The sequence below is a fragment of the Nonomuraea sp. NPDC050022 genome (assembly GCF_044460705.1).
In the GTDB taxonomy this organism is placed as follows: Bacteria; Actinomycetota; Actinomycetes; order Streptosporangiales; family Streptosporangiaceae; genus Nonomuraea.
The window spans coordinates 559357-780194 of sequence record NZ_JBITKE010000004.1 but is presented as its reverse complement, the minus strand read 5'-3'; the positions used below and the strand labels follow the sequence as shown (position 1 = coordinate 780194).

At 68.6% G+C, this 220838-nt stretch carries 234 protein-coding genes, 3 tRNA genes and 1 other RNA gene (2 of these 238 only partly in view); 130 read left to right on the top strand and 108 right to left on the bottom strand.

Annotated elements, in window-relative coordinates:
- Positions 1-504, top strand: the 3' portion of a protein-coding gene (locus ACIBO2_RS20400) for a hypothetical protein (protein ID WP_358534723.1). The gene continues 45 nt to the left of window position 1, outside the view; only the last 504 of its 549 coding nucleotides appear in the window; its start codon lies off the left edge, out of view; the stop codon is at positions 502-504.
- Positions 505-511: 7 nt separating this feature from the next.
- The gene (locus tag ACIBO2_RS20395; protein WP_397298375.1) at positions 512-2332 is read left to right on the top strand and encodes a glycoside hydrolase family 15 protein; all 1821 of its coding nucleotides are present in this window, start codon (positions 512-514) and stop codon (positions 2330-2332) included.
- Between the two features lie 334 nt (positions 2333-2666).
- On the opposite strand, the gene ACIBO2_RS20390 is transcribed toward ACIBO2_RS20395, so the two are convergent.
- The gene (locus ACIBO2_RS20390) at positions 2667-4157 is read right to left on the bottom strand and encodes an aromatic amino acid ammonia-lyase (RefSeq protein WP_358534719.1); all 1491 of its coding nucleotides are present in this window, start codon (positions 4155-4157) and stop codon (positions 2667-2669) included.
- Positions 4158-4219: 62 nt separating this feature from the next.
- Between ACIBO2_RS20390 and ACIBO2_RS20385 the strand changes: the two genes are divergently transcribed.
- Both ACIBO2_RS20385 and ACIBO2_RS20380 read left to right on the top strand, forming a co-directional pair.
- Positions 4220-5773: an NAD(P)-binding domain-containing protein gene (locus ACIBO2_RS20385; protein ID WP_358534717.1), complete on the top strand. Its 1554-nt coding sequence runs from the start codon at positions 4220-4222 to the stop codon at positions 5771-5773.
- Positions 5757-7256: a class I adenylate-forming enzyme family protein gene (locus ACIBO2_RS20380; protein WP_397298373.1), complete on the top strand. Its 1500-nt coding sequence runs from the start codon at positions 5757-5759 to the stop codon at positions 7254-7256. Before ACIBO2_RS20385 ends, ACIBO2_RS20380 begins: the two co-directional genes overlap by 17 nt.
- A 334-nt stretch (positions 7257-7590) precedes the next feature.
- Here ACIBO2_RS20380 and ACIBO2_RS20375 read toward each other — a convergent pair whose 3' ends face one another.
- The 4 genes from ACIBO2_RS20375 to ACIBO2_RS20360 all read right to left on the bottom strand — a co-directional run bounded on the left by ACIBO2_RS20375 (position 7591) and on the right by ACIBO2_RS20360 (position 10783).
- The gene (locus tag ACIBO2_RS20375) at positions 7591-8343 is read right to left on the bottom strand and encodes an AraC family transcriptional regulator (protein ID WP_397298371.1); all 753 of its coding nucleotides are present in this window, start codon (positions 8341-8343) and stop codon (positions 7591-7593) included.
- Positions 8344-8379: 36 nt separating this feature from the next.
- Positions 8380-8682 (bottom strand): putative quinol monooxygenase, encoded by a 303-nt coding sequence (locus ACIBO2_RS20370; protein ID WP_397298369.1) that lies wholly within the window; start codon positions 8680-8682, stop codon positions 8380-8382.
- Between the two features lie 143 nt (positions 8683-8825).
- Positions 8826-9419: a TetR family transcriptional regulator gene (locus ACIBO2_RS20365; protein WP_358534709.1), complete on the bottom strand. Its 594-nt coding sequence runs from the start codon at positions 9417-9419 to the stop codon at positions 8826-8828.
- A complete protein-coding gene (locus tag ACIBO2_RS20360; protein WP_358534707.1) occupies positions 9416-10783 on the bottom strand; it encodes a hypothetical protein in 1368 nt (455 codons plus the stop codon). Before ACIBO2_RS20360 ends, ACIBO2_RS20365 begins: the two co-directional genes overlap by 4 nt.
- Before the next feature lie 289 nt (positions 10784-11072).
- Between ACIBO2_RS20360 and ACIBO2_RS20355 the strand changes: the two genes are divergently transcribed.
- Positions 11073-11546: a hypothetical protein gene (locus ACIBO2_RS20355; RefSeq protein ID WP_358534705.1), complete on the top strand. Its 474-nt coding sequence runs from the start codon at positions 11073-11075 to the stop codon at positions 11544-11546.
- Between the two features lie 262 nt (positions 11547-11808).
- Here the strand turns inward: ACIBO2_RS20355 and ACIBO2_RS20350 are convergent, their stop codons facing one another.
- Positions 11809-12063, bottom strand: coding sequence for a hypothetical protein (locus ACIBO2_RS20350; RefSeq protein ID WP_397298366.1), 255 nt, complete (start codon positions 12061-12063; stop codon positions 11809-11811).
- A gap of 170 nt (positions 12064-12233) precedes the next feature.
- Here ACIBO2_RS20350 and ACIBO2_RS20345 point away from each other — a divergent pair, with 170 nt between their 5' ends.
- On the top strand, positions 12234-12578 hold the full coding sequence (locus ACIBO2_RS20345) for a hypothetical protein (RefSeq protein WP_397298364.1): 345 nt from the start codon (positions 12234-12236) through the stop codon (positions 12576-12578).
- Between the two features lie 91 nt (positions 12579-12669).
- Here the strand turns inward: ACIBO2_RS20345 and ACIBO2_RS20340 are convergent, their stop codons facing one another.
- Both ACIBO2_RS20340 and ACIBO2_RS20335 read right to left on the bottom strand, forming a co-directional pair.
- Entirely contained in the window at positions 12670-13152 is a 483-nt protein-coding gene (locus ACIBO2_RS20340) for a Pycsar system effector family protein (protein WP_358534699.1), read from the bottom strand.
- A 110-nt stretch (positions 13153-13262) separates the two neighbouring features.
- The gene (locus tag ACIBO2_RS20335) at positions 13263-13847 is read right to left on the bottom strand and encodes a hypothetical protein (protein WP_358534697.1); all 585 of its coding nucleotides are present in this window, start codon (positions 13845-13847) and stop codon (positions 13263-13265) included.
- Between the two features lie 386 nt (positions 13848-14233).
- On the opposite strand from ACIBO2_RS20335, the gene ACIBO2_RS20330 reads away from it, so the two are divergent.
- From ACIBO2_RS20330 to ACIBO2_RS20315, 4 genes are read left to right on the top strand one after another with little or no spacing between them, the layout of a single operon-like run.
- Entirely contained in the window at positions 14234-16624 is a 2391-nt protein-coding gene (locus ACIBO2_RS20330) for a nitrate- and nitrite sensing domain-containing protein (protein WP_397298362.1), read from the top strand.
- On the top strand, positions 16621-17052 hold the full coding sequence (locus ACIBO2_RS20325; protein WP_357962292.1) for a roadblock/LC7 domain-containing protein: 432 nt from the start codon (positions 16621-16623) through the stop codon (positions 17050-17052). Before ACIBO2_RS20330 ends, ACIBO2_RS20325 begins: the two co-directional genes overlap by 4 nt.
- A complete protein-coding gene (locus ACIBO2_RS20320) occupies positions 17049-17450 on the top strand; it encodes a DUF742 domain-containing protein (RefSeq protein WP_358534693.1) in 402 nt (133 codons plus the stop codon). The genes ACIBO2_RS20325 and ACIBO2_RS20320 overlap by 4 nt, the downstream gene beginning before the upstream one ends.
- Positions 17431-18030, top strand: coding sequence for an ATP/GTP-binding protein (locus tag ACIBO2_RS20315; protein WP_358534691.1), 600 nt, complete (start codon positions 17431-17433; stop codon positions 18028-18030). The genes ACIBO2_RS20320 and ACIBO2_RS20315 overlap by 20 nt, the downstream gene beginning before the upstream one ends.
- Here ACIBO2_RS20315 and ACIBO2_RS20310 read toward each other — a convergent pair.
- The 5 genes from ACIBO2_RS20310 to ACIBO2_RS20290 form a co-directional block, all read right to left on the bottom strand.
- Positions 18015-19055 (bottom strand): hypothetical protein, encoded by a 1041-nt coding sequence (locus ACIBO2_RS20310; protein WP_358534689.1) that lies wholly within the window; start codon positions 19053-19055, stop codon positions 18015-18017. The genes ACIBO2_RS20315 and ACIBO2_RS20310 overlap by 16 nt on opposite strands.
- Entirely contained in the window at positions 19052-20695 is a 1644-nt protein-coding gene (locus ACIBO2_RS20305) for a hypothetical protein (protein ID WP_358534687.1), read from the bottom strand. Before ACIBO2_RS20305 ends, ACIBO2_RS20310 begins: the two co-directional genes overlap by 4 nt.
- A 186-nt stretch (positions 20696-20881) precedes the next feature.
- Positions 20882-21835, bottom strand: a complete 954-nt coding sequence (locus ACIBO2_RS20300) for a DUF3800 domain-containing protein (RefSeq protein WP_358534685.1) — start codon at positions 21833-21835, stop codon at positions 20882-20884.
- 53 nt (positions 21836-21888) lie between these two features.
- The gene (locus tag ACIBO2_RS20295) at positions 21889-22674 is read right to left on the bottom strand and encodes an SDR family oxidoreductase (RefSeq protein WP_397298358.1); all 786 of its coding nucleotides are present in this window, start codon (positions 22672-22674) and stop codon (positions 21889-21891) included.
- 44 nt (positions 22675-22718) lie between these two features.
- Positions 22719-23291, bottom strand: a complete 573-nt coding sequence (locus ACIBO2_RS20290; protein ID WP_358534681.1) for a TetR family transcriptional regulator — start codon at positions 23289-23291, stop codon at positions 22719-22721.
- Between the two features lie 164 nt (positions 23292-23455).
- Between ACIBO2_RS20290 and ACIBO2_RS20285 the strand changes: the two genes are divergently transcribed.
- Genes ACIBO2_RS20285 through ACIBO2_RS20260 form a run of 6 tightly spaced genes read left to right on the top strand, consistent with a single transcriptional unit; the run spans position 23456 to position 28026 of the window.
- On the top strand, positions 23456-25192 hold the full coding sequence (locus tag ACIBO2_RS20285; protein ID WP_397298355.1) for an MDR family MFS transporter: 1737 nt from the start codon (positions 23456-23458) through the stop codon (positions 25190-25192).
- On the top strand, positions 25189-25614 hold the full coding sequence (locus ACIBO2_RS20280; protein WP_357962320.1) for a hypothetical protein: 426 nt from the start codon (positions 25189-25191) through the stop codon (positions 25612-25614). Before ACIBO2_RS20285 ends, ACIBO2_RS20280 begins: the two co-directional genes overlap by 4 nt.
- Positions 25611-25850, top strand: coding sequence for a hypothetical protein (locus ACIBO2_RS20275; protein WP_358534675.1), 240 nt, complete (start codon positions 25611-25613; stop codon positions 25848-25850). The genes ACIBO2_RS20280 and ACIBO2_RS20275 overlap by 4 nt, the downstream gene beginning before the upstream one ends.
- Before the next feature lie 15 nt (positions 25851-25865).
- Complete coding sequence (locus ACIBO2_RS20270) at positions 25866-26351, top strand: universal stress protein (protein WP_358534673.1); 486 nt, start codon at positions 25866-25868, stop codon at positions 26349-26351.
- A 44-nt stretch (positions 26352-26395) separates the two neighbouring features.
- On the top strand, positions 26396-27154 hold the full coding sequence (locus ACIBO2_RS20265; RefSeq protein WP_358534671.1) for a M15 family metallopeptidase: 759 nt from the start codon (positions 26396-26398) through the stop codon (positions 27152-27154).
- A gap of 26 nt (positions 27155-27180) precedes the next feature.
- Entirely contained in the window at positions 27181-28026 is an 846-nt protein-coding gene (locus tag ACIBO2_RS20260; protein ID WP_358534669.1) for an NUDIX domain-containing protein, read from the top strand.
- On the opposite strand, the gene ACIBO2_RS20255 is transcribed toward ACIBO2_RS20260, so the two are convergent.
- Complete coding sequence (locus ACIBO2_RS20255; RefSeq protein ID WP_358534667.1) at positions 28023-28352, bottom strand: STAS domain-containing protein; 330 nt, start codon at positions 28350-28352, stop codon at positions 28023-28025. The genes ACIBO2_RS20260 and ACIBO2_RS20255 overlap by 4 nt on opposite strands.
- A gap of 51 nt (positions 28353-28403) precedes the next feature.
- Between ACIBO2_RS20255 and ACIBO2_RS20250 the strand changes: the two genes are divergently transcribed.
- Positions 28404-28493, top strand: a tRNA-Ser gene (locus tag ACIBO2_RS20250).
- Positions 28494-28592: 99 nt separating this feature from the next.
- Here ACIBO2_RS20250 and ACIBO2_RS20245 read toward each other — a convergent pair.
- Complete coding sequence (locus ACIBO2_RS20245) at positions 28593-28736, bottom strand: hypothetical protein (protein WP_397298351.1); 144 nt, start codon at positions 28734-28736, stop codon at positions 28593-28595.
- Positions 28737-28838: 102 nt separating this feature from the next.
- Here ACIBO2_RS20245 and ACIBO2_RS20240 point away from each other — a divergent pair, with 102 nt between their 5' ends.
- Positions 28839-29030, top strand: coding sequence for a hypothetical protein (locus ACIBO2_RS20240; RefSeq protein ID WP_358534663.1), 192 nt, complete (start codon positions 28839-28841; stop codon positions 29028-29030).
- Between the two features lie 111 nt (positions 29031-29141).
- Here the strand turns inward: ACIBO2_RS20240 and ACIBO2_RS20235 are convergent, their stop codons facing one another.
- On the bottom strand, positions 29142-29960 hold the full coding sequence (locus tag ACIBO2_RS20235; protein WP_358534661.1) for a hypothetical protein: 819 nt from the start codon (positions 29958-29960) through the stop codon (positions 29142-29144).
- Positions 29961-30222: 262 nt separating this feature from the next.
- Between ACIBO2_RS20235 and ACIBO2_RS20230 the strand changes: the two genes are divergently transcribed.
- Complete coding sequence (locus ACIBO2_RS20230) at positions 30223-30423, top strand: hypothetical protein (protein ID WP_358534659.1); 201 nt, start codon at positions 30223-30225, stop codon at positions 30421-30423.
- A 215-nt stretch (positions 30424-30638) separates the two neighbouring features.
- Here the strand turns inward: ACIBO2_RS20230 and ACIBO2_RS20225 are convergent, their stop codons facing one another.
- Positions 30639-32873: an AAA family ATPase gene (locus ACIBO2_RS20225; RefSeq protein WP_397298348.1), complete on the bottom strand. Its 2235-nt coding sequence runs from the start codon at positions 32871-32873 to the stop codon at positions 30639-30641.
- A 114-nt stretch (positions 32874-32987) separates the two neighbouring features.
- Between ACIBO2_RS20225 and ACIBO2_RS20220 the strand changes: the two genes are divergently transcribed.
- Together ACIBO2_RS20220 and ACIBO2_RS20215 are read left to right on the top strand one after the other, a co-directional pair.
- Positions 32988-33944: an NAD(P)H-quinone oxidoreductase gene (locus tag ACIBO2_RS20220; protein WP_358534655.1), complete on the top strand. Its 957-nt coding sequence runs from the start codon at positions 32988-32990 to the stop codon at positions 33942-33944.
- Between the two features lie 5 nt (positions 33945-33949).
- Positions 33950-34465 carry a bacterial proteasome activator family protein gene (locus ACIBO2_RS20215; RefSeq protein ID WP_225301362.1) on the top strand — a complete coding sequence of 172 codons (516 nt, stop codon included), beginning with the start codon at positions 33950-33952 and terminating at the stop codon, positions 34463-34465.
- Between the two features lie 3 nt (positions 34466-34468).
- On the opposite strand, the gene ACIBO2_RS20210 is transcribed toward ACIBO2_RS20215, so the two are convergent.
- Positions 34469-35275: an HAD family hydrolase gene (locus tag ACIBO2_RS20210; protein ID WP_358534653.1), complete on the bottom strand. Its 807-nt coding sequence runs from the start codon at positions 35273-35275 to the stop codon at positions 34469-34471.
- A gap of 223 nt (positions 35276-35498) precedes the next feature.
- On the opposite strand from ACIBO2_RS20210, the gene ACIBO2_RS20205 reads away from it, so the two are divergent.
- Together ACIBO2_RS20205 and ACIBO2_RS20200 are read left to right on the top strand one after the other, a co-directional pair.
- On the top strand, positions 35499-35702 hold the full coding sequence (locus ACIBO2_RS20205; RefSeq protein WP_043619750.1) for a cold-shock protein: 204 nt from the start codon (positions 35499-35501) through the stop codon (positions 35700-35702).
- 345 nt (positions 35703-36047) lie between these two features.
- Positions 36048-37079, top strand: coding sequence for a hypothetical protein (locus tag ACIBO2_RS20200; protein ID WP_358534651.1), 1032 nt, complete (start codon positions 36048-36050; stop codon positions 37077-37079).
- A gap of 79 nt (positions 37080-37158) precedes the next feature.
- Here the strand turns inward: ACIBO2_RS20200 and serS are convergent, their stop codons facing one another.
- From serS to ACIBO2_RS20180, 4 genes are all read right to left on the bottom strand, one after another.
- Positions 37159-38421 (bottom strand): serine--tRNA ligase, encoded by a 1263-nt coding sequence (gene serS / locus ACIBO2_RS20195; protein ID WP_358534649.1) that lies wholly within the window; start codon positions 38419-38421, stop codon positions 37159-37161.
- A 41-nt stretch (positions 38422-38462) separates the two neighbouring features.
- Positions 38463-39383, bottom strand: a complete 921-nt coding sequence (pheA, locus tag ACIBO2_RS20190; RefSeq protein WP_358437242.1) for a prephenate dehydratase — start codon at positions 39381-39383, stop codon at positions 38463-38465.
- Between the two features lie 77 nt (positions 39384-39460).
- On the bottom strand, positions 39461-39877 hold the full coding sequence (locus ACIBO2_RS20185) for a DUF4446 family protein (protein WP_358534647.1): 417 nt from the start codon (positions 39875-39877) through the stop codon (positions 39461-39463).
- A gap of 21 nt (positions 39878-39898) precedes the next feature.
- On the bottom strand, positions 39899-41119 hold the full coding sequence (locus ACIBO2_RS20180) for a glycosyltransferase 87 family protein (RefSeq protein WP_397298343.1): 1221 nt from the start codon (positions 41117-41119) through the stop codon (positions 39899-39901).
- A 60-nt stretch (positions 41120-41179) separates the two neighbouring features.
- Here ACIBO2_RS20180 and ACIBO2_RS20175 point away from each other — a divergent pair, with 60 nt between their 5' ends.
- The gene (locus tag ACIBO2_RS20175) at positions 41180-43792 is read left to right on the top strand and encodes a hypothetical protein (protein ID WP_397298341.1); all 2613 of its coding nucleotides are present in this window, start codon (positions 41180-41182) and stop codon (positions 43790-43792) included.
- On the opposite strand, the gene mptB is transcribed toward ACIBO2_RS20175, so the two are convergent.
- Together mptB and ACIBO2_RS20165 are read right to left on the bottom strand one after the other, a co-directional pair.
- Positions 43710-45332: a polyprenol phosphomannose-dependent alpha 1,6 mannosyltransferase MptB gene (gene mptB, locus ACIBO2_RS20170; protein ID WP_397298339.1), complete on the bottom strand. Its 1623-nt coding sequence runs from the start codon at positions 45330-45332 to the stop codon at positions 43710-43712. The genes ACIBO2_RS20175 and mptB overlap by 83 nt on opposite strands.
- 75 nt (positions 45333-45407) lie before the next feature.
- A complete protein-coding gene (locus ACIBO2_RS20165) occupies positions 45408-46289 on the bottom strand; it encodes an NmrA/HSCARG family protein (RefSeq protein WP_397298337.1) in 882 nt (293 codons plus the stop codon).
- 114 nt (positions 46290-46403) lie between these two features.
- On the opposite strand from ACIBO2_RS20165, the gene ACIBO2_RS20160 reads away from it, so the two are divergent.
- The gene (locus ACIBO2_RS20160; RefSeq protein WP_397298335.1) at positions 46404-47117 is read left to right on the top strand and encodes a TetR/AcrR family transcriptional regulator; all 714 of its coding nucleotides are present in this window, start codon (positions 46404-46406) and stop codon (positions 47115-47117) included.
- A 13-nt stretch (positions 47118-47130) separates the two neighbouring features.
- On the opposite strand, the gene ACIBO2_RS20155 is transcribed toward ACIBO2_RS20160, so the two are convergent.
- From ACIBO2_RS20155 to ACIBO2_RS20140, 4 genes are all read right to left on the bottom strand, one after another.
- The gene (locus ACIBO2_RS20155) at positions 47131-47577 is read right to left on the bottom strand and encodes an STAS domain-containing protein (protein WP_397298333.1); all 447 of its coding nucleotides are present in this window, start codon (positions 47575-47577) and stop codon (positions 47131-47133) included.
- Between the two features lie 140 nt (positions 47578-47717).
- Positions 47718-49223: a PH domain-containing protein gene (locus ACIBO2_RS20150; protein WP_397298331.1), complete on the bottom strand. Its 1506-nt coding sequence runs from the start codon at positions 49221-49223 to the stop codon at positions 47718-47720.
- Positions 49220-49723: a PH domain-containing protein gene (locus tag ACIBO2_RS20145; RefSeq protein ID WP_358534631.1), complete on the bottom strand. Its 504-nt coding sequence runs from the start codon at positions 49721-49723 to the stop codon at positions 49220-49222. Before ACIBO2_RS20145 ends, ACIBO2_RS20150 begins: the two co-directional genes overlap by 4 nt.
- 61 nt (positions 49724-49784) lie before the next feature.
- On the bottom strand, positions 49785-50381 hold the full coding sequence (locus ACIBO2_RS20140) for a TetR/AcrR family transcriptional regulator (RefSeq protein ID WP_357960995.1): 597 nt from the start codon (positions 50379-50381) through the stop codon (positions 49785-49787).
- Between the two features lie 131 nt (positions 50382-50512).
- Between ACIBO2_RS20140 and ACIBO2_RS20135 the strand changes: the two genes are divergently transcribed.
- The 4 genes from ACIBO2_RS20135 (at position 50513) to ACIBO2_RS20120 (ending at position 53627) form a co-directional block, all read left to right on the top strand.
- Positions 50513-51112 (top strand): sulfite oxidase-like oxidoreductase, encoded by a 600-nt coding sequence (locus ACIBO2_RS20135; protein ID WP_358534629.1) that lies wholly within the window; start codon positions 50513-50515, stop codon positions 51110-51112.
- Positions 51113-51838, top strand: a complete 726-nt coding sequence (locus ACIBO2_RS20130) for a ferredoxin reductase (protein ID WP_397298328.1) — start codon at positions 51113-51115, stop codon at positions 51836-51838.
- 1 nt (position 51839) lies between these two features.
- Positions 51840-52106 carry a DUF6510 family protein gene (locus ACIBO2_RS20125; RefSeq protein ID WP_357653336.1) on the top strand — a complete coding sequence of 89 codons (267 nt, stop codon included), beginning with the start codon at positions 51840-51842 and terminating at the stop codon, positions 52104-52106.
- Between the two features lie 114 nt (positions 52107-52220).
- Positions 52221-53627, top strand: coding sequence for an LCP family protein (locus tag ACIBO2_RS20120; protein ID WP_397298326.1), 1407 nt, complete (start codon positions 52221-52223; stop codon positions 53625-53627).
- A 60-nt stretch (positions 53628-53687) separates the two neighbouring features.
- Here ACIBO2_RS20120 and ACIBO2_RS20115 read toward each other — a convergent pair whose 3' ends face one another.
- Positions 53688-54284: a TetR family transcriptional regulator gene (locus tag ACIBO2_RS20115; RefSeq protein WP_358534625.1), complete on the bottom strand. Its 597-nt coding sequence runs from the start codon at positions 54282-54284 to the stop codon at positions 53688-53690.
- A gap of 68 nt (positions 54285-54352) precedes the next feature.
- On the opposite strand from ACIBO2_RS20115, the gene ACIBO2_RS20110 reads away from it, so the two are divergent.
- Positions 54353-55639 (top strand): cytochrome P450, encoded by a 1287-nt coding sequence (locus ACIBO2_RS20110; RefSeq protein ID WP_358534623.1) that lies wholly within the window; start codon positions 54353-54355, stop codon positions 55637-55639.
- On the opposite strand, the gene ACIBO2_RS20105 is transcribed toward ACIBO2_RS20110, so the two are convergent.
- Positions 55602-55772 (bottom strand): DUF3073 domain-containing protein, encoded by a 171-nt coding sequence (locus ACIBO2_RS20105; RefSeq protein ID WP_358437197.1) that lies wholly within the window; start codon positions 55770-55772, stop codon positions 55602-55604. The two genes, ACIBO2_RS20110 and ACIBO2_RS20105, sit on opposite strands and share 38 nt — an antisense overlap.
- An 86-nt stretch (positions 55773-55858) precedes the next feature.
- Between ACIBO2_RS20105 and ACIBO2_RS20100 the strand changes: the two genes are divergently transcribed.
- Positions 55859-56191: a metalloregulator ArsR/SmtB family transcription factor gene (locus ACIBO2_RS20100; RefSeq protein ID WP_358437194.1), complete on the top strand. Its 333-nt coding sequence runs from the start codon at positions 55859-55861 to the stop codon at positions 56189-56191.
- A gap of 115 nt (positions 56192-56306) precedes the next feature.
- Positions 56307-57509, top strand: coding sequence for an alpha/beta hydrolase (locus tag ACIBO2_RS20095; protein ID WP_358534621.1), 1203 nt, complete (start codon positions 56307-56309; stop codon positions 57507-57509).
- Between the two features lie 30 nt (positions 57510-57539).
- Here ACIBO2_RS20095 and ACIBO2_RS20090 read toward each other — a convergent pair whose 3' ends face one another.
- Positions 57540-58124 (bottom strand): hypothetical protein, encoded by a 585-nt coding sequence (locus tag ACIBO2_RS20090; RefSeq protein ID WP_358534619.1) that lies wholly within the window; start codon positions 58122-58124, stop codon positions 57540-57542.
- Between the two features lie 76 nt (positions 58125-58200).
- On the opposite strand from ACIBO2_RS20090, the gene ACIBO2_RS20085 reads away from it, so the two are divergent.
- The 6 genes from ACIBO2_RS20085 to ACIBO2_RS20060 all read left to right on the top strand — a co-directional run bounded on the left by ACIBO2_RS20085 (position 58201) and on the right by ACIBO2_RS20060 (position 62896).
- Positions 58201-58713, top strand: coding sequence for a PadR family transcriptional regulator (locus ACIBO2_RS20085; RefSeq protein WP_358534617.1), 513 nt, complete (start codon positions 58201-58203; stop codon positions 58711-58713).
- 9 nt (positions 58714-58722) lie between these two features.
- Positions 58723-59601 (top strand): 1,4-dihydroxy-2-naphthoyl-CoA synthase, encoded by an 879-nt coding sequence (locus ACIBO2_RS20080; protein WP_225301384.1) that lies wholly within the window; start codon positions 58723-58725, stop codon positions 59599-59601.
- 85 nt (positions 59602-59686) lie between these two features.
- Positions 59687-60949, top strand: a complete 1263-nt coding sequence (locus tag ACIBO2_RS20075) for a hypothetical protein (RefSeq protein WP_397298322.1) — start codon at positions 59687-59689, stop codon at positions 60947-60949.
- Between the two features lie 123 nt (positions 60950-61072).
- Positions 61073-61339, top strand: a complete 267-nt coding sequence (locus tag ACIBO2_RS20070; protein WP_358534613.1) for a hypothetical protein — start codon at positions 61073-61075, stop codon at positions 61337-61339.
- On the top strand, positions 61336-61590 hold the full coding sequence (locus ACIBO2_RS20065) for a hypothetical protein (protein ID WP_358534611.1): 255 nt from the start codon (positions 61336-61338) through the stop codon (positions 61588-61590). Before ACIBO2_RS20070 ends, ACIBO2_RS20065 begins: the two co-directional genes overlap by 4 nt.
- A gap of 280 nt (positions 61591-61870) precedes the next feature.
- Complete coding sequence (locus tag ACIBO2_RS20060) at positions 61871-62896, top strand: MBL fold metallo-hydrolase (protein WP_358534609.1); 1026 nt, start codon at positions 61871-61873, stop codon at positions 62894-62896.
- 64 nt (positions 62897-62960) lie between these two features.
- Here the strand turns inward: ACIBO2_RS20060 and ACIBO2_RS20055 are convergent, their stop codons facing one another.
- Together ACIBO2_RS20055 and ACIBO2_RS20050 are read right to left on the bottom strand one after the other, a co-directional pair.
- Positions 62961-63383 carry a hypothetical protein gene (locus tag ACIBO2_RS20055; RefSeq protein WP_358437180.1) on the bottom strand — a complete coding sequence of 141 codons (423 nt, stop codon included), beginning with the start codon at positions 63381-63383 and terminating at the stop codon, positions 62961-62963.
- Between the two features lie 2 nt (positions 63384-63385).
- The gene (locus ACIBO2_RS20050) at positions 63386-63637 is read right to left on the bottom strand and encodes a hypothetical protein (protein WP_358534607.1); all 252 of its coding nucleotides are present in this window, start codon (positions 63635-63637) and stop codon (positions 63386-63388) included.
- A gap of 35 nt (positions 63638-63672) precedes the next feature.
- Here ACIBO2_RS20050 and ACIBO2_RS20045 point away from each other — a divergent pair, with 35 nt between their 5' ends.
- Entirely contained in the window at positions 63673-64620 is a 948-nt protein-coding gene (locus tag ACIBO2_RS20045; protein ID WP_397298318.1) for an aminoglycoside phosphotransferase family protein, read from the top strand.
- 14 nt (positions 64621-64634) lie between these two features.
- Here ACIBO2_RS20045 and ACIBO2_RS20040 read toward each other — a convergent pair whose 3' ends face one another.
- Positions 64635-65495: an alpha/beta fold hydrolase gene (locus ACIBO2_RS20040; RefSeq protein ID WP_397298316.1), complete on the bottom strand. Its 861-nt coding sequence runs from the start codon at positions 65493-65495 to the stop codon at positions 64635-64637.
- Positions 65496-65619: 124 nt separating this feature from the next.
- Between ACIBO2_RS20040 and ACIBO2_RS20035 the strand changes: the two genes are divergently transcribed.
- On the top strand, positions 65620-66120 hold the full coding sequence (locus ACIBO2_RS20035; RefSeq protein WP_397298314.1) for a CGNR zinc finger domain-containing protein: 501 nt from the start codon (positions 65620-65622) through the stop codon (positions 66118-66120).
- A 57-nt stretch (positions 66121-66177) separates the two neighbouring features.
- Here ACIBO2_RS20035 and ACIBO2_RS20030 read toward each other — a convergent pair whose 3' ends face one another.
- Positions 66178-67146, bottom strand: a complete 969-nt coding sequence (locus ACIBO2_RS20030; RefSeq protein WP_358534598.1) for an NADP-dependent oxidoreductase — start codon at positions 67144-67146, stop codon at positions 66178-66180.
- Between the two features lie 132 nt (positions 67147-67278).
- Between ACIBO2_RS20030 and ACIBO2_RS20025 the strand changes: the two genes are divergently transcribed.
- The 3 genes from ACIBO2_RS20025 to ACIBO2_RS20015 are packed head-to-tail and all read left to right on the top strand — an operon-like array spanning position 67279 to position 74837.
- Positions 67279-67833: a hypothetical protein gene (locus ACIBO2_RS20025; protein ID WP_358534596.1), complete on the top strand. Its 555-nt coding sequence runs from the start codon at positions 67279-67281 to the stop codon at positions 67831-67833.
- Entirely contained in the window at positions 67833-69929 is a 2097-nt protein-coding gene (locus tag ACIBO2_RS20020; protein ID WP_358534594.1) for a flotillin family protein, read from the top strand. The genes ACIBO2_RS20025 and ACIBO2_RS20020 overlap by 1 nt, the downstream gene beginning before the upstream one ends.
- A 6-nt stretch (positions 69930-69935) precedes the next feature.
- Positions 69936-74837, top strand: coding sequence for a DNA repair ATPase (locus ACIBO2_RS20015; protein WP_397298311.1), 4902 nt, complete (start codon positions 69936-69938; stop codon positions 74835-74837).
- A gap of 72 nt (positions 74838-74909) precedes the next feature.
- On the opposite strand, the gene ACIBO2_RS20010 is transcribed toward ACIBO2_RS20015, so the two are convergent.
- Complete coding sequence (locus ACIBO2_RS20010) at positions 74910-75386, bottom strand: MarR family winged helix-turn-helix transcriptional regulator (RefSeq protein ID WP_397298309.1); 477 nt, start codon at positions 75384-75386, stop codon at positions 74910-74912.
- Positions 75387-75437: 51 nt separating this feature from the next.
- Here ACIBO2_RS20010 and ACIBO2_RS20005 point away from each other — a divergent pair, with 51 nt between their 5' ends.
- Positions 75438-76583, top strand: a complete 1146-nt coding sequence (locus ACIBO2_RS20005; protein ID WP_397298307.1) for an FAD-dependent oxidoreductase — start codon at positions 75438-75440, stop codon at positions 76581-76583.
- Positions 76584-76597: 14 nt separating this feature from the next.
- On the opposite strand, the gene dapA is transcribed toward ACIBO2_RS20005, so the two are convergent.
- Positions 76598-77473, bottom strand: a complete 876-nt coding sequence (gene dapA / locus ACIBO2_RS20000; protein ID WP_358534588.1) for a 4-hydroxy-tetrahydrodipicolinate synthase — start codon at positions 77471-77473, stop codon at positions 76598-76600.
- Between the two features lie 71 nt (positions 77474-77544).
- Between dapA and ACIBO2_RS19995 the strand changes: the two genes are divergently transcribed.
- From ACIBO2_RS19995 to ACIBO2_RS19985, 3 genes are all read left to right on the top strand, one after another.
- Positions 77545-78414, top strand: coding sequence for a LysR substrate-binding domain-containing protein (locus ACIBO2_RS19995; protein ID WP_358534586.1), 870 nt, complete (start codon positions 77545-77547; stop codon positions 78412-78414).
- 203 nt (positions 78415-78617) lie between these two features.
- A complete protein-coding gene (locus ACIBO2_RS19990) occupies positions 78618-79205 on the top strand; it encodes an RNA polymerase sigma factor (protein ID WP_358534583.1) in 588 nt (195 codons plus the stop codon).
- Positions 79205-80311, top strand: a complete 1107-nt coding sequence (locus ACIBO2_RS19985) for a CU044_5270 family protein (RefSeq protein ID WP_358534581.1) — start codon at positions 79205-79207, stop codon at positions 80309-80311. The genes ACIBO2_RS19990 and ACIBO2_RS19985 overlap by 1 nt, the downstream gene beginning before the upstream one ends.
- A gap of 441 nt (positions 80312-80752) precedes the next feature.
- On the opposite strand, the gene ACIBO2_RS19980 is transcribed toward ACIBO2_RS19985, so the two are convergent.
- Positions 80753-82066 (bottom strand): cytochrome P450, encoded by a 1314-nt coding sequence (locus tag ACIBO2_RS19980; RefSeq protein ID WP_397298303.1) that lies wholly within the window; start codon positions 82064-82066, stop codon positions 80753-80755.
- Positions 82067-82256: 190 nt separating this feature from the next.
- On the opposite strand from ACIBO2_RS19980, the gene ACIBO2_RS19975 reads away from it, so the two are divergent.
- Complete coding sequence (locus ACIBO2_RS19975; RefSeq protein WP_397298301.1) at positions 82257-82475, top strand: hypothetical protein; 219 nt, start codon at positions 82257-82259, stop codon at positions 82473-82475.
- 109 nt (positions 82476-82584) lie between these two features.
- Here ACIBO2_RS19975 and ACIBO2_RS19970 read toward each other — a convergent pair whose 3' ends face one another.
- Positions 82585-83199: a helix-turn-helix domain-containing protein gene (locus tag ACIBO2_RS19970; RefSeq protein WP_358534577.1), complete on the bottom strand. Its 615-nt coding sequence runs from the start codon at positions 83197-83199 to the stop codon at positions 82585-82587.
- An 84-nt stretch (positions 83200-83283) separates the two neighbouring features.
- On the opposite strand from ACIBO2_RS19970, the gene ACIBO2_RS19965 reads away from it, so the two are divergent.
- Entirely contained in the window at positions 83284-84243 is a 960-nt protein-coding gene (locus ACIBO2_RS19965) for a zinc-binding alcohol dehydrogenase family protein (protein ID WP_397298299.1), read from the top strand.
- 69 nt (positions 84244-84312) lie between these two features.
- Here the strand turns inward: ACIBO2_RS19965 and ACIBO2_RS19960 are convergent, their stop codons facing one another.
- Positions 84313-85266 carry a serine hydrolase domain-containing protein gene (locus ACIBO2_RS19960; RefSeq protein ID WP_397298297.1) on the bottom strand — a complete coding sequence of 318 codons (954 nt, stop codon included), beginning with the start codon at positions 85264-85266 and terminating at the stop codon, positions 84313-84315.
- 368 nt (positions 85267-85634) lie between these two features.
- Positions 85635-86267: a hypothetical protein gene (locus tag ACIBO2_RS19955; protein WP_397298295.1), complete on the bottom strand. Its 633-nt coding sequence runs from the start codon at positions 86265-86267 to the stop codon at positions 85635-85637.
- Between ACIBO2_RS19955 and ACIBO2_RS19950 the strand changes: the two genes are divergently transcribed.
- From ACIBO2_RS19950 to ACIBO2_RS19930, 5 genes are all read left to right on the top strand, one after another.
- Positions 86260-86640 (top strand): hypothetical protein, encoded by a 381-nt coding sequence (locus ACIBO2_RS19950; protein WP_358534569.1) that lies wholly within the window; start codon positions 86260-86262, stop codon positions 86638-86640. The genes ACIBO2_RS19955 and ACIBO2_RS19950 overlap by 8 nt on opposite strands.
- Before the next feature lie 445 nt (positions 86641-87085).
- Complete coding sequence (locus ACIBO2_RS19945) at positions 87086-88066, top strand: polyprenyl synthetase family protein (protein ID WP_358534567.1); 981 nt, start codon at positions 87086-87088, stop codon at positions 88064-88066.
- A 138-nt stretch (positions 88067-88204) separates the two neighbouring features.
- Positions 88205-89161: a 3-oxoacyl-ACP synthase III family protein gene (locus ACIBO2_RS19940; RefSeq protein WP_397298292.1), complete on the top strand. Its 957-nt coding sequence runs from the start codon at positions 88205-88207 to the stop codon at positions 89159-89161.
- A complete protein-coding gene (locus ACIBO2_RS19935; protein ID WP_397298290.1) occupies positions 89158-90387 on the top strand; it encodes a cytochrome P450 in 1230 nt (409 codons plus the stop codon). The genes ACIBO2_RS19940 and ACIBO2_RS19935 overlap by 4 nt, the downstream gene beginning before the upstream one ends.
- A complete protein-coding gene (locus ACIBO2_RS19930) occupies positions 90384-91286 on the top strand; it encodes an NAD-dependent epimerase/dehydratase family protein (RefSeq protein ID WP_397298288.1) in 903 nt (300 codons plus the stop codon). Before ACIBO2_RS19935 ends, ACIBO2_RS19930 begins: the two co-directional genes overlap by 4 nt.
- On the opposite strand, the gene ACIBO2_RS19925 is transcribed toward ACIBO2_RS19930, so the two are convergent.
- A complete protein-coding gene (locus tag ACIBO2_RS19925; protein WP_358534559.1) occupies positions 91241-92098 on the bottom strand; it encodes a class I SAM-dependent methyltransferase in 858 nt (285 codons plus the stop codon). The two genes, ACIBO2_RS19930 and ACIBO2_RS19925, sit on opposite strands and share 46 nt — an antisense overlap.
- Positions 92099-92224: 126 nt before the next feature.
- Between ACIBO2_RS19925 and ACIBO2_RS19920 the strand changes: the two genes are divergently transcribed.
- Entirely contained in the window at positions 92225-93592 is a 1368-nt protein-coding gene (locus tag ACIBO2_RS19920) for an LCP family protein (protein WP_358534557.1), read from the top strand.
- A gap of 25 nt (positions 93593-93617) precedes the next feature.
- On the opposite strand, the gene ACIBO2_RS19915 is transcribed toward ACIBO2_RS19920, so the two are convergent.
- Positions 93618-94334 (bottom strand): class I SAM-dependent methyltransferase, encoded by a 717-nt coding sequence (locus ACIBO2_RS19915; RefSeq protein WP_358534555.1) that lies wholly within the window; start codon positions 94332-94334, stop codon positions 93618-93620.
- A gap of 117 nt (positions 94335-94451) precedes the next feature.
- Between ACIBO2_RS19915 and ACIBO2_RS19910 the strand changes: the two genes are divergently transcribed.
- Genes ACIBO2_RS19910 through ACIBO2_RS19895 form a run of 4 tightly spaced genes read left to right on the top strand, consistent with a single transcriptional unit; the run spans position 94452 to position 97604 of the window.
- Positions 94452-95483: an ABC transporter substrate-binding protein gene (locus tag ACIBO2_RS19910; protein ID WP_397298285.1), complete on the top strand. Its 1032-nt coding sequence runs from the start codon at positions 94452-94454 to the stop codon at positions 95481-95483.
- A 5-nt stretch (positions 95484-95488) separates the two neighbouring features.
- Positions 95489-96307: an ABC transporter ATP-binding protein gene (locus ACIBO2_RS19905; RefSeq protein ID WP_358534551.1), complete on the top strand. Its 819-nt coding sequence runs from the start codon at positions 95489-95491 to the stop codon at positions 96305-96307.
- 53 nt (positions 96308-96360) lie between these two features.
- On the top strand, positions 96361-97215 hold the full coding sequence (locus tag ACIBO2_RS19900; RefSeq protein WP_358534549.1) for an ABC transporter permease: 855 nt from the start codon (positions 96361-96363) through the stop codon (positions 97213-97215).
- Positions 97215-97604, top strand: a complete 390-nt coding sequence (locus ACIBO2_RS19895; RefSeq protein WP_358534547.1) for an Rrf2 family transcriptional regulator — start codon at positions 97215-97217, stop codon at positions 97602-97604. Before ACIBO2_RS19900 ends, ACIBO2_RS19895 begins: the two co-directional genes overlap by 1 nt.
- A 276-nt stretch (positions 97605-97880) precedes the next feature.
- Here ACIBO2_RS19895 and ACIBO2_RS19890 read toward each other — a convergent pair whose 3' ends face one another.
- Both ACIBO2_RS19890 and ACIBO2_RS19885 read right to left on the bottom strand, forming a co-directional pair.
- Positions 97881-98771 (bottom strand): lipase family protein, encoded by an 891-nt coding sequence (locus ACIBO2_RS19890; RefSeq protein ID WP_358534545.1) that lies wholly within the window; start codon positions 98769-98771, stop codon positions 97881-97883.
- 222 nt (positions 98772-98993) lie between these two features.
- Positions 98994-100199 carry an MFS transporter gene (locus ACIBO2_RS19885; protein ID WP_358534543.1) on the bottom strand — a complete coding sequence of 402 codons (1206 nt, stop codon included), beginning with the start codon at positions 100197-100199 and terminating at the stop codon, positions 98994-98996.
- Positions 100200-100275: 76 nt separating this feature from the next.
- On the opposite strand from ACIBO2_RS19885, the gene ACIBO2_RS19880 reads away from it, so the two are divergent.
- Entirely contained in the window at positions 100276-100839 is a 564-nt protein-coding gene (locus ACIBO2_RS19880; RefSeq protein ID WP_397298282.1) for a TetR/AcrR family transcriptional regulator, read from the top strand.
- A gap of 56 nt (positions 100840-100895) precedes the next feature.
- Here the strand turns inward: ACIBO2_RS19880 and ACIBO2_RS19875 are convergent, their stop codons facing one another.
- Together ACIBO2_RS19875 and ACIBO2_RS19870 are read right to left on the bottom strand one after the other, a co-directional pair.
- Entirely contained in the window at positions 100896-102104 is a 1209-nt protein-coding gene (locus tag ACIBO2_RS19875; RefSeq protein WP_358534537.1) for a serine hydrolase domain-containing protein, read from the bottom strand.
- 78 nt (positions 102105-102182) lie between these two features.
- Entirely contained in the window at positions 102183-102740 is a 558-nt protein-coding gene (locus ACIBO2_RS19870) for a tetratricopeptide repeat protein (protein ID WP_358534535.1), read from the bottom strand.
- Positions 102741-102811: 71 nt separating this feature from the next.
- On the opposite strand from ACIBO2_RS19870, the gene ACIBO2_RS19865 reads away from it, so the two are divergent.
- The 3 genes from ACIBO2_RS19865 to ACIBO2_RS19855 all read left to right on the top strand — a co-directional run bounded on the left by ACIBO2_RS19865 (position 102812) and on the right by ACIBO2_RS19855 (position 104734).
- Positions 102812-103753 (top strand): ArsA-related P-loop ATPase, encoded by a 942-nt coding sequence (locus ACIBO2_RS19865; protein ID WP_397298588.1) that lies wholly within the window; start codon positions 102812-102814, stop codon positions 103751-103753.
- Positions 103754-103830: 77 nt separating this feature from the next.
- Positions 103831-104217, top strand: a complete 387-nt coding sequence (locus ACIBO2_RS19860) for an SCO5389 family protein (RefSeq protein WP_397298279.1) — start codon at positions 103831-103833, stop codon at positions 104215-104217.
- Between the two features lie 286 nt (positions 104218-104503).
- Positions 104504-104734 carry a DUF397 domain-containing protein gene (locus tag ACIBO2_RS19855; RefSeq protein WP_397298277.1) on the top strand — a complete coding sequence of 77 codons (231 nt, stop codon included), beginning with the start codon at positions 104504-104506 and terminating at the stop codon, positions 104732-104734.
- Positions 104735-105139: 405 nt separating this feature from the next.
- On the opposite strand, the gene ACIBO2_RS19850 is transcribed toward ACIBO2_RS19855, so the two are convergent.
- Complete coding sequence (locus ACIBO2_RS19850) at positions 105140-105619, bottom strand: MarR family winged helix-turn-helix transcriptional regulator (RefSeq protein WP_397298275.1); 480 nt, start codon at positions 105617-105619, stop codon at positions 105140-105142.
- An 89-nt stretch (positions 105620-105708) separates the two neighbouring features.
- Here ACIBO2_RS19850 and ACIBO2_RS19845 point away from each other — a divergent pair, with 89 nt between their 5' ends.
- On the top strand, positions 105709-106818 hold the full coding sequence (locus ACIBO2_RS19845) for an epoxide hydrolase family protein (RefSeq protein WP_397298273.1): 1110 nt from the start codon (positions 105709-105711) through the stop codon (positions 106816-106818).
- Positions 106819-106921: 103 nt separating this feature from the next.
- On the opposite strand, the gene ACIBO2_RS19840 is transcribed toward ACIBO2_RS19845, so the two are convergent.
- Genes ACIBO2_RS19840 through ACIBO2_RS19825 form a run of 4 tightly spaced genes read right to left on the bottom strand, consistent with a single transcriptional unit; the run spans position 106922 to position 110559 of the window.
- Positions 106922-107884 carry a hypothetical protein gene (locus tag ACIBO2_RS19840; RefSeq protein WP_397298271.1) on the bottom strand — a complete coding sequence of 321 codons (963 nt, stop codon included), beginning with the start codon at positions 107882-107884 and terminating at the stop codon, positions 106922-106924.
- Positions 107885-107901: 17 nt separating this feature from the next.
- A complete protein-coding gene (locus ACIBO2_RS19835; protein ID WP_397298269.1) occupies positions 107902-108882 on the bottom strand; it encodes an LLM class flavin-dependent oxidoreductase in 981 nt (326 codons plus the stop codon).
- Positions 108883-108939: 57 nt separating this feature from the next.
- Positions 108940-109611, bottom strand: coding sequence for a ribonuclease HII (locus tag ACIBO2_RS19830; protein WP_358534517.1), 672 nt, complete (start codon positions 109609-109611; stop codon positions 108940-108942).
- A gap of 12 nt (positions 109612-109623) precedes the next feature.
- Positions 109624-110559: a LysR family transcriptional regulator gene (locus tag ACIBO2_RS19825; protein ID WP_358534515.1), complete on the bottom strand. Its 936-nt coding sequence runs from the start codon at positions 110557-110559 to the stop codon at positions 109624-109626.
- Positions 110560-110638: 79 nt separating this feature from the next.
- Between ACIBO2_RS19825 and ACIBO2_RS19820 the strand changes: the two genes are divergently transcribed.
- The 3 genes from ACIBO2_RS19820 to ACIBO2_RS19810 all read left to right on the top strand — a co-directional run bounded on the left by ACIBO2_RS19820 (position 110639) and on the right by ACIBO2_RS19810 (position 116062).
- The gene (locus ACIBO2_RS19820) at positions 110639-111925 is read left to right on the top strand and encodes a pyridoxal phosphate-dependent aminotransferase (protein WP_358534513.1); all 1287 of its coding nucleotides are present in this window, start codon (positions 110639-110641) and stop codon (positions 111923-111925) included.
- A gap of 141 nt (positions 111926-112066) precedes the next feature.
- Positions 112067-112714, top strand: a complete 648-nt coding sequence (locus ACIBO2_RS19815; RefSeq protein ID WP_358534511.1) for a GNAT family protein — start codon at positions 112067-112069, stop codon at positions 112712-112714.
- 252 nt (positions 112715-112966) lie between these two features.
- Positions 112967-116062 (top strand): BTAD domain-containing putative transcriptional regulator, encoded by a 3096-nt coding sequence (locus ACIBO2_RS19810; protein ID WP_397298266.1) that lies wholly within the window; start codon positions 112967-112969, stop codon positions 116060-116062.
- Positions 116063-116347: 285 nt separating this feature from the next.
- Here ACIBO2_RS19810 and ACIBO2_RS19805 read toward each other — a convergent pair whose 3' ends face one another.
- Positions 116348-117757: a methyltransferase gene (locus ACIBO2_RS19805; RefSeq protein WP_358534507.1), complete on the bottom strand. Its 1410-nt coding sequence runs from the start codon at positions 117755-117757 to the stop codon at positions 116348-116350.
- Positions 117758-117901: 144 nt separating this feature from the next.
- Between ACIBO2_RS19805 and ACIBO2_RS19800 the strand changes: the two genes are divergently transcribed.
- Positions 117902-118246 carry a hypothetical protein gene (locus ACIBO2_RS19800; protein ID WP_358534505.1) on the top strand — a complete coding sequence of 115 codons (345 nt, stop codon included), beginning with the start codon at positions 117902-117904 and terminating at the stop codon, positions 118244-118246.
- Here ACIBO2_RS19800 and ACIBO2_RS19795 read toward each other — a convergent pair.
- Positions 118200-118790 carry a TetR/AcrR family transcriptional regulator gene (locus tag ACIBO2_RS19795; RefSeq protein WP_225302223.1) on the bottom strand — a complete coding sequence of 197 codons (591 nt, stop codon included), beginning with the start codon at positions 118788-118790 and terminating at the stop codon, positions 118200-118202. The genes ACIBO2_RS19800 and ACIBO2_RS19795 overlap by 47 nt on opposite strands.
- 26 nt (positions 118791-118816) lie before the next feature.
- Positions 118817-119299 carry a GNAT family N-acetyltransferase gene (locus ACIBO2_RS19790; RefSeq protein WP_358534503.1) on the bottom strand — a complete coding sequence of 161 codons (483 nt, stop codon included), beginning with the start codon at positions 119297-119299 and terminating at the stop codon, positions 118817-118819.
- 60 nt (positions 119300-119359) lie between these two features.
- On the opposite strand from ACIBO2_RS19790, the gene ACIBO2_RS19785 reads away from it, so the two are divergent.
- Positions 119360-119827: a helix-turn-helix domain-containing protein gene (locus ACIBO2_RS19785; RefSeq protein WP_358534501.1), complete on the top strand. Its 468-nt coding sequence runs from the start codon at positions 119360-119362 to the stop codon at positions 119825-119827.
- On the opposite strand, the gene ACIBO2_RS19780 is transcribed toward ACIBO2_RS19785, so the two are convergent.
- The gene (locus tag ACIBO2_RS19780) at positions 119824-120483 is read right to left on the bottom strand and encodes a VC0807 family protein (RefSeq protein ID WP_358534499.1); all 660 of its coding nucleotides are present in this window, start codon (positions 120481-120483) and stop codon (positions 119824-119826) included. The two genes, ACIBO2_RS19785 and ACIBO2_RS19780, sit on opposite strands and share 4 nt — an antisense overlap.
- A 164-nt stretch (positions 120484-120647) precedes the next feature.
- Between ACIBO2_RS19780 and ACIBO2_RS19775 the strand changes: the two genes are divergently transcribed.
- The 3 genes from ACIBO2_RS19775 (at position 120648) to ACIBO2_RS19765 (ending at position 123552) form a co-directional block, all read left to right on the top strand.
- The gene (locus ACIBO2_RS19775; protein WP_397298262.1) at positions 120648-121433 is read left to right on the top strand and encodes an SURF1 family protein; all 786 of its coding nucleotides are present in this window, start codon (positions 120648-120650) and stop codon (positions 121431-121433) included.
- 10 nt (positions 121434-121443) lie between these two features.
- A complete protein-coding gene (locus ACIBO2_RS19770) occupies positions 121444-122193 on the top strand; it encodes a tyrosine-protein phosphatase (RefSeq protein ID WP_358534497.1) in 750 nt (249 codons plus the stop codon).
- A 162-nt stretch (positions 122194-122355) separates the two neighbouring features.
- Positions 122356-123552, top strand: coding sequence for an amidohydrolase family protein (locus ACIBO2_RS19765; RefSeq protein ID WP_357937844.1), 1197 nt, complete (start codon positions 122356-122358; stop codon positions 123550-123552).
- Here the strand turns inward: ACIBO2_RS19765 and ACIBO2_RS19760 are convergent.
- The 4 genes from ACIBO2_RS19760 to ACIBO2_RS19745 form a co-directional block, all read right to left on the bottom strand.
- A complete protein-coding gene (locus ACIBO2_RS19760) occupies positions 123549-123935 on the bottom strand; it encodes a YkvA family protein (RefSeq protein ID WP_358534496.1) in 387 nt (128 codons plus the stop codon). The two genes, ACIBO2_RS19765 and ACIBO2_RS19760, sit on opposite strands and share 4 nt — an antisense overlap.
- A 134-nt stretch (positions 123936-124069) precedes the next feature.
- Complete coding sequence (locus tag ACIBO2_RS19755; RefSeq protein ID WP_397298259.1) at positions 124070-125488, bottom strand: amidase; 1419 nt, start codon at positions 125486-125488, stop codon at positions 124070-124072.
- A 99-nt stretch (positions 125489-125587) separates the two neighbouring features.
- Positions 125588-126544, bottom strand: coding sequence for an LLM class F420-dependent oxidoreductase (locus ACIBO2_RS19750; RefSeq protein ID WP_358534493.1), 957 nt, complete (start codon positions 126542-126544; stop codon positions 125588-125590).
- A 181-nt stretch (positions 126545-126725) separates the two neighbouring features.
- Positions 126726-127394, bottom strand: coding sequence for a TetR family transcriptional regulator (locus ACIBO2_RS19745; RefSeq protein WP_357937857.1), 669 nt, complete (start codon positions 127392-127394; stop codon positions 126726-126728).
- Positions 127395-127741: 347 nt separating this feature from the next.
- Between ACIBO2_RS19745 and ACIBO2_RS19740 the strand changes: the two genes are divergently transcribed.
- Positions 127742-128836: a hypothetical protein gene (locus ACIBO2_RS19740; protein ID WP_397298257.1), complete on the top strand. Its 1095-nt coding sequence runs from the start codon at positions 127742-127744 to the stop codon at positions 128834-128836.
- Between the two features lie 159 nt (positions 128837-128995).
- Here ACIBO2_RS19740 and ACIBO2_RS19735 read toward each other — a convergent pair whose 3' ends face one another.
- The 5 genes from ACIBO2_RS19735 to ACIBO2_RS19715 form a co-directional block, all read right to left on the bottom strand.
- Positions 128996-130054, bottom strand: coding sequence for an aspartate-semialdehyde dehydrogenase (locus ACIBO2_RS19735; RefSeq protein ID WP_357937863.1), 1059 nt, complete (start codon positions 130052-130054; stop codon positions 128996-128998).
- Positions 130051-131325, bottom strand: coding sequence for an aspartate kinase (locus ACIBO2_RS19730; protein WP_357937866.1), 1275 nt, complete (start codon positions 131323-131325; stop codon positions 130051-130053). The genes ACIBO2_RS19735 and ACIBO2_RS19730 overlap by 4 nt, the downstream gene beginning before the upstream one ends.
- Positions 131326-131409: 84 nt before the next feature.
- Positions 131410-131940: a DUF5063 domain-containing protein gene (locus ACIBO2_RS19725; protein WP_397298254.1), complete on the bottom strand. Its 531-nt coding sequence runs from the start codon at positions 131938-131940 to the stop codon at positions 131410-131412.
- Entirely contained in the window at positions 131933-132532 is a 600-nt protein-coding gene (recR, locus tag ACIBO2_RS19720) for a recombination mediator RecR (protein ID WP_225302238.1), read from the bottom strand. The genes ACIBO2_RS19725 and recR overlap by 8 nt, the downstream gene beginning before the upstream one ends.
- A gap of 3 nt (positions 132533-132535) precedes the next feature.
- Positions 132536-132886, bottom strand: coding sequence for a YbaB/EbfC family nucleoid-associated protein (locus ACIBO2_RS19715; RefSeq protein WP_225302239.1), 351 nt, complete (start codon positions 132884-132886; stop codon positions 132536-132538).
- A gap of 398 nt (positions 132887-133284) precedes the next feature.
- Here ACIBO2_RS19715 and ACIBO2_RS19710 point away from each other — a divergent pair, with 398 nt between their 5' ends.
- A complete protein-coding gene (locus ACIBO2_RS19710) occupies positions 133285-134586 on the top strand; it encodes a helix-turn-helix domain-containing protein (protein WP_358534487.1) in 1302 nt (433 codons plus the stop codon).
- A gap of 104 nt (positions 134587-134690) precedes the next feature.
- Here the strand turns inward: ACIBO2_RS19710 and ACIBO2_RS19705 are convergent, their stop codons facing one another.
- A complete protein-coding gene (locus ACIBO2_RS19705; protein WP_397298251.1) occupies positions 134691-137288 on the bottom strand; it encodes a DNA polymerase III subunit gamma and tau in 2598 nt (865 codons plus the stop codon).
- 31 nt (positions 137289-137319) lie between these two features.
- Positions 137320-137415: signal recognition particle sRNA small type (gene ffs / locus ACIBO2_RS19700), an RNA gene on the bottom strand.
- A gap of 105 nt (positions 137416-137520) precedes the next feature.
- Between ffs and ACIBO2_RS19695 the strand changes: the two genes are divergently transcribed.
- A tRNA-Ser gene (locus ACIBO2_RS19695) sits at positions 137521-137605 on the top strand.
- A gap of 70 nt (positions 137606-137675) precedes the next feature.
- On the opposite strand, the gene ACIBO2_RS19690 is transcribed toward ACIBO2_RS19695, so the two are convergent.
- Positions 137676-137999, bottom strand: a complete 324-nt coding sequence (locus tag ACIBO2_RS19690; RefSeq protein WP_397298249.1) for a tyrosine-type recombinase/integrase — start codon at positions 137997-137999, stop codon at positions 137676-137678.
- Positions 138000-138016: 17 nt separating this feature from the next.
- Between ACIBO2_RS19690 and ACIBO2_RS19685 the strand changes: the two genes are divergently transcribed.
- Complete coding sequence (locus tag ACIBO2_RS19685) at positions 138017-138700, top strand: DUF6461 domain-containing protein (protein ID WP_397298247.1); 684 nt, start codon at positions 138017-138019, stop codon at positions 138698-138700.
- A gap of 13 nt (positions 138701-138713) precedes the next feature.
- Here the strand turns inward: ACIBO2_RS19685 and ACIBO2_RS19680 are convergent, their stop codons facing one another.
- Entirely contained in the window at positions 138714-138932 is a 219-nt protein-coding gene (locus tag ACIBO2_RS19680; protein ID WP_397298245.1) for a hypothetical protein, read from the bottom strand.
- Positions 138933-139299: 367 nt separating this feature from the next.
- Between ACIBO2_RS19680 and ACIBO2_RS19675 the strand changes: the two genes are divergently transcribed.
- A complete protein-coding gene (locus ACIBO2_RS19675; protein ID WP_397298243.1) occupies positions 139300-140091 on the top strand; it encodes a GNAT family N-acetyltransferase in 792 nt (263 codons plus the stop codon).
- A 122-nt stretch (positions 140092-140213) separates the two neighbouring features.
- Entirely contained in the window at positions 140214-140435 is a 222-nt protein-coding gene (gene infA, locus ACIBO2_RS19670; RefSeq protein WP_397298241.1) for a translation initiation factor IF-1, read from the top strand.
- Positions 140436-141022: 587 nt separating this feature from the next.
- Here the strand turns inward: infA and ACIBO2_RS19665 are convergent.
- Both ACIBO2_RS19665 and ACIBO2_RS19660 read right to left on the bottom strand, forming a co-directional pair.
- Positions 141023-141187, bottom strand: a complete 165-nt coding sequence (locus tag ACIBO2_RS19665; RefSeq protein WP_397298239.1) for a hypothetical protein — start codon at positions 141185-141187, stop codon at positions 141023-141025.
- 2293 nt (positions 141188-143480) lie between these two features.
- Complete coding sequence (locus tag ACIBO2_RS19660; protein WP_397298237.1) at positions 143481-143936, bottom strand: hypothetical protein; 456 nt, start codon at positions 143934-143936, stop codon at positions 143481-143483.
- 137 nt (positions 143937-144073) lie between these two features.
- Here ACIBO2_RS19660 and ACIBO2_RS19655 point away from each other — a divergent pair, with 137 nt between their 5' ends.
- The 3 genes from ACIBO2_RS19655 (at position 144074) to ACIBO2_RS19645 (ending at position 146076) form a co-directional block, all read left to right on the top strand.
- Positions 144074-145327 carry a helix-turn-helix domain-containing protein gene (locus ACIBO2_RS19655; protein ID WP_397298235.1) on the top strand — a complete coding sequence of 418 codons (1254 nt, stop codon included), beginning with the start codon at positions 144074-144076 and terminating at the stop codon, positions 145325-145327.
- A gap of 90 nt (positions 145328-145417) precedes the next feature.
- A complete protein-coding gene (locus ACIBO2_RS19650; protein ID WP_397298233.1) occupies positions 145418-145756 on the top strand; it encodes a hypothetical protein in 339 nt (112 codons plus the stop codon).
- Entirely contained in the window at positions 145753-146076 is a 324-nt protein-coding gene (locus ACIBO2_RS19645; RefSeq protein WP_397298231.1) for a hypothetical protein, read from the top strand. The genes ACIBO2_RS19650 and ACIBO2_RS19645 overlap by 4 nt, the downstream gene beginning before the upstream one ends.
- Positions 146077-146335: 259 nt before the next feature.
- Here the strand turns inward: ACIBO2_RS19645 and ACIBO2_RS19640 are convergent, their stop codons facing one another.
- From ACIBO2_RS19640 to ACIBO2_RS19630, 3 genes are read right to left on the bottom strand one after another with little or no spacing between them, the layout of a single operon-like run.
- Positions 146336-146764: an arsenate reductase ArsC gene (locus ACIBO2_RS19640; RefSeq protein WP_397298229.1), complete on the bottom strand. Its 429-nt coding sequence runs from the start codon at positions 146762-146764 to the stop codon at positions 146336-146338.
- A gap of 9 nt (positions 146765-146773) precedes the next feature.
- Positions 146774-147478 carry an aquaporin gene (locus tag ACIBO2_RS19635; protein ID WP_397298586.1) on the bottom strand — a complete coding sequence of 235 codons (705 nt, stop codon included), beginning with the start codon at positions 147476-147478 and terminating at the stop codon, positions 146774-146776.
- Between the two features lie 15 nt (positions 147479-147493).
- Complete coding sequence (locus ACIBO2_RS19630; RefSeq protein ID WP_358534477.1) at positions 147494-147877, bottom strand: metalloregulator ArsR/SmtB family transcription factor; 384 nt, start codon at positions 147875-147877, stop codon at positions 147494-147496.
- 83 nt (positions 147878-147960) lie between these two features.
- Here ACIBO2_RS19630 and ACIBO2_RS19625 point away from each other — a divergent pair, with 83 nt between their 5' ends.
- Entirely contained in the window at positions 147961-148419 is a 459-nt protein-coding gene (locus tag ACIBO2_RS19625; protein ID WP_358534475.1) for an ArsI/CadI family heavy metal resistance metalloenzyme, read from the top strand.
- Here the strand turns inward: ACIBO2_RS19625 and ACIBO2_RS19620 are convergent.
- A complete protein-coding gene (locus ACIBO2_RS19620; protein WP_358534473.1) occupies positions 148394-149278 on the bottom strand; it encodes a helix-turn-helix domain-containing protein in 885 nt (294 codons plus the stop codon). The two genes, ACIBO2_RS19625 and ACIBO2_RS19620, sit on opposite strands and share 26 nt — an antisense overlap.
- A 76-nt stretch (positions 149279-149354) precedes the next feature.
- Between ACIBO2_RS19620 and ACIBO2_RS19615 the strand changes: the two genes are divergently transcribed.
- Positions 149355-150176, top strand: coding sequence for an alpha/beta hydrolase (locus ACIBO2_RS19615; protein ID WP_358534471.1), 822 nt, complete (start codon positions 149355-149357; stop codon positions 150174-150176).
- Here the strand turns inward: ACIBO2_RS19615 and ACIBO2_RS19610 are convergent, their stop codons facing one another.
- The gene (locus ACIBO2_RS19610; protein ID WP_358534469.1) at positions 150177-151109 is read right to left on the bottom strand and encodes a LysR family transcriptional regulator; all 933 of its coding nucleotides are present in this window, start codon (positions 151107-151109) and stop codon (positions 150177-150179) included.
- A gap of 132 nt (positions 151110-151241) precedes the next feature.
- Here ACIBO2_RS19610 and ACIBO2_RS19605 point away from each other — a divergent pair, with 132 nt between their 5' ends.
- The 8 genes from ACIBO2_RS19605 to ACIBO2_RS19570 all read left to right on the top strand — a co-directional run bounded on the left by ACIBO2_RS19605 (position 151242) and on the right by ACIBO2_RS19570 (position 157567).
- Positions 151242-152495, top strand: a complete 1254-nt coding sequence (locus tag ACIBO2_RS19605) for an MFS transporter (RefSeq protein ID WP_358534467.1) — start codon at positions 151242-151244, stop codon at positions 152493-152495.
- Between the two features lie 378 nt (positions 152496-152873).
- A complete protein-coding gene (locus ACIBO2_RS19600; RefSeq protein ID WP_358534465.1) occupies positions 152874-153107 on the top strand; it encodes a DUF6289 family protein in 234 nt (77 codons plus the stop codon).
- Between the two features lie 235 nt (positions 153108-153342).
- A complete protein-coding gene (locus tag ACIBO2_RS19595) occupies positions 153343-153588 on the top strand; it encodes a DUF6289 family protein (protein ID WP_358534463.1) in 246 nt (81 codons plus the stop codon).
- A gap of 137 nt (positions 153589-153725) precedes the next feature.
- A complete protein-coding gene (locus tag ACIBO2_RS19590) occupies positions 153726-154469 on the top strand; it encodes an SDR family oxidoreductase (RefSeq protein ID WP_358534461.1) in 744 nt (247 codons plus the stop codon).
- Positions 154470-154552: 83 nt separating this feature from the next.
- The gene (gene sigJ / locus ACIBO2_RS19585) at positions 154553-155524 is read left to right on the top strand and encodes an RNA polymerase sigma factor SigJ (protein ID WP_358534459.1); all 972 of its coding nucleotides are present in this window, start codon (positions 154553-154555) and stop codon (positions 155522-155524) included.
- Between the two features lie 212 nt (positions 155525-155736).
- Positions 155737-156189 (top strand): hypothetical protein, encoded by a 453-nt coding sequence (locus tag ACIBO2_RS19580; RefSeq protein ID WP_358534457.1) that lies wholly within the window; start codon positions 155737-155739, stop codon positions 156187-156189.
- 10 nt (positions 156190-156199) lie between these two features.
- Positions 156200-156799 carry a cell wall protein gene (locus ACIBO2_RS19575; RefSeq protein WP_357655210.1) on the top strand — a complete coding sequence of 200 codons (600 nt, stop codon included), beginning with the start codon at positions 156200-156202 and terminating at the stop codon, positions 156797-156799.
- Between the two features lie 9 nt (positions 156800-156808).
- A complete protein-coding gene (locus ACIBO2_RS19570; protein ID WP_358534455.1) occupies positions 156809-157567 on the top strand; it encodes a MauE/DoxX family redox-associated membrane protein in 759 nt (252 codons plus the stop codon).
- On the opposite strand, the gene ACIBO2_RS19565 is transcribed toward ACIBO2_RS19570, so the two are convergent.
- From ACIBO2_RS19565 to ACIBO2_RS19555, 3 genes are all read right to left on the bottom strand, one after another.
- Positions 157568-158467, bottom strand: a complete 900-nt coding sequence (locus ACIBO2_RS19565) for a CU044_5270 family protein (RefSeq protein ID WP_358534453.1) — start codon at positions 158465-158467, stop codon at positions 157568-157570.
- Complete coding sequence (locus ACIBO2_RS19560) at positions 158464-159087, bottom strand: RNA polymerase sigma factor (RefSeq protein WP_358534451.1); 624 nt, start codon at positions 159085-159087, stop codon at positions 158464-158466. Before ACIBO2_RS19560 ends, ACIBO2_RS19565 begins: the two co-directional genes overlap by 4 nt.
- Before the next feature lie 124 nt (positions 159088-159211).
- Complete coding sequence (locus tag ACIBO2_RS19555) at positions 159212-159853, bottom strand: LysE family translocator (RefSeq protein ID WP_358449097.1); 642 nt, start codon at positions 159851-159853, stop codon at positions 159212-159214.
- Between the two features lie 142 nt (positions 159854-159995).
- Between ACIBO2_RS19555 and ACIBO2_RS19550 the strand changes: the two genes are divergently transcribed.
- From ACIBO2_RS19550 to ACIBO2_RS19530, 5 genes are all read left to right on the top strand, one after another.
- Positions 159996-160838, top strand: coding sequence for a neutral zinc metallopeptidase (locus ACIBO2_RS19550; protein ID WP_357937948.1), 843 nt, complete (start codon positions 159996-159998; stop codon positions 160836-160838).
- Between the two features lie 48 nt (positions 160839-160886).
- Positions 160887-161183 carry a type II toxin-antitoxin system VapB family antitoxin gene (locus tag ACIBO2_RS19545; protein ID WP_357937951.1) on the top strand — a complete coding sequence of 99 codons (297 nt, stop codon included), beginning with the start codon at positions 160887-160889 and terminating at the stop codon, positions 161181-161183.
- A 36-nt stretch (positions 161184-161219) separates the two neighbouring features.
- Entirely contained in the window at positions 161220-161669 is a 450-nt protein-coding gene (locus ACIBO2_RS19540) for a VOC family protein (RefSeq protein WP_358534445.1), read from the top strand.
- A gap of 64 nt (positions 161670-161733) precedes the next feature.
- The gene (locus ACIBO2_RS19535; protein WP_397298221.1) at positions 161734-162147 is read left to right on the top strand and encodes a TIGR03668 family PPOX class F420-dependent oxidoreductase; all 414 of its coding nucleotides are present in this window, start codon (positions 161734-161736) and stop codon (positions 162145-162147) included.
- A gap of 8 nt (positions 162148-162155) precedes the next feature.
- Positions 162156-163241: an ABC transporter substrate-binding protein gene (locus ACIBO2_RS19530; RefSeq protein WP_397298219.1), complete on the top strand. Its 1086-nt coding sequence runs from the start codon at positions 162156-162158 to the stop codon at positions 163239-163241.
- A gap of 90 nt (positions 163242-163331) precedes the next feature.
- Here ACIBO2_RS19530 and ACIBO2_RS19525 read toward each other — a convergent pair whose 3' ends face one another.
- Together ACIBO2_RS19525 and ACIBO2_RS19520 are read right to left on the bottom strand one after the other, a co-directional pair.
- Positions 163332-164417, bottom strand: coding sequence for a CU044_5270 family protein (locus ACIBO2_RS19525; protein ID WP_397298217.1), 1086 nt, complete (start codon positions 164415-164417; stop codon positions 163332-163334).
- Entirely contained in the window at positions 164414-164911 is a 498-nt protein-coding gene (locus ACIBO2_RS19520) for a SigE family RNA polymerase sigma factor (RefSeq protein WP_358534437.1), read from the bottom strand. The genes ACIBO2_RS19525 and ACIBO2_RS19520 overlap by 4 nt, the downstream gene beginning before the upstream one ends.
- A 164-nt stretch (positions 164912-165075) precedes the next feature.
- Here ACIBO2_RS19520 and ACIBO2_RS19515 point away from each other — a divergent pair, with 164 nt between their 5' ends.
- Complete coding sequence (locus tag ACIBO2_RS19515; protein ID WP_358534435.1) at positions 165076-165960, top strand: GNAT family N-acetyltransferase; 885 nt, start codon at positions 165076-165078, stop codon at positions 165958-165960.
- A 9-nt stretch (positions 165961-165969) separates the two neighbouring features.
- Here the strand turns inward: ACIBO2_RS19515 and ACIBO2_RS19510 are convergent, their stop codons facing one another.
- The 5 genes from ACIBO2_RS19510 to ACIBO2_RS19490 form a co-directional block, all read right to left on the bottom strand.
- The gene (locus tag ACIBO2_RS19510) at positions 165970-166632 is read right to left on the bottom strand and encodes a hypothetical protein (protein ID WP_397298214.1); all 663 of its coding nucleotides are present in this window, start codon (positions 166630-166632) and stop codon (positions 165970-165972) included.
- A tRNA-Ser gene (locus ACIBO2_RS19505) sits at positions 166605-166694 on the bottom strand. The genes ACIBO2_RS19510 and ACIBO2_RS19505 overlap by 28 nt, the downstream gene beginning before the upstream one ends.
- A gap of 10 nt (positions 166695-166704) precedes the next feature.
- Positions 166705-167160: a tRNA adenosine(34) deaminase TadA gene (tadA, locus tag ACIBO2_RS19500; protein ID WP_357938069.1), complete on the bottom strand. Its 456-nt coding sequence runs from the start codon at positions 167158-167160 to the stop codon at positions 166705-166707.
- Complete coding sequence (locus ACIBO2_RS19495) at positions 167157-167633, bottom strand: tRNA adenosine deaminase-associated protein (protein ID WP_358534431.1); 477 nt, start codon at positions 167631-167633, stop codon at positions 167157-167159. Before ACIBO2_RS19495 ends, tadA begins: the two co-directional genes overlap by 4 nt.
- Before the next feature lie 16 nt (positions 167634-167649).
- Positions 167650-168159, bottom strand: a complete 510-nt coding sequence (locus tag ACIBO2_RS19490; RefSeq protein ID WP_357655246.1) for a tRNA adenosine deaminase-associated protein — start codon at positions 168157-168159, stop codon at positions 167650-167652.
- A gap of 140 nt (positions 168160-168299) precedes the next feature.
- Between ACIBO2_RS19490 and upp the strand changes: the two genes are divergently transcribed.
- The 6 genes from upp to ACIBO2_RS19460 all read left to right on the top strand — a co-directional run bounded on the left by upp (position 168300) and on the right by ACIBO2_RS19460 (position 172292).
- Complete coding sequence (gene upp / locus ACIBO2_RS19485; RefSeq protein WP_358534429.1) at positions 168300-168938, top strand: uracil phosphoribosyltransferase; 639 nt, start codon at positions 168300-168302, stop codon at positions 168936-168938.
- A gap of 129 nt (positions 168939-169067) precedes the next feature.
- Entirely contained in the window at positions 169068-169292 is a 225-nt protein-coding gene (locus ACIBO2_RS19480) for a hypothetical protein (RefSeq protein WP_357655252.1), read from the top strand.
- Positions 169293-169389: 97 nt separating this feature from the next.
- The gene (locus ACIBO2_RS19475; RefSeq protein WP_225300975.1) at positions 169390-169548 is read left to right on the top strand and encodes a hypothetical protein; all 159 of its coding nucleotides are present in this window, start codon (positions 169390-169392) and stop codon (positions 169546-169548) included.
- On the top strand, positions 169545-170075 hold the full coding sequence (locus ACIBO2_RS19470) for a PH domain-containing protein (RefSeq protein WP_225300974.1): 531 nt from the start codon (positions 169545-169547) through the stop codon (positions 170073-170075). The genes ACIBO2_RS19475 and ACIBO2_RS19470 overlap by 4 nt, the downstream gene beginning before the upstream one ends.
- Positions 170076-170171: 96 nt before the next feature.
- Entirely contained in the window at positions 170172-171515 is a 1344-nt protein-coding gene (locus tag ACIBO2_RS19465) for a helix-turn-helix transcriptional regulator (protein WP_358534427.1), read from the top strand.
- A 99-nt stretch (positions 171516-171614) separates the two neighbouring features.
- Positions 171615-172292: a FadR/GntR family transcriptional regulator gene (locus tag ACIBO2_RS19460; RefSeq protein ID WP_357938079.1), complete on the top strand. Its 678-nt coding sequence runs from the start codon at positions 171615-171617 to the stop codon at positions 172290-172292.
- Positions 172293-172327: 35 nt separating this feature from the next.
- On the opposite strand, the gene dnaN is transcribed toward ACIBO2_RS19460, so the two are convergent.
- From dnaN to ACIBO2_RS19445, 3 genes are all read right to left on the bottom strand, one after another.
- Positions 172328-173425, bottom strand: a complete 1098-nt coding sequence (dnaN, locus tag ACIBO2_RS19455) for a DNA polymerase III subunit beta (protein ID WP_358534425.1) — start codon at positions 173423-173425, stop codon at positions 172328-172330.
- Positions 173426-173487: 62 nt separating this feature from the next.
- Positions 173488-174138 carry a response regulator transcription factor gene (locus ACIBO2_RS19450; protein WP_358534423.1) on the bottom strand — a complete coding sequence of 217 codons (651 nt, stop codon included), beginning with the start codon at positions 174136-174138 and terminating at the stop codon, positions 173488-173490.
- Positions 174135-175568: a histidine kinase gene (locus ACIBO2_RS19445; RefSeq protein ID WP_358534421.1), complete on the bottom strand. Its 1434-nt coding sequence runs from the start codon at positions 175566-175568 to the stop codon at positions 174135-174137. Before ACIBO2_RS19445 ends, ACIBO2_RS19450 begins: the two co-directional genes overlap by 4 nt.
- A 109-nt stretch (positions 175569-175677) precedes the next feature.
- Here ACIBO2_RS19445 and ACIBO2_RS19440 point away from each other — a divergent pair, with 109 nt between their 5' ends.
- Together ACIBO2_RS19440 and ACIBO2_RS19435 are read left to right on the top strand one after the other, a co-directional pair.
- The gene (locus tag ACIBO2_RS19440; protein ID WP_397298208.1) at positions 175678-176583 is read left to right on the top strand and encodes an ABC transporter ATP-binding protein; all 906 of its coding nucleotides are present in this window, start codon (positions 175678-175680) and stop codon (positions 176581-176583) included.
- Positions 176580-177314: an ABC transporter permease gene (locus ACIBO2_RS19435; RefSeq protein WP_358534417.1), complete on the top strand. Its 735-nt coding sequence runs from the start codon at positions 176580-176582 to the stop codon at positions 177312-177314. Before ACIBO2_RS19440 ends, ACIBO2_RS19435 begins: the two co-directional genes overlap by 4 nt.
- Positions 177315-177436: 122 nt before the next feature.
- Here ACIBO2_RS19435 and ACIBO2_RS19430 read toward each other — a convergent pair whose 3' ends face one another.
- Positions 177437-178366: an SMP-30/gluconolactonase/LRE family protein gene (locus tag ACIBO2_RS19430; protein ID WP_358534415.1), complete on the bottom strand. Its 930-nt coding sequence runs from the start codon at positions 178364-178366 to the stop codon at positions 177437-177439.
- A 19-nt stretch (positions 178367-178385) separates the two neighbouring features.
- Here ACIBO2_RS19430 and ACIBO2_RS19425 point away from each other — a divergent pair, with 19 nt between their 5' ends.
- The 3 genes from ACIBO2_RS19425 to soxR are packed head-to-tail and all read left to right on the top strand — an operon-like array spanning position 178386 to position 180063.
- Positions 178386-178823 (top strand): Lrp/AsnC family transcriptional regulator, encoded by a 438-nt coding sequence (locus ACIBO2_RS19425; protein WP_358176776.1) that lies wholly within the window; start codon positions 178386-178388, stop codon positions 178821-178823.
- A gap of 9 nt (positions 178824-178832) precedes the next feature.
- Positions 178833-179558, top strand: coding sequence for a metallophosphoesterase (locus tag ACIBO2_RS19420; RefSeq protein ID WP_397298205.1), 726 nt, complete (start codon positions 178833-178835; stop codon positions 179556-179558).
- A 4-nt stretch (positions 179559-179562) separates the two neighbouring features.
- Positions 179563-180063: a redox-sensitive transcriptional activator SoxR gene (gene soxR, locus ACIBO2_RS19415; RefSeq protein WP_358534411.1), complete on the top strand. Its 501-nt coding sequence runs from the start codon at positions 179563-179565 to the stop codon at positions 180061-180063.
- 276 nt (positions 180064-180339) lie between these two features.
- Here soxR and ACIBO2_RS19410 read toward each other — a convergent pair whose 3' ends face one another.
- Complete coding sequence (locus ACIBO2_RS19410; protein WP_357938097.1) at positions 180340-180786, bottom strand: universal stress protein; 447 nt, start codon at positions 180784-180786, stop codon at positions 180340-180342.
- A 136-nt stretch (positions 180787-180922) separates the two neighbouring features.
- On the opposite strand from ACIBO2_RS19410, the gene ACIBO2_RS19405 reads away from it, so the two are divergent.
- The 3 genes from ACIBO2_RS19405 (at position 180923) to ACIBO2_RS19395 (ending at position 183069) form a co-directional block, all read left to right on the top strand.
- Positions 180923-181726: a phosphotransferase gene (locus ACIBO2_RS19405; RefSeq protein ID WP_358534408.1), complete on the top strand. Its 804-nt coding sequence runs from the start codon at positions 180923-180925 to the stop codon at positions 181724-181726.
- Between the two features lie 132 nt (positions 181727-181858).
- Positions 181859-182404 (top strand): RNA polymerase sigma factor, encoded by a 546-nt coding sequence (locus ACIBO2_RS19400; RefSeq protein WP_358534406.1) that lies wholly within the window; start codon positions 181859-181861, stop codon positions 182402-182404.
- Positions 182401-183069: a hypothetical protein gene (locus ACIBO2_RS19395; protein ID WP_358534404.1), complete on the top strand. Its 669-nt coding sequence runs from the start codon at positions 182401-182403 to the stop codon at positions 183067-183069. The genes ACIBO2_RS19400 and ACIBO2_RS19395 overlap by 4 nt, the downstream gene beginning before the upstream one ends.
- A gap of 169 nt (positions 183070-183238) precedes the next feature.
- Here the strand turns inward: ACIBO2_RS19395 and ACIBO2_RS19390 are convergent, their stop codons facing one another.
- Positions 183239-183949, bottom strand: a complete 711-nt coding sequence (locus ACIBO2_RS19390) for a TetR/AcrR family transcriptional regulator (protein WP_358534402.1) — start codon at positions 183947-183949, stop codon at positions 183239-183241.
- A 115-nt stretch (positions 183950-184064) separates the two neighbouring features.
- On the opposite strand from ACIBO2_RS19390, the gene ACIBO2_RS19385 reads away from it, so the two are divergent.
- Together ACIBO2_RS19385 and ACIBO2_RS19380 are read left to right on the top strand one after the other, a co-directional pair.
- Complete coding sequence (locus ACIBO2_RS19385; RefSeq protein ID WP_397298201.1) at positions 184065-184766, top strand: NAD(P)-dependent oxidoreductase; 702 nt, start codon at positions 184065-184067, stop codon at positions 184764-184766.
- A gap of 284 nt (positions 184767-185050) precedes the next feature.
- A complete protein-coding gene (locus ACIBO2_RS19380; RefSeq protein WP_358534398.1) occupies positions 185051-185575 on the top strand; it encodes a GtrA family protein in 525 nt (174 codons plus the stop codon).
- Between the two features lie 19 nt (positions 185576-185594).
- Here ACIBO2_RS19380 and dnaB read toward each other — a convergent pair whose 3' ends face one another.
- The gene (dnaB, locus tag ACIBO2_RS19375) at positions 185595-188654 is read right to left on the bottom strand and encodes a replicative DNA helicase (protein ID WP_397298199.1); all 3060 of its coding nucleotides are present in this window, start codon (positions 188652-188654) and stop codon (positions 185595-185597) included.
- A 282-nt stretch (positions 188655-188936) separates the two neighbouring features.
- Here dnaB and ACIBO2_RS19370 point away from each other — a divergent pair, with 282 nt between their 5' ends.
- Entirely contained in the window at positions 188937-190238 is a 1302-nt protein-coding gene (locus ACIBO2_RS19370; RefSeq protein WP_358534396.1) for an MATE family efflux transporter, read from the top strand.
- Positions 190239-190300: 62 nt separating this feature from the next.
- Complete coding sequence (locus ACIBO2_RS19365; protein WP_358534832.1) at positions 190301-191782, top strand: amino acid permease; 1482 nt, start codon at positions 190301-190303, stop codon at positions 191780-191782.
- A 559-nt stretch (positions 191783-192341) separates the two neighbouring features.
- Here the strand turns inward: ACIBO2_RS19365 and ACIBO2_RS19360 are convergent.
- The 7 genes from ACIBO2_RS19360 to rpsF form a co-directional block, all read right to left on the bottom strand.
- Positions 192342-193085, bottom strand: a complete 744-nt coding sequence (locus ACIBO2_RS19360) for an amino acid ABC transporter ATP-binding protein (protein WP_358534394.1) — start codon at positions 193083-193085, stop codon at positions 192342-192344.
- Complete coding sequence (locus ACIBO2_RS19355; RefSeq protein ID WP_358534392.1) at positions 193082-193930, bottom strand: amino acid ABC transporter permease; 849 nt, start codon at positions 193928-193930, stop codon at positions 193082-193084. The genes ACIBO2_RS19360 and ACIBO2_RS19355 overlap by 4 nt, the downstream gene beginning before the upstream one ends.
- Before the next feature lie 41 nt (positions 193931-193971).
- Entirely contained in the window at positions 193972-194838 is an 867-nt protein-coding gene (locus ACIBO2_RS19350; RefSeq protein ID WP_358534390.1) for an ABC transporter substrate-binding protein, read from the bottom strand.
- Between the two features lie 154 nt (positions 194839-194992).
- Entirely contained in the window at positions 194993-195439 is a 447-nt protein-coding gene (gene rplI, locus ACIBO2_RS19345; RefSeq protein ID WP_225300946.1) for a 50S ribosomal protein L9, read from the bottom strand.
- Positions 195440-195453: 14 nt separating this feature from the next.
- Entirely contained in the window at positions 195454-195690 is a 237-nt protein-coding gene (rpsR, locus tag ACIBO2_RS19340; RefSeq protein ID WP_020543048.1) for a 30S ribosomal protein S18, read from the bottom strand.
- Positions 195691-195752: 62 nt separating this feature from the next.
- Positions 195753-196319, bottom strand: coding sequence for a single-stranded DNA-binding protein (locus tag ACIBO2_RS19335; protein ID WP_358534388.1), 567 nt, complete (start codon positions 196317-196319; stop codon positions 195753-195755).
- A gap of 88 nt (positions 196320-196407) precedes the next feature.
- On the bottom strand, positions 196408-196698 hold the full coding sequence (gene rpsF, locus ACIBO2_RS19330) for a 30S ribosomal protein S6 (RefSeq protein WP_026214314.1): 291 nt from the start codon (positions 196696-196698) through the stop codon (positions 196408-196410).
- A gap of 177 nt (positions 196699-196875) precedes the next feature.
- Between rpsF and ACIBO2_RS19325 the strand changes: the two genes are divergently transcribed.
- Complete coding sequence (locus ACIBO2_RS19325) at positions 196876-197202, top strand: hypothetical protein (RefSeq protein WP_357938121.1); 327 nt, start codon at positions 196876-196878, stop codon at positions 197200-197202.
- A gap of 44 nt (positions 197203-197246) precedes the next feature.
- Here the strand turns inward: ACIBO2_RS19325 and ACIBO2_RS19320 are convergent, their stop codons facing one another.
- The gene (locus ACIBO2_RS19320; protein ID WP_225300943.1) at positions 197247-197426 is read right to left on the bottom strand and encodes a hypothetical protein; all 180 of its coding nucleotides are present in this window, start codon (positions 197424-197426) and stop codon (positions 197247-197249) included.
- 72 nt (positions 197427-197498) lie between these two features.
- Between ACIBO2_RS19320 and ACIBO2_RS19315 the strand changes: the two genes are divergently transcribed.
- Complete coding sequence (locus tag ACIBO2_RS19315; protein ID WP_357938123.1) at positions 197499-198242, top strand: deoxyribonuclease IV; 744 nt, start codon at positions 197499-197501, stop codon at positions 198240-198242.
- A gap of 63 nt (positions 198243-198305) precedes the next feature.
- Here the strand turns inward: ACIBO2_RS19315 and ACIBO2_RS19310 are convergent, their stop codons facing one another.
- From ACIBO2_RS19310 to ACIBO2_RS19295, 4 genes are all read right to left on the bottom strand, one after another.
- A complete protein-coding gene (locus ACIBO2_RS19310; RefSeq protein ID WP_358534386.1) occupies positions 198306-199370 on the bottom strand; it encodes a mannosyltransferase family protein in 1065 nt (354 codons plus the stop codon).
- A 2-nt stretch (positions 199371-199372) separates the two neighbouring features.
- A complete protein-coding gene (locus tag ACIBO2_RS19305; RefSeq protein WP_358534384.1) occupies positions 199373-200692 on the bottom strand; it encodes a glycosyltransferase 87 family protein in 1320 nt (439 codons plus the stop codon).
- Positions 200689-203238 carry a transglycosylase domain-containing protein gene (locus ACIBO2_RS19300; RefSeq protein WP_358534382.1) on the bottom strand — a complete coding sequence of 850 codons (2550 nt, stop codon included), beginning with the start codon at positions 203236-203238 and terminating at the stop codon, positions 200689-200691. The genes ACIBO2_RS19305 and ACIBO2_RS19300 overlap by 4 nt, the downstream gene beginning before the upstream one ends.
- A 232-nt stretch (positions 203239-203470) precedes the next feature.
- On the bottom strand, positions 203471-203857 hold the full coding sequence (locus ACIBO2_RS19295; RefSeq protein WP_397298192.1) for a DUF5318 family protein: 387 nt from the start codon (positions 203855-203857) through the stop codon (positions 203471-203473).
- Positions 203858-203990: 133 nt separating this feature from the next.
- Here ACIBO2_RS19295 and ACIBO2_RS19290 point away from each other — a divergent pair, with 133 nt between their 5' ends.
- Both ACIBO2_RS19290 and ACIBO2_RS19285 read left to right on the top strand, forming a co-directional pair.
- A complete protein-coding gene (locus ACIBO2_RS19290) occupies positions 203991-204572 on the top strand; it encodes a PadR family transcriptional regulator (RefSeq protein WP_358534378.1) in 582 nt (193 codons plus the stop codon).
- Positions 204573-204585: 13 nt separating this feature from the next.
- Complete coding sequence (locus ACIBO2_RS19285) at positions 204586-205665, top strand: inositol-3-phosphate synthase (protein ID WP_358534376.1); 1080 nt, start codon at positions 204586-204588, stop codon at positions 205663-205665.
- Positions 205666-205720: 55 nt separating this feature from the next.
- Here ACIBO2_RS19285 and idi read toward each other — a convergent pair whose 3' ends face one another.
- Positions 205721-206323, bottom strand: coding sequence for an isopentenyl-diphosphate Delta-isomerase (gene idi, locus ACIBO2_RS19280; RefSeq protein WP_358534374.1), 603 nt, complete (start codon positions 206321-206323; stop codon positions 205721-205723).
- Between the two features lie 91 nt (positions 206324-206414).
- Here idi and ACIBO2_RS19275 point away from each other — a divergent pair, with 91 nt between their 5' ends.
- The gene (locus ACIBO2_RS19275; RefSeq protein ID WP_358534372.1) at positions 206415-207704 is read left to right on the top strand and encodes an MFS transporter; all 1290 of its coding nucleotides are present in this window, start codon (positions 206415-206417) and stop codon (positions 207702-207704) included.
- A gap of 69 nt (positions 207705-207773) precedes the next feature.
- On the opposite strand, the gene ACIBO2_RS19270 is transcribed toward ACIBO2_RS19275, so the two are convergent.
- Positions 207774-209195, bottom strand: coding sequence for a CCA tRNA nucleotidyltransferase (locus ACIBO2_RS19270; protein WP_358534830.1), 1422 nt, complete (start codon positions 209193-209195; stop codon positions 207774-207776).
- Positions 209196-209344: 149 nt separating this feature from the next.
- On the opposite strand from ACIBO2_RS19270, the gene ACIBO2_RS19265 reads away from it, so the two are divergent.
- From ACIBO2_RS19265 to trxA, 8 genes are all read left to right on the top strand, one after another.
- A complete protein-coding gene (locus tag ACIBO2_RS19265) occupies positions 209345-209869 on the top strand; it encodes a YbaK/EbsC family protein (RefSeq protein ID WP_358534370.1) in 525 nt (174 codons plus the stop codon).
- A 47-nt stretch (positions 209870-209916) separates the two neighbouring features.
- Positions 209917-212034, top strand: a complete 2118-nt coding sequence (locus ACIBO2_RS19260) for a DUF6049 family protein (RefSeq protein ID WP_397298188.1) — start codon at positions 209917-209919, stop codon at positions 212032-212034.
- Complete coding sequence (gene murJ, locus ACIBO2_RS19255; protein ID WP_358534366.1) at positions 212031-213644, top strand: murein biosynthesis integral membrane protein MurJ; 1614 nt, start codon at positions 212031-212033, stop codon at positions 213642-213644. The genes ACIBO2_RS19260 and murJ overlap by 4 nt, the downstream gene beginning before the upstream one ends.
- Before the next feature lie 166 nt (positions 213645-213810).
- Entirely contained in the window at positions 213811-215325 is a 1515-nt protein-coding gene (locus ACIBO2_RS19250; protein ID WP_358534364.1) for a protein kinase family protein, read from the top strand.
- Positions 215326-215341: 16 nt separating this feature from the next.
- On the top strand, positions 215342-215977 hold the full coding sequence (sigM, locus tag ACIBO2_RS19245; protein ID WP_358534362.1) for an RNA polymerase sigma factor SigM: 636 nt from the start codon (positions 215342-215344) through the stop codon (positions 215975-215977).
- Entirely contained in the window at positions 215967-216851 is an 885-nt protein-coding gene (locus tag ACIBO2_RS19240; RefSeq protein WP_397298185.1) for an anti-sigma factor family protein, read from the top strand. The genes sigM and ACIBO2_RS19240 overlap by 11 nt, the downstream gene beginning before the upstream one ends.
- A gap of 147 nt (positions 216852-216998) precedes the next feature.
- Entirely contained in the window at positions 216999-217931 is a 933-nt protein-coding gene (trxB, locus tag ACIBO2_RS19235; protein WP_358534828.1) for a thioredoxin-disulfide reductase, read from the top strand.
- Positions 217932-217941: 10 nt separating this feature from the next.
- On the top strand, positions 217942-218256 hold the full coding sequence (trxA, locus tag ACIBO2_RS19230; protein WP_225300927.1) for a thioredoxin: 315 nt from the start codon (positions 217942-217944) through the stop codon (positions 218254-218256).
- A gap of 91 nt (positions 218257-218347) precedes the next feature.
- Here trxA and ACIBO2_RS19225 read toward each other — a convergent pair whose 3' ends face one another.
- Positions 218348-218965 (bottom strand): GNAT family N-acetyltransferase, encoded by a 618-nt coding sequence (locus ACIBO2_RS19225; RefSeq protein WP_358534358.1) that lies wholly within the window; start codon positions 218963-218965, stop codon positions 218348-218350.
- 175 nt (positions 218966-219140) lie between these two features.
- Here ACIBO2_RS19225 and ACIBO2_RS19220 point away from each other — a divergent pair, with 175 nt between their 5' ends.
- On the top strand, positions 219141-220466 hold the full coding sequence (locus ACIBO2_RS19220; RefSeq protein ID WP_393474128.1) for a PLP-dependent aminotransferase family protein: 1326 nt from the start codon (positions 219141-219143) through the stop codon (positions 220464-220466).
- 216 nt (positions 220467-220682) lie between these two features.
- A protein-coding gene (locus ACIBO2_RS19215; RefSeq protein WP_358534356.1) for a D-alanine--D-alanine ligase crosses the window boundary here: on the top strand, positions 220683-220838 show its 5' end (the start). Its footprint extends 801 nt past the window's final position; only the first 156 of its 957 coding nucleotides appear in the window; the start codon lies at positions 220683-220685; the stop codon falls past the right edge of the window.

Genomic DNA, 220838 nt, shown 5'->3' with positions numbered 1-220838 from the left:
GACCCGTTGCACCTGCTGGCGCTGCTCGCCTGCTTCACCCTGGCCGGATACGCCGCGAGTCGCGTCGTCGCCGCGGGCATCTGGATCGGCTTCCTGGTGTGGTTCGTCGGCGCCGCGATCGTCCACGACCTCCTGCTGTACCCGCTGTACGCCCTCGCCGACGTCGCCGCGCAACGACGGCCGTGGCGTCGCCGCCGGCGACCGTCCGGCACCCCCACCTGGCCGTCATCGATCAATTACCTGCGCATACCGGTCGCGCTGTCCGGTCTGCTGTTCCTCATTTGGTTCCCTCTCATCCTCCGGTTGGCCGAGGGCGACTACCATCGGTCAACGGCGCTGGACACGAGCCCGTACCTCGGCCGCTGGCTGCTGGTCACCGGCGTGCTCTTCGCCGGATCCGCACTCGCCTACGCCGTCCGGCTGCGTCGGCACAAGGCCGCGGCTGAGCCGCGACGGCCCCGCCTTCGCGCACCGCAAGCCCCGCGATCCTCGCCGAGCGGATGAGGCGCCCTTGAGCACCAGGCCGATCAGCGACCACGCCCTGCTGGGGGACTGCCGATCCGCGGCCCTGGTCACCTCCGACGGCTCGGTGGACTGGCTCTGCATGCCGCGCTTCGACAGCCCATCGATCTTCGCCCGGCTGCTCGACGAGAACGCCGGACACTGGTCCATCCGGCCCACCCGGCCCACGGAGATCACCCGCAGGTATCTGGACGACACCCTGGTACTGGAGACCACCTTCCGCGGTCCGGACGGAACCGTGGTGCTCGTGGACGCCCTCGCACTGGGCCACGGAGAACGCGGCCACTCGATGGGCGCGTCCTCACCCGGCGTTCTCCTGCGCCAGGTGACCTGCGTCGAGGGACGCGTGCCGGTAGAGGTGGTGTACGCGCCGAGGCCCGAGTTCGGGCTGGTCAAGCCACTGATAGAGCCGCTCCGCGGCGGCCTGATCGCGCACGGCGGCGCCCACGTCCTCACCATGTCGACACCCATCGACCTGCGGGTGAGCGGCGCGGTCGCCGACACCACCCACACCCTGCGAGCGGGAGAACGCCTGGGGCTGGCCCTGCGGGCCGACTGGGCCTGGGGTCCCGAACAACCTCCTCTGAACCCCCGGCACATCCGCCGCCGCCTCAGGGACACCGTCACCGGCTGGCGCTCCTGGTCCCGGTTGCACGCGCGCTACCAAGGCCCCTGGCAAGACCAGGTCGGCCAGAGCGGCCGGGTGCTGCGAGCGCTGACGTTCGCCCCAACCGGGGCCATCGTCGCCGCGGCCACCACCTCCCTGCCCGAGAGCGTCGGCGGAGAGCGGAACTGGGACTACCGCTACACCTGGATCCGCGACACCAGCTTCACCCTGCAGGCACTGGCCACGGCGGCGTGCGAGATGGAGGAGACCGCCTTCTTCGCCTTCCTCGCCCGCGCCTCGGCCACCCAGCTCGACCACGACGCCGACCTGCAGATCATGTACGGCGTCGGCGGCGAGCGGGACCTGAGCGAGCGGCCCCTGACCCACCTGAGCGGCTGGCGGGGCAGCGCCCCGGTACGCGTCGGCAACGACGCCTGGCAGCAGCGCCAGATCGACATCTACGGGGAACTGCTCGACGCGGCCCACCAGATCTACCAGGAGGCGGGCCCGATCGACACACTCACCCGCTCCTTCCTGACCGGCGTGGCCGACGCGGCCGCCCACCACTGGCGCGAGCCGGACCAGGGCATCTGGAAGATACGAGCCCCCAGCCGGCACTTCCTGCACTCAAAGCTCATGTGCTGGGTGGGCCTGGACCGGGCGATCACCCTGGCACCCCTGCTGGACGCCACCAGCCGCGTCCCCGGCTGGACCCGCGACCGCGAGCAGATCCGCGACGCGATCCTGACCCACGGATGGAACCCGCAGGTGGGCGCCTTCACCCAGACGTTCGGCGCCGCCGATCTGGACGCGTCTGTGCTGATGATGCCCATGGTCGGATTCCTGCCCGGCGACGACCCACGCGTCCGGGCCACCGTAGACGCCGTGGCCACGCACCTGACCGACGCCCGCGGCCTGGTAAACCGATACCACGCCGCCGACGGACTCCCGGGAGAAGAGGGCACGTTTCTGCTGTGCACCTTCTGGCTCGCCCACGCCCTGGCGCTCGCAGGCAAGAGCAACCCGGCCAAGCAGGCGTTCCAGACCGCGACCTCATACGCCAACGACGTCGGCCTGCTGGCCGAGGAGGTCGACTCCGCCACAGGCGAACCCATCGGGAACTTCCCGCAAGCCTTCAGCCACATCGGCCTGATCAACGCCGCCCGCGCCATCCGCGACACAACCCAACCGCCGACGGGGTGACCACGCTCCACAGCAAGTTCCCGGTGAACTCGTCCAGCGCCACTGCGGCTTCCTGCGGTTATCCAGTGGCCCGGCACCATCCACCAGACGCCGCGTGTGATGGGCGCGCACCGATGGACTTGCAGCGGAGGCTTCTCCAAGGGAGAACCCCCAACGATCACCCCGATGGCGCAAGGGATTCGTTGAGCCGCTGCTGATTCTCACGCTGCTCAGCCTGGTCGGCTTGGCGGTGCTCGCGCCGGCGGCCGACCAGCTGGTTTCTCGGCTCGGGTCGGCTGGCCGAGCGGCTCGGGGTTCAGCCTGTCGTGGTGGGCGTGGTGGTGATGGCGGGACTTCAGGGGAGTATCGCGGTGAGCAACCCACCGGCCTTGCGGACATCGGCGTCCAGCGGGCGGTCGGGATCGACGGGAGGGATCGCCTCGACCAGGGCGTCGAGGAGTGCCGCGCAGCCTGGCGCCGTGGGGCGGCGGGCGCCAACGTACGCTGCCTGCCGCAGTCCTACCGCCAGCGAGCCGCAGAGCAGGTGCAGCAGGGCAGCCATGTCATAGGCGCGAAGGGCGGCCTGGGTACCGAACGGCACGACATCCTGGTTGTGCAGGTTGGTCGGCAGGCTCTGCATGCCGGCCGGAACAGCAGCGCGGCGGATCTCGGCGACGAACGCGGTCGTGGCGAGCTGTACGCCCTGCATCCCGTGTTGGCGGCCGGGTCCGGCGGCGAGCATCGGGGGTAGCCCGCCATTTCGGGCCGGATCGACGAGGAGGTCGAGCTGCCGCTCGGCGAGGTTGCCGAGCTGAGCGGTGACCATCGCCAGGACATCGGCGGCGAACGCGGCCGGCTGCCCGAAGAAGTTACCGCCGTGCACCACCAGGTCGTCGTCGGGGAAGAACAGCGGGTTGTCGCTGACGCTGGACAGGTCGGCCTCGACGACACCGTTGACGTACCGCAGGGCGTCCTCGGCGGCACCCAGCAGTTGTGGGGAGCAGCGGATGCTGTACGGCTCCTGCAGCGCACGTGTGTGGGTCGGGCTGATCCCGGAAAGGGTCTTGCGCATGCCGTCGGCGACGTCGACCGCGCCGGGATGGCCATAGGCGTCGAGCAGACGCGGGTTGAGGAAGCCCGGGTCGCAGCCGAGCAGATCGACCAGCAGACAGGTGAGCGCCTGTATCGCGCGATGGGAGGACCGGATGCTGTCCAGGGCCAGGGCGGTCGCGGCGGTGGTGAGGGAGGTGCCGTTGACGAGCGCGAGGGCATCTCGGCCGTCGAGCGTCAACGGGGTCAGCCCAGCATGGCGCAGCGCCTCGGCCGCGGGCATCCGCCGGCCGTTGACAGACGCCTGTCCCCGGCCACGTAATGCCTGGGCGGCATAGGCGAGCGGGATCAGGTCTCCGCTCGCGCCGACCGAACCGTAGCGTGGAATCACCGGAACGAACGTCGTGGCGAACATCGCGGCCAGCCCGTCGACCACGTGAGCCGACACCCCGGACAGTCCCTGGGCGAGAGACCACACACGCACGAGAATCGCGGCGCGGCTCACGTCATGGGCGAGATCCGGCCCCTGCCCGGCACCGAGGTGGGCCAGGGTGTTGTCGCACTGGTCCGTCTCCTCGTCCCGGCCGGCGAACCCGACCAGGGCGCCGAAGCCGGTGGTCGCGCCGTAGACCGGGCGCTCCTCCTCCCTCAGCACGCCGCGCAGGTGGTCACGGCCGCGCTCGACGCGGCCGCGGACGGCCTCGTCGACCACGACGGACACCGGTGTCGCGGCGCGGCGCAGGTCGGCGGAGCGCAGCGGGGCGCTGAGGTTGATGGAGCCTTCGACGGCGGGCATGCCTGGACCATAGGCGGTGAATTCTCAGAATCCTCTGAGAATCCGTCCGTAGCTTCCGGATCATGGTGCATGACTACCTGATCATCGGGGCTGGGCCGGCTGGGCTGCAGCTCGCCGCACTGCTGGAACTGGGCGGTCACGACTATGTCGTCCTGGAACGCGGAGCCGGGCCGGGTACCTTCTTCACCCGGTTCCCACGGCATCGCCAGCTGATCTCCATCAACAAGGTGCACACCGGGTACGAGGACCCGGAGTTGCGGCTGCGGATGGACTGGAACTCGTTGCTCAGCGACGATCCGGAGCTGCTGTTCACCCGGTACAGCGAGCTGTACTTCCCGCAGGCCGACGATCTCGTGCGCTACCTGTCCGACTTCGCGTCCGCGACCGGCGTCCGAGTACGCTACGACACCCACGTCTCCCGGATCAGCCGGGACGACGATGGGTTCACCGCCGTCGACCTCGGTGGACGTTCGTGGCGGGGCCGGCGGCTGGTCGTGGCCACCGGCGTCTCCCAGCCGTACATTCCGCCGATCCCCGGCATCGAGGCCACAGAACGCTACGACACGTTCGAGACCGATCCGGCGTCCTTCGTCGACCAGCGGGTCCTGGTGATCGGCAAGGGCAACTCGGCGTTCGAGACCGCCGAGGCACTCATGGACAAGGCCGCGGTCATCCACGTCGCCGGGCCGCACTCCATCAAGATGGCCTGGCAGTCGCACTTCGTCGGGCACCTACGCGCGGTCAACAACAACTTCCTCGACAGCTACCAGCTGAAGTCCCAGAACACGGTCCTCGACGGCACGGTGGAAAGTATCGAACGCCGTGATGACGGTCGCTATCGGGTGATGTTCCGCTACGCCCGTACCGTGGAAGCACTGCGCGAGCTGTTCTACGACCGGGTGATCGTGTGCACCGGTTTCCGGTTCGACGCCTCGGCGTTCGACGGCAGTTGCCGGCCGGCGCTGGTCATCAACGACCGTTTCCCCGAGCAGACGTCGGCGTACGAATCGACCACCGTGCCCGGTCTGTACTTCGCCGGCACGCTCACCCAGCAGCGCGATTTCAAGAAGTCCACGAGCGGGTTCATCCACGGCTTCCGCTATGGGGTGCGTGCGCTCCACCGGATCCTGGCCACCCGCTACCACGGTGAGACCTGGCCTGCCAGGAAGGGCGAGCCGGCCCCGGACGCGATCAGCGACGCGATCATCGCCCGGGTCAACCGCTCTTCCGCGCTGTGGCAGCAGTTCGGCGTGCTCGGCGACGTCGTCACCGTGGATGGCGACACCGCGCTGTACCAGGAGGAGGTCCCGGTGGCGTACGCCGCCGACGGCGGCCTCGGCCGTGCCCGGCACAGGTTCGTCGTCACCCTGGAGTACGGAAAGGATCACGACGCCGTCGACCCGTTCGACATCTCGATCCGGAGGGTCGTCGAGAACGACGTCGCCAACGCTCACGACGCGAACTACCTGCATCCGGTGGTGCGGCACTACCGAGAGGGGACGCCGACCGGCGTCCACCACCTCGCGGAGAACCTGGAAAACCAGTGGAACCTGCCAGCGGTGCACCAGCAGCCCCTGGCCGTCTTCGTCAAGGAGTGCCTTGCCGACGGCGGCTGAACCCTACCCGCGTTCCATTCTGGACCTCCTTGGCGCGGCTGGGGATCGATCCGTCTTCGAGCACGGTGCCCGTACCGTCACCGGCGCGCAGATGCTCGACCTCGTCCGGCGGATGGCCACCGGACTGCGCGCGGCGGGCATCGGGCCAGGGGATGGCCTCGCCATGCTGCTGGGCGTCACTTCCGAAGCGTTCGCCGCGATGATCGCCGGCTACGTCGTGGGGGCTCGGGTCGTCGGTGTGCGGCCCGGGCTGTCCGGCGGCCAACTGCGCCACGTGCTCCGCCAGGACGTCGCCGCGGTCGTGACCGACGCGACCATCGGGCCGGAGCACGCTCCGCGCACCCTGACCGTCTCCGAGCTGCTGGCCGTACCTGACGACGATGGTCCGCTGCACCTGTCCGGCCACCCGCACGACGTCGCCCGGCTCGTCTACACCAGCGGCAGCACCGGCACACCAAAGGCATGCGCACAGACCTACGCCGCGCTGAACGCGGCGTGGACGGCCCGCCCGGCGGCGTGGCCGCCGGCGATCCGGGAACTGGCGTCCCGCCTGCGGCGCTACCTCGTGTTCGGGTCGCTGAGCAGCCAAGTGATGATGGAGTATGGCGTCCTCACCCTTGCCGCGGGCGGGACGATGGTCGTCGCCGACCCGCCCACGTTTCCCGACGCGATCACCAGACATCGGGCGTCCGCCAGCGTCATCACCGTGCCCCGCCTGTACAAACTCGTCGCCGCGCAGCGTAGCGCCCCGGCCGACCTGAGCAGCCTGCGGGCGCTCATGGTGTCCGGGTCGCCGCTGGAGGCGTCCCGGCTCCGCGAAGCACTCGATGTGCTCGGCCCGATCGTGTTCCAAGGCTACGGGCAGAGCGAGACCGGCACGATCTCCATGGCCAGGCCGTCAGATGCCGCCCCGTCGGTCGGGTTCCCGCCCGACGTCATCGACGTCGTGATCCGGGACGCGGACGGCAGGCCCGTCCCGTCCGGTGTCGACGGCGAGCTGTACGTCCGCACACCCTCCCAGGCCATCGGGTACTGGGCCGAACCGACGCAGACCGCGGAGGTGTTCATCGACGGGTGGGTGCGCACCCGGGACCTGGGCCACTTCGACCAGGACGGGCGACTGTACCTGGTCGGGCGGACGCGGGACGTCATCATCGTCAACGCGAACCTCTACTACGCCGGTCCGATCGAGCGGGTCCTGGCCGCTTCCCCTGACATCGCGGAGGCGTACGTGATCGGCGCCCCGGACGAGGACACCGGCGAGGCGGTGCACGCATTCGTGGTGCCAGTGGCGGGTCGGGCCCTCGACCTCGCCTCGTTGCGGACGCTGGTCAGCGAGCGACTCGGTGACGCATGCGTACCGGCGACCATCACCGTCATCGACGAGGCGCCGACGGCGCCGAACGGCAAACCGGACAAGCGCCTCCTGACGACCGCGATCCCCCGGACCGAGCCCTGCCGGAAACCGCCCGAAGGGTACTGACCAAGCAGGGTCGCGATGAGGAGACCCAGACCGTCATGCGCAAATACGGCGCCACCATCGTCGAGACGCCGTCCGAGCTCGCCGTCGAGCAGAACCTGGGCGCGGCTCTCGGCTGGCGTTCCTCCAGCGGCTTGGCTTCTCCGAGGTGAACGCGAGCGAGATCCTCCGTAACGCCGCGATCAGCGTGGCCCTGGCCACCGGGCTGGGCGATCTTGTTCGCCGAGCACGAAGCGTTATCCCCCGCGCCGCAGCCTCAGACCGAACGGATCCGGCGCCGGCCAGAGCGGTGCAGATCCGGGGCGGTCCGGCTCGCTACGAGCGCGAGCCCGCCCGGTCAGGGCCGGAAGCTGGCTCGGTACTCCGTGGGTGTGCGGGCGGTCAGCTGTCGGAACGCGGCGTTGAACGCCGACAATGACGTGTAGCCGACCATGAACGCGATCTCGGTGATCGGAGTGTCCCCCGCAGCCAGCTCTTCGATCGCGCGCAGCACCCGCATCCGGCGCAGGACTGCCCGCCACGTCATGCCCGTCTCGTCCTCGAAGCGCCGGGCCAGCGATCGTGGTGCCAGGCCCACCTCGTCTGCCACGTCCTCGAAGCGGATCTCGCCGCCGAGCCGCTGCTCGGTCAGCCGCAGGGCTCGGCGTAGTTCCGGTGAGCGCCCCACCGGTACGACGACCGGACTCGGCTGCTCGGCGAGCCGCCAGGTCACTGCGGCGAGGGCGGTGAAAAGCGTCTCCGCGTACGCCGTGAGAGGTTCGTCGCTCTCACCCCAGGTGCCGCACTCGGTCACCAATGCGCGTGCCAGAGGGCTGAGGTCGAATACGGTCAACGGTGCCGGCGGGATCGCGGTGAATGTGGTGTCGAACAGTACCGACGCGGTCGTGACCGGCTGCGGGATGCTCACCTGTATCGCGTGACCCGCCTCGATCAGGGCGGCCCGGGCCGGCGGTAGGAGCCACGACTGGCCCTGCGCCTCGAGCCGGAGGGCACCGGTCGAGGCGCAGAGCAGGTAGTGGCGGTCCACCTTGAGCTCGCGGGCGGGCTCCCGTGGGAACGTACGGACGAAGCTGTACGCCTTCCGGGTCATCCACAGCCTCGCATGAACCAATCGTAGGGACGCCGGTCAGGCGACGGTCTCCACCGACTCCGCGTGGAAGCGCCGGCTCACCGGCGACCCGGTCATCATCGGGCGAATCATCTTGCCAGAGCGTGCGAAGGAGTCCGACTTCTGGTAGCCGGCGAAAGACTCCGCGTCCTCCCACTCGTGGATGATGGTCACCCGGGTCTCGTCCTCCCGGGAGGCGTACACCCGATAGGCAACGTTACCCGGCATCGCGCGTACCTCTTCGCGTTCGCTGTCGAGCTGGGCCAGGGCTGTCGCGCGGTCAGCGGCGGCGGTGTCGAAGTCGACAATGGCAATGATCACGAGGACCTCCTGATTGGGGGCGGCGACTGCCGCGAGCGGATGTCTCGATCCTCACATCGAGCCGGCCTGGTCGGCTTCCGCGAGTCGGACGCGTTCACGCTTCCAACGGACACGCCCTATCCAGGCCCTGATCTCACCGATTGTCAGGAGTCCGAGAGCTCTAGATGGGCGAGCGCGCTGTCCAACGCCGCCGGGGCGTCCAGCTCCGGGTTCTTGGCCCAGTCCAGCCAGACCGACAGCAGGATGCCGAACACCGCGCCTGCTACGGCCCGTACTCGGTCGTCGTGTTGCGGACGGTCGAGCCTGGTTGCGACCAGTTCGGTGAGCGTCTGCTTGGTGTTGGTGATGTTGGCGAGGCTGGCCGCCCACAGCGTGGGGACGCTGAGCACCAGCGCCTGGCGCTCCCGCTTCGCGGTCACGTCCGCGTCGGTCAGGTCGGTGAACACAGTACGGAAGGCGTTGCGCAGCGCCGGCACCGGGCCGAGTTCCGGCGGCTGGGCCGTGTACGCCTCGGCGATGAGGGTGTCGTAGTCATCGAGGGTGACCAGCGCTTCCTTGGTCGGGAAGTAGCGGAACACCGTCCGGTGCGAGACGTCGGCCGCCTGGGCGATCTGCTCGACGCTGGTGGCGTCGTAACCCTGCTCACGGAACAGGCGCAGCGCGTGCCGCTGAATGGCGGCGCGGGTGCCGGCCTTCTTGCGCTCCCGCAGTCCGGGCTGCTCGGAATCTGACATCATGCGAAATCCTTCAGCGGGATGACCGCCCGATACTTTCCGCCGGGGGATTGCTGCGGCGGCTCCTCAGCGCGTTCCAGGATGACATGGTCCAGCTTGTGGTCGGCGAGCAGACCGCCGATCCCGTCACGCACCGCCCGCCATACCGTTTCCGGGTCCGCACCAGGTGAGGGCCGCAGCCGTATGCGCAGGCTCGCCGGGCTGGTTTGGACGATCTGGTACAGCTGTACGCCAGGCGTACGATCCACGAGCGTGTTGAGCATCAGCGGCGCGATGACGACCTCGCCCCGCCCGGTGGCGAACGTGAGCACGTTGGCCACGCGTCCCTGCACCTGTATGGCCGGCAGGGGGTTGCCGCAGGGGCACGGGTCAGGCCGTTGCAGGACGCTGTCGCCGAGGTCGTAGCGCAGGATCGGTTGTACGCGGTTGGCCAGATTGGTCACCAGAACGGTGTGGGATCGCCTGCCCGGTGGGGTCGGAGAATGGTCGGCTTCTACCGGTTCGACCAGGGCCCAGTCGCTGTTGACGTGATACCAGCCGTACGCGCAGCCCTCGGTGAGGAAGGGACACTCGCTGGCGCCGTACGTGTCGCGCACCTTGGCTTTGAAGGCGCCGGCCATTCGCGCGTAGTCACCGCTGGTCAGCGTCTCGCCGGCGGGTTCGACCACCACCGGCGCGATGTGCAGCCGTCCAGACTCTTGCTCGGCGGCGAGCATGTTGAGGACGCTGCCGTACCCGAGCAGGAGGGCGGGGCGGAACTCGTTGAGCGCCTCGACCAGGGCATCGAGCGGGGTGTGCACGGAGAAGAGGCGGATGGTCTTGCGCTGTAGCCGGTGTGCGCGCATGCGGGCGGCGCCGGCCGAGACCAGGAAATGGCCGTTCGTCGCGGCCACGATGGCCATCCGTCCGCCGCCCGCCACGATCCGGGTGACGTCGGTGAGGTCCAGCCAGGAGCTCATCATCCGCATGCTGAGGGCGTAGTTGACGGCGATGTCCCGATCGTCCTTGACGAAGATCGCGGGGTTTCCTGTGGTGCCCGAGGTAGTGACCACCAGGTATCGGTCGAGGAACCGTCCGCCTACCAGTTGCGGGTCTGCGGCGAAGGCGCGTGCCCGCGCCAGCGTTACTTCGCGGTCGGTGGCCCAATGGTCGTAGTGCGCCATCAGCGCCTTCTTATCGGTGACCGGCAGCGATGCGGGGTCGTCGACGCGGGGAGGCAGGCCGCTGTAGAGATCCCGGTAGTAGGGCGAGTGGGTACGGGCGTGCTCGACGATCTCGGCGAGCCGCCGACGCTGGACTGTCGCCCACTCGTGGCGCCTTCTGGTGCGGCGTGCGTCTTGCAGCAGCCGTGGAACGCTCTCCTTCATGCCGAACATTCTGTCATATGACTGTCAAAAGTTAGTGGTGTGACATGTTTTACCGTCCAGATGGCCACAGCGAGGCAGGTCGGGCCGAGTTGCCCGGCGGGCGCAGTGCGGTCAGTCAGCCGTACGCGGGCGCGAGAACGATGGGCGTCAGGGCGATCACCACGGCGGTCGTACGCGACGAACGCCCAAGTGCCGCCGACCCTGCGTCGCCTGCCAACAGGGGCATCTCCACCCGGCGCCTCGTTAGAGTGTTAGCTCTGGATCGCTCTCCCCCGATGCGAGGACAAGCATGGCGGACGAACCTGCCAAGCCACGACGGCTCACTGTCTACGCTGAAGTCGCCGCCGTTCTGGCCCTTGTCGTGGCGATCGTCGGCGTGGTCATCGCCGTTTTCGCGTTCGAGCATGACAAGGAAGTCGCCGATGGCGGCCAAGGGGCCACTCCGGTGGTCACGGTCACGGAATACTCGCCAAAGGCCGTCAGCCAGGAATCCGCCGAGGCCGACTCTTCTTCTTCTGGCTTTTGGGGTGCGGCCGGAGTGGTGGCTCTGACCATAATCACTGGCCTGATCTCCAGCTTTCTGGTCTTCAAGTCCTGGGAAGAGCTGATAATCTCCGACTTTATCGTTGTCCTCATCAACGCAGCTGTCGCGGGAATGCATACCTACGTACTGTCCCTGATGGGCATCACCTTGATTTGGGCGATCGTCATCGCAGTGGTATTCGCGGTGATCGGGTTCTTCGCCAGCGTGTTCGCCACTTAGATCGGAGCGTCCGCGCAATACGGCGCGATGCCGGAGGCCGTCCCGACGAACGTACCGCCGCGGCTTTCCAGGACCGACTCCCCGCTTCGCGAGGCTGCCCAGCACGCCACGGTTCGAGTAGGCGTCTTCGGCGACCTACTCCGGCCGGGCCGTCCAGGCGCTGTCCGCCGACGCCCCTGGCCCCGTTGATCATTGGGAAATCGCCGGAGGCGGTGTCGACCATGCTCGCCGACAACCAAAGAGCAGCTCAAAACGGGTCTATTTAGATATTCGACCAGTTTTTCTCGGGCGTTTCTTTATGAATCAGATCGAAGGCTTGGGTATCGGGATGATGTATCTCCATCACGAACCTGGCGTGCTTATCCCGGCACTTGAAAGGACATCCCATGACCGCCATCGCAGAGGCCGAGCGTACCGAGACCTCCGAGCGCGAGGTGAAGGGCGTTCCCTGGAAGCGCTGCTGCTTGCCGCGCTTGCGGCTCGCCGCGGAGAAGAAGAGGAGAGCGGAATCGCACACCCGCTCCTACTCGCCGCGCTCGCCAACCGGTAGTGGTACGACTCCCGATCGCAGGCAGAAAAGGAGTTCCTCAGCCGGCGTGAATCGACAGCTAGGGACAGCACACATCGACCGCAGAGGAGCAACTCATGGCGTCAGAGGAAGCCGCCGAACCGACCGAGCATGACCCGGTGGATTCGCTGATCGACGACGTCATTCGCGACATCCTCAATGAGGCCAGCCAGTCCACCAAGGTTCTTGCCCGCGGCGGGGACTCGATGGCCGCCCTGATCGAAACAGCCCTCACATCGGGGACGCACGCGATGCCGAAGGCATCGACAATCGAACGGCTCCTGCTCACGCAGGTTCTGGCCTCCGCTCTGGCCGACTCTCTGGCGCCCGCGCTGGCCGACGCGCTGACTCCCGAGATCATGAAGGTCCTGGAGCAGTACACCGTCAACAGCAAGGCCGGTGACTCGAAGCCGGCAAGGGCCGCCACCACCACAGCCAGAGGAACCAGCAGAAAGAAGACGTGAGACATCGGAGGCGATGTCGGGTCATGGGCGCCGCCGGGCTGGAGGCTTCATGAACGCGTTGCAGCCGGCGTTCAACCGATCCCGGGCCGTGTCAGAGCAGGCGTTCCAGGAAGACCATGATCGTCATGACCATGATGCCGGTGACGATCAGGTTGACGGACCAGCGCAGATTGCGGTGTTTGGTGCGCGCGATCCGCGCGATCCGCAGGGCGTCGGTGGCCAGGAACAGCTCGTAGTCCCTGGTCTCGGTGTTCATCCGCTCGATCAGGGCTTCGGGCGTGGGCTCCTCGGCGTAGACAAGGATTCTCTGCCCGCCCTGTTGGGGCGACGGTGGGCGGATGGTGATCAGGATCAGCAGGACCGCCGCGGACAGCAGGATCAGCGCCAGGATGACGCCGAAGCGCCCGACTCCCGGGAATTGGGCCGGACCGGTGAGGATGAGGGTGACCATCACGCCGTACGCGACGCCCGCCCAGGACAGCAGGAGGCCGGCCCTCTTCTCACTGGCGCTGATCAGCTCGGCGCGGGCCGCGGTGGTGGCGGCGTCGAGCCGATCCCTGAGGAACGGGGACATGGACGCATGCTGCGCACCGCTGTCCTCTCCGGAGTGGCCGCCAGAGGTAGCTGATTCGTGGTTCATGGTGGGCGGTCCTTTCCGTCGGGATCGTGGGCCTATGGGGCCGACTAAGAGCGAATGCCGCGAATATGGATGACCCGGTCCGGTTCTCCGATTCCTCGAACCTCAACCCATCCCTTCGGTGAGACATACCCCCGTCGCGCAAGCCGCCACTTCAGACTCCAAGGAGCCAGCTCTTTGTTGAACATCTGGGAGAGTCCTTCGGTGGTGTCGGCGAAAACGTACGCGTAGGCGTAGACCTGCCCGCGATTAGTCCACTCCCAGCGGTCGACAGGACGTTGAAGGACTGATTCGAACCAGTCGGCGGCCCGGTTGGCCATGACCTTGATCGGCCCCGTCGTCGTCATGGCGAGGCTCGTTGGTATCTCAGGCAGGGTGCTGAGCTGATTGTGCAGCTCATCGGCCTGCAGTGTGTTGCCGAGCAGGTGGACGCCTACACAGAGCAGAGTCTGGTTCGCGCAGTCGTCGTCGATATGAAGCCCGGCAACCAGCCGATCGTCGCTATCCCATGGCGCAAGCCAGGTGTCATGACGCTCCGTCCAGCGCGCTGCTCGGGCGCGGAGCGTCTCGGCAAAGACCAAATGCTCGCCTTGCAGCGATCGGCCCGCCTCAAACCACCCAAAACCTGACATGATCGCACACGGTACGGGGAGCCCTGCCATTACAGCATCGGGTTTATTCCGGCCATCCGTAGACGATGTGATCTTCGCCGCTATTGCACTGGTCAGGATGCCAAGCAGGCTGGCAGCCCTGCGCAGAGCCCTCCACGGACGAACTGCGGACCCGGCGGCCCCAACCATGACAGCCGTCAGGAAGCGCCTGACGTACAGGTCGGCCGATGGCCTTCCACTGCGGCACAGCCTGCAAAGCGGGGGCTTTCGACGCCAACTGCCCTATCGCTACTATCAGGCCACTAATCGCCTACTTTGGCGATTTTTGCGATGGACGCGCTGATCGGCAAGGAGAGTGCCCGCACGTGGCTGGTTTGGGCAGAGTCGGGCGGCGACGTACGGGAACCGTGGACGAAGAGAACGGGGCACCGGAGTCGACCGGCGGCCGGCCGCGGCGACTGGCCGGTGCCCGCCGACTCCCCCTGCGTACCGTCCTGATCATTTTGGTCTTCGTACCGAGCATCACCTTTGCCCCGGTGCTGGCTTCGGGAATGTTCCAGCTGTTCACCCAGTGGCAGTCGGAGAAGGCCCAGATGGATCTGGCCACCACCACCGCCGGCAGACCCGCGGCCAACCTGTTCTTCAGCTTTGGGCAGGAGCGGCTGCTCACCGCGGAGGTGCAGGCCAACCCACGGGGCGGCGCCCGCGACAAGCTGGCCAAGCAGCGCGTGCTGACCGACCAGGCGGTGACCGCCTTCCGTCCGCTGGCGACCCTGGACACCAGCAAGGGACAGGAGGGGATCCCCGCGGCTGTCGCCCGCGTCGAACGGGGCCTCGACCTTCTCGACCAGCAGCGCCGGGCGGTGGACGCCGGGTGGTCCAGCGATCAGAAGGCGTTCGACTACTACACCGGCGTCCTTGAGTCAGACCTCAGGCTGCTGACCGTCCTCAGCCATACCGAGCACGGCGAGGTGAACACCAAGGCGCAGACGCTGGTCGACCTCTTCTGGGTGCTCGACATGCTCGGCCGCGAGGACGCCATTCTGGCCCGTGGCTGGGAGAAGGGGCGCCTGACGGCGGAGGAGCACGACCTGGTCGCCGACGCCATCGGCACCAAGGAGCACCTCCTGCAGGCCCGGGTGGCTCCCAACCTCCTGGAGAACGAGAGCCAGTACGAGAAGCTGACGGCCAGCAAGCCGTGGCAGACCATGATCGCCCTGGAGGAGCGGCTGGTCACCGCCGGGACCGGCGAGAGCGGCCAGGTGGCGCTCCGCGAGGTCAGCGCGTCGTGGCGCTCCTCGGTGGACACGATCACCCCGCAGCTGGTGGAACTCCTGCGCGTCCGGCTGGTGAACGTCGCCACGATCGGCTACACCCACGCCGGCACCCTCTTCATCATCTTCCTCAGCGTCAGCGGCGTGGGCGTGCTCGCCTTGGGCCTGGTCATCTTCACCAGCTGGCGCCTCACCAGCATCCTGCGCCGGCGCATCCTCCACCTGCGCGAGGAGGCCCAGGAGCTCCAGGAGCGGCTGCCCGACGTGGTCGCCCGGCTGGAGCGTGGCGAGGACGTCGACGTGGACGCCGAAGTACACATGGTCGAGCCCACCCCCGACGAGCTCGGCGAGCTCGGGCACGCCCTCAACCTGGCCAGCCGCAGCGCGGTCTACACCGCCGTACGGCAGGCCGAGCAGCACCGTGGCTTCCAGCGCATGCTCCAGCGCATCGCCCGCCGTACCCAGATCCTCATCGGACTTCAGCTGAAGAAGCTGGACGAGCTGGAACGCAAGCACGAGGACCCCGAGGTGCTGGAGGGCCTGTTCGACCTCGACCACCTCACCGCCCGGCTGCGCCGCTACGAGGAGAACCTGGTGATCCTCGGCGGCGGCCAGCCGCAGCGCCGCTGGCGCAAGCCGGTACGCCTGCTCGACGTCCTGCGCGCCGCCCAGGGTGAGGTCCAGGACTACCGGCGGATCTCGATCGAGGTCGAGGGCGACCCCTGGGTGGCCGAACGGGCGGTCGGACCGCTGGTCCACGTCCTGGCGGAGCTGATGGAGAACGCCACCGCCTTCTCCAAGCCGATGACCCCCGTCGAAGTACGGGCCGCGCTGGTCAGCCGGGGCCTCGCCGTGGAGATCGAGGATCGCGGCCTGGGCATGGAACCCGCGCAGTACGCCGCCGCCAACGCCCTGCTGAAGTCGCCGCCGCAGCTCGACGTGATGACCCACGCCGATGATGTGCGTCTCGGCCTGTACGTGGTCGCCCGGCTCGCCATGAGCCTCGGGCTCCAGGTGGAGCTGCGGCCGTCCGCCTTCGGCGGCACCCGGGTCATCGTGCTGCTCCCGGAACCGCTCGTGGTGGACCGCCCCCGCCCGGTACCCGGACCGACCGCGGTCCCCAAGGAGGCTCCCCCCGCGCCGCGACCCCGTCCCCAGGAAGTCCCGCCCCACGAGGACGACGCACCGTTGCCGACCCGCTCCAGGGGACGCGCGATGGCCTACGTAACAGCACCGGATACAGCACCGGATCGAGACGACGCGCCCCCGTCCGCCGAGCGTCCGCCGCTGCCCCAGCGGGTGCGCCAGGCCAATCTGGTCACCGAGTTGAAGGCCCCGGCCGACAGGGATGAAGATACCGACCAGGAAACCTGGGCAGTACGCGAGCAGCCCAGCCGATCCAGTGCCACGATCGGTGCGTTCCAGAGGCAGTCCCGCCGGCGCCGGACCGGTGACGACGCCTTCCAGCCCCGGCCGGACGGATCCCCCGAGCCCGGCTCCCCTACGACGGAAGACCGAAGATGACGCAGCGCACCACCGCCACCGACGCAGACCTGGACTGGCTCCTGGACGGCCTGGTCAATCAGGTCGCGGGCACGCGGCACGCCATCGTGCTGTCCGACGACGGCCTGGTGGTCAGCCGCTCCCGGACCATCGAGCGCTCGGACGCCGAACGCCTCGCCGCGATCGCCACCGGCCAGCAGAGCCTGGCTCGCGGTGTCGGACAGCTCTTCAGCGGCGGCCCGGTCCATCAGGTCATCATCGAGATGGCCGACCTGTGGCTGTTCGTCACAGCGGCGGGCCGTGGCACCCATCTGGCCGTGGTCGCCTCCCAGGAGGTCGACGCGGAGCTGATGGCCGTGGCGATGCACACCCTGGTCCAGCAGGTCGGCCAGAAGCTGGGGACCGACACGCGCGCCCCGGAACCCGATGACGCGGGGAGACACGGATGAGGCATTGGACGGAGAGCTTCGACGACGATGCCGCCGATGAGCCCCTTGTCCGTCCCTATACGATCACCGGCGGACGAACCACCCCCGAGCGGGACGACCTCACGCTGATCACCCTGGTGACGGCGCTGTCCGAGGCGGCCTCTTCGGAGTCCGGACACGGCATGCGGAGGATGCAGCCGGAGCACCGCACCATCCTCGCTCTGTGCACGCGGCCCTTGGCGGTGGCCGAGGTCGCCTCCGCGCTGAATCTCCCGGTGTCCGTGACCAAGATCCTCATCGGCGACCTGATCGAGGCCGGTCAGCTGCGGGCCCGGCCGCCGCTGGCCTTCGCGCAGGCGGGTGGCCTTCCCGGTATGACAATCCTTGAGGCGGTGCGGGATGGGCTACGCAATCTCTGATCAGAAGGACACCGCTCCCCTGGCAGTGAAGATCCTTATCGCCGGTGGTTTCGGCGTGGGCAAGACGACCCTGGTCGGCGCGGTGAGCGAGGTCGCTCCGCTGCGTACCGAGGAGTACCTGACCCATGCCAGCGTCGGCGTCGACGATCTGGAAGGGGTGGGCGGCAAGACCACCACCACCGTCGCCCTGGACTTCGGGCGCATCACCATCAATCGCGAAATCGTCCTCTACCTGTTCGGCACGCCGGGGCAGGAACGCTTCTGGTTCATGTGGAACGACCTCGTCAACGGCGCGATGGGCGCCGTCGTCCTGGTCGACACCCGCCGGCTGGACGTCAGCTTCGCCTCGATCGACTTCTTCGAGAGCCGCCGGATCCCCTTCATCGTCGGCGTCAACTGCTTCCACGGTGTCAAGGACCGGACGCAGGAGGAGATCCGCAAGGCCCTCGACCTCGATCCGCAGGTGCCGCTGGTGCTCTGTGACGCCCGCGACCGCACGGCGGGCCGCGATGTCCTGCTGGCGCTCATCGAGCACCTGATGGACACGCAGTCCCGCGCCGCGGCTCACCCCGTGGCCTGACCTCCCGGCCGCCATGTCGTGGACAGCAGGCTGGGCACGGCACCGTTCTGGGCGGTTACGACCACGAGGATCGGTGCGTTCGTGGGCGCCGGGAGCCGGAGCTCGGTGATGGCGCCGCTCGTGGACTGGGCCGGCGCCGGCAGGTCGCCGTCCTGAAAGCTCACGATCCGCTGTACGGTCGGCGCGGCCGCTTTGAGCGCCCAGCCGTTGCCCCCGGGCCGGGCCTTCCGGATCAGTGCGCGAAGTCGCCGACCGGCCGTGCCGCCCGCCCGGCCGCTGAGGCGAATGGTCAGCTCGCCTCCCGAGCCGAAGGCGCCCGGTGGTACGGGGTTGACGATGAACAGGCCGGAGCGGAGCGAACGGGTGCCCTGGCGGCCGGCGAAGCCGCCGCAGCTGATCAGGGACGAGGTCTCGCTGCGCACGCCGTCCCGCGTCTGCTCGGCGGCGGCCGTAGCCTGCTCCCCGGCCGGACTGACGATGAAGTCCACGCTGTCGATGCGCAGCCCGGCCACGCCGTCAGGCATGACGGATCCCGCCACGGTTTCGCGGAGTACGCCGGAAATGCCGCGCCCCTCCATGATGTCCAGCGCCTCGACGCAGATCAGGCCGTCGTCCGGCATCTCCTCGGGCAGCAGGTCGAAGACGGCCACGCTCTTCTTGAGGTGGCCGCCGCCCTTCAGCAGCACGCACTGGCGCAACCGTCCCTGGGAGCGGATCTGGATGAGCCGCGGCAGGCCCTTGACAGCCTCCGCCGGCGGCTCCGGCTCCCCCTCGTGCCAGCCGCGTACCGACCCGGCGTCCACCGACAGCGAGACCGTCACCCGCAGCCGGCGGCCCGCGGCGGCCACCTTGAATCCGGCCAGTCCCGAGCGCTCGAACCGGCCCACGATCTGTATGCCACGATGCACCTGGTCGGCCACCTGCAGTGCCGCGTCGTGGCCGCTGATGATCCCGATCGGCGCCTCGGCGGGGACGGCGAGCCGGTCGAAGTCGGTGCCCGTCCCGGCGGTCAGCAAGTCGCTCATGACGCGCTCCTCGAAGCGGTGAGAGCCGTACCCAGCGCGTGGGGATCCCGGAAGTCGAACCGGCACAGCAGCGGATCACGCCGCTCCCACATCCTGCGTACCGCGCAGTGGAGCGGGTCGCCGTCGCGCTCCACGTGCCGCAGGCCCGCGACGAGCGTGTGCAGGTACTCGTTGCCCTGCCCCACCTCCCAATGCGGCACCACCGGCGAGGGCACGTCGGCCCCGCTGCGGTAGAGCCACAGCCACAGCCGGGCCCGCTCCCGCTGCTCGGTCCCCAAGATGGACTCCCCCTTCGCGTGCTTGGCGACGGCCTCGCCGAGCAGCCGCCAATAGTCGTCCCGCGTGCGGGCGACGTGCGACATCCCGCATTCGCTCCACTCGGACCAACCGGCCTGGATGACGGGGATGCCGAAGGCGGGCAGCTCGTTGGAGACGCTCCCGCGCACGGTCGCCCCCACCTCGGTCATGCTCCACAGCGCGTTCTTCGACAGCGCCAGGCTGGGCATGAAGGCCATGTGCTCGTGCGCCGAATGGCGGGCCGCCACGGCCGCGAAATGGCCGGTGGTGTCATACCGGAACTGGCTCGGGTGATCCAGGAAGAGCCAGCTCACGCGGTCGTTCTTGGCGGCGAAATCCGCGGTCTCCTCGAACCAGCGCGCCAGATCGTCGAACAGCTCCCTGTTGGCGCCGACCGCGTCGGAGACGGCATGGTGGAAGACGGTGAAGACGGGCAGATCCGGGTCGATCCCGAGGCGTTCGCAGGCGTGCTGGCGGAGCTGGCGGCGTTCCGTCTCGGTACGTACTTCGAAATCGCTCACGTTTCCGGCCCGCCACCAGCTCGGCCGGCCCAGGTTGACCTTCGCCCGCCAGGCCACGAGCTCGGCGTTCGGCCTGATGAGGTCCCGGTGCGGCCAGACGTACTCCTCGAAGAACTCGCCGAGCTGGCCGGTCAGCTCCTCCCGGAAGGTGCCGAGCCCCCTGCGGCGCTCCGGGAAGAGCGCGTACGCCTTCAGGGCGCCGGTGCTCTGTACGTGCACGACCGGGACCTCCCGGCGCATGGCCGTGTCGACCGCCAGCCCCCACTGGTCGTAGTCGACATGGCTGGTGACCAGCGCGGCGAGCGACCGCTCCGCGAACAGCTGGTCGTAGACGGCGGAGAAGGCCCTGGTACGGGCGCGCCGCGACTGATGCCAGGGCTCTTCGCTGTCCGGCAGTCGCGGCACCCGGCCCAGCCGGATCAGCGTCGCCTTCTCCACGGCGGCCAGTGTCTCGGAGTCGCTTCCCTCCGCCGGGCTGTCGCCTCGGTCGGCCAGCCGGCGATCCACAAGGCCGTGCACGTCGAGCACCTCGGTGGCGCCGAACGCCTCGGCCAGCCGCCGGACCCGCTGGATGTCGTACTCCTGCCAAAGCGTCTCGCGCCAGTCCGGGTCCGTGCCGGTGAGCACGAGCAGCCGGGCCGACAACAGATCGCAGAGCGCGTTCGCCACCAGCAGGTTGCGCACGATGACCCTGATGTCCTCGTGGAAGGCCTCTGCCACGACCAGTGGCCCGCTGTCATCCCGAGGAGGGCGATGTCCCCAATACGCCCGCGCAGCGATGAGCAGCCGATCGAACTGCTCGCCATCCCCGACAAGGTTCATGCTCTCCCCGACCCCAGAACCCGACCCCGTACCCGAACGAGTGCCCGTACCTGTCGCCCGATCAGCACGGCCGCGTCGACCCTGCCAGACCTGACAACCGTGCGGGGCGACCTTTGCCCCTGGATCACGTGATCCTTGCCGCGAAATGGTTCCGCGCGGCGACGTCGTCGATCGCCGCGATCTCGGTCAGCCGAGCCTCAGGACCGGGTCGCTCGGCGCGAGCAGAGCCCGGCTTCGGTCGTCTCCCCAGATGGAGAACGCGTCCACGTACGGTCGCAGCAACGCCGTGACCTCCGCGTCGCCTTCGCCGGTGAGCTCGTCTTCCGCGATCTTCCGCGCGGCTCCGGCGAGGAGGTCGGCCACCTGGACCCGCGGGTCCGTGCGCGAGTCGACGAGCCGCAGGCCGGCCAGCCGGCCTTGCGCGGAATGCGCCTCCTCCAGCTCGTCGATGCGTGCCTGCGTGAGGAGGGTCTGCCGGTCGTGCACGACCGAGACGGGTCTTCCGGTTTCGCTCCAGTAGACGATGGCCTGGCTGATGGCCGGGAACAGCGGGTTCAGCGTGGGCGATCGCTCCCGGAAGGCGTCCACCTGGGATCGGGACTCCCAGAGCAGGTCCATTATTTCGCCGGCCCGGCTTCGTGGGGTGGCGCGGCGAAAGGTGTCGACCATGGCGAATACCGCTTCGACGGAGGCTCTCGGGCCCCGGCCGTTATTGGCGCGCATCAGGTCGTTGAAGGAGTACAGAAAGGCGTTCCACCTGTCAGGGCCGAACGTCTGCCCGCCCTCTCGGTAAAGGGTGTCGGCCATGGCTTCGCGATCCTGTACGGCGAGCAGGTCGACGAGCCTGCCAATCGCGAAGAAGGTCTTGTCGATCAGGTAGACGTGAGCGTTGCCGAGCAGCGGCGCTGATGGGCCGAGCAGCCACTTGAGGGCGTTCAGGTGTTTCTTACGGCGGATGATGCCCGACTTGTATTCCGTGGTCGGAGAGGGGGCTCTGCTTCGTACTTCATGGATGCAGTCCGCCGCCGATTCGACATCCAGTCGTACGCTCGCGTGGGCGAATACAGCGGTATTTCCCCCAATGAGCTTCTCCCCTTCTGAGCCGGACTCGTCACAGGCGATTTCGAAGGGTTGTGCCACGGTCAAGTCTCTCAAATCGCCCATTGCGCCTTCAACGGGATTTCGGACCAGCTTCAGAGGTCGGGTAGCCCGAGGTCGAGGTTGGGCTGGTCGATGCCTCCGTCGACCTCCAGCACCTTTCCGGTCAGGTAGCGCCCGGCCGGGGACACCAGGTAGAGCACCGTGGCCGCCACGTCCTCCGGTTCGCCGATCCGCTTCAACGGGGTGGCCCGCTCCATCTGGGTACGCAGGTTCTCGTCGGTCATGACGATGTCGAGGGCGGAGGTGGCGACCGCGCCGACAGCGACCGCGTTGACCCGCACCTTGGGCGCCAGGTCGCGCGCGGCCAGCCGCGTGTAGTGCGTGAGCGCCGCCTTGGCGCTGCCGTACGCCAGATAGCCCCGGCCCGCCGTCCGGCCGACGGCCGAGGAGATGTTCACCACCGAGCCGCCGTTCTTCAGCAGGTGCGGTACGGCCGCCCGCGTCAGCTCGTGCGCGAGCCCGACGTTGAACTGGAACGCGTTCTCAAGATGTTTCCGGGTGGTGTCGAGGAAGGCGCGGGGCATCGCCCCGCCCACGTTGTTGACGATCGCGTCCAGCCGACCGAAGGCGTCGGCGGCCTGCTCCGCGAGCCCCTCCATGGCGCCCGGCACGCTCAGGTCGGCGGGCACGATCAGTGCCCGTCTGCCCGCCTCCTCGATCTGAGCTGCGACGGCGCGCAGTTGCTCCTCCGTACGGGCGGAGATCGCGACATCCGCGCCCGCCTGGGCGAGTGCGATGGCGGTCGCCGCGCCGATGCCCCGGCCGGCGCCGGTGACGATCGCGGCGTGGCCGGTGACGCGGAAGCGGTCCAGGATCATGTCATGACCCTATGATCAAAGTGAAACCTGTTTCAATACCAGCGCTAGGGACGGGTCTCCAGGCCCAGGCAGAGTTCGAACACCGCTGTGAGCCGGTCGACGTCGGCGGGTGACGGCGTCTCGGGGCCGATGAGGCGGCGGACCGAGCCGATGCCCAGGAAAACCGCCGTCGCCATCCGGGCCCGCGCGTGCGCGTCCGGGCCGCCCAGGAGCGCCGCGATGGGCTCCAGAACGACGGTGTGCAGGCGCTCGCGCACGAGGGCCTGGATCTCGGGGTCGCCCGCCGATCGTTCGAGCGAGCGCAGGATCGGGGTCTCCGGGTCGTGGCTCATGCGTTGGGCGGCGTACTCGGCCAGTCGCCTGGGCAGGCCCGCCCGGTCGCCCTCGACCACGGCGCGGACCGTCGGCTCGCCCGCCAGCACCTCGCCGAACAGGCCCGACTTGGAGCCGAAATAGCGCCCCACCAGGGCGATGTTGGCGTCCGCCGCCGAGGCGATCATGCGGACCGTCACCTGCTCATAGCCGTATTCGCCGAACAGCATGCGCGCCGCCTCCAGCAGCCGCTGGCGGGTGGCCGCGCGATCTCGCGGCCGGACGTCAGTCACCTGCGCTTCCATGCCCGAACTCTACTCAGCGGACCCCACTTGCCGCGCGGCTAGTAAACGGGCGTATACTCGCCGAGGAGAAAACGGTAAGAAGGGGATGTGGTGTCTTGGTAGCCCAGACACAGGCCGCGGCCCCCGCGAGGCGGCATTACACCCACCGCGAAATTCTCGAGGTCATGTCCGGGCTCATGCTCGCCATGCTCACCTCGATGATCTCGACGTCGGTGGTTGGCACGGCACTGCCGACGATCGTGGGAGAACTCGGCGGCCAGGACCAGTATTCGTGGGTGGCGTCGGCGACCATGCTGACGATGACGGTCTCCACGCCGTTGTGGGGCAAGCTGTCCGACCTCTGGGGCCGGAAGCTGCTGTTCCAGAGCGCCTTGGGACTGTTCGTCGCGGCGTCGCTCGTGGCCGGTCTGTCGCAGAACATCGGGCAGCTCATCGCGGCGCGCGCCATACAAGGTCTGGGTGTGGGCGGTCTGTCGGCCCTCGCTCAGGTGATCCTCGGTGACATCGTGTCGCCGAGGGAGCGCGGCCGCTACTCGGGGTACATGGGGGCCGTCTTCGGCATCTCCACGGTCGCCGGGCCGCTGCTCGGCGGGTTCATCGTGGACACCGACTGGCTCGGCTGGCGGTGGTGCTTCTACGTGGTCGTCCCGTTCGCGGTGATCGCGTTCGCGGTGATCCAGCGGGTGCTGAAGCTGCCCAAGGTACGGCGCAACACCTCCATCGACATCTGGGGCGCCACCACCATCACGGCCAGCGCGAGCGGGTTGATGCTGCTGCTGACGCTGGGCGGCACGGAGTTCGAGTGGAACTCCTTCTGGACCTACGCCTTGGGGGCTTTCAGCCTGCTCATGCTGGCCCTGGCGGTGCTGTCCGAGCGCACGGCCCGCAACCCGATCCTGCCGCCCAGGCTGTTCAGGAACCCGACGTTCGTGCTCACCAGCATCGCCTCGCTGTTCGTCGGCATGGCGATGTTCGGCGCGATGATCTACCTGCCGCAGTATCTGCAGATCGTCAAGGGGCTGAGCCCCACCGAGTCGGGGCTGATGACGCTGCCCATGGTGGTGGCGTTGTTCCTGGCCGGTGTGATCTCCGGGAAGATCGTCACTCAGACCGGCCGGTGGAAGATCTTCCCGGTGGCGGGCCTGCTGATCGTGGCCGCGGGACTGTTCCTGCTGTCGCGGCTGCATGTGGAGTCGAGCCAGTGGCTCATCGGGTTCGACGTGGGCGTCCTGGGTATCGGGCTCGGCCTGTCGATGCAGATGCTCATCCTGGCCGCGCAGAACGGTTCCGAGCTGCGTGACATGGCCTCCACCACGGCGGGTGTCTCGTTCTTCCGCTCACTCGGCGGCGCCGTGGGCGTGGCCGCGTTCGGCGCGATCCTCACCAACCGCCTCAAGAACGAGATGGCCGACATGCTGCGGGCCGCGCACATCGCGCTGCCTGGCGGCTCCTCGCCCAAGCTGGGCAGCCCCAGCTCCATCCAGGCGCTGCCCGGACCGATCAAGCACATCGTGCTCGAGGCCTTCACCCGGGGCCTGGAGACCGTCTTCATCGTCGGCGTGCCGATCGCGCTGCTCGGCTTCGTGGCGACGCTCTTCCTCAAGGAGCTGCCGCTCAGAGGCGGCGCGGCCCCCGCGCCGGAGCCCAAGCCGCTCAGCAAGGACGACCTGGTCCTGGCCGGGCTGCTGCTGGAGCTCATCGCCCAGCGGATCGAGCGAGCCACCGACCAGCCGTCCGCCCTGCTGTCCGCGGTCGCCAGGATGGCGCCGCCCGATGACCGTACAGAACGGGAGCGCGCCAGATCGGTCGTGCAGAGCGTGCTGCGTCCCACCTCACGCGCTCTGATCGCGCAGGCCGCGCCGCCGCAGAAAGACCTCGTCACAGGAGGAGTTTCCGCATGATTCGCAAGTTCGTGGGCGCCGTCGCGGCCGCCCTGGCCCTCATGGCCGGGCTCTGGCTGATGATCGCCCCGTTCGCCCTCGGCACCCAGCCGGAGAACGCCGACTGGACCGACCCGACCACATCCGAGTTCTTCACCGGCCTGGGCGTCGCCGTCGTCGGGCTCATCGGCGTGGCCGCCTTCGCCGCGGCCATTCACGAGGAGCTCGTCGTGCGGGGCCTGGTGGCCGTACGGCAGAAGCAGGCCGAGCCGGAGCCCGAGCCGGTGGCGGCCGCGCCGCAGGCGTCGTCCGCGGAGCTGGCGAGCCTGCTCGCCCCACTCGTCGAGGCACTGCGTGAGGACCTGAACACCGCCGGACGCGGCGGCGGCGAACACCGCCAGAACGGCAAGGCCGCCCTGGTGGGAGTGGAGGACAACCGATGAAGGCGAAAATGGGCGTCTCCGCCCTCATCCTGCTGTTCCTGGCCGGCGTGTGGCTGATCGCGGCACCGTTCGCGGTGGGCTACCAGCCCAGGGGCGCGGCCTACGCCGACGCGACGGTCAACGACCTGTGGGTCGGCGGCGGGCTGGCCGGCCTCTCGTTCGTCGCCCTCGTGATCTACGCGGCCGACGCGCTGCGCGAGCTCGCCGGCCGCGGCAAGCACGTCGCCGACGGCTGACGTGCGAGGCATGCCGTGTTCGGCGAGAGCACAGACGACCGGTGGGAGCCCCTGGTAGGCAAGCTCCCCAGCGGGCAGTTCGAGATCGGCAAGGACGGCACCGGGCTGCTGGTGGTCGGCTTCGACGGATCGGGCCCGAGCCGCAACGCGCTCGCGTACGCGGCCGGGCTCGCCCGGCGGGACAACGCCGCGCTGCTCATCGCGTTCGTGGAGACCCTCACCAGCGCCACGCTGTGGTTCTTCGCGGGCGCGCCGATCATCCCCGACTCGGCCGGAGACCTGACCGAGGATCTGCGGACGGAGCTGAGCGGGGTCGGGGTTCCGTGGCGGTTCGTCTCGGTACGCGGTGACACCGCGCGGGAGCTGGAGACGCTCGCCGCCTCCTGCATGGCCGACGCCATCGTGGTGGGCCGGTCCCGATCCACGTGGCACACCTTCGGCGGCTCGGTGGCCGTGGGGCTGGCCAAGCGGGCTCGGCGTACCGTGCTGATCGTGCCCTGACCTCGTACGACGTCGCTTGTTAGGGCGTCGCGTAAGGTGGCCGCATGAAACGTACTGCCGCTGCCTTTGTGGTGTTCGCGTCAGTTTCGTGCGGTGGGCAGGCGCCGGTCGCCTCACAAGAGGGACCCCAGCAGCCGCCGGCCGACGCTCAGGCCGCCGGGGCTCAGACCCAGCCGCCCGTGCCCGCGACGCCCACCCCGACGGCGAAGACCGCCTCGCCCAAGCCCGCGGAGCCGCCCAGGTTCAGCGCCAAGGTCGCCAAGGTCTCCCGCGCCCGGCTCCCCTACTCGTGGAAACCCGGCTGCCCGGTCTCCTACCAGGACCTGCGCCTGATCACGATGACCTACTGGGGCTTCGACGACAAGGCGCACACCGGCGAGCTGGTCGTGCGCAAGACGGTCACCGGCGACGTCGTCAAGGTCTTCGGGAAGCTGTACGCCATGCGCTACCCGATCAAGCAGATGCGACTCGTCGACGTCTACAAGGGCGACGACTACGACTCCATCGACGCCGACAACACCTCGGCCTTCAACTGCCGCGCGGCCACCGGGTCCAGCAACTGGTCCAACCACGCCTTCGGCGAGGCGATCGACATCAACCCGCGCGAGAACCCGTACGTCACCGCGAGCGGCAGCACCGCCCACCCGAACGCCAAGAAGTTCGCCAAGCGCCCCGCGAAGGGCGAAGGTGTGATCAACTCGGGCGACCGGGTTGTCAAGGCTTTCGCCTCGGTGGGCTGGGGCTGGGGCGGCGAGTGGTCGGGCACCAGGGACTACCAGCACTTCAGCCGTAACGGCAGATGAGGGCATCGGCCTGACAGAATCAAGTCATGGCGGCTAAGGACGGCGACGGTTGGACCCAGTGCGCCCGCGGGCACCGGCACTGGGGGCTGCACGGGGCCTCGGGGCTCCTGGCCGTACACCATGACGAGCACGGCGTCCCGTACGTGCTCATGCAGGAGCGGGTCTGGTGGAGCCACCACGGCGGCACCTGGGGACTGCCGGGAGGCGCGCGGGACAGCCACGAGGACGCCGTGACGAGCGCGCTGCGCGAGGCGCACGAAGAGGCGTCCATACCCGGCGACGAGCTGCGCGTGCAGGGTGTCTACCTCGACGATCACGGCGGGTGGACGTTCGAGACCGTGATCGCCGAGTCGGCCGCGCTGCTGGCCGCGGCGCCCGCCAACAACGAGAGCACCGAGCTGCGCTGGGTACCGCTGCCCGAGATCAAGGCCAGGAAGCTGCACCCCGGCTTCGCCGAGACGTGGGACAAGATCCAGCCGGAGCTCACCCCCGAGACGCTGGTGCTCGACGTCGCGAACATCGTCGGCGCCCGAGCCGAGCACGGCTGGTGGAAGGACCGGCTCGGCGCGGCCACGCGACTGCTGGCCGAGGTGGCGACGCTGCGGCTGCGGCATCCGGTGCTCGCGCAGTGGTACCCACGGATCGTGGCGGTCGTGGAGGGCGCCGCGAAGACGGCGCCGGACGTGCCCGGCATCGAGGTGGTGGCGGCGACGGACAGCGGAGACGACGCGATCGTGGACGTCGTACGGCGGGCGCGGCCGTGGGAGAGGGTGGTCGTGGTGACGGCGGACAGGGGGCTCAAGGAGCGCGTCAGCGGGCTGGGAGCCAGGACGGTGGGGCCCAAATGGCTGCTGTCACAGCTGGACGACTAGGACGCCGCCGATGGGTGGACGCTGTCGAAGGCGGCTTTCAGACCGGTCACATCGAGCACCCGGCGCAGCACCCCCTGCACGCCCGTGAGCCCGAGCGAGCCCCCGCACTCGCCGACCTTGCGCTGGTGCTCGACCAGCACCCACAAGCCGCTGGAATCGCAGAACGCCAGCGCGCTCGTGTCGATGACGATCGAGACATGACCGGCCGCGATCAGCTCGGTGAGGACCTTCCTGAGCCGGGGGGCGGTGAGCTTGTCGAGATCACCGTCGAGGCGCACGCGCGCGCTGCCCTCGGCCCGGTCCACCTCAACGCTGAGATCCGCCACCTCCCGAACGTACACCGGTGTCACCGCAGCCGCTATGGTGGTGTGCGCACTGGAGGGTTCGCATAGTGGACGAGTGCAGCCGCCTTGAAAGCGGCCAGGTCAGCGATGGCCTCGTGGGTTCGAATCCCACACCCTCCGCCACGTTTCAGGACTTCTGCCCTTTGCGGGCAGCACCGAGTACGGCTGTGGCAGCCCAGACGTACAGGTGCACCAGGCAGGACCGTTCGCATGAGGTCTTGTTCAGCTCGGCACACGCAGCGCGGAGCCCGGATTGTCCAGCCAGAACCGCTGCCCCTCCGCCGTGACCGTCAGCCCGAACCGGTCGCGGCGCGGCTCTCCCCAGTCCACCCATCGGAAGTAGGCGGCGACCACCTCGTCCCACACTGGCCGGGTGCCGATATGGAAGACGGGAAACGTCTTAGGCCCCTGCTCTCACAGCGTCATCGCCCGTTCATCACCGCGCTCCGGGTTGACCACCCATACCCGGTGGGTCCCGCCCTCTTCCTCGGTCTCCAGGTGCAGCCCGGTGAGAGCGGCTATGGCGAGCGTGGCGCCAGGCGGGGCGTCGGCGATGACGCGGGGGTCAACCCTGGTGACGGAGCTGACGAGTCAGTCGCCGCCGCAGCCGACTGGCGTATCACCACGCTGACCGACCTGGTGGGCATCACCGCCGAATAGGTCATGGGAACGCTACAGTCCGAGACGAACACCCGGCTTCTGAAGTGCCACAACGGCCGGAGGTCTAACACGCTTCGCGACCTTTGGGGGAACACGGCGTTCAGAGCTCGCCTACCCGCCCAGCGACTCGAAAAAGTGATCGTCGAGGTCAGCGACGAAATCCTCGCGCCGCCATCGGCCCAGCTCGCGCCGCGCATGGCGCAGGCGGATCGCGGCGACTCGACCTCCCGTTTCGGAGGCGGCATCGATGCACTCATGCAGCAATGCGGCGGCCGAACGCGGATCGTCGAGGCGGATGCGGGCGAGGGCCTGATCGGTCGACACGATGGCCCGCTGCACCCGCTCGCGCGGGGCGACGAGCGACTCGGCCGAGCGAGCGAAGTAGTCGTGCGCCTCGGACGGGTCTCCGATGAACAGCGACGTGACGCCCTCGAACCCGCGTAGGTGGGCAGGCGAGAACGAGCTCGTCGACGGGTCTCCATGGCGGTCGCTGTCGATGTCATACCACGCGAGCGCTAGCGCTGTCTGCGCGTATTTCTGCTTGCCGGCTCGGGCTGCGATCTCTGCCTGGAGGGCGTGCGCGCGAGCTCGGACCGTCACACTCTCGCCGGCTCGGGCATGACGAACTGCCGCGTCGACGAGTGCCTTCACTAGCTCAAGGTCGGGCATCGAGTACAGCGTGACGAGCGCGTGACTCATGTGGACGATTGCGCGGCGCCACGGTGCGCCGAGACCACTGGCCGCGTCGGTCGCCGCGGCATACAACGCCCTTGAGGCCTCGTCGTCTCGGGTCTCAAAGGCGAACCGACCTGCGACTGCCAGGGTGGCGAGTTCCTGATCCTCCGGTACAACGCCACCGGCTACGAGGAGACGGGCCGCGGCCGGTACGCCAAAGCGCGCCAGGTGTGGGAGCGCCTCGTGCAGGCGCACAACGTACGCGTCACAAGACATGGGCGGACCCGACTCGACTGAGCCTCTGCCTTGTCCGCATCCGGACATGCGTGGTGGTCAACCGAGCGCATGCTCAAGGCGTCAAACACTGTTCCCGTCGTCTACCTGGAGTCGTGCCATGGGCTACCCCCCGCAGCCGCAAGGCCCGTACGGCGGTCAGCCGTATCAGGCTCAGCCACACAGCCAGCCTCAGTACGGGCCAGCGTCCGGCCCTCAGTACGGGCCGGTACAGACCAGAATCGTGAAGGAGCGCGGCTTCAACCCGGTCACGTTCGGCGTCCACCTGTGCCTGTGGATCTTCGTGCACTCCTGGTTGACGTTCTTCACGATCGGTTTCTGGCTGCTGGTCGCGATCCCCGTCACGTTCATCGGGTGGCGGGTGAAGCGCACTGTCCCGGTGCAGCATTATCAGCAGCAGGGCCCTTACCCGCCGCAGTATTAAGTCCCCTCGACGCCCATCGGGCCTTGAAGCGAGAGCCGACATGCGGTGGGCGATCTGGGCGGCTCTGGGACTTGCGTACTCCGATCCGCTGACCGCCGCGCCTCGACCGCTCACAGCGCTAGCCAATACGACAACGGCACCTTCCCGGGAGAAGGTGCCGTTTCTGCGGTGTCGGGAGTGCTGAAAGTAGCGATGCGCGGCAAGATCCCCCGCGTTTACTCCCCCTGTGCGGCGAATCCGTCGCCGACGGAGGCGGCCAGCTGTAGGTAGGCCTCCCTGGTCGGTTCCTGGAGGCGTTCGAGGTCGATCTCGGCGCCTTCCTCCAGATGTGGGTCGTACGGCACGCGGATCACCGCGCGGCACCGCGCGGCGAAGTGGGCCTCCAGCTTGGAGATGTCGACCGCCGACTTCGAGCGCGGCCGGACGCTGCAGAGCACCACGGTCGCTTCCCTGACCAGGTTGCCGTAGTGGTGCGCCTCCAGCCAGTCGAGCGTCGCCGACGCGGCCCTGGCACCATCCACGGACGGCGAGCTGACCAGCACGATCTGGTCGGCGAGGCCGAGCACGCCGCCCATGGCCGAGTGGAGCAGGCCGGTGCCGCAGTCGGTGATGCAGATCGAGTAAAAGTTCTCCAGCACCTGTGAGACGGCCTGGTAATCGGCGCCGCTGAACGCCTCGGACACCGACGGGTCACGGTCCGACGCGAGCACCTCCAGCCGCGAAGGCGCCTGCGAGGTGAACGCCCTGATGTCCACGTACCTCTTGACCTGGTCGCTCTCGTTGAGCAGGTCACGTACGGTCGCCGAGGTCTCCAACGTGAGCTTGTCGGACAGCGTCCCGCGGTCGGGGTTCGCGTCGACCGCGATCACCCGGTCGCCGCGCATCGCGGCGAGGGTGGCGCCCAGGCCGACCGTGGTCGTGGTCTTGCCCACACCGCCCTTGAGGCTCAGTACGGCCACGCGGTGGTGACCGGTGGCGACCGGGGTGCGGGCCCTGGTCAGCAGCTCACGGCGGCGGCGGACCTCTGGCGGCTCGCCCGGCTTGATCCAGCCGCCCGACGCCTTGTAGATCAGCCGGCGCCAGCCCTTGGAGGGGGCGTTGCGGCGACCGCGCAGCAGCGACTCGGGGTCGAGGCTGTCGGCCGTGGGCCTGCCGGTGATCGGGGGGCGGGGCGGGGCGTTGAAGACCGGAACGGGGGCGGGGCGGCGGCGCGGAGCGGGAGGCTCTGGCTCTTCGAAGGCGCGCGGCTGCGGCTCTTCGAAGGGGCGCGGCTGCTCGTAGGCGCGGTCCTGGTCGTAGGAGCGGTCCTGGTCGTAGGAGCGGTCCTGGTCGTAGGAGCGGTCCTGGTCGTAGGAGCGTGGCTGGTCCCATGAGCGGTCCTGCTCGTGGGAACGGTCCTGCTGGAAGGAACGCTCAGGCTCATGGGAGCGGTCCTGCTCGTAGGCGCGGTCCCGCTCGTACGGCTTCGGCTCGTCGAACAGCCTGGACGGTGGCTTCGGCTTGTCGAAGGCGCGGGCGGGCGGCGGCTCGTCGAGGGTCCGCGACTCCTCGAAAGCGCGGGGCTCATCGAAAGCGCGCGGCGGCGACGGCTGGTCGAGGGCCGACGGCTTGTCGAAGGCGGACGGCTGGTCGACGGCCGGGGGCTTCTCGGCGGCCGGTGGCTTGTCGAAGCTCAGCGGCAGATCGAAGCTCAGCGGCTTGTCCAAGCCTGGCTTGTTGAAGAGCGGCTTTTCGGCCGCGGGCTTGTCGAAGGCGGGCGGGTCGAACGCGGGCGGCGTGTCGAAGCTCATCGCCTTGTCGAAGCTCAGCGGCTTGTCGAAGGTCAGCGGGACCTCCAGCCGTGGCTCCGTGGCGTCCTCCGCGGGCGGCGGCTCGACGGTGCCCGAAGAGGGCTCCTCGACCTTGTCGGTCTTATCGGCCGGGCGCGGCTCGTCGAAGGTCTCCGTCGGGCGCGACCAGTCCGGCGGCACGGGCCAGGCGGACTTCGTCTCCTCCTCCGCCTCCTCGACCACCGGCTTCTTCGCCGGCTCCGGGAACGACAGCAGCGAGTAGGAGTCGGTGTCGTCGGGCCGGGGCAGCGGCTTGAGCGGCGCCAGGAACCCGTCGTCGGCCTTGCCCAGGCTCACCGGTGGCGAGACGGGCTGGACGTCGTCCTTCGGGCCGATGTCCTTTTTGCCAAGGTCCCTCGTGCCGGACGGCGAGCTCCCCCCGTCGGCGAGGTCCTCCGCGGGCGGCGTGCCGTACACGGAGTCGACCGCGGCCCTGAACAGCGGCGTCGGCGTCTCGTGTTGAGTCGGCACCGAGAGCCAAGGGTCCTGGGGGTACGGCGAAGCGACGGAGTCCTCCGAGGCAGAGGCGCTGACCGAGATCGGAGCCTCTTCCGTCTCCTTGATCGCGTCCAGCCAGGCCAGCTGTTCCTCGAGAGATTCCTCTCGATCGTGTCTTGCCACCGTGTTTCTCCCCCTGGTGGGTGTAAAGGGGCAGCAAATACATTGCAGGTTAACGCCATGACTCGCGGCAGTGGTCGCCAACCTATAACTTCCTTGCCCGGCTACGGTGATTGCATGCGAGCCATCGAGATCACCAGGCCCGGACCACCAGAGGTTCTGGAGTGGCGCGAGGTGCCGGATCCACGTCCTGACGAGGGCGAAGTCCTCATCGACGTGGTGGCCGCCGGGGTCAACCGGGCCGACCTCCTTCAACGCCAAGGATTTTACGATCCGCCGCCCGGCGCGCCTCCGTACCCGGGGCTGGAGGTCTCCGGCGTGGTGGCCGAGATCGGCGAGGACGTGGAACATGTCACACCGGGCGACGAGGTGTGCGCACTACTGGCCGGCGGTGGCTACGCCGAGCGGGTGGCCGTCCCGTGGCAGCAGGTGATGCCCGCGCCCGAGGGCGTACGGCTGGTCGAGGTGGCCGGGCTGCCCGAGGTGGCGTGCACGGTCTGGTCCAACGTGTTCATGACCGCTCGGCTGCGGCGCAGCGAGACGCTGCTGGTGCACGGCGGGGCGAGCGGGATCGGGACGTTCGCGATCCAGCTGGCCAAGGCGTTCGGGTCGCGGGTGGCCGCGACGGCCGGGTCGGCGGCGAAGCTGGAGCGCCTCAAGGAGCTGGGCGCCGACGAGACGGTCGACTACCACGAGGAGGACTTCGCCGAGCGGGTGGCGGCCGATGTGATCCTCGACATCATCGGCGCCAAATACCTGTCCAGAAATATCCGGGCACTCCGTACGGGCGGCCGGTTGGTGATCATCGGGCTGCAGGGCGGCGCCAAGGCCGAGATCGATCTGGGCGCCCTGATGGCCAAGCGGGCGACCATCCACGGGTCCACGCTGCGCGCCCGCCCGGCCGACGAGAAGGGCGTCGTCGTACGCGGCGTCGTCGACAACGTATGGCCGCTGATCAGCGCGGGAGCGGTACGCCCTGTGGTGTACGCGGAGGTGCCCATGGCGGAGGCGGCGGAGGCGCACCGAATGATGGAATCGGGAGAGCACATCGGCAAAATCCTGCTAGTACGGTGAGTGTTATGAATGCTGAGGACAACAACACCCCCCACATCGTGGTGGTGGGCCCGGACTTCCAGGGTCAGGGTGATAACGGCGAGGATGAGCGCTCGGTGACGAACCTCGTCGAGCAGCCCGCCAAGGTGATGCGCATCGGCAGCATGATCCGCCAGCTTCTCGAAGAGGTCCGGGCGGCTCCTCTCGACGAGGCCAGCCGTAAGCGGTTGAAGGAGATCCACGAGTCGTCCATCAAGGAGCTCGAGGACGGCCTGGCCCCCGAGCTGGTCGACGAGCTCGAACGGCTGTCGCTGCCTTTCACCGACGAGAACGGCACGCCGCCCAGCGAGGCCGAGCTGCGCATCGCGCACGCCCAGCTCGTGGGCTGGCTCGAAGGCTTGTTCCACGGCATCCAGACGACGCTGTTCGCGCAGCAGATGGCGGCGCGCGCCCAGTTGGAGCAGATGCGCAGGGCGCTGCCCGGCGTGCCCCACGGTGACGACTCGCAGCGACCGCACGGCGGCTCGGGCCCCTACCTGTAAGGCTCATCTGTAAAGCTCTTCGAGTACGAGCGCGACACCGTCGTCGTTGTTGGCCGCCGTCACATGGTCCACGGCGGCCAGTACGTCAGGGTGCGCGTTGGCGACCGCGTAGGACGTACCGGCCCAGCCCAGCATGGGCAGGTCGTTCGGCATGTCACCGAACGCCACCACCTGTGATGGTTTGATCGCGTGGCTTTCGGCGAGCGCGGCCAGGGCGGTGGCCTTTGTCACACCGTGGGCGCTCATCTCGATCAGCCCTCGGCCGCTGGAGTGCGTGGGGGTCACCAGGTGTCCCACGAGCTCGCACACGGCCTCGTGCAGCGGGTCGGGAGCCATGTCCGGGTGCAGGGCCAGCAGTTTGGCGCAGGGTCGTGCGGTCAGCGTCGCCGCGCCGACGCGCAGGCCGCCGATGGCCTTGCTGTCCCAACCACCGAGTGGGAAATCGGACTCATGCGCAAAACCACCTTCATACTCGACCGAAAATGCGAGTTCGGGCACGTTCGCTCTTAGCTGAGCGACGACTTGCTCCAGTACCTCGACCGTGATGAGGTGAGATTCCACTATCTGTTCGGTATGCAGATCGTAGATCAACGCACCGTTTGCACAGATTGCCAACCCTCGGTGACGCACCGCACCCGCCACGCTGCTCATCCATCTAGGCGGGCGACCCGTGACGAACACGAGGACGGCACCAGTTTCTTCGACTCTCGCGAACGCCGCTGCCGTACGGGGAGAGACGGTTCCGTCGGTCCGCAGAGCGGTTCCGTCGAGGTCGGTGGCCACAAGACGCGGCGTTGCAAGGCTTCGCATAACAGGTTCCAGTTTGCCCGGTCATGCCGCCGGCCAGAAATCTTCCTAGGGACGGGAACACCAACGCGCCAGAATGGTGTTAGATGTGATGGCGTTGTATTAGCTGATCCCGTTGTGAAAACCAGCATGACTTTGTCTGAGCCACCCCGGGTGCTTGCTGTACGACACACCGGGACTCGCGAGGTGCGGGTCCCATAGATTCACATCCTGAGGGAGAGCTTTTATGGCTCAGGGAACCGTCAAGTGGTTCAACGCCGAGAAGGGCTTCGGCTTCATCGCCCCGGACGGCGGTGCGCCGGACGTGTTCGTGCACTTCTCCGAGATCGTCGGCAACGGCTACCGCAGCCTTGAAGACGGCCAGCGGGTCGAGTTCGAGATCACGCAGGGACAGAAGGGGCCCCAGGCCTCGCAGGTCCGTGCCATCTGACCTGTAGCAGCGAGACAGACCGGGGTTCGCTTCCAGCGGGCCTCGGTCTTTCGCATTCCTGGGCCCTGCTGTGGTGACAGCCCGGTCACAGGTGTGACTCAACTCACACAGCGGTCGAACCACTGATGCTTCACCGCCATCGGCCCATATATGAGGTACGCGTGGCTATGTCACCCAGCGACCTTGGTCGCCGTGTTCGTGCTGCTACTCAACGACCATCTGTTAAAACGCCTCTGGCCGCCGCCGGCCTGGTGGCCTCTCCTCCCACATCGACCAGCAGGGCCCTCAGAGGGCCTGACAGCGCCGCTGGAGCGTCGGGCGGATCACTGGTGGCTTCTGGGGCTCTTGGAGCGTCTGGCTGGACTTCCGGAGCGTCTGAGGGGGTTCCCCGCACGGCTGAAGAGGCCCCCGGAGCGGTGGCGGGCGGCGGCGATCGTGCCGGTGGCCCTGTTCGCCATGGCGGCGGCCGCTGAGCCGCCTTCCGTGGTCGACTCCGTACAGGTGGACGGCGATCAGATCATCGTGCTGATCGCCGACCGCGATCAAGGCGCTGCCACCGGGATCTCCTCCGTGGACGGCGGGGTCACCTGGTCCGAGTACTACGGCAGGCAGGTACGGGTGCGGCCGCCGCAGACCGCCGCCTGCGTGCCCGGACAGGCGCAGCGGTGCTACCGGGTGCTTCCCGGACGGCCGGCGGTCGCCGAGTCCGACGACGGGGGCAAGACGTGGCGGCCCTCCTGGAGCCTGTCGGACGATCAGTACGACCGGTTGGCCAGGCGGTACTCCACGGGCGGGCCCAGATCCCTGGCATTGGCCGTACAGGCTCGGCCCGGAGGTCATGTCGTGGTCGTCGCCAACGGGCTCGACGGCGTGCTCGTACGGGACGTAGAAGGAACGTGGCGGCCGGTGGGATGGCCGGAGCCGCTCTCGTCCCCCGGGGACGAGACGGCGAACCTGGACCCCGAACAGCGCGTGGCGCTGGTCCTCGCCGCCCTGATGCTGCTCGGCGCCGTCGGGACGGGGATGCGGCGGCTCGGCGGCGTCTACGCCGGGTCCGCGTTGGTGGTGTGCGTGGGGCTGTACGCCATGCTCGGCGCGGACCGCGATCCGGCGGCCGGCGTGACGGTGCTCGGGGCCATGGTCTGCTTCCTCGTCGCCATCGCCGGGCAGGCCAGGGGTGTGGCGGTGGCCGTCGGGTTCGGCGCGGCGCCGCTGGTGTACGCGGCCGTGTACATGCCCTTTTACGGCTGGGCCCACGGGATGCCGGGCTCGTACGCCCTGGCGGTGGGGGCCGCTGCCGTCATGACGGCGGGAGTGGTGGCGGCGAGCGGCGCGCTCATCAGGCGCGACCTCCATCGCCGCACGGCCACCTACTGAGCGGCTCAAGCCGACTCAGGCCCCTTGAACTCAGGGGTGGACCGGCTCAGACGCGGACCGCCTGAGCCGGTACAGGCGTCTACTTGGGTGGCTCCAGGACGTCGAGGCCGACATACGGACGCAGTGCCTCGGGCACCACGACCGAGCCGTCCGCCTGCTGGTGGTTCTCCAGGATCGCGACCATCCAGCGGGTGGTCGCCAGCGTGCCGTTGAGCGTGGCCAGGTGCTGCGGCTTGCCGTCCTTGTCGCGGTAACGCACGCCCAGCCGACGGGCCTGGAACTCGGTGCAGTTGGACGTGGAGGTCAGCTCCCGGTAGCGCCCCTGAGTGGGGATCCACGCCTCGCAGTCGAACTTGCGCGCCGCCGACATCCCCAGGTCTCCGGCCGCCGTGTCGATGACGCGGTAAGGCACCTCGATCTTGGCGAGCATGTCCCGCTCCCAGGCGAGCAGCCGCTGGTGCTCCTCGCGCGCGTCCTCAGGACGTACGTAGGAGAACATCTCCACCTTGTCGAACTGGTGGACGCGGATGATCCCGCGGGTGTCCTTGCCATAGGAGCCGGCCTCCCGGCGGAAGCACGACGACCAGCCCGCGTAGCGGAGCGGCAGCTCGTCGCCGCCCAGGATCTCCTGGGCGTGGTAGCCCGCCAGCGCCACCTCCGAGGTGCCGACCAGGTAGAGGTCGTCCTCGGGGAGGCGGTAGATCTCCTTGTCGTGGGCCACGTGGAAGCCGGTGCCCTGCATGGTCTCCGGCTTGACCAGCACCGGAGTGATCATCGGGGTGAACCCGTTGGCGATCGCCTGCTGCATGGCCATGTTGAGCAGGCCGAGCTGCAGGCGCGCGCCGACGCCCTTGAGGAAGAAGAACCGCGAGCCGGACACCTTGGCGCCGCGCTCCATGTCGATGGCGCCGAGCAGCTCGCCCAGCTCCAGGTGGTCCTTCGGCTCGAAGTCGAACACGCGGGGCTCGCCATGGGTCTCGAGCACGACATAGTCGTCCTCGCCGCCGTGGGGCGCGTCCTCGTCGACGATGTTGGGCACCGACTGCACGAGCTCGTCGAGCTCGGCGCCCAGCGTCTCGGCCTCCGCCTCGGCGGCCTTGACCTGGCCGGCCAGCTCCTTGGCCCGCTGAAGCAGCGCGGCCTTGTCATCGCCCTGCGCCTTGGAGACCGACTTGCCCAGACTCTTCTGCTCGGCGCGCAGAGACTCGAACGAGGTCAGCGCGGCGCGGCGGCGCTCATCGAGGTCGAGCAGCGTGTCGACGATCGAGTCGTCCTCGCCGCGGGCACGCTGCGATGCCCGTAGCCGGTCGGGATGCTCACGAAGGGTACGCAGGTCAATCACGGATAAAGGCTACCGGCGCCCGGCTACCATCCGCCTCAGGATTAGACGCGTCCGGCGCGGATTCGCGCCAGCCACTCGCCCGCCTCGGCGAACTCCGGGTCGGCCGTGCCCTTCTTGATCTGCGGCGCGACGCCGTCGGCACGCGGGTAGCTGCCCAGGAAGCGCACGTCGCCGCAGATGCGGTGCAGGCCCGAGATCGCCTCGCCCACGCGCGCGTCGGCGACGTGTCCCTCGAAGTCGAAGTGGAAGAAGTAACGGCCGATGCCGCCGCCGGTGGGCCGCGACTCGATGCGGGTCAGGTTGACCCCGCGTACGGAGAACTCCGTCAGCATCTCCAGCAGCGCGCCCGGGTGGTCGTCGGCCAGGAACACCACAAGCGTGGTGCGGTCGTAACCGGTCGGCGCGGGCAGCTCTCCCCCACGGCTCACCCGTACGAACCTCGTCACGGTGTCGTTGCGGTCGCCGATGTCGTCGGCGAGCTCCACCAGCCCGTAGTGCTCGCCCGCGATGCGCGCGGCGATGGCCGCGTCGTACGGCGAGCCGGGCAGCGCGACCTCCTGAGCCGCGGCGGCCGTCGAAGGCGCCGCCACCACGACCGCGTCGGGCAACTCCCGGGCGCAGAACGCGCGGCACTGCGTGATGGCCGCGGGATGCGTGTAGACCCGCTTGATGTGCACGATCTCGGTGTCGGGCCGGGCCAGCAGCGAGAAGCGCACCGGCAGCAGCAGCTCCGCCGTGATCAGCAGCGGCTCGCCCCAGGCGAACTCGTCGAGCGTCGTGGTGATCGCGCCCTCGATCGAGTTCTCCAGCGGGACGACCGCGCCGTCGGCCTCCCCGTTACGGGCGGCGGCCAGGGCGGCGCTGACGTTGGCGCGGGGCAGACGCTCGGCTTCGGGCGCGAGGAGCCGCAGGGCCTCTTCGGTGAAGGTGCCTTCCGGTCCGAGATAGGCGAGTCTGGGCACGCTTACAGAGTATCCGCAGGTAGCGGGGTAGTGCGGACCTTTCCTCTCCTTAACGTCCTCTCCTTAACGTCCGCCGTTTACCATCGGCCCGCCTGCGCGTCGATCAGCGGCCCGTGACCCAGCCGGGCGGCTCGCACCGCCTGCTCCTCCTCCGGAGACAGCGGCTCCTCTCCCTTGCCGCTCACCACCGGGCGTACATAGGTGCGGGTCTCGGTTCGTCCGTTGATCGAGGTCAGTACGATGCCGTCACCCAGCCCGTTGATCATCGCGATCGAGAACGACAACCGCCCGGTCATCTCCTGCAGCGCGTCGTAACGGCACACGGCGACGTCCCGGATGGCCTTGAGATCGCCCTTGCCCTCGCTCGTCTGCGAGACCAGGGTCTCCCGGCATTCGTCGAGAGCGGCCCTGGCCTGCTTGAGCGCTCTGTAGCCAATGGCCACGCCGCTCACCCCGGCAACGAGCCCCACCATGACCCATACGGTAATCAGCACGTAACAGAGGGTAATCGCTTGTCACCCCACGTCGCGCCGTTTCGGCAACCAGGAGGCCAACAACCAGACCAGACCCAGCGCGCCCAGTCCGTAGCCGTCCTGCACGATCTTGTCGAGCACCGGCACCCCCGCCACCTTCAACGCCACGCCCCACCAAGGGATGGGCAGCACGTAGTACAGCCACACCCCCACGGCCACCCGCACCCTGACCGGATCGCGCCCGTCACCCACGATCGCCCCGAGCACCACGACCACCCAGGCGAGATGGTGGATCCAGGCGACCGGGGACAGCAGCACGGCCATGAGCCCGACCAGCGCGACGGCGGTGATCGGGTCCTTCGCCTGGTAGGCGGCCCGCGCCCCGCGGAAGCCGTACCAGCCCACGACCGCCACCAGGGCGATCCAGATCGCGGACGTCACCGCGTCGGGCAGGTACAGGCGGATCAGCATGCCGCGGATCGACTGGTTGGTGGTGGCGGCGTTCGCGCCGAGCCGGTTGGGGTCGAACAGCGCGGAGAACCAGAAATCGGCCGCGTCCTGCGGAATCACCACGAACGGCAGCAACGTGAGCAGCGCTGCGGCGAACGCCGCCATGAAGAACGTCCGCCACTGCCGCGTCACCAGCAGATAGATCAGGAAGACGCCCGGCGTGAGCTTCACCGCCGTGGCCAGCCCGATCAGGAACCCCCGAGGCCACCACGGCCTCCTGGCCACACAGTCGGCCAGGCACAACGCGACCAGCAGAATGTCCACCTGCCCGAACCGGACCTGGTCGCGGATCGGCATCAAGTACGTGCAGGCCACCATGAGGAAGGCGAAGAGCCACGGCGCGTACCGCGCCAACCCGTCCCGGTGTGCCGCCTGCCCCTCCTGGCGCGCCGCCAGCACCCCTCTGAAGGAGTACGCCACCACGACGGCCAGCGACACGAAGACCCCGGCGGTCCACACCCACTGGGCGGTCTCCCAGGGCATCTTGGCCAGCAGGACGGCCAGCATCGCCGCGACCGGCGGGTAGGTGAACGGGAGCAGCTGAGGCGCGGGCGTGGCGAACTCGTAGACGGCCCGGCCGTCGAGGATCATCTGCCCGCCGGTCCGGTACACGTCCAGATCGACCAGCCGCTGGTCGTCGGGATTGGTCAGCCACTGCTCTACCAGCGGTGCGACGGCCACCGCGATGACCAGGGCGGCAATCGCCCACGCCCACCACTGCCGCCGGATCGTCGTCGCCCTGCCACCTGTCACGGTGTGGCACGTTACCGTGGCTGTTGTTGATCGAGCGCTTCGATACTGGGGGTCCCGCACATGCCGCACGCCACCTTCAGCGCGGCCTCCCCCACCTCGGACCGCCCTCCCATGCCGCAAGACTCGCCCGGACGACTGCCTCAAGAAGCCCCCGCCCGGCTGCCTCAAGAAGCCCTCGGACGTCGCGGCCATCGTCCGGCCGTCCTGGTCCTTGTCGCGCTGCTCCTCGCCACCGTTCTGGCACCCCTCTTCGGCGCCGGCCCGGCCGCCGCAGCCTCCGCATCCGGTACGGGTCCCGTCTCCACTTCCGGTACGGGTCCCGTCTCGGCATCGTCCGCGCGCGGCCGTGTGGCGCTCATCGGGGTGCCGGGGCTGCAGTGGAGCGACCTGGACGAGACCCGTACCCCCAACCTGTGGAAGCTGGTGGCCCACGGCGGCTCCGCGTCGCTGTCCACGCGTGCCGTGCCACCGCCCGACCGCGGCATCACCTGCCCGATAGCCGGATGGCTGACCGTGTCGGCGGGCCAGCGGGCCGGGACGCCCGGGCGTGGGTGCCCCGCTGTCCCGACACCCCAGGTCAGCGGCGGGGGCGCCACGGTCCCGGGCTGGTCGGAGTTGGCCGCGTACCAGGCCGAGACCGGGTACGACGCGCGGCTCGGCACCCTGGGCCAGCTCGTGACGTCCTCGGGCGGCCATGTCGCCGCCATCGGGCCAGGCGCCGCGGTGGCCGCCGCCGACGCGACCGGAAAAGTCGCCACATATGTCGACACGCCGGAAGCTCTCGGCGACCCGACTCCCTACAACCTGATCGTCATGGAAGTCGCCGACCTGGCCGACGCCTGGGCCCGCCAGCCGCTCGACGAGTACGGCGTACCGACCCCTCTCCCCACCGCTACGCGGCAGGCCGCCGCCGCGCAGGCGGACTTTCGCGTCGGCGACCTGCTCGGCATACTGCCGGGCGACACGGCCGTCCTGGTGGCGGGCCTCTCCGACATCACCACGAACCCCCACCTCCACGTCGCCATCGCCATCGGCCCCTCCCCGAGCGGGCGGCCGTACCAGCACGGCTATCTGACGGCGACCTCCACCCGCCAGGACGCCCTGGTCACGATCACCGACCTGACGGCCACCGCGATCCAACTGCTGGGTCTGGAGGCGCCTCGCGAGGTGGTCGGGCGCGCCTGGCAGACCGACGGTACGGCGAGCGCGGCCACACCCGTCGACACGGTCAACGAGCTGTCGGACAGTGACCTGGCCAGCCAGGTGCTTCGGGAGGTCCGGGGGCCGTTCTTCGCGGTGTTCGTGACGCTACAGCTGCTCTTCTACGCCTTCGCCGCCTTGGCCCTGCGCCGCCGTCGCCGCTCCGCCGGGGAAACGACCACCGATGCCACGCCTGCGGGAGTCGCGTCCGGTGAGGCGACGCCCGCTGAGAGCGAGTCCGATGTGGCCAAGTCCGCTGAGGCCCGGCCCGCTGAGAGCGGGTCCGGTGTCGCCGCATCCGCTGATGCCGGGTCCGGTGTAGCCGCGTCCGCTGAGGCCGGGGGCGCGGACCCCACCTCCGTGGGGACTCACGGTGACACCGGAGGGCCGTCGGCGGGGTCGGCGGGGGCTCTGCCGGGGTACGAGGCGGCGAGTGCTTCTCGGCTGCTGGCCGTCGTCCAGGTAGTGGCCGTGGTGAGCGGGTCTATCGCCGTCTCGACGTTCCTCGCGCAGCTGGTGCCGTGGTGGGCCCTGCCCCTGCCGATGCTCGGCGTCATCGTGACCATCCTCGCCTTCGCCGCGCTGATCACCGGACTGGCCTTCGCCGGGCCGTGGCGGGCGCACGTGCTCGGGCCCCTGACCGTGGTCGCGGGCATCACCTCCGTCGCCCTGCTCATCGACGTGATGACCGGTTCGAAGCTGCAGGTCAACGCGGTGACCGGCTATGAGCCTGTCACCGGGGGGCGGTTCTACGGGTTCTCCAACATCGCCTTCGCCGTGTACGCGACGGGGACCGTGCTCGCGCTGGCCGGTGTCGCTCAGTGGCTGCTCAGGAGGGGGGTGTCGAGGTTCGTGACGGTGGTGGTGTGCGGGGCGTATGGGGCGTTGGCGGTGTTCGCCGATGGGTGGCCGTCGTGGGGGGCGGACTTCGGCGGGGTCCCGGCCTTCGTGATCGGGCTGGCCGTCTTCCTGATCCTGCTCGCCGGGCGGCGGGTCTCGATCGTGAAGCTGCTGCTCGTCGGGGTGGCCGGAGGGGTGCTCATCGGGGGCATCTCGCTGTTCGACTGGCTGCGGCCGGCGGCGCAGCGCACCCATTTGGGGAATTTCGTCCAGCAGATCATCGACGGTCAGGCGTGGACGGTGATCGGGCGCAAGTTCAGCGCGATGATCGGCGTCACCGTCGGGAACTGGTCCCTCACGCTGCTCACGCTGGTCGCGCTCGTGTTCCTCTTCCGGGTGCTCAACCGGCCGTCCCGCTGGGGTGCTCCGGCGCTCGGTCAGGCGTACGCGCTCGCGCCGACCCTCCGGGCGGGCCTGTTCGGGGCGCTGACGTGCGCGTTCATCGGATTTCTGATCAACGACTCGGGCATCGCCATCCCGGCCATGGCGCTCACGGTGGCGGTGCCGTTGACGCTCGCGGCGTCCGTACGCGCGCTGCGGCTCGCCACGACCACCACACCAGAGCCGCCGTAAGCGCGAACAGGGCCCACGGAGCGATCCGCGACCTGACCACCGTAAGGAGCCAGTCGAGGTCCTGCGGCATGACCTTGTCGAGGACGCGGGCGGGCAGGTAGGCCAGGGACAGCACGAGCAGGTGCGTGAACAGCAACCCGTCGAGCGCCGACGCTCCGATCAGGGCGAGCATCCCGAACGCCAGGCCGTCGTACCAGGGCAGGATGTACGGAGTCGCGAACAGATAGGCGATGACGATCACGGCGGAGACGACGGGGGCGCTCAGCCCCTCCGACCCGTGGGCGTTCGCATAGCCCTGGTAGCCGTCGGACCTGGACACCAGGCGGAACAGTGACCACGCCACCAGAGCGAGCACCAGCAGCGAACCGATCTGGATCTCGCCCCGGTAGGCGCTGCCCGCGCCGACGATCGACTGCAGCCAGCCCTGGACGAGTTTCCAGAACGAGGCCAGCGAGATCGACTTGCTGGTGCGGGTCATCGGGCCGATCGCCTCGGAACCGACGATCACGTAGCCGACCACCACCACGGCCAGCGCGGTGCCCGCCATCAGGGCCAGGCGGGCGGGGCGCCGGCGCAGCTCCCAGGCGGGGCCGAGCGCCACGAGGCCTGAGTTGATCTTCACCGCCACGCCGAGGCCGAGCAGGAACCCTGAGCCGACCGGGCGGCTCCGCGCCAGGAGGGCGGCGACCATGCAGGCGATGGCCAGGGTGTCGACGTGCATACCGGCGACCAACTGGTAGAGCAGCAGCGGGTTGGCGGTCCAGAGCAGGGCCGCCCGCAACCGTCGGGCGGGATCGTCCCGGGTGAAACGGTCGATCAGCAGGCCCGTCGCGATGAACGCCGCCGCGTTGGCCAGCGCCAGGACGAAGATGGTCAACCGGAGCGAGTCACCGCCGATCCAGCTCGCCAGGGTTTGCACGGCCGTCGCCACCGGGCCGTAGACGCTCGGTTCCTCACGCCAGGGGGCTTCCACCGCGCGGGCGATGGGGTCGGTGGGCAGGTCGACGGCTCCGTGGGTGTACGGATTGACGCTCAACGTCACCATGCGTCCGTAGGCGGCGTAGTTGAGGTGATCGCCGGAGCCGGACGGAGGCAGGAACGCCAGCAGCGCGGCGGCCAGACAGCCGAGGCGCACCAGCAGCCGAGGATCCGGCAACCACTGACCGCCGCCGAACGACCACTGACTACCGCCGAACGACGCGAATCTGCCGCTGGCGGATAGCGGGGCGGCGGGTGAGGAGGTGGCGGGCGAGGAGTCGGCGGGCAGCGCGGACGCGCGGGAGAGGGCGAGCAGCAGGCCCAGCGAGCCGAGCGCGCCGAGCACGATCGCCGCCGCGCCGAGCCCCACCACGAGGTGGGGGTCGGGACGCACGTTCAGGGAGTATGGCGGCTGCCAGGCGGGGCCGCTCAGGGCAGGGACCATGACGGACGGGCCGAGGAGGCTGATGGCGATCGTCAGCAGGACCGAGGCGCCGATCGCCGCCGTGGCCGACTGGGCGAGCCGGCCTGGCGCCTTTCCGCGCCGCGTCTCCGAAGTCACCCGCAAATTCCAGCACACTCGCCGGAACGCTCAGGCCCGAGCCCGCCAGGCCGCCTTCGTCGACGGATCCTCGGTTCACCTGGCGAGTTGCGCCAGGAGCCGAGCCTTGCCCGAGCGGTCCAGCCAGGTGCTGAAGTCCGTGAGGGCGGGGTTGGCCTTGTGCAGCGGCTCGAGGTCGGTGTCGTAGTAGGTCTCGTTCGCCCAGGTGAAGACCTTCGCGACCTCGGGGTCGTGCTCCCAGAGGACGTCCAGCGGAATCCGGGTGTGCGGAATCTGGCGCCCGGCCGCCTTGCCGAGCGCGGCGGCGATCTGCGGGGCGGTCAGCCGGTCGCCGGTGATCTCCATCGCCTGCCCCAGGTAGGCGTCCGGGTCCGCGAAGGCCAGCGCGGCGAAGGCGCCGGTGTCGTAGATGGCGATGAGCTGCATGACCAGGTCGTCGTGCCAGGGCACGTTGAGCGAGCCGTTCTGGAAGAACCGCGCCGGGCTGGTGAAGTCCTCCATGAACCCGGCGGGCCGCAGGATCGTCGCGGGCACGCCCAGCTCGCGGATGCGCTCCTCGATCTGCCACTTGTCGATGGCGCCCCAGCCGTGCTCCACGTAGAAGCTGTTCTGGCTCTCGACGCCGCCGACCGAGGAGTACACGAGATGCCGCACGTCCGCGGCCTTGGCGGCGTCCGCGACGTTCTTGCCCTGGGCGATCTCGTTGTCGTTGGCGGACTGGACGCTGTAAATGCCGTACACGCCGTGGGCCGCCGCGTCGATGGAGGCGCGGTCGTCCAGGTCGCCGCGGACGAGCTCGGCGCCGGCGGCGGCGAGCGCGACGGCCGCGGGGGCGCTCTCGTCCCGGACGAGGGCGCGGACCCGCCAGCCGTCGGCGAGCAGGTGGCGGGCGGTGGCGCCGCCCTGGTTCCCGGTGGCGCCGGTGACGAGGACGGTCTTGTCGAGGGTGCTGTTCATGGCTCGCTCCAGGTGTTGCCGCTGTGTCGAGGTGACTGTATGACGAGATTTGAAAGTTAGTCAATCGACAAATATGAGTTGACCAGATCTCGTATGGGGTCATACGGTTCCTACGTGAGCGCCAACGCCGAACGACTCCGAGACCCGCAGCAGCGCGCCGAACGGGCCACCCGCATCCTCGACGTGGCAGCCGACCTGCTGCTGCGCCACGGCTACCGGCGGGTGACCATCGACGACGTGGCCGAGGGAGCCGGCATCGGCAAGGGCACGGTCTATCTGCACTGGAAGACCCGCGAGCAGCTGTTCAGCGTGGTCTTCGCCCGCGAGGTGCTCTACGCCATGGACGAGCTACGGCAGGCGCTGCGGCAGGACGCGAAGGCATGCCTGCTGCACAACTTCGCGCGCGCCTACTTCCTGGCCATCACCAGCCGCCCGCTGCTGCGCGGGTTCCTCCTGGCCGATCCGCACCTGCTCGGCAAGCTGACCAGCTCGCCCGATACCGCCCGCGACGAGCGGCACGGCACCATGGCGAGTGACTACCTCAATCTGCTCACCGAGTACGGGCTGCTCCGCGATGACATGCGCACCGACGAGATCGGCTACGCCTACCAGGCCACGTTCGAGGGTTTCCTGCGCGCCGAAGGCGATGCCTCCGCCGATGGTCCGGAGCAACGGGCGGACCTGCTCGCGCGGACCGTCCAACGCGCCTTCGAGAGCGAGGCGGCCATCCCCGAGGCCAGGCTGCGCGACCTCGCCGCGGCCACCGTCACCCTGCTCAACGACCTGATCGACGCCGATCGCGCCGAGTCGGGCATCCCCGAGGGCTGACGTCCAAGGACACTTACCGCAGATAGGGCAGGGCGGTTCGGAAGTCCCGCGCACCGCGGCCCTCTTCGACGGACGCGCCGCCGGAGCCCGCCCTACGCTTCCGTCCCCGCTCCCGCTCGATCATGATCTCCGCCACCGTCTCCTGGAGGCCGCCGCGGATCTCGACGTACTCCAGCAGACCAGTACGTTCCAGAGCGGTGAGCAGCCGGTCGGGAGGGCTGGCCAGGATGATGCGGCCGCTGCGCGTGGCCCGTACACGCTGTAACGCCACCGCCAGCGCCCCGATCAGGGAGGAGTCGTAGAACACCACGTCAGTCAGGTCGAACACCAGGATGGGCCCGTCGGACCAGTCCCATACCTCCCGGATGCGGGCGCTCAGGCGCGCCCGGCCGGCGTGATCCAGCTCGCCGCTCGCTCGAAGAACTGTGCAATGAACGTGTCGGATAGTGTCGATTCGCACCGCACGCGCGCTCATGGTTCGCACTCACTTCCAGTAGCGTCACCCTTCTTTCTGCCCGGGAAAAGCCGCATTCAACGGCTGGTCAGCGTGAAGGCCATCACACGCCGCGAAACCCCTGGCGTCTGGATGCCCGTGGTGCCCTAAACCAGGAATTCGGGGAGGATGCCCGGCGCGGCCCTCTCCGCCAGCGCGGGAGCGTCGCCCGCGGCGAGGTCGGGGATGCGGTAGCCCTGTTCGCCCGCCGCCACCGCGGCCGTCAGCGTCACGACACCGGCCCGCCTGCCGAACGGCGAGGAGCTGAAGGTCCAGGCGACGATGCCGGTACGGCGCAGCGCGAGCGTGTCGCGGCTGAACGTGCCGGACCGCGCCAGCAGATAGTCGCCATCGACGGCGTGACCCAGGTTGCGGTAGGCGTCCCGGGCCAGCCACCAGACGATCGGCGTCGCCACGACCAGGAAGATGCCCGCGACGAGCGGCAGGCCGAGCGCGGCCACGGCGACGGCCACGGGAAGGACCACCAGCGTCAGACCGCGCATGACGCGGCGCCGCAGTGCGACGCGGGGATGGCGGAGCATGGGCCGGTCGGCCACCTTGCCGGTGAGCCGCTCGACCACGCGCAGGGCCTCGGCGCGGGGGGCGGGTGGCAGCAGCGAGCTGCGGCGCCGGTTCTCCTCGTCGTCGCCGAGCCCGCTGGCCACGGCGGTGACCTTGGCGCCGCCACCGGCCCGGAGCAGCAGCGGTTCGCGCAGGAGTACGCCACGCAGCCGCTCGCGGCCCATCGACACCGATCGGGTCGTGAACAGGCCGCGGCGCACCGCGAGTGTGCCGGAGTCCGCCCATTCCAGGCGGTAGTTCCACCAGTTCTCGGCGTACAGCGCGGTCGCCCCCACACTGCCGACGACCAAGAAGGCCAGGAACGTCAGCGGGATCGTCACCCAGACCGCGCCGGCCGCGAGGTCGCGCAGGAAGCCGAGGCGCCACGGCTCGATCCCGATGTCGTTGAGGATCCGATACGCGGTGCCGAGGACCACGAACACGCCGCCGATCGTCCAGAACGTCAGCGGCGCGTAGCGCACCCACCGCGGGTCGAACATGGCCAGCACCGGATCGGCGCTCTCCCGCGTATCGGCCCGCCGCAGCAGCTCACCCCGCAGCCGGGCCGCGTCCTGCCGGGACAGGGCCTCCAGCCGGAGCTCGTCGCGGTCGGCGGTGCCCGCGCGCAGGACGGCGAGGCCGAGGAGACGGTGTACGAGGTTCGCGGTCAGGTCGACGTTGCGGATCCGGCTCAGCGGCACCGAGCGGAGCCTGCGGACGAACAACCCCGAGCGCACCTCGAAGTGCTCGCCGGTCACCCGGTATCGGGTGCGCAGCCAGCGCGCCAGGCCGTTGGCGCTGAGGACGGCGAAGGTCAGGGCGATCGAGCCGAGCGTGATCCAGGCCCGCGGGTCGGACCGGCCGCCGGTGGCGAGCGCGGTCAGCCCGACCGACGCCAGCGGCGCGACCAGCCAGAAGCAGTGCGCCGCGATGACGCGCCCATCAAGCCGCCGCCACCGCCCGTCCGCCCGTACGTCCGACCCGTCCACTCGCGCGTTCGGCTCGTCCGCCCGCGCGTCCGGCTTGTTCACGTGCTCGGCCGGCCCGTTCACGCGGCATCACCCGGTACGGCCTGCGCCGCGGCGCCGATGCGGCGGGCGAGCTCCTCGGCGTCGGCGTCGGCCAGGCCGGCGATCTTCACGTTGCCGGCCGTCGAGGCGGTGGTCACGGTCACCGTGGCCAGCCCGAGCGACTGCTGGATGGGGCCGCGCATGGTGTCGACCGTCTGCACCCGGGACAGCGGCGCGATCCGCCGCTTCTGCCAGAACCACCCGCTGGCCGAGTAGACGGCGAGCTCCCCCAGCTCCCACGCGTGCACCCGGTAGCGCCAGCGCGGCATGACCGTCAGATAGACGACCGCGGGCAGCACCAGGACGACCAGCAGCAGCGGCCCCAGCCAGACCAGCGCCCCGGGAAAGAACAGCAGCGACAGCACGAACAAGCACAGCGCCGTCAGCAGCGCCGGCCCCGACAGGGCCACCAGCGCCTGGAGCGTCCACCATCGTCTGGCCCTGGGATCGACCCTGTGCAGCGGCGGGCGGAGGTTGTTCACGCGGCGCGTCCTTTCCAAGTCAGCTGTATTTTTTCGACCATAGCAAGACAGCTGACTTGGATCAACCGCCGAAGAGCCGGGCCAGCTGCCCGTCCATCAGCGCCACCGTCTCCTCGGCGGTGTGCACGCCCAGGTGGAAGTTGGCGCGCAGCCCGTCGGCCAGGCTGACCAGCAGCGCCGCCTCGGCCGCCGGATCGCGGGACCCGTCGATGTCGCCCGCCCGCATGGCCAGCGCGATCTGGCCCTCCAGCACGCCACGCAGCGCCAGCGCGCGCTTGCGGGCGTAGTCACGCAGCGGCTCACTGCGCGCGGCCTCCAGCAGGAAGCTGATGTTGATCAGGCTGCCCGCCTCCGCCGCCCGGTCGACGGGGAGCATCTCCAGCACGATGGCCCGGAGCCTGGCCCGTGGCGCCTGCGATCCGGCGGCCAGCATGCGCTCGGCCACGCGCTCGACGTTCTTCCTGTTCATGAACTCGACCGCGAAGACCATCATGTCCTCACGGTTGGTGAAATAGTGCTGGAGCTGGCCGAGCGACATGTCCGCCGCCGCGGCGACCTCTCTCAGGCTCACCCGGTCGAGCCCCCGGGCCTGCGCCACCCGCCACAGCGCCTTGGCGATCTGGGTACGCCGGGCCTCGTGGTCCACCTGCTTGGGCACCCGTACTCCTCTCTTTTTACGTCCCTTAACGGTACTCAATACGTATGACTTGGCATAACCAGAGCGAGGAGAAGTGCACCCCGTACCCGAACGTGCGAACGTGATCTGGTGCATCGCTGAAGGGAGTGCCGGTGGGCATCATTTCGCGCGGCTTCCAGGGCCGGCGCAGGGGCGACGACGACCGGTTGCCGCCCGGCCAATACCTGGTCGACGACTTCCCGGTGCTGTCGACCGGGCCGACGCCGCGGATCCCGTTGGAGCGGTGGGAGTTCGCCATCGACACCGAGGCCGAGCAGACCCACCGGTGGACCTGGCCGGAGCTGATGGCGCTGCCGCAGGAGACGCCGACGGTCGACATCCACTGCGTCACCAAATGGTCCAAGCTCGGCACCGGCTGGCAGGGCGTCTCGCTGGACACGCTGTTCGAGAATGTCGAGTCGGCCGCTGAATACGCGCTGGCCTACTCGTACGGCGGCTACACCACGAACCTCCCCCTGGAGGACCTGCTCGACGGCAAGGCGTGGATCGTCCACAAGTTCGACGGCGAGGAGCTCGCACCCCAGCACGGCGGCCCGGCCCGGCTGCTGGTGCCGCACCTGTACCTGTGGAAGTCGGCCAAGTGGATCCACGGCATCCGGCTGCTCGACGAGGACTGGCCGGGCTTCTGGGAGACCGCCGGCTACCACAACTACGGCGACCCGTGGCGCGAGCAGCGCTACGAGGGCGACTAGGTGCGCCGCCTGACCTGGCGGCCCGCCAGGCTGACCGCGCTGCGCGACGAGACCGCCAGCGCCCGCACGCTGGTCTTCCAGGTGCCGGGCTGGCCGGGGCACCTGGCCGGACAGCACGTGGACGTGCGGCTGACCGCCGAGGACGGCTACAGCGCCCAGCGCAGTTACTCGATATCCGCCCCGGCCGACGGCGACACGGTCGAGCTCACTGTCGAACGCGTACCAGACGGGGAGGTCTCGCCGTACCTCACGGAGGTCATAGCGCCCGGTGACCAGGTGGAGATCCGTGGGCCGGTCGGCGGCTGGTTCGTCTGGCGGCCCGAGAGCACCTCACCGGTGCTGCTGGTCGGCGGCGGCTCGGGCATCGTCCCGCTGATGGCCATGATCCGCGAGCGTCGCCGGGCAGGCAGCCGGGTGCCGTTCCGGCTGCTGTACTCACTGCGCGAGCCCGGCAGCCGCTACTACGCCGAGGAGCTGCGCCGTCCCGACGCCGGGCTCGACGTCGGCTACATCTACACGCGAGCCGTGCCGGACGGCTGGCCCCGCCCGGCCGGGCGCCTCCTGCTGGACGACCTGGCGGAAGGCGGCTGGCCCGCCGGCTTCGAGCCGGAGTGCTACGTCTGCGGGCCGACGGGGTTCGTCGAGGCGACCGCCGACCTGCTGCTCGCGCTCGGGCACGCGCCCGAGCGCATCAGAACCGAACGCTTCGGCCCGACCGGAGGCTGACATGACCGCTGAACACCTGGATGGCAACGCCCTCGCCGGCCCGCTGAGCGAGATCTTCGCCGTGGATGTCACCGCGGCCGTCGGCCGCTGCGCGAGCTGCGGGCTGACCGGCCCCGTAGCCGAACTCCGCGTGTATGGTCCCGAACCGGGGCTGGTCGCCCGCTGCCCCGGCTGCGACGAGGTCGTACTGCGTCTGGTACGCGGGCCGGGCGCGGCGTGGCTCGACCTGCGCGGCGCGGTGTCGTTGCGCGTGCGACTGCCCGAATAGCGGATCTCACTCGATCCGGCTTAGTACACTCGGCAGGTCCAACCGGCCGAGATCTGTACGGCGGAGGTCTTGGCCATGGGCGGCGGCCCGTTGGCCCTGTCCCATGGGAGTCACGTGAACCGCGGGCTGCTGGACGCGCCACCATCCCCACAAGCGCCGGCCCGCGGCCGCAAACGCTGGCTGAGGTGGACGGTCGCGATCGTGATGACGATCGTGCTGGTGATCGCGGGCGTCGCGGTCGGCGTCTACCTCAAGCTGTACGGCAACGTGAAGCACGACGCCGTCTCGGCCGAGGACCTCGGCGCGTCCCGTCCGCCCAAGGTGGCGGACACCGCGATGAACGTGCTGATCGTCGGCTCCGACCAGCGCGACGGCAAGAACGCCAAGTACGGCCGCCGCGTCGCAGGTGAGCGTACCGACACGATCATGCTGGCCCACGTCTCGTCGAAGCGGGACAACGCCATGGTCGTCAGCTTCCCGCGCGACTCGCTCGTGCAGCTGCCCGCCTGCCGCGCCAAGGCCGGACTGACCGGGCAGCAGCCGCACCTGGGCATGATCAACGAGTCGTTCAACTCCGGCGGCATCGCCTGCACCTGGAAGACGATCGAGTCGCTCACCGGCATCCACATCGACCACTTCGTCAAGGTCGACTTCACCGGCTTCAAGAGCATGGTCGACGCCGTGGGCGGCGTGGAGATCTGCCTGCCCGAGGCGGTCAACGACAAGAAGGCGCTGCTCCACCTGGCCGCCGGGCGGCAGACGGTCAACGGCGAGCAGGCGCTCGGCTACGTCCGTGCCCGCTACAGCATGGGCGACGGCTCCGACATCGGGCGGATCCAGCGCCAGCAGATGTTCATCGCGTCGATGGTGAAGAAGGTCATGAGCGGGCAGACGCTCACCGACCCGGCCAAACTCTTCAACTTCCTCGACGCCGGCACCAAGGCCGTCACCACCGACCCCGACCTCACCCCCGGTGTGATGAAGGACCTGGCGACCAGCTTGCAGGGCCTCAACGCGGGGCAGATCCGCTTCATCACCACGCCGTGGCACTACTCACTCACCCAGCCGGGCCGGGTGGAATGGGTCCAGCCGCAGGCCGGGAAGTTGTTCCAGATCGTGTCCAAGGACGAGAGCGTGCAGGGCGTCAAGGGCGGGCAGACCAAGGTGTCCAGGTCCAAGATGCAGATCGAGCTGCGCAACGGCACCTACCGCACCGGTCTCGGCACGCAGGTGGCCGCCTCGTTGGAGCAGCGGGGCTACCACATCACCAAGATCGGCGACACGGCCCGCAAGCCGAACGCCAAGACGACGATCTTCTACGGACCCAAGGGCGAGACGGGCGTCCCGACCCTGACCAAGGACCTGCTCACATCCACGACGCGGTTGGTGGCGGGGGCGCAGACGAGCCGGTTGGTGCTGGTGATCGGCGACGACTGGAAGGGCACCAAGCCCATCCGCACCGACGACACCGAGGCACTGAAGGGCTTCGACGCGACCCACGACACCTGCGCGGCATCCTGACCACGCGACTCGCGACCCACGACACCCGCACGTCCAGATCAGGGGTCAGGAGATCAGGGGTCAGGCGATGAAGGCCGACAGTGCCGCCAGCGCCTCCACCACCTGGTGGGCGTCCGGGGTGCTCTCCGGGTCCAGGAGCCATTGGATCATCAGGCCGTCCGAGATCGCGATCAGGACCGCGATCAGGGCGTCCGGCGCGAACCCCAGCTCCACCCCCAGCTCCCCCGCCGCCCTGTTGATCATGTCGACGCCCGCCTTCCTGGCCCTGGCGTAGACGGCGGCCAGCTTCTCCCTCAGCACGTCCTCACGCAGGGCGGCCGGGTATGCCTCCACGGCCAGGACCAACTGCGGCCGCATCTCCGCGAAGACGTCGACCAGGGCCACCATGGCGCGTTCGAGCATCTCCTTCGGGCCGGCCAGCGGGCCCCCGAAGACCGACTCCTCCACGTGCTCGATCCAGGCGTCATAGGCGGCCACGATCGCCTCGTTGAGCAGGGCGTCCTTGCCGCCGAAGTGGTAGCCGATGGAGGCCAGGTTGGTGCCCGACGCGGCGACCAGGTCGCGGGCAGTCGTACGGGCGTAGCCCTTCTCCTGCAGGCAGCTGACCGCCGCCGCCAGAAGTCTCTCCCGGTATCCACCGAGCTCTGTTCTCGACACGCGTTCTATGCTAGCGATATATACGATCGTCTATGACGTACGTATATATACGACAGAGAGGTCGAACGATGCTTCCCCCTGGACCGAGACTCCCCGCGCTGCTCCAGACCGCCTGGCTGCTGAGCGACCCGATAGGCGCGCTCGAGAAGTGCCGCCGCAAATACGGTCCGATCTTCACCGTCCGCCTCTTCGGCTTCCCGCCCGAGGTCTACGTCGCCACCCCCGAGCTGGCCGAGCAGGTCTACCGGCTCGACCAGGGCGGCGGACGGGCCGGTCGCGTCCGGCGCGACTTCCTTGAGCCGATGGTCGGCGCGCACTCCCTGCTCACCCTGGACGACGAGCCGTGGTGGCGGCACCGGCGGCTGCTCACCCCGCCGCTCCGTGCCAAGCAGATCGCCGGGTACGAGGGCGAGATCGCCGCCATCGCCGCCGAGAAGATCGCGACCTGGCCGCTCGGCACCCCGTTCGCGCTGCGCGACCGCATGCAGGAGATCACCCTGGAGGTCATACTCCGGCTGGTCTTCGGCATCCGCGACGGCCGGCGGCTCGACCGGCTACGCGGGCTGTTGCCGAAGCTGATCGAGGTCGGCGGCTCGCCGGCGATGATGGTGCTGCCGCCCCGGCTGCGCGAGGCCTCGCGGCGGCTGCCGTTCACGCCGTACGCGCGGTTCCTGCGGCTGCGCGCGGCCGTCGACGAGATCCTGTTCGACGAGATCGGCCGGCGGCGCGCCGAGCCGGGCGGCACCGACGTGCTGGGCAGGCTGCTCGAGACCGAGCTCGGGGACCAGGAAGTGCGCGACGAGCTGATCACCCTGCTCATCGCCGGTCACGAGACGACGGCCACGGGGCTGGCGTGGGCGTTCGAGCGGCTGCTGCGCACCCCTGACGTGCTCGACCGGCTGCCGCATGACGAGGAGTATCTCGATGCCGTGGTCAAGGAGGCACTGCGCGTCAGGCCGGTCGTCTTCGAGGCGCCCCGGCTGGTCGACGCCCCGCTGCGGCTGGGCGACTATGAGGTGCCCGCGGGATGGTACGCGGCACCGCTCATCGCACTCATCCACCAGGACCCGTCGATCTGGCCGTCACCTGAGGAATTCAGGCCCGAACGCTTCCTGGACGGCGCGGACGCCCACGGCAAGGCGTGGATGCCCTTCGGCGGCGGCCGGCGCTTCTGCGTCGGCGCCCAACTCGCCCTCCTGGAGATGCGCGTCATCCTCCGAGAGGTGCTGGGCCGCCTGGAGCTCTCCGCGCCGGATCCGGCGCCGGAGGCCAGGCGGCTCAAGCTCGTCACCCTTGCCCCTGCGAAGCTGACACGCGTCAGCGCGCGTGCTCGGACTCCTGCTCGGACGCCGTAGTCGGGTGCATCTCGTCATGCGGCGAGTCGGCGCCCAGCTCCTTGCGGAGCCGGTCGTAGTCGATGTTGTGATCAGTGTACTTAAGCTGGCGAGCGACCTTCGTCTGCTTCGCCTTGGCTCTTCCTCGGCCCATGGCTACTCCCTAGTCCCCGCTGTCATCTTAGCCAACAACGTTACGACTTGAAGAACTATGCAAGTGCGCTGGATTAGTCTGACACTATGCACGTGGAGGTCTACCAGGCCAAGGCCGATTTCTTCCGAACTCTCGGCCACCCCGCTCGCATCAAAGTGCTGGAGCTACTCCAGGAAGGCCCGCTCCCCGTCCGGGAACTCCTGGCCCAGATCGACATCGAGCCGTCGAGCCTCTCCCAGCAACTGGCCGTGCTGCGAAGAGCCGGGATCGTGAGCGCCATCCGCGAGGGCAGCACCGTCGTCTACACGCTGGCCACCCCTGAGCTGGCCGATCTGCTCGGGGCCGCCCGCCGCATCCTCACCGACATGCTCGCCGACCAGGGCGAGCTGCTCGCGGAGCTACGAGCCGAGGTTCCCTGACCGTGGAGCGTCACCGTCTATGACGTTGAGCACACTGTCAATTGGCCGAAAGTCGGGGTAGGAGCTGGTCTTTCCGCAGTGTCGGGCGCTTCGGGACCTTCCTACGCTGCTGCCCATGATCAGAACTCGCCGCGACGCCGCGGCCGTCCTCCTCAGTCTGACGCTGCCCCTGTCGGTCGCGACGGCCCCCTCGATGTCGGCCCCGGCCGCCGCGGCCTCATCCGCGGACCGTTCCGACACGCGCCTGGCGATCCCGCACCCCACCGGTCAGTACGACGTCGGGCGCGACACCCTGCATCTCGTCGACGGCAAGCGCCGCGACCCGTGGGTGCCAGGTGCGGGCGCGCGTGAGCTGATGGTGTCCATGTACTACCCGGCCGGCACCGGCGGGAGCGCCGCTCCGTACATGACCGTGGACGAGGCCCGGCTCCTTCTCAAGGGGCAGAAGCTCGACACCCTCTTCAAAGCCGAGCTGCTGGCCGGCACGCGCACGAACGCACGCGTCGGCGCCCGCCCGGTCGGCGGCAGGCACCCCTTGGTGGTGCTCTCCCCGGGCTTCACCCTCAACCGCGCCACCCTGACCACGCTCGCCGAGGAGCTCGCCTCCAAGGGCTACGTCGTCGCACTCGTCGATCACGCCTACGAGTCGTACGGCACCACTTTCCCAGGCGGCCGCACGCTGACCTGCGTCGCATGCGAGACGGTGGAGAAGGCTCCCTCCGATGAGGAGGAGAAGAAGCTGCTGGGCAAGGCCGCCGCCGGCCGGGCGGCCGATATCTCCTTCGTCATCGGCCAACTGACCCGCGCCGATGGACACGCGCCTGTCTGGAAGCGCTGGAAGTTGATCGATCCGCGGCGAATCGGCGCCGCCGGTCACTCGCTCGGCGGCAATGCCGCGGCGAGCGTCATGGCCGCGGACCGCCGTGTACGCGCCGGGGTGAACATGGACGGCACGTTCTTCGAGCCGGTTCCGATTGCCGGTCTCGGCAAACGGCCGTTCCTCATGCTCGGCACCAAGGCCCAGCACTCGCCCGACTCCACGGACACGAGCTGGGCGCGAGACTGGCGACGCCTGGACGGCTGGAAGCGTTGGCTGACAGTGGCCGACGCCGGCCACTTCACCTTCATCGACCTGCCCATCCTGGGCGGGCAGGCGGGGATCACCGACCCCAAGGCGCCGCTCTCCGGAACGCGGTCGGGCCAGATCACCACAGCGTACGTGGGCGCCTTCTTCGACCAGCACCTACGTGGCGAACACCAGGAGTTGCTGGACGGCCCGTCCACCGCCAACCCCGAGGTCTTTTTCCAGAACCCCTAGAGACCGCGTTGAGGACGCTCCTGCTTGTTCCTACTCGTCGGCAGGGGTGCCGGCGGCGGCCGCGCGGCGGGCACGGGCCTGGACGACCTTGGGGTAGCGGGCGGTGAAGACGGCCGGGGCGGCGAACGTGATCACCTTGATGGCGATGACCACGGCCGTCGCGTGCGGCGCGGCGGCCAGCACGAACGTCAGCGATACGGCGGCGATGGTGAACGCGCTCGCCCAGACCGTGGTGATGACCGCGTTGACCCGGTAGAAGGCCGGGGTGTTCCAGGCCTCCTTGGGCGCCATGGTGCGCGCGATGCCGAGCGTGAACGGTCTGCGGATGGCCAGCGAGCCCCAGGCGGTGCCCGCCAGCCAGACGTTGACCAGCGCCGGGCCGTACGGCGTGAGGAACGAATGCGGATCGATCAGCGAGAGGACGGTGAGGCAGGCGAAGAACACCGCGGCGCTCGACTCGATCACCATCTCGTCCCAGGCCCGCCCCGCTCGGCGGTCCACGACGACGAGGATCAGCGCGATGACGAGGCCGGTGATGGCGCCCCAGCGCCACTCGTCTCCGGTGGCGATGATCGCGTAGAGGATCCAGGGGGCGAATCCCAGCAGGCCGCGCATGTCAATCTCCCTACGACATTCCTATGTAGACATGTCGAAGGTAGAACCTGCGAGCTCGATATGTCAATATAGGAATATGAGTCTTCGACATGCCGCGCTCGGCCTGCTTTCCGAGGGACCGGCGAGCGGCTATGACCTGATGAAGATGTTCGACGTCTCCCTCGCGAACGTCTGGCCGGCCACGCAGAGCCAGCTCTACGCCGAGCTCGGCAAGCTGGCCGACGCCGGGTTGGTGAGCGTGGCGGCCGAGGGGCCGCGCGGCCGCAAGGAGTATGCCATCACCGAAGAGGGCCTGGCCGAGCTGCGCCACTGGCTCATCGAGGTGGAGCCGGTCCGGAACGTACGCAGCGACATGCTGTTGCGCGTGTTCTTCCTGGCCCAGGTGGATCCGTCACAGGCCAAGGACTACCTGCGGCGGCAGGCGGAGATGGCGGCCGAACGTCTGGCGCACATAGAGAGCATCAGGGACTTCGTGGAGTCCGGGCAGGACAATCTGTCGGTGTACGGGAGGCTCGTGCTGGAGTACGGCCACCACCTCAGCACCACGGCGCGGGACTGGGCCGAATGGGCCGAAGGGCAGATCCGTTAGGCTCGCCCCATGGTCTCCGAACTGTTCGATCCGAAGGCATGGCAGGTGGTCGAGGGATTCGACTTCACCGACATCACCTATCACCGGGCGGTCGACCAGGGCACCGTACGGATCGCCTTCAACCGCCCCGAGGTACGCAACGCGTTCCGGCCGCAGACGGTCGATGAGCTCTACCGAGCGCTCGACCACGCCCGGCAGACCACGGACGTGGGCTGCGTGCTGCTCACCGGCAACGGCCCCTCGCCCAAGGACGGCGGCTGGGCCTTCTGCTCGGGCGGCGACCAGCGGATCAGGGGCAAGGACGGCTACCAGTACGCCGACGGCTCGGCGTCCACCGGCCGGCTGCACATCCTGGAGGTGCAGCGGCTGATCCGCTTCATGCCCAAGATCGTCATCTGCGTGGTGCCCGGCTGGGCCGCTGGCGGCGGGCACAGCCTGCACGTCGTGTCGGACCTCACGCTGGCCAGCGAGGAGCACGCCCGCTTCAAGCAGACGGACGCCGACGTGGCCAGCTTCGACGGCGGCTTCGGGTCGGCGTACCTGGCCCGGCAGGTGGGGCAGAAGTTCGCCCGCGAGATCTTCTTCCTCGGCGACACCTACTCCGCCGCCGACGCGCACCGGATGGGGATGGTGAACGCCGTCGTCCCCCATGCCGAGCTGGAGGAGCGGGCGTTGGAGTGGGGCCGCAAGATCAATGGCAAGTCGCCCACGGCCCAGCGGATGTTGAAATATGCCTTCAACATGGTCGATGACGGGTTGGTCGGGCAGCAGGTGTTCGCCGGCGAGGCGACGCGGTTGGCGTACATGACGGACGAGGCCGCCGAGGGCCGCGACTCGTTCCTGGAGAAGCGCGCACCCGACTGGTCCCCCTTCCCCTGGCACTACTGATCCGCTCTCTCATTCCCCTTCTCTACCCAATCGTGACCAAGAGCTGGAATTCTGATACGTCCTTTGACTTAGTCGTGGGATGGGGATGAGACAGTTGCCGGCATCCGGGGTGTGGCGCCGCTTCGTCAGGCACGCGTCCGCTCTGTGGCTCGTCGGCGCGGTGATCGCGTTATGCCTGCCGTCTCCCGCGCAAGCGCGAGCCATGGCCGACAAGACCCTCACCCTGGCCTACACCTGTACAGGCGGCCCGTTCAGCGACACCTCGCTCAGCGTGCCGCTCACCATGCCCGACACGGCGACTGGCACATTTGACGTCAAGTGGCGCATTCCCGCCCTGACGCTGCGCACGGCACCGACCACCACCACGCAGGTCCACGTCGCCGGAAAGCTCATGGTGATCGGCGGAACGCACACGGATCTCAGCAAGACCGGCGCGAGCGTCACCTCCGGATCCACCTCCGTGCTGGCCGCACAGGTGGCGAGCACGGTGTCGGTGACCGCCACGACGGGTGGCGAGGTGACGGTCCAGGGCTCCACCGAGCAGGGCAGCCTGAAGCTCAGCCTGGCCAGCGCGCCGTCGGACGTGACCTCGTGCACGACCACCAGCACGACCAGCGTGGTGATCACAGTCGGCCAGGGCGGCACCGGCAACGGGACCGGCGACGTGGTGACCTACTCCTGCAAGACCGGCACGGAGGCCACCCCGCAGACCGTCAAGATCAAGGTCACGCTGACGATGCCGACGACTACCCCCAAGACCGGCGAACAGTTCTCGATCGGCTGGGCGGGCACCTATGAGACAGGTTACGAACTCGAGGCCCCGTCGACCGGGCTGGCCACCGGCAGCAAGCTATACGCCTACGCCGCGATCTCCGGCATCACCCAGCTGACCTCCGCGACCGGAGTGGGCGAGCTGGCCGCGGCCACCGCGAGCGAGCCCATCACGCTGCCCACCAGCGTCGAGATGAAGACCACCTCGAAGAACTCGGGCTCGGCGACGGTGAAGCCGGCCGCCATCAACATCGGCACCTCACCGACCGCCCCGGTCATCGAGTGCGAGGTTCAGAGCGACACCAGCCTCAAGACGTACCCCCTCACCATCGGGGCAGGCAGCGGCAGCAGCCCATCGCCGACCCCCACGAAGTCCAAGTCCCCGACCCCCAAGTCGTCGACCAAGACCTCCTACAAGTCTGAGTCTTCCGCCACCCCGAAGGCGGGAGCCGACACGGGCGCGGGCGGCGACGCCGGTCCGGACGGCCGCCTGTTCGTACTGACGGGCTCCGCCCTGATCGCAGCCGCCGGTGCGGGCGGCCTCCTCATGCGCCGCCGCTCCGCCACAAGGCCCTGACGACGACTCGTAACGCCGACCGGTCACGCACGAGCTGAGGCCGCTCCACACGGCGTGTGCGGCTGTCGAAACATCTGCTCTTCTCGGTCGGGTATAAGTACCATTGGGTACCGGAGGGATGTCATGGCAGCATCGAACGTCGCACCGCTCAAAGTCGATTCGGAGACCGACCGACTGATCTCGCATGGAGCGCATTTCCTGCACGTAACCAAGAAAGAGTTCGTCGCGCAGGCCGTACGTGTTTACCTCCAGGTCCGGCAGGCGGAGTTGCACGCGGCCATGCAGGAGGCGATGGCTCAACTGGACGGGACACACACGGCGCGGGTCGCACTCGTCACCGGGCTGACCCAGGAGCAGATCGAGGAGCTAGGAGGGGTATCCCAAGAATGAATCCGACTCGTCCGACAATCCGCTGCCTGCGCGATGATCTCGGCTTCGCCGAGCTCCCGCCTGCTCGAGTGGCATTGGACGAGCTGGACCATCCCCTGCTCCGTAAGGCCTCCGCGCATCTCCGCTTCACCTCCGAGGGCGAGACAGTCCTGCTGTCCGAGGTGCCGCCGCTCATCCTGTCCAAGGCCTTCCTCCTGGCTGCCGACACCACCATCACCGACCCGTCAATCACCCGCCAGATCCACCTCTGACAGGGACCACGGCTGGAGGTCGGCGAGCACACGGCGGTGATGTCAACCGACGGTCGGCCCGTTCGTCGCGCAGGCTGTACGGATCTACCTCGTTCGACGCGCCTGGGCTGGGGGCGACATTGGTGCCTGATCAGCTTTAATATCTACTTCCTTATCGATGGACGATAGATAGCAATATTGGACGCATGGAGATCGGTTCTGGTCTGCTGAGCGGGCATTGACGTCCATCGGGGTCGTGATCGCCTCCAGGTCTCTGGCCCGTGAAAGCAGGTGTTCGCCCATGTCCTTCGGGCAGTCCAGCCCGTCCCGCCGCGCGTTGCTGGCCGCCGCGGCCCTCCTGCCGCTGGCGGGACGCGAGGCCGAGGCATCGGCGGCATCGGCCGCCGCTCCCAAGAGCGCACAGCACTACTACGACCGCGCGGCCAAGCTGGCCGGCGACGACCCGGTGCTGCGGGCCCTCGTCAAAGTGCTCACGCCGGGACTCCCGATGCCGTCGGCGAAGCCGCTCGCGCCGCTGAGGATCTTCGACGATGTCGCGGTGGTGGGCACCAGCTTCGTCCAGGCCACGGCCCTGCTCACCTCCCAGGGCGTCATCCTCATCGACGCGATGGGATCACCGGACGACGCCGAAAAGATCATCGTTCCCGGGCTGCGCTCTGTGGGAGTGGATCCAGCGAAGATCAAGTACGTGGTGGTCGCCCACGGCCATAGCGATCATTTCGGCGGCGCCCAGTTCCTCGCCGACCAGTACGGCGCCCGAGTCATGATGAGCCGAGCCGACTGGAACGTCATCGCCGCCGAACGTCCGGCCAATGCGCCCAAGCGAGACATGGAGCTATCCGACGGACAGAGGCTCACCCTCGGCGACACCACAGTCACGTTCCACCACACGCCCGGGCACACGCCGGGCACCGTCTCGCCGATCTTCCCGGTGCGCTGGAAGGGGCTACGACACACCGCGATGTTGTGGGGCGGGACCGCGCCACCCGCCGCGACCGCGGACAAGCGCATCAATCTCTCCTCCGTGCTCGCCTTCGCCTCCAAGATGAGGCAGGCAGGGGTGGACGTCGAGCTGAACAATCATGGAGGCTGCGACAACAGCCTGGCGCGCATCGAGGAGTTGCGGGCCGGGTCCACGGGAGCGGCGAATCCGTTCGTCATCGGCCGTTCCAGGACGCAGCGCTTCATGAAGGTCATGGAGATCATGCTGCGCGGCCGCATCGTCCAAGACCAGGAGGCGAGCGCCGGCACGTCTTCCGCCGCCGCGAGCGCCTCACCCGGACGATCGACCAACGTCTGCTGCTGAGAGACGACCGGGCGCCGGGCAACGCCACGTTTGTCGCGCGTGCGCTGTCATGTTCCATTCGGGGTCAGAGCCAGTTGACCGGGACGTCCGGGCAGAGTCGCTGGTAAGGGCCGGCGTCGCGGGTGATGATGCGCCAGTCGGTGGCGTTGCCGACGTCGGTGCGGCGGTGTGATGCGGCGAGTGCGGTGTGGGCGGCGGGCAGCGAGGCGACGTCGTGCTCCGCCGCCAGTGAGCCGACCGTGACGGCGTCATCCCTGTCGAGCGGGTCGACGTGGTGGGCGATCATGTACAGCAGGCCCTGCAGGCGTTCGCGGGCGGGTTCGGTACGGACCTGACGGGCGGCCTCGGCGGCGACGATCGTGGGGATGACGATGGGGTAGCCGCGGCGGACGGCTTCACCGATGATCACTTCGATCTCGATGTCCTTGGCGAGCCAGTCGGTGAGGGCGGCGTGGTCGAGGACCAGGCCGGTGTCCAGAAAGCGCACGGCTATCGGCGGCTCTCCTCGATACGGTCGAACATGGCGCGGACGCGCGCGAGCGTGTCGGCGGGGGCGTCATTGAGGTTGTAGCCGACGAGCTCGCGCCAGACGGCCATTCTGCGATCTCGATCGAGTTTCTCGGCGACGGCTTCGTCTATGTAGGTGGAGACGGTGACTCCGTGGGCGGCTGCGGCTTGCTTGAGTTGCCTGCCGACGTCCTCGGTGTGGGAGAAGCTGGTCCGCTTGTCCTTCGTCTGCATACGATTGAGGGTAGCAACTGCATACGTTCGTGGGTATGACCTGCCGGTGCTTGCGGCAGACTGGGTGGGTGGAGATCGTGGTGCCTGCCGCTTTGACCGAGTTTCACGTGACGTACGAGGGAGAGGCCGGGCGGGCCTGGTCGGCGGGGTTGCCCGCGCTGGCCGAGCGGTATCTCAAGCAGTGGGACCTGCGGCTCGATGGTGCGCCCGCGCACGGGTTCGTGGCCCTGGTGCTGCCCGTGGTGCGGGCCGATGGGACGCGGGCGGTGCTCAAGCTGCAGCCCGTGACCGACGAGACCGCCGGCGAGGGGCTGGGGCTGCGGGCCTGGGCGGGTGACGGGTCGGTGTTGGTGGTCGACGAAGATCCTGCCACCGGCACCCTGCTGCTCGAACGGCTCGATGCCGGGCGGCCGCTGTCGTCCGTACCCGATGTCATGAAGGCGCTGGAGATCCTCACCGAGCTGCTTCGGCGGCTGGTGGTGCTGCCCGCTCCCCAGGGGATGCGCCAGCTGGGGGACATCGCGAATGGCATGCTCGACCGCGTTTCCGACGCGGTGGCGGTGCTGCCCAGAGAGCGGGATCGGCACTGGTTGGAGGTCTGCGCGGGGGCGGTACGCGAGCTGGTGGGTGAGCCGGGCGATCGGTTGCTGCACTGGGATCTGCACTACGACAACGTGCTGGCCGGGGTACGGGAACCGTGGCTGGCCATCGATCCCAAGCCGCTCGCCGGGGACCCCGGGTTCGACCTGATGCCCGCGCTGCACAACCGGTGGGAGGAGGCCGTGGCGACCGGGGATGTGCGTCGGGCGGTGTTGCGGCGATTCGACTTCATGGTTGACGGGCTCGGGCTGGATCGGCGGCGGGCCGCGGGCTGGACGCTCGGCCGGGTGCTGCAGAACTCGCTCTGGGACGTGGCCCGGGGCGAGCCGGAGCTCAACGAGATCCAGCTCGCCGTGGCCGAGGCGGTCCGTCACCGCCTGTAGGACAGCCGCCGGGGTCAATCCGACAGGCTGTGGAGGAAGGCTCGTACGAGAGCGGCGATCTGGGGACGGCGGGTTTCCAGGGCGAAGTGGCCGGCGTCCAGGAGGTGGACGCGGGCGTCCTTCACGTCGCGGGCGAACGCCTTGGCGCCTTCCGGGGCGAAGATCTCGTCGTTGCGACCCCAGACGGCGAGCACAGGGGGCTGGTGGGTGCGCAGGTAGTCCTGCCATTGCGGGTACGCGGCCACGTTGGTGGCGTAGTTCAAGAAGAGCGCGAGCTGGATCTCGTGGCTGCCCGGACGGTCGAGCAGGGCCTGGTCGAGAGCCTCCTTGTCGGGGTTGACCAGGGAGACGTCGGGGACACCGTGCGTGTACTGCCAGTGCGTGGCCTCACGGGTGTAGTTGGCGCGCAGTGGTGCGAGGTCGGCTTCGGTGGGGTTCGCCCAGATCTCGCGGAGGTCCTTCCAGAAGGGGGCCAGTCCGTCCTCGTAGGCGTTGCCGTTCTGGCTGATGATGCCGGTGATCCGCTCGGGGTGGCGCAGGGCGAGTCGGAAGCCGACGGGGGCGCCGTAGTCGTGTACGTAAATGGCGTACCTGGTCAGGCCGAGCGAGTCGAGCAGCCGGTCGACGACGTCGGCGAGATGGTCGAAGGTGTACTCCCACTCCGAGGCGGCCGGGGCCGAGCTGTGCCCGAAACCGGGGTAGTCGGGGGCGATCAGGTGGAACTCATCCGCGAGGTCGGCGATCAGCTCCTGGTAGGCGATCGAGGAGGTGGGGAAGCCGTGGAGCAGTACGAGCGTGGGGGCCGACGGGTCGCCTGCCTCGCGGTAGAAGACGTCCAGGCCGTCGATGACAGTGGTGCGGTAGCGGGTGGTCATAGCAACTCCTCTTAACCTTCTAAATCGGCTTTGATGGTTAAGTGATAGCATGGGACTGATTAACCGGTCAAACTGATTTGAGAGGTTAGGTCCTGTGAGAGTGCGGCCGCTTCGTGGGGAGTCTGTGGCGTTCGACCTGGTGAACACCATGTGGTCGGAGCATGGGGTGCCGCTCGATCAGTTCGACGACCTCGATGGCGTGCGGGCCTGGCTCGACGATCACGAGCTGCCGGGTGGCGACGAGCTGGAGCGCGTACGGGACCGGCTGGTGGAGGCGCGTGCCGCCCTGCGGGCCGCGCTGGACGGGCGCGGGCCCGAGCGGCTCAACGCCGTGCTCGGCCACGGCAGCCGCCGCCCACTGATCCGCACCGCCGACCCGCATGAGCCGTACGAGCTGGTCGTCGTGGACGAGGCGGCGTGGCATGCGGCGTGGGTGGCGGCGGCGGACCTGGTGCGAATCCTCCGCGAGCGGCCCGAGCGGGTGCGCAAGTGCGCGAACCCGGAGTGTGTGCTGTGGTTCCTCGACACGAGCAAGAACGGCAGCCGCCGCTGGTGCTCGATGGAGGCGTGCGGCAACCGGGCGAAAGTGGGCCGGTTCCACCAACGCCAGCGCACCGCGGGCTGACCGGCCCACCAGCCTCCGGCCGATCCGCGGCGCGCGAAGGGCTGACCGGCCCGAAGGTCAGATGAGGAGGGCGAGCTTGCCGCGGCCGTGGCGGGTCTCGATCTCGCGGTGCGCGTCCGCCGCCTCCTCCAGCCGGTACGTCCGGCGGATCAGGAACTTCAGCTCCCCCTTCGCGACAAGCGCGGCATACCGAGCAAGACGCTCAGCCGTGCGGACGCCCTTCGTGACCATGATGCCCAGCTCGTCCGCCTTGGCGTGGTCGACCATGGTCAGGATGCGGCCACGGTCCGGGACCACCTCCAGGGAGACGTCCAGCGCCGCGCCACCCGCCCCGTCCAGGGCCGCGTCCACCCCGCCGGGCGCGAGCGCGCGTACCCGGGAGGCGAGGCCGTCCCCGTAGGCGACGGGGATGGCGCCGAGGTCGCGTAGGTAGGCGTGGTTCTCCTCGCGAGCGGTGCCGATCACGGTGGCACCCCTATGGACGGCGAGCTGTACGGCGACCGAGCCGACCGCTCCGGCGGCGGCGTGGACGAGGAACGTCTCACCCGCGACCGGGTTCAGCTGGCCGATGGCGATGTCGGCGGTCTGCACCGCGGCGGTCAGCGCGCCGGCCACCTCCCAGGGAAGCTCAGGTGGCTTGGGGGTCACGTCGGTGGCGGGGACCACGATGTACTCGGCGTAGCTGTTCAGCAGCGAGAAGCCGAGCACCTCGGCGCCCACGTCGAGGCGCGCACCCGGCTCCCCTAGGCCGACCACGCCCGGACTTCCTTGATCGACCACGCCCGGCCCCACCTGGTCGATCACGCCCGCGAACTCGTTACCCGGGATCCGTGGCAGCGGGTCGGTCACGCCGGGAGGCGTCCAACCGGCCCGCACCGCCGTGTCGAAGGGCTGCATCCCGGCGGCCTTGATCCGTACCCGGACCTGGCCCGGCCCGGCCTCCGGCATGGGCCGGGACATCACGGTGAGCACCTCAGGTCCCCCGAACTCAGCAAACGCCGCCGCTTTCATGAAATTTCCACTCATGGGGACGACTGTGCATCCTCAACTGCACTTGAGGTCAAGTCAGATCGCATTTCGGGAACTTTCGGCTTTAGTCCCGCTTTATCTGTATAGAGTCCGACGGACATCACAGGGGGACGGGGTATCCGGGGTTCGATGACCGAGTTCTTACATGTCGTGCTGAGCTTCCCGACGGTGGTATTCACCTTCCTTCTCGTCGTGGTCGCCGGCTACTGGTTCATTGTCATAACCGGCCTCTTCGACTTCGAAGACGGCGAGGCGCCCTGGCTGGGCCTGGGCGGAGTGCCCGCCGGGATCGCACTGTCACTACTGATCGCGTTCGCGTGGCTGCTCGCCTTGATCGGCAGTCAGGTGGTGCCGGGGATCGCGCTGCCGGTCGTACCCATCCTCGCCCTGATCGGGGCCTGGTTGGGTACGCGGGCGCTGCTCAGGCCGTTGCGACGGCTCTTCCCCGACGCGCGGCGCCCATCGCGCGGTGACTTCGTCGGGCAGATGTGCGTGATCCGCACGGGCCAGGCGACCGCCGACTTCGGCCAGGCGGAGGTCACCGCGCCCGACGGCTCCTCGGCCGTCGTCCAGGTCAGGACGACGGGCCAGGACCGGCTCGCGCGCGGCGACAACGCGCTCATCTTCGAATACGACACCAACGGCGAATTCTTCTGGGTCATGCCTTACGAAAGCGAGCACTGATGGACGTCATCTCCACCGGATTCGGCGTATTCCTCGCCGTCGTGCTGGTCATCGTGATCGGCTTACTTGCCGTCATCAGCCGCCTTTTCCGGAAGGTCGAGCAGGGCAAAGCCCTGATCATCTCGAAGGTCAACAAGGTCGACGTGACGTTCACCGGGGCCACTGTGCTCCCCGTCTTTCACAAGGCCGAGATCATGGACATCTCGGTGAAGACCATCGAGATCGAACGGACCGGCCGCGAGGGGCTGATCTGCCGGGACAACATCCGGGCCGACATCAAGATCACCTTCTTCGTACGTGTCAACAAGACCGCCGAGGACGTCATCAAGGTCGCCCAGGCCATCGGCACCGTCCGGGCCAGCGACGAGTCGACCCTGCAGGCGCTGTTCAACGCGAAGTTCTCCGAAGCGCTCAAGACCGCCGGCAAGCAGCTCGACTTCGTTGATCTCTACACCAAGCGTGACGAGTTCCGCGACCAGATCGTCCGGCTCATCGGCACCGACCTCAACGGCTACAGCCTGGAGGACGCGGCCATCGACTACCTGGAGCAGACCTCGCTGGCCGCGCTGGACAAGAGCAACATCCTCGACGCGCAGGGCATCCGCAAGATCACCGAGCTGACGGCGATCGAGCACGTACGGACCAACGAGTTCCAGCGCCGCGAGGAGAAGGAGATCACCCGCCAGAACGTGGACGCCCGCGAGGCGATCCTGGAGCTGCAGCGCCGGCAGGCCGACGCCGAGGTCAAGCAGCGGCGCGAGATCGAGACGATGAAGGCCCGCGAGGAGGCGGAGATCGCCCGCGTGGCGGCCGAGGAGCGGCTGAAATCGCAGTCGGCCAACATCAAGACCGACGAGCAGCTCGGCGTACAGCACGAGAACCGGGCCCGTGAGGTCGCCGTCGCGGAGAAGAACCGCGAGCGGGTGATCGCGATCGAGACCGAGCGGATCGAGAAGGACCGCATGCTGGAGGTCATCGCCCGCGAGCGGGAGACCGAGCTGTCGCGCATCGCCAAGGACAAAGAGGTCGAGACCGAGAAGCGGTCGATCGCCGAGGTGGTGCGCGAGCGGATCGCCGTCGACAAGACGGTGGCCGAGCAGGAGGAGAGCATCAAGCGGCTGCGCGTGGTCGAGGAGGCCGAGCGTACCCGCCAGAGCGTGATCATCGCCGCCGAGGCCGAGGCGCAGGAGAACCTGGTCAAGGGCATCAAGGCGGCCGAGGCCGCGGAGGCGGCGTCGAAGTTCAAGGCCCGCGAGGAGCTGACGCTGGCCGAGGCCAGGCAGCAGGCCGCCGAGCTCGACACCCGAGCCAAGATCAGGCTGGCCGAGGGCATCCAGGCCGAGTCGGCCGCTACCGGGCTGGCCGAGGTCCAGGTCAAGGAGCGGGACGCGGAGGCGATCGAGAAGGTCGGCCGCGCGGAGGCGGCGGTCCTGGCCGAGAGGCTGCGGGCCGAGGCGGAGGGCGCCAGGTCCATGGCCATGGTCGAGGGCGACCGGCTCAAGGCGCAGGCCGAGGGCGAGCAGGCGATGGCCCTGGCCGCCGCGACGGCGGTGGGCGAGAAGCTCAAGGCCGAGGCCGAGGGTCTGACCGAGAAGGCCGCCGCGATGGCCGCGCTCGACGACGCGAGCCGGGGGCACGAGGAGTTCCGCCTGCGACTGGAGGCCGACAAGGACGTACGGCTCAAGCAGATCGACGTCACGCGGCAGGTGGCGGAGTCGCAGGCCAGTGTGCTGGCCGCCGGTCTGGCCAAGGCGAACATCGACATCGTCGGCGGCGACACGATGTTCTTCGACAAGGTCGTGGGCTCGATCACCGCGGGCAAGGTGGTGGACGGGTTCGTGGAGCACTCGCAGGTCGCGGGCACGCTGGCGGCGCCGTACCTCAACGGATCGGCCAGCCTCGCGGGTGACCTCAGCGCCCTGGTCAACGGGGTGAGCACCGAGGACCTGAAGAACTTGACCGTGTCGGCGCTGCTGCTGCGGCTCATCCAGAACGGCGGACCCGACTCGGGCCCGCTGGGCGAGCTCCTGGAGACGGCCCGCCGCCTGGGCGTGGCCGACTCCCCGGTGGCCGCGCTCACCGCCGCGAAGGTCTGATCGCGCGTGACCGACGACGTACAGCGCCAGGGCTCCCGTACGGCGGAGCCCGGCGCGACCGCTCCAGCCGGCCAGGTCGCCCAGGTCGGCCTGGAGGCCGGGACCTACGAGGTGCTCAAGTCCCGGCTGGAAGCCCAGGCCAAGGCCCTCGCCGCGGCCACCGAAGGGGTCAACGCCCAGCGCCTGACCGTCTTCGGCGGCACGGAGCTGCGCCTGCTCGGCACCGAGCGCATCCGTACGGACAACAACTGCGTCCCCCGGGACATCGTCTCGCTGGGCGGCGTCATGCTGTTCGGCTACAACGTCTTCATCGGGCTGAAGCCGGAGACCACGGTCGCCGACGTCTTCTCCGTGCACCGCTTCACCAGGGACGGCGACGCCTTCAGGTTCGACCCCGACCGTCTGCCCGCCCTGGAGGAGCCGGCGTTCCAGAAGGACTTCGCCGAGCTGTACCGCTACTACAAGGAGTCCAGGCTCCACCACCTGAGACGCGTCGAGGGCAAGCTGCTGGCCGTCTTCCAGACCGGCCCGGCCGACACCCGGGTCTTCAGATGGACGGTCGACTCCCAAGGAGTCACGAAATATCAGGACAACAGGGGTGAGCGGGACCATGCCTTCCCGCCCTCGCACGACTTCGTGTGGACCCCGGCCACCCGCGACGATCACGTGCTCGGCCGCCACCCGCACATCTCCATCCGCGACGAGGTGTTCGTCGAAACGGTCGGCGGCGACCTCACCATCAAGATCGAGAACAACACCGAGACCGGCGAGGGCATCTACGCCGAGCCCGTGGCCGAACCCCTCCAGAGCCTGGCCGACGCCGACGTCGAGCACGCCGTCATCGGCCCGCTCATCCTGATCAGGATCCGGCCGTACAAGGAGCCCGACTGGCGCCACCTGGTCTTCAACACCCGTACCAAGGCCGTGACCAGGCTCGACGGCATCGGCCAGGCCTGTCAGCGCCTCCCCGAGGACCAGGGGCTGATCTTTCCCGGCGGCTACTACCTGGCCACCGGGGTCAGCAAGACGTTCGACACGGACGTCACGGACCTGGAGTTCGACCGCGTGGTCCGCTCCCCCAACGGCGAGGACGTCCTGTACGTCTTCCACGCCAGAGGTGACGGCCGCTCGCTGCTCCTGCCGTACAACGTCATCAGGAAGGAGGTGGCCAACCCCATCGTCTGCCACGGCTACTCGCTGTTCGACGACGGCACGATGGTGGTCTTCCGCGCCACCTCCGAGGAGCCGACGCGGGTCCACCCCATGCAGGTCTGGCAGACGCCGTACGTCTCCGACACCTACGCCGCCGCCCAGCCCACCGGCAGCGGCCCGCTGGAGCGCATCGGCAACGCCGAGCTGGTGCGCGGCATCTCCGACTGCCTGTCGGTGGCCCGCATGATCGGTGAGATGGCGCCGTCGGCCGCCACGTTCGAGGCGCTGATCGCCGCCTGTACGCGGGCTTTCGACCACTACCACTGGCTCGGAGAGCAGGGCCTGCGCGCCCCGCTCTCCGAGGTACGGGCCACCGCCGAGCAGGTGCTCGACGAGTACGAGCACGTGGAGGCGCTCACCCGCCAGGCCGCCCGCACCCTCGCCGAGGCGACGGAGGAGACCACCCGGCTCGTCCGGCAGGCCCGAGGCGACACCCCCGCCACCGCCGACGCCTGGGTGACGCTGCTGGCCACGTTGCGCCGGGCCCAGGGCCGCCTGGTGACGCTGCGCGAGGTCCGCTACCTCGACCTCGCCCAGCTGGACACGCTGACCGCATCGCTGGCCGACGAGCTGGTCTCGGTGGGGGAGCGGGCCGTCGGGTTCCTCCAGGGGGCCGAGGCGTTCACCGGCTACCACGAGGCGGTCGAGCGGCTGGCCGCCGAGGCCGCCGCGATCACCACGGTCGCCGAGGCCGAGCCCGTCACGGAACGCCTGGCCACCCAGTCCGAGGGGCTGGAGGTCGTCACCGAGGTCGTGGGCTCGCTGGAGATCGCCGACGCCACCGTACGGACCTCCATCCTGGAGCGCATCGCCGAGGTGCTCGGCGGCGTGAACCGGGCGCGGGCCCTCCTGGACGGCCGCCGGCGGGAGCTGCTCGGGGCGGAGGGGCGGGCGGCGTTCGCGGCCGAGTTCGCGCTGCTCGGGCAGGCCATCACCGGCGCGCTTGCGGTGGCGGACACGCCTGAGCGGTGCGATGAGCAGCTCGGCAGGCTGATGCTGCGGCTGGAGGCGCTGGAGACGCGCTTCGGCGAGTTCGACGACTTCGCCACCCGGCTCGCGGCCAAGCGGGACGACGTCTACGAGGCGTTCTCGGCCCGCAAGCAGACGCAGCTGGACGAGCTGGCCCGCCGGGCCGACCGGATCTTCGCCTCGGCCGAGCGCATCCTGGGCAGCATCACCAGGCGGCTGCCGTCGCTGGGCTCGCTCGACGAGGTCAACACCTTCTTCGCCACCGACCCGATGGTGGCCAAGCTCCGCTCGGTCGCCACCGAGCTGCGCGGGCTCGGCGACGCGGTACGCGCCGAGGAGCTGGACGGCAGGGTCAAGGCCGCCCAGCAGGAGGCGGGCCGGGCCCTGCGCGACCGCCTCGACCTGTTCTCCGACGGCGGCGAGACGCTGCGCCTGGGCCGGCACCGGTTCGCGGTCAACACCCAGCCGATCGACCTCACGCTGGTGCCGCACGACGGTGACATGCACTTCGCCATCACCGGGACCGACTACCGCTCCCCCGCCCCCGCCGCGTTCGCCGACACCCGCCCCTTCTGGGACCAGCTGCTCGCCTCGGAGACCCCGGAGGTCTACCGCGCCGAGCACCTGGCCGCCTCGCTGCTCGACGTGGCCGTGCCGGGCGGGCCGCTCCAGGATCTCGTACGTCAGGCGGCCGAACAGCGCTACGACGAGGGGTACGAACGCGGCGTCCACGACCACGACGCCACCGCCATCCTCGACACGCTGCTGCGACTCCGGGAGGGAGCGGGGCTGCTGCGGTATCCGCCGGAGGCTCGGGCGGCGGCGCAGCTGTACTGGGCGTTCGGGGTGGACGAGGTTTCACGTAAAACATTGGCCACACGGGCCGTGTCGCTGGTGCGCGCCCGCACCGTTTTCGGCCCCACTCCGGAGATTGCCGCTCTGGCAACGGAACTGGGCTCGCAAATCGCCGCATTCCACTCAGAAGCCGGTTCAAGGCCCGGTTCAGGGCCCGGTTCAGGGCCCGGCGAGACGGTCGCGCTCGCCGGGGAGTATCTCGTCGAGGAGCTCGCCACCCAGCCCACCGGCTTCGTGACCAGCGCGGCGGCCCGCACCCTCCTCCAGGGCTTCCACCAGACGCTCGGCCCAGCCAGGTCACGCGAGTTCGAGGAGGATCTCAAGGCAGTGGCGCTGCCCGAACGGCTGGAGCTGGCCCGAGCCTGGATCGGCGCCTTCGGCAAGGGCCCCGAGGTGCCCGAGTCCATCGCCGTACAGCTCTGCGACCTGCCCCGCCACGACTCCAGCGCCACACTGACCGCCACGGTGGAGGGCCTGCTGGGCACCCACCCGCGCGTCGCCGACCGCAAGCTGGAGCTGCGCCTGGACGAAACGCTGGCCAGGACCCGCCGCTTCCGTACCGAACGCGTGCCCGCCTACCGGGCCTACCAGAAGCGGCGCACCGAGCTGGTGACCGCCGAGCGGGCCCGGCTGCGGCTGGACGAATACCGCCCCAAGGTCATGAGCGCGTTCGTCCGCAATCGGCTGCTCGACGAGGTGTACCTGCCACTGATCGGCGACAACCTGGCCAAGCAGCTGGGCGCCGCCGGAGGGGACAAGCGGACCGACCAGATGGGCCTGCTGCTGCTCATCTCGCCGCCGGGTTATGGCAAGACGACGCTGATGGAGTACGTCGCCAGCCGGCTCGGCCTGGTCTTCGTCAAGGTGAACGGCCCGGCGCTCGGCCACGCCGTCACCTCGCTCGACCCGGCGGAGGCGCCCGACGCGACGGCCAGGCAGGAGGTCGAGAAGATCTCCTTCGCCCTGGAGACCGGCAACAACACACTGCTGTACCTGGACGACATCCAGCACACCTCGGCCGAGCTGCTGCAGAAGTTCATCTCGCTGTGCGACGCCCAGCGCCGGATCGAGGGCGTCTGGAACGGCCGCACCCGCACCTACGACCTGCGCGGCAAGCGGTTCGCGGTGTGCATGGCGGGCAATCCGTACACCGAGTCGGGCCGGCGCTTCCGCATCCCCGACATGCTCGCCAACCGCGCCGACGTCTGGAACCTCGGCGACGTGCTGTCGGGCAAGGACGAGCTGTTCGCGCTGAGTTACATCGACAACGCGCTCACCTCCAACCCGGTGCTGGCGCCGCTCTCCGCCCGTGACCGGGCCGACGTCGAGCTCCTGGTACGGCTGGCGCGCGGCGACCAGAGCGCCCGGCCGGACCAGCTCCGGCATCCGTACGCCAAGACCGAGCTGGACCAGATCCTCAGCGTGCTGCGCAAGCTGGTGCGGGTGCAGGAGGTCGTGCTGGCCAACAACCAGGCGTACATCGCCTCGGCCGGGCAGTCGGACGCCGCCCGTACCGAGCCGCCGTTCCGGCTGCAGGGCTCGTACCGGAACATGAACAAGCTGGCCGAGCGGATCGTGCCCGCCATGAACGAGGCCGAGCTGGAGGCGGTCATCGACGACCACTACCTCGGCGAGGCGCAGACCCTGACGAGCGACGCGGAGGCCAATCTGCTCAAGCTCGCCGAGCTGCGCGGCCGGCTGACCCCCGCCCAGGCCGCTCGCTGGAGCGACCTCAAGGCGGCCTACCTGCGCGCCAAGGCGCTCGGCGGCGCCGAGGACGACCCGATGACCAGGGCCGTGGGCGCAATCGGCCTGCTCGCGGACCGGGTGAGCGAGGTCGGCTCGGCCATCAGGGAGAACACGACGGACTGACGGGCCACCAGGGGCGCGCGCCGGACTGGCGCGCGTCACCGCGACGAGGGCCAGACGTCGCGGACCGACGCGTCACCGTGGCGAGGTCAGCTGCGTCGTGCACGCTCGCTGGATGGCCGTGGCCCGGGTGAGGAAGTCGAGGATCAGCTCCAGCTGCTCGTCCGAGTAGCCCGCGTAGAGCTCGGACAGCCCGGTCACCAACGGCTCGAAGACCTCCTCGCCGCCGGCCAGCGCCTCGTGGTTGACCTCGACGATCACCCGCCGTCGGTCCTTGGTGTCGCGGGTGCGGCGCACCAGCCACTTGCCCTCCAACCGGTCGATCAGCCCGCTCACCGAGGCGGGCGCGAGGCCGGTGTGCTGCGCCAGCTCCCCCGCGGTCAGCGGGCCCAGCCGTTGCAGCAGGTCGAGCGCCTTCTCCTCAGTCATCCCCACCCCCAGCAGCTCGCCGACGGCGCTGTGGAACATCACGGCGGCATTGCTGTTGTCCCGCCCGGCCATGAACAGGGCTTCGAGCAAATTCTTTCGGCGTTCCGAAATATCTCTGGACACGGTCCTCCTTCCCGGCATATATTTCGTTCGACCGAACGAAAGGTTATCACCATGAAAGCTCTGATCATAGGATGCGGCATCGGCGGCCCCGCCACCGCAATGGCTCTGCGCAAGACCGGCTTCGACGCCGAGATCTTCGAGGCCTACCCGGACACGGCCGAGAGTGTCGGCTCGTTTCTCAACGTCGCCTCGAACGGCTTGGACGCCCTGCGCGTGCTGGGCGCGCACCGCCGGGTGCTGTCCGCCGGCATCCCCACCCCGCGGATGGTCATGTGGAGCGGCTCCGGCAAGCGCCTCGGTGAAGTGGCCAACGGCCTGGCCCTGGACGACGGCACGGTGAGCCACACGATCCTGCGCGCCGACCTCTACCGCATCGTCCGCGACGAGGCCCTCTCCCATGGCATCAAGATCTCGTACGGCAAGCGCCTGGTCTCCTTCGACGACACGGGCGACCAGGTGACGGCCCATTTCGAGGACGGCACGCAGGAGACGGGCGACATACTGATCGCCGCCGACGGCGTCCACTCGCGGACCCGCGCCCAGCTCGACCCGAGCGCCCCGAAGCCACGCTACAGCGGCCTCTACAGCTTCGGCGGACTCGTGCACGACCCGAAGTTCACCGGCGAGCCGGGTGTCTACAACATGGTCTTCGGCAAGCGCGCCTTCTTCGGCTATACCGTGGCCACCTCCGGCGAGACCTGGTGGTTCGCCAACCTGCCCCGCGAGCTGGGCGACGTTCCCGCGGACTGGAAGCCGGTCCTGGTGGAGGCGTTCCGGGACGACGCGAACTTCTCCGCCGAGGTGATCAGGCGGAGCGAGGTGGCGTCGGCGCTGCCGATCCACGACCTGCCGCCCCTGCCGACCTGGCACAAGGGACGGGTGGTGCTCACCGGCGACGCCGCGCACGCCACCTCGCCGAGCGCCGGGCAGGGCGCCTCGCTGGCCATCGAGGACGCCGTCGTGCTGGCCAGGTGCCTGCGTGAGGCGAAGGACCACCGGGCGGCGTTCGAGCGGTTCGAGAGCGAGCGACGCGGGCGGGTGGAGAAGGTCGTCGCCTATTCGCGGACGATCAGCAACAACAAGGCCGCGGGCCCGATCGCCCGGGTGTTCCGCGACCTGATGATGCCGATCTTCCTGAAGAAGCTGGCCAGCCAGGAGTCACTGTCCTGGATGTACCGCCACCAGGTCAGCCTGTGACACCGGTCACCAGGTCAGCCCGTGACGCCAGCCACCAGGTCAGCCTGTGACACCGCCTCCGCTCTGGCGGGCAGCAGCGGCAGGCGCACGTCGGGGGTCGGGATCAGGCCCCTGGCGTGCAGGACGCCCTTGATGACGGTCGGGTTCGGTTCGGCGAACAGCGCGGCCGACAGCCGGGCGAGCCGATGACCCAGCGCCCGAGCCCTGGCCACGTCACCCGCGCGCCACGCCGCGGCCAGCTCGACGAACCGGTCGGTGGCCAGGTGCGCCGAGGCCAGGATGCCGCCCGAGGCGCCCAGCGCCAGCAGCGGCGAGATGAACAGGTCGTCGCCCCCGAGCACCTCGAACCCCTCGGGCAGGTCCCCGAGCAGGTCCAGGGCATCCTGATCGATCCCGCCCGTCGCGTACTTCACTGCGGCGATCATCGGGTGCCCGCCCAGGTGACGCAGGGTCGCGGCACTGACGGCCTGCCCGGTCCGGTAGGGAATGTGGTACATCACCAGCGACACCGGCGTCTCCTCCGCCAACGCCTCGAAGTGCGCGATGACACCGCGCTCCGAAGGCCGCAGGAAGTACGGCACGGTCAGCAGTGCGGCGGAGACCCCCGAAGGCAGCTCCTTCAGCGCCGCGGCTGTTGAGCGCGTGTCGTTGCCGGTGATGCCGACGGTCAGCGGCACCTCGCGTTCCGCGCAGACCGCGACGCAGACCTCGATCACCCGAGCCCGCTCGGCGGGCGTCAGCGCCGCGACCTCTCCGGTGGTGCCCAGCGCGACCAGCCCGGCGGCGCCCTGGTCGAGAACGTGGCGGGCGAGCTTGTCGATCGCCTCGACGGCCACCTCACCCTCCTGGGTGAACGGCGTGACCAGCGGCACATGGATTCCTGTCAGCATGCTCTCAGCCTGATGCCGGACAATACGTTAGGTCCAGCGCGGATTTCTGCTGACGAGCTTAAGCTTGCCTGATGCTCGACCCTCGCAAGCTCCACCTCCTGCGCGAACTCGCCCAGCGCGGCACCATCGCCGCCGTCGCCGAGGCGCTCAGCTTCACTCCGTCGGCGGTCTCCCAGCAGCTCAGCGCCCTGGAACGGGAGGCGGGCGTACCACTGCTGGAGCGTACGGGCCGGACGGTCGCCCTGACGCCCGCCGGCCATCTGCTCGTCGAGCACGCGCAGGACGTACTCGAACAGCTGGAAAGGGCGTCCGCGGCGCTCGCCGCGGTGCGGAGCGGCCCGTCGGGGCCGCTGCGGATCGGCGCGTTCCCCACGGCGGCCCGCGTGCTGCTGCCGCCCGCGCTCGCCGAGCTGTCCCACGCGCATCCGGGGCTGCGGCCGATGGTCTCCGAGATCGACCCCGCCGACGTCTCCGCCGCGCTGCGTGCGGGCGAGCTGGACGTCGCGCTCGTGCACGAGTACGACTTCGTGCCGCCCGTCACCGACGCGTCGCTGGAGACGGAGCCGCTGTTCGGGGAGCAGATGTACCTCACGGACCGGGCCACGATCGCCGACGCGCGCGATGACGCCTGGATCGTCGGCAAGCCGGGGACCCTGTGCCACGCGATGGCGATCCGGGCCTGCCAGGCGGCCGGTTTCGAGCCGCGGGTCCGTCACCGGATCGACGACTTCGACACCGTACTTGCCTTCGTCGCCGCTGGTCAGGGCGTGGCGCTCGTCCCACGCCTGGCCGCGCTGGCGCCACCGCACGGAGTGACGCTGACCGGCCTGCCGCTCAGCCGCCGCACTTTGGCCGCCTTTCGCAGGGGGTACGGGGAGCATCCCGCGATCAAGGCGGCCGTCGCGGCCTTCCACACAGCGATCACCCACCTCCCGCTCTGAGAGCCTGCTGGCAAGGGTCTTTGGTGTGGAGGCAGGGTTCGGAGATCGCGGGTACGCGGTCATCTTCGGGTCACAGGCAACCCCTCTGGGATGCGCAACGCGATGAACCGGCGGCCGTGGCAGCCGTGGTGGACCGTGAATAAGAATCAGGGGTTCGCCGAACTATGGGTGTTGGGTCGCAACCGACTGAAAGGCCGACATACATGGCAGCGCCCCCCAAAGATTCGGCACCGCCCAGCGAGGATACCGACGCGCAGGTGATAGAGGCGTCGCGGCGTCATCCTGATCGCTTCGGCGCCGTCTACGATCGCTATTTCGCGTCCATCCACCGCTATGTTCACCTGCGCTTGGGTGAGACGGCCGCGGATGACCTCGCCGCGGAGACCTTTCTCCGCGCCTTCCGCGACCGGGACCGCTTTGACTCCGCCTGTCCCAGCGCCCGCCCCTGGCTGTACGGCATCGCCTCCAACCTGGTCGCCGAGCATCGTCGCAGCGAGGCGCGCAGGTATAGGGCGCTGGCCAGAAGCGCCGATGCCGCGGAGATCGCCAGTCACGACGAGCGTGTGGTGCAACGGGTCTCGGCGGCGGTCATGCAGCCGCGGTTGGCCGCCGGCCTCGTCCGACTTTCGGCCGGGGACAGGGAAGTCCTGCTGCTGGTCGCCTGTGCCCAGCTCAGCTACGAGGAGGTGGCCGAGGCCCTCGGCATACCTCGGGGAACGGTGGGATCGCGTCTCAACCGCGCCCGCAAGAAGCTCCGCAAGACCATCGGCCCCGCCGAGGAGGGACTGTGATGAACGAGCTCGACGCGATCAAGGGCTACCACGACAGCCTGCCCGGACCCGCGCCCGAGGTGAGCGCGCGTGCATGGGTGCTGCTGGTCGAAGAGGTCGAGGCCGAGCGGGCCGGGAGCGGCCATCCCCGGCCGACGCGGTCACGTCGGCTGCCTCTTCGCGCTTTCCCCGGCGGCCGGTGGGGGATGAGGGCAGGCGTGGCGGTGGGCCTCGCGGCCGCGGTGACCGCGGGACTGGTCCTGGTACGTGGCGGTCACGACTCCGCTCCATTCGGGACGCGGCCGGCCAGCGCCGCCGAGTTGCTCCGGCATGCGGCCTCCGCCGCGGCGCGGGAGGACCTACGGCCTGGGCCGGGGCACTTCGTCTACGTCGACCAGAAGAACGTCACATTCGCCAGCGGCTCCGAGGGCGAGTACACCCAGGACGTGCGCCGCGAGGTATGGATGCCCACCGGGGATCCTGGCAAGGCCCTGACACGCTCGACATACGGGCAGACACACGCCACCAGCGGGCGCCCTGAGCCCATGCAATCCCCCGGAACGGTGGAGTACCAGCGTGCGGGGCAATGCCACGACAACCGCCTGGGCCTGCCCACCCAGGCCACCGATCTTCCCGCCGATCCTGACCAGGTTCTAGCGAAGATCCGCCGCGCCGCGGCTGCGTTCGTCCAGTCGGACCAGGGCAGACGAGGAGAGACGAACCTGAGCCAGAACGAGATCAACATGCGGGTCGAGAAGGTCGTCGCGAGCTCGTTGCTCAGACTGGCGCAGGACCCGCTCACCCCCTCCCAGACCAGGGCGACAGTCTTCGGCTCACTGTCCAAGATGCCGATCGCGACCATCGTCGCGGACCTCACCGACCCTGCCGGACGGCACGGCGTGGGCGCTTCGCTCAAGTTCGAGACCCCCGACGGCGGATGGGAACGCGGGGAACTCATCTTCGAGCCGGCAACCTACCGGTTCCTCGGCTACCAGAGCTGGATCGGACGGACAGAGGGCGGACAGGCCAAGGAGACTCCGAGCGCCAGTATGGCGGTGATGACAGTGAAGGTCGTCGACTCCATGCCGGAGGTTCCCAAGGACACCGGCAAGCCGATGTTCTGCTAGCTCGATCGTCAAGTTGCGGTTTGTGGAGTAACCCCGTGTGATCGACGGGGCAACCCTTGGCCGTGGACCTTCTCGTCGAAGGAGGAAGATCGGCCAAGGGCCGTCTGAATGACTGGTGTCCGCCATAGCGACGCTGGGAGGGTAGGGGTTGGAACGTCAAGCTAAGAGGGCCGCGCAGCCCGGTGATACGGGAAGTGGGAGGTGCCGAGCAGGCGAACGCCCCTCACTCCCCGCTCAATCATCGAACAATGGGAAGGCTGATCAGGGTCCAGCAAGCGGCATTAGTGTTGGGTGTACTTTTTCTATTAATGCCATAAGTGGCCGCTCGACGTGTGACGGCCAGCACCAAGCCCGCGCCCGCTGGTTCCACCAACAAATCTGCCTGGCCACCGCATACAAGCAGCTCAGCTAAACAAATGGAGGCTGCCGCACCAGGTCGGCCTACTCACCGATCGGCGTGAGGATCAAGCGGGCGTTGTCCCTCGATGGACGGGTCATCGCGTATCGGGCCGCCTGGCCGCTATGGCCATCCGGGCGGCGAAAAGCGGTAAACCGCTGCGCCAACATAGCCAGGATGAGGAGCCCGGTCATGGTGGCCATGTCCTCACCGATACATTTCCGCTTTCCCTCGCCGAACGGCAGATAAGCCGCCCGTTGCCCGTGGTCGAGCCTGCCAGCGAATCGGCCGGAGTCGAAGCCCGCCGGGCCGGGCCATCGGGCCGGATCGCGGTGCGTCGCATAGGGGGCGATGATGATCTGATCGCCCACGGCGAGCCGGTGCTTACCAAGTTGAGTCTCCGCCTTGACGTTGCGGAAGAACATGGGGAACGCGGGATGCAGGCGCAGCGACTCCTGCAGCAGAGCCTGCACGGTGACGAGCCGCGGAAGGTCCTCCAGTGTAGGGGTGCGGTCCGCGCAGACATTGACCACCTCGGTCCGTAGCCGGTCCAACTGATCCCCTCGCTCGGCCATCAGGACGCACGCCCACGACAGCACGGTTGCCGTGGAGTCGAATCCCGCCATCAACAGCGTGAAGACCTGGTCTCGTACCTGCCGGTCGGTTAGGCGGTGACCGGTCTGCGGATCGGTGGCGGTCATCAGCTGCCCGAGCAGGTCTCCGGCCTCGGTGCCCTGATCCCGGCGCGAGGAGATGATTGACCTGACTCTGCCATCCAGCGCCGCGATGGCCTTTCGATAGCCGCTCGCCCCAGGTGCCCAGTGCGGGAGAAAGATTCGCCCCGCCATGCCGTCGAAGACCGGCAGGGCGAGCTGCGTGAGCTCGGCCGTATCGACTGCGTTCCCCAGCGCATGCCGCATCAACACCTCGACACTCAGCAGCTTCAGCTCGCTGAAGAGCTCTATCGGACCGCGCAGATCCCATGTGTCCATTCGGCTCCGCCAAGCATCGGCCGTCAACTCCATTACGGTGCGCAGTTCGGCTCGGCGAAAGGCGGGATTCATGATCTGGCGCAGCAGGCGCCAGGTCGCCTCATCGTTCACCGTGAATAGTCCATCCTCGCCCAGGGCATCGGCGATGATCCGATAGATGGGCCCGCCCTTGTCGAACTGTGTCGCGTCGGTGACCAGGATTCGATGAAGACACTCGGGATCGCTCACTACCCAGAACTTCCGGCGCCCCGGGATCGGCAGCCGGGCAACTCCTTCGTGTGTGAGCGCCAGCCGGGTACACAGCACGACCGGGTCCCGGCGTAGCAGCGCTGCGACCACCTCGGGCAGGGACGGCTTCGTGGGCATGCGGTGTCTCCTAGCACTCCAGGGGAGGGCCCCAGCGACACTTCGCGATCTTGCTGTTGAGGCCACATGAGTACGGCCACCGCGTGATCATCAGTGAGTTCGAGCGCCTGCTCGAACGCCAGACGCTCGTGACGTGGCCGCGGGCGACAGCGTAGGGCCTGAAGACTGACCGGTCACCTTCGAGGAACTGATGGGCCGGATCGCGGACCGGTTCTGCCGGGTGGAACCGCGCCGTACCGCCCGCGCCTATCTGTCCGGGCTGCTGTCCGGGATCGAGCGCAAGGACTGCTGGTGGCCGGCCGAACACGCGGGACTGGCCGGCCCGCAAGCGGTGCAACGCCTGCTCCGCACCGCCTCTCCTCGTGGTCTTCTCAACTCGACGATGAGGCGATGGCCGCCCTACGCATAGCGCCTGACCGTACTCAGATCGCCACAATCCGTTACACCAGCAGACGCCACCCATGCGACACATCACGGCATATGTGTAGATCGCAGGTTAAACGTTAGCTGAGCGGCCGTCACCCGCCCCCTCTTCTGAGCGAACCCCCTGCGTCGCCGAGTAGGCCCCTGGCCAGGTCGCCCAGAGTGGCGGCGACCCTGGCCGATTCCCCGGCGAGCAGCAGGCTGCCGATCGGCTCCGTGTGCAGCGTGCCGAGCAGGACGTGCCCGGCCAGGTCGGCGTCGACATCCGGCCGCGCCTCGGTGATCAGGGCCGAGACGTGCCGGTGCCACGCCACGTAGATCGGGTTGGCCAGCCGCGTCCCGCCCCCGGCCTTCTGGGTCAGCCGGGCGTGCTCGTGCGCGGCGATCAGTCCGGCGTTCCGGGTGGCCATCGCGACCACCGCGTCGAGGAAGGCCACCAGCCGTTCCCCGGCCGGCGCGCCCGGCCCCAGCGGCGGCGGCCCGTCCACGACGGCCTGCTCCAACCCGTGCGCCCGCTCCGACATCAGCTCCTGCATGAGCCCGACGCGGCTGCCGAACCGGTGGAACACCGTCCCCTTGCCCACCCCCGCCGCGACGGCGACCCGCTCGACGGAGACCTCCTCCGGCGGATGCTCCCGCAGCAACTCCTCGGCGGCCGCCAGGATCGCCCGCCTGTTGCGTGCCGCGTCGGCCCGCTCCCGCCGTTCCATCGGATCATTGTCCCCCATAGACAAACTTGACCGCCGGTCCATATATTAACTGGACCAGAGGTTCACTTACGAGGAGTGTGTCCCATGCGCGCGATCGTTGTCCATGAACTGGGCGGTCCCGAGGTGCTCAAGGCCGAGGACTGGCCGGAGCCGAAGGCGGGAGAAGGACAGCTGGTCATCCGTACGCAGGCCATCGGCGTCAGCTACGCGGAGACCCAGCTGCGGGCGGGCACGATGCCGTTCCCGATGCCGGTGCCGCTGCCCGCGGTGTTCGGCGCCGAGGTGGCCGGCGTGGTCACCGAGGTCGGGGCCGGAGTCGACGAGACCCTGCTGGGCACCACCGTCGCCGGCGTGACCGGCGGAGTCGGCTCCTACGCCGAGTACGCGGCGGTGTCCGCGTCACTGATCTGCCCGGTGCCCGACGGCGTGTCGCCGGTCGACGCCGTCGCCGCCGCCGCGCCGGGCGCCATCGCGCTGGGGCTGCTGCACCGGGCCGGGCTCAAGGGTGGGGAGACCGTGCTGGTGGAGGCCGGGGCGAGCTCCGTCGGGACGTACTTGCTGCGGCATGCCAAGGAGTTCGGCGCGGAACGGGTGATCGCCACCGCGGGCGCCGAGCCGAAGCGGGAGCGGGCCCGGCAGATGGGGGCCGACGAGGTCATCGACCACCGGGAGCCGGGCTGGCCCGACCAGTTGCCCGATGTGGACGTGGTCTTCGACTCGATCGGTGGGCCGTCGGCCAGGCAGGTGCTCGATCACCTCACGCCGGGCTCCGGGCGCATGCTCTGCTACGGCCTGCTGAGCGGCGAACCCGCCGCGGTGGGCGCCGCCGATCTGCTCGCCAGCGGTGTGACGGTCATCGGGTGCGGCGGGCCCGCGTGGGGCGCCGGGGTGTTCGGCGTCAGCTACCCGGAGATGCTGGCCAGGGTGGCCGACGGACGCAGCCACGCGTACGTCGAAGCCACCCTGCCGCTGGAGTCGGCCGCCGAGGCCCACCGCCGCCTGGAAAGCCGCACGGCACTGGGCAGGCTGATCCTTACGCCCTGACGGTCAGGCGGGTCGCGCCCTCGGAGGACCACTGACGGCACGGCCAGGCCCTTCGAGGACCACCGGCGGTCAGGCCCCTTCGAGGACCGCGTCGAGCACGGCGGCGGCGCTGAGCTGTTCGAGGTTGTACTCGCCCGCCGTCACGGCCACGACCAGCCCGCGCTCGGGTGCCACGTGGATCACCTGGCCGCCGTTGCCATGTGCGGCGATCGAGGGGCGCTCACCGGTGCCGACGTACCACTGGTAGCTGTAGTAGGACCTGTCGTCGATCTTCACCCGGGGTCGCCACAGCTCCTCGATCCAGCTCCGCGGCACGATCCCACGCCCGCCGTCGAGCACGACCGTACCGATGGCGGCCAGGTCGCGCGGCGTCAGCCGCAGGCCCGACGCCGCCATCTCGTCCCCGTCGTCACCCTGCGACCACTCGAACGCGCCGATGCCCAGCGGCTCGAACAGCGCGCTCCTGGCGAACTCGGCCAGCGACCGGCCGGTCCCCTTGACGATGATCCGCCCGATCAGCGCCGTAGCTCCGCCGGAGTAAACCCGCCGCTGCCCCGGCTCCTCCACGATGGGCCGCTCCAGCACGAAGCGGTAGCGGTCGGGCGCGTACTCCATCGCCAGCTCACTGTTGGCGGTGCTGGTGTACGGAACGCTCTCGTCCCACTCCATCCCGAGCGTCATCGTCAGGGCGTGCTCGATGGTGAGGCGGGCCCGCTGGGGATCAGCCGCCAGATCCTGATATTCCGGGAATTGCGCGAGTAATCCCTCCTCCGGGGGCGCCACCAGCTTCTCGGCCAACGCGATGCCGTACAGGAGCGAGACCACACTCTTGGTGACGGATCGGACGTCGTGCAGCGTGTCCGGCTCGAACGTGACGTGCCCGAGGGGTTCGTTGAGCTTGACGTCCTGGCCCGCGCCGTAGCGTTCGAGGATGACCTGCCCGTTCTCGACGACCACGAGCCCGTGCAGATTCGGCGCCTTACCCTCCCGTAGGACGGCGTCCACTCGATCCGCCAATGCCATGACGACCTCCTCTTCGCTGGGACTTCCCGGTCTATGACCTGACACCGTGTGAGAGTCAACCGCGCTCATGGTGCCAGACCGTCCAGTACCTCACTCCCAACGAGCCGTCCCGCTCGCGGCTCGGAAACTACGATCGCGTCATAGTTTGATCGGATCATAGTTTGCGCTCTGTGATCGTTCCGGGCTGCCAGGCACCTTCGAACGTAGTCGAGCCGTCTGCTCGCTTCAGCGGCGAGCAGACGGCTCGAGAGAGTGGGAGCCGGAACCGCGCCAGGCGTCAGGTCAGGCCCGGAGCGGTTCCGTTTGGTCGCGGGTCGGACCGTCACCAGGGACGATGGGCCCGCGCCCGTGCTCGTCTCACAGCGGAGTTACCTCGTGGCGATCGCCCATGCGCGCTCGGATCCGCGCGCCGAGTCGCGCTCCGACGATGCCATCCAGCCGCTCCAGCCTGCGGTACGGATGCCGTTCCAGGCGGTGGACTGAGAGGCGGACTGGGCCGGCTTGCAGTCCTCGGCGCGGCCGGTGTTCACGGCGATGGCGACGGTGGGCCGGACCGCGGTCGACACGGAGGCCCAGGCCGTACCCACGATGGAGGGGCGGACCGTGATCGCGTTGGCGGTCCAGGCCGTACCCACGACGGCGGGACGGACCGTGGCCGTCGTGTTGGCGGCCCAGGTGGTGCTCACGTTCACCGGACGGACGGTGGTCGTGTTAGCGGCCCAGAGCGTGCCCACGATGACGGGGCGGACGGTGGTCGTCGCGTTGGCGGCCCAGGTGGTGCTCACGTTCGCGGGCCGGACGGTGGTCGTGCTGGAGGGGCAGGCCATGGTCACCACGGCGGGGCACGCCGAGCTCACGGCGGCCGGCCGAACCGGAGCCTGCAGAACCGGAGCCGACTGGACCGGGGCCTGCTGGATCGGAGCCTGCTGAACCGGAGCCTGCTGGATCGGGGCCTGCTGGATCGGGGCCTGCTGGACCGGGGCCTGCTGGACCGTGGTCACCGCGGCAGGGCAGGGCGTGCTGCTCGTGGCGGTCGGCCGGACCGTGGCCACCGCGGCGGAGCAGGGCGAGTTGGTCGTAGCGGAGGGCCGGACCGTGGTCACCTGGATCGGGCGGACCGTGGTCACGCTGCTCACCGCGCCGGGGCAGGCCGTGCCGGTCGTGGCGATGGGCCGGACCGTGGTCACCGCGGCGGAGCAGGGCGTGCTGCTCGTGGCGGACGGCCGGACCGTGGTCACCGAGTCGGGGCAGGCCACGCTCACCTTGGCGGGGCAGGCCGCGTTCGCGGTGGAGGCGGTCGTGGGGGCGGTGCGGACACCGGTCACGCTGGAGCGGCTGAGGTCGAACGTGCCGGCCTGGACACCATGCCAGTAGTCGGTGGCGAAGAAGTGGCCTTCTGCCTTGTCGTTCCGCGCCCCGATCGCACTGCTCGGGGAGCTGGTGAAGCCGCTGTCGAACTCGTCGTCGGCGACCGCTGGCCCCGCCACCAGCAGAAGGCCGGAGGCGGTTAGAGCTAGAGCGGTGATCGCGTGCTTGTACAAGGTCTGTCCCCCAGAAATGGATGCGCTGTTGTTTCGGCCCGCTGGAGCTTACCCCCCAACAATGGAGCATCTATCTCCCAGAACGATCTGGATTTCTTTACACTCGAGGATTTTAACCAGTCGGACGATCTGCCATTTCCCGCAATTACTTTTAGATCCCAGATCTTTCTTCAAGTCACCGTACTTACGAGTAATCGACGGCAATTCGGGCAGTCGGCTGAGAATTTCCTCAGCGTTTCTCAGGGATGGCTCAGCCGCCGCGGAGCAGGCTGGTGACCATGGACCGACTGCTGAACACCCCCGCCATCGCCCAAGGACTGCGCAAGGTCGAAGCCAGGATCCGCCGTCTCAGCGGATCGTCCACGCTGCCGGGCATCAACGCGGGCGCCGGGCGGATCATCAGCGCCGGCGGGAAGCGGCTGCGCCCCGCCATGACCCTGGCCACGGCGATCGCCCTGGGTAAGCAGCCCGACCGCCGGGTGATCACGGCCGCGGCGTGTGTGGAGTTGATTCACGCCGGTTCCCTCGTACATGACGATCTGATGGACAACGCCACCGAGCGTCGCGGCACTAGAACGCTGAACGCCGAACTAGGCGACGGCAAGGCCCTGGTGATCGGCGACTTCATGCTGGCCAGGGCGGGTTTGGCGGCCATCACGGCCGTGTCGAGACCGGTGGCCGAGGTGCTGGCCGCGACCGTCGTCGAGCTGGCGGAGGGCCAGTACCTGGAGACCACCGACTTGTTCGACCCGCACCGGACCGTGGAGAACGCGCTGCGATCCGTCACCGGTAAGACCGCCGCGCTGTTCCGGGCCGGGTGCCTGGTGGCCGCCGTGTGCGCGGGCGCCTCGCCGGAGGATCGGGCCAGGATGGCGGCGTACGGCGAGCGGTTCGGGCTGATCTTCCAGGTGCTCGACGACCTGCTCGACCTGACCGCCTCCAGCCGGCAGCTCGGCAAACCCGCGGGCAACGACCTGCGCCAGGGCGTCTACAGCCTGCCTTTGCTGATGGCCGGCGAGGACGTGTCGGAATTGCTGGGCAGGAATATGACCGACGACCAGGTGGCGGAAGTCCTACGTCGGCTGCGCGCCGGCGACATGGTGCCCAAAACTCTGGAGTACTGCCGCGGCCTGGCCGCCGACGCGCTCGCCGCCCTGCCGGTGATTAACGATTCCGAAACAGCCGGCATCCTGTACGCCTTGCCCACGGCATACATAGAGCAGGTTTCGCAAATAACTCTCCTGGCCACCGTTAATTGAGATTCATTGAAATGATTGGTGGTCGTCCACCGGTACGCCGCGACGCCCGGCAAGCGGGCCCGGTGGACGAGCGCGGCTGACAGGCCCGGTGAACGGGCGGCAAACGTTCTGCAAGGCCGACCCGCTAGGTTTCGGCAGATGAAGGCCCGCATCACCCAGATCTCCACGTACCTTCCCGCAGCCACGCTGACCAGCGACGAGGTCGAGCGACGCATCGAGGGCTACCGGCCACCGACCGGGATCATCGAGCGGATGACCGGCATCGAGCGCCGCCACGTGGCCGCCGACGATCAGCAGGCCTCGGACCTGGCCGTCGAGGCCGCCAAGGGGCTGGCGGCCGACGTCGATCTGCTGATCTTCGCCTCGGCCTCGCAGGACCTGGTCGAGCCCGCGACCGCGCACATCGTGGCCGCCAAGCTCGGCCTGTCGTGCCCGGTGTTCGACGTCAAGAACGCCTGCAACAGCCTGCTCAACGGGATCCAGGTGGCCGAGGGGCTGATCGTCTCCGGGTCGTACCGCAGGGTGCTGGTGTGCTCGGGCGAGACGCCGTCGCGGGCGATCCGCTGGCGGGTGCGGGATCGGGCGCAGTTCGTGGACGCGTTCGCGGGATACACGCTGTCTGACGCGGGCGCGGCAGTGCTTGTGGAGGCCGACCCGCTCCGCGGCATCTTCTATCGCGATTTTTCGGCGGATAGTACGGCGTGGGGTATCGGCACCCTTCCGGGTGGTGGGTCCATGCATCCGCGCGACCCGGAGTTCTCCTACTTCCGCGGCGACGGCCGTCGGCTGAAGGAGGCGTTCCAGCTCGTCGGCCCCGACCTCTTCCTCAACGCGCTCAAACGCACCGGCCTGACCTGGGATGATTTCGCGGTGATCGCGGTGCATCAGGTGGCGTTGCCGTACCTGAACGTACTGTCGCGGGCGCTCGTCCTCCCCGAGGACCGGCTGGTGATCACACTGCCCGAGCACGGAAACTGTGCGTCGGTCACGCTCCCGCTCCAACTCACCCACGCCCGCGCCCGCAGGGGCGACCGCGTGGCGCTGCTCGGCCTCGGCGGCGGCATCAGCCTGGGCATCATGCTGGCGGACCTGTGAACAGCCGCGACAATCCGCCCGAACATCACGAGCGCCACGATCCGCGTGAGCCCCACGAGCGGCACGAGCGGCACGAGCTACGCGAGCGGCACGTCCGGCGTGGGCGGTGGCACGAGACGCGGCTCTACCTCGCCGCCCACCCCTTCGCCTACCCGCTGATGCGCCTGCTGGCCCGGCTGGGTCCGGTGGTGCGGGTGCCGGGTCTGGGGGTGGTGGTGAACGACGCGGCCCTGGCCCGGCGCGTGCTCATGGACGGTCGTTTCCGTAAGGACGGCCCCGGCTCGCCCGGCGACCTGTGGACGCCCGTACTCGGCCCGTCGGTGCTGCTCAACATGGAGGGCGACCCGCACGCCGCGCTACGCGCCAAGCTGGCGCCGCTGTTCACGCCGTCGTCCGTCGCCACGCTGGTCGCCGACGTGCTGGCCGGCCCGCTGGACGATCTCCGTGTACGCCTGGCGAAAGGCGACACGGTCGACCTGGTGGACGAGATGCGGCTGCTGGCCGGGGCGGTGATCTGCCGGGTGATCGGACTCGGCGAGGTGCCGGCGGCCAGGGCCAGGCGGCTGTTCGCCGATGGGGAGCGGGTGGTGTCGATGGTCTCGCTGCGTACCAGGGGACTGAACGCCCGCCAGCTCACCGTGGCCCGCGAGGTGCTCGACGGGATCGGCGACATAGCGCAGGCGGCCTACGACGCGGGGGATCCCGCCACGGTGATGGGCCGGATGCGCGAGCTCGGGCTGTCGGCGGCGGAGGCCCGCGGGGCGGCCGGGGCGTTCTTCCTCACCGGGACGGAGACGGTCGCCACGTTCGTACCCAGGCTGGTCGCGTTGCTGCACGACCACGACGCCTTCGGCGCCGACCTGGATCTGGCGATCGAGGAGGCGATGCGGGTCACCACGCCGACGCCGGTGATGCTGCGTTCCGTCGCCGAGCCCGTACGCCTGGGCAAGGTCCTGGCCCGGCCCGGCGACCGCGTGGTGATCGTGACGCACAACTGCGCCCGCGCGTACGGACCGTTCGACCCGTCTCGCCCGCACCCGCCCGAGCTGCGCCGCCTGTGGTTCGGCGCCGGGCCGCACTTCTGCATCGGCTACCCGCTGGCGCTGGCCGAGATCCGCGCGGTGGCCGGGGTCGTGCTCGCCCGCCCGGTCAAGGTGGTGGCGCGGCGGGCCGCCAGGGGTGTGCTCCTCCCGACCTACAGGCACCTGCTGATCAGGGCCGCATGAGGGTCGGGGTCACCGGGGCGTCCGGTTTCGTGGGTGGCGCGGTCTGCCGGGCGGCCGTGGCCAGGGGCTGGCAGGTGTACGGCTTCGGGCGCCGGCTTGCGGAGATCCCCGGAGTGACGTACCAGGCGTGGGACCTGACTGGCGACGAGCGCCCGGAGCTGGACCTCGACGCGCTGATCCACTGCGCGGGGAGCGTCACCGACTGGGGCCCGCCGGCCGGGATCTGGCGGGCCAACCACACCGGAACCGCGAACGCCATGGCCGCCTTCCCGCACGCCCGGTTCGTGCACCTCAGCACGGCCAGCGTGTACGACCCGCGACGGCCGACGGTCATGGCCCGCGAGCACGAGGCCCCGGTGAGCCGGTACGTCAACGCCTACGGCGCGTCCAAGGCGGCGGCCGAACGCCTGGTCGAGGGGCGGGCGGTGATCCTGCGCCCGCACGCCGTCTACGGTCCGGGCGACACCACGCTGCTCCCCCGGGTGCTGCGGGCGGTCAGAGGCCGCAGACTGGTCGCGGTCGGCGACGGGCGGCAGCGTGTCAGCCTGACGTCGGTGTTCAACCTCGCCCATGCCTGCCTGCTGGCCGTCACGGGTCCGCTCGGGACGTACAACGTGACCGACGCCGAGCCGGTCGTCCTGGACGACGCGCTCCGCGCCGTACTGAGGGAAAAGGGCATCGACGCGACCCCGCTCTACCTGCCCCGGCATCTCGCCCACTGCCTGGCGGCGATCTCCGAGACGCTCGCCAACGGTGGGCAGTTCTCCCGAGAGCCGCGCCTGACCCGCTACGCCGTCGGCCACCTGGCCGTCGAGCGCACGCTGGACATCACCGCGGCCCGCGCGCGACTCGGCTACGCGCCGTCGCCGACGTCCTTCACGGGCGCCGCGTCCTGGTGAACCCGCCCCACCTCCGGCACCGCCGACGCCGCCGCGCCTTCACCGTCGGCTGAGCGCAGCTCACCGTCAGCCGAGCGCGCCTCGCCACCGTTTGGACCTGGTTTGCGAGCCTCCAGCATCTCCGACTTGAACCACGGCCCGCCGTACCAGAACCGCCACCCCAGGTCACGTCTGCGCACATCGACCACACCGAGCTCACGCAGCACGTCCTCATAGCGCGACGTGTGCTGGAAATCGGCGATCAGCATCAGCCCGCCCGGACGCAGCACCCGATGCGCCTCCTTGACGGCCTGGTCGCGGCCTTCGGCGGTCGGGATGTTGTGAATGGCCAGGCTGGACACGATCACGTCGAACCGCCCGTCGTCGAACGGCAACTCGCGCATATCCCCCGTGACCAGATCGACCCGGTCCGACACCCCTTCGGCCTCGGCGTTGGCCCTGGTGACGCTCTCGGCGTTGCCCGACTGGTCCTTGCCGCTCCACAGGTCGATGCCGGTGGCCCGGCCGCCGCGCAGCCGCTGGGCCGCGAGCAGCAGCACCATCCCACGCCCGCAGCCGAGGTCGAGCACCTGCTCGTCGCCCTCGATCCGGCCGAGCTCCTCGCCCCACACGACGAACTTCCCCCGCCGGGTCGTGTAGAGGTAACTGCCCGCGCTGGCCAGTGTGTAGAGCGCGCCGAGCAGGAACGCGATCCCAGCCGCCGGTACGTCGAAGGCGAACGAGACCGCTACCAACGCCAGCTGCACCACCGCGCCGAAGAAGAGTCCGGCGAGGGCCCATGGTGCGTCGAATCCATAGCTTCCGCGTCTCACACACACGTTATATCTCAAGATGGACTTCACCGAAACTTGCCGCGACACTGCCTTTTCACCAAATCGCCCGCCTCCAAACCGTTACTAACCTTGGCCATAGTTCGTAGAACGAGGGGTTGACCAGGGATGACAGTCAGAACACGCGGGTTCGGCCTCGGCTTCAGCATCGCGCTCACCCTGGCCTCAGCCCTGCTGTGGGGGGTGGCCCACCTGGCCGCCGACCGCCGGAAGACCGGCTTCGCCCTCATGGTGACGTACGTGGTGATGCTCGCCTCGATCCTCACCGTGCTCACCGTGTTCAGCAGCAGGCTGCTCTCGCTGGCCGTCCAGCCCGCCTGGCTCACCGCTCTCACCATCATGGTGGCCACGCTCGGGGTCGTCTGGACGGGCGTGATCATCTGGTCGTACATGCTCGTACGGCCGGCGCCCGCGAACCGCGTGGGCCGCGCGGTGACCACCGTCCTGACCATCGCCCTGTGCGGGCTCATCCTGGCCCCGGCCGTGTATGCGGCCCGCGTGGCCTACGTGTCGCGGGACGTGGTCAACACCCTGTTCACCGCCAACGTCTCCCCCATCGTGTCGCAGGACCCGTGGAACGGCGCGAGGCGGATCAACCTCCTTCTTCTCGGCGGCGACGCGGCTCCCGGCCGTCCCGGTGTGCGTACCGACAGCATCACCGTGGCCAGCGTCGACGTCGCCACCGGAGCGACGACCCTGCTCGGCCTGCCGCGCAACCTGCAGCGGGTACGACTTCCGGAAGGCCCGCCCAGGGACCGCTTCCCTGACGGCTTCACCGGCGCGGGCCCCGATACTCCCGGCCTGCTCAACGAGATCTTCCAGTACGCCGAGGACTATCCCGAGATGGAGCCGGGCGTACACAAGGGGCAGCGCGGCCCGGCCCTCCTCAAGAAGACGATCAGCGAAATCCTCGGCATCCCTGTCACTTACTACGCCCTGGTCGACATGAGGGGTTTCGCGCAGATCATCGATGCGATGGGCGGCGTGACGGTCACCATCAAGGACCCGATCGTCTACGGCAAGTACCGCGAGGGCCTGTTGAGCCCCGGCACCCGCAAGCTCTCGGGCCAGGAAGCGCTCTGGTTCGGCCGCTCGCGCACGGACAGCGACGATTACGTGCGCATGGGCCGCCAGAAATGCCTGCTCAACGCTGTCGCCAAGCAGGCCGATCCGGTGACCGTGCTGAACAGCTTCGAGAAGCTGGCCGTGGCGACGAAGCGTGCGATCTCCACTGACATCCCGCAGAACGTACTGCCCGACCTGGTGGATCTGGCGCAGAAGGTGAAGGACCACAAGATCAGAAGCCTGAACTTCGTACCGCCGCTGATCGACACCGTCTACCCCGACTGGACCCTGATCAGGCACAAGGTCTCCCAGGCCCTGGCCGAGCAGAGCTCGCCCACCCAGCACCCGCAGGCCGGCACGCAGACGGGAAGCCCGGAGAACCCGATCACCCTCGACTCGGCCTGCCGTTAGCCCGCCTGACGGCAGGCGCCTGCCGTCAGGCGCGTCTGAGCAGCAGCGTCACGAACCCGAGCAGGTCACGGTACCCGTCGAGCCACATCTTCCGGTGCTTCAGCGCCGCGGCCATCGCGGCGTCACCGTCGTCGCCGGGATGCCGCAGCGCCCAGTCGATGAGCGTCCCGGTCCACGACCACTCGTAGTCGTACCACTCGCCCCGCTCGCTGACGTGGGCGTACACGGTGTGATACCCGGACGACTCGGCCTGTGCCACGGTGCCCGGCAGGTCCGCGTATTCGCCGATCTCCGCCTCGATCTCCCGGCCCGGCGGCCGCTCCCAGAACCCCTCACCCACCAGCGCCAGCCCCCCGGGAGCGAGCAGGCCGCCGATCGCCTCCATCGACGGCGTCAGCCCGCCGAACGCGTGCGTGGCACCGACGCATAGCACCAGGTCGTACGGCCCGGCTGCGGCAAAGGCGGTCGCGGAGCCATGATGCAGGGTCAGCCGGTCCGCCACCCCGGCCTCGGCCGCCATCCGGCGGGCGTCGGCGAAGCCCGCGTCGGACAGGTCCACACCGTCGGCGGTGGCGTCGCCGTACAACTCAAGAAGCCGAACACTCCAGACCCCTGAGCCGCACCCCAGGTCCAGGATCCGCGCGCCGCTCGGCAGCTCGGCCCGGCGCAGCAACCGGGTCAGGTTCGCCTCGCTGATCGGGGAGGCGATCGGGTGGTCGGCGTGCGCGATATGGCTGATCATCTGTCTCTCCATACGGACAGATCCTAGTTATCCCCCTATACCAACTTGACGTGTCGGGATTTGGAGAGTTTCATATGCACATAGCCGACTTATTAAGTAGGAAATAGGGAGTAGGGCATGAACGCTCGCAGGGTGCTAGCCGCTCTGGCCGCAACCGCACTCACCGCGCTCGTGGTGGCCTGCGGGAGCAGCGCCTCTCCCAGTGGCGCGGCGAAGGAGCTGCACCTCGGCTACTTCCCGAACATCACCCACGCCACCGCCCTGGTCGGCGTCGAGAAGGGCTTCTACGCCAAGCACCTCGGCGTACCGGTGAAGACCAGTACGTTCAACGCCGGCCCGGCCGCGATCGAGGCGGTCTTCTCCGGCGCCGTCGACGCCACCTACATCGGCCCGAACCCGGCGATCAACGCCTGGGAGAAGTCCAAGGGCAAGGCCATCAACATCGTCGCGGGCGCCGCGTCCGGCGGTGTGTACCTGGTCGTCAAGCCCGGCATCAACTCGGCCGCGGACCTCAAGGGCAAGAAGATCGCCACACCGCAGCTCGGCAACACCCAGGACGTCGCGCTGCGCTACTGGCTGGCCAGCAAGGGGCTCAAAACCGACACCAAGGGCGGCGGCGACGTCCACATCGTGCCCCAGGAGAACGCGCAGACGCTGCAGACCTTCGCGACCGGTGACATCGACGGCGCCTGGGTGCCCGAGCCGTTCGCCAGCCGCCTGGTCATCGAGAGCAAGGGCAAGATCCTTCAGGACGAGCGCGACCTCTGGCCGAACAAGCAGTTCGTGATCACCCACCTCATCGTCCGGCAGGACTGGGCCAAGGCCAACCCCGACCTGCTCAAGAAGCTGCTCGAGGCGCACGTCGAGGCCACCAAGTACCTCAACGACGACCCCGCCGCGGCCGCGCAGACCGTCAACGCCGCGATCGAGAAGCTCACCCAGAAGCCGCTCAAGCCCGAGGTGCTGCAGAGCGCGTTCAAGAACATCACGTTCACGAACGACCCCATCGCCTCCTCCCTCACCGGCAGCGCGGACCACGCCGTCAAGGTCGGGCTGCTCAAGCCGGTGGACCTGAACGGCATCTACCTCTTGAAGCCACTCAACGAGGTGCTGGCCGCGCAGGGTCAGCAGTCGATTTCGGACAGGTGACGCACATGACGACGCAGGTGGTCGATCGTACGGCCGCGGTCCGGCTGGAGGCCGTCTCCAAGGTCTACGGTCACGGCGGCAACGGGCTGCTCGCCCTCGACAAGGTCTCACTGTCGGTACGGCCCGGCGAGTTCGTCTGCCTCCTGGGCGCCTCCGGCTGTGGCAAGAGCACGCTGCTCTCGCTGGTCGCCGGGCTCGACCGGCCGACGCAGGGGGAGATCTCCACGGCGGGGCGACAGGTCGCGATGATGTTCCAGGAACCGGCGCTGTTCCCGTGGCTGACGGTGTCGGCCAACGTCGAGATGGCCTTCCGCGCCGACAACCTCGCCAAGCGCGAGCGTCGTACCAGGGCGGGCGAGTTCCTTGAGATGGTCCATCTAGGTGGGTTCGGGAAGAAGCGCCCGCATGAGCTGTCCGGCGGCATGCGCCAGCGCGTCGCCCTGGCCCGCGCGCTCGCCCAGTCCTCCTCATCCTCAACATCGTCCTCGTCCTCGTCCTCGTCCTCGTTGGAGGACGGCGCGGTGCTGCTGATGGACGAGCCGTTCGGAGCGCTCGACGCGATGACCCGCGACCTGCTGCACGACGAGCTCGAGCGGATCTGGCGGGAACAGGCGCTGTCGGTCTTGTTCGTCACGCACAACGTCCGCGAGGCGGTCCGGCTCGGCGACCGGGTCGTGCTGCTCAGCAGCCGTCCCGGCAGCGTGGTCGAGGAGTTCCCGGTCGAGCTCGCCCGGCCCCGCCGCACCGACTCCGCGGAGGTCGCCGGGCTCGCCGCGAGGATCACCGACCGGCTGAAGGAAGAGGTGCTGCGCCATGGCCACTGATGGAACAGCAGTGCGCGAGCCGACCTTGGCCGCGTACGGATCGGGGGCGAGCGATGGCCGTTGACACGCACGCGCGCCAGATGGCCGGGCTCGACGCGCTGGAGTTGGCCGGTGAGCAGCGCGCCGGAGTGGCGTCCCGGGTCTGGGCGAGGCTCTGGCCGATGCTGACCGCGGTCGCGCTGGTGCTGGTCGCCTGGGAGCTGGTCGTGCTGAGCGGCCGCTGGCCCGAGTACGTCTTCGCCGGGCCGATCACCACGTTCCAGGACCTCGGGCACCGCCTCGGCGACCCCGAGTTCTACCAGGCCGTGGCGACCACGATGCGCCGGGCCGTCACCGGCTTCGCGCTGGCCATGCTCGTGGGCCTGGTCGTCGGCGCGGCCGTGTCGCGGGTGAAGGTGCTGCGGGCCGCCTTCGGCGCGCTGATCACCGGCCTGCAGACCATGCCGTCGATCGCCTGGTTCCCGTTCGCGATCCTGCTGTTCGGGCTGACCGAGAGCGCCATCACTTTTGTGGTGATCCTGGGTGCCGCCCCGTCGATCGCCAACGGCCTGATCACCGGTGTCGACTACACGCCTCCGCTGTTGCTGCGGGCCGGGCATGTGCTCGGGTTCCGGCGATTGCAGCTCTACCGGCACGTGATCCTGCCCGCGTCGCTGCCGTCGTTCCTGGCAGGGCTGAAGCAGGGATGGGCGTTCGCCTGGCGCTCACTGATGGCCGGCGAGTTGCTCGTCATCATCGCGTACCAGTCGTCGCTCGGCGAGCAACTGGCGATCTCACGGGAACTGTCCGACTCGCCGGGCCTGATCGGCACGATGATCGTGATCCTGGTGATCGGCATCGTGATCGACATGCTGTTCGAGGCCGCCGACAGCGCCCTACGTCGGCGCTGGGGCCTCAATCCGGTGTGATGCGGGTCTCCGCGCGAACCGATTACGCGCTGCGGGCGGTCACCGAATTAGCGGCGGCACCGCCGGGGCCGGTGCCGGCCGAGCGCATCGCCTCGGCCCAGAACATCCCGCGCCGCTTCCTCGACAACATCCTGCTGCAGCTCAGGCGGGCCGGACTCATCCACAGCCTGCGCGGCCCTGAGGGCGGCTACTGGCTGGCCCGCCCGGCGGACGACATCACGCTCGCCGACGTGATCGCGGTCATCGAGGGCAAGCCCGAGTATCCGGCGCACGGCGGCTACCCGGGTGTCGCGGGCCCGCTGGCCGACGTCTGGAGCGCGCTGCGCGAACACGAGGAACGCCTGCTCACGGAGGTCACCTTCGCGCAGATCGTCTCCACCACCCGCTAGGCAATCAGGCTTCCACTGCCGCGGCGTTGAAGATGCGATGCCCAAGCAGGTCTTATGCGGTACTGGACACGCACCACGTCGGGCCGGTGCCCCGCCATCGCCGCCGCCCCTCGGATGCCCAGCCGTATCGAGCCCCCGAGAAGGCATGGCCGAGATCACCGCTCGGGCGGCGGCGGGCGTATCGCATGGTTCCAGGATTCGGACGGCAACATCTTCGTCATCGAAGCCGGCATCTGATTCCCTGTCGGGGATGCGGTGCCGCTGGTGCCAGGCGTTTCAGGGAATGCGCATGTCAGGATTCGACTGCGACATGCACGTATCAATGCCCTGGTTGTAGGGCGTGTCTGGGTTGAACAGGGCGTAGGAGTACGAACAGCAGGGATTGTGGCATTCCGCCTCGGTCGGGTAGTCGGCACCGAACAGGGCCTCGACGCCGACCGCCTCATACGGCCCCGACGGCAGCTTCGGCACCTCGTCGTAGAAGTTCACCAGCCGGAACGTCTGCACGCGCAGGCCGTTGTAGTAGTCCTTGAAATTCGACTCCCCGACCTTGGGACTGGCCTGGTTGCAATGCAGGATCTTCGCGACGGGTATTCCCGCGAAGCAGGCCAGCGGAACGATCAGGGTCGCCAGGGTCGAACCGAGGCTGTGCCCGGTCACGATGAGTCTTGCGCCGCTCTCGGCGATCTGCGACAACTCGGCCGCGAAGGCGCCCTGGTCGAAGCCGTTGAAGACGTCATTGAACCCTTTCTCCACCTGGGTGTTCCTGATGGGCGTGCTTGTCGGCGGGTCATAGGGCACCAGATCGGTCTTGCCGTCCATGATGAAGTCGTCGTCCGTCTGGGACCCGCGAAAGGCCAGGAACACGGTGCTGCTGTCAGGCCCGTAGGCGAATATCGCGAAGGGTTCCGCGATCTTCTTGACGACCGGGGTGAAACTGCTCCAGAACGGGCCGCGGAACCTCCACTGGTCAAGCGGGAACGCCGGGCCGGTGATAGGGCAGCTATCCGAGGGCGTCCAGGAGAACGTGGGGGCACTCGGCTTGCCCGCAGCCTTCCATTGTTCACACATCTCGCAGGCTACGTTGACGACGAAAGAACAGGTTCGGGCGATGTCCAGGTCATAGCCGGGAGGAACCTTGAGTGGCATCTCGTTTCCGTTGGGCACCGGTACTCCTTGACGATGTCGGGACGGTCGACTGCGATCGCCGTGAACCTAACCACCCCGGCTCAGCGCTACGCATGAGTGCATAGGTTTTGGGCTACTCCATGCCATGTCCATCCAGACCGGCGACCCAATGGGTGTCACTCCTCGCCCGCTGCGGAGGGCCAGTTTCCACTCCCACAACTGCATGATCTTGTCTCAGTACGGTGCCGTCGGCGGCCACCGTCAACCGGTACTCCTGTGAGGTGCCTGACCGTCGGCCGGCGGCACCGTGCCTCGGCCAGCCATCATTGCGACGATCACCTGGCCGGCCGCAGCGCCGCACATCAGGATGATCGGTACCTGCCAGCCGGAACTGACGGTGTGGAGCAGCCCGAAAATCACCGGTCCCGCGGCGGCCAGCAGGTACCCGATCGACTGCGCCATCGCGGACAACGCGCCCGCCATGGTCGCGTCCTTGGCTCGCAGGCTGAGGAAGGCCAATGCGAGCACCAGACAGGCTCCGCCACCCAGCCCGAGAACGACGCTCCACAGCAACGCCCATCCCGGCGCCACCAAAAGTCCCAGGTAGCCGACGAGCACAACGACCGAGCTCACCGTCGCCACCGCGCGTTGATCACGTGCCCACCGCAGCGCGGCGGGCACCGCCAGGCTGGTCAACACCGCGACCATCTGGAACACGAACAGCAGCCAGCCCGCCGTGGCCGCACTCACTCCACTGTCCTGGAACACCTGAGGCAACCACGTCACGACGACATAGAAGCCCAGCGACTGCAATCCCATGAACGCCGTGACCGCCCACGCCAGCGCCGACCTCCACGGCAACCGGGGTCGGCGAATCGCCTCCGAGGCCGGCCGCGGAGTTCGCACCTGTGGAAACCACAGCACGACGGCCACCAGCGCGAGCACGATCCAGCAACCCAACGCGGTGTACCAACCGCCGGGGGCGACCTGGCTGATCGGCACCGCCACCCCGGAGGCCACCGCGGCGACGGCCCCCATCACAGTGGCGTACGCGCTGGTCAGCAGTCCCACTCTGGCAGGAAAGTCGCGCTTGATCAGGCTCGGCAGCAACACATTGCCGACAGCGATTCCCGCCCCGGTCAGCACGGTTCCCGCGAACAGCCCGATTGCCGTCGGTATCCATCGGACCGCGATCCCGAGCGTCAGCACCACGAGCGCACCCCAGAGGAGCCGCTCGGGTCCCCATCGCGCCGCCAGTCGCGGAACCATCGGCGATATCGCGGCGAACGCCAGCAACGGCAGCGTGCTCAGCAGACCCGCCGCAGCCGGAGCCAACTCCAGATCGGCTTGTACGCGATCCAGCAACGGCCCGACACCGGTCAAGCTCGGCCGTAGGTTCGCCGCCACCACCAGCAACCCCCACACCAGCAGGGCTTGCCGCTTTGAACCTGATGAGAACGCCGCCATGGTGTTGACCTCTCATGCATAATACGGAATAAGGAATCCGGATTCCGCATGAAGTCTAGGCAGAGGATCGTTTGGGATGTCAACTCCGCAGACCCGCCGCAAGACGCGTACCGACGCCGAGCGCAATCGAGATCGCGTCCTGGAGGCGGCTCGCGCGTTGTTCGCCGAGTCCGGCTACGACGTGCAGATGTCGGAGATCGCACGGGCGGCGGGCGTCGGCATCGGGACCCTCTACCGCAAGTTCCCGACGCGGGAGGCCCTGATCGAGGCCATCGCCGAGCACCGGGCCGCCGACCTCATCGCCGCCGCACGCCGACTCGCCGACGCGGACGATCCGGCTCACGGCTTGGCCGGATTTCTGCGCCATGTGGGTGAGGTACTGGCCGACGATCGCGGCATGTCCGAGGTCATCGAGAAGGCCATGGGCTCGACCGAGCCACGGGACGAGACTCGGGAGGCGCTGCTCGCCATCGTCGCGGAGCTGATCGACCGGGCGCGGGCGCGCGGCACGGTCGGCCAGGATGTGACGACCGGGGACGTCAACATGGTCATCTGCGGCTTGGCGGCGGTCATCCGCAACGCCGCGGGCGATTGGCGGCGGTACATCGAGGTCGCCCTCGACGGCCTCCGCCCCCGCTGAAACGACGGTGATGCGCGACTGTCCTGGCGGCCATGCCCTTTAGCCGTCGTGATCCATCACGTCACACCGGTGATGGCCCGCCTTTCCAGGTCGATGAGCGCGGCGAAGTCGGCGGGGTTCAGATCGTAATTGCAGAGAATGGCCGAGGTCCAGTTCATGTCGAGGTAGACGGACCAGTTGGTGTTGCCGCCCGCTATTCCGCCACCGTGGCTTATCACCCGCTGGTTGTGGAAAATGCCGGAGATGGGGCCGTACGCCATGAGGGACTCGTATCCGCCGGGGCGGGGCGGGCTGCCTGCGAGAGGAGCGGGTGGGAATTTCGCGTTCACGTAGAGGGCGGTGTAGGCCGGGTTGAGCAGCTTGTTGCTCAGCAGGGCATGCGCGAAGCGGACCAGGTCAGGTGCCGTGGAGAAGCCATTCCCGCCTCCTGTGCCGATGTAGCTGCGCGCCGAATTGGTTCCCGCGACGCCTCGTGAGCCGCCCTTGTCGAGGTTGCGGAGGCCGTCGATGCGGGAGCCGTCGCTCTGGTACATGTACGGGTGCGCGAAACGTTCGCTGCCCAGCCATTGGGGGCGGATGTAGTAAAGGGAATCCGTCATGCCGGCCGGGCGGAAGATGTGGTCACGGACATAGTCCCAGAAGGTCTGCCCCGACACTCGGGCGACGATCTCACCGAGGACCTCGTAACCGGCGCTGCTGTACTGGTGTTTGACGCCGGGAGGGAAGGCGGGTTCCTGTGACTGGAGGCGTTTTCTCATGGCGGCGAGTTGCTCGGCGATGCTGTAGTGAATCGTCGTGGAAATGTCGTCGTCGCGGGTGGGATCGCCCAGACCGCAGGTGTGGGTGAGCAGGTTGTGGACGGTGACGGTGTTCGCCGTCTCGGCCGGGTAGCCGTCGAGATAAGTGCCCAGCTTCTCGTGGAACTTCAGCTTGCCCTGTTGCGCGAGCTGCACGATGGCCAGGCCGGTGAACGGCTTGGATGCCGAGGCCAGCGGGTAGATGGTGTCCACCCGGTTGGGGATGGATTTTTCCTTGTCAGCCATTCCGTAGGCGCGCGACAGCACGGGCTTGCCGCGATAGCTGATCAGCACGGTTCCGGAGAACTTGTCGTCGGCGGCGAGCTGGGCGATGTGCTTGTCGAAGGATCCTCCGGGCCGGACGGCGTCGGGGATACGGGGCGTTTGCGCCCGAGCGGCTCCCGTGGCGAGGGGAACCGCCCCCAGCAGGCCGATCGCGGTACGTCGTGACGGTTGGTTCGCGGTCATGAAGGTGATCGAACTCGGCGGCCTGTTTCCCGGCCGTTTCCACGCCCTGCGACACCGGCGAAAAGCTGGGCGCGATCCTCAGATCGTCTCGTCCAGGTTCTCGGCATAATAGGAGATGGCCCTGGCGTAGCCGCCCGCCCGGTCTGACTCGGCGACGACCGAGAGCAGCGTACTGACGGCCTCGCGAGCCCGGCCGGAGTTGTAGAGCGCCATGGCGTTGAACGTCCGCAACCCCGCGTCGCCGGGAAACTCCGCCAGCCCGCGCTCGAACGTCTCCAGCGACTCCGCCACCCGACCCAGCACTCGGTAGGTGCTGCCCAGCCCGAGGAAGGCGCCCAGCCGGTCCTCGGCGCTCAGCCCGTCATCCGCCAGCGCGCGCACGTAGAACGGAACCGCTTCGGCCTCCAGCCCGAGCGCGTCGTGCACCCACGCGGTCTGGTAGGCCACCTCCGCGTCATCGGGATACCGCGCGGCCAGCGCCACCAGCAGCTCGCGAGCCTCCTCCCGCTTGCCCCCCGCACGCAACTCCACAGCCCGCGCCAGCTCGTCGTCTCGCTCGCCCGCCGTCGCGATCGTGGTCGCCTCGACGGCCGCCGTGCGTAGCCCCGCCGCCTGCGCCGATTCGTCGTCACTCACGCACTCAGTGTGCCATGATGAGTGCGAGATGAAACGGTAACGGTTTTCATAGTCATAATCGGAGGGTGCTTATGAAAGTGGCGTTCGTCGGCAAGGGCGGCAGCGGCAAGACGACGATGTCGGCGCTGTTCGCCAGATATCTGGCGAGCCAGGGCGGCCCGGTGGTGATCGTGGACGCCGACATCAACCAGCACCTGGCGCTGGTGCTCGGCGTCGAGGACCCGCCGGAGCCACTGGGCTCCCGGCTCACCGAGATCAAGGACCTGCTGCGGGGAGACAACCCGCGCATCCCCTCGGCCCAGGCCATGGTCAAGACGACCCCGCCGGGCCGCGGCTCCCGGTTGCTGAGCTTCAAGGACCTGGCGACCAGCGAGTTCGCGGTCACCACGCCCGAGGGCATGCGGCTGATGGCCACCGGCCCCTTCAGCGAGGACGACCTGGGCGTGGCCTGCTACCACTCCAAGGTCGGAGCCGTCGAGCTGCTGCTCAACCACCTGGTCGACGGCGCGGGCGAATACGTGGTGGTCGACATGACCGCCGGGTCCGACTCCTTCGCCTCCGGCCTGTTCACCCGCTTCGACCTGACGTTCCTCGTCGCGGAGCCGACCAGGCAGGGCGTCAGCGTCTACCGGCAATACCGCGACTACGCCGCCGACTACGACGTGCCGCTGGCCGTGATCGGCAACAAGGTGCACAGCCCGTCCGACGTCGACTTCCTGCACAGCCAGGTGGGCGACGGCCTGCTCACGTGGATGGAGCACTCCTCCGCCGTACGCGCGATGGAGCAGGGCCGCCGCTTCTCCCTCGACGACCTCGAGCCCGCCAACGCCGACGCGCTGGCCATCCTGCGCAAACACCTCGACGCGCAGGACAAGGACTGGGCCCGCTTCGGCCGCCAGACCGAGGAGTTCCACCTGCGCAACGCCCGCTCCTGGGCCAACGCCAAGACCGGCCTCGACCTGGCCGACCAGATCGACCCGGAGTTCGTCTACGGCAGCCGAGCCACCACATGACTGTCCCCTCCGGTCATCTGGAAGCCCTCACCGGCCCCGCCTAGCGTTCGCATCAATCCCCGTTGAGAGGAGACATCATGTCGCTGACCGTTCCGAACGATCTACTCGATCAGGCCAGAGCCGGCGAGGTCGACGACGCGGCGTTCATCGCCTGCGTCCGCGAATCCCTGCCGTACGCCTGGTCGGTGATCAGCGAGCTGGTCCAGCACCGCGACAGGACCGGCGCCGACTTCGCCGACAACCAGGTGCCGCCGCCGTCCGAGGAGGCCCGCGGCCAACTCCTGCGCTGCCTGGCCAGTGACGCGATGCGGGGGGCGCTGGAGCGCCACTTCGGCGTCCGCCTGGCCTTCCAGAACTGCCACCGGGTGGCGGTGTTCGCTCCGTCGGCCGCGGACGCATGGCGGGAGTTCGTCACGCCGCGCGCACAGATCCTCAACCAGAAGCCGGAGCTGGTGGACTGCTAGCTCCATCCGTGGCGGGCCGGTCCCCCCGGCCCGCCGCTGAGATGCTGGCCAACGTCGAGGTGTACGGCATTCTCGCTGCGTCTAGAGCGCGTGGAACCGTACATCGACTGAGTCCACGGCGACTCCGCCCCCGTTGGCTCGCGATCGCGTTTCCTCGGTCGAGGTTGACTTAAAAGCCTTTTGGGGAACCCCCTCGGGCTGGTCACCGCACTGCGTGCCGTTGGCCCGCTGAGCTCGCGCTCCGCCCCGGTCCGTCTCTACAGATGATCAAGGGAGCGCGCGACCAATGGGAGCAGCAGACCTGAGCAACATCGACCTGTCCGGGGCCATCTGGCGGAAGAGTTCCCGGTCCGGCTCAAACGGCGGCCAGTGCGTAGAAGTCGCAAGTAACATCCCCGGAATCGTCGCCGTCCGCGACAGCAAGAACCGTGGCGGCCCTGCACTTATCTTCACGCCCGGCGAGTGGAGAGCCTTCCTAGGCGGCATCAAGGACGGCGAGTTCGACCAACCAGGCTGACCGCCCCCGGCAGCGCAACTCTTGTCAGCACCGCATAGGGGTTATTGCCGTTTCAATTACTTGATCAAAGCGTCGGCTGGCCGCCACGGGCTAAGGGTGACCCTGCTGGCGGCGGCGCGAGATCACCGACGCATTCGTGGACCCGCTGATCACCACCGTGCACCGCATCAACGCCCGAACCGACACCTAAGTCATCGAGGAGTTCATCACCGAGCTGAAGCGCGTCTCCGGCAAAGAGAACTCCCGGTCAAGATGACCTAGACCCTGCTGGAGGCACCGGGCGAGATGGTCAGCGAGGCGATCTACCCGGTGATGCCGGGCGGAGTGGACGCCCTGGTGGCGCTGGCTCTGTGATGCAAGGGCGCTGCCGGCGGGCCCGCGAGGAATTCTTGCGCGCGGCCCCAATCAGCGCCACGGCTCTTCAGGGGTGCCGGTTCGCTGGTCGTGGTGAGCCACCAGCCTGGACAGCAGCTCGGTCAACCGCCCCCGCTCCTCGCGTGACAGCGGAGCCAGTAGCTCTTCCTGGGTTTCGGCCAGCCGCTTCTCCAGTCGCCGCAGTTGCCGCTTGCCCGCCGCGGTAAGCGAGATGATGTTGCGCCGCCGATCGGAGGGGTCCGGGGCGCGCTCGACCAGTCCGCTGTCGGCGAGTTCGTTGATGGTCGCGACCATGTCGCTGAGGTGGATGCCACTGCGGCGGCCCAGGGCGGCCTGGCTGGCCGGGCCGGACTCCTCCAGCGTCGCCAGCAGGCGGTAGTGGTATCCGCGGGCGCCGACGGCTGAGAACCCGTCGCCCACCAGGCGGTGCGCGTGGTTGGCGGTCTGGCTGAGCAGCCAACTGGGCAGGCCCTGCCATCGGGCGGGCGTGTCCTCGGATGGGTTCTCCATGTGACAAGTCTAACGAATCGTTCGGAGCACTAATGATTGTGCTATCGTTCGTGACGTAAACGTTAGTCGTACGAACGTTAGGCAATCGAATGGATCTCTCCGAGGCTGCCAGCCTGATCAAGCCGTTCCGCATCGACATCCCCCAAGCCGACCTCGACGACCTGACCGACCGGCTCGCCCGTACCCGCTGGCCCAACGAGGTCGCCGACGCCGGGTGGGACTATGGCTTCCCGCTGGCGCGGCTCAAGGAGCTCGCCGAGCACTGGCGGATCAAGTACGACTGGCGCGAGCACGAAGCCGAGCTCAACAAGCTCCCGCACTTCACCACCGAGATCGAGGGCCAGAACATCCACTTCGTTCACGTCCGGTCCGCGAAGCCGGACGCGCTCGCGCTGATCCTCACCCACGGCTGGCCCGGCTCGTTCCTGGAGTTCCTCGACATGATCGAGCCGCTGTCGCGCGACTTCCACCTGGTGATTCCGTCCATCCCGGGGTACGGCTTCTCCGGGCCGACCCACGAGGGCGGCTGGGATGCCTTCCGGATCGCGCGGGCCTGGGCCGAGCTGATGCGCCGTCTCGGGTACGAGCGCTACGGCGCGCAGGGCGGCGACTTCGGCGCGGGCATCTCCCTGGCGCTCGGCGCGGTGGCACCCGAGCAGGTCGTCGGGGCGCACGTCAACTACCTGCCGACCCGGCCGGACCCGGATGCCGGCATCGAACTGTCCGCAACGGATGAAGCCCGGCTGGACAAGGTCAGGCAGCTGATCGCGAACCGGCCGCCGTACCAGGCTCTGCAGGCTCTCACCCCCCAGACCATCGGCTACGCGCTGACCGACTCACCGGTCGGCCAGCTGGTCTGGATCGCCGAGCGCTTCGCGCAGTGGACGGACCCCCGCTCGCAGATCAGCGACGATCGGATGCTCACCGACATCTCGCTGTACTGGCTGACCACCACCGCGGCCTCCTCGGCGCGGCTGCACCACGACGCCCCGCGGGGGCAGACCCTGCCGTGCCAGGTGCCGGTCGGCGTGGCGGTGTTCGCGCACGACATCACGCAGTCGGTGCGGCCGCTGGCCGAGCGGCTGTACGACATCAGGCACTGGTCGGAGTTCGAGCGTGGCGGCCACTTCGCCGCGATGGAGGTGCCGGAACTGCTCGCCGAGGACGTCCGGGACTTCTTCCTGGCCCGCATCGAGTAGGGCTACCGACACCCGCTAGTACTCCGGCCCAGAGCCCGGGATCCGGTCAAGGTCATCGTACGGAGCAGGTGGTAGAGCCGGCGCCGACCAGGCGGCCCGGCACTCAGCCCACTTCGTCGAACAGCCCTTGGAGGGTCTGGGCGGTGGCCGCTCGGGCGAGCCAGGTCTCGAGTTGGGCAAGGTCCGTACAGGTGATGATCCGGGCGTGAATGTCGGCGGGAACATCGAAGCCACGGGCAGCCAACACGAGCAGCACCGACCTACCAGCCTCTTCCGCCTTACCCTCCGTCCTGCCCTCCGCCTTGCCCTCCGCCTTGCCCTCCGCCTTGCCTTCGGCCTTGCCACGGCCGAAGTGTTCGCGAGCGAAGGGGCTGTAGACCGGCCATTCGGTAGACGCGGACTTCATGATCTCCTCCATGAGGCGGCGGATCGCGGGCGTGGACATGCTGTATGCGTATTCATAATACTTCGGAGCGTGTTCGTCGGTCACGTCTGTTAGCGCGGCGGCGAACGCCTCGACGACCTTGCGGTTGAGGCCGTGAATCATGACCGACATGGCCGCAAGGTCCGGGTGGGCGGCGGCCTCCTGGGGGTCGGTGATGACCGGGACATCATCCGGCCCCAGTACCCAGGGCTGCAGGCAGTAGCCGGTCAGCCCCGACTCGATCGGCTGTGCGTAGTGGGTGGCGACATTGCGGTCGGGACAGATCATCAGGACTGAGACGTCGCAGCGCAGCATCAGCCACAGCGCGGCTGCGTAGCGGGCGATCTGCTCGCGATTCTTGGACTTGTCCTGCTGGATCTCCACGATGATGGCGTGCGCGGCTGTTTGCGGTGGCCCCATCACGAGGACCACGTCGGACTCGATGTCGTCGGAAGGACGGGTGTTGAAGGTGGTCTTCTCCAGCCGGACCAGCGGAGTGGCGGGCAGGTCCACTCCCAGGAAATCGCGCAGGATCTCCACCGCCAGTTGAGGGCGGTCGGTGAACAGCTTGACGAGAGTGTCATGTGGGGGGGACGGCATGACACTCATTGTTGCATCACGAGCACACAAAGTGACGATCATTCGCCTCCTTTCGGCCCTCAGCCGGTGACCTGAGGTAGCACCTCTTCCCCAAGGCGGCGGATGTTCTCCAGAGTGCGCTGATGGTCGCCCATTCCCTCGACCATGAGGATGAGGTGCTGGATGCCGGTGGCTTCCGAGGTGCGCAGGATGGACTCCACGCAGTGGGCCGGTGAGCCGACCGGGTGGACGCGGGTCAGGAAGTCTGCGTACGCCGAAATATCCCGGGATGGTGGTTCTCTGTGGTCCACCGGCACGTAGCCGGACAGGCCGGGCGTCAGCCAGCGCGGCAGGGACTCCTTCAGCTCGTTTCGCGCTTCGGCGGTGGAGTTCGCCACATGGGCGACGGCCGCTGCCATGTGGGCTTGGGGCGTTCCCCCGTGAGACGCGTACATGGCGATCATCGAGCTCTTCTGCCGGTCGTCGATGTGCATGCCGAGCAGCATCGGGAGACCCCGCTTCGCGGCCAGTGCCACGGTCGGCGGTGAGGTGCAGGCCAGGACCGGGCGCAGCCTGGCCGGCGGGACCAGCGGCACTTCACGGAAGCTGAAGAACTCCCCCGCCGCCGACACCCGCTCCCCGGAGAGCGCGGCGAGCAGTACGTCCAGCGACTCCTCGAAGCCGTGCTCGAAGCGCTCCAGCCCGGTGCCGAACACCTCCAGGTCCACCCATGGGCCGCCCCTCCCGACGCCCAGCGTGAAGCGGCCATCCGACAGGTGGTGCAGCATGGCCGCCTGTTCGGCCAGGGCGATCGGGTGCTGGGTGGACAGGACGCTCACGGCGGTGCCGAGGCCGATGCGACTGGTCCTGCCGATCGCCACGGCCGCCAGCGTGGTGGCGGAGGGGCAGACGCCGTACGACATGAAATGGTGCTCGGCGATCCAGGCATCGGCGAACCCGGCCTCCTCGGCCGCCACGATCAGGTCGAGAGCGCTCGCCAGCACCTGCTCCGACTTCTGGTCCGGAAACCGGGCCACGATGAGAAAAATCCCGATTCGCATTCCATCGATAATGGTCGATCCCGGCGCCAAGCCAATCGACCCGGCCAACCGAAGAAGCTAACCGAAGAGGCTCGCCTGCCCCTCACCCACCGCCGGATCCCGGTGCCGCTTGAGGTGCCGCCAGCGAGGCAGATCGTCCAGGTACGACCACGACAGCCGATGATGCTCCGTAGGCCCCAGCCGGGCCAGCGCCTCCTGGTGGACCGGTGACGGATAGCCGGCGTTGTCCGCGAACCCGTACTCCTCGCACCCGATCGTCCCCATGTACGCGTCCCGCCGTACCTTGGCCAGGACCGAGGCGGCCGCCACCGAGATGCTGGCCGAGTCGCCCTTGACCTCCAGGCGTACCGGCCACGGAGCCCCGATGTAGTCGTGCGAGCCGTCGAGGATCAGCGCGTCGGGCCGCATGGGGAGGGCGGCCAGGGCGCGGCGGGCGGCGCGGCGCAGGGCCTCCGTCATGCCGAGCTCGTCGACCTCGGTGTGGGAGGCGTCGCCGAAGCCGATGCCGACTGCCCAGGACTCCAGGGAGGCGGCCACCGTCCCGCGCTTGGCGGCGGACAGCTGCTTGGAGTCCGTCAGCCCGGCGGGCGGGTCGGACAGGTCGGTGATGACGGCGCACACCGTCACGGGACCGGCCCACGCGCCCCGGCCCACCTCGTCGAGGCCCGCGACCGTGGTCGTGCTGCGCTGGGAGAGCAGCAGGTGCTCGATGTCATAGGTGGGCGCCATGGGCACCAGACGTTATCGCTCCGCGAGCGATACCGGATCCAGATCGGCGGCGAGATAGCGCGCGGCAACGTGGATGGCCCGCAGCGTCACCGACACCGACGGCCGGTGGACGCTGGAGCCGCGCGCGACGGCCCGTATCTCGCGGCCCACCGGATTGCCGGGGAACTCGCGTACGGCGATGCCGCGCACGCCGGCGGCCAGCGCGAGCGCGGGGACGGCGGCGATCCCGATGCCCTTGGCGACCAGCGACAGGATCGTGCCCAGCCCCTCGAACTCCCACGGCGTCGGCCGGGTGCCGCCCACGTCCACGAAGAGCCGGTCGACCGCGAGGCGCGACGGCTCCCCGTCCGGCGTGGCCATCCACGGCTCGTCACGCAGCTCGCGCAGGTCCAGGGGCACCTCGGGGTCGGCCAGCCGGTGCTTGCGCGGCACCACCAGCACCAGCGGGTCGTTCAGCAGCGGGAACGTCCGCAGGCTGTCGCTGTCGCCGACCCGCCCGTACCAGTCGTCGACGAGCGCGATGTCCACCTCGCCCGCCTGCACCTCGCGCATGCCCCGACCCGACCGGCTCTGCCCGAGCCTGAGCGTCAGCTCGGTGTAGCGGCGCAGCGAGCGGGCCAGCGCGGGCGCGAACGCGACCGCCGCCGTGGGAAAGGCGGTCACCACCACCCGGCCGGACGGCGTGCCCGCGTGGGCCGAAAGGTCGGATTCGGCCTCTTCGACCATGGACAGAATGCGTTCGCCGTGGATCACCAGGCGGCGGCCCGCGTCGGTCAGCTCGGCGCTGCGCGCGGTCCGGTCGATCAGCGCGGTTCCGGTCTCGCGTTCGAGGGCGGCCAGCTGCTGGGACACGGCGGAGGGACTGTACCCCAACGACTCGGCGGTCGCCGAGATGCTGCCCCGACGGGCAAACTCGCAGATCAGCACCAAGCGCCGCAATTCGAGCATCGGACTTCCTTCCGCCCACCCACAAAAAGCCTCGCTTGTGGTGATGCCTTCATCCAACCACGCTGGGAACGTGACAAACATGACGGTTACCCTCTCCGCCACTCTGGCGACCAACGAAGACATCGAGCGAAGACGGCGCGCCGGGGAACGGGTGCTGCACCTCGCGTTCGGCGAGGCCGGCCTGCCCGTCCACCCGGCGCTGCGCGACAAGCTGGTCGCCGCATCCGAGCGCAACGGCTACGGGCCGGTCGCGGGGGCGGCCGACCTGCGGGACGCGGCGGCGGGCTACTGGACACGACGGGGACTCCCCACCGACCCCGAGCTGGTCGTCTGCGGCCCCGGCAGCAAGTCACTGCTGTACGGCGTGCTGCTGGCCATCGGCGGCGACATCGTCCTGCCCATGCCCAGCTGGGTCAGCTACGCGGCGCAGGCCGACCTCGTCGGCGCCCGTCCGATCATGGTCGCGCCCCCACAGGGACAGGGCGGCGTACCGGATCCGGAACGGGTGAGCTCGGCCGTGCTGCACGCTCGCGCCCAGGGCAGGACCGTCCGCTCGGTGCTCGTTACGCTGCCCGACAACCCCACCGGACGCCTCGCGCCGCCGCAGACCATCCAACGCCTGGTGGAGGTCGCCCGCGAGCTCGACCTGTACATCATCTCGGACGAGATCTACCGGGACCTGCTGCACGACCCCCTGCTTCCGTTCACCTCGCCCGCGGACCTGGCGCCCGAGCGCACGGTCGTCACCACCGGCCTCAGCAAGAGCCTGGCGCTGGGCGGCTGGCGGATCGGCGTGGCCAGGCTGCCCGACGAGGCGTACGACCTGCGCGCCAGACTGCTCGCGGTGGCGAGCGAGATCTGGTCCGCCCCGGCCGCCCCCGTGCAGGAAGCCGCCGCCTACGCCTTCACCGACCCGCCCGAGCTGGTCGAGCGCATCCTGCGCAGCCAGCGGCTGCACGGGACTCTCGCCCGCGCGGTGCGCGACAGGTTCACGGAGATCGGCGCGTCGGTGCCCATTCCCCAGGGCGGCTTCTATCTCTACCCGGACCTGAGCCATCTGCGGCTCGGCGGCTCGGCCGAGATCACCCGGCTCCTGCTCGAAGAGCACGGCATCGGCGTGCTGCCCGGCCACGCGTTCGGCGACGATCCCACCGCCGCGCGGGTACGGGTCGCGGTGAGCCTGCTCTACGGGGACACCACGGAGGAGCGACTGGCCGCGCTGACCAGCCCGGATCCGCTCCAGCTGCCGTGGATCGCGGCCAATCTGGACCAGCTGTCGATGGGCTTGACAGAGCTCTCGCTGGCGCGGCGGAGCCCGGTGCGTGAACGGCATCCGGCGCTCGTGCCGACGCCATGTCACAGTTAGGCGAAACTTTGTCCACGGGCCGGTGCGGAGACCCCGCAATCGGCCCGTTGACCTGCATGAATACCCAGGTTGCAACAAGCTGCAAAGAATGGTGGGCGAGTGCTGTTCTCTCCCATACCGAGCAGCCTCCATCATGTGCTCATGCCCGCTCTTGTCACCTTGTCCGGGCGCCTCGTGCGCCTGGAACCTCTCAGCCTCGCGGTGATCGACGACCTCGTCGCCGCGGCGAGTGAAGACCGCTCCACGTATGCCTTCACCCGTGTCCCGGCCGGCCGGGACGAGATGGTCTCCTATGTGGAGGCCGCACTGGCTGAGCAGGCGGAGGGCCGCACGCTGCCCTTCGCCGTCCGGTGGCTGAACACCGACCGTGTGGTCGGTGCCACCCGTCTCATGCACCTGGAGTACTGGCAGGGCCCCATGCCCTGGCCGCCGGGTACGCGGGGCGCGGTGGGCGAGGTCCCGTCCGTGGCCGACATCGGTTACACCTGGCTGGGCGCCTCCGCCCAGGGCACGGGTGCGAACCGGGAGAGCAAGTACCTGATGCTCTCGCACGCCTTCGAGACGTGGAACGTCCACCGCATCACGCTCAAGTCAGACGTACGCAACAACAGGTCCCTGGCCGCGATAGCCGCCTTGGGCGCGCATTTCGACGGGATACGCCGGGCGGAATGCAGGGGCGCGGATGACACCGTCCGAGATACGGCGTACTACTCGATCCTGAACTCGGAATGGCCCGCGATTCGAGAACGCCTGGCCCAGAGGCTTGTCCTCGCGGCCGAGGCAGCATAAGGAAGCATCCGTGAAGGCCCCGCCGTATGGCGGGGCCTGTGTCTTGTTTGCCCCATATATGCCTGCGTCATGGCCGCCCCCGCGTTATCGGGGCCATGCCGCTGTTGACCCTCAGCATCCGCCGCGTGGCTCAACACCCGATTAAAGGCCGATCAACGCTTCGGTTAACGAATGGGCGGATGCCTATCTGTTGCGCAAGGATGGACCTATCATTTGGTAACAAATCTTTCCATTGCGTTGGAGACAGGCGACATGACTGGTCAGAGCGGCGAAGGCGGGCTGAGGTTCGCCGTGCTCGGCCCCGTCCGCGCGTGGCGCGATGGCCAGGAACTCGACCTGGGCACCCCGCTGCAGCGCTCCATTCTCGCCATGCTGCTCCTGCGGGAAGGCCGTGCGGTTACGCCGACCGAGATGATCGACGCGGTGTGGGGCGAGGACGCGCCGCCGCGAGCCCTCGGTGCGCTGCGCACGTACGTCTCCAGGTTGCGCACGGTCCTGGAGCCCGGCCGGGCGGCCCGTTCGCGGCCCGAGCTGCTGACCTCCGTCGGCCGGGGGTACGCGCTGCGGCTGCCCGACGATTCGCTGGACCTGACCCGGTTCGAGCGCGGCATCCATGAGGCCGAGGCCGCGCGCCGGGCCGGCCGGCCGCGGGAGGCCGCCGATGGTCTGCGGGGCGCGCTGTCGCTGTTCGAGGGCGAGCCGCTGGCCGGCGCCGTCGGGCCGTACACCGAGCATCAGCGTGACCGGCTGGTCGAGCGCCGGATCAGTGTGGTCGAGACGCTCATGGACCTGGACCTGGAGCTGGGTGAGCACGCCGCGGTCGTCTCCGAGCTGATCGCGCTGACGGCCGAGCATCCGCTGCGTGAGCGGCTGCGCGCCCAGCTGATGCTGGCCTACTACCGGTGCGGCCGGCAGGGCGACGCGCTGGCCGTCTTCACCGAGACGCGCGACGCGCTGATCGAGGAGCTGGGCATCGAGCCCGGCCACGAGCTGACCGCGCTGCATCAGCGCATCCTGAGCGCCGACCCCACGCTGGCCGTGGCCGAGGTGGCCGAGGAGGAGGCGCCGGAGGAACGGGCGCCGGCGCTCGACCTGCCCCGCCCCGCCCAGCTGCCCGCCGCCGTGAGCGACTTCACCGGGCGCGCGGACATCGCCGGACGGCTGCGCACGCTGCTGTCGTCGAAGCCGGCCGAGGGCGTGCCGGTGGCCGCGATCTGCGGGATCGGCGGGGTGGGCAAGACCGCCCTGGCCGTGCACGTGGCGCACGCGGCCGACGACCTGTTCCCCGACGGCCAGCTGTACGCCGACCTGCGCGGCTACACCGACGAGGCGACCGGGCCCGAATCGGCGCTGGGCGCGTTCCTGCGCGCGCTGGGCGTGCCGTCCGACGTCATCCCGGAGCGGCTGGCCGAGCGGTCCGCGCTCTATCGGTCGCTGCTCGCCGAACGACGCATCCTCGTGCTGCTCGACAACGCCCACAACGCCGAGCAGGTCGTCCCGCTGCTGCCCGGCTCCTCGGGCTGCGCGGCCATCGTCACCAGCCGCCACAAGCTGGCCGATCTGCCCTCGGCCCGGCTGTTCGACCTGGATGTGATGGATCCGGACGAAGCCCTGACGCTGTTCGCCTCGGTGGCCGGGCCCGAGCGGGTGGCGGCCGAGCACGGCGCCGCCATGGACGTGGTCGCCGCCTGCGGGTTCCTGCCGCTGGCCGTACGGATCGTGGCGGCCCGGCTGGCCGCGCGTCCCTCGTGGACGGTCGCCTCGCTGGTGCCCAGGCTGGCCGACGAGCAGCGTCGCCTGGACGAGATGCGGGTGGGCAACCTGGCGGTCGAGGCGACGTTCGCGCTCGGCTACGGGCAGCTGGACACCGCCCAGGCCCGCGCGTTCCGGCTGCTGTCGCTGCCCAACGGGCCCGACTTCTCGGTCGGAGCGGCGGCCGCCGTACTGTCGATGAGCGCGTTCGCCAGCGAGGACCTGCTGGAGTCGCTGGTCGACGCCAGCCTGCTGGAGGCGCCCGCGCCGGGCCGTTACCGCTTCCACGACCTGCTCAAGCTGTTCGCCCGCCGGACGCTGGAGAAGTCCGAACGGCCGCAGGCCCGCACGATGGCGCTGCGGCGGCTGCTCGGCTTCTACCTGGCCTCCGCCCAGTCGGCGCACCGGCTGGCCTACGAGGGCAGCATGATCGCCGACAACCTCCAGGTGGACGGCAGCGGGCTCTCTTTCAACAGCGTCAACGAGGCCGTCGCCTGGCTGGTCGCCGAGGGCGACTCGCTGTTCGCCGCGATCAACCAGGCCGCCGCCACCGCCCGCGCTCCCGAGCCGCTGCTGCCCGCCGGTGACCTGCTGGTGGCCATGGAGCCGCTGCTGGAGTCGGGCACCCACACCCGCGAGTTCGACCAGGGCACGCGGGCCGTGCTGGCCACCGCCAGGCGCATCGGCGACGCCGGCAGCGAGTTGCGGGCCCGCTACGTGCTCGGCCGGGTGCTGTTCGCGAGCAACAAGCTCACGCAGGCCGAGGAGCAGTTCAGGATCGTGCACGATCTCTCGGTCGAGCGCGCGGAGAAGGTCGTCACCGGCGAGGTGATGAACGCCCTGGCCGTCGTCGTGGGCCGGCAGCGCCGCCACGCCGAGGCGCTGACCTGGTTCGAGTCGGCGATGCGCTGGTATCGCGAGAACGGCGTACCGGCCGGCGAGGCCCTCGTGCTCAGCTACTCGGCCCGCGACCATCTCGGCCTGGGCCGCCCCGAGGACGCGATCGCCGCGGCGGAGAAGGGCCTGGCCATCTTCACCGAGATCGGCAGCGGCGCCGGCACCGCCCGCGCCCGCTACCACCTGGGCATCGTCCTGTCGCGGGTCGGCCGCATCACCGAGGCCGTCCACCATCACGCCGAGTGCCTGGCCTTCTTCCGGGCCAGCAAGCAGCGCGTGTGGGAGCAGCGGGTCTGCTCCCGGCTCGCCGAGACGTTCATCGCCGCCAAGCGCTACCCCGATGCCGTACGGCACGCGGAAGAGGCGCTGGTGGTGTCGAGAGAGATCGGCCATCCCTATGGCGAGGCGCTCTCGCTGATGGTGCTCGGCGAGGCGCTCGAAGGTCTGGGCAGTGCCACGAGGAGTCACGACTGCCTACGGCAGGCCTTCGAGATCTTCTCGCTGCTCGGCGCTCCCGAGGCGGACGACCTCAAGGTCCGCCTCGACAAGGCCTTGATCATCAAGCCCCTCGCCGGCTCCGACGTCGAGCCGGTCGTCAGTCCTGTCGTCGATACAGTCGCCGGTCCTGTCGTCAGTCCTGTCGTCGATACGGTCGCCGGTCCTGTCGTTGATACAGTCGCCGGTCCCGTCGAGCCCTGAGTACAGCTCGTCGTCCAGACGTGTCATCCACACATGGTTGATCAAGGCTGTCCCTTTGGGAGTCACGGATCCCCCGTGATGCGTGCCTGTGGCGCGGATTGCTAGCCCGGCCGGCCATCTGACCGTCACGCGTCGCTAGGGGGCCCGGTTATCCGGATGCTCCGCGTAACGGCTAGCCGCCTCACATCGACGGCCGGCCGGACCCGACACGAGCCTCGAACCCCCCGGGCTCGTGTCTTGGTGAGAAGCCTCCACCCGGGGGGTCAACATCCGATCAACGGCCGATCAAAGCAGGAAATAACCCTCGGCGATGAGCGGCCGGATGGCGTCAGGGTGCAGGATCTCCCCGTCGCCGACCAGCTCGGCGATGACGTTGAGCAGCGGGCCGAGGGCGAGGTCGCCGTCGCAGACGCCCGCCAGGGCCGCCTCGACGGTGCCGACCTCCCTGCTGCGGCGCAGGCCGTCCGTCTGGCGCAGCACGATGCGCATGGGGTCTTCCGCGCCTGGCAGGCCGATGCGCTCGTCCAGCAGGCCCGCCACGGTCCGCAGGTGGGCCGAGTCGAGGAATTGCACCCGGTGGGCGGTCGCGATCGAGTCGAGCACGTCGTCGACGTAGTCGCCGACGGGCAGCGTGACCTGGTGGGTGAGCTGCTCCACGCGGACCACCGGGTCGAGCGTGCCCGCGTTGCGCATGGTGATCCAGCCGAAGCCGATGCCCCGCACCTTGTGCTCGTCGAACCAGGCCAGCCAGCGGTCGTAGTGCTCGGTGTAGCCGGGCGTGCCCTGTACGGCGGCGTCCCGCAGCCACAGCTCGACGTATTCGGCCGGGTCCTGCACGTCCCGCTGGACCACCCAGGCGTCGCAGCCGGTCTCGCCGAGCCAGCCGCCGACCCGGTCGCGCCAGTCCTCGTCCGCCACGTGCAGCCAATTGGCCAGGAAATGGGCTTGGCCGCCCGGATTGAGGAAGCGGGGGGTCTGTCGTACGAGATCGCGGCAGAACGCGTCGCCATCGGCGCCCGTCTCGCGATAGGTCAGCTCGCCGCCGGGCGAGATGACGAACGGCGGGTTGGAGACGACGAGGTCGAACAGCTCCCCCTCGACCGGCTCGAACAGGGAACCGGCGCGGGCGTCCACCCAGTCGATCCCGGACAGCCGCCAGCTCAGCCGGGCCAGCTCCAGCGCGCGGGGGTTGAGGTCGGTGGCCACGATCTCGTCGACGCGGTCCGCCAGGTGCAGCACCTGTACGCCGCAGCCCGTGCCGAGGTCGAGGGCCCGGTGGACCGGGCGGCGGGTGACGAGCTGGGCCAGGTTGGCCGAGGCGCCGCCCGCGCCCACGACGTGGTCGGGGCGCAGCGCCGGGTCACCGGGCCGTACCTTGCGATCGGAGACGACGTAGCCGCCAGTCTCCCAGGGCTGGAGGTGCACGGTGGCGCGTACGTGCTCGCCCTCGGCGGCGACCAGGCCCGACGCGAGGGCCTCGTCGAGAACGGCGCCCGGGAACCGCGCGGCCGGAACGGCGGCGCCGAGCCACCAGAGCCGGATCAGCGCGGCCAGCGGGTCGTCGCCGGCCGTGGCGCGCAGAGCCGGGACCAGCTCCTCGCGGGACAGGGCCGTGGCCGCCATGGCGCCCAGCCGATCGCGGACGCCGTCGATCGAGTAGCCGGTCTCGAGGAGGTGCTCGCGCAGTCGTTCCACGAGACCATCCTTTCACCGCAGAATCCCGCGCATGATCCGATACCCACAGTAATCATACTGTTACCGAAACGTCCAAGCGTTTTGCAAGTGGGCCACGATATCTCTATGAAGACCCACGCTCGGTGTTAGAAGAGGAGCGGATCAATGCAGATCCCTTGCCTGGCCTGCGAGTCCCGTTTCTGGCCCGACGACTACTTCCGCGCCTGCTCCGACTACAACCGCGGGCTGGACCTGGTCTCATGGACCTGCCCCAGCTGCGGCAACCGCGACGACCTGCGGGTGCTGCCCGGAGAGCTGGGATTCGGCTACCCCTGCCGGGGCCGGTTCGACGTGCACGCGCGGGTGCGCGTGCCGGGGTTGCGCAGGCAGCGTGGCGATCTGCGGCTGGACATCTCGCTCGACACGGCCTGCTGGCGGGTGCCATCGCGGATCAGGCCGCTCTCTAGCGCTGCCGCAGGCTCTGCCAGGCGGCCTCACCGAGCCCTTTGATCTCCTCCTCCGTCGGCGTGTGGGCGCCGGCGAACCACAGCCGGCACATCTCCTGCGCCGGTCCGAGCCACAGCACGTAGCACATGGTCGGGTGTACGACCTGGAGCCGGCCGTTCTTCATGTGCGGCCGCCACCAGTCGGACACCTGGCGAAAGAAGGCGCGCCTGGCCTCCGCCACCTCGGCGCCGCCCGGCTCGTTCTTGCGCGGCGGGCGCTCGCTGACCAGGAGCCTCGCGCGCTCCGGGTGCTCGCCGGCCCACCGCATGTGCAGCGCCACGACGGCCTCGATGCCGTCGCGGGCCTCCTCGTGGCTGACCAGCTCGGCGAGGAAGGCCGCCTGATAGGCGGTGAGGATCTCCGCGTAGAGGACGCCGAAGACGTGTTCCTTGCTGGCGAAGTGGTGGTAGAAGCTGCCGACGCTTACGCCGCTCTCCTCGCGGAGGCTGGCCAGCGTGGTGGCCGACACCCCGTCCTGGCTGAATCGGCGCAGGGCACCGTCAATGATGCGGGTGCGTCCGTCGCGTCCGTTCTTGGCACTCTTCACACTGTCAATGGTGGAGCAACAGAACCTTATTCCGCAAATACCTCCGCCCGTTGGATCCTAGCGGTCACCTCGACCGATCCGGAAGTCACCTTCATCTGAGCGTCCGGCCAGAGCCTGCGGATCATCCGGAGCACTCGCCTGTTCTCCCCCAGCACGTCCATGCCGACCGTCTTCGCGCCCCGCACCGCAGCCCTGAACAACAGCACGTCGATCAAGTACGGCCCGAGCCCTTTGCCCTGCCACTCGTCGGCGACCACGACGGCGATCTCGACGTCGGCCGCGCCGCCCCGGTAGCTCATGGCGTGGCCGATGATCTCGCCGTCCAGGATCGCCACCAGGGCGTCCCGGTGATCGTCCAACGCCATGAGCACGCGCACCAGACCGGCGGCTGGGGTGCCGATGCCGGTGAAGAAGCGCAGGGTCTGCGTGTGCAGGGACAGCCGGGCGAGGAAGCGCCGGAGCCGTTCGGCGTCGTCGGGCCGGGCGGGCCGGATCTGAGTTCCGAGCATGAACTCAGCTTCTCTTGATTCTCCTGGGTCTGTCAATTGAACTCAGGTATGATATGGCGCATGAACGTGGCATTCCAGGTGAACAACTGCTCCATCGAGCGCACCTTGGACATCGTTGGGGAGAAGTGGACCTTCCTGGTGCTGCGCGAGGCGTTCCGCGGCGTCCGGCGGTTCGCCGACATGCAGGCGATCACCGGCGCGCCCCGGCAGGTGCTCAGCGCGCGACTGGCGCGGCTGGTCGACGAGGGCCTGCTGCGCAAGGAGCCCTATCGCGAGCCCGGCCAGCGCCAGCGTGACGAATACCGCCTGACCGACAAAGGGCGCGACCTCTATCCCCTGCTCGTGGCGCTCATGCACTGGGGCGACAAATACCTGGCCGACGACGAGGGGCCACCCGTGCTGCTGACCCACCGCGACTGCGGGGCGCCCATCGAGCAGCACTTCCGCTGCGCCGAGGGTCACGAGGTCGCGGGCCCCCGCGAGGTGACCGCGCTCCCCGGCTCAGGCGCCGAGCTGAAGTCCGCCTAAATCCCAGCGGAAGTGTCGCGCTGGAGGGCGCGCAGGCACCAGCGAAAGTCGATCAGCGTCAGCAGCGCCGCCCCCGACAGCAGCACCGCGACGGCCGCGGTGCGCACGATGAGGTACGTCTGGATCGTCTGGCTGAGCAGCAGCCAGAGGCTGAGCGAGGCGTTGCCGAACTGCGCGCATCCCCACACCAGCGACTGCCTGGCGAAGAAGCGCCGCATCACCGGCCGCTCGATCACGTGCTCCGGCAGCGGCACCAGGTCCTCCGCCACCCGCTGCGCCAGCGGCCGGCGCAGCCGGGCGGTCGCCAGGAACCCGGCGCTCGCGCAGAAGACGCCCAGGGTCGGCTGCAGGAAGAAGATCACCGCGCTGCCGGACAGCAACGCCAGCACCGCCCTGACGGTGACCGTGCCCGCGGCCAGCAGCACCGCCCCCGGCACCGCCCTGCGCCTGGCCAGCCGCCAGACCACACCCCCGTACACCCAGGCCACGGCCACCACGATCCCGCCGGTGATCCCGGAGAGGATCATCCCGACGTAGAAGACGGCGACGGGCAGGATCATGCCCTCGAACACACGGGGCACGGCGTGGCGCACCAGACGGCCGAACCGGGGCAGCTCGAACGCGGGCGCCTCGGACGGCGCGGCAAGCACGGTCATATGGCTTTGGAGGCGCTCTCTGGAGGGGGAGCTGATCGGACGAATCCCGACCGTACGCGATGAAGCGCCGTTCGGTAAGTGTTTCGACCAGATTGCGATTAGGTCACGCTCCGGCAGACCGAGCCAGGTGAAGGAGCACCGGCCCCGGTGCCTACCCTTGAGGGGTGTACCGGTTCCTTCTCACGCCCCGCTGGATCTCGCTCCACATCGTGGTGCTGCTGGTGATCCCGGCCTTCGTGTTCCTGGGCCGGTGGCAGTTCGGGCGCTTCGAGGAGCGGTCGGCCAACAGCACGCAGGTCACCGCGAACCTGGCGGCCGGTCCCGTGCCCGTGGAGAGCCTGGTGGGCAAGGGGGCGCGGGAGGCCGACCGGTTCAGGACGGTCACGGCCTCGGGGAGCTACGACACCACCCACGCGCTGGTGGTGCGCAGGCGGCCACAGGAGGGACAGCTGGGCTTCTACGTGCTGACCCCGCTGGTCACCGGTCCGGGTCAGGCCGTGCTCGTCAACCGCGGATGGGTGAAGGCCGGGGCGAGCGCCGACGCGCCTCCTGAGGTGCCGCCGCCACCGACGGGTCAGGTAACTGTCACCGGGAGGCTACGTCTCAGCGAGACCGAGGCGGCGGCCGGAGTAAAGGAGCGCGCCGGTCTACCACCCGGTCAGGTGTTGCTCATCGACACCGGGAAGATCGGCAAGGCGCTGCCGTACCAGCTCATGGGCGGTTACGTGGAGCTCACGAAGCAGCAGCCGGCGGCGACCGCCGCGCCCGCGCCGGTGCCCGCGCCCGACGTGGGCGCCGGGGGCGGCCTCAACCTCGCCTACGGCGTGCAGTGGTGGCTGTTCATCGGCGTGGCCATCGGCGGCTGGATCTTGCTCATCCGGCGCGAGGTGGCCGACAGGAAGGCCGCGGAGAACGCGCCGGCCCAGGAAGTCGGGGCGCCCAGCAATTAAGCTGGATAGGGTGATCCGCCACATAGAGTTCGCAAGTATCTACAACTTTCGTGACGTAGGTGGATATGCCGCAAAGGACGGGCAAACCGTCCGGTGGCAACGGCTCTATCGTGCCGACTCACTCGGCTGGCTGGCGGGAGACGATCTCATCACGTTCCAGGCCCTCAAGGTGCGGACCGTCATCGACCTGCGCCATCCCTTCGAGGTGGAGCGGACCGGGCGGGTGCCCGAATCCGACGGGCTCGACTACCGCAACCTGCCCATCGAGGGCCGCCGCTGGGACGTCAACACCTACGACGACCGGCTGGGCGTCGGGAGATACCTCGCCGACCGCTACCTCGAGGTGACCGAGGACGGGATCGACAATCTCCGGTCGGCCATCGAGACGATCTCCCAGTCCGGCAGCGCGCCCGTGGTCGTGCACTGCGCGGCGGGCAAGGACCGCACCGGGCTGCTCACCGCGCTCATCCTGAGCCTCGTCGGCGTGGCGGACGAGGACATCATCGACGATTACGCGTTAACGGGCCTGGCCACCGAGCGCTTCATCGCGAGCTGGCAGCGCCGGCATCCGAACGCCACCCGATGGCCCGGTTTCGGGGTGGCCCCGGCCGAGGCGATGCGGTTGTTCCTCACCGATCTGACCGCCCGGCACGGCTCGGTCGCGAAGTACTGTACGGACGTCTTGCAGGTCGACGCGGGGATCATCGAGGAGCTGCAGAATAGTCTTCTGTCCCGGACTGATTCGATCTCCGGTGGGTAGGCGGCACCGGGGTTCGCAGAGCAGCAACCTCGCAAAGCGGACCTCATGGCCCGGGGTCGCCACATCCCCCTCCCGGCGATCCCGGGTCCTCGGGCATAGTGGATACCCAACGGAGACGTCGCAGCTTGTTCGACGTTATGCGGCCGTCGTACGGTTACCTGCGTGACTACGCCGCTGCTCCCCGATCCGGATCCGAGGCGGCGCGACTATGTGATCATCTCCGCCGACGATCACCTGATCGAGCCGCCAGACCTTTTCGAAGGCCGGCTCGCGGAGAAATACGCCGAGGTCGCGCCAAAGGTCGTGGAGACGGAGGGCGGTCACCAAGTCTGGCGCTACGGCGGCGCCACATACCCGTGTGCCGGGCTCGACGTGGGCGCCGGTCTGCCCCGCGAGCAATGGACGCTCGACCCGGTCAGGTTCGAGCACATGCGCCCCGGCTGCCACGACATCGAGGCCCGCATCGAGGACATGGACCTGGCCGGCATCTGGGCGGCGCTCTGCTTCCCCGGCATGCTGGCCGGCCAGTCGGGCATGCCGTTCGCCAGGACCCGCGACCAGGAGCTCGGCCTCGCCCTGGTCAAGGCGTGGAACGACTGGCACATCGACGTCTGGGCGGGCACCTACCCCGAGCGCATCATCGGCCTGCAACTGCCCTGGCTGCCCGATCCCGACCTCGCCGCCAAGGAGATCAGGGCCAACGCGGCGCGCGGCTTCAAGGCCGTGGTCTTCCCCGAGTTCCCGACCCGGCTGCGGCTGCCGTCGATCCACAGCGGCCACTGGGACCCGTTCTTCGCCGCCTGCGAGGAGACCGGCACCGTCGTCTGCCTGCACACCGGTGGCTCCAGCTGGTCGCCGGTACCCTCACCCGACACGCCCATCGAGGCGATCACCACGCTCATGCCGACCAGCGCGATGTTCGCCTGCGCCGACTGGCTCTGGTCGGGGCTCCCGCTGCGCTACCCCAACCTGCGCATCCTCATCGTGGAGGGCGGCGTGGGCTGGCTGCCGATGCTGGCCGCGCGGGCCGACTACGCGCTGGACCACCCCGTCGCGGGCGAGGCGCAGTGGGACGGCGGCCTCAAGCCCAGCGAGGTGCTGCGCCGCAACTTCTACTTCGGCACCCTCGACGACCACTCCCTGTCGGGGGTGCGCCTGGCGGTCGGCCTCGACCACGTGCTTCAGGAGAGCGGCTACCCGCACTCCGACTCGACCTGGCCCGACACCCAGCAGGCGGTGGCCCAGAACCTCGGCACGCTTCCGCCCGCCGACATCGCCAGGGTCGCCTACGGCAACGCCGCCCGGTTGTTCGGCCACCCGCTGCCGTCACGAGCCTGGCTGCGGATGGAGGAGTTCTAGCGGCGGCGCGGTCGCTTGGGACCAAGCCCGTCGTCGAGCTTGCCCTGGACGCTGCCCTGGATGACCGTGCGCTCCCAGTCCACGTAGCGACCGCTCTCGCCGAGCAGCGAGGCGATCAGCCAGAGGAAGACCCCGAAGTCGTCCACGACACCGATGAGCACGAGGAAGTCCGGCACCAGGTCGATCGGCGAGATCATGTAGATCACGCCGAACCCCATCAGCGCCAGCTTGCTCTTGCCCATGCCGTCGTACTCACCGCGCATCACGGCGCCGATCATGCGCGGGATCGCTCGTAACCTGGCCATCAAGCCCGGCGTGCCGGGCTTGCTCACTTCGCGGTATGTACGCCAGGCCGCCGCAGCCCGTCCTGCCTTCGCCATCATGTCGCTCCTCATACCCGGGCCTCTCACGACATAACGCGTCACGGCCGGAACCGAGTTCCCGAACTCCCGGCGTTCGGCCTCCTCGGTCTTCTCGGTCTTCTCGGTCTTCTCGGTCTTCTCGGTCTTCTCGGCGATCAGCGCAGGGCGGCGTGCTCGAACGGCCGGGCGGCCTCGATCTGTGCCGCGATCCTGACCAGCAGGTCCTCCCGCCCGGCCGCGGCCACCAGCTGGACGCCCACGGGCAGGCCCGCCGCGTTCCGGTGCAGCGGCAGCGAGATCGAGGGCTGGCCTGTCGCGTTGACCGGCGCGGTGTAGGACACCGCGTGCGCGGTCCTGCCGAACGCGGTGCTCAGGTCGTCCGGCGGGATCCACCCGAGCGGGAACGGCGCGACGCCGAGCGACGGCATCAGCAGCAGGTCGTACCCCGACGCCCACCACCCGGCCATCCGCCTGCGGAACCCGTCGATCCACTGGGTGGCCAGGATGTGGGCGGCGGCGCCGTGCCCGCGCCCGGCGCCGACCATGGCGGCGTTGCGCGGCTCCAGTTCCTCCAGCTCGACCGGCTTGCCGCGCCAGACGCCGACGTTCTCGATCTCCGCGGCCAGGTTGTTCGCCACGATGGCGCCGAAGTGGGCGGGGAAGTCCGGGTCGCCGAGCGCGTCGGGGCAGCCGGGGGCCACGTCGTGGCCGAGCGCCGCCAGCAGGGCGGCGGCCCCCTCGACCGCCTCGGTCAGCTCGGCGACCGCCGGCACGTCGTCTCTCGGGTGCGTGGCGACGAAGCCGACGCGCAGCCGTCCAGGGTCCGCGCCGACCTCCTCGGCGAGCGGCCGCGGCAGGTGCGGGGCGTCGTAGGGGTCGCCCTGTACGTAGCCGGACACGAGGTCGAGCGCCGCGGCGGTGTCGCGCACGCTCCTGCTGACGAATCCCGGGCACGAGAAGCCGCTCCACCCCTCGCCGGCCGACGGGCCCGCGCTGGAGCGCCCACGGGTCGGTTTGAGCCCCACCAGCCCGCACAGGGCCGCCGGGATGCGGATCGAGCCGCCGCCGTCACTGGCCGTGGCCAGCGCCACCATCCCGGCCGCGACCGCCGCCGCCGAGCCGCCGCTCGACCCGCCCGCGGAGTAGGCCGGGTCGTAGGGGTTGCACGTGGGTCCGTACGCCACGGGCTCGGTGGTGATCGTGCTGCCGAACTCGGGAGTGTTGGTACGGCCCAGCACGACGAACCCCGCGGCCCGCAGCCGGGCCGTACCGTATCCGTCCTCCTTGACCACGACGCCGTCGAGCGTCCGCGAACCCGCGCTGTACGGCTCGCCCGCCTGCGGCCAGCCCAGGTCCTTCAGCAGGATCGGCACACCGCGGAAGGGGGCGTCGGCGGGGATGGCGTCGAGCTCGGCCAGCGCCCGCTCGAACCGGCGGTGGATCACCGCGTTCAGCTCGCCGTCGTGCGCCTCGATCGCGGTGATCGCCGCCTCGACCAGCTCGCGCGGCGACACCCGCCCATCGCGGACGGCCGTGGCCTGCTCGATCGCGTCAGACCTCAGCACGTCGTCCATCGCATCCTCCCGGACTGGTCGATCGCGTCACGCCGTCGCATCCTCCCGGCCGGGTCGGTCGCGTCACATCTCAGCACGTCGGCCATCGCTTCCTCCCAGTCAGGCCGTGGGGGCCAGGTCGCGGACGGCCTGCGTGATGGTCACCTCGCCACCCGCGATGGGCGCGAGGACGGGGGTGTCGAGGCCGTTGTCGATGTACTCCTGGATCCTGGCCCGGCAGGTCGCGGCGTCGCCGTGCACGACCAGCGAGTCGACCACCTCGTCCGGGATCGCCTTGAGCGCGGCCTGGCGGTCGCCGGCCGCCCACGCCTCGTGCATGGGCCGCAGCACCTCGCCCCGGCCGAGCCAGTCGTGGAAGGCGGCGTAGGCCGGCACGGTGAGGTAGGCGGCCAGCATCCAGCGGGCCAGCGCGCGTACCTTGTCGGTGTCCTCGCTCACGCAGACGAACAGGCGGGCGATGAGCTCGGTGTCACCGATCTCGGCGCGCACCTTCCGTACGTCCTCGGGCGAGAGCCAGTTGGTGATCGCGCCGTCCGCCTCCTCAGCGGCCAGGCGCAGCATCCGGGGCCGCAACGCCGCCAGCACGACCTTCGGCGGGATCTTCGGCGCCCGGTCCAGCTTGAATCCCTTGATCTCGAACGTCTCGTACCGCTGCGACACCTTCTCCCCCGTCAGCGCCTCCTTGAGAAAGCGCAGGGTGTCGCGGGTCCGCGCGTACGGCTTGGCGAACTCGACCGCGTTCCAGCGCTCCACGATCGCCGGGGAGGAGGAGCCGATGCCGAGCAGGAACCGGCCGGGCGCCAGGTCGGCCAGCGTGGCGGCCTGCATCGCGAGCAGCGCCGGGCCGCGCGTGAACACCGGCACGATCGCGCTGCCGAGCCGGATCCCCGGCGCCCACTGCGCGGCCATGGCCAGCGGCACGAACCCGTCGACGCCGTTGACCTCGGCCGACCACGCGTCGGTGTAGCCGAGGGCGGGCAGCTCCGCGATCAGCTCCTGTGAGTCCGCCAGTGAACGGTCGGTGAACGGGATCGTCATGCCCCAGTTCTGAGTCATCGCGGCCTCCAGCTTGCCCCTCGCGGGGGGATCAGGCGTCAATGTCAGGTAGGCCGACCATACCAACCGACCGGTATGTAGTCGCCGCCCTGAGCACACTGACCCGCCGCGCACTCAGCCGCCTTGCCGGACGTTTTGGCGGGCGTCGTCTTGCCGGACGTTTTGGCGGGCTTTTGTCGGGTCAGGCGCGCAGCTCGTGGACCGCCGCGATGAAGTCCTTCGTGATCCCCCGCAGCCCCGGCAGGTGCGACAGGCCGACGAGCCGGTCCACCAGCGGGACCGTCACGTCGATCAGGCGATGCGTACGGTCACAGCCGGGCGAGGTGTCGTGCACCCAGAACAGCACCATGCCCATCGACAGCAGCCACAGCAGCTCCGGCAGCTCTTCGCGCAGCTCGGAGTTCATCCGGTCGCGCGCCCCCTCGACCACCTGCCGGTAGATGTCGATCGACGCCTCACGGGCCGGCGAGGACTGGGCGCTGAACGGGCTCAGCGGGTTCGTGGGCTCGGCGGCATGCTTGAAGAACTTCACCGCGAACTCGTGATAGGGCTCCGAGACCCGTACCCACTCGCGCAGCACCCCGCTCAGCCGGGCGGCGAACGACGACTCCGTGGCCAGCAGCTCACGGCAGGCCGCCTCGTGCTCGGCCTGGGCGCGGTCGTAGTACGCCTGGATCAACGCCTCCTTGCTTTCGAAGTAGTAGTAGGCGTTACCGACGGATACACCGGCCTCGGCCGCGATGGCCCGCATCGTCGTCGCATCGAAGCCGCGTTCCCGGAACAGCCGCAAAGCCGTCTCGACAATGACTTCCCGGGTGCTCTCCGGTCCTCGGTTTCGGGCTTCGGACACGTTCGTCACTTTACGTGGTAGTCGTGCGTTAGGTCAGGAAGGATCACGGTGATCGCCACCACAGGGCAAAAATCCCGGTGAGATAGGGGTTAGCTCCTGCGAAGGATGGGATTGATGTTTCTGGCGGAAGGGCTATTCCGCGAAAAGGCATCGACATGTGGATACGTGGAACAGTACGGCTGGTAGCGGTCGTATTCCTCAACATTGAGATCTCCATAATCGCGCTGGCGTCGGCCGCTTCCGCCGCTTCCCAAGCACCCGGCAGGGCGCCGCGGCAGACACCATCACCGATCACTCGGTCCTACCACATCGGGGGGACGATCGAGGCGCGCCGCTGGCACCCTTCGGTGGATCCGGCCGACTTCGGCCGGGACCCCGCCCCGAACCGCGGGGGCCCCTCCGCCCACGGCCAGAAGTCGATCGGGCGCGACCCTGACACGCTCGCGGGCGTGCCGGAGTCGTCGGTCCCAGAACCGATCACCTTCGGCCCGCTCGCGAACGAGAACGGCCCGGCCGCGCTCCTGCGGGACCCGGGAACGGCGACCGGCGGCCTGGAGACGGTGGCGGCGGTCGTACGTCGGCCGGACGCGATGGTACGTCGCCCGGACGCGGTCATACGTCGTCCGGACGCGGTCGTACTGGACAGGGATGCGCTTGTGCGGAACCGGGATGTGCTCGTGCGGGACCCGGAGAGGGACGCGAGCGGGCCAGAGACGCCCGTAAACGGCCCAGAGAGGGCCGTACGCGACCGCGACGTGGCCAACCCGCCGACGATGTCACAGGATGCCGCACCAGTCGCTCTGCGACCCGACTCGTCGGCCTCACCGGCCGAGGTGTCCACTACCGCGACGCGCCCCCTGTCGTCCGCGCCTCACCCGGCCGCCGTGACCATGCGGAAGCTCCAGGCCGACACCATGCGAAAACCCGGCGCCGCCACCCCGCGGAAGCCGGGCGACGCCACCATACGGAACGCCGCCAAACTCCAGAAAGCCGGCAAGTCGCAGAAGGCCGACGTGGACCTGGCCCGCGTCAAGCCCAGGTACGCGACCGTACACATGTCCCACGCGCTGGCCGCCGACTGGCTGCGTGATGAGGGCCTGCGTACGCATTCGTCGGGACACTGCACGAGCAAGCAGGTGTACCGCTGCACATCTCTGGAGGACGTCCGCACCTCGACCATCTCGCGGGTGATCGGCATCAAGCGCCAGAGCGGCTGCCCCGTCCTGGTCACCGGCGGCACCGAAGCAGGCCACGCTCCGGGCCCGTACAGCCACGGAAACGGCTACAAGCTGGACATCACCCATAACCCATGTATCGACCGATACATCACCAAAAATCACGATAAGTCCGGCATCCGGGGCGACGGGGCCGCCCTCTACCGAGCACCCTCGGGCACGGTCTTCGCCGACGAGGTGGACCACTGGGACATCTTGTTCCGGTGACACGGCCCTGGTGACACGGCTTCGTGATACGCCCAGATGACAGGGCCAGCGGCCCAGACGGCGGCGCGCCGTGCGAACCCGCACGACGCGCCGCCTACCGGGAGCCCCGGAGAAGCGACCAAACCTCACGAGGGGCGACTACAACTCGCGGACGAGCGACTACAGCTCGCTCGCCACCAGCTCGGCGATCTCAGCGGCGTTGAGCGCCGCACCCTTGCGCAGGTTGTCACCACACACGAACAGATCCAGCGTGTTGGGGAAGTCCACCGCCTGCCGGATCCGCCCGACATAGGTCGGGTCGGTGCCCACGACGTCGATCGGCGTCGGGTAGACCCCGTTGGCCGGGTCGTCCATCAGCACCACCGTCGGCGCCGCCTCCAGCACCCGGTGCGCGTCCGCCACCGTGATGTCGCGCTCGAACCGCGCGTGCACCGCCAGCGAATGCGTGGTGATCACCGGCACCCGGACACAGGTCGCGGAGACCTTCAGGTCGGGGATGCCGAGGATCTTGCGCGACTCGTTGCGCAGCTTGAGCTCCTCGGAGGCCCAGCCACCCTCCTTGTACGAGCCCGCCCACGGCACCACGTTGAACGCGATCGGCGCCGGGAACGGCGACTCCTCGGGCAGCTTGTTGCCCAGCACCTTGCGTACGTCGCCCGCCACCTGGCCGATCGACCGGTCACCGGCCAGCGCCTCGACCTCGTCGTACAGCCGCGCGGAACCGGCCACGCCCGCGCCGGAAACGGCCTGGTAGGAGGCGACGACGAGCTCCTTGAGCACGTATTCGGCGTGCAGCGCGCCCATGGCCGCCATCATCGACAGCGTGGTGCAGTTGGGGGTCGAGATGATGTTGCGCGGCCGCAGCCGGGCGTCGAGCGGGTTGACCTCCGGCACGACCAGCGGGACGTCGGGCTCCATGCGGAACGTGCCCGACTTGTCGATCGCGATGGCGCCACGCTCGGCCGCGATCGGCACCCACACGGCCGACACCTCGTCGGGTACGTCGAAGATGGCGATGTCGATGCCGTCGAACACCTCGGGCGCCAGGGCCTGCACGACGACGTCCTCGCCGCGCACCCGGAGCAGCTTGCCGGCCGAACGCGCTGAGGCGACGAGGCGTACCTCGCCCCAGATGTCGGCGCGGGTGGAGACCAGGTCGCGCATGACGGTGCCCACGGCCCCGGTCGCGCCGATCAACGCCAGATTGGGCCTGCTCATCGTCCTGAACCTCCGTACACCACTGCTGAGACCTGGTCCGCGTCGAGATCGAAGGCCCGGTGCGCGGCCGCCACGGCCGTGTCCACACCGTCCTGCCCGACGATCACCGAGATGCGGATCTCCGAGGTGGAGATCATCTCGATGTTGACCCCCGCGTCGGCGAGAGCCGCGAAGAACGTCGCCGTGACGCCCGGATGCGAGCGCATGCCCGCCCCGATCAGCGACACCTTCCCGATCTGGTCGTCGAAGAGCAGCGACTCGTAGGCGATGTCACCCTGGATCTTCTTCAACGCCGTCAGAGCCGTCGAGCTGTCGGTCGTGGGCAGCGTGAAGGAGATGTCGGTGCGGCCCGTGGCCGCGGCCGAGACGTTCTGCACGATCATGTCAATGTTGATCCCGGCGTCCGCCAGAGTTTTGAAGATCGCGGCAGCCTCGCCGACCTTGTCGGGAACCCCGACAACGGTGATCTTGGCCTCGCTCCGGTCGTGCGCGACGCCGGAGATGATCGGCTGCTCCATCTCGGTTCCTTCGCTGTAAGGATCAGAAACGACCCAGGTGCCTTCTTTGGTGCTGAACGAACTGCGTACGTGGATCGGCACATGGAAGCGCCGAGCGTACTCGACGCAGCGCAGGTGCAGGATCTTCGCACCGCAGGCAGCCATCTCCATCATCTCGTCATAGGAGATCTTGGGGATCTGCTGTGCCGCGCCCACGATGCGGGGGTCTGCGGTGAAGATGCCGTCGACGTCGGTGTAGATCTCGCAGACATCCGCGCTCAGCGCGGCGGCCAGCGCCACGGCGGTCGTGTCGGAGCCGCCGCGGCCCAACGTGGTGATGTCCTTGGTGTCCTGCGAGACGCCCTGGAACCCGGCCACGATCGCGATGTGGCCCCGGTCGAGCGCCTCACGGATGCGGCTCGGCGTCACGTCGATGATGCGCGCCTTGCCGTGCGTGGAGTCGGTGATCACACCCGCCTGCGAGCCGGTGAACGAACGGGCCTCGTGCCCCAGGTTGGCGATCGCCATCGCCAACAGGGCCATCGAGATGCGCTCGCCGGAGGTCAGCAGCATGTCGAGCTCGCGGCCCGGAGGCAGCGGCGACACCTGCTCGGCCAGGTCGAGCAGCTCGTCCGTCGTGTCACCCATCGCGGAGACGATCACGACCACGTCGTTGCCGGCTTTTTTCGTCGCTACGATCCGCTGCGCGACCCGCTTGATGCAGGACGCGTCGGCGACGGACGAACCACCGTACTTTTGCACAACGAGCGCCACGAGAGTCTCCCGGTTCGGACTGTGAGCTGCCAGTCTACTGGGGGCCTCTCATGGACCTGATGGTTCATACCACTATGTGGATGATCACGCCGTCGTGGCTTCCTCCGCCACGTCGAGCCGCGAATGGGCGGCGAGTGCCTGAAGTGCCCTCATGGCCGCGCCCGCGTGGTTGCCCCACGTATTGAAATAGGAGTATTGCCACCACCACAGCGCCTCGTGCGGCCGCCCGGCCTGAAAATGCCGCAGCCCGTGGATGAGGTCGGCGGCGACCGCCGTCAGGTCGTCGGAGAGCCGGTATGGGGTGACACCCGTGTCCTTGTACGGGTCGAACACCTCGGCGTAGTCGTCGACCGCCTCCAGCAACTCCGACATCGCGGTGCGTACGCCGTCGATGTCGGGATCCTCACTCAGCGGCGGCTCGTAGTTGCCCGAGAGGATCACATCCTCGTTGGCGCCGAGCTTGGCGCCCGCGAGACTTACCTGCGCCACTTCGACCAGCAGTAGCGACCAGATGGCGTCGCCGCCCTCGCCGCCGGCGACCCTGGTCAGGCCGTCCACATAGTTCTGCGCGTGAGCGGCGATCTCCTCCGCCAGCGCGCTCCACTGGTCAGACATCCAGCAGCCTCCGTCCTTCGAACGCGCGGCCCAAGGTCACCTCGTCGGCGTACTCGAGGTCACCGCCCACAGGCAGACCGCTGGCCAGTCGTGTCACTTTCAGACCCATCGGCTTGACCAGACGGGCAAGGTAGGTAGCCGTCGCCTCCCCCTCGAGATTGGGGTCCGTGGCGAGGATGAGCTCCGTGACCCGGCCGTCGGCCAGGCGCGTCATGAGCTCCCGGATACGCAGATCGTCAGGGCCGACGCCGTCGATCGGGCTGATCGCGCCGCCGAGCACGTGATAGGTCCCGCGGAACTCGCGCGTCTTCTCGATCGCGACGACGTCCTTGGACTCCTCGACCACGCAGATCACATGAGTGTCGCGCCGCTGGTCGCGGCAGATGCGGCACTCCTCCTCGGCGGCCACGTTGCCGCAGACCCGGCAGAACCTGACCTTCTCCTTGACCTCCAGCAGGGCGTGGGCCAGCCGCTTCACGTCGGCCGGGTCGGCCGCCAGCAGGTGGAACGCGATCCGTTGCGCGCTCTTGGGACCGACGCCGGGCAGCATGCCGAGCTCGTCGATCAGGTTCTGGACGACCCCTTCGTACATGGCCTAGAACCCTGGCAACTGTCCGAGACCGCCGCCGCCGAGTCCCTGGGCCAGCGGGCCCAGTTTCTCCTGCTGCAGGTCGGCCGCCGCGCGAACGGCGTCGCGTACGGCGGCGATCACCAGGTCGGCGATCGTGTCGGCCGTGTCCTGAGGGTCGTCGGCGTCTATGACGCTCGGGTTGATCTTCAGCTCGAGCAGCTCTCCCGAGCCGTTGACCACGGCTGTGACCATGCCGCCGCCGGCCGAGCCCTCGATCTGCGCGTCGTTGAGCTCCTGCTGGGCGCTCACAAGCTGCTGCTGCATGAGCTGTGCCTGCTCCAGCAGCTGCTGCAGGTTGACATCCCCTGGGTTCACCGTCGTGCGCTCCTCGTGGCTCCGCGTTCTTGACTGCCACGAGCCTACGGTGTTTGGGCGTCGTCATGTACTGCGGCATCCCCAACGTTTCGCCTTGGCCGGATCCCGGCCCCCCTCCAGTGTCCGAGACCCGGCCAACACGTCGGCCGGAGCGGCCGCACCACGCCGACGCGTTGCCGCACGCTAGCCGCGGCAACGTTGCACACGCGTTGCGATCGTTCAATCACCCCTTGCAATCCCCCCGAACCGGTTGCGGCCGACAAGCGCGAAGCGGATGCTCACCGTAAGGGGTTGACTACTTGGAGTGGCCCATGTGTCACACTCATCCGGAAGCGCACTCTCGCGGGGCGCGCGCGGCGGCGGTTATGGAGGAGGCGGCGTCGGAGGGACCCTACGGGATGGTCACCACAGAGCTGCGCATCGACCCGCAGGACACGAGCCTCGACGTCATGAGCGTCGACCGGGAGAACGCGCACGAGATCGGGAACGCCCACGACCTCCGCGAAGTGCACCCGTTGCAGCCGCTGCTCCCCTTACTCGCCCAGTCACTCGCCCACATAGCCGACGAATCCGCCCACATGATGGTCGTGACGGACGCCGACGGCAGGGTTCTGTGGCGCGACGGCAACCCTGGCGTCCTGCGTGACGGCAACCCTGGCGTCCTGCGCGTCGCCACCGAACCCGACCGAACCGAGTCCTGCACCGACAGACCCCTTAGGCGCATCCTGCACGTACGGTCACGCAGCGCCGCCCCGATCATCGACCCCGACACCGACCGGGTGCTCGGCTGCGTCGACATCAGCGGCACCGCGCGCTCCCCGCACCCGGCCACGGTCGCGCTGGTCTGCGCCACGGCCAAGCTCGCCGAGACCCAGCTCGCCCTGCGCATGCACGAACGCGACGAACGCCTGCGCCGCCGCTACGAGGCACTGGGCGGCCACTCGGGCATCCTGCTCTCCCCGACCGGACGTGTACTCTCCGGAGACCCGCTGGGCACGCTCGGCGAACGGCTCCCGCTGCCCGCCCCCGGCGAGCGCATGATCCTCCGGGACGGCCGTTTCGTCCTCCTCGAACCCTTCTCCGAGGGCTACCTCCTGCGCGCCGCACCCCCTGCGTCCGCCCCAGCGCCCGTCCCCACCCGCCTCCGCCTGCACGGCTTCCTCGGCGAAGGCTCGCCGACCGCCCTGGTGGGCGAGCACCGCCTGCCACTCTCCCTCCGGCACGCCGAGATCCTCGCCCTCCTGGCCCTGCACCCCGGCGGCCTCAACGCCGAACAGCTCTCTTTCCATCTGTACGGCGACGACGGCAATCCGGTGACGATCCGGGTCGAGATCCACCGCCTCCGCGCCGAGCTCGGCGACACGATCGGCGCCCGGCCGTACCGTCTGACCTCACCTATAGAGGCCGACTTCCTGGAACTCCGGGGCCTGCTGGCGAGCTCGGACCCCGCCTCACTGGCCCGCGTCTACGCCGGCCCCCTGCTGCCGCGCTCGGAGTCGCCTGAGATCCGCCGCGAACGGGACGAATTCGAGGTCCAGGTACGTACGTGCCTGCTGCTGCGCGGCTCACCTGATGATTTGTGGGCGTACGCGCAGACCTCCGGCGGACGGGAGGACTTCGAGATCCTGCAGCGCCTCGCGACCACCCTCCCCGCGACTGACCACCGCGCCGCCGCCGCCCAAGCCCGCCTACGCGCCTGAAACCGCCGCCGCCCGACCCCGCCCGACCCCGCCTGAAACCGCCGCCGCCCGAGTTCGCCTACGCGCCTGAGACCTCCGGTTCACCGCATACCCGAGGCGAGGTCTCAGAGTTCGCCGATCACCTGGGCGCCGAGCTCGCTCTGGAGGAGGGCCATGCCGGAGCGCGCGTCCACGTCCGCGTCGGCGTCGTTCAGCGGGTCGACCTCGTCGGCCTCCGGGCCCTTCCGGCGGTTGGGGACGGCCTCGGGCCAGGCGGCGGAGCTTGCCTGCTGCCTGGAGGCGGGGGCCCTGGGACCCGCCTGGGCGGCTGCCTTCGCGGCCGACCTCGCGGCGGCCAGTCCCGTCCCGGGCGAGCCATTGCCCGCGCCCACGCTCGCGGCTTGTCCCGCGCCCTGGGGCCGGACACCGGTAGTCGAGTCGGTGGGGTCCGGAGTGGGTGGAGAGCCGGGACTCGGATCGTCAGGTGCGTCCGGCCAGGACTCGTCCGTCGTCGCGCGGCCACCGTTCTGGGAGGCGTGGTCGGCTGGTCCGGGTGGTTGGCCCGCCTCCTGAGAACCGGAGCCGTCGTCCGACGAGCCAGGCGAATGAGCACGGCCGTGCCCTGACTGAGCACCGCTCTGCGGGGCTGTCGCAGACCCCGGCTGGTCGTACCGGGAAACGCCCGACTGCGACGGATCCGCTTGCGAACCCGCGTGCGAGCCTTGGTGCGGTCCTGTGTGGGAGCCCGGCTGCGGACCCGTGTGCGGACCGGACTGAGGCCCCGGCCGCGGTCCCCCAGAGCCCTGGGGGACCGGGGAGTTGCCCACGACCGCCTCAACCCGCCAGGTGCCGCCGAACACATCGCCCAGCGCGCCGGCCACCACGGCATCCTTGCCGCCACCTGTGAAGTTCTTCATCGCGCCGACCTGACCGAAGCCGAGCGTGAGCAGATTGCCCTCGATGCCCACCACCTGGGCATTGGTGCTCACATTGGCCCAGACGACGATGCTGCGCCGCTTGAGCGCGGCCAACACGGCGGGCCACTGCTGCTGGACCGCCCCAGCACCACCACCAACTGGAGCCGCACCCTGGTGGGACGCCGCCCCCTGCCCCTGGGACGCCTGCCCATGAGGCGCTTGCCCGTGGGACGCCTGGCCTTGGGCCGACGGGCCCTGAGGCGGGGCCGCGTGCGACGACGGCCCCTGGGCACTGGCGCCGGGCGCCGACGCTACCTGGGATCCGGCAGTTGACTGTGCGGGCCGACCGGGGCGAGCCGGCTCCGGCCAGTCGTCGGCATTGCCCACCTGGGAACCTGGGCCCGCAAACACACCACCTACCGCCGGACGGTCGGCCTGCGCGCCCCCATCAACATGAGCGCCGTCCCCAGCCTGCGGAACACCACCCGCGTACGAGGCACCACCCGCATGCGCGGGCCCACCACCCTGCGCGGGACCACTCGCGTAAGTAGCACCACCTGCATGCGCCGGACCACTGGCCTGCACAGCACCACCGCCAGGCGCGGCACCACCAGCAGTAGATGCTGCCCGGGCGGCCATCTGGGCGACGGCGCCGCCGCGTTCGAGGCGTTCGAGGCGGGCGAGCAGGGCGTCCTCACCCTGCGACGCGCCGGGCAGCAGAACGCGAGCGCACATCAACTCAAGCAGAAGCCGCGGCGAGGTCGCGCCGCGCATCTCGGTGAGGCCGGCGTTGAAGATCTCGGCGGCCCGCGTGAGCTCGGCCGGCCCCATGGAGCCGGCCTGCTGGACGAGGCGCTCCAGCTCGTCGGCCGGACGATCGAGCAGGCCGCTGCTGGCGGCCTCGGGGACGTTCGCCAGGATCACCAGGTCGCGGAAGCGTTCGAGCAGGTCGGAGGCGAATCGGCGCGGATCGTGGCCGCCCTCGATGACCCGGTTGACGGTGTGGAAGACCTGCGCCCCGTCACGGGAGGCGAACGCCTGGACGACCTCGTCGAGCAGGTCACCATCGGTGTAGCCGAGCAGCGAGACGGCCTTGGCGTAGGTGATGCCGTCGTCCTCGGCCCCGGCGAGCAACTGGTCGAGGATGGACAGCGAGTCACGCGCGGACCCGGCTCCAGCGCGTACGACGAGCGGCAGGGCGGTCGGCTCGAACGGAACGTTCTCCGCGACCAGAATCTCTTCGAGCAGCGCGCGCAGCGTCGCCGGCGGCATCAGCCGGAAGGGATAGTGGTGGGTCCGCGACTTGATGGTCCCGATGACCTTTTCCGGCTCGGTGGTCGCGAAAATGAACTTCAGGTGCGGCGGAGGCTCCTCGACGAGCTTGAGCAGCGCGTTGAAACCCTCGCGGGTCACCATGTGCGCCTCGTCGATGATGTAGATCTTGTAGCGCGCGGAGACGGGCGCGAAGAAGGCCCGCTCGCGCAGGTCACGCGCGTCGTCCACGCCACCGTGTGAGGCGGCGTCGATCTCGATGACGTCGAGGTGACCCGGACCGGTGGGGGCGAGCGCGACACACGACTCGCAGACGCCGCACGGGTCGGGGGTGGGGCCCTTCTCACAGTTGAGCGAACGCGCCAGGATGCGGGCGCTGGAGGTCTTGCCGCAGCCGCGCGGCCCGCTGAAGAGGTAGGCGTGGTTGATACGGCCCGTGCGCAGCGCCTGTCGGAGCGGATCTGTGACGTGCTCCTGACCCTTGACCTCGGCGAAGGTCCCAGGTCGGTACCTGCGATAAAGCGCAAGGCTCATGCGACCATCCCGCCTGCGAGGGGGCTCTCAACGAAGAGACCCCCCGCACACCCGCCAGAGCCCGCTTATCCTTGCTGCCTTCCGGCCCTGGGGAGGTTCACAGGATGACGCCGCGCGAGGGGTCCTTGGACAGTCTAGCCACATCCGGCAGTGCTCGCTGCAGCCAAGTCGTGGTCTCGCCGGACGTAAATCATGGTCTTGTCACGTACGGGAGTCCGGTAAGCTACTCGGCGGAGGATTCGCCTAGTGGCCGAGGGCGCACGCTTGGAAAGCGTGTATAGGGCAACCTATCAGGGGTTCAAATCCCCTATCCTCCGCGTCTGGTTGAGGCAGTAAACGCGAAGGGGCCGACCCCATCCAAGTCGGCCCCTTTCGCTGTTCCGGGCCTCAGTTGGCTTCTGCGGAGGACTTGTCCCCCTCCCAGAGCAGGCCGTCAACCTGCTTTTCCACCGTGTTCCGGATGCCGTCGGTCACGTGCTGGTACCAGCGTGCCATGCCGCTACTGGACCACCCCATGATGGCCATCACGGTTCGCTCGGGGACTCCCAGGATCAGCAGGACGGTCGCGGCGGTGTGCCGGGCGTCGTGGAGCCGACCGTCCTTCAGCCCGGCAGATGCCAGGAAGTCCTTTCCACTCGTGGTAGTCGGTGTATGTGCTGACGGGCGACCGCCGTTTTGTCGGCGATTGCTGCGATCATGCCGCTCACGCAATCAAGGACGGAGCGACCATGACAGAGGCACCCGAAGGACACCCCTGCTTCCCCGGCTACGAGACATTAGGTGAGATCTACTGCGTGTCCTTCGTCCGCGATCTCTCCCCAGAGGAAGCCCTCCGCCGGTTCGGCGTAGACGAGGAGACCATGGAAGAGGTGGCATTCGATGAACTGGGCCATCGCTCGGTGGAGAGCATGAGGGACGACGCGGCCGGTTACATCGGCGCCGCCCGAGTCGGCGACTGGACTGTGGTCATCGAACCGGGGGGATGGAAGATCGCAGTCGACGACACGATCTACGCCCAGGTCTCACGGGGAACCGAGGTCGTGTCGGTCTGCCGCCACGACTACGCCGAGGACACCTTCGCCTACATCGTCGACGGCACGCCGGTCGTCCGGTTCGACCCCATGTACCCAGAAGAGCGATCGGGCAGTGACCCAGACCGCTTCGTCACAAAGATGCACGAGGTCGGGCTGGATCCCAACCACGACATCGATGGACGGAGGATCGACCACCCGATGGAACGTTCGTTCGCCTTGGCGAGCAGCATCACCGGCCTCTCCTTTTCTACGAACCTGCGGAGCCTGCGGTTCCTCGGCGCGGAACCCCTTGGGGGGTTGAGCGGCAGCTCGATGCAGAACCGGAGCGGCGCTTCGCAAACGCTTTCCAGCGTGCTACGCGCGCAAGGTCTGCTGTAACGCTGGGGCTTCGTCAAGCTTCTGAGCCAGATTTCTGCTCGAACTCGGCCTTGCGTCGAGCGAAGTAGGCCGGCCAGTCGGTGCGCGCGGCGATGACGTCGTCGATGGACAGTTTGATCACTGCGCAGAAGCCGACGGAGCAGGCGCGCAGCATGGAAGCGTCGATCAGGGAAATCCCCAGGATCTGATCGCCATCGTTGAAGATGCAGAGTACGGGGTCCGCCTTCAGCAAGGTCCGCGGTCGCGTGTCCGCCCTCACCCATGGCGCCCCGCCCCCGGCCCGCCGCCGCACGCGGCCGGGGACCACAGGACGACGCCCGGACAGCAGGAGTGCTAAGCGCGGGCACCTGGACATTGGGAGAACCGCGCGACTCACGGCTGATGAGCGCATTGGCGGCCCGCCGAGCTGATCGCCGGAAAATGGTTGTACGGGATCACGTTCGGGTTGATAGCGTGCGGGAACCGTGACAGGCCCCAAGGAGGTGAGACCCATGAACGCTGTATCGATGTGGGTGCTCCCCCTCGTCATCACGGTCGGGCGATTGACATAGGTGTCGCCGGGAGTGCCGCGAAAAGGCAATCCCGAAAGGCAACAACCTATGAACAGCTTCACTTCAGACACGGGCGAGCATCCCGTAGCGGTCGCGCGGGTCGCGGAGCGGCAATGGCACGCCGTGGCGGACGACCGAGTGGTCGGCCGCGGCGACACTTCGCGCAGGCCCGACGGACGGATCTTCGTCAGCATCGACGCGTGGCACGGCGCAGTCTTCGACCAACTCGCCGAAGCCATGCTGGCCGACCTGCCGAAGCCCCTGTACACGCTGGTCGACGAAACCGACCTCGACTTGACGTCCCACTGGGAACAAGCCGGCTTCACGACCGGACGCCGCGAGTGGGAGTACCTCGTACCCACCGACCCGCAGGTCACGGGACTCGGCTCAGCCCCACCGCCGTCGGACGTGACGATCGTGGGCCTCGGCGAGGCGCAGGAGGGCCCTCTGCGCGAGCTGGACCGCGTGATCCGCGACGAGGTCGAAGCCACCGTCGGATGGCAGGAGATGCCGGCTGAGGTATTGCCTCTCCCCGAGGGAGTTACCGTGCTGGACCCGTCGAAGTACGCGGTGGCCGCGCAATCGGATGGATATGTGGGGCTGCTCCGCGTGGCGCCGGTCATCCGGCAGCCACGGATCGGGCTGATCGCGGTCCGGTCCGACCAGCACCGCCGCGGTATAGCCCGGGCGCTGCTCGCCCATGTGCTGGGCTCGCTGCACAGCCGCGGGATCGAAACGGCATCGGCCGAGGTGAACGAATCCAACGAGGCGGCCATGGCGCTCTTCGAGGGCATCGGCGCCCGGCGTGTGAGCAGCAACCTGGAGCTGGTACTCCGCTGACGCCCCACCCATCGCCGGGCGAGACGGCCGGGTCACGGCCGCCGCCCGCCGAGGCGCCCCGATCACGGTTGCGGCAACAGAATCCGTTTCCGCACCCACCTCACAGCCACTCCGGAGAAATCATGGCAAGAAAAGCAGGCGGCATCGAAGTGGAGGGCACTGTCATCGAGTGCCTACGCAACGCCACCTTCAAGGTAGAGCTCGAGAACGGCCACAAGGTGCTGGCGCACATCAGCGGGAAGATACGGAAGAACTACATCAAGATCTTGCCGTACGACCGGGTGCTCGTGGAGCTCAGCCCCTACGACCTCACCCGCGGCCGAATCCTCTACCGATACAGGTAACGGCGGGCGGGACGCGCCAATACAGGAAAAGAAGTCTTGGGCTAAATCGGAAAAGTGCTCGACCAAGAACCGAGCCGACGACTCGGCTCGGTTCTTGGTCGGCATCTCGGCCAGATGAGCACGCCAGCTTCACACGGCCCCGCCGATCGCGCTACGTGCGGATAAACAGCTGAAACACTCGGGAGACCGCCCAGCTTTACAGCCAGATCTTGCGTCGGGGCAGCCTCATTTTCTGTCTCAGTTCACTCCCGTCCAGGACTGTTCACCAGGGGTGGGGCGGGAGCCTGCGCCGCAGCTAGAGCCCCCGGTGAACGGCGGCGAACGAAGGTCTGCAGACTTGAAAAGCAGGTAAAGGCAACCTTTCAAAGGGTGCAAAACCCCCATCCTCCGCCGGCTCAGAGGAGTCACGCCGAGGTCGATGGCACGGCCCTCTCGCTCTGGGTCTCAGTAGCCCGCTTTGGGCGCTTGCACTTCCCAGATGAGGCCGCCCACCTTCTTGGCGACTGTCCGCCGGGCAGTCAACTGGAGCCGCTTCGGCGATTACACTCCGCGGTGGCTTCGGTTAGGTTGTCAAGGCGGATGCCGCGTCAGGTGACGGGCTTGCCGTCGATGCGGCGGCCTATGGAGCCGACCGTCACGCCGTGCGGCTTGAGTGCTGCGAAGAGCTGTTCGGAGGCCCATCCGGTGTAGACGTCGGGACGCAACTCGGTCAGGCGGGAGCACAGCGTCTCGTTCCTGCACCACTCTCCCAAGCCGGGCCAGGGCCTTTTGCCCTGAGAGTCGGTATAGGGAATAGCAATGCCAACAAAGAAGGCCCGCTTACGTCTCATTTTGACTAAGCGGCAACGCGATACTAAGGCTGCTCTTTAGCCACGCGCCGCTTAGATACCAGGTGAGTGCGCAGCGATGGCCGCCAATTAATTTCTGCGTCTGTGGGGCTCATGGAGAGCCGGGCTCAGGAGCATGGCCGCTAGTCACTTACGTGTAGCCCATCCTACTAGGTGATCACCTAAGAAGTCGCCGAGAGGCCGCCCATACGATCCGCTGGTAAGGCGGCGTCCGAGCCACACCTCTTATCTCTGACGCGCGCCCGCGCGAATACCAGGTGAGCCCGCAAGCCGCAAGCGATGCCAGCCGATTCACCCCCGCGTGCATGGGGAGCACAGGGGCATGAAGATGACGAACACCCCTTAGCTGGATCTGTCCCCACGTGCGGCGGGGGCACCTCGCCTTGCCCCCTCCCCCAGAGTCTTGGGCTTGGAACCACTCTCACGTGCATGGGGAGCATACGCTCTGGGCCCAGGAGGACCAACCACTGGACCAACCCGCCCATGGGCGCCCTCCACCAGACGAAGACACAACCAGCCGCAGTGCTCCGCATCACTAACCCAGCGGGAGCACCTCCATCCGAGCCACACCTCTTATCTCTGACGCGCGCCCGCGCGAATACCAGGTGAGCCCGCAAGGCGCAAGCGATGCCAGCCGATTCATCCCCGCGTGCGCGGGGAGCATGTGGTCCGGAACCAGGAGCGCCAACCGCTGGATCGACCTCCCTGCACCCCCTCCGCTAGACCAACACACAGCCAGCCGCAAGATGATTAAGGCCATAACCCCTCTAGCAATCGTGCGACGCAAAGACGCGTCGACTAGTGCCATTGACGCAAGGCGCGTCGCACACCATCACCCAATCGCATTTCCACAACCACGGATAATGCACAGTCATGCAGAGCATTGTTGGGTCGAATTATCAACATTGATCACATCGAAGTCGAGGTGAAGACCACTGCGATCACCGACCAAGCCGAACATCGCTCTAAAAGCGAATCGCATGAATGCATAAAAAATTCAGATCGTGAAACAGATTCACTTATAGCGCCAAAGCACTCCGAAACGGACAGTATAGCCAAAGGCGACCAAATGCCGAACAGTCGACAAGCGTCGAGCCTGACCTTCCTGGAATCAAGACGCACGACCACGACGGGTGATCCCGTCCATCCAACACACCACGCCAGCCCTCTCACCTCCAACAGCGAGAGCTTCGAGTGTGATATAGGCGCGCGCGCGGGCATGCCCGCTGGCGCGCACGCACAGGTACCCCTGTGCGGCTCTGTAGTCAAGCCTCAGGGCCGATGGGGCTCATCCGGCCTACTGGACGCACTCGCATGAAGTTCTCCGCTTAGGCGTGATTTGGGGGCCGTGGAGGCTGTAGTCTGACCTCTATCGCGATCCGTTCATGGTCGCGACATGACGGCGAAGCTGTCCGGAAACGGAAACAGCCCCCCCGCTGGTACCGGGGGGGCCGTCATTCCACTGGTTCGTATGCCCTCGAGGAGGCCACACGTGTACGTGAGTGTACGCGAAATCAGACACGAAGACCAGGTCGGCAGGTGGGAGGGCGCGGTTCAGCGCCTAGGTTCTGCGCCTGCTCCGCAACCGACGGCACAGCTTCTGGGAAGCCCCGCCGCGCTCGTGTTCGTCGGGATTCTCTTGCTCACGCTTGTCGCGGGGGTGATCCTGCCTGCGGTCTGGTCCCGGGATTCCGAACGCCGCTCGGCCGCGTTCAAGGTGATGGATCGCATATTTAGGTTCATACGCCGCCGCTCCCGATGACCCTCCCTAGTAAAGAGGTAAGACGCCTGATCACTATGCACCATCTAGACTCACGGCAGCAGCAAACCATGGCCTACCGACGATCCTGATTCGGGTCTCAGTACACCTCCATGCAGAGGCGTTCGAGCAGGTTCGCAGGACGTCTTAATACCTGCTCGGACACCCCTACAGACCTTGCCGTACAAATGTCCACAGGCTTGGAAAGTATGCACGGGCAACCTTTTCATGGTTCAGATCCCTCATCCTCCACCAGTTCATAAGGTTCATAAGGGGTGTGCCATGATCACGGCACACCCCTTATGGCTTTTCAGTCTCAGATGGCCTCTTCGGAGGGATCTTCACCCTTCTCGCCGGGCTCCCAGAGCAGGCAGTCCACCTGCTCGTGACCGGGTTAAGGCGGCCCTGAGCGGGAGTCTTGTTGCTGGTCTGATGAGATCACTGACGCTTGCGGTGCCGGGGCAGGCCGAAGCATCGGGTCAGAGCCGCGAGCAGCCCTCCGGCGTCGGGATCACCGGAGGTCGCCCAGGCCACATGTCCGTCTGAGCGGATCATCGCGCAGGTGACCTGTGGGTTCTCCGTCTCGGCACGCACGATGTCGATTCTGTCCCGCCAGCCCTCCGCCACGCTCGCCCACGGGCCGTCGACCAGCATCAGCAAGACCCCTCTGGGGGGACGCAGCAGACGCAGTGTGTCGCTCCGCGCTCCTCCGGACAAGATCCGCAGCGTTCTGTACGGCATCCGCCGCCCGGCAAGTGCGTGGCCGCACTGCCCCATGTCGTACCTGATCCCGATCCCGCTCACCTCTTCGGCCAACCGCCGGTTGACCCGCTCAACGGCCAGCAGTTCCGCCAACATCGCGCGTAGCGCGTCGATCTCCGGCCCGCCCAGCATGAGGGCGAACTGCGCCTTGGAAGCTTCCCAGGAAAACCTAGCAAAAGGGTCTCAATTTACCTTGTCCGGCCGTGTTCACGGGGTGCGACCAAACCGCTGAGGGGCCACGGTGATTCCGGACAGCCGTCTTATCGTCGTTGAGCCGGCGCACAAAAGCCCTGCGCCGTAGCCTGTCGATAGAAAGACTCTCTGGAGAGGCGGCAGGGTCTGTGACTGATACCACCACGCTGGGCGCGCGTCTCCGCGCCGTACGACGCGACCGTGGCCTGACTCAGGAAGAACTCGCCGACCGGGCCGGCCTGTCCCGGGATCTGATCGCCAAGCTGGAGCAGGGACAACGGCACTCCGCCCGGCTCACCTCACTCATACTCCTGGCCAACGCCCTCGACGTCGAGTTGTCGAAGCTGGTCGGCAGACGCGACCAACTTGGCGCTGACCGCGATGGCGGAGGCGTCCTGGCCCTCCGGGACGCACTGCTCATGCCGTCGCTTCTCCCCGGCCTTGACGACGGTCTGGACGGCGAACCCACATCTCTGCCCGACGTCGAACGTGCAGCTAGACATGCGTGCCGGTCGTACTGGAGCGGAGACTTCCCCGCTCTGGTCGCCACCCTGCCTGGCCTTCTCGCCGAAGCCCGCCTCACGCGCGCCGCACAAGGGAACGCCGCCGTCTACCCGCTGGCCATGGCCTATGATCTGGCAGCGGCCGTGATGATCCACCTTGGCCGCGAAGACCTGGCCGCCATTGGCGCCGAACGTGCCATCACCACCGCGTACGGCGGCGATGACGAACTACTGTGGGCAGGTTTGCACGCCACTTACGTGTGGGTTCTCCTCCATCAGGCCCGTCTCATCGAGGCCGAGCACCTTGCCACCGCCATGGCCGAACGCATCGAGCCGGCCTTTTCCGCGCCGGCTCAGCACGTGGCCGTATGGGGCAGGCTCCTCATCAGCGCCATCGCCCCCGCAGCTGCGGCCGGGCGGGACATCTCCGAATACGCGGCTCTGGCCGCTGCCGGGGCCGGACGGTTGCGGGGCACGGTGGCGATCCACAACGGCCGCTTCGGTCCAGCGATGGTCGCTGAGCAGGAGACGCATGGCCATACCGTGCTCCGCCAGCCCAATCTGGCGTTGCAGGCCGCCAGAAGAATTCGGCCGGGCGACCTGCAGGGCATCGCGTACGGCCGTCACCTGATCGACGTGGCACAGGCCCACCTGGACGCGCGGCACCGCGTAGCGGCCACTGAACGGCTGCTTGAGGCCCGTGAGCAGTCGCAGGTGTGGTTCCGCCACCAAGCCATCGCAAGGGACCTGGTCGAAACCATCCGCGACGAGGAGACACGCCCGTCACCTGCCGTGCGGTCGCTGGCCCGCACTCTCGATCTGAGCTAGGACACGACGTCCTCATAGGCCGAGAAGAGTAGGTTCGGTAGGACAGCACGTCCATGGAACCCTGTTTCCGCAGCTCATAGCGTTTTCCACATGGATCCATCAGGTACGCCTGAGCAGGCGATGGCCCAGGTTGCGGACCTGGACATCGGCGCGGCGATCACCCGCGCCGCGACCGCCGCACACACGGCTGCGGAGCGAGAACGACAAGCCCTCCAGCAACTCGCCGAACTCCACACCGCCTACCCCGAATGGGACATCAACCGTCGCCGTGACTACACCGGCGAATGGTGGGTGGCCGAACTGCTGTGCACGGTCACGGAGCAGATGGCGCTGCTCGGTGTGATCAGAGTGGTTCGCCAGCGAGATGGTGCAGCGCTCGCGATGGCCCTGTCCGGCCAGAGGGCGCTTATGCAGCGCAGCCGAGCATGAGTGGAACACAGCACTGCGGCGAGTGCGGCAAAACGGTCATCCGCGTCCATCTGCTAGGTCGCAGCATCCGCATCGACCTCGATCCGGAGCCGGTGATCGCAGGCGAGTACACGTTCTGGGATCCCACCTACGGCCAGCAACTCTGGCGGGCCAAGCCCAGACCCGCCACAGTCTCCCCGCCCTTTGGGGGCTCACGCCAGGAGACGGAAGAGTGGGACGGTCGAAAGGCTGCCGACGATCGCCGATGGTTCGTGCAGCACGTGTGCGGGCTGACGGCAGCCCAGGTCGTGGAGGAACGGCGCCGTAGGAAGGGCGCATAGAACGCCCTCCGCTTGGCACCTGGAGAGTTCTCGCAGAAAGTGTTCCTGGTGTCCGGCGCGCTCACGAGTCTCTGGAGAGGCTTTAGCAGCGATAGCGGCGCATGGAGGCCCTGCGGCCAGGTCGGGGCGGTGGTCTCGAAGGTGGCCTGGCCTTCGTCGATGCCGAACTGGTAGACGGCCAGCACATGATCGGTGTGGGCAGCATGCATGGACTCGATGAGTGGCCCGTGGGCCATCCCGTCCAGGTTTGTGGTGACGCTCACTTGGTCGCTGTGTCTGCGGGAGCGGAGGTGAGGTCAGCGATCAGCGCGCGTACGCGGGCCTCGATCGCGTCCCGGATCGGACGTACGGCTTCGACGCCCCGCCCGGCCGGGTCGTCCAGCGCCCAGTCCTCGTACCGTTTGCCGGGAAAGATCGGGCAGGCGTCGCCGCACCCCATGGTGATCACGACGTCACTGGCCTGGACGGCATCGACTGTGAGCACCTTGGGGATCTCGGCGGAGATGTCGATGCCACGCTCTGCCATCGCCGCCACCACGGCCGGGTTCACCTCGTCGGCGGGCGTGGAACCAGCCGAACGCACGCGTACCCGGTCGCCGGCCAGGTGGGTCAGGAAGGCGGCGGCCATCTGGGAGCGGCCGGCGTTGTGCACGCACACGAACAACACCTGCGGCAACACGTCGGGCACGGGTCTCTCCTATCGAGGCTGATCGGCAGCGGCCTTGTAGGTGGAACCAGAAACAGGCTGCCGGCTGTTCGGGTAGAGCAGGACAAGCAGCAGGCCGCCCAGCGCGGCGCCGGCCAGCTGGGCGGCGATGAAGCCGGGTACGGAAGCGGGGGCGATCCCGGCGAAGGTGTCGGTGAACGCTCGCCCCAGGGTGACTGCGGGGTTGGCGAAGCTCGTACTGCTGGTGAACCAGTAGGCGGCGCCGATGTAGCCGCCGACCGCGACCGGTGCCAGCGCGGCGCGGCCTTGCCGGGTCAGGGCGAAGATGACCACGATGAGCCCGGCGGTGGCCACCACCTCACCCAGCAGCAGGTGAGGCGCCGACCGGTCATGAGCCGAGATCTGAACGGCCGGGAGCCCGAACATGGTGTTCGCCAGGACGGCCCCGGCGATGGCGCCGGCGACTTGGGCGGGAACGTAGGCCGTCACCTCACGGCCGCGTACTGCCGGGGCAGCGTCGCGTCGCGTGAGGACCCAGGCCGCCACAGAGACGACCGGATTGAAGTGCGCGCCGGACACGGGTCCGAGGATCACGATGAGCACGGCCAGGCCCGCCGCCGTGGCCAGACTGTTGGCCAGCAGTCGCACGCCGACGTCACGCGACAGATCAGCCGCCATGATGCCGGAGCCGACCACCACCGCCACCAGGGCGGCGGTGCCGGCGAACTCGGCCAGCGCCCGGCGCCAGGTTCACCGCGCGTCCGCGACAAGCGTCTCGGGCAGGGCCAGTACGCCGGTCAGACGCTTGAGCGTGGCCGGGACGATCCAGTAGTAGACCCAGGTGCCGCGCCGCTCGCTGTCGATCAGACCGGCCTCGCGCAGCACCTTGAGATGGTGCGAGATCGTCGGCGCGGTGACCGTGAAGGCCTCCGTCAGCTCGCACACGCACACTCCGCCGCCGACCTGGCGCCCACTTTCGCGGGCACCGATCAGGGACAGCAGCCGCAACCGGATCGGATCGCCGAGCGCCTTGAACACGCGGGCCGTCTCGGCGGCCTCGTCTTCGGTGATCGGCTCGGCGATCAGTGGTGTGCAGCACTCGGAGGCGAGCACCGGCAGCTCCTGCTTCGACATATCTCTAATTTGACAGATCTCTAATCAGGAGCGCAAACTCGAGACTGCTTAGACATCCGTCGAAACAACGATCGGAGATCGTCATGTCTCGCGTCCAGCTCGCCCTCCGCGTCGCCGACCTGGAGAGCTCGATCACCTTCTACTCCAAGCTGTTCGGCACCGAACCGGCCAAGCTCCGTCCCGGCTACGCCAACTTCGCCATCGCCGAGCCGCCGCTCAAGCTGGTGCTGATCGAAGGCGAGGCGGGAGAGGCGACCCGCATGGACCACCTCGGCGTCGAGGTCGAGGACACCGCCCAGGTCGACGCCGCCACCCGGCGGCTCAAGGACGCCGGACTGGCCACCTTCGAGGAGAACGACACTTCCTGCTGCTACGCCCTCCAGGACAAGGTGTGGGTGCACGGCCCGGGGGCCGAGCCATGGGAGGTGTACGTGGTCAAGGGCGACGCCGACACCCTGACCAAGGAACCCGAATCAGCCTGCTGCTCCCCAGCCACCACATCGGGCGACGAACCGGTCACCGCCTCGGCGAACTGCTGCTGAGCGCGATCGATCTCGCTGTGGTCTGTGGGCGACTGGGCCAGGCGATGTCGTCAACCGCCAGAAACGGCTCATCCGCCACGGTCGCGGGGGTCACTCCCGTGAACGCCACAACATCCCGATGCAGGTGGGACTGGTCCGTATAGCCGGCGTCGGCCGCGACTCGGGCCGCGCCCTCACCCGCGACCAGCCGATGGGCGGCATGGTCGAACCGGACCAGCTTCACGGCGCGCTTGGGCGGCAGGCCGAGCTGCGAGCGGAACCGGGACCAAAGGCGCTTACGGCTCCAACCGACCTCGGCCGCCAGCCCGTCGACCCGGACCAGGCCGCGGCCGCCGACGATCCGGTCCCAGGCCCAGGCCACCTCCGGGTCCACCGGCGGCGACCCCGTCTCGTAACGGCGGGCCAGCAGCGCGTCCATCAACGCGAAGCGATCCTCCCACGACGAGACATCGCCCAGTCGCTCCCGGATCCGTGACGCCTCCCGGCCCCACAGGTCGTCGAGGGCCACCACGACGCCGTCGAGTTCGGCGGGGGAAGCGCCCAGGATCGCGCCGGCGATCACCGGGGACAGGCGCACCTGTACGCACTCGACGTTCTCCCCCCGCGCCCAGACCGCGCCCCCGGACCCGATCCCGGGCCCGGCGACGACGCTTCCCAGCTGCTGCCGCCCGGCGGCGTCGTTCAGGATGGGCGAACCGGCGCCGAAGTCCAGCAGCAGCGTCACGGCCGGGTGCGGGACCATCCGAAGCGCGTCCAGGTCACGGACCCGGAACCCGGCCATGGTGACACCGGCCACCCGGCTGGGCCGCCGCGGGGATGCGACCTCCCACACAGCCGCACCGTGGACGAATGTCCGCACCGTCCCATGCTACGCACGCCAGGGAGAGGAACATTTGTCCAATCCGCCGGCGGTTACCGGCGGCGACAGTGGCCTTATGACCATTTCTGACGGCATGAAGGGCCACGCCGAGACAGTGTCCCTGAACGACGACGATATCTACGTGTGCCAGGACGGGCCCGACGACGCCCCCGTGCTCCTGCTCATCCACGGATCCGCGTCCTCGACCCGCTCATGGGACACGCTGGTTCCGCTGCTGACCACGTCCCATCGCGTCATCCGCATCGACCTGCTCGGCCACGGCCGGTCAGGCAAACCGGCCGACCGCAGCTACGCGACCCCGGAGCAGGGACGCCGGGTGGGCGCGGCACTGGACCGGCTCGGCGTCGAGCACGCCACCGTCGTCGGCCATTCCAGCGGCGGCGCGGTCGCCACCGCCCTCACCGAACAGCGGCCCGACCTGGTGACCGCTCTCGCGCTCATCAACACCGGGCCCAGCCTGGGCGCCTTCATCGCCTCGGAGTCCGCCGCGATCGCGCCCTCGCAGTGGCCGCCGACCGACAAGCAACTCCGCCAGTTCGCGAGCACCGGTTTCAGCCGCGCGGGCTACCAGATCCCCCAAGAGCTCCTGAACGAGGTACGCGCGATGACGTACCACACGCTCACCGCGACGATGCAGGGCATCCGCGAGTACCTGGAGCAGCGGGCGCTCCCGGAGCGGCTGGCGCCCCTCGGCAAGCCGCTGCTGGTGATCTTCGGCGAGGACGACCGGAGATGGCGATCCTCATCCGCCGCCGACTACCGCGCCGTTCCGGGCGCGACGGTCGAGTTGCTGCCCGGACTCGGGCACTCACCCATGCTCGAGGATCCGCCGCGAACCGCCGCACTCCTCCTGGCGTTCGCCGCGCGAGCCAGCTGATCACTGTCCCCATTTGGGCAACCAGACCTCGGTGTCGGGTACGTCCACTCGCCTGGAGTCGAGGTAGTCGCGGAGTTCGACGAGCGCGGGATGCGGGTTGTCGTCGCGCCAGATCAGTGACATCGGGTAGAGCGGCGCCGGGTCACGTACCGGTATGCGCCGCAGGTCGTAGCTGTCCGGCCACAGATACCGCGAGCCTTCGCCGACAAGGGTCGCCAGTTCGGAGGAGTCCGCGATCTCGGCCAGCAGCGCCTCGATTCCGAAGCTGGGCCCGACCATGTCGATCGTGAGACCGAACGCGGCGGCGAGTTCGTCGTAGTAGCCGGCCCATTCGGTTTCCGGGGCCATGCCGGGCATCCAGATTCGGTGCCCGGCAAGTTGCGCGGGCGTGACAGCGTGAGCTTTGGCGAGCGCGTGGCGGGGTCCGACGAGTAGTTGGTGCGGCTCGTCGATCACTCGGGCGGTCTTGATCAGGCCTTGCAGATGTCGCGCGGGAACCGTGACGGCGTGGAACGTGGCGTCGATCGTCCCAGCCTCGACAGCGGCTATCGCGGCCTCGACGTCGCCCTTCAAGGTCACGACATCAAGCTCGATCTCGGGATGCGTACGGTAGAAGTCCTGCAGCAGCACCCCGGCCGCGACCCGCCGGTTGACGACGTCGACGCGTAGCGCACGCCGACCAGGACGTACGGACGCGTCGGCCCGCTCCTCCACCCGGAGGAGTTCACGGGCGTGGGGCAGGAATGCCTGGCCATCGACAGTGAGCTGGGCTCCGCGCGCCGTACGGGTGAACAAGCGCACACCGAGGTCTTTCTCCAGCGTGGCGACGCGCTTGGAGACGGCCTGCTGGGTGATCGACAGCTCTGCGGCCGCTTCCTGGAACTGGCCTGCGTCCGCGACGGCGACGAAGGTGCGTACGGCGTTGAGATCCACGCACGACACGCTACTCCCACAACAAATGGTTGTGACTTGCCACCAGTCCCGTTGTTTGATCCGCCTTCTCGGCCTTGCTTTGATCGGAGCGGTCAGCGGCAAGTTGTTCGGAGCGGGGAGATGCGGAGCTTGGTGGCCAGACGATCCTTGGGCCGGCGGTTCGGCTGGCTGTGGGCGGCGTACGCGGTCAGCGCCTACGGCTCCGGCTTGGGATTCGGGGCATTACCCCTGATAGCCGTGCTGGTATTGCATGCCGGTCCCGCTCAGGTGTCCGCGCTCTCGGCTGTGGGGCCGGCGGTGGGTGCGCTGATCGCGTTGCCGCTCGGACCGTGGGTGGAGTTTCGGCGCAAGCGGCCGATCATGATCGCGATGGACCTGGCCCGGTTCGCGGCCATGATGACGATCCCGGTCGCCTACGCTTTCAACCGGCTCAGTTTCGTACAGCTGCTGGTTGTTTCGACGGTGACAGCCGCAGCCAAGATCGCCTTCAACGCGGCCAGCGGTTCCTACCTCAGAGCCCTCGTACGGCCGGATGATCTGCTCGTGGCCAACGCGCGGTTCGAGTCGACGACGTGGAGCTCGATCGCGGTCGGGCCGCCGCTGGGCGGGGCGGCGATCGGCCTGTTCGGGCCGGTGACCACCGTGGTGGCCGATGCGCTCAGCTACCTGCTGTCCGCACTGGGGATCAGCGCCATTCGCGGCCGAGAAGAACCCCCGCGACGCACGGACAGGAGCCGGGCCCGGGCCGGCGAGCTGCTCGACGGCTTTCGGCACATCCTGACCCACCCCGGCCTGCGGGCGTTCTATCTCAACCACCTGCTCGTCAGCGGACTGATCATGGCCACCGAGCCGCTACTGGCCGTGCTCCTGCTCCGTGAGCTCGGGTTCTCCCCCTGGGAGTACGCCCTCGCCTTCGCCGCCCCCTGCGTCGGCGGACTCATCGGCTCACGCCTTGCCCGCCGCGTCGTGGCGCGGTACGGCCAACACCGGATCCTCCGTACGATCGGCACGCTGCGCGCGGTCTGGCTGATCGGCCTGGCCTTCGTCCGTCCCGGCGTCGCCGGCCTCGCGATCGTGATGGCGGTCGAGCTCGCCATCATCATCAGCATGAGCCTGTACAACCCGGTACTCGCCACCTACCGGCTCGAACACACTCCCCCAGACCGCACCGCCCGCACCCTGTCGGCCTGGTCGATCAGCAGCAGCGGCGCCATCGCCATCTTGAGCGCGCTCGGCGGCCTGCTCGCCGACGCCACCAGCCCGCGTACGGCCATCACGATCGCGGGGTTGCTCATCCTCGCCGGCCCACTGCTGCTGCCCCACCGCCAGGGCCCTGAACTTGTCCGCGACCTTGAGCGGGCGAACGCGCGGCCATCGGGCGGCTGAAATTTCCGATCCACGAATGCGTAAACCCGGTATCACCGACGGAAAATTTTCTGAACGCGACAACCGGCTGGCAGCCTTACCCGATCCATAAATCAAAACCCGACTTGGGGCGCGTCCGAATTATTTGAACAGCGCAGCTGCGGCGGCGCGAACAGCGGACATAACACCAGGTGAGCACGCTGATACGCACCATCAATGGTCCGATAATAACGACACGTCATGGCACGGGACGCGAATGCACCTGTCCTTCTACAGATCGTCATCCATGTCTGTAAGTGTTGCGTTTCCTTCGGACGAGACGGATCATTTCGATCATGGGTTGTGTCGCCGCCCAGGGGGGTGAGTCCCACACCGTTTCGTGCTCAGGAAGGACGATTCATGATCCGTCGCGCACTGGTCGCAGCAGCCCTGGCCACCACTGCCCTCGTCGCCCTCCCCGCCGGCTCCGCGCAGGCCTCAGCCTGCCCGGAAAACTACCTCTGCATCACCACCTACTACTCCGACGCCACCCACTCCACCCAGATCGGACTGAGAGAGGAACTCTGCGACGGCACCCTGTACGTCTGGGGTGTGCGCAGCAACTACTCGGACTACTATCGGGGCCCCTGCTGAGCGGAACGGGAAACGCCGGGCAGTTCGTTTCCATTGATCCCGCCGAGACTCCGCCTTCGTGCTGACGAAGGATCGTTCATGATCTGTCGCGCCTCATCGCCCTAGCCTGGCCACCGCCGCCCTCGTCGCCCTCCCGACCGGTCCCGTGCAGGCCAGGGCGTCGCGGACCTATGAGCCGTTTCCCGGCAACTCTGCCGGGTCCCATCCGCTTTCCCGCATTCAGGAAGGACGATTCATGATCCGTCGCGTACTCGGCATTGCCACCTTGGCCGCCGCCGCCCTCGCTGTCATACCGACCACCGCACAAGCCGGCACGCTGGGTTTCCGCTGCCCGGCCGGCTACGAGTGCAACACGGCGTACTACTCCGACGCCGCGCACACCAACGTGGTCGGAGCCAAGACGGAATTCTGTGACGGTGAGGTCTCGAGCTGGGGCACCATCAGCCGCTACAGCGAATGGACCTCGAGCCCCTGCAACTGAGCGAAGACCTCCGGCGGGGGCGCGCACCGGCGGCCCCGCCGGATTTCCGTCCCGGCGAAGAGACGCCGGCACCAGCCCGCGTTGTGAGCTCGCTCACAATGTGTCACAGCCAAGCAGGGCATGCCGTCTTAGAGGGCATGACAAACGCGGAACAGACCTCGGTATTGATCACTGGTGCCAACAAGGGACTCGGCCTCGAGGCGGCCCGGCGGCTCGGCGAGCAGGGTTGGACAATCTTTCTCGGCTCGCGTGATGAAGGCCGCGGGCGGGCAGCCGCCGACAAGCTCATCGGCGGTGGCGCGAACGTCGTCATGGTCCCCCTGGACGTGACCTCGGACGAGTCGGTCACCGCCGCCGTACGGCTCGTCCGGGAGCACACCGATCGGCTGGATGTGCTGATCAACAACGCCGGCGCGCCAGGAAGGGCCATCGCGCCGGCCGACGCGACGGTCGACGAGATTCACTCCGTCTACGACACCAACGTGTACGGCCCGATCAGGGTCACGCAGGCGTTCCTGCCCTTGCTGCGGGCGGCCGATCATCCGCGGGTGGTGATGGTCTCCAGTGCTGTCGGTTCCTTCGCGGTCCAGACCGACCCGGAGCAGCCCTCCTCGAAGTTCCACGAGCTCGCCTACAGCTCGTCGAAAGCGGCGCTGAACATGATCACCGTCCGGTACGCCCAAGCCCTCCCAGAGATCAAGTTCAACATGGCCACTCCCGGAGAAGTCATCAATCGCACATTCGCCGCCACCGACATGAACCATCACACCGGGCAGCTGACGGTCACCGAGGGCACCGACTCGATCGTGAGACTCGCGACGATCGACGCCGACGGGCCGACCGGGATCTTCGTCGATCGCCTCGGCCCCATCGCCTGGTGATCGCCGCGCAACTGTGATGGACGGCCCTCGGATAACCTGCTGGACGTCGTGCGGAGGTGTCCACGTAGGAGAAGGCCAAGGAAATGAGCCGAGTGCCTGGATCAGCGGATGAGACGGGCGCGGTCGCGTACCGGCCGCTGCTGTTCTCCATCGCCTACGGGATGACCGGGTCGGTGGGCGACGCCGAGGACATCGTGCAGGACGCGTTCCTCGGCCTGACCCGGGCGCACCAGGCCGGAACCACGATCGCCGACCTGAAGGCGTACCTGACGACGACGGTGACGCGGCTGGGCATCGACTACCTGAGGTCGGCGCGGGTACGGCGGGAGACGTACGTCGGGGAGTGGCTGCCCGAGCCGGTCGTCGTGACCGCCGATGGGCCGGGGCCGGTCGAGCACGTCGAGCTGGCCGACTCGCTGTCAATGGCGTTCCTCGTGCTACTGGAGTCCCTTTCGCCGGTGGAGCGGGCGGTGTTCATGCTGCGCGAGGTGTTCGGGTACGGCTACCCGGACGTGGCCAAGGTGACCGGCAAGACCGAGGTGAACTGCCGGCAGATCTTCACCCGCGCCAGGCAGCGCATCGCCGCCGGGAGGCGCGGGCGCGACAGCGCGCCGCCCCCGGCGTCGCGCGAGAGCGTGCCGCCCCCGGCGCGGCGGGCGGAAGGCGAGAAGCTCGCCCGCAGGTTCTTCGAGGCCGCCGCGGGCGGCGACATGGACGCGCTGCTCGGCATGCTCGCGCCCGACGTCGTGTTCATCGGGGACGGTGGCGGCAAGGCGCAGGCGATCGGCAAGCCCGCGACCGAGCCCCGGCGCGTCGCGCAGCTGCTCGTCGGCGGCTTCCGCCGGGTCCAGATGCTCGGCGTCTCCTTCCGGCCGGCCTGGGTCAACGACCGGCCCGGCGCTGTGATGTACGACGCCGAAGGGCGCGTGGCCAGCGTGGTCGAACTCGACATCGCCGACGGCGTGGTCCAGGCGATCCACTCGGTGGCCAATCCCGACAAGCTCGGACACCTCGGACCGGTATCTGATGTGGCGCGACTGCCGGAGAAGAACTGATCTCGCGTCCGAGCGAGTGCCGAGCGCCGTAGATCCCGGTAAGCGCCGTAGATCCGGGCGAGTCGCAAGCGCGGTGGAACGCGGCGGGCTGGGCGCGTCGGGACAAATTGGGCATTGACGAAAAATTCTTACATGTTTTGATGGATCAAGTCGGAAAGTTTCACCGCCTCATCGGGGGACCCCCTGCAGAGCCCACCCCAAGGAGGACGCGCATGGTGCGCCGCCAGCCCACTGACCCCCCACCCATCGACTTGTACGCCTCCGTCCAAGGAGAGGTCTCCTGGTTCTGCTGCGGCACAGCCTGGGGACCGTGCAGCACCACCGGCAAGGGAGCCTGCGGCACCTGCAACTCGGGCAGCCTCCAGCACGCCTGGCCCAACACCTCCGACGCCTGCTTGGCCATCACCCACCCCGACACCTGCGGCGTCAGCCTCTCCCGGCGGACCTGCGGGTTCCAGCACAAGATCACGGCGCTGTGCAGCGGTACCAGCGTCGTCACCGCCATCGCCGACTGCGGCCCCCAGACGGACCTGTTCTGCGGTGAGAAGAGCTGCTGCGGCGCGACCTGCGCCGGCAACCGCCTGATCGACCTCACCCCGGCCGCCTACAGCAAGATCGCCAGCCTCTCCGCCGGCCTGAGGCCCTGCGAGATCTCGACCCCCTAGGGAGCTGACGATGACCAGTAGACGGCAAATGCTCAAGTCCGCCCTGCTCGGGGGCGGGGCCAGCGTGGTCGCCGCGACCGCGCTCGGCTCGCTCGGCCCCGAGGCGGCGTTCGCCACGGCCAGGGCGCCCGAAGTGGAGCCCGGCACCGTCGACCCCAACTTCGCCGAGGGCCGGATCCGCTCCATCAAGGACAACACGCTCCTCGTCCTGGGCTCGAACATGGTCTTCCACAACATCCGGGTCGTGGACGGCACGAGCCTCTGGAAGCTGGGGCCCGTCCCCTTCGACCAGGCCAAGCCGGGTGACGGCCTGTACGCCCGAGGCGTGCGGATGCCCGACGGGGTGCTCGCCGCCGAGTCGGTGTGGCTCAACATCGTCAACATCAAGGGCCACATCAAGAACATCACCAGCGACAAGATCCACCTCGACCACAACGGCCAAGAGGTCCTCTGCCACGTCGTGTCGGGCAAGTCGGTCGCCGTCCACTCCGAGTCACCGCCGTCCGCGGACCTGTCGATGCTGCGGGTGAGCCAGCACGTGCAGATCCTCGGCGCGTGGCGACCGGACACCAACGAGGTCGACATCGCCACCGTCTTCTCCCCCCACTAGGAGCGACACATGCAAGGGATCGCCGCGCTTCAGCCGTACGTGATCGCCCTCTTCCTCGTCTGGGCGGCCCTGATGAAACTGTTCAGCCGTCGAATGCGGGCGGAAGCCGGACGGACCGCACTGGCCCGGCTGGTCGGCTCGGCGCGCGCGGTCCCCACGCTCCGCCTCGTCGGGGTGGTGGAGCTCGCGGTGGCGGCCGCGCTGCTGCTGCCGCCCGCCACCCCTGAGGAGGGCGCGGCCGCCGCCGTGCTCTCGGCGGGGTTCCTCGCCTATCTCGCCTATGCGTACGCGGCCGCGCCCACGTCGTCGTGCGGCTGCCTGGGCGCGCACTCCCAGCCCGTGGACGTGCGCGCCTTCGCCCGCGCCGGGCTGCTGTGCGTCGCGGGCGTCGCGGCGATCTGGGCGGGGCCGTACCCGCTGGATCCCCCGCTCGTCGCACTGGGCCTGGTGGAGGTCGTCGCTCTGCTGGGCCTCTCGGCGGAGCTGGACCGCCTCTGGCTGAGCCCACTGCGCCAGCTCCTCGTACGGCTCCGCCGGCCGCTGGCCGTACGCTCACCGGGTGAGATCCCGCTGGAGGTCTCGCTGCACCTGCTCTACCTCAGCCCCGCGTACTGCTCGGCGTCCGCGCAGCTCACCTCGGACGTTCAGGACGTGTGGGACGAGGACGGCCTGCGGTTCGTGGTGTACGGGGCGCGCGAGCGGACGGCCGTCTTCTCCATCCCTCTTGCCGGAGCCGACCCGACGACCGTCCGCGTCGCGCTCACCTGATCAGGGCGTCTGACCGGGCTGATCGACGATCCCCGAGCCCAGTACGGACATGGAGCTGGTCTCGCCGGCCTGCTCGACCTTGATGCCCATGTAGTGGTAGTCCTCCGGGTCGAGGATGTACGTGCCCTTGCCCGCCTCGCCCAGGTCCAGGACGACGCCTATCCCCTTGCGACCGTCACCGTCCGAGATGTTCTCCTGGACGGTGACGTTCGGGATCTTCGCCAGGGCCCGGTACATCGCCGCCGCCTTCTCCGGCGGGATCATCGGCCCGAACTTCAGATACCACCCGATCGCCCCGAAGGCATTGACGTCCGGGAGCGAGCCTTCCGGGCAGGCGGGCTGGCAGATGGACATCGGATACCGCTCCTCCTTGAGCCCGCGGAAGTGCGCGAGCAGCTCGTCGGCGTCGGCGGGCAGAGCCTCCAGTTCCTGTGCGGTCTTGCCCGGGTTCGAGGGCCCCTTCTCTCCGTTTCCGATCTTCAGCTTGCCCTTGACCCGTACGGCGTCCTTCGCCCCGTCCATCCGGCTCCAGTGCTCGAAGTCCGGGAGGTCGCCACCCATGTGCTGTGACTCTTTGACGTAGAACCACTGGTCGGAGCGGATCTCGACGGCCTTGGTACGCGCGGCGACAAGGGCCGCGTTCTCCAGCAACCCGATCGGGTCGGGCTGCCGCACCTTGACCGGCTGCTCGGCGCCGCCGAGTTGGGTCACGGTCACCGCGGCGGCGGCCACACCACAGGCGACCAGGGCAAGGCCCCAGCGCGGGCGGAGCGCCGGCCACTTGCGAGGCGCCGGGGAGCGGCCCTGGATCACGGCGAGCAGCCGCTGCTCCTCGGCTCGCGCATCGGGCCGTCGCGGAACCTCATCGCGCAACCCGTTGAGGAGTTCGAGCTCGTTCATCGGTTAATTCCTTCGTTCGCGTCGGTTGGGTCGATGCCACCGAGCACCCGCCGTAGCTTGCTTCGAGCCCGATTCACCCGCGAACGCACCGTTCCCACCGGAACACCCAGCGCCTGAGCAGCCTGCTCGTACGTGAGCTCCGCCCACGTCACCAGCAGCAACGTGTCGCGGTGCCCCCGAGGGAGCCCGGCCAAGGCGCCCGCCAGGCGGCGTCGCACACCGTCGGCGGCCACCCGCTGATCGACCTCGTCCGTGAACGATTCGGTCACCGAGTCCACCCCCGTGCGGCTCAGTGCCCGATACAGGCTGATCTCGTGACGCCGGTGGCGCCCGATGAGATTCGTGGCGATGCCGTACAGCCATGGCCGCGCGTCGGCGCGCGTCAGGTCGTACTTCTCCCGGTGCTGGAACGCCCGCGCGAACGTCTCCGCCACGATGTCCTCGGCCGGATCCGGGCCCAGCCGCCTGATGACGTAGTGCTTCAGCGCCGGGGCGTGACGGGTGAACAGCGTGGTGAAGTGTTCGGGCTCATGCCGGGATCGGGCGATCACCGCGGCATCGTCGGCCGTCTCCACGGCCTCGGGCCAGGGTGGTGTGCCCGTCCGGCTCTCGTGTCGCATCTCGTGCCTCTCGGGTGTCTGTCATGACACGAGAAATTGCCACCAGGAGGCCACGCGGTTCCCGAAATATCGCCCACCGAGCCAAGCCGCGCGGCTGAGGCCGACGGCTTGAGGCGACGGGCGCCTATGCCGGTGCCAGGGCCTTGGAGCGATCGGCGATGAGGTGGACGGCGATGCCGGCGAGCACGGTGCCCATGAGGTACCGCTGGATCCGCAGCCAGAGCGGGCGGCCCGCCAGGAAGGCGGCCAGCGTGCCCGCCGACACCGCGATCAGGGCGTTGACCAGGGTGCCGATGAGGATCTGGACCGAGCCGAGCGCGAGGCTCTGCAGCAGCACGTGCCCCATGGCCGGGTCAATGAACTGCGGCAGCAGCGAGAGGTACAGGATCGCGATCTTCGGGTTCAGCAGGCAGGTGAGCAGGCCCATGGCGAAGAGCTTGCGCGGCGGCTCGATCGCCAGCTCGCGCGGCTCGAAGGCGGAGGTGCCGCCGGGCTTGACGGCGTTCCAGGCCAGCCAGAGCAGGTAGGCGGCGCCGGCGAGCTTGAGCACGGTGTAGGCGGCGGGTACGTACGCGAAGATCGCCGTCAGGCCCAGGCAGGTGGCCGTCAGATAGACGGTGAACCCGAGCGCCACCCCGATGAGGGAGATCAGGCCGGCCCGGCGGCCCTGGGTGATGGAGCGCGACACCAGATAGATCATGTTCGGCCCGGGGGTGAGAACCATGCCCAGCGACACCAACGCGATTCCCAGCAGACCACCCGTCATATGGGCAGATTAGCGGACATTGCGCCCGGCTACCCGTGAATACTCTGCGTAAGCGCACGGGTATGAGAGGTTCACCGGTGGCATCTATACGCCCCTTTCGGGAAGCTGTCATCCGAGCAGCACCCGAGAAGGGACCTCAGCGATGGACTTCAGGGACGACGCCAACCTCGATTCCTCACAGGTGGAGGACGTTGGCGGTAGTGGCGGGGGCGGGGGCGGTGGCGGGTTCCCGGGCGGCATGGTCATCGGTGGCGGCGGAATCGTCAGCCTGATCGTGCTCGTCATAGTCTTCGTCCTGAACAACCTGAGCGGCGGAACCGACCAGCCGGCGCAGCAGCGGCAGCCGTCCTCGAACCTGTCGCAGCAGTGCCGTACCGGCAAGGACGCCGACCAGTCGGAGAAATGCCGGGTCGTCGGCGTGGTCAACAGCATCCAGGACTACTGGAAGACCCAGATTTCCGACTATCGCCCGGCGAAGACCGTCCTGTACTCCGGCAGCCTGCGCACCGCCTGCGGCGCGGCCAGTTCGGCGGTCGGCCCCTTCTACTGCCCCGGCGACCAGCGCGTTTACCTGGACCTGAGCTTCTTCGACCAGTTGCAAAGCCAATTCGGCGCAAAAGGCGGCCCATTCGCACAGGCATATGTAATCGCCCACGAGTACGGGCATCACGCCCAGGACCTCCTAGGCGAGCTCTCCCAAGGCAACTCGGTGGCGACGGAGTTGCAGGCCGACTGCTACGCGGGTGTGTGGGCCAAGCACGCCGTCGAGACCGGCTTCTACGAAAAGCCGTTCACCACCGCGGAGATGGCCGAGGCGCTCGACGCGGCGGCAGCTGTCGGCGACGACCGGATCCAGCAGCGTACGCAGGGCAGGATCGACCCGGAGTCGTTCACGCACGGTAGCTCCGAGCAACGCGTCAACGCCCTGAATCGCGGTTACAAGATCGGCGACCCGGCCAAATGCGCGCAGGCCGATCTTGTATAACGGCGGCGTAGAACACGAGTAATCGGATTCTCTCCTAAAATCGTTGGGGTGATCTTTAAGCTCGTCGGTGACGGCCGTCCTTATCCCGACCATGGTCTGACGCCCAGAGAGTGGGCGCAGATCCCCCCACGGCAGGTCCGGCTCGACTCGTTGATCACCACGAAGGCCATGCTGGACCTGCATTCCCTGCTCGCCGCCGACTCCACGTTCTACGGCGACCTCTTCCCGCATGTGGTTCAGTGGGAGGGCGAGCTCTACCTGGAGGACGGGTTGCACCGGGCGCTCCGGGCGGCCCTGCACCAGCGATCGATCCTGCACGCCCGAGTCCTGGAGATGCCCCGCTGACGGACAAATGTCGGACCTGTCCGGCAGGATGCCTCCATGATCTTTTTTCAGCTGGTGATCGACTGCGCTGACCCCGGACGGCTGGCGCGCTTCTGGGCTGACGGCTTGCGTTATGAGCTGGAGGAGCCGCCGGGCAATTTCGACACCTGGCGAGACTACTGGCTGAGCATCGGCGTGCCGGAAGAGGAGCTCGGCGACGGAGACTGCTGCGACAGCATCGTCGATCCGGAGGGCGGGGGCCCGCGTATCTGGTTCCAGCAGGTGCCTGAGGGCAAGGTGGTTAAGAACCGCTTCCACCTCGACATCAAGGTGGGCGGCAAGCGGGAGGAGGTCCCGCTGGCGATCCGCAGAGAGCGCGTCGATGCCGAGGTGGCGCGGCTGGTCAGCGCGGGCGCCTCGGTCGTACGTGTGCTCGCCGAGCCCGGGATGGACCACTACGCGGTGGCGATGACGGACCCGGAGGGCAATGAGTTCGACGTCGTCTGAGGGGCCGTCTCAGAGGGTCATCTGAGAGGCCGTTCGGCTCAGAGGTCGGCTGAGAGTTGGTGCGATGGACGAGGCCGTGGCGCGAGCGAAGTTCCTGGCAGCACGCAGCGCCAGGTTGGCCACCGTGGACAAGCAAGGGGCGCCGCACCTGGTGCCCATCGTCTTCGCGGTGGCGGGCGACATGATCGCCTTCGCCGTGGACGACAAACCGAAGCGGACGACAGACCTCCGCAGGCTTCGGAACATCGCGAGCGACAACCGGGTGTGCGTCCTGGTCGACCACTACGCCGACGACTGGCGGCGCCTGTGGTGGGCCCGAGCCGACGGCACGGCCGCGCTCGTCGACGACGACACCACGCGCGGCCAGTGGCTCGACCGGCTGGCCGCACGCTACGACCAATACGTGGAGCGACGCCCCGCCGGCCCGGTGATCGCGATCACCGTCGAACGGTGGAGCGGCTGGGCCTACGACGAGTAGGAGGGACGATGTCCGACAGCCGCCTTCGGCTCGGCGCCTGCCTGTCCCTGTCAGGCGAGTACGCGAGATTCGGCAGGCAGGCCGGACTCGCCCTGGACATCTGGCGGTCCACAACCGGCGCGGCAGACCTGCTCATCGAGGACGACGGCAGCGATCCCGACCGGCTGGCCGCCCTCCTCCCCAGGTTGTCGGCGGAGTGCGACCTCCTGCTCGGCCCCTACTCGACCATCCTCATGCGAAGAGCGGGAACCGTCGCCGCGACCCTGGATCGCCTGATCTGGAACCACGGCGGATCAGGCGATGACGTGGAAACCGCCCACCCGGGCCACGTCGTGTCCGTGCCGACGCCGACGAGCCGCTACGCGGAGCCCTTCGTCCGGCACCTCGCCGCCCGCGAGGATCCCCACCCGCTCCTGATCGTCCCCGGCAAGGGCCGTTTCGGCCGTCAGGTCGCCGACGGCGCCGAGCGCCTGGCGCGCGCCCTCGGGATACCCACCATCCGCCGCCGCCCGAGCACACCGGAGGGCTACACCGGCTCGCTCGGAGAGGACTGGGACCTCTTCTGCGCCGACTCCTGCGAGGAGGGTTGGGATCTCTTCTGCGCCGGCTCGTTCGAGGAAGACGTGGAAACGGTCACGTCGGCCAGATCACTGCCGACGCCTCCGCGGACCGTCTGCGCCGTGGCCGCGGGCGTTCGCGAGTTCGGCCAGGCCGTCGAGGAGCCCCTGGGCATCTACGGTGTCGGGCAGTGGTTCCCGGGGAGCGGCGGTCATGTCGAGTTGTCCATGAGCGAGGACGACTTCCTGAGCGCCTACCGGAAACGCTCCGGGTCACTCCCCGACTATCCAGCAGCCCAGGCCGCGGCCGCTGCCGCGATCGCGACACACTGTGCCCGGCAGGCGGCCGGCACCACACGTGAGGCGCTGTGGGATACCGCCGTAGCACTGGAGACGACCACCATGTTCGGCGCCTTCAACGTGGATCCCCGCACAGGCGCCCAGATCGGGCACCAGACGGCACTCACCAGATGGGGCGCCGAAGGCCCCGCCATCGTGACATCAAGGCTGCGCGGCCCTGCCACCCCGCCATTGTGACGTCGAGGCCCCGCCATCGTGACGTCAAGCTCCCGCCACCCAAGATCCCGCCGTAGCAAAGTCCTCGCTCGGCAAGGCCTCAGCCGGAAGTCAGCTCTGCGGCCGCTCACCCAAGGCCTCAGCCCAGCCCATGTCCTCATAGGTGACCTGCAGTTTCGGTGTCGATTGCCCTTGTTCGCGGAACTCGTAGCAGAGCAACTCCGCCGTCTCGTCGTCCACGATCAATCGAGCCTCCCCATTCCCTGCTGAGGTCCGCGCCAGGGCGACCCCGGTGCGCCCCAGCGAATCGGTGACCTCTCCCAGCGACTTGATCGCGGGCTGCTCGGCAAGCAGCCGGTAGAGGGCGGAGCGAGTCCCAGGGCTGATCGGACCAGCCAGCAGGTCCTGCGCCGCCGACCACACGTATTCGGTGAACTCCGGCTTGGCGGGCCACCAGTCGCTTGCGGACTCCTCGTCGAACAGCCGCCGCAACCGGCTCTCCAGCCTGTCCTTGCTGGTCGGCAGCTTGAGCAGTTGCCGGACTGTGAAGTTGTGGTTGCCGATCGGAAAATGGAGTTCCATGTCGTAGTCGTTGGTCGACGGCTTCTCATCGGCCAGGGCGGGCGAGCCCAGCCGCTTCCACCTCGCCTCGTCCGCCGAGGTAGCGAAGGCGACCTTCGGGTCCTGACCCGTCACGGTTCGGCTGGGCGCGCCTTTGTCGCTCGCGTACCAGCTGTCCTGGGTACTCGCCACGGTCGCCGAGAAGGGGATCTTCTGCCGTTGCGGCTTTTTGAGTTTCTTCCCGAAGTAATACGCCGGCTGGGAGGTGCGTTGACGGGTGTACCAGTAGGGGCCCGACGTGGCCGGCTCGCGGGCGGCGGTCTCGGCTGCGGCCAGCAGGACGGACCGAGCGTCCAGGGATTGTGTACGGGGGGAATGCGAGGACCGTGAACCCTCCCCGGAGGGCGGCGCACTGGCAACCGAGGGCAGGCCGGCCGGGACGACTCCGCCGCTGCCCAGAACCACGACAACGGCTGCCGAGGCAAGGGCCGTTCCGGCGATGGCGCCCACCACGGCACGGGTCCGCCTGGCCCGGCGTCCCCGGCGTACCAGAGCCGACACCGGCGCGGGCGTGACCGGTTCACGCTGAGCGAGAGTCCGCAACGCCTGCGCGAACTCTTCATGATCATCGTTCATCGCGCTGCCTCCTGGTTGTCCCGCAGAGCAGTGCGCAGCCGCGCCATCGCTCTGGAGTGCTGACTCTTGACTGTGCCGACCGTGCAGCCGAGGGACGCCGCGACCGCTTTCTCCGTCAAGTCCTCGTAGTGCCGGAGCACGACGATGGCGCGCTGCCTGCGCGGCAGGGAGAGCAGCGCGCGGCGTAAATCCTCGTGCGGCTCATACGGCCCGGACCGAGGATCGGCGTGATCAGGCGGATCGGCAGTGGGCAGTTCCCGTTGACGTCGCCGCCACCAGCTGACGTTTCCATTGACCAGCATGCGGCGCAGATAGGCGTGCGGATCGGTGGGACCTACACGTCGCCACCGCACGTACAGCCGCACCAGGCAGTCCTGAAGCAGTTCCTCGCCCCGGTGGCGGTCGCCGGTGAGCAGAATGGCGACGGCCATGTGCCGGTTCCAGGCCGCCTCGGCGAAGGCGGCGTACGCGGCGTCTTCCGTTGGATCACTCACATGGCCTCAACGCGGAGGTGCCGGAAAAAGGTTGGCAGAAGGCCAGAATTGTTTCCACGCTAGTACCGGCCGGGGCCGCCGACGTACATGGGGAGCAGGGTGCCCACGTCATGTCCCCCGACAAGAAGACATACTCCGTCACCTGCACCTGAGAGGAGCCGACGGTGGCCCTTAAGTGGACCGCGCTGTCCCCCGCCGACATGCCGGCGATCGCCGATCTCGCGCGGCGGTGCGTGGCGCACGACGGCGGGCTCCAGGCGACCGCGTCCCTGTCCTTCCTGGAGCGCAGGTACGCGGCGGGGACGGCGGTGGGCGCGTTCGCCGACGGCCGCCTGGTGGCCTGCGGGGCCGTGCGCCCCGTGGGTGACGCGTCGGCGGCGACCGGTCTGGTCGACCCGGGGCATCGGGGGCAAGGGCTGGGGTCGGGCCTGCTGGACCGGCTGATCGGGGAGGCGCGGCCGGTCCGGCTGATCGGGGAGGCGCGGCCGGTCCGGCTGGAGAGCGAGTCGGTGACCCCGGAGGCCCACGCGCTGTTTCTCTCGCGCGGGCTCCGGCAGACGTTCGCCGAGGACGTCTACCGCCGCGACCTGAGCCGACCGCTGCCGCCGGGGCCGGAGCCAGAGCTGGAGCTGGAACTGGAGGTCCTGGAATGGTCGCGGGACACCGAAGGGGCCTTCTACGAGGCCTACTCCGCGTCCTTCGCCGACCGTCCCGGCTTCCCCGGCTGGTCGCGGGAGGAGTGGGTGGACTGGCTGGTCGACGACGAGTTCCTGCCCGAGTGTTCGCTGGTGGCACGCGGAACGGGCGGGACCGCCGGCTTCGTGGCGTGCGCGGAAGGCTTCCTGATCCAGGTCGGCGCCGTGCCCGGGTGGCGGCGGCGCGGGCTCGCGCGGGCACTGGCGGTCGCCGCGCTCGGCCGCATGCGTACACGGGACACGACGGAGGTCTTCCTGGACGTCAACGTCAACAACCCGGCCTCGGCCGCCCTCTTCCGCGGCCTCGGATTCGAGGTGATCGCCCGCCGGGCCCGTTACGAACCGGTGGACTGACCCCGCGCGTCAGCGGACGTTCGGCACCCGCTGAGCGCGGCGGGCGGCCTCGGTCTGGAGCCGGCGCCTCAGCTGTTTGCCGTGGCGGAGAAAGCAACGGGTCCGCAGGCGGCGGTCCTCGGGCAGGCGCCAGTCGGGCAGCGCGCGCTCGATCGCGACGCTGAGCCGGTCGTCGCCTTGGGCGGTGGCGGTGCCGAGCAGCACGACGTTCTCCTGCCACCGCATGCCGGGATCGTGCCGGTGGAAGGTCAGGCAGACCGGCCCTGGCACGGCCGCCACGCCGGCCGGCAGGTCCAGCTCGTACCCGATGGAAGTGGGCGAGAAGGCACGCGCGGGCACGGACACGGGCCGGCCGTCCGTCACCGTCGACATGATCGGCCGGCCCAGGTCGCGGGCCCGGTGGGCGTACGGGCGCCGGTCGGCGGGCGGCGCGGAGCGGCCGGGCAGGCGGGGACCCGACGGGGCGGGGTCGGAGGCAGGGACCGTGGTGCCGGGCGGGCAGGTCAGCCTGGCGAATGTGGGTCGCCTGGCGCGACCCGGTCTTGGGGTGGCCGTCTCGTCCGGCTGGTACGCACACGGCCCTTGGCCGTCCTCGCACAGCAAAAGGCCCCTGACCCGGTCAGACAGGTCAGAGGCCCGATAGGTGGCGGTGGTGGTGGGATTTGAACCCACGGATGAGTTGCCCCATCACACGCTTTCGAGGCGTGCGCCCTCGGCCACTAGGCGACACCACCGTCGACGAGCTTACCGGATCCGCCGAGTGCCGAAGAACTCCTTTAGTACCGCGGCGCACTCCTCGCCCAGCACACCCATGACGACCTCGGGGCGGTGGTTGAGCCTGCGGTCGCGGACCACGTCCCACAGTGACCCCACGGCCCCGGCCTTCTCGTCGACGGCCCCGTACACGATGCGGTCGACCCGGGCCAGCACCGCCGCCCCCGCGCACATCGTGCACGGCTCCAGCGTGACCACGAGCGTGCAGCCGCTCAGCCGCCACCCGCCGAGCGACCGGGCGGCCTGCTGGAGCGCCAGCACCTCCGCGTGGGCGGTCGGATCGGCGGAAGACTCGCGGGAATTGCCGGCGGACGCGAGCACCTCGCCCCCCGGACCGAGCACGACCGCGCCGACGGGGACCTCGCCCCGGGCGCCGGCCGCGGCGGCCTCGGACAGGGCCAGGCGCATCGCGTCGGCGTGGTTCACCGCAACCGGTCGAGCTCGTCGGCGAAGGATAGCCGCTCGGCGATCACCGAGAGGATGTCGGCCGGCAGCACGCCTTCTTCCATGCTCAGCTCCAGCAGCTCTTCCGAGCTCACGCCCAGGTCGCTGAGCAGGTCGAAGTCGCCGGACGGCTTGACGCCCAGCCCGTTGCCGTCCTTGTCGGGCGCCACGCCGGCGAACTCCGCGAACAGCTCGCCGAGTGTGTCCGACATGATGGCGTGCGCGTCGGAGAGGAAGACCCGCGGCTCGTCGTCACCGCGGTAGCGGACGATGGCGAACCACTCGTCCTCCACCTCGACGCAGAGCAGGGCGAGCTCGTCGCCGGACAGGCCGAGGGCCTCGGTCACCGCGTCGCCGAAGTCGTCGACGATCTCGGCGTCACCGAGATCGACCTCGGCGCCGCTCCAACCGCCGGAGATCTTGACGAAGGCCGCAGAGAAGGTGTTGGACGCCATGTCCGTGCTCCAGGGGTCAGCCGAAGACCGATTCGATGGCCCGCTCGAACGGCTCGGAGAAGCCGAGTCGCGCGGCGATGCTGGAGAGTACGTCTTCCGGGAGGAGTTCGATGTCGCCGGAGAGTATGCCCAGCTCCATCTCGTCGAGTCCCAGGTCCGCGAAGATGGACAGATCGCCGGCCGGGAGCACCGTGTCCTCGTCCTGGAGGATCTCGTCGAGCTCCTCCTCGTCGGGGATCGGCACGTCGAGGTAGTCGAGGACCTGCTCGGCCAGCGGGAAGTCCCAGGAGGCGGCGATGTCGGACAGGAACACATCGACGCGATCACCCAGGACGCGCAGCGCCACGAAGAACTCGTCGCCCACGGCGACCAGGCCGATCGTGCCACTCTCGCTCGGCTGCTGGCGCAGCGCCTTGATCAGCCCATGCAGATCGGACGTCAGCGCGACCGGCAGCAGGCCGGCGTCCCAGCATTCGTCCTCGCGATAGACCACGATGGCGAAGTCGAGCGCATCTTCTTCTGTCATCGTCCACCCCACGACGTGGTCACTACGGGATCCAATCGTTCCAGACCCGGCCACCCCCCGTGGGCTCCTCCGACCAAATTGTGATCAAAACCCATGACGCGACGTGCCGGTTCGTTGCACACAAGATAGCGTTGTCCCTTATGGAAACCCTCGTCGTCGACCATCCTCTCGTAGCGCACAAGCTCACCACGCTGCGCGATGTCCGGACGGACTCGCCGACGTTCCGCCGGCTCGCGGACGAGCTGGTGACGCTGCTGGCGTACGAGGCGACGCGCGATGTGCGGGTCGTGGACGTGAGCGTGCGGACGCCGGTCGCCGAGGCCCATGGAGTGCGGCTAGCCAAGCCCTATCCGCTGGTCGTACCGATCCTGCGGGCGGGTCTCGGCATGCTCGACGGCATGACCAGGCTGCTGCCCACGGCCGAGGTCGGTTTCCTGGGCATGATCCGCAACGAGTCGACGCTGCAGGCCGAGACCTACGCCACCCGGCTGCCCGATGACCTGTCCGGGCGCCAGTGCTACGTGGTCGACCCCATGCTGGCCACCGGCGGCACACTGGCCGCGGCCGTGCGGTTCCTGTTCGACCGCGGGGCGGTGGACGTCACGGCGATCTGCCTGCTCGCGGCGCCCGAAGGGCTGGCGTACATGGACAAGGTGTTCGCCAACTCCGGCAAGCCGATCCGGGTCGTGACCGCCGCCCTCGACGAGCGGCTGAACGAGAACGGTTACATCGTTCCAGGCCTGGGTGACGCCGGAGATCGTTTGTACGGGGTGGTCTGACTCGTCACGCTGCGCACTCACTTCGTTACATACTGTTGTCTCGTGGGTATGAGGTGAGGGGAAGGCAACTTCCGCACGCGCGTGGTGGGGAGCAGCGATGAGCGTTTTTCCGGCTACCGAGGTGTTGTCGTGAGCGACCACACTGAGGCGGAGCCAAGTCCGTACGCGGACGTGGAGACGGCACTCCGCGAGGAGTTCGCCGGCATCCACTCCGCGATCACCGTAACGCGGTGCGTCGAAGCGGCGCACTACGGCGCGCTGGAGGTCACGGGCTACGCCCATCCGAGTCTCGTCGAGCGGATCGCGCGCAAGCACCTTCACGTCCTGGCTCTCGTGGCCAGCGAACGCGGCTAAGCAAGATCAAAACTATCCCGTCAAGTTACCTTTACCCCGGCATTGGGGTGGGTAATGTAGAGAGCGGGTGGAGTAGGTAAGTGGTACGGAGGCGACAGTGCAGGTCAAAAAGGTCCTCACATACGGTGGTATGGCTTTTGTGGCGTACTACCTGTTCGCGCGACCAACCGATGCCGCTGACGCGGTCAGAGGAGTGTTCGACAACGTGATCAACGCGGCCGACTCACTGGCCCAATTTGTGAACAACCTCGCATGAGACTTGTGACCCACGGGGACTCTGCTCCGGCGTCGGTCAACCGCTACCTTCTCCCCCACGAACAACAGGTCATCATGGTACGGCGTCACCCAGCCGTGCTGCTTCGCCCGGTCGCCGAAGTCTTCGGCGGCCTCATCATCGCCGGGTTGCTCAGCAAGATTTTCGGCGGCGAGGGGAGCAGCACGGCCCTCGTCGTCGTCTGGTGGCTCTGGCTTCTGCTCTTGATCCGCTTTGTTTGGAAAGTCGCGGAGTGGTCGGTCGACTACTTTGTGGTTACCTCAAAGCGGATGTTGCTCACCACGGGCCTCATCACGCGCAAAGTCGCGATGATGCCGTTGGGCAAGGTCACCGACATGAGCTTCCAAAGATCTCTCCTTGGGCGCATGCTCGGTTACGGTGAGTTCATCCTTGAATCCGCTGGTCAGGATCAGGCACTGTCAACAGTCGAGTACATTCCGTATCCGGAGACTCTGTACCTCGAAGTGTGCCAGATGCTTTTCCCCAGCAAGGACGACAGCGACGATTAATCCTGCCGTGGGGAATTCTTCACGTGGGGATACCCGATTGCGCCACTTCATGCAATCATTGCGGAGTGTTGACCCTTCCCCGCCTTGAGAGATGAGATGCCGAGTCAGGGAACCATCGGTGACCGCGTCCGAGGACTGCGGCTAAACAGGCGGATGTCACAGGCCCAACTGGCCGGACCCGACCTGTCTGACAGTTATGTCTCGCTCATCGAGTCGGGCAAGCGGACTCCGACTCCGGTTGTAGCAAGACTCCTGGCCGAGCGCCTGGGGTGCACCACCGAGTTCCTCCTGCATGGGATCGAGCCTCGGCAGCGCATCGATACCGAGCTCGGTCTGCGCCACGCTGAGCTGGAGCTACAGCATGGCGACCCCAGCCTCGCGGCCGACCGCTTCACGGAGATCGTGAAGGCGGCCGACGAGGAAAACGCACTGCTCACCGCGCACGCCCGCCTCGGCAGGGCCCGCGCCCTCGAAGCGCAAGGACGGCTCGGCCAGGCGGTCGAGGCGTTCGAGCGGCTGCGCAGGGAGGCGGCGGCCCATCCTGAGCGGCTGGCCGACCTGCCGCTCACCGTCGCGCTGAGCCGCTGCTACCAGCGGGCGGGCGACCGCCTGCGGGCCCGCGACCTGGCCGCGCACGCGCTTGAACAGGCGGAGCGGCTGGCGGTAACGCAAGGCGAGATCGCCATCGACCTGGCCGCCGCGCTGGTAGAGGTGCGCAGCGGACGCGAGGGCGACTCTCCCGAGCTCGGATTCGTCCAGCGGGTGCTCGACGCCAGCGGCGTGCCTGAGATTGTGGACCGTTCCGCTGAGATTCACGCCCTCTGGCAGGCCAGTGTGGCCGCGGCCGGTGGCGAGGACTCCGCGCTGGCCGTACGCCTGGCCGACGACGCGATCATGGCAGGCCGGCCCGCCAGGCTCACGCTGCAGCTGGCCCGCGTGGCCATGCACTGGGCCAGGCTCGACTCCGCGCCGGTCGCCGAAGCAGACAGGTGGGCCGAAGCGGCGACTCGCGTGTTCGCGAGCACCGCGGGCAGCACGCAGGAGCACGGCGAGAGCCTCATCGCGTACGCCAGGGTCAAGCTGCGGGCGCGAGACGCCGTGCGAGCGGGCGAGCTGGCCACCTCGGCGCTCGACCTGGTGCACGACGCCCCGGGCACGGCACCGGCCGAGGCCCACCTCGTGCTCGCCACCGTCGCGCTCGCCCTGGACGCCGACGCGTCGAGGTCTCTCGGCGAGGCTCGGCAGCTGCTCGAGACGCTCAACCGTCCGGTGTTCGGCTCCGACAGGCAGGCCGCACGTTGCTGGCGTGAGCTGGGCGACCTCTACGGCAGCTCCGGGGACAAGGCCCAGCAGACCAGCGCCTATCGCAGGGCGTTGGAGGCCGCCGGAGTCCATTCCGCACTGGCAGGGGTGAAGATCGACGTTTCAGTGAACCGCTAGCCCTCCGGGAGCTCCAGATTTGGTTTTTGAGTCTGGAATAATTAGGGTCTACCAGTCATTGACTCATGGGATGACTGGCACCCCCGGAGGAGGCGGACTGTGAGTCTGCGTACGGCTCAGCGAGCTTCGCTCGTCGACCAGGTGATCGATCAGCTCAAGGAGCAGATCACCTCAGGGTTGTGGCAGATGAACGGCAAGATCCCAACTGAGACGGTGCTCGCGGAGCAGCTCGGAGTGGGACGCAACACCGTTCGCGAGGCCGTACGCGCGCTTACACACGCCGGGCTGCTGGAGTGCCGCCAGGGTGACGGGACCTACGTCCGCGCCACCAGCGAGCTCTCCGGCGCCATGCTGAGGCGCCTGCGCCAGGCCGAGCAGCTGGAGATCCTCGAGGTGCGCCGCGCACTGGAGGTCGAATCTGCTCGCCTGGCCGCCACCAGGCGCACCGACGAGGACATCCTGCGCATCGAGGCCGCCCTGGCCGAGCGCGACCGCGCCTGGGAGCTGGACGACCCGGACGCCTTCGTGGAGGCCGACCTGGCCTTCCACATGTCCGTGGCACATGCCACGCACAACCTCGTGCTGATCGACCTCTATGAGGACTTCTCGGCGGCGCTGCGGGCCAGCATCACGGCCGCGGGCACGTCGCTGAACAAGAGCTACATCCCCCACGACGCCATCGCGCGGGCCATCTCCTCGGGCGACGCCACCGCCGCCGAGCGCGCCGGGCACGCTTGCATGGAGCACATTCTCATCGCGCTCACCGAGGGCGCATAACCCTCACCGAGGACGCCTCGGTTTTCCCAAAGGGGTTACCCGAGGCGCAGCGACATCACCAAGTAGCGGAAGCTGGGCTGCCCGTCGCCAGGAACATCCTGGATCAGGGCGGGCCTCGTCGGTGACCCCATGTTGAGGCGGGCCAGGTCGGTCTCGATGCCGGTCAGGCCGTCGAGGAGGAACTGCGACTGGAAGGCGATCTGGATGTCGTCGCCGCGCAGCTCGCACTCGACCACCTCGGAGCCGCGGCCGATGTCGCCGCCGCCGGCCTGGATGCGCACGTGGCCCTGGCTGAACGACAGCCGGATCGCGGTGTTGCGCTCGGCCACCAGCGCCACCCGCTTGATGGCGTTGACGAACGCCGTCACCGGCAGGTCGGCCCTGATCGACCAGTCGGCGGTCAGCCTGGCGCGGTAGTCGATGAACTGCTCGTCGAGCAGGCGGACCGTGGTGCTGCGGCCGACGCTCTCGAAGCCCGCCACGCCATCGCCCAGCGCCACCGCCACCTCACCGCCGCGCAGCGTCTTGGCCACGTCGACCAGCACGCGGGCGGGCACCATGGCGGACACGGCGACATCGGGCGTGGCCGGACGCCAGGTGAGGTCGCGGGCCGCGATGCGGTAGCGGTCGGTGGCCGCCATCGTGACCGACTCGCCCTCGATGTCGACCCTGATGCCGGTCAGCATCGGCAGCGTGTCGTCGCGGCTGGAGGCGGGCGCGACCTGGCCCACGGCCGAGGCGAAGACGCCGCCGCCGATGGCGCCGATGCTCGGCGGCATCGTGGGCATGGTCGGAAAGTCTTCGACGGGCATCGTGATCAGGCCGAACTCGGCGCTGCCACAGGTCAGGACCGCCTCCTGCCCCTCGGTCACGATCTCGACGTCCTCGGCGGGCAGGCTGCGGCTGATCTCCGCGAGCAGGCGGCCGGGGATGAGCACCTGGCCCTGCTCGGCCACGTCGGCCTCGATCCTGGCCTGAGCCGAGACGTCGTAGTCGAACGCGGACAGGCTCAGCTCCTCGTCGGCGCCCAGCAGCAGGCCCGAGAGCACGGGCACCACAGGGCGGCTGGGCAGCACCCTGGCGGCCCATGCCACCGCGTCTGCCAGAACATCGCGGTTTACCCGGATTTTCACCTGACCCACCCTTTCGTGTTGCTGCCTCCTATGAAAGGTAGCCGGTGTCACCGACAATGCGGCTATCTGCTGTTGAGGTAGGCCAGCACCGCCAGGACCCGCCGATTGTCGTCGTCAGAAGGCGCCAGACCCAGCTTGGCGAAGATGCCGGCCGTGTGCTTGGCCACCGCGCTCTCGCTGAGGTAGAGCCGCTGGGAGATGGCGGCGTTGGAGCGCCCTTCGGCCATCGCCTCCAGCACCTCCCGCTCGCGTGGCGTGAGGGCGGCCAGCGGCTCGTTCCTGGCGTTGCTGGCCAGCAGCTTGGCGATCACGTCGGGGTCCATCGCGGTGCCGCCTTGGGCGACTCGGCGTACGGCGTCGATGAACTGCTCGGCGTTGAACACCCGGTCCTTGAGCAGGTAGCCGATCGCGCCGGACCCGTCGGCGAGCAATTCGCGCGCGTACAGCTGCTCGACGTGCTGCGACAGCACCAGGATCGGCAGGCCGGGCACCTGCCGGCGGGCTGCCAGGGCGGCCTGCAGACCCTCGTCGGTGAAGGTGGGCGGCAGCCGTACGTCCACGATCGAGACGTCGGGGCGCAGCTCGATCAGCCCCTTGAGCAGCTCGGGGCCGCTCTCCACGGCGGCCACGACCGTGAAGCCGTGCGCCTGGAGCAGGTGGACCAGGCCGTCCCTGAGCAGGTAGAGGTCTTCGGCGACGAGAACGCGGTTCATTTGCTGAACCATAGACGGCGCGGAGTCGCCTCCGCCCACCAGCGATCTCTGTTGTGGCAGGCCGGGAGCACGGTGGCGGTCAGGTACATGGCGCAGCCGAGCGCGATCATGAACAGGATGACCGGCCACTGCCACGGCTCGGGCATGTACAGCGCGAGGAACCAGGCCTTCTCCTCGATGCCGAATGCCTTGAAGATGCCCGCCACGATGCCCTGCGGGAACAGCGGGCACCAGGAGGTCAGCCAGAGCGTGACCACCACGGCGCCCTTCCAGCGCGGCAACTTGGGCAGGCTGCCCGCCCAGTGGTTCGGCAGGACCTTGGGCATGCTCATGGTCACCGTGGTCGGCCCGCCGGGCGGGCTGTTCACCGCGAGCACCCCGTCGAAGGCGGCCAGCCGCCGCTCTATGCCCGGCAGGCCGCTGCCCTTGCCGGGGTCGGCGCCGCCCATACCGTCGTCGATCACGGAGATCCGCAGGTCGGGGCCATTGCCGCTGATGTCGACGGTGGCCGTGGCCGCCCCGCCGTGCCTGGCCGCGTTGGACAGCAGCTCGCTGACCGCGAAGTAGGCGGCGGCCTCCACCGGCGGCTCCGGGCGGTGCGGCAGGTCGACGTCCACGTTCACCCGGAGCGGGCTGTCGATGGCCAGGGCGCGCACGGCGTCGGCGAGCCCGCGCTCGGCCAGCACCGGCGGGTGGATGCCGCGGATGACGGTACGCAGCTCGGTCAGCGTCTCCGAGGACGCCTCCTTGGCCTTGGACAGCAGCGCCTTGGCCGCGGCCGGGTCGGTGTCGACGAGCTGCTCGACGGCGCCGAGCGTCATGCCGATCGCCACCAGCCTCGCCTGCGTGCCGTCATGCAGGTCGCGCTCGATCCTGCGCATCTCCGCGGACTGGGTGTCGGCCGCCAGGTTGCGTACCCGCTGAAGGTGGCTGACCTGCCCCGCCAGGCGGCTCGCCGCGGTCGCGGACAGCACCAGCTCGCACCACATGCCGTAGACGCGCAGCCCGCGGTCGGGCAGCAGCAGGAGCAGCGGCAGCAGGCCCAGCTTGACCACCGGGTCAAGGACCAGCCAGACGCAGTCGCGCCAGGTCGCCGGGTCGGTGACCAGCCACTTCCACCGGTCGTTCCAGGCCGGCACCCGCGGCGACTTGTACAGCGTGCGGTGCGAGCGGTACATCCCGTCGGCCTGCCGCTGCGGGGGCGGCGGCTTGGGCAGGTACGGCGAGTCGATCCGGACGCCTAACCACTCCCCGACCAGCCGTCTCCTGTGCTCCGCCACCTGCCTGGCCAGCCGCGCCTGCACTGGGAAAAGGGGGACCACGCCGAGGCCGAAGGCCAGGACGAGCAGGCCGAAGGAGACGGCGGCGGCGGGCACCTCGACGAGGATCAGCGCCAGCAGCCCTGCGGTCTGGGCGTACCTTCTCAGCATGCTCCCAGTGTCCGCGATCCGGAGCATCCCGCATATTGCACCTAGATACACCTTCGCCGGGTACCCAGCCCGATTCTCCGTGAGGACCGGAATTCCTAGCGTCTAAGGCATGAAAGTCATCGAGGTCAGGAACCTCCACAAGCGGTACCCGAATCATGTCGCGGTGGATGACGTGTCGTTCGAGGTGTCGGATGGCGAGATCTTCGGCATCCTCGGCCCGAACGGCGCCGGCAAGACCACGACCGTCGAGTGCGTCGCGGGGTTGCGCACTCCCGATCGTGGCACCGTACGCGTGACCGGGATCGACCCCCACCAGGACAGGGATGCGTTACGGCGGGTACTCGGCGCGCAGCTGCAGAGTGCCGAACTGCCGGAGAAGATCAAGGTGTGGGAGGCGCTGGATCTCTACGCCTCCTTCTATCCGGATCCGGCCGACTGGTCCGAGCTGATCGAGCGCGTCGGGCTCGGCGGCAAGCGGGAGGAGCGCTTCGCCAAGCTCTCCGGCGGGCAGCGGCAGCGCCTGTCCATCGCGCTGGCATTGGTGGGCCGGCCACGTGTCGCGGTGCTCGACGAGCTCACCACCGGCCTCGACCCGCAGGCCCGCAGGGACACCTGGCAGCTGGTCGAGCAGGTACGCGACTCCGGGGTGACCATCGTGCTCGTCACCCACTTCATGGAGGAGGCCGAGCGGCTCTGCGACCGCGTCGCGCTCATCGACGCGGGCCGGGTCGTCGCCACCGACACGCCCACGGGGTTGATCGCCCAGGTGGACGGGGCGCAGCGGCTGCGGTTCCGGCCGACCGCGCCCTTCTCCGACGACCTCCTGCTGGCCCTGCCCGAGGTGAGCGAGGTCGCCAGGAGCGGCGAGCAGATCGTGGTGACGGGCACCGGCGACCTCGCCACCTCCGTCATGCTGGCGCTCGCCCGGCATGAGGTCGTACCCGCCGACCTGCGCATCGAGCAGGCCACGCTCGACGACGCGTTCCTCGCACTGACCGGAAGGAAGCTGTCATGAGGAAGATCCTCTTCGTCGAGACCAAGCTGCATCTGCGGCAGTGGCCCACGGTGGTCTTCACCCTCGGTCTGCCGCTCGCCCTGCTGCTGGCGCTCGGCGGCATCCCCGACCTGTCCAAGCCCGATCCGGCGATGGGCGGCCAGCGGATCATCGACACCCAGCTGCCGGCCCAGATGGCCTTGCTCGCCGTGCTGACGCTCGCCTGCTCGGTGCTGCCGGCCGTCCTGGTCACCTATCGCGAGCAGGGAGTGCTCAGGCGGATGTCGACGACGCCCGTTCCGCCGGGGCGGCTGCTGGCCGCCCAGCTCATCATCAACCTGGCCATCGGCACCGTGTCGGTCCTCCTCCTGGCGGTGGTCGGGAACCTGGTGCGCGGCGTAGCGATACCCCGGCAACTCCTCGGTTTCGCGCTGGTCTTCCTGCTCGGCTCGGCCGCGCTGCTGGCCCTGGGGCTGGTGATCGCCTCGGTCGCGCCGTCGGGGAGGGCGGCGTCGGCGATCGGGTCGGTGGTGATGTTCCCGCTGATGTTCGTGGCGGGTATGTGGATCCCGCGCGAGTTCATGCCGGACGCGCTGCGGGTGGTGAGCGACTACTCGGTGGCGGGGCCGTTCGCCCAGGCGTTGCGCGACACCTGGGCGGGCCACGCGCCGCAGCCGCTGCACCTCGTCGTCATGGCGGCCGGCCTGCTGGTCTTCGGCGGGATCGCGATCCGGTTGTTCCGCTGGGAGTAGTGCTGACCCAGTTGCTTTCGCCGGGAGCGGCGCTGACCCGGTTGCTTTCGCCGGGAGTGGCGCTGACCCGGTTGCTTTCGCCGGGAGTGGCGCTGACCCGGTTGCTTTCGCCGGGAGTAGCGCTACGACCAGACGGGGCGGGCACCCGTGACGTTCAGCATCACCGAGTAGAGCGAGGACGAGGCCGCGATGAAGAGCCTGTTGCGCTTCAGGCCGCCGAACACCAGGTTGGCGACATCGTCGGGCAGGCGGAGCCGGCCGATCAGCGTCCCGTCGGGGTCGTGGCAGAGCACCGCCTTGCCGGCCGCCGCCCACACCCGGCCCGTGTCGTCCAGCCGCATCCCGTCGAAGCGGTCGTCGTCGCCTCCCTGCGCGAAGACCTCGCCGCCCGAGAGCGTGCCGTTGTCGTGCACGTCGAGCACGCGTATGTGCCTGCGGCGGGTGTCGGCGATGTACAGACGGGACTCGTCCAGCGAGAAGGCCAGCCCGTTGGGCCGGTCGAAGTCGTCGGCCACCCGGCTCACCTCCCCCGTCACCGGATCGACGCGATAGACGTGACAGCCGTCGATCTCCGGCTCGGCCCGAAAGCCCTCGTAGTCGCTGTCTATGCCATAGGCGGGGTCGGTGAACCAGATGGAGCCGTCGGAGCGGACCACCGCGTCGTTCGGGCTGTTGAGCCGCTTGCCCTGCCACCGGTCGGCGATCACGGTGATGGAGCCGTCGGCCTCGGTGCGGGTGACCCGGCGCTGACCCTGCTCGCACGAGATCAGGCGGCCCTGGCGGTCGAGCGTGTTGCCGTTGACGTAGCCGGCGGGCTGCCGGAACGGGCCCACGGCGCCGGTCATCTCGTCCCAGCGCAGCATCCGGTCGTTGGGGATGTCGCTCCAGGCCAGGAACCGGCCCGCCGGGAAATAGACGGGCCCCTCGGCCCAGCGGGTGCCGAAGTAGATGCGCTCGACCAGATCGTCGCCGCCGACCGTGGCGAAGCGCTCGTCCAGCACCTCCAGCTCCGTGGGGATGTTGCCATATGGGGTTTGGTGAAGAGGCTGCATAGTCGAATATCATACTGTCATGGATGAGATCGACAAGATGCTGATCGGCCTGCTTCAGGAAGACGCGACGCGGTCGTACGCGGTTCTCGGCAAGGCGGTCGGCCTGTCGAGCGGGGCGGCGCACGAGCGGGTGCGCAAGTTGCGCGAGCGTGGGGTGATCAAGCGCACCACGATCGAGGTGGATCCGGCCGCGCTCGGGCGCGAGGTCGTGGCGTACGTGCTGGTCGATGGCGGCGCCTGGATGGGGGACTCCGCGGCGCGGCTGGCGGCGATCGCGCCGGTCGAGGAGGCCCACGTCATCGCTGGTCCGGCCTCGGTACTGCTCAAGGTCCGTACGGCCGACACGAGGGAGTTACAGCAGGTCCTGCGGCAGGTGTTCGAGGTGGACGGCGTGACCGGGACCCAGACGGTCGTCGTGCTGGAGACGTTCTTCGAGCGGCCCGTCCACGTGGAATAGGGTGCTCAGGTGGCGATTTTTGCGCAGATCAGTGATACCCACATCGGTGGCTCCGACGAGAGCGTCGAGCGTACGCGGCAGGTCATGGAGCACCTGCGGACGCTGCGCCTCGACGCCGTCCTGGTCACGGGTGACATCGCCGACCACGCGTTGCCGGAGGAATACACGATCGCGGAGGAGCTGCTCCGCGACGAGCGGCCGATGGCCATCTGTCCGGGCAACCATGACGCGGTGCCGGAGTTCGAGAAGCTGCTCGGCCCGACCAACCAGGCGCTCAGGCTCGACGACCTGACCATCGCCCTGGCCGATTCGAGCGTGCCCGGTCACCACCACGGCTACCTGGCCGACGAGACACTGTCCTGGCTCGACGAGGTGCTGTCGGAGCGGCCCGACGTCCCGGCGTTCGTGGGGATGCACCATCCGCCGATCGAGCTGGGCATCCCGTACGTCGACCAGATCCGGCTGCGCGAGCCGGAACGGCTGGCGGACCTGCTCTCACGGCACCCGCACGTGGCCGGGGTGCTGACCGGCCACGCGCACACCGCCGTGTCGGCCCGGTTCGCCGGACTGCCGCTCGTCGTCGCACCCGGCGTCATCTCCACCTGCCTGACCAACGTGGAGACCGAGGCCGAGATCCCCGTCTCCTACGACCTGCCGCCCGCGTACGCGCTGCACATCTTCGACGGCCGGCAGCTGGTCACCCACTTCCGGCCAGTGTTCCTCAAGTATTCTTGAGGTTATGACCAAGGTGGCGTGGAACTCCAAGGAGCTGACGGTCGGCCAGCTCGCCGAGCGCAGCGGCGTGGCCGTGTCGGCGCTCCACTTCTACGAGGCCAAGGGGCTCATCGGGAGCCGCCGCACCGCGGGTAACCAGCGGCGCTACACCCGTGACACGCTGCGCCGGGTCGCGTTCGTCCGGCTGTCGCAGCGGCTGGGCATCCCGCTGCGCACCATCAAGGACGCCCTGGGCGAGCTGCCCGAGGAGCGCACGCCCACCCGTGACGACTGGGCGCGGCTGTCGGCGGCCTGGCGCAGCGAGCTCGACGACCGGATCGAGCAGTTGCAGCGGCTCCGCGACGACCTCACCGAGTGCATCGGGTGCGGGTGCCTGTCGCTCGACCGGTGCGCGCTGGCCAACCCGCACGACCGGCTGGGCAACGAGGGGCCGGGGGCGAGACGCATTGACACCCGGCTCACCCCGTCCAAGGAGGGCTGCTCGGCCCCGCAGGCCGCGTGCTAGTGCGGTCTTTCGGGCGGTTCGTCCCCCGACCGTCTCGGTCCCGGTGACGGTCCGTCGTGGTTGAGGTCCTTTTGAGGGGATAGCCCCTTCGGGGCGGGAGAGAGAAGACGGTCCGTCATGGTTGGGGTCCCTTTGAAGGGGATAGCCCCTTCGGGGCGAGAGAGAGAAGACGGCCCGTCATGGTTGGGGTCCCTCTGAAGGGATAGCCCTTCGGGGCGGGAGGTCCGTCGCGGCTGTCCCTATTGAGGGCCCCTTTCGGAACGGATACCCGGCGAATCAGTGCTTGGTCGGTGGGACGATCAGGGTCGGCCGGTGGGCGTGGTGCAGCACGTGGTTGGAGACGCTGCCCAGGAGCACGGAGCGTACGCCGGCCAGTCCTCGCGACCCCGTGACGACCAGCGACGCGTCGACCTCGTCAGCGACGTCCACGATCGTCCGCCAGATCGACTCGTTGTCGGCTACCGCCCGATACGTCACATCCGCGAGCCCGGCGGCGATCGCCAGCTCGGCCCCCTCCTTGGCGTACTGCTCGGCCTGGACCCGCCACTCCTCACTGGAGTCGGCGAGGACCGCGGCACCGGCCAGCGGATACCTCTTGAGCTGTACGAGCAGCGGCTCCCACACGGTCACGATGAGCGTGGGCTCGGCGGCCAGGTGCTTGGCCGCGAACTCGATGGCGGCGCGCGAGTCGGCCGAGCCGTCGTAGGCGACGAGGATGGTCATGGCGTGCTTCCCTTCAGTTGAAGCTCACTCTCTCGTTGCAGCACTGGGACGATCAGCCGGGATTCCGGGAGCCGCTGTCTGTTGTGTCACACCGGAAGTTGTGTCACAGCTGAAGGACCGGCAAGGATCGGTCTTCGTGACACTCCCCCGCGTGCCCCGCCTCGACATCGACGGCGTCCTGCGCGAGCTCGACGTACCGCTCGTCTATGAAGGCCCGTGCCCCGGCGGTCAGGTCGGCGCCGCGTACGTGCGCTGGCCCGACGGCCGCAGGTCGGTGCTCAGCCGCGGACCCGACGTCGGCGCGCTGCTGGAGGTGGCCCGCGCGGCGGGCATCCCGGCGCCGCGCTACGAGCTGGTACGCCCGCCGGTCGTGGTGCAGGAGCTGCTGCCGGGCTCTCCCCCGCGCGAGCCCTCCCGGGTCACGATCGAGTCGATGCTCGACGTCAACCGGCGCTGCCGTGGCCTGCTGGCCGGCCGCACGGACCTGCCCGGATTCGCGCTCTTCCTGCGCGCCGACGGACCGGGCTTCTGCCTGCACGAGCCGCTGCGGACGTACGACAGCCGCACGCGGCGGCTGCTCGACCAGGTCGAGGAGATCGGCGCCGCCCTCCCCGAGCGGCTGGACGGCCCCGACCTCGTCCACACCGACTTCCATCCCGAGAACGTGCTGGTCGACGCCTCGGGCACGGTCACCGGAGTGATCGACTGGGATGGCGCCACGCGGGGTGACGCGGACTTCGATCTCTTCACGCTGCGCTTCGACCTCACGCACCGGGCCCCGGAGCTCGCTCGGCTGCTCGACCGAATGGTGTCCGAGGAGGCGGCGCCGGCCTGCTGGGCGCACATGAGCCTGCGCATGGTCGACTGGGCGATCCGGCACTTCACCGCCACCGAGGTCACCGTCTGGCTCGACGTCGCCGAACGACTCCGGCCGCTCTGATCTCCGCCCGACGCACGTCAACGGCGCCCGCCAGGACGACACGTCGGTCAGCGGTGCCGTCCTGGCCGGAAACGCTTCGGGTCGCTCGGTCCAAGTAGAGGTGTAGGGCGAGCGACGAAGGGAGCGAGGCCTGTGCGCCTCAACGAGGACCCCGAGGCCTTTGAGGCCTTTTATCGCCGCCATGTCGATGGCGTCATGCGGTTCGTCGTACGCCGGGTGAGCGATGCTCATCTGGCCGCCGACCTGACTGCCGACATCTTCCTGGCGGTCTTGGACTCCGGGCACACCTACCGTCCCGGCCGAGGCAGCGAGACCGGTTGGTTGTACGGCGTGGCGCGCAACGTCGTGTCCGCCCAGTATCGACGCACGGCCCGCGAGGCAAAGGCGACCAGCCGCGTCGCGGGCCGGCGAATGATGGACGACCACGACCTCGACCGCATGGAGGAGCGGATCGACGCCGAGCGCCAGATGCGGCGCGCGCTGGCGGCCATGGGCGATCTGCCCGAGGGCGAGCGGGCCGTGCTGGAGCTCGTGGCGATCGATCAGCTCACCGTCAAGGAGGCCGCCGTGGCCTTGGGCATCAACGGGGTGACCGCCCGAGTCCGCCTGCATCGGGCCAGACGCGCCCTGGAAGACATCGCTTCGCCGTCGGCTGTGTACGTGGAGGGACAGGCATGAACAACTTCGAGGAGCGTCTGCTCACCGCACTCAAGGACGACATCGCCGCCAGGAGGGCGGCCCCGGTCGTCCAGCCACCGGCGCGACACGACAGGACCCGTCGTGTCGTGGGACTGGCCACCGCGGTGGCGGGAGTCACAGCGGCCACCTTGGTGGCCATGAACGTGTATGGCGGAGCCGCCACCCCGGCCTTCGCCGTGACCAGGAACGCGGACGGATCGGTCGAGGTGCGGATCAGCGAGTTCCGCGACCCCGGTGAGCTGACGGCCAAGCTGGCCGCGGCGGGGGTGACGGCGGCGGTCGACTACCTGCCGGCGGACCAGACCTGCAAGAAGCCCCGAGGCGGGCACAGGACCGGCGACGGGCGGGCCGAGAACAGCTTCATGGTCGGGACGGATGGCACGGGGATGGCGTTCCGGATCGACAAGGGGCAGGCAGGCGCCGGCCAGACGCTGGTCCTGGAGGTCTCGGTCGACCAGGCGGACAAGCCACCCACCGCGGTCTCGTTGGAGGTGGTCAAGGGAGCGGTGGCCCCCTGCGAGGCGACCGCGCTGAACCTTCCGCCGACCACTGACTCGACCGGCGACGGCCCGTCCACCAGTGAGAAGACGGACGACTCCCCCGGCACCACTGAGAAGACGGACAGCACCGTCGGCGGAGGCTGAGGCCCGCCGGGGCGTCAGCCTTCGCGGAAGGCGGCTTGTCATCCGGGCGGCCCGACGCTCGTCACGGTCGTCAGTCCCGCTCGACGACAGGACTTGCGCATGCCGCCCGGCCACGCCGCCGAGGGCCTGCGAACCGCCGTCGAGCTGCGGCGGCGACGACCGTCGCGGGTCATGCCTCGGATTCGAGGCCAAGTGACCGGACGAGCTGGGCCAGTTCTTCTTGGAAGAGCTTGTCGGGACTGATCGTCTGGGTGCGCAGGTGTCCGTAGATCTCCAGTGACACTAGGCCGTGCAGGTGGCCCCAGATGCGCAGCGCGAGTGCCACGCCGGCCGGCGGCAGGGTGGGGAATGCCGGGCGGACTTTACCGAGAAGCCCGCCGTCGAAGTCGGACCATTGGAAGTCGCTGTGCGCGTAAAGGCGTTGGGCGTGCGGCCAGGCGGCATCCGCCAGGGCGGCGATGCCCGTACAGACCCTATGCGCGGCGTCCGGGGCGGCGCCGCCCTCGGGAGCTTGATAGCCGGGCACGGGGTCGCCATAGATGAGGCGAAATCCCTCGGGATTGGCCAGAGCCCAGTCCCGGAAGGCGCGCGCCCACGTCTGGATGCGAGTGGCCGGACGCGCGGCCGGGGCCTTGGCCCATGCGGCGTCCACGGCGTCGGCCAGCGCGGTGTAGACCTCGTTGATCAGCGTCGTGACCAGATCGTCGCGGGTGGCGAAGTAGCCGTAGATCGCATTGGCGGTCATGCCCATCTCACGGGCGATGGCCCGCAATGTGATCGCGTCGGGTCCGCCCGAGGCCATCAGCCTGAGCGCGACCTGCTGAATCTCCGCCGTCGTCTCGACCCGCAGCCGTTCGCGGCGTCCTCCCGTGCTTCCCACAGCGGCCACTCTACAGCGTCACTAGACTGCTTGCCGTATAAAAACTTCACGCCGTATAGTCTCGTCGCGTCTGACAGCGAAACACGCGTCTGACAGCGAACACATAGGGAGACCCATGCGCATCGGCATCATCGGAGCCACGGGCGGCATCGGAAGCCGCGTCGTCACCGAAGCCCTCCACAGGGGGCATCACGTCACAGCGTTCAGCCGCGACGCCACCCGGATCAGCGAAGAGCGCGAGAACATCGTCTGGAAGAGCGTCGACGTCCTCGATGCCGGAAGCATCGCCGCGATCCTGCCCGGTCTGGACGTCCTGATCAGCGGATTCCAGCCTGGCAACGCCGCCGACGACTTCGCCGACACCGTGTCGCGTTCGATCGCCGATCCCACGGTCTACGCCACCGCCGCCCGAGCGCTGCTCAAGGCGCTGGAGAGTCACCCCCGAACACGGCTGATCGTGATCGGCGGCGCCGGCAGCCTGGAGATCGAGCCTGGCCTCGTACGAGCCGACTCCGACGAACTCCTGCACGAGACCCTCGATCAGATCGGGCTGCCGAGGGAGTACGCCGCCGCCGTACGCGGGCATCGGGACGCCCTGAACGTCCTGCGCACGTCCAACCGGCTCTGGACCTACTTCAGCCCGGCCGAGGACATCGCTCCCGGCCAGCGCACCGGCCGCTTCCGGATCGGTGGCGACCAACCGGTCCTCGACGCCGACGGACGCAGCCGAATCTCCTCGGAGGACGCCGCCGTCGCCATCGTCGACGAGGTTGAACTGCCGCACTTCGTCCAGCGGCGCTTCACCATCGGCTATTGAACCGGCCAGCCCCACCTTTCATGCTCACGGAATCGCGGAGCCTCGGCTCCTCAGGCGGTTCGTCACACAACCGTCTCAATCCCTGTGACGGTCCGTAGCGGTTGAGGTCCCCTTGGAGGGATACCCCCTCCGGGGGTGAAGTAGAAGCAGGTCCGTGGTGGCCTGAGTCCCTACGAGGGGACCTCCTCCGGGGGTAAGACCTGTCGTGTCCGGGAATCCCGTTGGATACGCTCTGCGATGTCGGATCGGTGAGAAGATCGAGGGTGCTCCGAATAGCAAAAGCAGTGCTCGAAAGATTACCGGACCCGCTGCACGCCCTTACGCTGAAGCACCGCGAGCTCCTGAAGTTCGCGATAGTGGGTGGCACAGCGTTCTTGGTGGACAACACGGTGTTCTACGGGCTGAAGCTCACCATTCTGGAACCGAAGCCGGTGACGGCGAAGATCATCGCGGTGCTCGTGGCGACGATCGTGTCCTACGTGTTGAACCGCGAATGGTCGTTCCGGACCAGGGGCGGCCGCGAGCGCCGTCACGAGGCGGCGCTGTTCTTCCTGGTCAGTGGCGTCGGTCTGGTGCTCAGCTCCGCGCCGCTCTGGATCTCCCGGTACGCGTTTCACCTGGAGACCCCGGATGTGAGCCTGGTGACCCAGGAGATCGCCGACTTCATGAGCGCGCAGATCATCGGCACGCTGATCGCCATGGTCTTCCGCTTCTGGGCGTTCCGGAAGTGGGTCTTCCCCGACGAGAAGGCCCAGCCCGGCAGCATGCGACTGGCGCCCACTCCCGATCCCACGGACGAGGCGGCATGACCGCCCGGCAAGCCCGAGGCTAGTGCTGGGCCATGTCGACAAAGCGGCTGTAGTGGCCCTGGAAGGCCACCGTGACGGTCGCCGTGGGGCCGTTTCGGTGCTTCGCTACGATCAGGTCGGCCTCGCCCGCCCGCGGCGACTCCCGTTCGTAGGCGTCCTCGCGGTGCAGCAGGATGACCATGTCCGCGTCCTGCTCGATGGAGTTCTTCAGGTGGATGCCGTTGGCGAGGAAGTTATGCGTCCCCATCACAGTCGCGTCGTAGACTTCCAGCTCGCCCAGGCTCTCAACCGAGGTGATCTCATCCCAGAACACATCGTTGGTCGCGAGCATCTCCAGGTCCGCATGCTCCAGCACGCCCGCGATCTTCCCTAGGCGTTGCCCAGAAGGCCGGATGACCTTCAGGCTCGGCTGGTCGATCATCACCTCGCGGACTCGCGTCCAGACTTCCGAGGGAATCGTGTCCAAGCGGTCGGCCGGTTTCGTCCTTTCCAGATGGGCGAGAGCGCTGGCCGCCACCGCATCGTGGACACCGATCTTCCTGAGGAATCGCGACTGATCATCGACGTCGGCGACATCGAGCGTCCATTGCGGACGGCCAGGGGTGTTTCCTGCCGACCGCAGCCGCGATTTGATGTCGAAACGCAAGAGCAGGAGTTGCAGGTCGCGCGCCAAACGTTGGCTGGCCGTCGCGTAAGAGATCCTGGCGTCAGTGATGGATCCGTCGGCTGCCCATAGATGCCCGAGGAGAAGGGCCAGCTGCGCTTTCGGCAGGCTGAAGACCCCTGATGGCATGGATTTTTCCGCCTGCGTCGCTGAGGAATCGTCGCCGAGCTGATGTGCGAGCCGGACCAGGTCGCCCTCAGCCCAGGGCACCACGTTCAAGGGGGCAGGCAGATGCCTGGGGACGGCCACTCTGACGCCTTCGCCTATGTCCCCGAGGGCGCGCCAGCCGTCGTAGGTGAGGAAGGGATGATTGGCCGTCGCGTCCACTTCGCGACCTGAGGCCAGCCGTACCCGGAAGACTTCCTTTGTCCCGCTGGGGAACGCGTGCGTCATCGTCCTCGGCACCAGCTTCAGGCGCTCGTCGAGCGACCACACCGGGATGTCACGCGCTCCCGATTCGAGGAGCTCTCCCAGGGTGATCTCCACACCCGTATCCGCCCGCAAAAGGCGGGTCCCAGCGGTCAGGCAGCCGGACTCGCGCAGGTCGCTGACCGCGGGCCGCTTGTCCGTGCGCTGCTCGGGGCCTCGGTTGAGCTGGGAGATCGCGATGACCGGCACCTCCAGCTCCTTGGCCAGCAGCTTGATCGCACGGGAGATCTCCGAGACCTCGTTCTGGCGGCTCTCGGTCTTCTTCGGCGAGCTCATCAGCTGGAGGTAGTCGATGACCACGAAGCGCAGGTCATTGCGTTGCTTCAGGCGCCGGCACTTGGCCCGGATCTCCATCATCGACATGTTGGGCGAGTCGTCGATGAACAGCGGCGCCTCGGCCACCTCGCTCATCCGCCGGGCCAGTCTGGTCCAGTCGTCGTCGCCCATGCTGCCCGAGCGCATGCTGTGCAGCGCCACCCGCGCCTCGGCCGACAACAGACGCATCGTGATCTCGTTGCGCGACATTTCCAGCGAGAAGATGACGGTGGTCATCCCATGCTTGATCGCCGCGGAGCGGGCGAAGTCGAGCCCCAAGGTGCTGTTGTGGGTGGGGACGCACGTCCTGCCCGCCAGGTAGAGGTGGTCGGCGTTGTCCACCTCGACGCAGCGGACCGGCTGCGAGGGGACCGGGCGTACGTCCACGATGGAGCGGTCCTCAGTGGTGAAGTCGAGCGAGTAGCCCTGGTCGGCGTGCATGGTGGTGGCGTTGTAACCGAGACTCAGGACGAGCTCGCGCACGTCATGAGCGAGCCGCCGACTCGCCACGGCGGCCCCGAACAGGATCCGCCCCTTTTCCCCGACGAAGCCGTCCGAGGCGAGCAGGCCGGCCAGCAGGTCGCGTCGCTGTCCCTCTGAGGCGCGCAGGTAGGGCGAGGGGATGTGCTTGTCCGGATCGGCGCTGCTCAGGTCACCGAGGCGGACACCGAGCTCGTACGGCGACACGGGAAGCTCCCGCTCGTCGAGCGCGAACGGCGCCGACACCGCGACCGCGTGGGCCGCCCCGCCCTCAGCCTTGAAGATCTCCTCCGTGGTCAGCACGCCGTGCGCCGTCCGCCACTGGTGCCCGGCGTCCGCGACGATCACCGTGCCGTCGCTGAACTCCACCTCGTAGCACGGCCTGCCATGCATGACCTCGGTGGCCGCGATCACCCGCGTCGGCCTGCCGTCGGCCCCGAGGAGCCACTCACCGACCGCGACCTCGCCCATGGTCGTCCAGCCCGCTGGGGTGGGCAGCGGCGTGTCGAGCGCCAGCGCCTTGCCGATGGCCGGGCGGGCGGCGACGACGATCATCTGGCCCGGGTGCAGGCCGTTGGTGAGCTGGTCGAGGTCCTGGAAGCCGGTCGGCACGCCGACCATCTGGCCGCTGCGGCTGCCGATGGCCTCCAGCTCGTCGAGGGCGCCCGGCATGATGTCGGCCAGTGGCGCGTAGTCCTCGGACGTGCGTCGCTCGGTGACCTTGTAGATCTCCGCCTGCGCGCGGTCGACCAGGTCGTCGACCTCTTCGTTCTGGCCGCCGTAGCCGAAGGAGACGATGCGCGTGCCGGCCTCGATGAGGCGGCGGAGGATGGCCTGCTCGCGGACGATCTTCGCGTAGTAGCCGGCGTTGGCCGCGGTGGGGACGACGGCCGTCAGCGTGTGGAGGTAGGCGGCACCTCCGACGCGGGCCATCTCGCCGCGCTTCTGCAGGTCGTCGAAGACCGTGACGGCGTCGGCGGGCTCGCCGCGGCCGTAGAGATCGGTGATGACGTCATAGATCATCTGATGGGCGGGCCGGTAGAAGTCGTCGGAGCGGATGAGCTCCACCACGTCCGCGATCGCGTCCTTGGACAGCAGCATTCCGCCCAGAACCGACTGCTCCGCCTCGATGTTGCTGGGCGGCGTACGTTCGAACCCCGGGCCTGCGCCGCCCTCTTCGTCAATGCTCACCGCGCCCCCTCAACACCTTGCAGGCGGTCGCACCACCCCCACTTGTAGTCGACCGGTGTGACAGTTTCGCGGGTTCGCGGTGAGACGGCAACGCGGCCTGTGGACAACCCTGTGGTCAAGCTGTGCACTATTCGGCTCAGGGTGTGAAACAACTGTGGACGGAGCTGTGGATAACTCTGTCCACAATCCACAGCATCCCTCTTGACCTGCGGAAACTTTGTCCACCGGCTGTGGAGGAAAGAAAGTTGGCCCGACACGCCGTGTAATGGCCATAATAGGTAAATGCCCATTACGCCGCAGGACAGGGAGATTCTGCGCCTGGCCGTGCCCGCGTTCGGCGCGCTGGTCGCCGAGCCGCTCTTCCTGCTCGCCGACTATGCCATCGTGGGGCACGGGCTGGGCACCACCGCCCTGGGCGCCCTGGGCGTCGCGGGCACGATCCTGGCCACGGTGGTGAACCTCTGTGTCTTCCTCGCATACGGCACGACGGCGTCCGTGGCCCGCCAGAGCGGTGCGGGCCATCATGCCAGGGCGATGCGCAGTGGCGTGGACGGCATCTGGCTCGCGCTGGCCATCGGCGCCGCCCTCATCGCGGTCTGCTGGCCGCTCGCCCCGCCGATCGTCGGGCTGTTCGGGGCGGCCCCGGAGCAGGCCGGGCAGGCTACGACGTACCTGCGCATCTCGCTGCTCGGCGCGCCCGGCATGCTGGTCGTACTGGCCGGGACGGGCGTGCTGCGCGGCCTGCAGGACACGGTCACGCCGCTGACCGTCGCGGTGGGCTCGTTCGCGCTCAACGCGGGGCTGAACGCGTGGTTCGTCCTCGGGCTGCACTGGGGCATCGCGGGCTCGGCCTGGGGCACCGTGCTGGCTCAGACGCTGGGTGCGGCCGTCTACCTCGTCGTGGTGGCCAAGGGCGCGCTGCGGCTCGGCATATCGCTCACGCCTCACCTGGCGGGCGTCAAGCAGGCGGGTACGGCCGGCTTCGCGCTGCTCATCAGGACCCTCTGCCTGCGCGTCGTGCTGATCGCGGCGACCGTGGTGGCCACCAGGATGGGCCAGGCCCAGCTGGCCGCGTACGCCATCGCCACCCAGGTCTGGACCCTGCTGGCCTTCGCCCTGGACGCCATCGCCATCGCCGGCCAGGCCATCACCGGCCGTACGCTCGGCGCCGGAGACGTGGCCGCCACCAGGGCCGCGACCCGGCGCATGGTGCAGTGGGGCCTCTGGTCGGGGTTCGTGCTCGGCGTGCTCGTCGTCGCGGCCCGGCCGCTGCTGCCCGGCCTGTTCGACGCCGATCCACAGGTGACCGAGCAGTTGTTGGCCGTGCTCTGGCCGGTGGCGCTGTTCCAGCCGGTGTGCGGCGTGGTGTTCGTGCTCGACGGAGTGCTGATCGGCGCGGGTGACCAGCGCTACCTCGCGTGGGCGGCCCTGTGGACGACGCTCGCGTACCTGCCGTGTGCCTTTCTCGCCTCCGGATTCGGCATTGTCGCACTCTGGTGCGCGCTCGGGGTGTGGATGATCGCACGTTTGATCACACTGAGACAAAGGGCGCTCGGTACGGCATGGCTGGTGACCGGGGCGTAATCGTCCCGTGCTTGCTGTTACGCGTGTGGTGCGGCACTGTGGGCGGGTTCCCTGAGCGGGGTGTGCCTTTGTCCACGATCCTCCGGCGGCTGCCGCCCGAAGCGGCGACCGGGTTACGCACAGGCGCGCGCCACAGCCTCTCCGAGCTCTACCGGCCCGCCGATCTGGTCGTGCTCGGGCTCGGCGTGATGATCGGCGCGGGCATCTTCAGCATCGCCGGGCAGCAGGCCGCGACCATGGCCGGCCCCGGGGTGATCCTGTCGTTCATGATCGCCGGGATCGCCTGCCTGCTGGCCTGCCTGTGTTACGCCGAGCTGTCCTCCACGATGCCGACCTCGGGCAGCGCCTACACCTTCACCTACGTCATCTTCGGCGAGGTATGGGCGTGGATCATCGGCTGGGCGCTGATCCTGGAGCTGGAACTGGCCGTCGCCGTGGTGGCCAGGGCGTGGGCGCTGATCACCGTCCGGGCGATCACCGGGTTCGGGGTGCGCCTGCCGTACCAGAACGTGGTCGAGGACGTGTTCGTCCTGTTCATCCTGGTGGTGCTGACGAGCGTCGTGGCGCTCAACGCGCGGGTCGGGCTGCGGGCGCTGTGGGTGATGGTGGCGGCCAAGCTGCTGGCCATCGGTGCGGTCATCGTCGTCGGGGCGCGGTACGTCAAAGTGGCCAACTTCGGCGACCTCTACACCGAGCCGAAGCCCACCACCAGCCCAGCGGCGACCGTGCTCGACGTGGTCGTGGGGCAGAGTCACGCGTTCGGCTGGTTCGGGGTGTTCGCGGCGGCGTCGGCCATCGCGTTCGCGTACATCGGCTTCGACGTCGTCGCCACCGCCGCCGAGGAGACCGTGAACGCCTCCAGGGCCATCCCCAAGGGCATGATCCGCAGCCTGGTGATCGCCACGGTCATCTACCTCGCGGTGGCCGTGGTCATGGTCGGCATGATCCCCTACACCGGCATCTCCCCCGACTCGCCGCTGTCCAGCGCGTTCCGCGTCGTGGGTGTCGACTGGATGGCGCACGTCATCGACATCGGCGCGGTGCTCGGGCTGACCACGGTCATCCTGGTGCTGATCGTGGGGCAGACGCGCGTACTGTTCTCGATCGCCCGCGACGGCCTGATGCCGCGCCGTCTGGCCACGATCAGCCGCAAATATCACACCCCCACGCGGGTCACGCTGCTCATCGGAGTGATCGCGATCCTGCTGGCCGAGCTCGTGCCGGTGTTCACGCTGCAGCAGCTGGTGGTGATCGGGACGCTGTTCGCGTTCATGTTCGTCGCGGCGGGCGTGATCGTCATGCGGCGCCGGATGCCGCACCTCGACCGCGGCTTCCGCGTCCCGCTCTCGCCGCTGCTGCCCGCGCTGTCCCTGGTGGCGACGCTCTGGCTGATGGTGAATCTGCAGGTGCTCACCTGGGCGTGGTTCGTCCTGTGGATGGCTTTCGGGCTGCTCGTCTATCTTGTGTACGGTCGGCGCCACAGCCTGCTGGCCCAGCCCGAGCTGCCTCCCCTGAACCACGCCAGAGGGCGCCATCGGCGTTAAGCCCGGGGTGGTTTGTCACGACCGTCTCAATCACTGTGACGGTCCGTGGTAGCTGGTGTCCTTCGGGAGGGATACCCCCTTCGGGGGGCGAATGAAATCGGTCCGTAGTGGCTGAGGTCCCCAGGAAGGGACCCCCTCCAGGGGGCGAATGAAAACGGTCCGTAGTGGCTGAGGTCCCCAGGAAGGGACCCCCTCCAGGGGAGCGGGAGGAAGACGGTCCTCCGTGGCTAGGGCCCCAAGGGGACACCCCCTCCGTGGGAGCGGACGAAACGGTCCCACGTGGCCGAGGCCCCCAGGAAGGAACCCCCTCCAGGGGAGCGGGAGGAAGACGGTCCTCCGTGGCTAGGGCCCCAAGAGGGGACGTCCCTTCCGGCGGAGGACGAAAACGGGTCGTCGTGGTTGAGGCTCCCAGGAAGGGCTCCGGGGGACGGACGAAAACGGTCCGTCGTGGCTGAGGTTCTTAGGGAGGGAGCCCCTTGGGGGGAGAAGCGGTCCGTCGTGGTCGGGGTCCCGGGAACTTCGGGGAAGCGGATACCCGGTGAACGTTCGTGGGGGCCCGCTAGAGCCGTCCGGAGTCCAGTACGGCTCTCAGGAAGTCTCTCGTACGGGCGTGCTCCGGATCGGTGAAGATCATCTCAGGTGGGCCCTTCTCCAGCATGACCCCGCCTTCCAGGAAGCACACCGTGTCGGAGATGTCGCGGCAGAAGCCCATCTCGTGCGTCGCCAGGATCATCGTCATGCCCGAGTCCTTGAGCTCCCTGATGACCTGGAGCACCTCCACGACCAGCACCGGGTCGAGCGCCGAGGTGACCTCGTCGAGCAGCATCAGCCGTGGCTTGGTGGCCAGCGCGCGGACGATGGCCACCCGCTGCTGCTGGCCGCCGGAGAGCTGGTCGGGGTAGGAGCGGGCCTTGTCCGCCAGCCCGAACCTGCCCAGCAGCTCGCCCGCCTGCTCCTCCGCCTCGGCCTTGGCCACCCCGTGCACCCGCCGGGGCGCGAGCGTGATGTTGTCGAGCACCGTCATGTGCGGGAACAGGTTGAACGCCTGGAACACGATGCCCAGCCGCCTGCGTACGTCGTCGACGTTCGCCCGAGGATCGGTGATCTCCTGCCCGTCGAGGTGGATGACGCCGTCGTCGACGGTTTCCAGCAGGTTGACGCAGCGCAGCAGCGTGGACTTGCCCGACCCTGACGCGCCGATCAGGCTGACGACCTCGTGCGGGCGTACCTCCAGGTCGATGCCGCGCAGGACGCTGTGGCCGCGGAAGTTCTTCCACACCCCGTCGATGGTCAGCAGGCTCATCCGCGCCTCCTTCTCGTACGGGCGGCCAGGTGGTCGGTGAAGCGGGCCATCGGGATCGTGAGCAGGATGAACAGCAGCGACGCCACCAGGTAAGGCGTGTAGTTGAACTTGCTGGCCGCGATGATCTGCGCCTGCCTCAGCGCCTCCAGCGGCCCGATGGTGGCCACCAGCGCCGTGTCCTTCTGCAGGGAGATGAAGTCGTTGAGCAGCGGCGGGACGACCCGGCGAGTGGCCTGCGGGAGCACGACGAAGCGCATCGCCTTGGCGTGGCTCAGACCGAGCGAGCGGGCCGCCGCCACCTGGCTGGGATGGACCGACTCGATGCCCGCCCGGAACACCTCGGCCACGTACGCGCCGTACGAGAGCGTCAGGCCGATGATGCCGAGCGTGGCCAGATCCGTCGGAATGCCCTGCAGCCTGAGCGCGGGCAACCCGAAGCCGACCAGGTAGATGACCAGGATCGTCGGCACGCCGCGGAAGATGTCGGTGTAGAGCGTGGCCAGCGCCCGGATCGGGAAGAAGGCGGGCGCCGTAACAGTGCTGGCCAAGGCCACCAGCACGCCGACGAGCAGGATCAGCGGCTCCGCGATCAGGAAGATCTTGATGTTGAGCAGGAACCCGGTCAGGACCTCCGGCAGCGCCTTGACGAACCACTCCGGGTTGAAGAACGACTCCCGCACCCGCGGCCAGCCGGGCGAGTGGGTGACCACCACCACCGCCAGGACGAGGAAGACGATCGTCGAGGCCCCGGCGATGGACGTCGAGCGCCGGGCCCGCGACCTGCGGACCCGCTCGCGTTCGAGCTGCCGCTCGCTCTTGACCCAGACCACAGCGCTCTCACTCACTGAAGGCTCACCCGCTGAAGGCTCGCTCACAGAAGGCTCGCTCACTTCAGCTCGGGCGCGCCCGCGGCCGCGCTGAGCCACTGCTGCTCGATCTTGGTCAGCTCGCCCTTGGACTTCAGCGCGTCGACGGCCTTGTCGACGCACGGCTTGAGCGCGCTGCCCTTCTCCATGACCAGGCCGAACTCCTCGGGCGTGCCGCCGGTCGAGCTGAACTGGCCGACGATCTTCGACTTCTCGACCTGCGCGGCCGTCACATAGAAGGCCGTGGGCAGGTCCACGACGATCGCGTCGACCTGCTTGTTCTTCAGCGCGTTGACGGCGTCGATCTGATCGGTGTAGACGTTGGGCTCGGCACCGGGCTTGATGACCTCCTTGACCGCGTTGAGGGAGGTAGTGCCGACCTGTACGCCTATCTTGGCGTCCTTGAGCTCGGCCAGGCTCTTCGCGCCGGCGAACTTGCCGTCCCCCATGGCCACGATGGCCTGCTTGACCGTGTAGTAGCCGTGGCTGAAGTCGACCGCCTTGGCCCGGTCCGGGGTGATCGAGACCTCGTTGATGTCGAAGTCGAACTGCTTGGCACCCGGTGCGAAGGCCGAGTCGAACTTGACCGTGCTCCACTGCACCTCGGTGCGGTCGAAGCCGAGCTCGCCCGCGACGGCGAACGCGACCGCGCTCTCGAAGCCCTGGCCGTTGCTCGGGTCGTCGTCCTTGAACCACGGCTCGAAGGCGGGCTTGTCGGTGGCGATCGTCAGTTTGCCCGCGTTGACGAGCTTGAGCTGGTCCTTGGTGCACGCGGTGGACGCCGTGGGGCTGAGCGGGGCGGCGCTCGGCGGAGTGTCGGCGGGGGCGCAGGCGACGGCCGCCGCCGCAAGCACGCCAAGGGCCAGCAGCATCGAGGGTCGGGCCATGGCTGGGGCCTCCAGGGAAGGGGCGCGGGAAGAACGAGCAAATCTTACGCTGCGGGTTGGTGCACCATGTCCCCCACCTGCACCCATACCGGCCATAGAGACAGCGCTGCCCCCTCTCGCAGGCGAGAGGGGGCAGCGGCGAGGCTGAGAGTCGTCAGCCGGCGACGACCTCGACGTCGACCGACGCCGAGACCTCGGGGTGCAGCTTGACGCTGACCTTGTGCGAGCCGACGCTCTTGATCGGGTTGACGATCTCGATGCGACGGCGGTCGAGGATGGGACCGCCGGCGGCCTTGACGGCCTCGGCGACGTCACCCGTGGTGATCGACCCGAACAGGCGACCGGAGTCGCCCGCGCGGGTGACCAGGCGGACGCGAAGGGCACCGAGCTGGCCGGCGACCTCCTTGGCCGTGCCCAGGTCACGGATCTCGCGAGCGTCACGAGCCTTCTTGATGGACTCGATCTGCTTCTCGGCGCCACGCGTCCAGCGCATGGCGTAGCCGCGCGGGATGAGGAAGTTACGGCCGTAGCCGTCCTTTACCTCGACGATGTCGCCAGGGGTGCCGAGGCCGGAGACCTCGTTGGTGAGGATGAGCTTCATATCGACAGTCCTCCCTAGCGCGCGGTGCTCGTGTAAGGCAGCAGGGCCACCTCACGGGCGTTCTTGATCGCGGTCGCCACGTCACGCTGGTGCTGGGTGCAGTTGCCCGTCACCCGGCGGGCCCGGATCTTGCCGCGGTCGGAGATGAACTTCCGCAGCAGAGCCGTGTCCTTGTAGTCGACGTAGGAGATCTTGTCGTGGCAGAACAGGCAAACCTTCTTCTTGGGCTTGCGCAGTGCCGGCTTTGCCATCGTGGTGCTCCTTTCAGAGCCCCGCCGTCAAGCGGGAATGGACTCGGGCTGGTGAACTGGAATTAGAAAGGCGGTTCGTCGCTGAAGTCGTTGCCGCCGCCGCCGAAACCGCCGGAGCCGCCCTGCTGACCGCCGCCCTGGTAGCCGCCACCGCCGCCGCCGCCGAAACCGCCGCCGCCCTGGGGCGGAGCGGGCGACGCGGAGGCCCACGGGTCGTCGGCCGGGCCGCCGCCGAAGCCGCCGCCACCGCCGCCACCCTGACGGGTGGTGCGGTTGACCTTGGCCGTGGCGTTACGCAGAGACGGGCCGACCTCGTCGACCTCGACCTCGTAGACCGTGCGCTTCTCGCCTTCCTTGGTCTCGTAAGACCGCTGCTTGAGCCGCCCCTGCACGATGACCCGCATGCCACGCTGGAGGCTCTCGGCGGCGTTCTCCGCCGCCTGCCGCCACACGTTGCAGGTCAGAAAGAGGCTTTCGCCGTCTTTCCACTCGTTGGTCTGGCGGTCCATGAACCGCGGAGTGGACGCGATGCGGAATCGAGCCACGGCTTGACCCGTGGGGGTGAAGCGCAGCTCCGGATCGTCGACAAGATTGCCGACGATGGTGATTACGGTGTCGCCTGCTGCCATGGCTTGCGCTCGCCTTCCTGCACGCCTTCGCTTTGGTTACGGCTCAGAGTACGGCTGCCGCCCGACAAAAAAGCCGGGCAACGGCTGCTTAGTGCACGTCGGGGCGGAGAACCTTGGTGCGCAGGATGCCCTCGTTGAGGTTCATCTGCCGGTCGAGCTCCTTGACCGTCGCGGGCTCCGCGGACAGGTCGATGACGGCGTAGATGCCTTCCGACTTCTTGTCGATGTCGTAGGCGAGACGGCGACGGCCCCAGACGTCGACCTTCTCCACAGTGCCGCCGTCGTTGCGGACGACGGTGAGGAACTGGTCGAGGGACGGCGCCACAGTGCGCTCATCGAGCGAAGGGTCCAGAATGACCATTACTTCGTAACGACGCATGCGGGACTCCAACCTCCTCTGGACTCTTGCGGTCACGACACTCTGCCGTGACAGGAGGACGCTGACGTCAGGACCCGGACGCCCCTTTCGGCGTCTCAGGCTGATGGATCACCCATCACAACGCAGCTTGACCAGGTTACCAGCCGCTCGCGGATGGGAAGGACCTGTAGGAAACCCATGGGGGTGACATTAGTGCCGCACATCCTGCAACCTCCGGAGACCCAGCGGTTCAGACTCACGCTCAACAGCGACGGGGCGCCGCACCCGATCGAGAACGTCCTGGCCGTCGCCACGCTCGTGTGCGGGCTGGTGGCCTTCATCTCGACGTTCTTCGTCGCCGCCCACCCGATCTCCGCGTGGTTCGGCACGCTCGGATTCGGGATGGGGCTCTACTCGCAATACGTCTCGGTGACCACGCCCCAGCGCTCGCTGAACATCATCGGGCTGGTGGCGTCGTTCGTCGGCGTGGCGCTCGGCATCGCGCACGGCGGCTTCCTCCCGTAAAGCCGCGAAACGGTCCCGGCCGGGCCGGGACCGTTCGTCTCAGGCTATTTACCGATATGTAGATCCACGCCGAGCAGCACCAGGAACCACAGGAAGACCGCGAGGAGCGCCTCGGCGATGTTCCGGAGGATCCCCGGGGTGATGTAGTGGTAGACCCAGGCCACATAGATGCCGATAAGAACCCAGATTAAGAAGATCAGTGAGCGCCAGCGCCAGCGCGTCATATCGTTCTCCTCGCGTAGGGGGCGCCTGGCGACTTCCCTGAGCCCTCTGCTCCAAACGGATAAGCTCGTGACATGGTGCGCATCGGAGCTCACGTAGGTCAGGACGACCCAGCCGCCCACGCGGCCGCGATCGGGGCCGAGGTGGTGCAGTTCTTCCTGGGCGATCCACAGGGCTACAAGAAGCCCGTGCTGCCGGCCGAGCCGGTCGAGGGCGTCGACATCTACATCCACGCGCCCTACCTGATCAACGTGGCCACCACCAACAACCGCATCAGGATCCCCAGCCGCAAGCTGCTCGCCCAGCACCTGGAGGCGGCGGCCGGGCTCGGCGCCAAGGGCCTGATCGTGCACGGCGGCCATCTGAACAAGAACGAGGACCCGCAGATCGGGTTCGACAACTGGCGCAAGGTGTTCGAGCGCATGGAGTGCCCGATCCCGGTGCTGATCGAGAACACCGCGGGCGGCGACAACGCGATAGCCCGCAGGCTCGACCGCATCGCCCGGCTCTGGGACGCCCTCGACGGCTTCGACGTGGGCTTCTGCCTCGACACCTGCCACGCGCACGCGGGCGGTGAGGAGCTCCTCGACCTGGTCGACCGGGTCAAGGCGATCACCGGCCGCATCGACCTGGTGCACTGCAACGACTCGCGCGACGAGTTCGACTCCGGTGCCGACCGGCACGCCAACCTGGGCAACGGGAAGATCGACCCCGAGCTCATCCTGGCGGTCTGCCGCGCGGCGGCCGCGCCCATCGTGGTGGAGACGCCCGGCGATGGTCAGGCCGACGACATCGCGTTCCTGAGGAAGAACCTCTAGCGAATACACACAGCCTGTGGATAACTTCCCTGGATTACCGAGTCCTGAAAGTGGGTATGGAGATCATCCTGCCCAGGCGCCGCTCAGGAAGCGGACCACATCGAGCAGCATGAGCGGCCCCGCCACCAGGGCGTACACCACCATCACCCATGGATGGCGGGCCACCAGCCGACCGAACGCCACCCACAGCGGGAACCACAGCAGCAGCGAGCGCGGGATCGACAGGTAGTACGCCGAGGTCATGAGCGCCCCCGCCTGTAACCCCGTGTAGACCAGCTCGCTCCACCGGCGCATGACCAGCAGCCAGACGAGCGCGGCCACGGCCACCACCGCACCGGCCAGCTCCATGCGGAAGGCGATCGCGAAGTCACCCGTGCCCATGGCCGACTGCCACGTGGTGCTCCACGCCTGCCACGGCCACACCATCTGCCGTCCCCACCCGGCCTCCTGGGCGTGCTTCCAGGCGAGCCAGTCCCCCGAACGGCTGTAGTGGAAGAAGGAGTACGCCACCAGCGGCAGGAAGGGGACCAGCAGCCACGGCGCCCGCCGGATGGGCTGCCTGCTGGTGAGGAACTCCACGATCAGCGCGACCGCCAGGAACAGCCCGGTGATGCGTACGCAGGAGGCGCCCGCGGCCAGGGCGGCGGCCAGCGGCCAGCGGCCCTGACGGGCGGCCAGCCAGGCGGGGATCGCGAACGCCAGGAACAGCGCCTCGCTGTAGCCGGCGACCAGGAAGACCGCCATCGGGAACAACAGCAGGCCGGCCACCGCGGCCCACCCCGAGCCGCCCTCGAACTCCGTCAGCCTGGCCAGTGCCACCACCGCCACCAGACCGGCGACCAGCGAGACGATCAGCCCGCAGGCCGTCCAGTCCGGCACCACGAGGTGGACCACCCGCATCGCCAGCGGCAGGCCGGGGAAGAACGCGGGCAGCCCGGCGTCCGGCGGCCTGCCGGGATCGCCGTCGTAGCCGTGCTCGGCGATCGTGATGAACAGCCCGGCGTCCCACTTCCGCCACGTGCCCACGTAGTCGTGCAGCGCGACGCCGAGCAGGGTCGCCACCAGCAGCCCGCCGCGCGAGGCGAACCAGAGGAGCGTCGCGTCGCGGTCGGCCGAGCGGGTGATCATGGCTAGGCCGGGCGCAGGGTGAACCGGTCCGGGGCCCCGTCGAAGACGCCCCCGGCCTGGTCGTCGATGCCGGTCTGCCGGATGACGTCCTTGTCGGGACGCAGGATGTCACGTACCACGAAGGCCATCATGATGGCGATCGTGAGAACCCGTCCCCATACGGCGGTGAAGTAGGTGTTGTCGCCGATGCCCAGGTCGGGACGGCTGACCGGAGACTGGGAGAGCAGATAGAGCCAGATCGCGCAGAAATACCAGATCTCGGCGACCTGCCAGAGCGCGATCGGCTTCCAGTTGGGCCTGGCCAGCACCGCGAAGGGCACCAGCCACAGGACGAACTGCGGCGACCACACCTTGTTCGTCATCATGAACGCGGCCAGCGCGAGGAAGCAGATCTGCGCCAGCCGCGGCCGGCGCGGCGCCATCAGCGTGAGGGCCGCGATGCCCAGGCACAGCAGGCCCAGCGAGACCATGCCCAGGCGGCTGACGTCGGTGTCACCCAGGATCGGCCAGCCCTTGTTCTGGAAGAACAGCCAGGGCGAGCCCCAGTCGACGCCGCGTTCCTCGGAGAAGACGTAGAACCGGCGCCAGCCGTCCCAGGCCAGCACCATGAACGGCACGTTGACCACCAGCCAGGAGCCGGCGGTCGCGCCCATCGTGACGAGGAACGGCCGCCATCGCGCGGTGCGCATGGTGAGCAGCAGGAGCGCGCCGACGAACATGATCGGGTAGAACTTCGTCGCGATCGCCAGGCCGAGCAGCACGCCGGCCAGCACCTGCCGCTGCCGGGCCCAGGCCAGCAGCATGCCCATCGACAGCGCGCCCGCGACCAGGTCCCAGTTGATGTAGGCGGCCAGGACGATCGAAGGGGCGAGCGCGTACCAGAGCGCGTCCCACCGCCTGGTCGGTCCCGCCACCGCCGCCATCAGCAGCACGCCGGCCACCAGGCAGACGCCGAGCAGGATGACGGTGATGTCGTAGAACCTGACCGCCTGGGCGACCACGTCGCGCTCCAGCCAGCGGGCGATCCAGCTGATCACCTGCATGACCTCGCCGAGGACCACCGGATATTCGACGTGCTTGTCGAAGGGCACGTCGGCGAAGTAGGGGTTCTGCGTCGCCAGCTGCCGGTCGAAGTAGAGCGGGTAGATATCGGTGTAGCAGAAGTTCTGGTACGTCGAGACCTGGTCGTTCCACCCGCCCGTGCGGCAGGGCAGCCGCACGATGTAGGCGAGCGTGGCCCCCAGGGCCGCGAACAGCCCCAGGGGAAGGTACGGCACGGCCCGGTTCATGAGCGGTGGGCGGACCTCGGTGCTCGAGTTCACCAGTCCTCGCGTCTGCTCGGCATCGGTCCGGGAACGATGACCGGGTTGGACCCCTGGCTCTGGCGGCCCCGCCCGTCGAAACCGCCGCCGTCGTCCTGCGGCTGGCCGTTCTGGTTGGGGTCGACCGTGATGATCTGGTCGGGGTCGTCGCCGGTGCACGGCGGCACGACGCCGCAGTTGGCGTTGGGGTCCTCGAGCGACGGGTCCTCAGTCGCCGTCGGCGTGGGCGTCGGGCTCGGCACGATGTTCTCGGGCTGTCCGATGTCGGCCCTGGTGGGGAACTGCTCGACCGGCTTGTTCTGGAGTGCGGCGGTCATGAACGCGCGCCAGATCGTCGTGGGCGTGTCCGCACCCTCGAAGCCCAGCGTGGTCTCCTTCGCCGTGGTGTAGGGCTTGTTGGCGTTGTACTTCTTGTCCGGTGGCCTGCCATGCGGGGTGCTGGGGCAGTTCGAGTTGATGGGTTGGACGGTCTTGCCAGTCTTTGTCAGGCATATCTCGCGATACATCCCGACCGCCGTCGAAAGCTGCGGGGTGTAACCGACGAACCAGGCTTCCTTCTCGTCGTTGTTCGTGCCGGTCTTGCCCGCCGCCGGGCGGTTGCCCAGGCCCTTGCCCTGCGCGGTGCCGCTGCGCAGCACCTCCTGCATGGCGACCGTCGCGTCGGCGGCGGCCTCGGGGCTGATCACGTTCTTGGAGGACTTCTGCTCGGGGTAGGCGACCTGCTTGTTCAGCTTGATCTCCTTCACCACGTGATATTTGGTGTACTTACCGGCGTTGGCGAAGATCGAGTATCCGGCCGCCTGCTCCACGGCGGTCACCGGTGCGCTGCCGATGGCGAACCCGAAGCCATGGTCCTTGACGTCCTGCTCCATGCGCTTCTCGCTGAACCCGGCCGCCTCGACGAGACTCTTGACGTCGTCGAGCTTGTCGGGCAGCGCGTACGCCATCGACACATAGGCGGTGTTGACGGACTGCGCGGTCGCCTTGACCACGTCGATCGAGGCGCCCACGTTGTGGCTGTTCTTGAATCCGCCGGGCTGCTGTCCAGGCAGCACCTTCGGCACCGTCACGCTGCCCGGCACATAGCTGCTGAGCGATTTCCCGGCCTTCAGCCACGCGGCCAGGACGTAGGGCTTGAACGCGGAGGCGGCCTGCTTGGCCGAGTCGAAGGGCTCGTTCCACGGATCCTTGAGGTAGTCAGTGCCTCCGTAGAAGGCCACCACGCGGCCGTTCCTGGGGTCGACGGCGGCGAGACTGGTGTGGTACTCCTTCGACTTGCCCCTCGTCGACTCCAGCACCGCGGTCTTGGCGGCCTGCATGAGTCTCTTGTCGAAGGTGGTGACGATCTCGTAGCCGCTGCTCTTGATGGCGTCCATGGTGATGCCGCGCGCCTCGAGTTCCCGGGTGACCGCCTCGAGCATGTAGCCGTTGAGACCCGCGTAGGCGCTGTCCGTGTTGGACTTCTTGATCTTGGGCCACTCCGCCGTCTTCGCTTCCGCGGCGTATTTGTCCGGCCACTGCTTGGCCATGTAGTCCAGGACGGTCTTCCAGCGGAATTTGAGCGCGGGGTCCTCGGAGCCCCAGCTCGGCGTCTGGATGTGCGCGGCGAGGTAGGCCGCCTCCGACAGGGTGAGGTTCGAGGCATGCTTCTTCGGGCCGAAATACGCCTGGGCTGCCGCCTCGACGCCATAGGCCCGGCCGAAGTTGACGGTGTTGAGGTAGGTCTTCAGGATGTCTTCTTTGGGCTTCGTCTGGTTGAGCTTGACCGCGATGAAGATCTCGCTGACCTTGCGCTTGATGGAGACTTCCGAGCTGAGGCCGCCGTAGTAACCGCGGGCCATCTGCTGGGTGATCGTCGAGGCGCCCTGCAACTGCTGGCCTGTCGCGGTCATCCACAGCGAGCGGGCCATACCGGAGATGGAGATGCCGGAGTCCTCGTAGAACGTGTCGTTCTCGATGGCCACCGTGGCATCCCTGAGCTTCTCGGACATCTGCTCGTACGGGATGATTTTCCGGGGCGTGCCGAGCTTGGCGATGACCGTCTTGCCGTCTGAGTAGTAGACAGTGCTGCCCTGTGCGGTCGCTCCGGCCTGCGTGTCGTTCTCGTCGGGCACCGGGGTGTTGGCGTAGGCCACCGCGATCATGCCGAAGATGCCGGCCGCGAGGACCGTCATCGAGGCCATGACGATCTTCCAGCTGGGGATGAAGCGGCGCCATTTCGGCCGCTCGTCCTTGGGCCGCTCGGGACCCTCGGGACCACCGGGGCCGCCAGGCCCTTGAGGTCCGCCGGAGCCTCGCCCGCGCGCCCGCCTGGGCGCGTCGCTGATCATGGTCTCCTGGTTGCTGCGGGCGCGGGTGTCGTATTCGCCTTCGCCGCGCGAACGCGAACCCTCACGGCTGCCCTGGCGCCGCTGCCCCGGCTCGCGCGGCGCGGCCTCGCGCCGGCCCGGCTGGCGGGGGCCAGGACCGCCCGGACCCGGCTGCTGCTGGGGGCCTGGTTGCGGCATGCCCGGCTGCTGGGGACCCGCGTATGGCTGGGCGGCCATCGCGCCGGTCTGCTCGTACGCGGCTTCCGGCCGACGCTGAGGCTGTGCCGCCCCCCAGCCCGCTTCGCCGGTTTGCGGCGAGGTCTCTTGGGGCACAGAACGGGATGAGTTGGAGCGACGGCGCCTTCCAGGCCGACCCGTCCCCTCATTGCTGCTGTTACTCACACGTCCTCACAACGTCGTCGGATAGCACGGCGGATGGGCGTGGGGCTCCTTCGCCGTCCTCGGTCTTCTACGGTCGCCCGACGCGGTCCGGCGGTCCGTTGCCGAGGACGAACGACACCGTCAGGTGGTTCCAGGAACAACCTTGGCAGACCTCGACGACGTACACCCGGAACTCATCGTAATCATGGGCCATATCGGCGAGTTCCGACGCGACCTTTGCCTCACCGGCATGGCGCCACGGGGAATCCCCGGAGACGTAGGTCACGCTGGTGACGTTCTCCCCCTCGCACACCGGGCAGAGGTGTTCGGTCGGTTCGCCGAAGTGGCGCGCCGCGGGAAGGAGGTCTGGCTGTGCGTCACGAAAATCCCCAGGCGACGTACGCCTGGGGTGCGGGAAGTCGACCACCGCCCCCTTGGCAAGGCCGTAGTCCACCACCTTTCCCTGTGACCACATGAGCGCCAGACTACGGCGTTTTGCTGAATCCTCCCAACGCCTTGGCAAAGTCGTTAATTGCGGCGATATAGCGGCGCGACGTATCATCGGGATGTATCGGCTCGATACATCGACGTGAGAGGGGGCGGTTCCAGTGGCCAGCGGACAGGGCAGAGTGCTGGAGCTGGCCGTGCTCGGGTCGCTGCACGAGACGCCGCTACACGGCTATGAGCTGCGCAAACGGCTCAATGCCTTGCTGGGCATGTTCCGCGCCTTCTCCTACGGGTCGCTCTACCCCTGTCTGCGCTCACTGCTCGAACAGGGCCTCATCGTTGAGGAGCAGCCGGCGCCCGCCGCGATCGTCGGGGGCCGGTCGAAGATCGTCTACAAGCTGACCGCGGAGGGCAAGGAACGGCTCCAGGACCTGCTGACGCAGGCAGGGCCGTCCGCGTGGGAGGACGAGAGTTTCGGCGTCCACTTCGCGTTCTTCAGGCACACGGAGGCGGAGGTGAGACTGCGGATCCTCGAAGGCCGCCGCAGCCGCCTGGAGGAACGCCTTGACAGCGTGCGCACCGCCCTGGCCCGCACCAGGGAGCGCCTCGACAGCTACACGCTCGAACTGCAACGTCACGGGCTCGAATCGGTCGAACGCGAGGTGCGGTGGCTGAACGAGCTGATCGCGACAGAGAGACGGGGCTCCGCTGAGGAGAACCCCGAGAGATCAACTGATGAGTAAGGGAGCGAGTGCGATGGGTTCGGTTCGCGTAGCCATTGTCGGTGTTGGCAACTGCGCGGCGTCACTGGTTCAGGGCGTTCACTATTACAAGGACGCTGACCCGGCCACACGGGTGCCGGGCCTGATGCACGTGAGGTTCGGCGACTATCACGTGGGCGACGTCGAGTTCGTCGCCGCGTTCGACGTCGACGCCAAGAAGGTCGGCCGCGACCTGTCCGAGGCGATCGGCGCCAGCGAGAACAACACGATCAAGTTCGCGGACGTGCCGCCCACCGGGGTGATCGTCCAGCGCGGCCATACCTTCGACGGACTTGGCGAGTACTACCGCGAGATCATCGAAGAGTCCGACGAGTCACCGGTCGACGTCGTCCAGGTGCTCCGCGAGAGCCAGGTGGACGTCCTGGTGTCCTACCTCCCGGTGGGCTCCGAGGCGGCCGACCGGTTTTACGCCCAGTGCGCGCTGGACGCCAAGGTGGCGTTCGTCAACGCGCTGCCGGTGTTCATCGCCTCCGACCCGGAATGGGCGGAGAAGTTCACCGCGGCCGGTGTGCCGATCGTCGGCGACGACATCAAGTCGCAGGTCGGCGCCACCATCACGCACCGCGTGCTGGCCAAGCTGTTCGAGGACCGCGGGGTCGAGCTGCTGCGCACGTACCAGCTCAACGTCGGCGGCAACATGGACTTCATGAACATGCTGGAGCGCAAGCGCCTCCAGTCGAAGAAGATCTCCAAGACGCAGTCGGTCACCTCGCAGATCCCGCACGAGATGGCCAAGGCCGACGTGCACATCGGCCCGTCGGACCACGTGCCGTGGCTCGACGACCGGAAGCTGGCCTTCGTCCGGCTGGAGGGGCGCTCGTTCGGCGACACGCCGCTCACCCTGGAGTACAAGCTGGAGGTGTGGGACTCGCCCAACTCGGCGGGGATCATCATCGACGCCGTGCGCGCCGCCAAGATCGCCCTCGACCGAGGGATCGCGGGGCCGATCCTGAGCGCGTCCTCCTACTTCATGAAGTCGCCGCCGGTCCAGTACTCCGACGACGACGCGCGCGACTACGTCGAGAAGTTCATCCGCGGCGAAGTGGACAGATAGGTCCGTGGTCCGGCGCCGTGCACTCCGCGCGGCGCCCCACCAAGCCCACAAAGCCTCACAAAGCGGTACGGGCAGCGCTTCGGGCGGCCGGAGGCAGCTCCTCCGCCGAGGCCGGGCGCCAGTCCAGGGGGTTGGTGCCCAGTTCGTTCAGCATGGGGACCTGTTCGCGGCACCACGGGCTGATCGCCAGCAGGGTGCTCAGAACTCCATCCGCGAACTCCTTCCAGGGCATCCACCGGATTTCGTCAACCTCGTCCGGGTTCGGGATGGCGGAGGCGTCGACCGTCACGCGGTAGACGGGACAGAGTTCGTGTTCGACGATGCCGTTGGGCATGACCGCGCGATAGGTGAACGTCGGCAGCATGAGATCCGCCCGGTCCACCGTCAGACCGAGCTCGTAGGACAACCGGCGGCTGACCGCGTGGTCCAGGGGCTCGCCGGGTAGCGGATGGCCGCAGCAGCTGTTGGTCCACACGCCCGGCCAGGTCAGTTTGCCCGCGGCGCGCCTAGTGAGCAGGACGCGGCTGTCCTCGTCGAAGACGTAACTGGAGAACGCCAGGTGGAGCGGGGTTTCCTGGCCGTGCACCGAGCTCTTGGGAGCGGTGCCGATCGCGTTGCCGTCGCCGTCGACCAACACCACGTGTTCTTCCTTCGTCACGCTACGAAGCGTACGTGATCATGTTGGTCACTGGCGACGAATGACTGCCTGCTGTACCAACCTGTGAATCAGGCGGAAGTAGGCTGACTGCGTGTCATTCGTCGCCGATCTTCGCGTGGTCCTGAAGGGCAGGGACTTCCGACGGCTGTTCGCCACCCGGCTGGTCTCCCAGTTCTCCGACGGGGTCTTCCAGTTCGCCGTGGTCGGGTTCGCCTTCTTCAGTCCGGAGACGCAGACCACGGCTCTGCAGGTGGCGGCCGGGCTGGCCGTGCTGCTGCTGCCGTACAGCATCCTCGGCCCGTTCGTCGGCGTCTTCATCGACCGCTGGTCGCGGCGGCAGATCCTCGTCGTCGCGCCGATCGTGCGCGGCGCGCTGTTGGTCGTGGCGGCGGCGCTGGTCGCCGCCGACGTACCCGACACGGTCTTCTACGCGGCCGCGCTCGGTGTGCTCGCGGCCAACCGGTTCTTCCTGGCCGCCCTCGGCGCGTCGCTGCCGCACGTGGTGCCGGAAGATCGGCTGATGGCCGCCAACGCGGTCACGCCCACCTCGGGCACGGTTTTCACCTTCCTCGGCGCCGGGGTGGGGTTCCTGCTGCGTGAGCTGTTCGGCAGCGGCGACTTCGGCGTGGCGCTGCTGCTCGTCGTCTCGGGCGTGGTCGCCGGGATGAGCGCGCTGATCGCCCGCACGATGGAGCGCTCGCTGCTCGGCCCCTCCTTCGACCCTGAGCGGCCGCAGGCCCGCCAGGCCGTGCGCAACGTGCTCGTCGGTCTCGTCGACGGCGCCAGGCACCTGGTGGGCCACCGCACAGCAGCCGCCACGATGGGCGCGATGGCGACACACCGGTTCATGTACGGCATGGCGACCGCGCTCGGCATCATCCTCTACCGCTACTACTTCTCCGGCGGCGACTCCGAGGTGGCGCTGCGTGGGCTCAGCCTGGTCGTGGCCACCTCGGGGGTCGGCTTCTTCCTCGCGGTGATCGTCACTCCGTGGGCCACCGCGCGGTTCACGATCGAGCGATGGGTGCCGATCGCGCTGGTCGTGGCCGGCGTGCTCACGGCGGTGCTGGTCGTGCCGTTCCAGACGTGGAGCCTGCCGATCGCCGGGTTCGTGCTCGGCATCGCCGGGCAGAGCGTCAAGATCTGCGCCGACGTCACGGTCCAGCGCGACGTGGAGGACGTCTACCTGGGCCGGGCCTTCTCGATCTACGACATGCTGTTCAACGGCATGTACGTGCTGGCGGCCGCCCTGTCAGCGGCGATCCTGCCCGCCAACGGCAAGTCGTACACGGCCGTGGTGATCGTGACGGCCGGTTACCTGGCGGGCGCCCTGATCTACCGGATGATCATCCCGACGCCGCGCGCCACGGCTTCCCGCTGATCACCTGGGGCGCCGCGCCACGGCCGCCCACTGATCATCCGAGGCGCCACGCACGGCCCCCAGCTGAGATCAAGCCGGCGCCGTGTCGCCGGCCGGTGACGCACCGCTCTCCCGCGCCCATTCCAGCAGCGCCTCGGTGGCCGTTTCCTTGCCGACCATCCCCTTGTCCAGGCGGAGCTCCAGCAGGAATTTGTACGCCCGCCCGACGATCGGGCCGGGACCGACGCCGAGGATCCGCTGAATCTCGTTGCCGTCGAGCTCCGGGCGGATCTTGGCCAGCTCCTCCTCGTCGGCCAGCCGGGCGATGCGCTCCTCTAGCTGGTCGTACGTACGCGACAGCGTGGCCGCCTTGCGCTTGTTGCGCGTCGTGCAGTCGGCCCTGGTCAGCTTGTGGAGCCGGTCGAGCAGGTGACCGGCGTCGCGCACGTAGCGGCGCACCGCGCTGTCGGTCCACTCGCCCGTGCCATAGCCGTGGAAGCGCAGGTGCAGCTCCACCAGCTGCGACACGTCGGCCACCACGTCCTTGGGGAACTTGAGCTCGGTCATGCGCTTCTTGGCCATCTGCGCCCCCACCACCTCGTGGTGATGGAAGGAGACCCGGCCGCCCGCTTCGTGCCGCCGCGTCTTGGGCTTGCCGATGTCGTGCAGCAGCGCGGCCCAGCGCAGGATCCGGTCGGGCTTGCCATCGTCTTCCTGGGCGATGGCCTGGTCGAGGACGGTCAGCGTGTGCTCATAGACGTCCTTGTGCCGGTGGTGCTCGTCGATCTCCAGGCGCAGCTTGGGCAGCTCGGGCAGCACGTGCGCGGCCAGCCCGGTCTCGACCAGCAGGCGCAGGCCCTCGCGGGGGTAGGTGCCGCAGGTCAGCTTGTCGAGCTCGTCACGGATGCGCTCGGCCGAGACGATCTCGATGCGCTCGGCCATGTCGGTCATCGCCGCGAGGGCCTTGGCGTCGACCGTGAAGCCGAGCTGCGAGGCGAACCTGGCGGCGCGCAGCATGCGCAGCGGGTCGTCGTCGAAGGACTGCTCGGGCGTGCCCGGCGTGCGCAGCAGCTTGGCCGACAGGTCGGTCAGGCCGCCGTAGGGGTCGACGAACTCGTGCCCCGGCAGTCGCACGGCCATCGCGTTGACCGCGAAGTCGCGCCGCTCCAGGTCGGCCTCCAGCGTCTCGCCGTACATGACCTCCGGCTTGCGGGATTTGGGGTCGTACGACTCGCTGCGGTAAGTGGTGATCTCCAGCAGCGAGCCGCCCTTCCGCACGCCGACCGTGCCGAAGTCGATGCCGATCGTCCAGACCGAATCAGCCCAATCACGGACCATTTCCAGGACCCGTTCGGGCCGGGCATCGGTGGTCAGGTCGAGATCGTTGCCCACGCGGCCGAGCAGGATGTCGCGCACCGGGCCGCCGACGAGGGCCAGCTCGTGCCCATGCGCGGCGAACAACCGGCCGAGCTCGTCGGCCACCGGAGCGATCTTACGGAACAGGTCGGTCATGGCCCGCTGCTGGCTTTCGGTCAGATTTGAGTCGGACAAGCTGGGTAGGTCCTTTAATTCCGGAACATATCCCCCGAGCAATATCCAGTCGGGGTTACCGTCGGTCAGGGGACCGTCGGGGGCCATGGAACCAGGCCAGGAGGTCTTCTATGAAGGACGCCCTCGCGATCCACCGCTGGCTCCTCGCACACCAGGTCCATCATGAGATCGTACGCCTTCCGCGCCCCATGACTTGCGTGGACGAGTTGCCCGAGGCGGTCTCCGCCGCGCCCGGGCGGTGCGTGGCGGTCACGGTGTTCGAGGTCGCCACGAGAATCGGCCGCGAGGTCGTCGTCGCCGTCGTCTCCGCCGTCTCGCACCCACCGCAGGCCGGGGCCGTCTGCGGCGCGCTCGGCGTGCGGCAGGTACGCCTCGCCCCCGACTTTCTGGTCAATTCCGCCACCGACTACGCGGCCGGGCTCGTCAGCCCGTTGCTGCTGCCCGAGGGCCTGGCCGTGGCGGTGGACGACCGCCTCCGCGCCGATGCCGACACGATCTTCACGGCCACCGGGGAACGCCACACGGCCCTCTCCATGCGCGCCCTTGACCTGCTGACACTCCTGCCCGGCAAGAGCGTGAACCTGCGGATCCCGAGGCCCAGAGGATCCCGCCAGGCGGTCGCGATACGGCACTGAGCCCGTACCATTGCGGGCGTGCGTCGTACTCCAGCTCGGGCGGACGCGTGATCCGTAAGGTCTCGCTGCTCGCCGTACTGTCCGCCGCGTTGCTCGCGCCCATGGCCGCGACGACGCCGAGTACTGCTGCCACGAAGACGCCGGGCACGGCCGCCGGGAAGGCGAGCAGGCAGTCGATGGACGTGTCGATCACCTCCATCACGCCCGATGTGCCGACGAGCCAGACCACGCAGATCAAGATCGCCGGAGTGGTCCGCAACGACACGGGCGAGGCGATGACCAGCCTGCGGGTCCAGCTGCGTTACCAGGCGCAGAAGTTTCCCGACCGGGCCACCATGTCCGCCTACCAGACCGACCAGAACACGGCGACCCTGCCTTCTCAGGTCTCTACGCGCGTCTCCTTCATGGACATCCCGGCGCTGGAGGCGGGTGCCTCCAAGACCTTCGAGCTCCTGGCGACACCCGTGCAGCTCGGGCTGCCGTCGTTCGGCGTCTATCCGATCGCGGTCGACGTGGCCCGCTTCAACGTGCCGCTCGTCTCGCAGCGCACCTACCTGACGTACGCGCCGCCGACCCCGCAGAAACTGCCGCGCAACCGGCTGGCCATCGCGCTGCCCATCATCGACCAGACGCATCGCGCCGAGAACGACAACTTCGTCGATGACAAGCTGGGCGCGCAGCTGACCGGCAAGGGCCGGCTCGCCGAGCTGGCCGGCATCGCCGCCACGGCGCACAAGAGCGTCACCTGGTTCGTGGACCCCGCGCTCCTCGACGACGTGCAGGCTCTGTCCCGCAAGCACCGGCTCAAGGGCAAGGACCAGGCCGCCGACCCCAACGCCGCGCAGTGGCTCAACTCGCTGCGCACCGCGCTGGCCTCCTCCCCGATCGTGGCCACGCCGTACGCCGATCCCGACGTCGCCGCGCTCGCCCACCAGGGGCTGGACGGCCAGACCGCCACGGCCATCGCGATGGGCGGCCAGGTCGCCACGGAGCTGCTCAAGCGCGACGTGTCGCTGACGACGAACTGGCCGGTCGCGGGCGTGCTCGATCCCGACGCGCTCGACCTGCTCAACGTCTCCAAGGTCGACCGGGTCCTGCTCAACTCGACGAACCTGCCGCCGCAGCCGCCGGTCGCGTTCACACCCGACGCCGTCACCACGCTCGACAGCGTCGAGGGGCCGGTCACCGCGCTGGTCGCCGACGCGGAGCTCACGCGCACCTTCGAGCCCGACTCCACCGCGCCGGGCTCGATCTTCCTGAGCAAGCAGCGCTTCATCGCCGAGACCGCGATGATCGCCGCCGAGCCTGGCCAGACCAATCCCCGGTCGCTGGTCATCGCGCCCTCGCGCCGCTGGGACCCGAACCCGAAGCTGGTCAACAGCCTGCTCAAGACCGCGAACCGGCTGCCGTGGCTGACGCTGACCAAGCTCGACTCGCTCAAGCCGAGCAAGGCGTCCGTGCCCAGGGCCGCGCTCACCTACACCGACCAGGACCGCAAGGACGAGCTCAGTGCCAAATACCTCGCCCCGCTCAAGAAAGTCGCCGAGAAGGCACAGCTCACCGCCCTGATCGCGGCCGAGCCCAAGACGCACTCCGACTTCGACGCCGCGGTACTCAGGCTGGCCTCCTCGTCCTGGCGCAACAACACGCGCGCGGGCCGCGCGGCCACCAAGCTGGTCGACGGGGCCGTCCAAACCCAGATGAACAAGATCTCGATCACCGGGGCCGCCCCCGACCAGCTGCGCCAGCTGGCCGGGAGCAACGGCCAGGTGCCCATCAGCGTGAAGAATTCGATCGGTGAGACGATCGCTCTCTACATCGACGTAAAGAGCAACAACCCCGGTGTCCTCCAGATCGACCCCACGCCGTCCAAGAAGCTGCTGACGATCTTCAACGATCAGAACGGCGGCGTCCAGGTGCCGATGAGCGCGACGACCAGCGGTGACGCCACGGTGAGCGTCCAGCTGATGACCAGGAACGGTCTGCCGTACGGCAAGCCGGTCAAGCTGACGATCCGCACCACCGGATACACGGGGATCGCCCTGGTCATCGTCGGGGCGGCGCTGGCGGTCATGCTCGCCGCGGTCGTGACACGGGTGCTTCGGCGCAGATCGCAGCGACGGCTCGCTCGGGCCGCCAAGAGCCGGGAGAGTGAGACCGTATGAGCCGCATGTTGCGGGCCAGCGCCATCATGGCGGCGGGCACGATGGTGTCCAGGGTCACGGGATTCGTGCGGACGATGGTGCTCGCCTCGGCGATCGGCACCTTGGCCATGGGTGACGCCTACAACGCCGCGTACGCGATTCCGTACAGCATTCTCGACCTGCTGCTGCTCGGCGTGCTCAGCAGCGTCGTGGTGCCGATGATCGTCAAGGCGCAGCAGCGCGACTACGACGGCGGCCGGGCCTATGAGCAGCGCCTCATGACGCTGGCCACGGCCGCGCTGCTGGTCGTCGCCGTGCTCGCCGTGCTGGCGGCCCCGCTGCTCATCGACCTCTACACCACCGACTGGCTGCCCGGCAGCCGCAAGTTCGAGGTCGCGGTGCTGCTCGCCCGGTTCATCCTGCCGCAACTGGCCTTCTTCGGCGTCGGCGCGGTGGCCGGGGCCATTCTCAACACGCGTGACCGCTACGCGGCTCCCATGTGGGCGCCGGTGATCAACAACCTCGTGGTCATCTGTGTGCTCGTGCTCTACATGGTGGTGGCCGGCCAGACAGGCGGCGACATCGCGCTGGTCACCAACGGCCAGATCGCGCTGCTCGGCCTGGGCACCACGGCGGGCATCGTGGCGCAGGCCGCCGTGCTGATCGTCGCGCTCAAGCGGATCGGGTTCTCCTTCGTCCCGCGCTTCGACGTGCGCAACGCGCGGCTCGGCGAGATGGGCCGGGCCGGGATCTGGACCATCGGTTACGTGGTGGTCACGCAGCTCGGCTTCATGCTGACGACCAACCTGTCCAGCGCGGCGGGCGACGCGGTGCCCGGCCACGGCATCAGCCCGTACACGCTGGCCTTTCAGCTCTTCCAGCTGCCCTACGGCGTCATCGGCGTCTCGGTGATCACGGCCATGCTGCCCAGGATGAGCCGGGCGGTCGAGGCCGGGCAGCTCGGCGAGGTCCGCACCGAGTTCGGGTCGAGCGTGCGGCTGATCAGCTCGGTGATGGTCCCGGTGTCGCTGCTGCTGATGGTGCTCGGCCCGGCGATCACCGTGCCGTTGTACGCCCACGGCGTCACCTCGGCCGACGCGGCCGTCTACATCGGCAACGTGCTGCAGGTCTACGGCCTGGCGCTGGTGCCGTTCTCGATCTTCCAATTGCTGCTGCGGGTCTTCTACAGCTTCGGCGACACCCGGACGCCCGTTTACGTGGGCGCGGCGACGACGGCGGTCAACGCGCTGCTGATGGTAGTCTTCAACGTCCTGCTACCGGCTCGGTACGCGGTGATGGGGTTGGCCTTCGCCTATGCCGTCGCCTACACCATCGGGGCCGGCGGCGCCTGGATTCTCGCCGCCCGCCGGGTCAAGGGACTGGGCGGCTGGAAGATCGGGATGGCTCTGACGAGAATGTACCTGTCCGCACTGCCCGCGGCGGCACTGGCGCTGGTGGCCGTCTGGGCGGTTCAGGATGTGTTCGGCGGGCTCACCTTCCTCAACTCGGTGATCGCCTTGGCCGTGGGCGGCGGTCTGGGCATGCTGTTGTATCTGGGAGTCGCCCATCGCATGCGCATCCCGGAGATCAACTCGATCGTTGGGATGGTTGCCGGGCGGGTAGGCAGGTAAGGAACGCGGGTGGAACCGGCGCGGCACTAGCATGGTGCCGACACGGCGCGAATGGAAGCAGGAGGGGCGTGGGCGGATCCACCCGGCATAGCGTGCCTACGTGGTACACCCCCACGCAGGTGAGTCGAGTCATGAGCACCCCCGAGCGGCCGAGCGGAGTCAGTCAGTGAGCACGTCGTCGGTCGAACCCGGCACCCGTCTCGCCGAACGCTTCCGGCTGGAGGACCGGGTGACCGAGTCCGATGGAGCCACCCTGTGGAAGGCCATCGACGAGATCCTCGCCCGCCCCGTCGCGGTCCACACCTTCTCCCCTGACTTTCCCCGCGTCCACGAGGTGGTCACGGCCGCCCGCGCCGCCAGCAGACTCACCGATCCGCGCCTGACGCAGGTGTTCGACGCCGCCGAGCACGACGATCATTCGTACGTGGTCAGCGAGTGGGTCACCGGCGACACCCTGTCCGACCTGCTCGCGGCCGGCCCGCTGGAGCCGGAGCGAGCCGCCGGCCTGGTCGCCGAGGCGGCCGAGGCGCTGACCCACGCGCATGAGGCCGACCTCTACCATTTGTGCCTGCGCCCCGCGCACCTGGTGTGGACGACCGGCAACACGGTCAAGGTGCTCGGCGTCGCGGTCGACGCCGCCCTGTCCGGCCTCACCACCGACCAGCCCGCCCTCGACGACGCCGAAGGGCTGGGCCGCCTGCTGTACGCGGGGCTGTCCGGCCACTGGCCGGGCGACGAGGAAGAGGGCGGCCTGCCCACGGCGCCGATGATCGACGGGCACTTCTGCACACCCCGCCAGGTGACCGCCGGAGTGCCCGGATATCTCGACGCGGTCACCATCAGGTCCTGCCTGCCCGAGTCCCGCAAGGGGCAGGCCGCCCTGTCCAGCCCGTCCGAGATCGCCGACGCGCTCGCCAACGTGGCCCGGCCCATGCCGATCCCGATCGCCTATCCCCAGACGCCGGCGGTGCAGTCGCTCTCGCACTCCGAGGGCATCGAGACCGAGCGGCGCCCGCCGCGCCCGCCGCTACCGACGCAGCCCAGGCCCATGCCGCCCCGCGCTCCCAGCGGCGGCAGCATGCTCAACCGGGTGCTGATGACCGTCGTGGTGCTGCTCGTCATCGCCGCGGTCGGCGTCGGGGCCTGGACGATCGGCCGCAGCCTGGGCAGTCCGAACTCCCCGCAGGCGGAGACCTCCCCGAGCACCTCGGCCTCCGCGTCGGCGCAGCCGATGGTCGTCGTGAAGCCGGAGAAGGCGACCGGCTTCGATCCGCTCGCCGACCGGGATGAGAAGAACGAGATGGCGCCGCTCGCCATCGACGGCAAGCCCAGCACGCTCTGGAAAACGGAGAACTACAACAGCGCCGACCTGGGCAACCTCAAGGCCGGGGTGGGATTGCTGCTCGATATGGGCAAGAGCATGCCCATCGGCGACGTGGTGGCTACGCTGGCCGATGCATCGGGCGCGAGCGTCGAGCTGAAGGTCGGCGATTCGCCCGAGCTGGGCTCGCTGAAGACCGTCGCCAAGGAGAAGAACGGGTCCGGAAAGATCACCTTGAAGCCTGATCAAGCCGCAAGCGGCAGGTACGTTTTGATCTGGTTTACCCGTCTTCCGGCAGATGCGGGCAAGTTTCATGGCACCATCTATGAAGTAGTGGTGCATTCTCCCGGATCGGCATAACCCAGGAATCCCTCTTGTGAACTCCCCACCCGAGCCACCCTCCTCCGCGGAGCGGCCCGCCGTCACCGACGCCGAGCTGCTGACCGCGCACATCAACGGGGATCCTCACGCCTTCAGCGAGATCGTCAAGAGACACCGTGACCGCATGTGGGCCGTGGCCCTGCGCACGCTGGGCGATCCCGACGAAGCGGCCGACGCGGTGCAGGACGCCTTCGTCTCCGCCTACCGGAAGGCGAGCACGTTCCGCGGCGAGGCCGCGGTCACGACCTGGCTGCACCGGATCGTGGTGAACGCCTGCCTCGACCGGATGCGCCGCAAGTCCGTCAGACCGGTGGCCGATGACGAGCTCATCGAGGCCGCCGAGCGTGACACGCCGATGCCCGACCAGACGGGTGAGCGTGAGGTTTCGATGGAGGTTTCGGCCGCGCTGAAACTGCTTCCGACCGACCAGCGCGCCGCGCTGGTGCTCGTCGACATGATGGGCTATTCGGTCGAAGACGCAGCTCAGGTGCTTCAAGTGCCCAGCGGGACGGTGAAGAGCCGGTGCGCGCGGGGGCGCGCGAAACTTGCCCCAATTCTTTCGCATCTGCGGAACCGATCGGACCTCAGTCGCGTCTCATCCGCGAAGGGAGCAGAACTTCGTGACGGGTGATACGCACTACGATCTGGAAATCCTGGCCGAGTTGGCCGAGGGTCTCCTAGACGCTGGCACGGCCCGCCAGGTCCGCGAGCATCTCGCGGTATGCGACCCCTGTGGGGAGCTACTGGCCGACCTGGCAGCGGTTCGCGAGGTGCTCGCGGCGACTCCGACACCGGCCATGCCGATGGGAGTCGCACTGCGCATCGACAAGGCGCTGGCCGCCGAGGCGGGATCCGCGCGCGGGGGTGGTGTCGGACTGGCGGAACCCCCCAACTGGGATGAGCTCATGCGGGACTCCCCGTGGGAGCGATCCCCGCGGGAGCCGGAGCCGGTACGCCTCGGGGTGGTCTCCGACGACGGCACCATCGTCCCTGCCAAGCACACGGCCGCACGACGGCGCCGATGGGCGATGCCCGCGGTCGCCGCTGCTGCCGCGGCGGCTGTGGTGGGCACCGCGGTGCTCTCCACCAGCCTGCTCGCGGGTGGTGGTGGTGGAGGCACCATCGCCAGTGGGCACCAGTTGCCGACCGGTGAGGCGTCGTCGCCGCCGCCCAAGGCCGATGTGCGGGCCAGGGCGTACGCGCTGACCGACAGCGGGCACAACTACAGCGAACAGGAGCTGCGGCAGCCGCTCGAAGGCATCTTCGGGCCCGCGCCCATAGCGGTTGGCGGTTCCTCGGATATCGACGTGGTCGACAAGTGCGTCAGCCGGGTGTCCAACCGTACGAAGCTCAAGGTGTTCGCGGTCGACCAGGGCCAGTTCAACGGGTCGGAGGCCATCATCATGACCTCCTGGAAGAACAAGGCGGCCAAGACGCTCCGCGTCGACATCGTCGATCCGTTCAACTGCAAGAGCCTGCGTAAGCCCATGGTGGGGCGCTGGTAGTTCGGTGATCCCTTAATTGCCCACGTCAGAGCCCGCTTCGGCGGGCTCTTTCGCTTTGGGCGTGCGTTGAGGACGGGGCCGGGAATCACGGCGGCCTAGGATCTGTTGAGGCGACAGGCAAGAGCAGACTAGGAAGGCGTGAGAGCGTTGAGCGACGTGCGTAACGTGATCATCATTGGATCCGGCCCCGCTGGATACACGGCGGCCGTCTACTCCGCGCGCGCCGAGCTCAAGCCGCTGGTCTTCGAGGGCTCGGTGACGGCGGGCGGCGCGCTGATGAACACCACCGATGTCGAGAACTTCCCCGGTTTTCCCGACGGCATCATGGGCCCCGATCTGATGGACAACCTGCGTAAGCAGGCCGAGCGGTTCGGCGCCGAGCTGGTCGCGGACGACGTACTCGAAGTGGACCTTGAGGCCAATCCCAAGGTGATCAAGACCCACAGCGAGACCTACTACGCCAAGTCGGTCATCCTGGCGATGGGCTCCGGCTACCGCGAGCTGGGCCTGCCCAACGAGAAGCGCCTGTCCGGGCGGGGCGTCTCCTGGTGTGCCACCTGTGACGGCTTCTTCTTCCGCAACAAGGACATCGTGGTCGTCGGCGGTGGTGACACCGCGATGGAGGAGGCCACGTTCCTGACCCGCTTCGGCCGCATGGTCACTGTCGTGCACCGCCGTGACGAACTGCGCGCCAGCAAGATCATGCAGGAGCGGGCGTTCGCGAACGACAAGATCCGCTTCATCTGGGACAGCGAGGTCGTCGACGTCCTCGGCACCGACAAGGTCGAGGCCGTCAAGCTGCGCAACCTCAAGACCGGTGAGGAATGCGAGCTGGCCACCGACGCGCTGTTCCTGGCGATCGGCCACGACCCGCGCAGCGACCTGGTCAAGGGCCAGATCGACCTCGACGACGACGGCTACGTCAAGGTCGAGGCGCCCAGCACGGCGACCAACATCGACGGCGTCTTCGCCGCGGGCGACGTCGTCGACCACATCTACCGGCAGGCCATCACCGCGGCCGGCACCGGCTGCTCGGCGTCACTCGACTCCGAGCGCTGGCTGGCCTCGAACGAAAACTAAGGAGCGCACCGTGAAGGCAGTAACCGACGCCACCTTCGAGGCTGAGGTCCTCAAGAGCGACAAGCCCGTGCTCGTTGACTTCTGGGCCGAGTGGTGCGGCCCATGCCGTCAGGTATCGCCCATCCTCGAGGAGATCGCCAAGGAGCACGGCGACAAGCTGGAGATCGTCAAGCTCAACATCGACGAGAACCCGGATGTCCCGCGCGACTACGGTGTGCTCCAGATCCCCACCCTGAACGTCTATAAGGGTGGAGAGGTCGTGAAGCAGATCATCGGCGCCAAGCCGAAGGCCATGCTGCTGCGCGAGCTCGAGGGCATCATCTGACGACGCCCGCAGCGTTTCAGTTGGAAGCCCCCTGGCGATGGTTCGCTCAGGGGGCTTCTGCCTGTTCGCCTTTGGCGTCCTTGAGACGGCGTCAGACGGGACGAAGGGCGCGTTCCGGGCTCATGGAGCCAAGTAGGCGCTCCAGGGCCACCTCGACGTCCTCGCGCCACGAGACGGCCGTCTTCAGCTCCAGCCGGAGCCGGGGGAAGCGCAGATGCGGGCGTACCGTCTTGAAGCCCACGGAAAGCAGATAGTCGGCCGGGACCACGCAGCTCGGCTCCTCCCACTTGAGGTCGCCGAACGCCTCGATGGCTTTCACGCCCCGTCGCGTCAGGTCCTTGGCCACGCCCTGGATCAGCATCCGGCCCAGGCCGCCGCCCGAGAACTCCGGAATGATGTGCGCGGTCATCAGCAGCACCGCGTCGGCGCTGACCGGCGAGGTGGGGAAGGCCACCGAGCGGGGGCTGTAGAGCGGCGGGCTGTAGATGACGAATCCGGCGGGCACCCCGTCGACGTACACGATCTTGCCGCAGCTGCCCCATTCGAGCAGCGTGCCGGAGATCCATGCCTCTTTCTCCAGCTCTGGACCACCGGAGTCGATCGCGCGCTCCCCGCTGACCGGGTCGAGCTCCCAAAAGACGCACCGCCGACAGCGGCGCGGCAGATCATCCAGATTGTCCAGGGTTATGTTGACCAGCCGACGCGACAACTACGGCCCCAATCGTTGACCCGGAAAAGCGCGCGAAAAACGCGTCCCCAGCTGGCATCGTAGCCCAGTGACGTCCCGCCATCGGGTACCACGACGGTCGAGCCCGGTCACAGCCGACATGTCCGACTGCCGTAATCTGGTAGTTCAGCGACAAATGACACCAAGGAGGTGGACCGTGACAGGAGAGCTGGATCACGGTCAGACGCCCGCGACCCAAGGGTCGCGCATCGATGCCTACGTCGATCGGTACGCCGCGCGAGCTACCGGGATGGTCGCCTCCGAGATCCGAGCTCTTTTCGCCGTCGCGTCGAGGCCCGAGGTGGTCTCGCTCGCCGGCGGCATGCCGTACGTCACGGCCCTCCCCCTCGACATGGTCGGCGAGCTGGTGTCCGATCTGGTCACCAGGCGCGGTCCCGTCGCGCTGCAGTACGGCTCCGGCCAGGGCGATCCGCACCTGCGCGAGCAGATCTGCGACGTGATGCGGCTGGAGGGGATTCAGGCCGGGGCGAACGACGTGGTCGTCACCGTAGGTTCGCAGCAAGCGCTTGACCTGGTCACCCGGATCTTCATCGACCCGGGTGACGTGGTGCTGGCCGAAGGTCCGTCGTACGTGGGCGCCCTCGGCACTTTCGCCGCATACCAGGCCAAAGTGGTGCATATCGCCATGGACGATCAGGGCATCATTCCCGAGTCTCTCGCGCAGACCATCTACGCGCTGGAGACCGCGGGCGCCCCGATCAAGTTCCTCTACACGATCCCGACCTTCCACAACCCCGCCGGTGTCACCCTGAACCTGGCGCGGCGGCAGCAGGTGCTCGACATCTGCCAGCGGGCCGGTGTCCTGATCATCGAGGACAACCCGTACGGGCTGCTCGGCTTCGACGGCGAGCCCATGCGCGCGCTGCGGGCGGACAATCCCGACGGCGTGGTCTATCTCGGGTCGTTCTCCAAGACGCTCGCCCCTGGATTCCGGGTCGGCTGGGCGCTGGCGCCGCACGCCGTCCGCGACAAGCTCGTGCTGGCCATGGAGTCGGCCGTACTGTCGCACTCGTCCTTCACCCAGCTGGCCGTGGGCCAGTACCTCGCCACGCAGCCGTGGCAGGAGCAGATCAAAACGTTCAGGGAGCTCTATCGCGAGCGACGTGACACGCTGCTCGACGCGCTCTCGGCGCTCATGCCCCCCGAGGTCACCTGGACACGACCGGCCGGGGGCTTCTTCGTGTGGGCGACGCTGCCGGAGGGCCTGGACTCGAAGGCCATCCTGCCGCGAGCGGTGGCGGAGCGGGTGGCGTTCGTGCCGGGGACCGGGTTCTTCTCCGATGGGAGCGGGGCTCGGCAGATGCGGCTGTCCTACTGCTTCCCTGAGCCGGACCGGATTCGGGAAGGGGTTCGGCGGTTGGCTGGGGTGATCGAGCAGGAGATCCAGCTGCGGGACACGTTCGGGACGGGGTCGGCCCGGGGGCATGCGGGCGTGGACACGCCCGGGCCTGACCTAGCCTGACCCTCTTTTCGCCTGACCCTCTTTTCGCCTGACCCTCTTTTCGCCTGATCCTCTTCTCGCCTGCCGGCGTCTCGCTTGAGACGCCGGCTCTTCCCTCGCAGTGCATATCTATGCATTCCGTTGGTCATGGCCCGCACGGTAGAAAGCGCCTGCCGTACACCATTCCACCCCAGCCCCGGTACGGTTGGACAGCGTGCGATCAGCGGAGGAGAACAAATGAGCGATCTGGGCCACGTGCTCGTGCTGGCCGGGGGCCTCTCCTATGAACGAGAGGTGTCCCTGCGCTCCGGTCGCCGGGTAAGTGAGGTGCTGCGGGCGGCGGGCATCGACGTGGAGGCCCGCGACACTGACGCGTCCCTTGTGCCGTCCATC

Coding starts and splice junctions, on each gene's coding strand:
- ACIBO2_RS19800 (WP_358534505.1), top strand. CDS start 117,902: ATGCAGATCCCTTGCCTGGCCTGCGAGTCCCGTTTCTGGCCCGACGAC.
- ACIBO2_RS19385 (WP_397298201.1), top strand. CDS start 184,065: ATGCGCATCGGCATCATCGGAGCCACGGGCGGCATCGGAAGCCGCGTC.
- ACIBO2_RS19470 (WP_225300974.1), top strand. CDS start 169,545: ATGAGACTTGTGACCCACGGGGACTCTGCTCCGGCGTCGGTCAACCGC.
- ACIBO2_RS19445 (WP_358534421.1), bottom strand. CDS start 175,568: ATGCTGAGAAGGTACGCCCAGACCGCAGGGCTGCTGGCGCTGATCCTC.
- ACIBO2_RS20085 (WP_358534617.1), top strand. CDS start 58,201: ATGAGTCTTCGACATGCCGCGCTCGGCCTGCTTTCCGAGGGACCGGCG.
- ACIBO2_RS19875 (WP_358534537.1), bottom strand. CDS start 102,104: ATGACCGCGAACCAACCGTCACGACGTACCGCGATCGGCCTGCTGGGG.
- ACIBO2_RS20375 (WP_397298371.1), bottom strand. CDS start 8,343: ATGACCCGGAAGGCGTACAGCTTCGTCCGTACGTTCCCACGGGAGCCC.
- ACIBO2_RS19840 (WP_397298271.1), bottom strand. CDS start 107,884: ATGATCGTCACTTTGTGTGCTCGTGATGCAACAATGAGTGTCATGCCG.
- ACIBO2_RS19660 (WP_397298237.1), bottom strand. CDS start 143,936: ATGCTGGGCGGGCCGGAGATCGACGCGCTACGCGCGATGTTGGCGGAA.
- ACIBO2_RS20045 (WP_397298318.1), top strand. CDS start 63,673: ATGACCTGCCGGTGCTTGCGGCAGACTGGGTGGGTGGAGATCGTGGTG.
- ACIBO2_RS19675 (WP_397298243.1), top strand. CDS start 139,300: ATGAACAGCTTCACTTCAGACACGGGCGAGCATCCCGTAGCGGTCGCG.
- ACIBO2_RS19790 (WP_358534503.1), bottom strand. CDS start 119,299: ATGCTCGGAACTCAGATCCGGCCCGCCCGGCCCGACGACGCCGAACGG.
- ACIBO2_RS20360 (WP_358534707.1), bottom strand. CDS start 10,783: ATGAAGGAGAGCGTTCCACGGCTGCTGCAAGACGCACGCCGCACCAGA.
- ACIBO2_RS19990 (WP_358534583.1), top strand. CDS start 78,618: ATGGCAGCGCCCCCCAAAGATTCGGCACCGCCCAGCGAGGATACCGAC.
- ACIBO2_RS19895 (WP_358534547.1), top strand. CDS start 97,215: ATGCGGGTCTCCGCGCGAACCGATTACGCGCTGCGGGCGGTCACCGAA.
- ACIBO2_RS19710 (WP_358534487.1), top strand. CDS start 133,285: ATGGTCACCACAGAGCTGCGCATCGACCCGCAGGACACGAGCCTCGAC.
- ACIBO2_RS20320 (WP_358534693.1), top strand. CDS start 17,049: ATGAGGCATTGGACGGAGAGCTTCGACGACGATGCCGCCGATGAGCCC.
- ACIBO2_RS19910 (WP_397298285.1), top strand. CDS start 94,452: ATGAACGCTCGCAGGGTGCTAGCCGCTCTGGCCGCAACCGCACTCACC.
- ACIBO2_RS20025 (WP_358534596.1), top strand. CDS start 67,279: ATGACCGAGTTCTTACATGTCGTGCTGAGCTTCCCGACGGTGGTATTC.
- ACIBO2_RS19905 (WP_358534551.1), top strand. CDS start 95,489: ATGACGACGCAGGTGGTCGATCGTACGGCCGCGGTCCGGCTGGAGGCC.
- ACIBO2_RS19560 (WP_358534451.1), bottom strand. CDS start 159,087: ATGCGACACGAGAGCCGGACGGGCACACCACCCTGGCCCGAGGCCGTG.
- ACIBO2_RS20275 (WP_358534675.1), top strand. CDS start 25,611: ATGAAGGCGAAAATGGGCGTCTCCGCCCTCATCCTGCTGTTCCTGGCC.
- ACIBO2_RS20365 (WP_358534709.1), bottom strand. CDS start 9,419: ATGATGTCAGATTCCGAGCAGCCCGGACTGCGGGAGCGCAAGAAGGCC.
- ACIBO2_RS19625 (WP_358534475.1), top strand. CDS start 147,961: ATGTCTCGCGTCCAGCTCGCCCTCCGCGTCGCCGACCTGGAGAGCTCG.
- ACIBO2_RS19860 (WP_397298279.1), top strand. CDS start 103,831: ATGTCGCTGACCGTTCCGAACGATCTACTCGATCAGGCCAGAGCCGGC.
- ACIBO2_RS19750 (WP_358534493.1), bottom strand. CDS start 126,544: ATGACTCAGAACTGGGGCATGACGATCCCGTTCACCGACCGTTCACTG.
- ACIBO2_RS20040 (WP_397298316.1), bottom strand. CDS start 65,495: ATGACCACCCGCTACCGCACCACTGTCATCGACGGCCTGGACGTCTTC.
- ACIBO2_RS20005 (WP_397298307.1), top strand. CDS start 75,438: ATGAAAGCTCTGATCATAGGATGCGGCATCGGCGGCCCCGCCACCGCA.
- ACIBO2_RS19525 (WP_397298217.1), bottom strand. CDS start 164,417: ATGAACGATGATCATGAAGAGTTCGCGCAGGCGTTGCGGACTCTCGCT.
- ACIBO2_RS20215 (WP_225301362.1), top strand. CDS start 33,950: ATGAATGCTGAGGACAACAACACCCCCCACATCGTGGTGGTGGGCCCG.
- ACIBO2_RS19825 (WP_358534515.1), bottom strand. CDS start 110,559: ATGCTCGAATTGCGGCGCTTGGTGCTGATCTGCGAGTTTGCCCGTCGG.
- ACIBO2_RS19630 (WP_358534477.1), bottom strand. CDS start 147,877: ATGTCGAAGCAGGAGCTGCCGGTGCTCGCCTCCGAGTGCTGCACACCA.
- ACIBO2_RS19450 (WP_358534423.1), bottom strand. CDS start 174,138: ATGAACCGCGTTCTCGTCGCCGAAGACCTCTACCTGCTCAGGGACGGC.
- ACIBO2_RS20205 (WP_043619750.1), top strand. CDS start 35,499: ATGGCTCAGGGAACCGTCAAGTGGTTCAACGCCGAGAAGGGCTTCGGC.
- ACIBO2_RS19360 (WP_358534394.1), bottom strand. CDS start 193,085: ATGAGCCTGCTGACCATCGACGGGGTGTGGAAGAACTTCCGCGGCCAC.
- ACIBO2_RS19555 (WP_358449097.1), bottom strand. CDS start 159,853: ATGACGGGTGGTCTGCTGGGAATCGCGTTGGTGTCGCTGGGCATGGTT.
- ACIBO2_RS20390 (WP_358534719.1), bottom strand. CDS start 4,157: ATGCCCGCCGTCGAAGGCTCCATCAACCTCAGCGCCCCGCTGCGCTCC.
- ACIBO2_RS19830 (WP_358534517.1), bottom strand. CDS start 109,611: ATGGCGCCCACCTATGACATCGAGCACCTGCTGCTCTCCCAGCGCAGC.
- ACIBO2_RS19755 (WP_397298259.1), bottom strand. CDS start 125,488: ATGGACGACGTGCTGAGGTCTGACGCGATCGAGCAGGCCACGGCCGTC.
- ACIBO2_RS19465 (WP_358534427.1), top strand. CDS start 170,172: ATGCCGAGTCAGGGAACCATCGGTGACCGCGTCCGAGGACTGCGGCTA.
- ACIBO2_RS19300 (WP_358534382.1), bottom strand. CDS start 203,238: ATGGCCGCCCAGCCATACGCGGGTCCCCAGCAGCCGGGCATGCCGCAA.
- ACIBO2_RS19965 (WP_397298299.1), top strand. CDS start 83,284: ATGCGCGCGATCGTTGTCCATGAACTGGGCGGTCCCGAGGTGCTCAAG.
- ACIBO2_RS20305 (WP_358534687.1), bottom strand. CDS start 20,695: ATGAACCTTGTCGGGGATGGCGAGCAGTTCGATCGGCTGCTCATCGCT.
- ACIBO2_RS19985 (WP_358534581.1), top strand. CDS start 79,205: ATGAACGAGCTCGACGCGATCAAGGGCTACCACGACAGCCTGCCCGGA.
- ACIBO2_RS19615 (WP_358534471.1), top strand. CDS start 149,355: ATGACCATTTCTGACGGCATGAAGGGCCACGCCGAGACAGTGTCCCTG.
- ACIBO2_RS19725 (WP_397298254.1), bottom strand. CDS start 131,940: ATGTCTGACCAGTGGAGCGCGCTGGCGGAGGAGATCGCCGCTCACGCG.
- ACIBO2_RS20125 (WP_357653336.1), top strand. CDS start 51,840: ATGACCGCTGAACACCTGGATGGCAACGCCCTCGCCGGCCCGCTGAGC.
- ACIBO2_RS20285 (WP_397298355.1), top strand. CDS start 23,456: ATGTCCGGGCTCATGCTCGCCATGCTCACCTCGATGATCTCGACGTCG.
- ACIBO2_RS19945 (WP_358534567.1), top strand. CDS start 87,086: ATGGACCGACTGCTGAACACCCCCGCCATCGCCCAAGGACTGCGCAAG.
- ACIBO2_RS20060 (WP_358534609.1), top strand. CDS start 61,871: ATGTCCTTCGGGCAGTCCAGCCCGTCCCGCCGCGCGTTGCTGGCCGCC.
- ACIBO2_RS19845 (WP_397298273.1), top strand. CDS start 105,709: ATGGATCTCTCCGAGGCTGCCAGCCTGATCAAGCCGTTCCGCATCGAC.
- ACIBO2_RS19865 (WP_397298588.1), top strand. CDS start 102,812: ATGAAAGTGGCGTTCGTCGGCAAGGGCGGCAGCGGCAAGACGACGATG.
- ACIBO2_RS20090 (WP_358534619.1), bottom strand. CDS start 58,124: ATGCGCGGCCTGCTGGGATTCGCCCCCTGGATCCTCTACGCGATCATC.
- ACIBO2_RS19975 (WP_397298301.1), top strand. CDS start 82,257: ATGGGCCGGATCGCGGACCGGTTCTGCCGGGTGGAACCGCGCCGTACC.
- ACIBO2_RS20295 (WP_397298358.1), bottom strand. CDS start 22,674: ATGATCCTGGACCGCTTCCGCGTCACCGGCCACGCCGCGATCGTCACC.
- ACIBO2_RS20050 (WP_358534607.1), bottom strand. CDS start 63,637: ATGCAGACGAAGGACAAGCGGACCAGCTTCTCCCACACCGAGGACGTC.
- ACIBO2_RS19320 (WP_225300943.1), bottom strand. CDS start 197,426: ATGACGCGCTGGCGCTGGCGCTCACTGATCTTCTTAATCTGGGTTCTT.
- ACIBO2_RS20265 (WP_358534671.1), top strand. CDS start 26,396: ATGAAACGTACTGCCGCTGCCTTTGTGGTGTTCGCGTCAGTTTCGTGC.
- ACIBO2_RS19760 (WP_358534496.1), bottom strand. CDS start 123,935: ATGATGGCGAAGGCAGGACGGGCTGCGGCGGCCTGGCGTACATACCGC.
- ACIBO2_RS19540 (WP_358534445.1), top strand. CDS start 161,220: ATGATCTTTTTTCAGCTGGTGATCGACTGCGCTGACCCCGGACGGCTG.
- soxR (WP_358534411.1), top strand. CDS start 179,563: ATGACCAAGGTGGCGTGGAACTCCAAGGAGCTGACGGTCGGCCAGCTC.
- ACIBO2_RS19995 (WP_358534586.1), top strand. CDS start 77,545: ATGCTCGACCCTCGCAAGCTCCACCTCCTGCGCGAACTCGCCCAGCGC.
- infA (WP_397298241.1), top strand. CDS start 140,214: ATGGCAAGAAAAGCAGGCGGCATCGAAGTGGAGGGCACTGTCATCGAG.
- ACIBO2_RS20175 (WP_397298341.1), top strand. CDS start 41,180: ATGCCGCACGCCACCTTCAGCGCGGCCTCCCCCACCTCGGACCGCCCT.
- ACIBO2_RS20340 (WP_358534699.1), bottom strand. CDS start 13,152: ATGTCCCCGTTCCTCAGGGATCGGCTCGACGCCGCCACCACCGCGGCC.
- ACIBO2_RS19425 (WP_358176776.1), top strand. CDS start 178,386: ATGGATGAGATCGACAAGATGCTGATCGGCCTGCTTCAGGAAGACGCG.
- ACIBO2_RS19980 (WP_397298303.1), bottom strand. CDS start 82,066: ATGCCCACGAAGCCGTCCCTGCCCGAGGTGGTCGCAGCGCTGCTACGC.
- ACIBO2_RS19435 (WP_358534417.1), top strand. CDS start 176,580: ATGAGGAAGATCCTCTTCGTCGAGACCAAGCTGCATCTGCGGCAGTGG.
- ACIBO2_RS19785 (WP_358534501.1), top strand. CDS start 119,360: ATGAACGTGGCATTCCAGGTGAACAACTGCTCCATCGAGCGCACCTTG.
- ACIBO2_RS20105 (WP_358437197.1), bottom strand. CDS start 55,772: ATGGGCCGAGGAAGAGCCAAGGCGAAGCAGACGAAGGTCGCTCGCCAG.
- ACIBO2_RS19855 (WP_397298277.1), top strand. CDS start 104,504: ATGGGAGCAGCAGACCTGAGCAACATCGACCTGTCCGGGGCCATCTGG.
- ACIBO2_RS19535 (WP_397298221.1), top strand. CDS start 161,734: ATGGACGAGGCCGTGGCGCGAGCGAAGTTCCTGGCAGCACGCAGCGCC.
- ACIBO2_RS19880 (WP_397298282.1), top strand. CDS start 100,276: ATGTCAACTCCGCAGACCCGCCGCAAGACGCGTACCGACGCCGAGCGC.
- ACIBO2_RS19815 (WP_358534511.1), top strand. CDS start 112,067: ATGCCCGCTCTTGTCACCTTGTCCGGGCGCCTCGTGCGCCTGGAACCT.
- ACIBO2_RS19835 (WP_397298269.1), bottom strand. CDS start 108,882: ATGCGAATCGGGATTTTTCTCATCGTGGCCCGGTTTCCGGACCAGAAG.
- ACIBO2_RS19265 (WP_358534370.1), top strand. CDS start 209,345: ATGAAGGACGCCCTCGCGATCCACCGCTGGCTCCTCGCACACCAGGTC.
- murJ (WP_358534366.1), top strand. CDS start 212,031: ATGAGCCGCATGTTGCGGGCCAGCGCCATCATGGCGGCGGGCACGATG.
- ACIBO2_RS20110 (WP_358534623.1), top strand. CDS start 54,353: ATGCTTCCCCCTGGACCGAGACTCCCCGCGCTGCTCCAGACCGCCTGG.
- dapA (WP_358534588.1), bottom strand. CDS start 77,473: ATGCTGACAGGAATCCATGTGCCGCTGGTCACGCCGTTCACCCAGGAG.
- ACIBO2_RS19650 (WP_397298233.1), top strand. CDS start 145,418: ATGGATCCATCAGGTACGCCTGAGCAGGCGATGGCCCAGGTTGCGGAC.
- rpsF (WP_026214314.1), bottom strand. CDS start 196,698: ATGCGTCGTTACGAAGTAATGGTCATTCTGGACCCTTCGCTCGATGAG.
- ACIBO2_RS19395 (WP_358534404.1), top strand. CDS start 182,401: ATGAACAACTTCGAGGAGCGTCTGCTCACCGCACTCAAGGACGACATC.
- ACIBO2_RS20290 (WP_358534681.1), bottom strand. CDS start 23,291: ATGGAAGCGCAGGTGACTGACGTCCGGCCGCGAGATCGCGCGGCCACC.
- ACIBO2_RS20315 (WP_358534691.1), top strand. CDS start 17,431: ATGGGCTACGCAATCTCTGATCAGAAGGACACCGCTCCCCTGGCAGTG.
- ACIBO2_RS20355 (WP_358534705.1), top strand. CDS start 11,073: ATGGCGGACGAACCTGCCAAGCCACGACGGCTCACTGTCTACGCTGAA.
- ACIBO2_RS20310 (WP_358534689.1), bottom strand. CDS start 19,055: ATGAGCGACTTGCTGACCGCCGGGACGGGCACCGACTTCGACCGGCTC.
- ACIBO2_RS19490 (WP_357655246.1), bottom strand. CDS start 168,159: ATGACAGAAGAAGATGCGCTCGACTTCGCCATCGTGGTCTATCGCGAG.
- ACIBO2_RS19370 (WP_358534396.1), top strand. CDS start 188,937: ATGCCCATTACGCCGCAGGACAGGGAGATTCTGCGCCTGGCCGTGCCC.
- ACIBO2_RS19495 (WP_358534431.1), bottom strand. CDS start 167,633: ATGGCGTCCAACACCTTCTCTGCGGCCTTCGTCAAGATCTCCGGCGGT.
- ACIBO2_RS20020 (WP_358534594.1), top strand. CDS start 67,833: ATGGACGTCATCTCCACCGGATTCGGCGTATTCCTCGCCGTCGTGCTG.
- ACIBO2_RS19900 (WP_358534549.1), top strand. CDS start 96,361: ATGGCCGTTGACACGCACGCGCGCCAGATGGCCGGGCTCGACGCGCTG.
- ACIBO2_RS20075 (WP_397298322.1), top strand. CDS start 59,687: ATGAGACAGTTGCCGGCATCCGGGGTGTGGCGCCGCTTCGTCAGGCAC.
- ACIBO2_RS19810 (WP_397298266.1), top strand. CDS start 112,967: ATGACTGGTCAGAGCGGCGAAGGCGGGCTGAGGTTCGCCGTGCTCGGC.
- recR (WP_225302238.1), bottom strand. CDS start 132,532: ATGTACGAAGGGGTCGTCCAGAACCTGATCGACGAGCTCGGCATGCTG.
- ACIBO2_RS19310 (WP_358534386.1), bottom strand. CDS start 199,370: ATGATCACCCGCTCGGCCGACCGCGACGCGACGCTCCTCTGGTTCGCC.
- upp (WP_358534429.1), top strand. CDS start 168,300: ATGGAAACCCTCGTCGTCGACCATCCTCTCGTAGCGCACAAGCTCACC.
- ACIBO2_RS19590 (WP_358534461.1), top strand. CDS start 153,726: ATGACAAACGCGGAACAGACCTCGGTATTGATCACTGGTGCCAACAAG.
- ACIBO2_RS19270 (WP_358534830.1), bottom strand. CDS start 209,195: ATGACCGACCTGTTCCGTAAGATCGCTCCGGTGGCCGACGAGCTCGGC.
- ACIBO2_RS19850 (WP_397298275.1), bottom strand. CDS start 105,619: ATGGAGAACCCATCCGAGGACACGCCCGCCCGATGGCAGGGCCTGCCC.
- ACIBO2_RS20100 (WP_358437194.1), top strand. CDS start 55,859: ATGCACGTGGAGGTCTACCAGGCCAAGGCCGATTTCTTCCGAACTCTC.
- ACIBO2_RS19960 (WP_397298297.1), bottom strand. CDS start 85,266: ATGGCATTGGCGGATCGAGTGGACGCCGTCCTACGGGAGGGTAAGGCG.
- ACIBO2_RS19930 (WP_397298288.1), top strand. CDS start 90,384: ATGAGGGTCGGGGTCACCGGGGCGTCCGGTTTCGTGGGTGGCGCGGTC.
- ACIBO2_RS19285 (WP_358534376.1), top strand. CDS start 204,586: ATGGGTTCGGTTCGCGTAGCCATTGTCGGTGTTGGCAACTGCGCGGCG.
- ACIBO2_RS19685 (WP_397298247.1), top strand. CDS start 138,017: ATGACAGAGGCACCCGAAGGACACCCCTGCTTCCCCGGCTACGAGACA.
- ACIBO2_RS19410 (WP_357938097.1), bottom strand. CDS start 180,786: ATGACCATCCTCGTCGCCTACGACGGCTCGGCCGACTCGCGCGCCGCC.
- ACIBO2_RS20080 (WP_225301384.1), top strand. CDS start 58,723: ATGGTCTCCGAACTGTTCGATCCGAAGGCATGGCAGGTGGTCGAGGGA.
- ACIBO2_RS20210 (WP_358534653.1), bottom strand. CDS start 35,275: ATGCGAAGCCTTGCAACGCCGCGTCTTGTGGCCACCGACCTCGACGGA.
- ACIBO2_RS19580 (WP_358534457.1), top strand. CDS start 155,737: ATGGTGCGCCGCCAGCCCACTGACCCCCCACCCATCGACTTGTACGCC.
- ACIBO2_RS19550 (WP_357937948.1), top strand. CDS start 159,996: ATGGACTTCAGGGACGACGCCAACCTCGATTCCTCACAGGTGGAGGAC.
- ACIBO2_RS19440 (WP_397298208.1), top strand. CDS start 175,678: ATGAAAGTCATCGAGGTCAGGAACCTCCACAAGCGGTACCCGAATCAT.
- rplI (WP_225300946.1), bottom strand. CDS start 195,439: ATGAAGCTCATCCTCACCAACGAGGTCTCCGGCCTCGGCACCCCTGGC.
- ACIBO2_RS19645 (WP_397298231.1), top strand. CDS start 145,753: ATGAGTGGAACACAGCACTGCGGCGAGTGCGGCAAAACGGTCATCCGC.
- ACIBO2_RS20220 (WP_358534655.1), top strand. CDS start 32,988: ATGCGAGCCATCGAGATCACCAGGCCCGGACCACCAGAGGTTCTGGAG.
- ACIBO2_RS19430 (WP_358534415.1), bottom strand. CDS start 178,366: ATGCAGCCTCTTCACCAAACCCCATATGGCAACATCCCCACGGAGCTG.
- ACIBO2_RS19915 (WP_358534555.1), bottom strand. CDS start 94,334: ATGATCAGCCATATCGCGCACGCCGACCACCCGATCGCCTCCCCGATC.
- ACIBO2_RS20070 (WP_358534613.1), top strand. CDS start 61,073: ATGGCAGCATCGAACGTCGCACCGCTCAAAGTCGATTCGGAGACCGAC.
- ACIBO2_RS19570 (WP_358534455.1), top strand. CDS start 156,809: ATGCAAGGGATCGCCGCGCTTCAGCCGTACGTGATCGCCCTCTTCCTC.
- ACIBO2_RS20325 (WP_357962292.1), top strand. CDS start 16,621: ATGACGCAGCGCACCACCGCCACCGACGCAGACCTGGACTGGCTCCTG.
- ACIBO2_RS20385 (WP_358534717.1), top strand. CDS start 4,220: ATGGTGCATGACTACCTGATCATCGGGGCTGGGCCGGCTGGGCTGCAG.
- ACIBO2_RS19820 (WP_358534513.1), top strand. CDS start 110,639: ATGACGGTTACCCTCTCCGCCACTCTGGCGACCAACGAAGACATCGAG.
- ACIBO2_RS20065 (WP_358534611.1), top strand. CDS start 61,336: ATGAATCCGACTCGTCCGACAATCCGCTGCCTGCGCGATGATCTCGGC.
- ACIBO2_RS19780 (WP_358534499.1), bottom strand. CDS start 120,483: ATGACCGTGCTTGCCGCGCCGTCCGAGGCGCCCGCGTTCGAGCTGCCC.
- ACIBO2_RS20280 (WP_357962320.1), top strand. CDS start 25,189: ATGATTCGCAAGTTCGTGGGCGCCGTCGCGGCCGCCCTGGCCCTCATG.
- ACIBO2_RS19735 (WP_357937863.1), bottom strand. CDS start 130,054: ATGAGCAGGCCCAATCTGGCGTTGATCGGCGCGACCGGGGCCGTGGGC.
- ACIBO2_RS19885 (WP_358534543.1), bottom strand. CDS start 100,199: ATGGCGGCGTTCTCATCAGGTTCAAAGCGGCAAGCCCTGCTGGTGTGG.
- ACIBO2_RS19315 (WP_357938123.1), top strand. CDS start 197,499: ATGGTGCGCATCGGAGCTCACGTAGGTCAGGACGACCCAGCCGCCCAC.
- ACIBO2_RS19920 (WP_358534557.1), top strand. CDS start 92,225: ATGACAGTCAGAACACGCGGGTTCGGCCTCGGCTTCAGCATCGCGCTC.
- ACIBO2_RS20335 (WP_358534697.1), bottom strand. CDS start 13,847: ATGTCAGGTTTTGGGTGGTTTGAGGCGGGCCGATCGCTGCAAGGCGAG.
- ACIBO2_RS20030 (WP_358534598.1), bottom strand. CDS start 67,146: ATGAGTGGAAATTTCATGAAAGCGGCGGCGTTTGCTGAGTTCGGGGGA.
- ACIBO2_RS19530 (WP_397298219.1), top strand. CDS start 162,156: ATGTCCGACAGCCGCCTTCGGCTCGGCGCCTGCCTGTCCCTGTCAGGC.
- ACIBO2_RS19970 (WP_358534577.1), bottom strand. CDS start 83,199: ATGGAACGGCGGGAGCGGGCCGACGCGGCACGCAACAGGCGGGCGATC.
- ACIBO2_RS19325 (WP_357938121.1), top strand. CDS start 196,876: ATGGGGGTGACATTAGTGCCGCACATCCTGCAACCTCCGGAGACCCAG.
- rpsR (WP_020543048.1), bottom strand. CDS start 195,690: ATGGCAAAGCCGGCACTGCGCAAGCCCAAGAAGAAGGTTTGCCTGTTC.
- ACIBO2_RS19940 (WP_397298292.1), top strand. CDS start 88,205: ATGAAGGCCCGCATCACCCAGATCTCCACGTACCTTCCCGCAGCCACG.
- ACIBO2_RS19335 (WP_358534388.1), bottom strand. CDS start 196,319: ATGGCAGCAGGCGACACCGTAATCACCATCGTCGGCAATCTTGTCGAC.
- ACIBO2_RS19350 (WP_358534390.1), bottom strand. CDS start 194,838: ATGGCCCGACCCTCGATGCTGCTGGCCCTTGGCGTGCTTGCGGCGGCG.
- ACIBO2_RS19565 (WP_358534453.1), bottom strand. CDS start 158,467: ATGAACGAGCTCGAACTCCTCAACGGGTTGCGCGATGAGGTTCCGCGA.
- ACIBO2_RS20165 (WP_397298337.1), bottom strand. CDS start 46,289: ATGAACAGCACCCTCGACAAGACCGTCCTCGTCACCGGCGCCACCGGG.
- ACIBO2_RS20095 (WP_358534621.1), top strand. CDS start 56,307: ATGATCAGAACTCGCCGCGACGCCGCGGCCGTCCTCCTCAGTCTGACG.
- ACIBO2_RS20260 (WP_358534669.1), top strand. CDS start 27,181: ATGGCGGCTAAGGACGGCGACGGTTGGACCCAGTGCGCCCGCGGGCAC.
- ACIBO2_RS19705 (WP_397298251.1), bottom strand. CDS start 137,288: ATGAGCCTTGCGCTTTATCGCAGGTACCGACCTGGGACCTTCGCCGAG.
- ACIBO2_RS19295 (WP_397298192.1), bottom strand. CDS start 203,857: ATGTGGTCACAGGGAAAGGTGGTGGACTACGGCCTTGCCAAGGGGGCG.
- ACIBO2_RS19575 (WP_357655210.1), top strand. CDS start 156,200: ATGACCAGTAGACGGCAAATGCTCAAGTCCGCCCTGCTCGGGGGCGGG.
- ACIBO2_RS19600 (WP_358534465.1), top strand. CDS start 152,874: ATGATCCGTCGCGCACTGGTCGCAGCAGCCCTGGCCACCACTGCCCTC.
- ACIBO2_RS19595 (WP_358534463.1), top strand. CDS start 153,343: ATGATCCGTCGCGTACTCGGCATTGCCACCTTGGCCGCCGCCGCCCTC.
- sigJ (WP_358534459.1), top strand. CDS start 154,553: ATGAGCCGAGTGCCTGGATCAGCGGATGAGACGGGCGCGGTCGCGTAC.